Annotated in this window: 185 protein-coding genes and 3 pseudogenes (1 of these 188 cut by a window edge); 89 read left to right on the top strand and 99 right to left on the bottom strand. The window is 73.7% G+C overall.

Going from position 1 to position 230,686, the window contains the following annotated elements; translation table 11 throughout:
* From LUZ64_RS05765 to LUZ64_RS05755, 3 genes are all read right to left on the bottom strand, one after another.
* On the bottom strand, positions 1-443 hold the start of the coding sequence (locus LUZ64_RS05765) for an MBL fold metallo-hydrolase (protein WP_095581849.1). 583 nt of this gene lie to the left of the window's left edge; the window shows 443 of its 1,026 coding nt (coding positions 1-443); it begins with the start codon at positions 441-443; its stop codon lies beyond the left edge, outside the window.
* A 224-nt stretch (positions 444-667) separates the two neighbouring features.
* A complete protein-coding gene (locus LUZ64_RS05760; protein ID WP_095583838.1) occupies positions 668-1,876 on the bottom strand; it encodes an aminotransferase class I/II-fold pyridoxal phosphate-dependent enzyme in 1,209 nt (402 codons plus the stop codon).
* A 103-nt stretch (positions 1,877-1,979) separates the two neighbouring features.
* Positions 1,980-2,885, bottom strand: a complete 906-nt coding sequence (locus LUZ64_RS05755; RefSeq protein WP_248288111.1) for an ANTAR domain-containing response regulator — start codon at positions 2,883-2,885, stop codon at positions 1,980-1,982.
* A 133-nt stretch (positions 2,886-3,018) separates the two neighbouring features.
* On the opposite strand from LUZ64_RS05755, the gene LUZ64_RS05750 reads away from it, so the two are divergent.
* Positions 3,019-4,278: a PAS domain-containing protein gene (locus LUZ64_RS05750; protein ID WP_232389786.1), complete on the top strand. Its 1,260-nt coding sequence runs from the start codon at positions 3,019-3,021 to the stop codon at positions 4,276-4,278.
* A gap of 283 nt (positions 4,279-4,561) precedes the next feature.
* Here LUZ64_RS05750 and LUZ64_RS05745 read toward each other — a convergent pair whose 3' ends face one another.
* The 3 genes from LUZ64_RS05745 to LUZ64_RS05735 form a co-directional block, all read right to left on the bottom strand.
* Entirely contained in the window at positions 4,562-5,107 is a 546-nt protein-coding gene (locus LUZ64_RS05745; protein WP_095584650.1) for a type 1 glutamine amidotransferase domain-containing protein, read from the bottom strand.
* 62 nt (positions 5,108-5,169) lie between these two features.
* Positions 5,170-7,041 (bottom strand): thiamine pyrophosphate-requiring protein, encoded by a 1,872-nt coding sequence (locus LUZ64_RS05740; RefSeq protein WP_095584651.1) that lies wholly within the window; start codon positions 7,039-7,041, stop codon positions 5,170-5,172.
* Between the two features lie 80 nt (positions 7,042-7,121).
* The gene (locus LUZ64_RS05735) at positions 7,122-8,078 is read right to left on the bottom strand and encodes an LLM class F420-dependent oxidoreductase (protein ID WP_095584652.1); all 957 of its coding nucleotides are present in this window, start codon (positions 8,076-8,078) and stop codon (positions 7,122-7,124) included.
* Between the two features lie 386 nt (positions 8,079-8,464).
* Here LUZ64_RS05735 and LUZ64_RS05730 point away from each other — a divergent pair, with 386 nt between their 5' ends.
* Positions 8,465-9,346 (top strand): SigB/SigF/SigG family RNA polymerase sigma factor, encoded by an 882-nt coding sequence (locus LUZ64_RS05730; RefSeq protein WP_232389787.1) that lies wholly within the window; start codon positions 8,465-8,467, stop codon positions 9,344-9,346.
* Between the two features lie 108 nt (positions 9,347-9,454).
* Here LUZ64_RS05730 and LUZ64_RS05725 read toward each other — a convergent pair whose 3' ends face one another.
* Positions 9,455-10,042, bottom strand: coding sequence for a TIGR03086 family metal-binding protein (locus tag LUZ64_RS05725; RefSeq protein WP_095580583.1), 588 nt, complete (start codon positions 10,040-10,042; stop codon positions 9,455-9,457).
* 184 nt (positions 10,043-10,226) lie between these two features.
* Here LUZ64_RS05725 and LUZ64_RS05720 point away from each other — a divergent pair, with 184 nt between their 5' ends.
* From LUZ64_RS05720 to LUZ64_RS05710, 3 genes are all read left to right on the top strand, one after another.
* Positions 10,227-10,589: a CBS domain-containing protein gene (locus LUZ64_RS05720; RefSeq protein WP_095580581.1), complete on the top strand. Its 363-nt coding sequence runs from the start codon at positions 10,227-10,229 to the stop codon at positions 10,587-10,589.
* 57 nt (positions 10,590-10,646) lie between these two features.
* The gene (locus LUZ64_RS05715; protein ID WP_095580579.1) at positions 10,647-12,131 is read left to right on the top strand and encodes a bifunctional phosphatase PAP2/diacylglycerol kinase family protein; all 1,485 of its coding nucleotides are present in this window, start codon (positions 10,647-10,649) and stop codon (positions 12,129-12,131) included.
* Positions 12,132-12,239: 108 nt separating this feature from the next.
* Positions 12,240-12,590: a VOC family protein gene (locus LUZ64_RS05710; RefSeq protein WP_095580577.1), complete on the top strand. Its 351-nt coding sequence runs from the start codon at positions 12,240-12,242 to the stop codon at positions 12,588-12,590.
* 90 nt (positions 12,591-12,680) lie between these two features.
* Here the strand turns inward: LUZ64_RS05710 and LUZ64_RS05705 are convergent, their stop codons facing one another.
* Together LUZ64_RS05705 and LUZ64_RS05700 are read right to left on the bottom strand one after the other, a co-directional pair.
* Positions 12,681-14,726, bottom strand: coding sequence for a DUF5107 domain-containing protein (locus tag LUZ64_RS05705; RefSeq protein WP_095580575.1), 2,046 nt, complete (start codon positions 14,724-14,726; stop codon positions 12,681-12,683).
* A gap of 155 nt (positions 14,727-14,881) precedes the next feature.
* Positions 14,882-15,457 carry a GNAT family N-acetyltransferase gene (locus LUZ64_RS05700; protein ID WP_095580573.1) on the bottom strand — a complete coding sequence of 192 codons (576 nt, stop codon included), beginning with the start codon at positions 15,455-15,457 and terminating at the stop codon, positions 14,882-14,884.
* A 304-nt stretch (positions 15,458-15,761) separates the two neighbouring features.
* Here LUZ64_RS05700 and LUZ64_RS05695 point away from each other — a divergent pair, with 304 nt between their 5' ends.
* Positions 15,762-16,145, top strand: coding sequence for a hypothetical protein (locus LUZ64_RS05695; protein WP_143593072.1), 384 nt, complete (start codon positions 15,762-15,764; stop codon positions 16,143-16,145).
* Positions 16,146-16,278: 133 nt separating this feature from the next.
* Here the strand turns inward: LUZ64_RS05695 and LUZ64_RS05690 are convergent, their stop codons facing one another.
* Both LUZ64_RS05690 and LUZ64_RS05685 read right to left on the bottom strand, forming a co-directional pair.
* Entirely contained in the window at positions 16,279-16,827 is a 549-nt protein-coding gene (locus tag LUZ64_RS05690) for a hypothetical protein (RefSeq protein ID WP_095580569.1), read from the bottom strand.
* Positions 16,828-16,895: 68 nt separating this feature from the next.
* Positions 16,896-17,546 carry a TetR/AcrR family transcriptional regulator gene (locus tag LUZ64_RS05685; RefSeq protein WP_095580567.1) on the bottom strand — a complete coding sequence of 217 codons (651 nt, stop codon included), beginning with the start codon at positions 17,544-17,546 and terminating at the stop codon, positions 16,896-16,898.
* Between the two features lie 78 nt (positions 17,547-17,624).
* On the opposite strand from LUZ64_RS05685, the gene LUZ64_RS05680 reads away from it, so the two are divergent.
* Complete coding sequence (locus LUZ64_RS05680) at positions 17,625-18,392, top strand: SDR family oxidoreductase (RefSeq protein ID WP_095580565.1); 768 nt, start codon at positions 17,625-17,627, stop codon at positions 18,390-18,392.
* 340 nt (positions 18,393-18,732) lie between these two features.
* Positions 18,733-20,415, top strand: a complete 1,683-nt coding sequence (locus LUZ64_RS05675; RefSeq protein WP_095580563.1) for an FAD-binding oxidoreductase — start codon at positions 18,733-18,735, stop codon at positions 20,413-20,415.
* Here LUZ64_RS05675 and LUZ64_RS05670 read toward each other — a convergent pair.
* The 12 genes from LUZ64_RS05670 to LUZ64_RS05615 form a co-directional block, all read right to left on the bottom strand.
* Entirely contained in the window at positions 20,386-21,573 is a 1,188-nt protein-coding gene (locus LUZ64_RS05670) for a serine hydrolase domain-containing protein (protein ID WP_095580561.1), read from the bottom strand. The genes LUZ64_RS05675 and LUZ64_RS05670 overlap by 30 nt on opposite strands.
* Before the next feature lie 191 nt (positions 21,574-21,764).
* Entirely contained in the window at positions 21,765-22,490 is a 726-nt protein-coding gene (locus LUZ64_RS05665; RefSeq protein ID WP_095580559.1) for a 4'-phosphopantetheinyl transferase family protein, read from the bottom strand.
* The gene (locus LUZ64_RS05660) at positions 22,490-26,563 is read right to left on the bottom strand and encodes a non-ribosomal peptide synthetase (RefSeq protein WP_232398526.1); all 4,074 of its coding nucleotides are present in this window, start codon (positions 26,561-26,563) and stop codon (positions 22,490-22,492) included. Before LUZ64_RS05660 ends, LUZ64_RS05665 begins: the two co-directional genes overlap by 1 nt.
* Positions 26,475-26,705 carry a phosphopantetheine-binding protein gene (locus tag LUZ64_RS05655; RefSeq protein ID WP_087925501.1) on the bottom strand — a complete coding sequence of 77 codons (231 nt, stop codon included), beginning with the start codon at positions 26,703-26,705 and terminating at the stop codon, positions 26,475-26,477. The genes LUZ64_RS05660 and LUZ64_RS05655 overlap by 89 nt, the downstream gene beginning before the upstream one ends.
* A gap of 4 nt (positions 26,706-26,709) precedes the next feature.
* Positions 26,710-27,342: an isochorismatase family protein gene (locus LUZ64_RS05650; RefSeq protein ID WP_095580555.1), complete on the bottom strand. Its 633-nt coding sequence runs from the start codon at positions 27,340-27,342 to the stop codon at positions 26,710-26,712.
* Between the two features lie 19 nt (positions 27,343-27,361).
* Entirely contained in the window at positions 27,362-29,026 is a 1,665-nt protein-coding gene (locus LUZ64_RS05645) for a (2,3-dihydroxybenzoyl)adenylate synthase (protein WP_095580553.1), read from the bottom strand.
* Positions 29,023-30,168, bottom strand: coding sequence for an isochorismate synthase DhbC (gene dhbC / locus LUZ64_RS05640; protein ID WP_232389855.1), 1,146 nt, complete (start codon positions 30,166-30,168; stop codon positions 29,023-29,025). Before dhbC ends, LUZ64_RS05645 begins: the two co-directional genes overlap by 4 nt.
* A gap of 413 nt (positions 30,169-30,581) precedes the next feature.
* On the bottom strand, positions 30,582-31,385 hold the full coding sequence (locus LUZ64_RS05635; protein ID WP_095584726.1) for a 2,3-dihydro-2,3-dihydroxybenzoate dehydrogenase: 804 nt from the start codon (positions 31,383-31,385) through the stop codon (positions 30,582-30,584).
* A gap of 237 nt (positions 31,386-31,622) precedes the next feature.
* Entirely contained in the window at positions 31,623-33,608 is a 1,986-nt protein-coding gene (locus tag LUZ64_RS05630) for a dipeptidyl-peptidase 5 (RefSeq protein ID WP_095584725.1), read from the bottom strand.
* Between the two features lie 28 nt (positions 33,609-33,636).
* Positions 33,637-35,001 carry a M20/M25/M40 family metallo-hydrolase gene (locus tag LUZ64_RS05625; protein WP_095584724.1) on the bottom strand — a complete coding sequence of 455 codons (1,365 nt, stop codon included), beginning with the start codon at positions 34,999-35,001 and terminating at the stop codon, positions 33,637-33,639.
* Positions 34,994-35,827: a M55 family metallopeptidase gene (locus tag LUZ64_RS05620; protein ID WP_095584723.1), complete on the bottom strand. Its 834-nt coding sequence runs from the start codon at positions 35,825-35,827 to the stop codon at positions 34,994-34,996. Before LUZ64_RS05620 ends, LUZ64_RS05625 begins: the two co-directional genes overlap by 8 nt.
* 69 nt (positions 35,828-35,896) lie before the next feature.
* Positions 35,897-38,761: a helix-turn-helix transcriptional regulator gene (locus LUZ64_RS05615; RefSeq protein WP_170116946.1), complete on the bottom strand. Its 2,865-nt coding sequence runs from the start codon at positions 38,759-38,761 to the stop codon at positions 35,897-35,899.
* A gap of 579 nt (positions 38,762-39,340) precedes the next feature.
* Here LUZ64_RS05615 and LUZ64_RS05610 point away from each other — a divergent pair.
* The 11 genes from LUZ64_RS05610 (at position 39,341) to LUZ64_RS05560 (ending at position 49,914) form a co-directional block, all read left to right on the top strand.
* Positions 39,341-39,907 carry a hypothetical protein gene (locus LUZ64_RS05610; protein ID WP_211305177.1) on the top strand — a complete coding sequence of 189 codons (567 nt, stop codon included), beginning with the start codon at positions 39,341-39,343 and terminating at the stop codon, positions 39,905-39,907.
* Positions 39,882-40,874 carry a DUF2156 domain-containing protein gene (locus LUZ64_RS05605; protein ID WP_095584721.1) on the top strand — a complete coding sequence of 331 codons (993 nt, stop codon included), beginning with the start codon at positions 39,882-39,884 and terminating at the stop codon, positions 40,872-40,874. Before LUZ64_RS05610 ends, LUZ64_RS05605 begins: the two co-directional genes overlap by 26 nt.
* Positions 40,875-40,946: 72 nt before the next feature.
* Positions 40,947-42,080 carry an acyl-CoA dehydrogenase family protein gene (locus tag LUZ64_RS05600; RefSeq protein WP_095584720.1) on the top strand — a complete coding sequence of 378 codons (1,134 nt, stop codon included), beginning with the start codon at positions 40,947-40,949 and terminating at the stop codon, positions 42,078-42,080.
* A gap of 11 nt (positions 42,081-42,091) precedes the next feature.
* Entirely contained in the window at positions 42,092-43,114 is a 1,023-nt protein-coding gene (locus LUZ64_RS05595; protein WP_095584719.1) for an SDR family oxidoreductase, read from the top strand.
* Positions 43,111-44,418 carry an aspartate aminotransferase family protein gene (locus tag LUZ64_RS05590; RefSeq protein ID WP_095584718.1) on the top strand — a complete coding sequence of 436 codons (1,308 nt, stop codon included), beginning with the start codon at positions 43,111-43,113 and terminating at the stop codon, positions 44,416-44,418. Before LUZ64_RS05595 ends, LUZ64_RS05590 begins: the two co-directional genes overlap by 4 nt.
* A gap of 17 nt (positions 44,419-44,435) precedes the next feature.
* Positions 44,436-44,915 (top strand): SRPBCC family protein, encoded by a 480-nt coding sequence (locus tag LUZ64_RS05585; protein ID WP_095584717.1) that lies wholly within the window; start codon positions 44,436-44,438, stop codon positions 44,913-44,915.
* Positions 44,912-45,442 (top strand): flavin reductase family protein, encoded by a 531-nt coding sequence (locus LUZ64_RS05580; RefSeq protein ID WP_211305176.1) that lies wholly within the window; start codon positions 44,912-44,914, stop codon positions 45,440-45,442. Before LUZ64_RS05585 ends, LUZ64_RS05580 begins: the two co-directional genes overlap by 4 nt.
* Positions 45,423-46,712 (top strand): NAD(P)/FAD-dependent oxidoreductase, encoded by a 1,290-nt coding sequence (locus LUZ64_RS05575; protein ID WP_095584716.1) that lies wholly within the window; start codon positions 45,423-45,425, stop codon positions 46,710-46,712. Before LUZ64_RS05580 ends, LUZ64_RS05575 begins: the two co-directional genes overlap by 20 nt.
* Positions 46,713-46,827: 115 nt before the next feature.
* Positions 46,828-47,652, top strand: a complete 825-nt coding sequence (locus LUZ64_RS05570) for an MBL fold metallo-hydrolase (protein WP_095584715.1) — start codon at positions 46,828-46,830, stop codon at positions 47,650-47,652.
* On the top strand, positions 47,645-49,237 hold the full coding sequence (locus LUZ64_RS05565) for a DHA2 family efflux MFS transporter permease subunit (protein WP_095584714.1): 1,593 nt from the start codon (positions 47,645-47,647) through the stop codon (positions 49,235-49,237). The genes LUZ64_RS05570 and LUZ64_RS05565 overlap by 8 nt, the downstream gene beginning before the upstream one ends.
* A gap of 146 nt (positions 49,238-49,383) precedes the next feature.
* Positions 49,384-49,914, top strand: a complete 531-nt coding sequence (locus LUZ64_RS05560) for a gamma carbonic anhydrase family protein (RefSeq protein ID WP_095580177.1) — start codon at positions 49,384-49,386, stop codon at positions 49,912-49,914.
* A 12-nt stretch (positions 49,915-49,926) separates the two neighbouring features.
* On the opposite strand, the gene LUZ64_RS05555 is transcribed toward LUZ64_RS05560, so the two are convergent.
* The 4 genes from LUZ64_RS05555 to LUZ64_RS05540 all read right to left on the bottom strand — a co-directional run bounded on the left by LUZ64_RS05555 (position 49,927) and on the right by LUZ64_RS05540 (position 56,050).
* Positions 49,927-51,753 (bottom strand): SpoIIE family protein phosphatase, encoded by a 1,827-nt coding sequence (locus LUZ64_RS05555; protein ID WP_095580179.1) that lies wholly within the window; start codon positions 51,751-51,753, stop codon positions 49,927-49,929.
* A 221-nt stretch (positions 51,754-51,974) separates the two neighbouring features.
* Positions 51,975-54,419: an MFS transporter gene (locus tag LUZ64_RS05550; protein WP_372471939.1), complete on the bottom strand. Its 2,445-nt coding sequence runs from the start codon at positions 54,417-54,419 to the stop codon at positions 51,975-51,977.
* A gap of 223 nt (positions 54,420-54,642) precedes the next feature.
* A complete protein-coding gene (locus tag LUZ64_RS05545) occupies positions 54,643-55,098 on the bottom strand; it encodes an SRPBCC family protein (RefSeq protein WP_095580183.1) in 456 nt (151 codons plus the stop codon).
* A 334-nt stretch (positions 55,099-55,432) separates the two neighbouring features.
* Complete coding sequence (locus LUZ64_RS05540) at positions 55,433-56,050, bottom strand: HEAT repeat domain-containing protein (RefSeq protein WP_095580185.1); 618 nt, start codon at positions 56,048-56,050, stop codon at positions 55,433-55,435.
* 352 nt (positions 56,051-56,402) lie between these two features.
* On the opposite strand from LUZ64_RS05540, the gene LUZ64_RS05535 reads away from it, so the two are divergent.
* The 9 genes from LUZ64_RS05535 to pssA all read left to right on the top strand — a co-directional run bounded on the left by LUZ64_RS05535 (position 56,403) and on the right by pssA (position 67,331).
* Positions 56,403-58,250 (top strand): 3-hydroxyacyl-CoA dehydrogenase family protein, encoded by a 1,848-nt coding sequence (locus LUZ64_RS05535; RefSeq protein WP_095580187.1) that lies wholly within the window; start codon positions 56,403-56,405, stop codon positions 58,248-58,250.
* A gap of 112 nt (positions 58,251-58,362) precedes the next feature.
* Positions 58,363-59,193 (top strand): TetR family transcriptional regulator, encoded by an 831-nt coding sequence (locus LUZ64_RS05530; protein WP_211304967.1) that lies wholly within the window; start codon positions 58,363-58,365, stop codon positions 59,191-59,193.
* 431 nt (positions 59,194-59,624) lie between these two features.
* Positions 59,625-60,962 carry a crotonyl-CoA carboxylase/reductase gene (gene ccrA / locus LUZ64_RS05525; RefSeq protein ID WP_095580191.1) on the top strand — a complete coding sequence of 446 codons (1,338 nt, stop codon included), beginning with the start codon at positions 59,625-59,627 and terminating at the stop codon, positions 60,960-60,962.
* Between the two features lie 10 nt (positions 60,963-60,972).
* Positions 60,973-62,985, top strand: a complete 2,013-nt coding sequence (locus LUZ64_RS05520) for an ethylmalonyl-CoA mutase (RefSeq protein WP_095580193.1) — start codon at positions 60,973-60,975, stop codon at positions 62,983-62,985.
* On the top strand, positions 62,982-63,947 hold the full coding sequence (locus tag LUZ64_RS05515; RefSeq protein WP_095580195.1) for an HpcH/HpaI aldolase/citrate lyase family protein: 966 nt from the start codon (positions 62,982-62,984) through the stop codon (positions 63,945-63,947). The genes LUZ64_RS05520 and LUZ64_RS05515 overlap by 4 nt, the downstream gene beginning before the upstream one ends.
* Positions 63,948-63,952: 5 nt before the next feature.
* Complete coding sequence (locus LUZ64_RS05510) at positions 63,953-64,465, top strand: MaoC family dehydratase (RefSeq protein WP_095580197.1); 513 nt, start codon at positions 63,953-63,955, stop codon at positions 64,463-64,465.
* A gap of 1 nt (position 64,466) precedes the next feature.
* Positions 64,467-65,672, top strand: coding sequence for an acyl-CoA dehydrogenase family protein (locus tag LUZ64_RS05505; protein ID WP_095580199.1), 1,206 nt, complete (start codon positions 64,467-64,469; stop codon positions 65,670-65,672).
* Positions 65,673-65,842: 170 nt separating this feature from the next.
* Positions 65,843-66,499, top strand: coding sequence for a phosphatidylserine decarboxylase (locus LUZ64_RS05500; RefSeq protein WP_095580201.1), 657 nt, complete (start codon positions 65,843-65,845; stop codon positions 66,497-66,499).
* Positions 66,486-67,331 (top strand): CDP-diacylglycerol--serine O-phosphatidyltransferase, encoded by an 846-nt coding sequence (gene pssA, locus LUZ64_RS05495; RefSeq protein ID WP_211304968.1) that lies wholly within the window; start codon positions 66,486-66,488, stop codon positions 67,329-67,331. Before LUZ64_RS05500 ends, pssA begins: the two co-directional genes overlap by 14 nt.
* A 305-nt stretch (positions 67,332-67,636) precedes the next feature.
* Here the strand turns inward: pssA and LUZ64_RS05490 are convergent, their stop codons facing one another.
* On the bottom strand, positions 67,637-68,779 hold the full coding sequence (locus LUZ64_RS05490) for a glycerate kinase (protein ID WP_095580203.1): 1,143 nt from the start codon (positions 68,777-68,779) through the stop codon (positions 67,637-67,639).
* Positions 68,780-68,926: 147 nt separating this feature from the next.
* Here LUZ64_RS05490 and LUZ64_RS05485 point away from each other — a divergent pair, with 147 nt between their 5' ends.
* The 4 genes from LUZ64_RS05485 (at position 68,927) to LUZ64_RS05470 (ending at position 72,704) form a co-directional block, all read left to right on the top strand.
* The gene (locus LUZ64_RS05485) at positions 68,927-70,624 is read left to right on the top strand and encodes a BCCT family transporter (protein ID WP_095580205.1); all 1,698 of its coding nucleotides are present in this window, start codon (positions 68,927-68,929) and stop codon (positions 70,622-70,624) included.
* Positions 70,625-70,892: 268 nt separating this feature from the next.
* Positions 70,893-71,663, top strand: a complete 771-nt coding sequence (locus LUZ64_RS05480; protein WP_095580212.1) for an SIR2 family NAD-dependent protein deacylase — start codon at positions 70,893-70,895, stop codon at positions 71,661-71,663.
* Positions 71,664-71,823: 160 nt separating this feature from the next.
* Positions 71,824-72,135, top strand: a complete 312-nt coding sequence (locus LUZ64_RS05475; protein ID WP_095580214.1) for a hypothetical protein — start codon at positions 71,824-71,826, stop codon at positions 72,133-72,135.
* Positions 72,132-72,704 carry a hypothetical protein gene (locus LUZ64_RS05470; RefSeq protein ID WP_095580216.1) on the top strand — a complete coding sequence of 191 codons (573 nt, stop codon included), beginning with the start codon at positions 72,132-72,134 and terminating at the stop codon, positions 72,702-72,704. Before LUZ64_RS05475 ends, LUZ64_RS05470 begins: the two co-directional genes overlap by 4 nt.
* A gap of 45 nt (positions 72,705-72,749) precedes the next feature.
* Here LUZ64_RS05470 and LUZ64_RS05465 read toward each other — a convergent pair whose 3' ends face one another.
* Positions 72,750-73,268, bottom strand: a complete 519-nt coding sequence (locus LUZ64_RS05465) for a methylated-DNA--[protein]-cysteine S-methyltransferase (protein WP_095580218.1) — start codon at positions 73,266-73,268, stop codon at positions 72,750-72,752.
* Between the two features lie 70 nt (positions 73,269-73,338).
* Positions 73,339-74,814 (bottom strand): AlkA N-terminal domain-containing protein, encoded by a 1,476-nt coding sequence (locus LUZ64_RS05460; protein ID WP_095580220.1) that lies wholly within the window; start codon positions 74,812-74,814, stop codon positions 73,339-73,341.
* 552 nt (positions 74,815-75,366) lie between these two features.
* On the opposite strand from LUZ64_RS05460, the gene LUZ64_RS05455 reads away from it, so the two are divergent.
* Positions 75,367-75,591, top strand: a complete 225-nt coding sequence (locus LUZ64_RS05455) for a hypothetical protein (RefSeq protein ID WP_087925537.1) — start codon at positions 75,367-75,369, stop codon at positions 75,589-75,591.
* Positions 75,592-75,594: 3 nt separating this feature from the next.
* On the top strand, positions 75,595-76,239 hold the full coding sequence (locus tag LUZ64_RS05450; RefSeq protein ID WP_095583521.1) for a Clp protease N-terminal domain-containing protein: 645 nt from the start codon (positions 75,595-75,597) through the stop codon (positions 76,237-76,239).
* Between the two features lie 339 nt (positions 76,240-76,578).
* Here the strand turns inward: LUZ64_RS05450 and LUZ64_RS05445 are convergent, their stop codons facing one another.
* From LUZ64_RS05445 to LUZ64_RS05430, 4 genes are all read right to left on the bottom strand, one after another.
* Positions 76,579-77,985: a phytoene desaturase family protein gene (locus LUZ64_RS05445; protein WP_095584210.1), complete on the bottom strand. Its 1,407-nt coding sequence runs from the start codon at positions 77,983-77,985 to the stop codon at positions 76,579-76,581.
* 37 nt (positions 77,986-78,022) lie between these two features.
* A complete protein-coding gene (locus tag LUZ64_RS05440) occupies positions 78,023-78,850 on the bottom strand; it encodes an inositol monophosphatase family protein (protein WP_095584207.1) in 828 nt (275 codons plus the stop codon).
* Between the two features lie 118 nt (positions 78,851-78,968).
* Entirely contained in the window at positions 78,969-80,804 is a 1,836-nt protein-coding gene (locus LUZ64_RS05435) for a gamma-glutamyltransferase family protein (protein WP_095584208.1), read from the bottom strand.
* A gap of 5 nt (positions 80,805-80,809) precedes the next feature.
* Positions 80,810-81,319, bottom strand: coding sequence for a DUF3761 domain-containing protein (locus LUZ64_RS05430; protein WP_170116913.1), 510 nt, complete (start codon positions 81,317-81,319; stop codon positions 80,810-80,812).
* A gap of 245 nt (positions 81,320-81,564) precedes the next feature.
* Here LUZ64_RS05430 and lplAB point away from each other — a divergent pair, with 245 nt between their 5' ends.
* Entirely contained in the window at positions 81,565-82,620 is a 1,056-nt protein-coding gene (gene lplAB / locus LUZ64_RS05425) for a lipoate-protein ligase LplAB (RefSeq protein ID WP_170116914.1), read from the top strand.
* Between the two features lie 244 nt (positions 82,621-82,864).
* Here the strand turns inward: lplAB and LUZ64_RS05420 are convergent, their stop codons facing one another.
* The 4 genes from LUZ64_RS05420 to LUZ64_RS05405 all read right to left on the bottom strand — a co-directional run bounded on the left by LUZ64_RS05420 (position 82,865) and on the right by LUZ64_RS05405 (position 87,463).
* Positions 82,865-83,866: a TIGR03842 family LLM class F420-dependent oxidoreductase gene (locus LUZ64_RS05420; protein ID WP_095581085.1), complete on the bottom strand. Its 1,002-nt coding sequence runs from the start codon at positions 83,864-83,866 to the stop codon at positions 82,865-82,867.
* 11 nt (positions 83,867-83,877) lie between these two features.
* A complete protein-coding gene (gene hydA, locus LUZ64_RS05415) occupies positions 83,878-85,278 on the bottom strand; it encodes a dihydropyrimidinase (RefSeq protein ID WP_095581086.1) in 1,401 nt (466 codons plus the stop codon).
* The gene (locus LUZ64_RS05410; protein WP_095581094.1) at positions 85,275-86,549 is read right to left on the bottom strand and encodes an aspartate aminotransferase family protein; all 1,275 of its coding nucleotides are present in this window, start codon (positions 86,547-86,549) and stop codon (positions 85,275-85,277) included. Before LUZ64_RS05410 ends, hydA begins: the two co-directional genes overlap by 4 nt.
* Positions 86,550-86,620: 71 nt before the next feature.
* Positions 86,621-87,463 (bottom strand): nitrilase-related carbon-nitrogen hydrolase, encoded by an 843-nt coding sequence (locus LUZ64_RS05405; RefSeq protein WP_087925547.1) that lies wholly within the window; start codon positions 87,461-87,463, stop codon positions 86,621-86,623.
* A 164-nt stretch (positions 87,464-87,627) separates the two neighbouring features.
* Here LUZ64_RS05405 and LUZ64_RS05400 point away from each other — a divergent pair, with 164 nt between their 5' ends.
* Genes LUZ64_RS05400 through LUZ64_RS05390 form a run of 3 tightly spaced genes read left to right on the top strand, consistent with a single transcriptional unit; the run spans position 87,628 to position 90,145 of the window.
* Positions 87,628-88,089, top strand: coding sequence for a MarR family winged helix-turn-helix transcriptional regulator (locus LUZ64_RS05400; RefSeq protein WP_095581087.1), 462 nt, complete (start codon positions 87,628-87,630; stop codon positions 88,087-88,089).
* A 5-nt stretch (positions 88,090-88,094) separates the two neighbouring features.
* On the top strand, positions 88,095-89,540 hold the full coding sequence (locus LUZ64_RS05395; protein ID WP_232389788.1) for an MFS transporter: 1,446 nt from the start codon (positions 88,095-88,097) through the stop codon (positions 89,538-89,540).
* Positions 89,541-89,590: 50 nt separating this feature from the next.
* On the top strand, positions 89,591-90,145 hold the full coding sequence (locus LUZ64_RS05390; protein ID WP_095581088.1) for an isochorismatase family protein: 555 nt from the start codon (positions 89,591-89,593) through the stop codon (positions 90,143-90,145).
* A gap of 163 nt (positions 90,146-90,308) precedes the next feature.
* Here LUZ64_RS05390 and ggt read toward each other — a convergent pair whose 3' ends face one another.
* The gene (gene ggt / locus LUZ64_RS05385; RefSeq protein WP_095581089.1) at positions 90,309-92,165 is read right to left on the bottom strand and encodes a gamma-glutamyltransferase; all 1,857 of its coding nucleotides are present in this window, start codon (positions 92,163-92,165) and stop codon (positions 90,309-90,311) included.
* A 127-nt stretch (positions 92,166-92,292) separates the two neighbouring features.
* Complete coding sequence (locus tag LUZ64_RS05380) at positions 92,293-93,195, bottom strand: SGNH/GDSL hydrolase family protein (RefSeq protein WP_211305001.1); 903 nt, start codon at positions 93,193-93,195, stop codon at positions 92,293-92,295.
* Between the two features lie 252 nt (positions 93,196-93,447).
* On the opposite strand from LUZ64_RS05380, the gene LUZ64_RS05375 reads away from it, so the two are divergent.
* From LUZ64_RS05375 to LUZ64_RS05360, 4 genes are all read left to right on the top strand, one after another.
* Positions 93,448-94,491, top strand: coding sequence for an IPT/TIG domain-containing protein (locus LUZ64_RS05375; protein ID WP_170116732.1), 1,044 nt, complete (start codon positions 93,448-93,450; stop codon positions 94,489-94,491).
* Between the two features lie 37 nt (positions 94,492-94,528).
* Positions 94,529-94,972: an RrF2 family transcriptional regulator gene (locus tag LUZ64_RS05370; protein ID WP_095581091.1), complete on the top strand. Its 444-nt coding sequence runs from the start codon at positions 94,529-94,531 to the stop codon at positions 94,970-94,972.
* Between the two features lie 135 nt (positions 94,973-95,107).
* Positions 95,108-96,301 carry a globin domain-containing protein gene (locus LUZ64_RS05365; RefSeq protein WP_095581092.1) on the top strand — a complete coding sequence of 398 codons (1,194 nt, stop codon included), beginning with the start codon at positions 95,108-95,110 and terminating at the stop codon, positions 96,299-96,301.
* A 167-nt stretch (positions 96,302-96,468) separates the two neighbouring features.
* Entirely contained in the window at positions 96,469-98,061 is a 1,593-nt protein-coding gene (locus tag LUZ64_RS05360) for a CocE/NonD family hydrolase (protein WP_095581093.1), read from the top strand.
* Positions 98,062-98,224: 163 nt separating this feature from the next.
* Here the strand turns inward: LUZ64_RS05360 and LUZ64_RS05355 are convergent, their stop codons facing one another.
* On the bottom strand, positions 98,225-99,412 hold the full coding sequence (locus tag LUZ64_RS05355; RefSeq protein ID WP_095582268.1) for a tryptophan dimethylallyltransferase family protein: 1,188 nt from the start codon (positions 99,410-99,412) through the stop codon (positions 98,225-98,227).
* Between the two features lie 469 nt (positions 99,413-99,881).
* Here LUZ64_RS05355 and LUZ64_RS05350 point away from each other — a divergent pair, with 469 nt between their 5' ends.
* The 3 genes from LUZ64_RS05350 to LUZ64_RS05340 all read left to right on the top strand — a co-directional run bounded on the left by LUZ64_RS05350 (position 99,882) and on the right by LUZ64_RS05340 (position 108,962).
* Entirely contained in the window at positions 99,882-107,417 is a 7,536-nt protein-coding gene (locus LUZ64_RS05350; protein WP_095582267.1) for a non-ribosomal peptide synthetase, read from the top strand.
* 85 nt (positions 107,418-107,502) lie between these two features.
* Positions 107,503-107,733, top strand: coding sequence for an MbtH family protein (locus tag LUZ64_RS05345; protein ID WP_087925559.1), 231 nt, complete (start codon positions 107,503-107,505; stop codon positions 107,731-107,733).
* The gene (locus LUZ64_RS05340) at positions 107,730-108,962 is read left to right on the top strand and encodes a cytochrome P450 (protein ID WP_095582266.1); all 1,233 of its coding nucleotides are present in this window, start codon (positions 107,730-107,732) and stop codon (positions 108,960-108,962) included. Before LUZ64_RS05345 ends, LUZ64_RS05340 begins: the two co-directional genes overlap by 4 nt.
* A 110-nt stretch (positions 108,963-109,072) precedes the next feature.
* Here LUZ64_RS05340 and LUZ64_RS05335 read toward each other — a convergent pair whose 3' ends face one another.
* The 5 genes from LUZ64_RS05335 to LUZ64_RS05315 all read right to left on the bottom strand — a co-directional run bounded on the left by LUZ64_RS05335 (position 109,073) and on the right by LUZ64_RS05315 (position 113,445).
* Complete coding sequence (locus LUZ64_RS05335; RefSeq protein ID WP_095582265.1) at positions 109,073-110,089, bottom strand: aldo/keto reductase family protein; 1,017 nt, start codon at positions 110,087-110,089, stop codon at positions 109,073-109,075.
* A gap of 66 nt (positions 110,090-110,155) precedes the next feature.
* On the bottom strand, positions 110,156-111,016 hold the full coding sequence (locus LUZ64_RS05330) for an amino acid ABC transporter permease (RefSeq protein WP_095582264.1): 861 nt from the start codon (positions 111,014-111,016) through the stop codon (positions 110,156-110,158).
* 22 nt (positions 111,017-111,038) lie between these two features.
* A complete protein-coding gene (locus tag LUZ64_RS05325) occupies positions 111,039-111,683 on the bottom strand; it encodes an amino acid ABC transporter permease (protein ID WP_095582263.1) in 645 nt (214 codons plus the stop codon).
* Between the two features lie 8 nt (positions 111,684-111,691).
* Positions 111,692-112,684, bottom strand: coding sequence for a glutamate ABC transporter substrate-binding protein (locus LUZ64_RS05320; RefSeq protein ID WP_095582262.1), 993 nt, complete (start codon positions 112,682-112,684; stop codon positions 111,692-111,694).
* Between the two features lie 17 nt (positions 112,685-112,701).
* Positions 112,702-113,445, bottom strand: a complete 744-nt coding sequence (locus LUZ64_RS05315) for an amino acid ABC transporter ATP-binding protein (protein WP_095582261.1) — start codon at positions 113,443-113,445, stop codon at positions 112,702-112,704.
* A gap of 205 nt (positions 113,446-113,650) precedes the next feature.
* Between LUZ64_RS05315 and LUZ64_RS37465 the strand changes: the two genes are divergently transcribed.
* Complete coding sequence (locus tag LUZ64_RS37465; protein WP_095582260.1) at positions 113,651-114,397, top strand: GntR family transcriptional regulator; 747 nt, start codon at positions 113,651-113,653, stop codon at positions 114,395-114,397.
* 129 nt (positions 114,398-114,526) lie between these two features.
* Here the strand turns inward: LUZ64_RS37465 and LUZ64_RS05305 are convergent, their stop codons facing one another.
* Positions 114,527-114,967 carry a DUF6278 family protein gene (locus tag LUZ64_RS05305; RefSeq protein WP_095583168.1) on the bottom strand — a complete coding sequence of 147 codons (441 nt, stop codon included), beginning with the start codon at positions 114,965-114,967 and terminating at the stop codon, positions 114,527-114,529.
* A gap of 148 nt (positions 114,968-115,115) precedes the next feature.
* On the opposite strand from LUZ64_RS05305, the gene LUZ64_RS05300 reads away from it, so the two are divergent.
* The gene (locus LUZ64_RS05300; protein ID WP_095583167.1) at positions 115,116-116,957 is read left to right on the top strand and encodes an SGNH/GDSL hydrolase family protein; all 1,842 of its coding nucleotides are present in this window, start codon (positions 115,116-115,118) and stop codon (positions 116,955-116,957) included.
* A 79-nt stretch (positions 116,958-117,036) separates the two neighbouring features.
* Here LUZ64_RS05300 and LUZ64_RS05295 read toward each other — a convergent pair whose 3' ends face one another.
* The 10 genes from LUZ64_RS05295 to LUZ64_RS05250 form a co-directional block, all read right to left on the bottom strand.
* Complete coding sequence (locus tag LUZ64_RS05295; RefSeq protein ID WP_095583166.1) at positions 117,037-117,816, bottom strand: exodeoxyribonuclease III; 780 nt, start codon at positions 117,814-117,816, stop codon at positions 117,037-117,039.
* 29 nt (positions 117,817-117,845) lie between these two features.
* Positions 117,846-118,487: an MBL fold metallo-hydrolase gene (locus LUZ64_RS05290; protein WP_095583170.1), complete on the bottom strand. Its 642-nt coding sequence runs from the start codon at positions 118,485-118,487 to the stop codon at positions 117,846-117,848.
* Positions 118,488-118,500: 13 nt separating this feature from the next.
* Positions 118,501-120,042 carry a bifunctional 3-oxoadipate enol-lactonase/4-carboxymuconolactone decarboxylase PcaDC gene (gene pcaDC / locus LUZ64_RS05285; protein ID WP_232389790.1) on the bottom strand — a complete coding sequence of 514 codons (1,542 nt, stop codon included), beginning with the start codon at positions 120,040-120,042 and terminating at the stop codon, positions 118,501-118,503.
* Positions 120,043-120,220: 178 nt separating this feature from the next.
* The gene (locus tag LUZ64_RS05280) at positions 120,221-120,697 is read right to left on the bottom strand and encodes a flavin reductase family protein (RefSeq protein ID WP_095583044.1); all 477 of its coding nucleotides are present in this window, start codon (positions 120,695-120,697) and stop codon (positions 120,221-120,223) included.
* 312 nt (positions 120,698-121,009) lie between these two features.
* Positions 121,010-122,248, bottom strand: a complete 1,239-nt coding sequence (locus LUZ64_RS05275) for an acyl-CoA dehydrogenase family protein (RefSeq protein ID WP_095583016.1) — start codon at positions 122,246-122,248, stop codon at positions 121,010-121,012.
* Positions 122,249-122,252: 4 nt separating this feature from the next.
* Positions 122,253-123,311, bottom strand: coding sequence for a class I SAM-dependent methyltransferase (locus tag LUZ64_RS05270; RefSeq protein WP_232389791.1), 1,059 nt, complete (start codon positions 123,309-123,311; stop codon positions 122,253-122,255).
* Complete coding sequence (locus tag LUZ64_RS05265; RefSeq protein WP_095583017.1) at positions 123,229-124,521, bottom strand: tetratricopeptide repeat protein; 1,293 nt, start codon at positions 124,519-124,521, stop codon at positions 123,229-123,231. Before LUZ64_RS05265 ends, LUZ64_RS05270 begins: the two co-directional genes overlap by 83 nt.
* A complete protein-coding gene (locus LUZ64_RS05260) occupies positions 124,497-125,621 on the bottom strand; it encodes an MFS transporter (protein ID WP_095583018.1) in 1,125 nt (374 codons plus the stop codon). The genes LUZ64_RS05265 and LUZ64_RS05260 overlap by 25 nt, the downstream gene beginning before the upstream one ends.
* Before the next feature lie 41 nt (positions 125,622-125,662).
* On the bottom strand, positions 125,663-126,802 hold the full coding sequence (locus tag LUZ64_RS05255; RefSeq protein ID WP_232389792.1) for an ATP-grasp domain-containing protein: 1,140 nt from the start codon (positions 126,800-126,802) through the stop codon (positions 125,663-125,665).
* Positions 126,803-127,418: 616 nt separating this feature from the next.
* Positions 127,419-128,420, bottom strand: coding sequence for a peptidoglycan-binding protein (locus tag LUZ64_RS05250; protein ID WP_095583020.1), 1,002 nt, complete (start codon positions 128,418-128,420; stop codon positions 127,419-127,421).
* Positions 128,421-128,782: 362 nt separating this feature from the next.
* Here LUZ64_RS05250 and LUZ64_RS05245 point away from each other — a divergent pair, with 362 nt between their 5' ends.
* From LUZ64_RS05245 to LUZ64_RS05235, 3 genes are read left to right on the top strand one after another with little or no spacing between them, the layout of a single operon-like run.
* Positions 128,783-129,667, top strand: coding sequence for a CAP domain-containing protein (locus LUZ64_RS05245; protein ID WP_095583021.1), 885 nt, complete (start codon positions 128,783-128,785; stop codon positions 129,665-129,667).
* 32 nt (positions 129,668-129,699) lie between these two features.
* The gene (locus LUZ64_RS05240) at positions 129,700-130,608 is read left to right on the top strand and encodes a peptidoglycan-binding domain-containing protein (protein ID WP_095583022.1); all 909 of its coding nucleotides are present in this window, start codon (positions 129,700-129,702) and stop codon (positions 130,606-130,608) included.
* Between the two features lie 44 nt (positions 130,609-130,652).
* Positions 130,653-131,699: a basic secretory protein-like protein gene (locus tag LUZ64_RS05235; protein ID WP_095583023.1), complete on the top strand. Its 1,047-nt coding sequence runs from the start codon at positions 130,653-130,655 to the stop codon at positions 131,697-131,699.
* 95 nt (positions 131,700-131,794) lie between these two features.
* On the opposite strand, the gene LUZ64_RS05230 is transcribed toward LUZ64_RS05235, so the two are convergent.
* The 8 genes from LUZ64_RS05230 to LUZ64_RS05195 all read right to left on the bottom strand — a co-directional run bounded on the left by LUZ64_RS05230 (position 131,795) and on the right by LUZ64_RS05195 (position 143,950).
* Positions 131,795-134,740, bottom strand: a complete 2,946-nt coding sequence (locus LUZ64_RS05230) for an AfsR/SARP family transcriptional regulator (protein WP_095583024.1) — start codon at positions 134,738-134,740, stop codon at positions 131,795-131,797.
* Between the two features lie 180 nt (positions 134,741-134,920).
* The gene (locus LUZ64_RS05225) at positions 134,921-137,866 is read right to left on the bottom strand and encodes an AfsR/SARP family transcriptional regulator (RefSeq protein ID WP_095583025.1); all 2,946 of its coding nucleotides are present in this window, start codon (positions 137,864-137,866) and stop codon (positions 134,921-134,923) included.
* 255 nt (positions 137,867-138,121) lie between these two features.
* A complete protein-coding gene (locus LUZ64_RS05220; RefSeq protein ID WP_143593342.1) occupies positions 138,122-138,703 on the bottom strand; it encodes a hypothetical protein in 582 nt (193 codons plus the stop codon).
* Between the two features lie 8 nt (positions 138,704-138,711).
* Positions 138,712-139,830 carry an ROK family glucokinase gene (locus LUZ64_RS05215; RefSeq protein WP_095583027.1) on the bottom strand — a complete coding sequence of 373 codons (1,119 nt, stop codon included), beginning with the start codon at positions 139,828-139,830 and terminating at the stop codon, positions 138,712-138,714.
* Between the two features lie 238 nt (positions 139,831-140,068).
* Entirely contained in the window at positions 140,069-140,932 is an 864-nt protein-coding gene (locus LUZ64_RS05210) for an ATP-binding cassette domain-containing protein (protein ID WP_372471940.1), read from the bottom strand.
* Entirely contained in the window at positions 140,899-141,951 is a 1,053-nt protein-coding gene (locus LUZ64_RS05205; protein ID WP_095583029.1) for an ABC transporter permease, read from the bottom strand. Before LUZ64_RS05205 ends, LUZ64_RS05210 begins: the two co-directional genes overlap by 34 nt.
* The gene (locus LUZ64_RS05200; protein WP_095583030.1) at positions 141,948-142,958 is read right to left on the bottom strand and encodes a sugar ABC transporter substrate-binding protein; all 1,011 of its coding nucleotides are present in this window, start codon (positions 142,956-142,958) and stop codon (positions 141,948-141,950) included. Before LUZ64_RS05200 ends, LUZ64_RS05205 begins: the two co-directional genes overlap by 4 nt.
* Before the next feature lie 242 nt (positions 142,959-143,200).
* On the bottom strand, positions 143,201-143,950 hold the full coding sequence (locus tag LUZ64_RS05195) for a GntR family transcriptional regulator (RefSeq protein ID WP_095583031.1): 750 nt from the start codon (positions 143,948-143,950) through the stop codon (positions 143,201-143,203).
* Between the two features lie 305 nt (positions 143,951-144,255).
* On the opposite strand from LUZ64_RS05195, the gene LUZ64_RS05190 reads away from it, so the two are divergent.
* Both LUZ64_RS05190 and LUZ64_RS05185 read left to right on the top strand, forming a co-directional pair.
* Positions 144,256-144,885, top strand: a complete 630-nt coding sequence (locus tag LUZ64_RS05190) for a LysE family translocator (RefSeq protein ID WP_170116850.1) — start codon at positions 144,256-144,258, stop codon at positions 144,883-144,885.
* 124 nt (positions 144,886-145,009) lie between these two features.
* Positions 145,010-145,723 carry a DUF6875 domain-containing protein gene (locus LUZ64_RS05185; RefSeq protein WP_095583033.1) on the top strand — a complete coding sequence of 238 codons (714 nt, stop codon included), beginning with the start codon at positions 145,010-145,012 and terminating at the stop codon, positions 145,721-145,723.
* 54 nt (positions 145,724-145,777) lie between these two features.
* Here the strand turns inward: LUZ64_RS05185 and LUZ64_RS05180 are convergent, their stop codons facing one another.
* From LUZ64_RS05180 to LUZ64_RS05170, 3 genes are all read right to left on the bottom strand, one after another.
* Positions 145,778-146,980 carry a cytochrome P450 family protein gene (locus LUZ64_RS05180; protein ID WP_095583034.1) on the bottom strand — a complete coding sequence of 401 codons (1,203 nt, stop codon included), beginning with the start codon at positions 146,978-146,980 and terminating at the stop codon, positions 145,778-145,780.
* 112 nt (positions 146,981-147,092) lie between these two features.
* Positions 147,093-148,823: a pectate lyase-like domain-containing protein gene (locus LUZ64_RS05175; protein WP_095583035.1), complete on the bottom strand. Its 1,731-nt coding sequence runs from the start codon at positions 148,821-148,823 to the stop codon at positions 147,093-147,095.
* A 119-nt stretch (positions 148,824-148,942) separates the two neighbouring features.
* A complete protein-coding gene (locus tag LUZ64_RS05170; protein ID WP_372471941.1) occupies positions 148,943-149,386 on the bottom strand; it encodes a guanyl-specific ribonuclease in 444 nt (147 codons plus the stop codon).
* A gap of 195 nt (positions 149,387-149,581) precedes the next feature.
* On the opposite strand from LUZ64_RS05170, the gene LUZ64_RS05165 reads away from it, so the two are divergent.
* From LUZ64_RS05165 to LUZ64_RS05150, 4 genes are all read left to right on the top strand, one after another.
* Positions 149,582-150,223: a helix-turn-helix domain-containing protein gene (locus LUZ64_RS05165; protein WP_095583036.1), complete on the top strand. Its 642-nt coding sequence runs from the start codon at positions 149,582-149,584 to the stop codon at positions 150,221-150,223.
* Positions 150,220-150,393, top strand: coding sequence for a DUF6126 family protein (locus LUZ64_RS05160; RefSeq protein WP_170116849.1), 174 nt, complete (start codon positions 150,220-150,222; stop codon positions 150,391-150,393). Before LUZ64_RS05165 ends, LUZ64_RS05160 begins: the two co-directional genes overlap by 4 nt.
* A 95-nt stretch (positions 150,394-150,488) precedes the next feature.
* Entirely contained in the window at positions 150,489-151,142 is a 654-nt protein-coding gene (locus tag LUZ64_RS05155) for a thiaminase II/PqqC family protein (protein WP_095583037.1), read from the top strand.
* A 4-nt stretch (positions 151,143-151,146) separates the two neighbouring features.
* A complete protein-coding gene (locus tag LUZ64_RS05150) occupies positions 151,147-151,689 on the top strand; it encodes a GNAT family N-acetyltransferase (protein ID WP_095583038.1) in 543 nt (180 codons plus the stop codon).
* Here the strand turns inward: LUZ64_RS05150 and alc are convergent.
* Positions 151,670-152,821 carry an allantoicase gene (alc, locus tag LUZ64_RS05145; protein WP_095583039.1) on the bottom strand — a complete coding sequence of 384 codons (1,152 nt, stop codon included), beginning with the start codon at positions 152,819-152,821 and terminating at the stop codon, positions 151,670-151,672. The genes LUZ64_RS05150 and alc overlap by 20 nt on opposite strands.
* Positions 152,818-154,167 (bottom strand): allantoinase AllB, encoded by a 1,350-nt coding sequence (allB, locus tag LUZ64_RS05140; protein WP_095583040.1) that lies wholly within the window; start codon positions 154,165-154,167, stop codon positions 152,818-152,820. The genes alc and allB overlap by 4 nt, the downstream gene beginning before the upstream one ends.
* Positions 154,168-154,437: 270 nt before the next feature.
* Between allB and LUZ64_RS05135 the strand changes: the two genes are divergently transcribed.
* Positions 154,438-155,220 carry an IclR family transcriptional regulator gene (locus LUZ64_RS05135; RefSeq protein ID WP_095583041.1) on the top strand — a complete coding sequence of 261 codons (783 nt, stop codon included), beginning with the start codon at positions 154,438-154,440 and terminating at the stop codon, positions 155,218-155,220.
* 105 nt (positions 155,221-155,325) lie between these two features.
* On the opposite strand, the gene LUZ64_RS05130 is transcribed toward LUZ64_RS05135, so the two are convergent.
* Positions 155,326-155,667, bottom strand: a complete 342-nt coding sequence (locus LUZ64_RS05130; protein ID WP_372471950.1) for a DUF5955 family protein — start codon at positions 155,665-155,667, stop codon at positions 155,326-155,328.
* 170 nt (positions 155,668-155,837) lie between these two features.
* Here LUZ64_RS05130 and LUZ64_RS05125 point away from each other — a divergent pair, with 170 nt between their 5' ends.
* Together LUZ64_RS05125 and aceB are read left to right on the top strand one after the other, a co-directional pair.
* The gene (locus LUZ64_RS05125; RefSeq protein WP_095583043.1) at positions 155,838-156,467 is read left to right on the top strand and encodes a nucleotidyltransferase family protein; all 630 of its coding nucleotides are present in this window, start codon (positions 155,838-155,840) and stop codon (positions 156,465-156,467) included.
* 415 nt (positions 156,468-156,882) lie between these two features.
* Complete coding sequence (gene aceB / locus LUZ64_RS05120) at positions 156,883-158,502, top strand: malate synthase A (RefSeq protein WP_095584226.1); 1,620 nt, start codon at positions 156,883-156,885, stop codon at positions 158,500-158,502.
* A gap of 223 nt (positions 158,503-158,725) precedes the next feature.
* On the opposite strand, the gene LUZ64_RS05115 is transcribed toward aceB, so the two are convergent.
* The 9 genes from LUZ64_RS05115 to LUZ64_RS05075 all read right to left on the bottom strand — a co-directional run bounded on the left by LUZ64_RS05115 (position 158,726) and on the right by LUZ64_RS05075 (position 166,663).
* Positions 158,726-160,174 carry a YfcC family protein gene (locus LUZ64_RS05115; protein WP_095584227.1) on the bottom strand — a complete coding sequence of 483 codons (1,449 nt, stop codon included), beginning with the start codon at positions 160,172-160,174 and terminating at the stop codon, positions 158,726-158,728.
* Between the two features lie 200 nt (positions 160,175-160,374).
* Positions 160,375-161,754: a nucleobase:cation symporter-2 family protein gene (locus LUZ64_RS05110; protein ID WP_232389794.1), complete on the bottom strand. Its 1,380-nt coding sequence runs from the start codon at positions 161,752-161,754 to the stop codon at positions 160,375-160,377.
* A 422-nt stretch (positions 161,755-162,176) separates the two neighbouring features.
* Positions 162,177-163,544: an 8-oxoguanine deaminase gene (locus LUZ64_RS05105; RefSeq protein ID WP_095584802.1), complete on the bottom strand. Its 1,368-nt coding sequence runs from the start codon at positions 163,542-163,544 to the stop codon at positions 162,177-162,179.
* 132 nt (positions 163,545-163,676) lie between these two features.
* Entirely contained in the window at positions 163,677-164,573 is an 897-nt protein-coding gene (gene pucL / locus LUZ64_RS05100) for a factor-independent urate hydroxylase (RefSeq protein WP_095584803.1), read from the bottom strand.
* 1 nt (position 164,574) lies between these two features.
* A complete protein-coding gene (gene uraH / locus LUZ64_RS05095; protein ID WP_095584804.1) occupies positions 164,575-164,934 on the bottom strand; it encodes a hydroxyisourate hydrolase in 360 nt (119 codons plus the stop codon).
* Positions 164,931-165,479: a 2-oxo-4-hydroxy-4-carboxy-5-ureidoimidazoline decarboxylase gene (gene uraD / locus LUZ64_RS05090; protein WP_095584805.1), complete on the bottom strand. Its 549-nt coding sequence runs from the start codon at positions 165,477-165,479 to the stop codon at positions 164,931-164,933. Before uraD ends, uraH begins: the two co-directional genes overlap by 4 nt.
* Positions 165,480-165,601: 122 nt before the next feature.
* A complete protein-coding gene (locus tag LUZ64_RS05085) occupies positions 165,602-165,994 on the bottom strand; it encodes a helix-turn-helix domain-containing protein (RefSeq protein WP_095584806.1) in 393 nt (130 codons plus the stop codon).
* A complete protein-coding gene (locus LUZ64_RS05080; RefSeq protein WP_095584809.1) occupies positions 165,991-166,242 on the bottom strand; it encodes a thiamine-binding protein in 252 nt (83 codons plus the stop codon). The genes LUZ64_RS05085 and LUZ64_RS05080 overlap by 4 nt, the downstream gene beginning before the upstream one ends.
* A gap of 37 nt (positions 166,243-166,279) precedes the next feature.
* Complete coding sequence (locus LUZ64_RS05075; RefSeq protein WP_095584807.1) at positions 166,280-166,663, bottom strand: ArsR/SmtB family transcription factor; 384 nt, start codon at positions 166,661-166,663, stop codon at positions 166,280-166,282.
* A 476-nt stretch (positions 166,664-167,139) separates the two neighbouring features.
* Here LUZ64_RS05075 and LUZ64_RS05070 point away from each other — a divergent pair, with 476 nt between their 5' ends.
* From LUZ64_RS05070 to LUZ64_RS05055, 4 genes are all read left to right on the top strand, one after another.
* Positions 167,140-167,976 (top strand): TIM barrel protein, encoded by an 837-nt coding sequence (locus tag LUZ64_RS05070; protein ID WP_095584808.1) that lies wholly within the window; start codon positions 167,140-167,142, stop codon positions 167,974-167,976.
* Between the two features lie 61 nt (positions 167,977-168,037).
* Complete coding sequence (locus LUZ64_RS05065; protein ID WP_095583203.1) at positions 168,038-168,937, top strand: 2-hydroxy-3-oxopropionate reductase; 900 nt, start codon at positions 168,038-168,040, stop codon at positions 168,935-168,937.
* Entirely contained in the window at positions 168,934-170,715 is a 1,782-nt protein-coding gene (gene gcl / locus LUZ64_RS05060) for a glyoxylate carboligase (RefSeq protein ID WP_232389795.1), read from the top strand. Before LUZ64_RS05065 ends, gcl begins: the two co-directional genes overlap by 4 nt.
* Before the next feature lie 216 nt (positions 170,716-170,931).
* Complete coding sequence (locus tag LUZ64_RS05055) at positions 170,932-171,621, top strand: hypothetical protein (protein WP_095583204.1); 690 nt, start codon at positions 170,932-170,934, stop codon at positions 171,619-171,621.
* 169 nt (positions 171,622-171,790) lie between these two features.
* Here LUZ64_RS05055 and LUZ64_RS05050 read toward each other — a convergent pair whose 3' ends face one another.
* Both LUZ64_RS05050 and LUZ64_RS05045 read right to left on the bottom strand, forming a co-directional pair.
* Positions 171,791-173,434, bottom strand: coding sequence for an AMP-binding protein (locus LUZ64_RS05050; protein WP_095583205.1), 1,644 nt, complete (start codon positions 173,432-173,434; stop codon positions 171,791-171,793).
* Positions 173,431-175,287 carry an AMP-binding protein gene (locus tag LUZ64_RS05045; RefSeq protein WP_095583215.1) on the bottom strand — a complete coding sequence of 619 codons (1,857 nt, stop codon included), beginning with the start codon at positions 175,285-175,287 and terminating at the stop codon, positions 173,431-173,433. The genes LUZ64_RS05050 and LUZ64_RS05045 overlap by 4 nt, the downstream gene beginning before the upstream one ends.
* A gap of 156 nt (positions 175,288-175,443) precedes the next feature.
* On the opposite strand from LUZ64_RS05045, the gene LUZ64_RS05040 reads away from it, so the two are divergent.
* The 3 genes from LUZ64_RS05040 (at position 175,444) to lysA (ending at position 178,512) form a co-directional block, all read left to right on the top strand.
* The gene (locus tag LUZ64_RS05040; protein ID WP_095583206.1) at positions 175,444-176,304 is read left to right on the top strand and encodes a helix-turn-helix transcriptional regulator; all 861 of its coding nucleotides are present in this window, start codon (positions 175,444-175,446) and stop codon (positions 176,302-176,304) included.
* Between the two features lie 400 nt (positions 176,305-176,704).
* Positions 176,705-177,103: an SAV_915 family protein gene (locus tag LUZ64_RS05035; RefSeq protein WP_232390902.1), complete on the top strand. Its 399-nt coding sequence runs from the start codon at positions 176,705-176,707 to the stop codon at positions 177,101-177,103.
* 59 nt (positions 177,104-177,162) lie between these two features.
* Positions 177,163-178,512 (top strand): diaminopimelate decarboxylase, encoded by a 1,350-nt coding sequence (gene lysA, locus LUZ64_RS05030; RefSeq protein WP_095583207.1) that lies wholly within the window; start codon positions 177,163-177,165, stop codon positions 178,510-178,512.
* A gap of 26 nt (positions 178,513-178,538) precedes the next feature.
* Here the strand turns inward: lysA and LUZ64_RS37715 are convergent.
* Positions 178,539-178,826, bottom strand: a pseudogene (locus LUZ64_RS37715) (DNA glycosylase AlkZ-like family protein); the annotation flags it as partial.
* 266 nt (positions 178,827-179,092) lie between these two features.
* The gene (locus LUZ64_RS05025) at positions 179,093-179,332 is read right to left on the bottom strand and encodes a DNA glycosylase AlkZ-like family protein (RefSeq protein ID WP_095583209.1); all 240 of its coding nucleotides are present in this window, start codon (positions 179,330-179,332) and stop codon (positions 179,093-179,095) included.
* Positions 179,333-179,461: 129 nt separating this feature from the next.
* Here LUZ64_RS05025 and LUZ64_RS05020 point away from each other — a divergent pair, with 129 nt between their 5' ends.
* The gene (locus LUZ64_RS05020; protein ID WP_095583210.1) at positions 179,462-180,613 is read left to right on the top strand and encodes a magnesium and cobalt transport protein CorA; all 1,152 of its coding nucleotides are present in this window, start codon (positions 179,462-179,464) and stop codon (positions 180,611-180,613) included.
* A gap of 501 nt (positions 180,614-181,114) precedes the next feature.
* A complete protein-coding gene (locus tag LUZ64_RS05015) occupies positions 181,115-181,330 on the top strand; it encodes a DUF6243 family protein (RefSeq protein ID WP_095583211.1) in 216 nt (71 codons plus the stop codon).
* A gap of 176 nt (positions 181,331-181,506) precedes the next feature.
* Here the strand turns inward: LUZ64_RS05015 and LUZ64_RS05010 are convergent, their stop codons facing one another.
* From LUZ64_RS05010 to mgtA, 6 genes and pseudogenes are all read right to left on the bottom strand, one after another.
* Positions 181,507-184,362 (bottom strand): NHLP bacteriocin export ABC transporter permease/ATPase subunit, encoded by a 2,856-nt coding sequence (locus LUZ64_RS05010; RefSeq protein WP_095583212.1) that lies wholly within the window; start codon positions 184,360-184,362, stop codon positions 181,507-181,509.
* Position 184,363: 1 nt separating this feature from the next.
* Positions 184,364-186,700 carry an NHLP family bacteriocin export ABC transporter peptidase/permease/ATPase subunit gene (locus LUZ64_RS05005; RefSeq protein WP_372471942.1) on the bottom strand — a complete coding sequence of 779 codons (2,337 nt, stop codon included), beginning with the start codon at positions 186,698-186,700 and terminating at the stop codon, positions 184,364-184,366.
* A 341-nt stretch (positions 186,701-187,041) separates the two neighbouring features.
* Positions 187,042-187,815, bottom strand: a pseudogene (locus LUZ64_RS05000) (hypothetical protein); the annotation flags it as partial.
* Positions 187,816-188,009: 194 nt separating this feature from the next.
* A complete protein-coding gene (locus LUZ64_RS04995) occupies positions 188,010-188,222 on the bottom strand; it encodes a hypothetical protein (RefSeq protein WP_095578602.1) in 213 nt (70 codons plus the stop codon).
* A 457-nt stretch (positions 188,223-188,679) separates the two neighbouring features.
* Positions 188,680-189,474: an MgtC/SapB family protein gene (locus LUZ64_RS04990; RefSeq protein WP_232389796.1), complete on the bottom strand. Its 795-nt coding sequence runs from the start codon at positions 189,472-189,474 to the stop codon at positions 188,680-188,682.
* Positions 189,475-189,532: 58 nt separating this feature from the next.
* Positions 189,533-192,292, bottom strand: a complete 2,760-nt coding sequence (gene mgtA / locus LUZ64_RS04985; RefSeq protein ID WP_095579487.1) for a magnesium-translocating P-type ATPase — start codon at positions 192,290-192,292, stop codon at positions 189,533-189,535.
* Here mgtA and LUZ64_RS37060 point away from each other — a divergent pair.
* From LUZ64_RS37060 to LUZ64_RS04970, 4 genes are all read left to right on the top strand, one after another.
* Positions 192,291-192,425: a hypothetical protein gene (locus LUZ64_RS37060; protein WP_269755612.1), complete on the top strand. Its 135-nt coding sequence runs from the start codon at positions 192,291-192,293 to the stop codon at positions 192,423-192,425. The two genes, mgtA and LUZ64_RS37060, sit on opposite strands and share 2 nt — an antisense overlap.
* Before the next feature lie 509 nt (positions 192,426-192,934).
* On the top strand, positions 192,935-193,939 hold the full coding sequence (locus LUZ64_RS04980; protein WP_095579488.1) for an endonuclease/exonuclease/phosphatase family protein: 1,005 nt from the start codon (positions 192,935-192,937) through the stop codon (positions 193,937-193,939).
* 894 nt (positions 193,940-194,833) lie between these two features.
* On the top strand, positions 194,834-195,076 hold the full coding sequence (locus LUZ64_RS04975) for a hypothetical protein (RefSeq protein ID WP_095579489.1): 243 nt from the start codon (positions 194,834-194,836) through the stop codon (positions 195,074-195,076).
* The gene (locus tag LUZ64_RS04970) at positions 195,073-195,831 is read left to right on the top strand and encodes a Crp/Fnr family transcriptional regulator (protein ID WP_095579490.1); all 759 of its coding nucleotides are present in this window, start codon (positions 195,073-195,075) and stop codon (positions 195,829-195,831) included. The genes LUZ64_RS04975 and LUZ64_RS04970 overlap by 4 nt, the downstream gene beginning before the upstream one ends.
* A gap of 71 nt (positions 195,832-195,902) precedes the next feature.
* Here the strand turns inward: LUZ64_RS04970 and LUZ64_RS04965 are convergent, their stop codons facing one another.
* Positions 195,903-197,612 (bottom strand): PucR family transcriptional regulator, encoded by a 1,710-nt coding sequence (locus LUZ64_RS04965; RefSeq protein WP_095579491.1) that lies wholly within the window; start codon positions 197,610-197,612, stop codon positions 195,903-195,905.
* 256 nt (positions 197,613-197,868) lie between these two features.
* Between LUZ64_RS04965 and LUZ64_RS04960 the strand changes: the two genes are divergently transcribed.
* The 6 genes from LUZ64_RS04960 (at position 197,869) to LUZ64_RS04935 (ending at position 206,769) form a co-directional block, all read left to right on the top strand.
* Positions 197,869-198,756, top strand: coding sequence for an FAD binding domain-containing protein (locus tag LUZ64_RS04960; RefSeq protein ID WP_095579492.1), 888 nt, complete (start codon positions 197,869-197,871; stop codon positions 198,754-198,756).
* Positions 198,747-199,286 (top strand): (2Fe-2S)-binding protein, encoded by a 540-nt coding sequence (locus LUZ64_RS04955; protein WP_095579493.1) that lies wholly within the window; start codon positions 198,747-198,749, stop codon positions 199,284-199,286. The genes LUZ64_RS04960 and LUZ64_RS04955 overlap by 10 nt, the downstream gene beginning before the upstream one ends.
* 2 nt (positions 199,287-199,288) lie before the next feature.
* Complete coding sequence (pucD, locus tag LUZ64_RS04950) at positions 199,289-201,700, top strand: xanthine dehydrogenase subunit D (protein WP_095579494.1); 2,412 nt, start codon at positions 199,289-199,291, stop codon at positions 201,698-201,700.
* 206 nt (positions 201,701-201,906) lie between these two features.
* Entirely contained in the window at positions 201,907-203,388 is a 1,482-nt protein-coding gene (locus LUZ64_RS04945) for an NCS2 family permease (protein WP_095579495.1), read from the top strand.
* A gap of 43 nt (positions 203,389-203,431) precedes the next feature.
* Positions 203,432-204,889, top strand: coding sequence for an XdhC family protein (locus LUZ64_RS04940; protein WP_211304949.1), 1,458 nt, complete (start codon positions 203,432-203,434; stop codon positions 204,887-204,889).
* Between the two features lie 50 nt (positions 204,890-204,939).
* Positions 204,940-206,769: an FG-GAP-like repeat-containing protein gene (locus tag LUZ64_RS04935; RefSeq protein WP_170116679.1), complete on the top strand. Its 1,830-nt coding sequence runs from the start codon at positions 204,940-204,942 to the stop codon at positions 206,767-206,769.
* A 117-nt stretch (positions 206,770-206,886) separates the two neighbouring features.
* Here the strand turns inward: LUZ64_RS04935 and LUZ64_RS04930 are convergent, their stop codons facing one another.
* Entirely contained in the window at positions 206,887-208,842 is a 1,956-nt protein-coding gene (locus tag LUZ64_RS04930; protein WP_232389797.1) for an elongation factor G, read from the bottom strand.
* A gap of 507 nt (positions 208,843-209,349) precedes the next feature.
* Here LUZ64_RS04930 and LUZ64_RS04925 point away from each other — a divergent pair.
* On the top strand, positions 209,350-210,180 hold the full coding sequence (locus LUZ64_RS04925) for a hypothetical protein (protein ID WP_248288109.1): 831 nt from the start codon (positions 209,350-209,352) through the stop codon (positions 210,178-210,180).
* A 300-nt stretch (positions 210,181-210,480) separates the two neighbouring features.
* On the opposite strand, the gene LUZ64_RS04920 is transcribed toward LUZ64_RS04925, so the two are convergent.
* On the bottom strand, positions 210,481-211,266 hold the full coding sequence (locus LUZ64_RS04920) for a GntR family transcriptional regulator (protein WP_232389799.1): 786 nt from the start codon (positions 211,264-211,266) through the stop codon (positions 210,481-210,483).
* A gap of 115 nt (positions 211,267-211,381) precedes the next feature.
* Here LUZ64_RS04920 and LUZ64_RS04915 point away from each other — a divergent pair, with 115 nt between their 5' ends.
* Both LUZ64_RS04915 and LUZ64_RS04910 read left to right on the top strand, forming a co-directional pair.
* On the top strand, positions 211,382-212,296 hold the full coding sequence (locus tag LUZ64_RS04915; RefSeq protein ID WP_095581272.1) for a (2Fe-2S)-binding protein: 915 nt from the start codon (positions 211,382-211,384) through the stop codon (positions 212,294-212,296).
* 198 nt (positions 212,297-212,494) lie between these two features.
* On the top strand, positions 212,495-213,559 hold the full coding sequence (locus LUZ64_RS04910) for a DUF2637 domain-containing protein (RefSeq protein WP_095581271.1): 1,065 nt from the start codon (positions 212,495-212,497) through the stop codon (positions 213,557-213,559).
* A 36-nt stretch (positions 213,560-213,595) separates the two neighbouring features.
* On the opposite strand, the gene LUZ64_RS04905 is transcribed toward LUZ64_RS04910, so the two are convergent.
* Both LUZ64_RS04905 and LUZ64_RS37460 read right to left on the bottom strand, forming a co-directional pair.
* Entirely contained in the window at positions 213,596-214,159 is a 564-nt protein-coding gene (locus tag LUZ64_RS04905) for an ATP-binding protein (protein ID WP_372478726.1), read from the bottom strand.
* A gap of 481 nt (positions 214,160-214,640) precedes the next feature.
* On the bottom strand, positions 214,641-218,321 hold the full coding sequence (locus LUZ64_RS37460; RefSeq protein WP_308251405.1) for a protein phosphatase 2C domain-containing protein: 3,681 nt from the start codon (positions 218,319-218,321) through the stop codon (positions 214,641-214,643).
* 169 nt (positions 218,322-218,490) lie between these two features.
* Here LUZ64_RS37460 and LUZ64_RS04895 point away from each other — a divergent pair.
* Both LUZ64_RS04895 and LUZ64_RS04890 read left to right on the top strand, forming a co-directional pair.
* A pseudogene (locus tag LUZ64_RS04895) lies at positions 218,491-219,186 on the top strand (hypothetical protein); the annotation flags it as partial.
* Between the two features lie 86 nt (positions 219,187-219,272).
* Positions 219,273-219,764 carry a DUF456 domain-containing protein gene (locus LUZ64_RS04890; protein WP_232389801.1) on the top strand — a complete coding sequence of 164 codons (492 nt, stop codon included), beginning with the start codon at positions 219,273-219,275 and terminating at the stop codon, positions 219,762-219,764.
* 202 nt (positions 219,765-219,966) lie between these two features.
* Here LUZ64_RS04890 and LUZ64_RS04885 read toward each other — a convergent pair whose 3' ends face one another.
* The 4 genes from LUZ64_RS04885 to LUZ64_RS04870 all read right to left on the bottom strand — a co-directional run bounded on the left by LUZ64_RS04885 (position 219,967) and on the right by LUZ64_RS04870 (position 224,889).
* On the bottom strand, positions 219,967-220,473 hold the full coding sequence (locus LUZ64_RS04885) for a methylated-DNA--[protein]-cysteine S-methyltransferase (protein ID WP_095584273.1): 507 nt from the start codon (positions 220,471-220,473) through the stop codon (positions 219,967-219,969).
* 2 nt (positions 220,474-220,475) lie between these two features.
* Positions 220,476-221,969 carry a DNA-3-methyladenine glycosylase 2 family protein gene (locus tag LUZ64_RS04880; protein ID WP_095584274.1) on the bottom strand — a complete coding sequence of 498 codons (1,494 nt, stop codon included), beginning with the start codon at positions 221,967-221,969 and terminating at the stop codon, positions 220,476-220,478.
* Positions 221,970-222,084: 115 nt separating this feature from the next.
* Positions 222,085-223,215 (bottom strand): ribosome small subunit-dependent GTPase A, encoded by a 1,131-nt coding sequence (gene rsgA, locus LUZ64_RS04875; protein WP_095584275.1) that lies wholly within the window; start codon positions 223,213-223,215, stop codon positions 222,085-222,087.
* Between the two features lie 498 nt (positions 223,216-223,713).
* Positions 223,714-224,889, bottom strand: a complete 1,176-nt coding sequence (locus LUZ64_RS04870) for a YihY/virulence factor BrkB family protein (protein WP_095581847.1) — start codon at positions 224,887-224,889, stop codon at positions 223,714-223,716.
* Between the two features lie 252 nt (positions 224,890-225,141).
* On the opposite strand from LUZ64_RS04870, the gene LUZ64_RS04865 reads away from it, so the two are divergent.
* The 6 genes from LUZ64_RS04865 to cysC all read left to right on the top strand — a co-directional run.
* Positions 225,142-226,419, top strand: coding sequence for a helix-turn-helix domain-containing protein (locus tag LUZ64_RS04865; protein ID WP_095581846.1), 1,278 nt, complete (start codon positions 225,142-225,144; stop codon positions 226,417-226,419).
* A 27-nt stretch (positions 226,420-226,446) separates the two neighbouring features.
* Positions 226,447-227,049, top strand: a complete 603-nt coding sequence (locus tag LUZ64_RS04860; RefSeq protein WP_248288107.1) for a GNAT family N-acetyltransferase — start codon at positions 226,447-226,449, stop codon at positions 227,047-227,049.
* Between the two features lie 573 nt (positions 227,050-227,622).
* Positions 227,623-229,347: a nitrite/sulfite reductase gene (locus LUZ64_RS04855; RefSeq protein ID WP_095581845.1), complete on the top strand. Its 1,725-nt coding sequence runs from the start codon at positions 227,623-227,625 to the stop codon at positions 229,345-229,347.
* Positions 229,344-229,520, top strand: a complete 177-nt coding sequence (locus tag LUZ64_RS04850; RefSeq protein WP_095581844.1) for an eL43 family ribosomal protein — start codon at positions 229,344-229,346, stop codon at positions 229,518-229,520. Before LUZ64_RS04855 ends, LUZ64_RS04850 begins: the two co-directional genes overlap by 4 nt.
* Positions 229,507-230,190: a phosphoadenylyl-sulfate reductase gene (locus LUZ64_RS04845; protein WP_095581843.1), complete on the top strand. Its 684-nt coding sequence runs from the start codon at positions 229,507-229,509 to the stop codon at positions 230,188-230,190. The genes LUZ64_RS04850 and LUZ64_RS04845 overlap by 14 nt, the downstream gene beginning before the upstream one ends.
* A gap of 26 nt (positions 230,191-230,216) precedes the next feature.
* The coding region (cysC, locus tag LUZ64_RS04840; protein ID WP_095581842.1) for an adenylyl-sulfate kinase at positions 230,217-230,686 on the top strand (470 nt) is incomplete at its 3' end.

Raw genomic sequence — 230,686 nt, 5'->3', positions numbered from 1 at the left:
GTGGGCGCGTCGAGGTGGTCGTAGTGGTTGTGGCTGATGACGACCGCGTCGACGGGCGGCAGGTCCTCCCAGCGGACCCCGACCGGGGTGAGCCGGGGCGGCGTGCCGAGGATCCTGCGGGACCAGACGGGGTCGGTGAGGACGGTGAGGCCGCCGACGCGCAGCACCCAGCTGGCGTGCCCGGCCCAGGTGACGGCGGTCGTAGCCGCGTCGACGACGGGCAGCGGGCCGGGCTCGACCGGCAGCGCCGGGACCTCCCGGAGCGCCTCCGGGCTCGGCCGCAGCCTGCCCTCGCGGGCCAGTCTGGCCAGGGCGCGGACGCCGGGCAGCGGCGCGGTGAGGCGGTCGACGAAGGACCGTGGCCAGACGCGTCGTTCGCCGAGGGGGCGGGGATCGCCGAGCGGGCGGCGCTCGGCGAGGGAGCGCTCGGTCTGTTCGGTCATCGAGGGGGCTCCATTCGGTGGGGAACCGGGGCGGTGCGCCGCGCGGCCCCGGGCGACGGCCGGGGCCCGCGGCCGCGGGCCGGCACCGTGGCCGGGGCGGGCGGGCGCGGGGCGCGACGGGCGCGGTCGGTACGTACGGGGTGGCCGGGCCGGCCCGAGGGGCCGGCCGGGCTCGGGGTGCCGGGGGTGCCGGTGCGGACGGAAGCGGTCGGCACGACGGTAGGTCAGCCCGCCGCGAGCCGGCTGAACGCCGATGCGAATTCGGTCAGTGCCGCGCCGACCTCCGGCAGGGCCAGCGGATCCGGGCTGTCCAGGGCGCGTTGCCGCTGGTCGTCGGTGGTGCCGAGGAGCGGCGGGGTGGACAGCCGGACCCGGAGGTCGTCGGGGGCGTCGCCGAAGCGGTGACCGCCGGGCACGGGGCGGCCCAGAGCCGCGCTGAGGTGGGCCTCCAGCTCCACGGAGTCGGTGATGGCGCGGGCGGCGAGGGCGCCGCGCAGCTCGCCGAGGTCGGCGTAGAGATAGGGGCCGGCCTCCGGGGGACGGCTGAGCACACCGAGCTTGTCGAGCCGCTCGCGGGCCGCCGTGGCCAGAGTGGCGTAGAGCCGGACGGCGGCGGCGGTACGGGCGCGCACGGGCGCGGGCTCGGCGAGGGCGTACGCGGCCGCCTCGGCCACGGGGGGCGGCAGTTCGGCCCGTACGGCGGTGAGGGCGGTGGTGACTCGGGCGCGGAGCACCGGACCGCGGCCGGTGGCGGGGAAGCGGGCCACGGCGACGGGCCAGGCCGTGGGGGCGAGGGCGCCCGCGAGGTCGGTGAGGACGACGACGTCCTCGGGCCACATCTCGGCCGGGCCGAGGAAGACGGTGCCGCCCGGGTCGTGCCGCGTGTCGCGCCAGGTCTCGTCGCTGATGACGGTCAGCCGCTCGGCGATCGCCGCCTCGCAGACCTCGTGCAGGAGTTCGGGCGGGGCGACGCTGCCGGTGGGGTCGTCGGCGACGGACAGCAGCAGCACCCGGGGCCGGCCGCCCTCGGCGCGGATCCGGCGCACGGTCTCCAGCAGGGCGAACGGGTCGGGGACGCCGCCGCACTCGGCCGGTACGGGCACGTGGAAGGCGGGCCGCCCGGCGAGCCTGGCGAGCGGCGCGTACCAGGCGGCGCAGGGCCGGGTGAGCAGGACGTCGCCGCCCGCCGCGGCGAGCAGGGCGAGCAGCAGCGGCTGGGCGCCGGGCGCGGCGACGACGTGGCCGGGGTCGGTCGGCAGGCCGCGGCGCGCCCAGTAGCCGCAGGCGGCGGCGAGCAGGCCGAAACCCCCTCCCGGGGGTTCGGGCTCGCTCCGCGCGGCGGCTCCGGCCAGCCGCGCGGCGAGCTCCGGCAGCACGGGCAGGCCCCGCTCCGGCGCGGCACCGGCCGGCAGCGCCGGAAGGCTCGCCTGCATCTGTCCGTACCTCCGCCCGCGTCCGTCCTGCGTCCACCTTCGCAGATCATGGGTGGCGCGGCGGTGCGACACGGGCCGGGAGGGTGAGCGTCGGCCGGGCGGCTCAGGCGCGGCCGAGGGTCCGTCCGAGGCCCTGGCCACGGGTGGCGATCACGGTGTCGGCCACCTCGGCGAGCCTGAGGTTGGTGTGCTGGGAGTGCCGGCGCAGTACCGCGAGTGCCTCGTCGGCGTCACAGCCCAGGGCGCACATGACGATGCCGCGGGCCTGGTCGACGGCGGGCCGGCGGCGCAGCGCCGTGTCGAGCTGGTCGACCTCGGCGAGGGCGGCGCGGTAGCGGCGGTCGCGGTCGAAGCCGGAGGCGGCGAGGTCGCCCAGCTCCTCGGCGGCGCCCCGGCAGGGGGCGTCCAGGCAGCCGGGGCGGAAGCCGTAGACCGTCAGCGCCAGGTCCAGGGAGTCACGGCGGAAGACGAGCGTGGCGCTGGAGCGCAGGCCCGCGTCGAGGGCCCTGGCCCGGTAGCGCGGCCAGCGGTGGTCGTGCAGCAGGTCCTCGGCGGTGGCGGGGGTGCCGGAGCCGAGGGCTTCGGGCACCGGGCCCTCGCCGGTCTCCAGTTGGACGGCGACGAGCGCGGACAGGTCCGGGTGGGTGGCGGCCGTGCACGGCTCGGGTTCCTCGTCGGTGACGGCGGTGGTGCTGGCACCGCAGCTGTCGGGGGCGCAGCGCACGGCGCGTTCGACGAGGCGGGCGAGGCCACGGCCGAGGGTGGGGACGGCGCCGAGGGTGGGGACGACGCCGGTGAGGATGCCGGGTTCGGTGCCGATGCCGACATCGGTGACGGCGTCGGCATCGGCCGCGCCGGGGCCGCCGGGACGGCCTGCGCGGCCGGGCGCCGGACCGGCCGCCGGGTCCGGCGGCGGGCCGGACGGCGGCACGAGCGTCGGACCGGCCGTCGGTTCAGGCATCGGTTCGGACATCGCATCGGGCATCGGATCGGGCATCAGCTCCGGCATGGGCCACAACTCCTTCGGTTCCGGGGTCCGGGCGGCCCGCGCCCTCCGAGGTTCCGGCTGCCCTCCCCCGCCGCCGGGAAACAACCGCCGGTAAGCGGAGTGCCCTGTGGGGTGCGGGGGTTACCGTGTGCGCATGGCCGAGTCCGAGGAACTGGGCGCGCGGCTCGCGGACTTCCGCAGACGCGTCGAGGAGCTGTGCGGAGCACGGGCACTGCCGTCGCACGAACGACTGTCCGCGCTGGACGCCGCCCTTTTCGAACTCCAGTACGCGGCCGAGTTCTTATGGCCCCGGTACGAGGCGCTGGCCGCACGCGGGGTACGGGGCGCGGACACCCGGGAACAACAGCTGCTGCGCGCCCTGTTCCAGCGGATCCCCCTGGCCGTGGTCCTGCTGGACGGCGAGTCGGTCGTACGGCGGCTGAACTTCGCGGCCACGCGGATGTTCGCGGCGCGTGCGGGGTTCGCCACGGGCCGCTCCCTGACGGGCTCGCTGCGGCACGACGGGCGGGCCGCGTTCCGCAGCCATGTCGCGGCGGTGGCCCGGGGCGAGGGCGGGCGCAGCCTGGTCGTACGGCTGCCGGGGGCGGAGGCGGACCCGGCGCTCCGGGCGACCCTCACGGCGCTGCGTCCGCCGGGTGAGCCGCGCACGGCGGTGCTGGCCGTGTTCCAGCCGGTGGACGGGGCCGCGCCGGAGCCGACGGGTGCCCGCACGGGGCCGGGGGCGCAGGAGGCGCAGGGGGCTCCGGTGGTACGTGCCCGGCGGGGCCGCGCGGGCCTCCCGGCCGCGGCCGCTCCGGACCCGGTCGAGGTCACCCGCCATGCCGAGTTGCTGGACCTGGTCGACACGATGTCGACAACCCTCCTGCGCACGGCGGGGTCACCACCGGAGCGGGTGCTGGAGCGGGCGGCGGCGGTGCTGTACGGGCGGTTCGCGGACTGGGTGGTGACGGATCTTCACGACGGCGGGCGGCTGCGGCGGGTGACGGTGTACGGGCCCGGGTGCGAGCCGGGGGGTGAACCTGAGCCCCAGCCCCAGCCCCAGGCCCAGCCCCAGGCCACGGCCGCGCCCGGCGGTGGACTCGCCGACGCCTTCGCCCGTCAGGACCCCGCGTCCTGCCCGCTCGTCGTGGAGGCCGCCGCCGGCAGCCCGGCCTTCCAGGTACGCCCGGACGACGCCGAGCTGTTCGGCCGGGACGCGGAGGGGGCGCCGCTGCTGGTCCGGGCGGCGGTCACGTCGCTGCTGTGCGTACCGCTGCGGGCGTCGCCGGGGGCGCCGGTGCGGGGGGTGCTGACGCTGTTCCGGGCGGGGGCGCGGCGGGCGTTCGCGATGGCGGAGGCGGGGGTGGTGGACCGGGTGTCGCGGCATGTGGCGCTGGGGATGGGGGTGGGGTGAGGGTGCGGGGGCCGTGGCGGGGCGGGTGGGGCGCCGCTGCGCGGGGCTTTGTCCCCTACCCGCCCCTTCCCGGAACCGGGGGCTTCGCCCCCGGGCCCCCTTTCCGCGCTTCGCGCGGTGTCCTCAGGCGCCGGACGGGCTGATTTCAGCTCGTCCGGCGTTTGAGGACCGGGGTCCGGGGCGGAGCCCCTCACGCGGCGGAGCCGCACATCGGATACAGCGGGAAGGGGCGGGTAGGGGACAAAGCCCCGCGCAGCGGCACCCCCACCACCCGCACCCGCCGTCACGGATGCGGCACCCGCCTGAACACCGCCAGAAACGCCTCCCGGAACGCCTTCAGATCATCCGGCTTACGGCTCGTCACCAGCGTCGTAGGCCCCGCCGTACACACCTTCACCGGCTCGTCCACCCACTTGCCCCCCGCGTTGCGGATGTCCGTGCGCAGGCTCGGCCACGACGTCAGCGTGCGGCCGCGCACCACATCGGCCTCCACCAGCGTCCACGGCGCGTGGCAGATCGCCGCGACGGGCTTGCCCGCGTCGAAGAAGCCCCGGACGAAGGCGACGGCCCGCTCGTCCAGGCGGAGCGCGTCGGGGTTCGCGACCCCGCCGGGGAGCACCAGGGCGTCGTACTCCGAGACACCGGTGCCGCCGACGACCTTGTCCACGGGGAAGGTGTCGGCCCTGTCGAGGTGATGGAAGGCCCGGACGGTCCCGGAGTCGGTCGATACGAGCACGGGGGTGCCGCCCGCCTCCTTCACGGCCTGCCACGGATCGGTCAGTTCGACCTGTTCGACGCCCTCGGGCGCCACGAGGAATGCCACGTTCATGGGAATGAGGTCCTTTCCGGACGGTCGGGAAGAGGGGCGTCCCCCGAGGCGGGTCTCCGTGATCATTCCCCGCCCTCCCGGGGCTCGGGGGAGCCGAGGGGCTCCCGGGCGGCGGCCTCCCGCCGCGCGCCCCCGCCGTGGCCCCGTTTCGGCCCGCCCGGCAGGAACTCCTGGACCTTCGCCTTGAAGCCCTGGCGGATCATGCCGGCGCGGTCGGAGTCACCCTTGAGGATGGAGGCGGCGGTGGCCTCGATCTGGTCCCAGTCCGCGTGCGGCGGGATCGGCGGCACCGCCGGGTCGGTCAGGAACTCCACGACCGCCGGCCCCTCGGCGGCCAGCGCCTGCCGCCAGGCGCCCTCGACGTGCTCCGGCCTCTCCACCCGGATGCCGGTCAGCCCGATCGAGCGGGCGAAGGAGGCGTAGGAGACGTCGGGCAGCTCCTGCGACGGGAGGAACTGCGGTGAGCCGCTCATCGCCCGCATCTCCCATGTCACCTGGTTCAGGTCGTGGTTGTTCCACACCCCCACCACCAGCCGGGGGTCGTCCCACTGCGTGTGGTACTTGGCCGCCGTGATCAGCTCGGCCATCCCGTTCATCTGCATCGCGCCGTCCCCGACCAGCGCCACCACCGGCCGGTTGGGGTGCGCGAACTTCGCGCCGATCGCGTACGGCACACCGCAGCCCATCGTGGCGAGCGTCCCCGACAGGGAACCGCGCATGGTGCCGCGCATCCGGATGTGCCGCGCGTACCAGTTGGCGACCGAGCCCGAGTCGGAGGTCAGGATCGCGTTGTCGGGCAGCATCGGGGACAGCGCCCGGGCCACGTACTCGGGGTTGATGGGGTCGGCGCTCACCTCGGCGCGCCGCGCCAGCACCTCGTCCCAGCGCTCGACCCCGGCTCGTACGCCGTCCTGCCAGCCCCGCTTCTCCTTGCGACGGAGCAGCGGGAGCAGCCGCTGGAGGGTGGCCCGCGCGTCGCCGATCAGGTTGACCTCGTACGGGTAACGCAGGCCGACCAGGTGCGGGTCGATGTCGATCTGCACCGCCCGCGCCTGGCCGAACTCCGGCAGGAACTGGGTGTAGGGGAAGTTGGAGCCGACCGTCAGCAGGGTGTCGCAGTCACGCATCAGCTCGTACGAGGGGCGGGTGCCCAGCAGCCCGATCGAGCCGGTGACGTAGGGCAGTTCGTCGCTCAGCGCGTCCTTGCCCAACAGCGCCTTCGCCACCCCGGCGCCCAGCACGTCCGCGGTCTCCTCGGTCTCCGGGCGGGCACCGGCCGCGCCCTGCCCGATGAGGATCGCGACCCTCTCGCCGGCGTTGAGCACCTCCGCCGCCCGGGCCAGCGACTCGTCCGAGGGCACCGCCTGCCAGCCGCTGCGGTCCAGACTGGAGGGCACCATCTTGAACGCGTGCGTGGGCGCCGTGTAGTCGAGGTCCTGCACGTCGCCGGGGATGATGACGGCCGTCGGCGCCCGGCGCGCGTACGCGGTGCGGATGGCGCGGTCCAGGACGTTCGGCAGCTGCTCGGGTACGTAGACCGTCTCCAGGAAGTCGGAGGCGACGTCCTTGAAGAGGGTGTGCAGGTCGACCTCCTGCTGGTACGAGCCGCCCATCGCCGACCGGTGCGTCTGGCCGACGATCGCGACCACCGGCACGTGGTCGAGTTTCGCGTCGTAGAGGCCGTTGAGCAGATGGATCGCCCCCGGTCCGGAGGTGGCGACGCAGACCCCCAGCCGGCCGCTGAACTTGGCGTAGCCGACGGCCTCGAAGGCGGACATCTCCTCGTGCCGCGACTGGATGAACCGCGGCTGGTTGTCCGCCCGCTCCCACGCCGCCAGCAGCCCGTTGATGCCGTCCCCCGGATAGCCGAAGACCTGCTCCACGTCCCAGGCGCGCAGCCGCGCCAGGATGAAGTCGGCCACCTTCTGACTCATCGTGTTCTCCACCTTCTCGGGCGTCTCGGGCTTCTCGGGCTTCTCGGGGCTCGCGGTTCGTGGGCCGTGCCGGTCCGTGCTCAGGTCGTCAGCCGGGGCAGCACCTCGGTGCGGTAGAAGTCGAAGAAGCCGCGCTGGTCGGGGCCGATCTGGCCCACGTGCACCCGGTCGAAGCCCGCGTCGGCGTAGGCGCCGAGCGCCCGGACGTGCTCGTCCACGTCGGTGCCGCAGGTGACCGCCGCCGCGGTCCGCTCGCGCGGCACCAGGGTGACCGCCTGTTCGAAGTGGGCGGGCGTGGGCAGGATCTGCGCCAGCTCGCCGGGCAGCCGCTCGGCGGCCCACAGGCGGTGCGCGAGGTCCCGCGCCGCCTCCCGGTCCGGCCCCCAGCAGACCTTCAGCCCGGCCACGGCCGGCTTGGAGCCGCCGCCCCCGCGCCGGAAGCGGGCCACGGCGTCCCCGTCGGGCTCGATCGTCAGCAGCCCGTCGCCGATCCGCCCGGCCACCTCGACGGCCGCGGGACCGAACGCCGACACGTCGATCGGCACGGGCTCGTCGGGCACGGTGTAGAGCCGGGCGTTCTCCACCGTGTAGTGCTTGCCGCGGTGGCTGACCTCGCCGCCCTCGAAGAGCAGCCGCATCACCTGGACGGCCTCCTCCAGCATCTCCAGCCGCACCGCCGCCTGCGGCCACGCGTCACCGAGGACGTGCTCGTTCAGGGCCTCGCCGCTGCCCACGCCGAGCCGGAAGCGGCCGCCCAGGAGGACCGCGCTGGTGGCCGCGGCCTGCGCCACCACCACGGGGTGCAGCCGGATCGTCGGACAGGTCACCGCGGTCTGCACCGGCAGCGACGTGGCCTGCGACAACGCCCCGATCACCGACCAGACGAACGGGCTCTGCCCCTGCTCCCCGGTCCACGGATGGAAGTGGTCCGAGATCCACAGCGAGGTGAACCCCGCCTGTTCCGCCATCCGGGCCTGTTCGACCAGCGCGGCCGGGGAGTGCTCCTCGCAGGACAGGAAGTAGCCGTACTCGGTCATCCGGGCCATTGCCTCCTCGCCGCGTCATGGTGTGCGGCGGGACGGGTAACCGATCACCGGTCATCGAAACGTCGGGGTGACCGGGGCGCGGTGTCCGGGAGGTCCCGGGTGGGGTCCCGGGGGCCGGGAGCGTCCCGGGCAGCGCCCGGATCCCCGGTCCGGGGGCCTCGACGGAATCCGGCGTGTCCGGTGTCCGGGGGCACCGGCCCGGGCCGGTGCCCCCCGTTCGCCTTCCGCTGTTTGCCCGTCGCGACCCCGGGCAGGCGTCAGGACGTGCTTCGGACCGGAGGCACGTCCGCGGGAGCCGCGTTTCGGCTCCGGACGTGCCCTGTCCGGACGCCGCCGGGCCCCGCGGTCCCCCTTCCACCGACAGGGAGACCGGCCTCATGACCTTCGCACCGGTACGAGACGTGACCGCCCGGGAGACGACCACCGCCCGTGACCTGCCCGCCCCCGGCGCGGCCGCCCGGCGTGCCCCCGCCCGGCCCGCGCGCCGCAGGCACCCGCACCACGACGCCCCCGACACCGCGCCCGACTTCGCCCGTATCGCCGCCCTCCCGGACGGCCCCGCCCGGGACGCGCTGCGGCAGCGGGTCGTACGGGCCTGGATGCCGATGGCCGAGCGGCTCGCCCTCCAGTTCCGCAACCGCGGCGAGACCGTGGAGGACCTCCGCCAGGTGGCCATGCTCGGCCTCGTCAAGGCCGTCCACCGCTACGACCCCGGCCGCGGCACCGCGTTCGAGAGCTTCGCGGTGCCCACGGTCGTCGGCGAGATCAAGCGCCACTTCCGGGACCACATGTGGGACGTGCACGTGCCCCGCCGCGTCCAGGAGCTCCGCAACCGCGTACGGGCCGCCCACCAGGAACTCACCCGCACGGCGGACGGCCGCGGCCCCGGCGTCGAGGAGCTCGCCGCGCACACCGGCATGAGCGAGGACGAGGTACGGGCCGGCCTGGAGGCCCTGGGCAGCTTCAGCACGCTCTCGCTCGACTCGGCGCTGCCGGGCGCCGACGACGGCTACGCCCTCGGCGACACCCTCGGGGCCGCCGAGCCGGGCTTCCAGCTCGTCGTGGACCGCGAGTCCCTCAAGCCGGAGCTGCGGGCGCTGCCGCCGCGGGAGCGGGAGATCCTCTACCTGCGGTTCTTCTGCGACATGACGCAGAGCCGGATCGCCGAGCGGCTGGGGATCTCGCAGATGCATGTGTCGCGGCTGATCAGCCGTACGTGTGACCGGTTGTACGAGCGGGTCATGGGCCGGGTGGCGTAAGGGGCGGGGGTTTTCCCCTACCCGCCCCTTCCCGGAACCGGGGGCTCCGCCCCCGGGCCCCCTTTCCGCGCTCCGCGCGGTGTCCTCAAGCGCCGGACAGGCTGATCTCTAAACCCGACGCCCCAGCTGAGCCAGAAGCGCCGTCTGCGCGTCCGCCCCCACCGGCACCTCCACCGCCGCCGCGAACAACCCCGTACCCGCCAGCGAATCCGCGTACGGCTCCACCTCCCGCCGCGCGAACTCGACCAGGGCCCCCGGCAGCCGCTCGTCCGCGCCGATCGCCCGGGACAGGTCCCACGCGTGCACGATCGCGTCGGCCGTCATCTGCGCGCAGTAGGCGTCGGCGCGGGTGGGACCCTGGCTGAGGTGTGTCGTGCGGGTCAGGGCACCGGGCGCGGCGAAGGCGGTGCGGGCCGCGGCGGCCGCGTCGTCCCAGGTGGCGACGGGGTCGTCGCCGAGGAGGTCGCCGTCCAGCGAGTCGCCGAGGTCCGCGACGGACGCGCCGTCCAGCATCGGCGGCACCCACAGCTGTTCGACCGCCAGGTGGTTGACGAGCGCGCGTACCGACCAGTCGGTGCAGGGCGTGGGCGCATCCCACTGATCGGGGCGGACGGCGTGCACGCGGGCGGTGAAGAGGGCGAGCGCCTCGCCGTGCCGGGACAGCAGGGCCTTCGCCTCCGGGCTCTCACGGGTCATGGCGCCATTGTCCGCGCGCGTCCGCCGGGCGGCGACCGGCGCGCGGCGGACGCGGTGGCATGGGCGGGACGGCCCCGGGTACTGCGGCAGGACTCCGGAACCCGTCCGGGCCGACGGACCGAAGGGGCACCGGATGAAGGGCGCAGGACAAGGGCCGAAGGAAGAGAAAGGAAGGAGACCGGAGATGGCACAGCTCGTGAAGGACGTCATGACCCCGGCGATCGTGGCCGTGCACCCGGACGCGTCGCTGGTCGAGGCCGCGCAGCTGATGCGCTCCCAGGGCGTCGGCGATGTGATCGTCACGGAGGGCGGCCGGCTGCTCGGCGTGCTCACGGACCGGGACATCGCCCTGCGCGCGGTGGCGGACGGCGTGGACCCGCTGGCCGTCAGCTGCGAGTCGGTGTGCACGGCCGAACCGGTGACGGTGGGCCCGGAGGACGAGGTGGCCACGGCGATGGGCCTGATGCGCCGGTACGCCGTGCGCCGGCTGCCCGTGGTCGAGCACGGCCGGCCGCTGGGCATGGTGAGCGCGAGCGACCTCGGCTGACCGGGCGTACGGGACGCGACCGGGCGTCGGGACGGGCCCAGGGGGTACACGGGATCCATGCAGAAGGCACGAGCACTGGGTTCCCTGGACCGGGCGGTCTTCCTGACGGTCGCGGCACGGCACTGGCCGGGCGGTGACCGCGTCCTGCCACGGCTGTCCCGCAGCGCGGACCACGGGCTGCTGTGGTTCGGGCTGGCCGCGGGCGCCGCGGTGGTGGGCGGGCGGCCCGCGCGGCGGGCGGCGCTGCGCGGGGCGGCCTCGCTGGCCGTCGCGTCCGCGACGGTGAACACGATCGGCAAGCGGTCGGTGCGGCGCCTGCGCCCGGTGCTGGACACCGTGCCGCTCGTCCGGCGGCTGTCGCGTCAGCCGTTCACGACGTCGTTCCCGTCCGGGCACTCGGCGTCGGCCGTCGCCTTCGCGACGGGTGTCGCCCTGGAGAACCGCGCCTGGGGGCTGGCGCTGGCGCCGCTGGCCGCGTCCGTGTGCTTCTCGCGCGTCTACACCGGGGTCCACTATCCGGGTGACGTCCTCGCGGGCGCGGCGCTGGGCGCGGGCGCGGCCTTCGCCGTCCGGGGCGTCGCCCCCACCCGTGCCCAGCTCGCGCCGCCGGCCCGGCCGAGGGCGGACGCCCCGGCGCTGCCCGGCGGCGAAGGACTCGTCGTGGTGGCGAACGCCGGCTCCGGGCAGCGGACGGTGACGTGGACGGACCCGGCCCAGGTCGTGCGCTCGGCGCTGCCGGGCGCCGAGGTCCTCATGTGCGGCCGGGACGGGGCCGAGCCGCTGGAGAAGGTGCTGGAGACGGCGGCGTCCCGGGCGCGTGAACGCGGCGGAGCGCTGGGCGTGTTCGGCGGGGACGGCACGGTCAACGCGGCGGCGGCCGTCGCCCGGCGGTACGGGCTGCCGCTCGCGGTGCTGCCCGGCGGTACGTACAACCACTTCGCCTACGACCTGGGCATCGAGAGCGTGGCCGACGCCTGCCGGGCGGTGGAGGCGGGTGAGGCCGTGGCCGTCGACATGGTGCGCGTCGAGGGGCCGGGCGAGGAGAACCGGTTCCTCAATACGTTCAGCATCGGCGCCTACCCCGAGCTGGTGCGGGTGCGCGAGCGGTGGGCGCGGCGGATCGGCGCCTGGCCGGCCGGGGTGCTGGCGGCCGTGCACGTGCTGCGGACGGCGCGGCCGCTCCGGCTGGACGTCAACGGACGGCCGCGGCGGGTGTGGCTGCTCTTCGCCGGCAACTGCGCCTACCGGGGGCTGGGGCTCGCCCCGGTGCGCCGGCACGACCTCGCGGACGGCGTGCTGGACGTCCGGCTCGTCTCCGGCGACCGGCTGGCCGGTGCCCGGCTGCTCCTGGCGGCACTGACGGGCGGCCTCAAGCACTCCCCCGTGCTGCGGACCTCCCGGGTACGGAAGTTGCGCGTCGGCGGCGTCGCGCCCGGCACGCACCTCGCCTACGACGGGGAGATCGCCGAGGCCCCGGCGGAGCTGACGTTGCGGAAGGAGAACGAGGCGCTGGTCGTCTACCGCCTGCCGACGGACTGGTGAACTGTTCGACGTCTCACCGCATCGGGTGACAGGGGCGCGTACGTCCTTCCGGAAGCGCCTGAGAGAGGTCCCCTTCCCTCACCGTCGCGTCCAACTAGCCTTGTTCCCATGAACATTCTGGGGACTTCGCTACGGGTGTGCGTCGACGATCTGGAATCGGCGATCGGTGTCTACGAGCGTCTGACCGGGGCCGAGGCGATGCGCTTCCGGCGCGCCGGGGTGAGCGTCGCGGCGGTCGGCTGCTTCTTCCTGATGAGCGGTCCGGAGCGGGAGCTGTCGGTGCTGCGGAACATCACGGCGACCATCGCGGTGACCGACGTCGACGAGGCGCTGGAGGACCTCAGGGCGGTCGGCGCGCAGATCATCGCCGGGCCCGTGCCGACACCCATCGGGCGCAATCTGGTGGCGCGGCACCCGGACGGGTCGGTCTTCGAGTACGTCGACCGCAAGCAGGGGTAGCGGTCGACCCACCGTCCGGGCAGCACCCTGCCCGGCCTCGCGGACGGCGGTGGGGTGGGACGGGACCGGGCGCGCGCCCCACCCCGCCCCTCAGCCCTCCGGCAGGCGTGCGGGCCGCATCCGGAAGTCGTACCTCCGGGGCAGCGGGTGCTCGGCGCGCGCCCGGGTCCGGAGCTCCTCCGTGACGGGGCCGCCGTCCGCCAGCAGCAGCTCCGCCGCCGCGTACCACGTGTCGGCGAGCGTCTCGTCGCCCTCCCGCAGGTCGTCGACCTCGAAGCCCTCGTCGAAGAGCGCCCGCGCCCCCGCCGCGTCGCCGCGCGCGAGGAGCACCCGGGCCCGCAGCAGGGTGAAGCGCCCCCGGGCCCGGACGGCCTGCGGCAGCGCGTCCAGCACGGCTCCGGCCTCGTCGGCGCGCCCCACCGCGAGCAGGGCCTCGGCCGTCTCGCGGCCGAGGGCCGCCGTCGCGGCGGCCCACGGGGCGCCGTCCCCCCGCTCCTCGCGAGCGCCCTCGAACGCCCGGAGGAAGCGGTCGGCGGCCCGCTCGGGGTGGCCGTCCGCCTGGTCGGCGACGGCGAGGCAGCGCGTCGACGGCCAGTGGCCGCCCCCGGTCTGCTCCCAGCTGCGGACGGCCTGCGAGCGGTCGCCGGCGTGCCAGCGGGCGACGCCGAGGTGGTAGTGGAGGTAGTGGTCCTGGCGGGCGTCGCCGGTCTCCGCCAGCTCCAGCAGGTCCCGCCAGTGCGGCGACACCAGCGTCGGCCCGGGCGGCAGCGACCGCGTGGGCGTGGGCAGGGAGCCCGAGCGCAGCAGGTCCTGCCACGGCTCCTGCTCCGGGCCCGGCGTCGCCGCGTCGAAGGGCGTCCCCGGCAGCTCGTACCCGCCCCGCTCGATCTCCAGGGCGCCCCAGCCCGAGCCGGTGGCCAGGCTCTCCTTGGGGTCGAGGTCGGCGTACGGGCGCCAGGCGGCGTACGCCTCCTCGACCCCGGCGCGCGGCAGGGCCGCCTCCAGGCGGGACTCGACCTCCTCCCGGGCCGCCGCCCAGTCGGTGCCGTGCGCGCGCCCGGGGTCGGCGGTCAGCGGACCGTACGCCTCCAGCCAGGCGAACTCCCCGCCCGCTTCCAGCCGTACGTGTTCGAGCTGGGTACGGGCGAGCCCCGCCTGGATCTCGGCGTAGCCGCCGGTGCCGGGTTCGGTCAGCCACTCCTGCCAGCGCCGCCCACCGGGCCCGGAGCCCCAGACGAAGAGTTTGCGGCCGCGCAGGAGGTCGGTCGAGGTCTGCACGAGGCCCGCGCCGTCGGCGTCGAGAGAGGCGATCCAGCGGCGCCCGGCGTCCGGCACGTCGTAGAAGAAGTCGGCGGCGTGCGTGCTGCGGAGCGGGTACGTGCGGTCGGCGCCCTCCGACTCCGGGACCGGGACCCGGCGCAGGGTGCGTTCGTAGCCGAACCGCCACGCCTCGTCCGCGGGGGCGAGGACGCGGGTGCCGGCGGCCTCGGGCACGGCGATGTTGGACCACCAGTAGACGGGGGCGGGGCGTTCGTGGGGATTGCGGATCCGCACGCCCACATAGAGGAAGTCGGAGTCGCCGGGCAGCCAGAGGTCGACCTGGAACGGCAGGTCGCGCATCCTCTCCCACTCCCACAGGCGCAGCATCTCACCGCCCCCGGGCGCGGGCACCCGGGCGGCGTGGAGCGGGGCCGTGGCCAGCGGTGAGTGGCCGGTGGCACCGGTGTTCCACTCGATGCCGCCGGAGAACCAGGCGCCGTTCAGCCCGAACTCGGCGGGCTGGAGCACCGGGTTGCGGTAGAGGAGCTGCCGCCCGGTCGGCTTGTGTTCGAGCGAGTGCACCCGGCCGCCGAGACCGGGCAGGACCGTGGCGCGCAGCCGGTCGTTCTCGATGACGACCGCCTCGACGTCGGTGGGGACGCGCGCGCGGGTGTAGCCGTCGCGCCGTGGCACGGGCAGCACCGTGCGGAGCGGGGCGTAGCCGACCTGGCGGGCCATCGCGGCGGGCAGGGCGGCGCGTTGCGCGGCGTCCGGGTGATGGGGTCTGAACGGCGGCAGGAGCGCGGGCAGCGGGTTCTCGGGGCCCAACGGGGCGGCGGGCAGGGACAGCACGGCACGTCGGATGGTCGTGGGCACGGCACCTCGTTCTCTCGGACCCTGGTGGAGCTCTCGGTGTCTTTCGCTACGGCTTGCGGTAAGGCTGCCCGCACGGTGTGCGGTACGGCCGTCCGTACGGTCTTCGGTACGGCTTTCGCTACGACTTGTGTACGGCCCGGGAACCCGGGTTCCCCCTAGGACTCGGGAAGCATGTCGGCGGTGATCGCCCAGCGTTCGTGGTCGCGCCAGGCCCCGTCGATGAAGAGGAAGCCGGGCGAGAACCCCTCCAGCCGGAAGCCGTGCCGTTTCACCAGCCGGAGTGACGCGGTGTTCCCCGGCTGGACGTTCGCCTCCAGGCGGTGCAGTCCCAACGGGCCGAAGGCGTGGCGCAGTACGAGCCCGAGGCCCTCGCCGAGGTAGCCGCGGCCCGCGCTGGGCGAGAAGGCGCCGTAGCCGAGCGCTCCGCACAGGAAGGCGCCGCGCACGATGTTGTTGATGTTGATGAAACCCGCCGGGGTGTCGGCCGCGCCCTCCTCTCCGGGCAGGCAGACGAGCAGGCCCACGCGCTGTTCGCCGTCCAGTCGGTCGGCGTAGGCGGCGAACGTGGCCTCCGTGTCGGGCATCGAGAGCCACGGCCGGTGCAGGTCGGTGCTGGCGCGCACCAGGCGGGTGAACTCCGGGCCGTCCGCGCGGGTGAGGGGGCGGACGGCGACGCGGGGCCCGCGGGCGAGATAGCGGCCGTCACCGGCCTCGGGATGATCAAGCACCATTTCCTCATCGTACGGGCCGGGTGCGGGGTTCGGGGGTGCCTGACCTCCCCGTTCCGGGCTGCGGAACCGCGCTCGGCCGCCGTGCGAGGGCGTCGCCCGGGGGCGGTCCGGGAAACATCCGCCCCGGGACGGCGCATTCGGCCACACCCGCCACAGAGGTCCGCACAACCGCGCGCCCCTCACGTACCACCCACCACCCCCTGTGACCGCACGACCCCCCTCCGTAGCGTTAGGAGGCGGAACTTCCGCATCCCTTGGGAGACCTGTCGTGGAGACCAAGGCGTGGCGGCAACAGGAGGTCGAGATGAGACGACGCACCCCCATCCTTGCCATGACGGCACTCGCGGCCCTCGCCGTCGGCACGGTCGCGGCGGCCGCGGACGGCCCCGAGGACAAGCCGGGGATCGTGGCACCCAGCAAGCAGAAGGCGACGAAGAACGCGGAGCCGCTGGCCGCGCACGGCCAGTTCTTCGGGGACTTCGTGACGGTGGAGCCGAACACCAACCGGGCGGCCACGGTGACGTGTCCCACCGGTCAGGTGCCGACGGGCGGCGGGGGAACGACCAGCGCCATCCGCGTCTTCTTCACCGATTCCTTCGCGAGCGGAAGATCCTGGGTCGTCAGAGGGACGAACACCAACAGTGTGAACGAGTCCATCAGGGCGTTCGTCGTCTGCACCACGCCGTGACCCGATGACCCCCGGGTGCCGGGTCCCCCACCATCCGGCGCCCGGGACCGCCGGCCGCCCGCGCCCAGCCCCCCTTCGGGCGCGGGTGGCCGGCTCGACCGACTCCGGCCCGGACCCGCGCGGTCACCGGGCCTCAGTAGTTGAAGGTCTCGAACGTGACCCGGGCGGTCCGCTCGCCCTCGTAGACGACCGTCAGCTGGACCACGTCGGCGTTGGGGTGCGCGTCCGGCGGATCGTCGACGTCCAGGACGACGCCGTCGAGGGTCGCCCGGATGCCGTCGGGGGTCTCCTTGTCGATCGAGCGGCTGCGGTCGCCGGGGTAGGCGGCGAGCCAGGCGTGGACGTCCGCGCGCGGCATGCGGAACGTGCCCCGCATGTCGGGACCCATGAGGGTGTTCTTCTTCTCGCAGTCCTCGTCCGTGGCGCCCTCGGGCAGTTCCCCGCCCGCGAACGACAGGGCCTCCGCGCACCCGACGGAGGAGACGCCCTCCATCGGCCCCATGGAGTTCACCAGCCACGCGCCGAAGCCGAGCACCGCGGCGACGCCGAACACGATCGAGCCCGCGGCGATGCCGACGACCCGCCAGGTCTCCGACGCTCCCGCGTGCCGGCGCCGCCCCGGGAGGGCCTTCGTCGGCGGGTGCGCCGGGAGGGCCGACGTCGTGCCGGGGGTCTCTGTCACCGCGCTACCTGTCTTCCGATGATCATTTGATCAGAAGACAAAGTATGACGTCCCGGTGACGCCGCAGGTCAGGCAGGGCCCGCCGGGACCGTCCCGCTCCCCGGCCGGTCCACGCCGCCCGGCGTCGGCCACATCCGCGCGGCGGCCTCCGCGACGGCCTCCAGTTCCTCCCGCGCGGCACCGTCGCGGGCCTGCTGGGACAGGCCCTGCATCATCGCGACGACGCAGCGCGCCAGGGTGGCCGCGTCGGTGTCCGGCGGGAGTTCGCCCGCGGCGACGCCGGCCCGGAGGCGGCGCTCGAACGCGGCGACGGTGGCGGTGCGCCGGGCGCGCAGCAGTTCCTCCGCCTCGGTGGAGGAGGTCGTGCAGCCGGTGGCCGCCATGAGCGTCAGGCAGCCGGTGGGGCGGCCGGGCTCGGTGTACTCGCGCGCGGCCTCGCGCAGCACCCGGCCGAGGGCGCCGAGCGCGGTCGGCTCCTCCTTCAGGGCGCGGCGGACGAAGTCGCCGTACGTGCGTCCGTACGCCTCGACGACCTCGGCGAAGAGCGCTTCCTTGTTCCCGAAGGCGGCGTAGAGGCTGGGCGGGGCGATGCCCATGGCGCGGGTCAGGTCGGCGACCGAGGTCGCCTCGTAACCGTGCTCCCAGAAGGCGAGGGTCGCGGTCCTCAGGGCGGCCTCGCGGTCGAAGGAACGGGGGCGGCCACGCTGTCTCACTGCCATGAACGAATTCTATATCGACCGCTAACCATTGTGTTATGGTCCGCCGTATAGCGATCGCTACAGAAGGGGAGCAGTGCCATGGGTGCACTTACGGGTAAGACCGCCCTCGTCACCGGCGCGAGCCGGGGCATCGGCCGGGCCGTCGCCGAGCGGCTGGCCGCCGACGGGGCGCGGGTCGGCGTGCACTACGGCAGCAACGACGACGCGGCCAAGGCCGTCGTGGCGGCGATCCAGGAAGCCGGCGGAGACGCCTTCGCGATCCGCGCCGAGCTCGGCGTCGCCGGGGACGCGGCGGCCCTGTGGGCGGAGTTCGACCGGCACGCCGACGGTCTGGACATCCTCGTCAACAACGCCGGCGTCGGGCTGCTCGCCCCCGTCGAGAGCGTGCAGGAGGCGGACTTCGACCGGGTGTTCGCGATCAACGTCAAGGCCCTGTTCTTCGTCACCCAGCAGGCCCTCGGCCGGTTGCGCGACGGCGGGCGGATCATCAACCTCTCCAGCGCCACCACCCGGATCGCCATGCCGAACATCGTGGCGTACTCGGCCACCAAGGGCGCGATCGACACCCTGACCCTGACGCTCGCCGAGGCCCTGGCACCCCGGGGCATCACCGTGAACGCGGTGGCGCCCGGCATCATCGAGACGGACCTCAACCCGTGGCTCGCGATACCGGAGATGCGCGCCACGGCCGAGAGCTGGTCGGCCCTGGGCCGGACCGGCACGGCCGCCGACGTGGCCGGCGTGGCGGCGTTCCTGGCCTCGGACGACTCGCGCTGGACGACCGGACAGGTCATCGACGTGAGCGGCGGCTCGGCCCTGGGCAACGGACCGTCGGCCAAGCGCTGACGTCCGGCCCGCGGGGAAGGAACGAAGGGGCCCGCCTCCCGGTGGGCCCCTTCCCCTTATCCCCGCACCGCTCCCCCGACATGACGGACTCGCCCGGCGGCGCCCGTCGCCGCGCCCCGGCGGTATCCGGCGTTCCGCCGGCAGCGCCGCAGGGAGCCGCCCGTGCACGGCTCTTGAGCGCTGCGGCGATGCCGTTTATGACCAAGGTCACTCTGATGAGGCGTCAATTCCGCAGTTCAATTCCCGGACGCCGAGCGGTAGGACGCGCAATCGACCCGCAACTGTCCTGCGCTCGGCGCGGTTTCGCTTCCGCACGAAGACCGACACGGGGGAACTCACCATGCCCATGGATCGCCGCACCCTCATAAGACGGACCGCCGCCGCCACCGGGGGCACCGCCCTCGCGGGACTCACCGCACCGGCCCTCGCGGCCGACGAACCCGCGCCCGGCGAGTCCGGATCCTCGCTGGAGACCGCGGGCGGCGCCACCGTCCTGCCGGCCGACGGGCGCTACGCCCCGCTGACCACGGGCAACAACGCGCGGTTCGCCGCACGGCCCGACTACATCAAGATGATCAAGTCCACGGCCGACGCCGCGAAGGCGCTCGGCGACGCCGTCAAGGCGGGCAAACGGGTCGCGGTGCGCAGCGGCGGGCACTGCTTCGCCGACTTCGTGAGCCACCCCGACGTCAAGGTCATCCTGGACTTCTCCGAGCTCAACCGGGTGGGCTACGACCCGGGGATGCGGGCCTTCTCCGTCGAGCCCGGCGCCCGGCTGCTCAATGTCTACGAGTCCCTGTACAAGGGCTGGGGCGTCACGATCCCGGGCGGCACCTGCTACGGCGTCGGCATCGGCGGCCATGTCGCCGGCGGCGGCTACGGGCTGCTCTCGCGCCGGCACGGGCTGGTCGTCGACCACCTCTACGCCGTGGAGGCCGTCGTCGTCGGCGCGACCGGTGAGACCCGGGTCGTCCGCGCCACGCGGGAGGCGAACGACCCCAACCGCGACCTGTGGTGGGCGCACACCGGTGGGGGCGGCGGCAACTTCGGTCTGGTGACCCGCTACTGGTTCCGCTCGCCGGGCGCCACCGGCTCCGCGCCCGGCGCCCAGCTGATCTCACCGCCGTCGACCGTGCTGGTCAACGCCGTCGGCATCCCCTGGAGCCAACTGGACGAGCAGGGTTTCGCCCGGCTGCTGAAGAACTACGGCGCCTGGTTCGAGGCCAACAGCGCCCCGGACTCCCCGAACCGCCACCTCAACAGCATCCTCAACATCTCCTCCCAGGCCAACGGTGTGATCGGGATGTTCACCCAGATCGACGCCTCGGTGCCGGGCGCGGCCCGGATGATGGACGACTACCTGGCCGCGGTGACCGCGGGGACCGGCGCCCGGGCCAAGGCCCTGGACCGGCCCAACGGCGAGCTGCCCGCGATGCCGCAGCTCGCCGCGGCGCGGCAGCTCCCCTGGCTCCAGGCCACCCGGCTGATCGGCACGAGCAACTCCACCCTCAACGACCCCACGATGCGCGGTGCCCACAAGTCCGGGTACCTGCGGGCGAACTTCACGGACGCGCAGGTCGCGGCCGTGTACGCGGCCATGACCGACCCGGGGTACCGCAACGCCCGCACCATGCTGGTGCTGTTCCCCGTCGGCGGGCAGGTCAACGCCGTCGCCCCGGACGCCACCGCCTACCCCCAGCGCAGCGCCACCCTCAAGATGCTGTTCCAGACGTTCTGGAACGACCCGGCCCAGGACGCCGACCACCTCGGCTGGCTCCGGGGCCTCTACGGGAAGTTCTTCGCGGCGACGGGCGGGGTGCCGGGCCTGGGCGGCCAGAGCGACGGCTGTTACATCAACTACCCGGACACGGACATGGCCGACCCCGCGCAGAACACCTCGGGGATGCCGTGGCACGCCCTGTACTACAAGGACAACTACGCGCGGCTCCAGCAGGTGAAGAAGCGGTACGACCCCGGGAACGTCTTCCGGCACTCACTGTCGGTCGCGCTGCCGAAGGGCTGACGCCGGGGTGCCCGGGGGCGTGCCGCAGAACTCGGCGAGCACCACGTCCCCGGCCGCGTCCGTCCCGGCCGCCCAGTCGGTGTCGAAGGTGGACACCAGCCGGTGGCGGGCGTCCCGGGTGGCGAAGGCGACGCTCTGCTGCCCGGGCAGCAGCCCGGTGTGTCCCCAGACCTCCGCGCCGCACGGCAGCACGGCCCGGAAGATCCCCAGCCCGGCGTCCTGGCCGAAGGCCGGGGCCGGGACCGTGGTGGTCATCTCCGCGAGCTGGGCGGCGGGCAGCAACCGGCCGCCCAGGAGGGCGGCGTAGAAGCGGTCGACGTCCGTGGTGGTGGAGACCACCTCGCCCGCGGCCCAGACCAGCGAGGGGTTGAACTCGGTGATGTCGACGGGCTCGCCGGGCCCTTCCGGGAGCCGGGTCCAGGACCGCCCGGCGGGGCGGGGAAGCGTGCTCCTCGTGCCCGGCAGGCTGGTGTCGCGCAGGCCGAGGGGGCGCAGGACGCGCCGCGCCAGCTCCTCGCCGTACGGGTGGCCGGTCGCCTTCTCGACGGCCATCGCGGCGAGGACGAAGCCGGTCGTGCCGTAGCTCCAGCCTGTGCCGGGTTCGAAGAGCGGTTCGTGCCGCATGGCGAGGGCGACCAGCTGCTCCGGGCGCCAGGTGTCCCAGCGGTGCTCCAGGAACGGGCCGACGCCGCCGACCTCGGGGTCCTCGGTGTAGTCGAAGAGGCCGCCGGTGTGGTTCAGCAGCTGACGGAGAGTGATCTTCCGGCCGTCGTGGCCATGGCCGCGGACCACACCGGGCAGCCACTTCTCCACGGTGTCGGAGAGCGCGAGCCGGCCCTCCGCCTCCAGCTGGAGCACGACCGTCGCGACGAAGGTCTTGCTGATGCTGCCGATCCTGAAGTGGTCGGCCGGCAGGGGCGGCCGGTGGGTGGTGGGGTCGGCCGTGCCGGCGGCGCCGTGCCAGGGGCCGTGGGCGTCCTGGACGCGGGCGAGGGCACCGGGCACGTGGTGGACGGAGACGGCGGAGAGCAGGGCCTGTCTCGTGAGGGAGTGCCCCGGGCCGGGGGCCGGCGCGGGACGGGCGGCCGGGGCCGCGGCGGTGAGCGTCAGCGTCGTGAGGAGGGCGGTGATCGCGGTCCGTACCCTGCGCGTGGCCATGCGGCGATGTATTCCCGGCCGTACCTCCGGCCACGCCCGGGAGGCGGTCCCCCACCCGGGTGACGCCCGTGTCCCGCCTCCGGCGCCGCGCCGACGCGCACCGTCCCGGCGGCCGCCCCACGGCGGGTGGCGATCCGGGCGGGGCGATCCGGGCCCGGGACCGCTCCACCCCGGCGGCGCCGGAACGCGGCTCAGGCCGTCGCCACCGCGATCGCCGCCGCGTGGCCCGCGCCGACGGCGACGTCCGTGAGGGTCCAGCCCGGCGGTGAGACCGGGGCCGCGCCGGAGCCCACGTAGGTCACGGCCGGGCTCTCCGACAGGCCCGTGCCCGTGCCCTTGAGGTAGGCCTCCTTGCGGGTCCAGCAGCGGGCGAAAGCCGCCGCCCGGTCCGGGCCGGGCAGCGCGCCGATCTCGGCGGTCTCGTCGGGATGGAGCATCCGCACCACCCCGTCGACGACCTCGGCGGGCTGCTCCTCCTCGACGTCCGCGCCCACCGGGGTGTCCGCGAAGGCGAAGAACGCGAGGTCGCCCGCGTGCGAGAGGTTGAAGTGCAGCGGCGCCCCGGCGACCGCGGGCCGGCCGTGCGGCTTCCCGCAGCCGGGGCACGGCTCGCGGATCAGCGCGACGTCCGCCGGGCCGGTGCCCAGGTAAGCGCCGAGCAGCCGCCGCAGCCCGAGGTGGGCCGCGGTGTACCGCTCCCGGTGGAGGTCGCGGAAGAACGCCGTGGCCCGGCCCCGCTCGTCGGCGTCCAGGATCCGCTCGTACACCTCGGGCGGCTCGGGCGCGTGGTCGGCGATCCGCAGCAGCCACACCTGGGGCGGGCCGCCGCGGACCCAGCCGCCGGGCAGCGGGTCCCGGCCCAGGATCCTGGGCACCGAAGCCTCGGCCCGCCCCGGAACTCCGCCGCCCTCGTCCATCAGCTCTTCTCCCCCAGGTGTGCGGTCACCGCCCGGGCGACCTCCGCGGCCGGGCCCGGCCGCGTCATGTCCGCGTGGGCGCAGTCGATATCACGGTTGATCAGATTACCGGTGACGTACGGCCGCCAGGCGTCGCGGGTGAGCCACGTCTCGGCGCGGGGCGCCGCGGCGGTGAAGAAGAGGACGTCGCCGTCGAAGACCCGGTGCCGGTGGCCGCGGGTGAGCGCGGTGGTGCGGACCGCGGTGTCGACGACCGTGTCCAGGGTCGCGGCGGGCAGCGTGCCGAACGCGCTGTCCGCGGCGCCCAGCCGGGTGGTGACGGCCTCGCGCGTGAGCGGGGTGTCCCCGGTCGCGCAGCCCGCCGTCTCCAGCAGTGCCGCGAGGGCGTCCGCCTCGACCGTGCCGAGGCGCTCGCGCCACTGGTCGGCCGGGTAGGCGTCCATCATCGCCAGCAGCTCCACCTTCTCGCCCGCCTCCTGGAGGAGGACGGCGACGCCGTGGGCGAGGACGCCGCCCGCCGACCAGCCCAGCAGGCGGTACGGACCGTGCGGCTGGACGCCCCGGACGCGCTCCGCGTACGCGGCGGCCATCTCGTCCAGGGAGGCGTACGGCCTAGGCCGGTCGTCGCCGGGGCGCAGCCCGCGGGCCTGGAGCCCGTAGAGCGGCTGGTCCGGGTCGAGGTGGGTGAGCAGCGCGGTGTAGCACCAGCCGAGGCCCGCCGCCGGGTGCAGGGCGAACAGGGGGGTGCCGGTGCCGGCCGGGCGCAGCGGCAGGACGGTGCCGAGCGCCGCCTCGTCCGCCGTGCCGTGGGCGCGCATCCGCTCGGCGACGGCCGCCGGGGTGGCGGCCTGGAAGAGGGTGCCCATGGCGAGGTCCGTGCCGAGGTCCTCGCGGACGCGGGCGACGAGCCGGGCCGCGAGGAGGGAGTTGCCGCCGAGCTCGAAGAAGCTGTCGTCGACGCCGACGTGCGGCAGGCCGAGCGCTTCGGCGAACAGGCGGGTGAGGGCCGCCTCGCGGGCGTCGCGCGGCTCCCGTCCGGCGGTGGTCGCGGCGGTGCCGGGCACGGGCAGGGCGGCGCGGTGCAGCTTGCCGTTGGGGCCGGTGGGGAAGGCGTCCAGGACCACGACGGCGGTGGGCACCATGGCCTCGGGCAGCCGGGCGGCCACATGGGCCCGCAGCGCGGCGGGGTCCGGCTCACCGGCCTCGGCGGCGGCATCCGCCGAGGCCGGAGTCACATAGACGACCAGGCGGGGGTCGCCGGGCCGGTCCTCGCGGACCAGGGCGCAGGCGGCGGCGACGTGCTCGTGGGAGGCCAGGACGGCCTCGATCCCGTCGAGTTCGACGCGCTGGCCGCGCACCTTCACCTGGCGGTCGGTGCGGCCGAGGTACTCGACCGAGCCGTCCTCGCGCCAGCGGGCCAGGTCGCCGGTGCGGTACATGCGGGTGCCGGGCGGCCCGTAGGGGTCGTCGGTGAAGCGCTCCGCGGTCAGGTCGGGCCTGCCGAGGTAGCCGGTGGCGAGCTGGGCGCCGGCGAGGTGGAGTTCGCCGGGGACGCCGGGCGGGCAGAGCCGGCCGGCGGTGTCGAGGACGTAGAGACGGGTGTTCCAGACCGGCCGTCCGATGGGCACGGGGCCGGTCTCGCCCGGCTCGCAGGTGTGGTGGGTGACGTCGACGGCCGCCTCGGTGGGCCCGTAGAGGTTGTGCAGGGCGGTGCCGGGCAGCAGCCGGTGGAAGGCGTCGGCCGTGTCCCGGGGGAGGACCTCCCCGCTGCTGAACACGTGGCGCAGCCCGGTGCACTCCGCCGCGCCGGGCTCGGCGAGGAAGAGCTGGAGCATGGAGGGGACGAAGTGGACGGCGGTGACGCCCTGCTCGCGGACGGTACGGGCGAGGCGGGCGGGGTCGCGGTGGTCGTCGGGGCCGGCGACGACGAGGGTGGCGCCCTCGCGCAGCGGCCAGAAGAACTCCCAGACGGAGACGTCGAATCCGGTGGGCGTCTTCTGCAGGACCCGGTCCCCGGGTGCGAGCCGGTAGCGGTCCTGCATCCAGCGCAGCCGGTTGTCGATCGCGGAGTGCGGGACGACGACGCCCTTGGGCGTGCCGGTGGAGCCGGAGGTGTGCAGGACGTAGGCGGGGTGCTGAGGGGTGAGCGCCCGGCCGGGGTCGGTGGGCAGCAGCCCCGCCAGTTCCTCGCGCAGCGCCGGGTCGTCGAGGGCGACGACGGCCGGCGCGGTGACGCCTCGCGCGGAAGGGGCGGGGAGCGCGGCGCGGCCGGCCAGATCGGTCAGCACGCACACCGGCCGGGCGCCGTCGAGGACGGCGGTGAGCCGGGCGGCGGGGTGCGCGGTGTCCAGCGGGAGGTAGGCGCCGCCCGCCTTGAGGACGGCCAGCAGGGCCACGACGAGGTCGGTGGAGCGGGGCAGGGCGACGGCGGCGAGCGCGCCGGGCCGTACGCCGAGGGTGATCAGGTGCCGGGCGAGGCGGTTGGCGCGGGCGTTGAGCTCGGCGTAGCTGAGCTCTTCGGTGCCGGAGACGAGCGCGGTGGCGCCCGGCGTGCGGGCGGCGCGGGCCTCGATCGGGCCGATCAGGGTGGTGGGGGGCAGCGCGACGGCGGTGTCGTTGAACTCGGTGAGGACCCGCTCGCACTCGGCGTCGGTGGCCAGGGCGAGGCCGCCCAGCGGCAGGTGCGGGTCGCGGTCGGCGATCCGGGCCAGCAGGTCGAGGAAGCGGTCCTGGTGGGCGGTGAGTTCGTGCTGCCCGTAGAGGGCGGGGTTGCCGTCGTAGTCGACGCGCAGGCCGGAGCCGTGGGCGCGGTCGTAGATGTTGACGGTGAGGTCGTCGACCGGTCCGGAGACGATGTTGTGGGCGTCGGAGCGGGCGCCGGCGAAGGTCAGTCCGTAGTCGAACGGCATGACGTTGACGAGCGGGCCGACCAGGGCGCGGCCCTCGCCGAGGAGGCCGAGGTCGCGGCGGATGTCCTCGTAGCGGTAGCGCTGGTGGCGGCGGGCGGCACGGATGCCGAGGACGACCTGGCGGGTCAGTTCGGCGAAGGTGGTGTCGGCGGTGACGGTCAGGCGCAGCGGCAGGACGTTCATGACCATGCCGGGGACGCGCAGGGCGACCGAGCCCATCCGGCCCATCATGGGCAGTCCCAGCACGACCTCTTCGCTCCGGGTGGCGCGCGCGAGGTAGAGGGCCTGGGCGGCGAAGAGCACGTCGGTCCAGGTCGCCCGGACGGAGCCGGCCAGCCGGCGGAGCCGGTCGGTGCGCTCGGGGGCGAGGTGGGCGGTGCTGCGCACGGCGGCCCGGGAGGGCAGGGCGGTGCGGCCGGCCAGGGTGGGTGCCTCGGGGCGGTCGGCGAAGCCGGCGAGCCAGTGGGCGCGGTCGCGGTCGCGCGCCGGGGAGGTGCGGTAGGCGGCGTCCTCCTCGACGAGCGCGGCGAGGCGGCCGAAGGGGCTGGGGCCCGGGTCGGTGCCGGCGGCGAGCGCGGAGTAGACCTCGGCGACGCGGCGGGCGACGAGGGAGTAGCCGTAGCCGTCGAGGACGGCGTGGTGGACGCGCTGGTACCAGAGCCAGCGGTGGTCGCCGACGCGGAACAGGCCGTGGGCGAAGAGCGGTCCGGTCGCGAGGTCGAAGGGCTCGGCGGCGTCGGCGCGCATCCAGGCCCGCGCGGTGGCGTCGGGGTCGCCTTGGTCGCGGAGGTCGGCGGCGTACAGCGGGAAGCCGTGGCCGGGCGGTTCGACGGCGAGGGGCAGCTGGCGCGGGCCGTCGGCGGTGTCGGTGATCCGTACGCGCAGGGCGTCGGCCTCGCCGACGGTGCGGTGCAGGGCGTCGGCGAAGAGGACGGGGTCCACGTCGCCGTGGATCTCGATGCACTCGGCGGTGTTCAGGGCGGGGCTGCCGGCGTCGAGCGCCTGGGCGAACCACATGCCCGACTGGGCCGCGGTGAGGGGCCGGGGAGAGGTGCCCGGTCGAGCGTGCGGACGGTCATGTCCGGGCCCCCAGCAGGGGGACCCACTGCTCGATGGCCGGCTGCTCGGCGAGGTCCACGAAGGTGACCTCGGTGCCGTGGTCACGGCGCCAGCGCTCGACGAGGGTCATGATGCGCACCGAGTCGAGGCCGTAGTCGACGAGGTTCTCGTCGTCGGGGATGTCCGCGGGGTCCTCGCCGAGGACGTCGGCGACATCGGCGCGGATCTGGTCGAGGGTGAGAGCCATGGTGTTACGCCCCTTCGAAGAGCCGGTCGGTGGTGGTCACCACGGCGCACTTGGCGGCGGCCCAGCGCAGTGCCATGGCGTGGTCCTCGGCGGAGAAGTCCGCGACGGCGTCGGCCACGAGGAAGGGCTTGATGTCGCGCATCCAGGCGTCGGCGGCGCTCATCAGCACGCCGATGTGCGCGTACACACCGACGATGATCAGCTGGTCGCGGCCCTGCGCGGCCATCCGCTCGGCGAGGTCGGTGCGGACGAAGGCGCTGTACTTCCACTTCGTCAGGACCGTGTCGGAGCCGGTGGGCGCGACGGCCGGGGCGATCGCCTTGGCGTCCTCGTCGTCGGGCAGGCCGGGGCCCCAGAAGTCCTGCTGGAGGCCGCGCTCGGCGGCGCTCTGGCCGCCGGGCTGCGCGGAGTAGACGACGGGCACGCCCAGCCGGTCGCACCGCTCCTTGAGGGTGGCGACGTTGGCGAGCAGCTCGGTGACGGGCGAGGCGCCCGCCTCGAAAGCGCCGAGGAAGTAGTTCTGGAGGTCGTGCACGAGCAGCACGGCCCGGGCCGGGTCGACGGTCCAGTCGACCTTGTTCGCGGGCAGGCTGTCCGCGGCCGGCATCGGGTACGGGGCGATGGCAGGGAGCGCCATGGTGTTCGGTGTGCCTTTCTCAGTGCTGTGCGGGGGCGAGGCGGGCGGCGATGGCCGCGCGGAGGTCCTTCTTGGACACCTTGCCGATGCCCGTCTGCGGGAACTCCTCGACGAACTCGACCCGGTCGGGGACCTTGTAGGAGGCCAGCCCGCGCTCGCGGACGAACTTCTTGATGGCGAGGGACTTCACGGGGTCGGCGCCCTCGCGCAGGACGACGTAGGCGCAGGTGCGCTCGCCGAGGTAGTCGTCGGGCATGGAGACGACGGCGGCGTCGTGGACGGACGGGTGGGCGAGGATGTGGTTCTCGATCTCCTCGGCGGCGACCTTCTCGCCGCCCCGGTTGATCTGGTCCTTGGCGCGTCCCTCGACGACGAGGTGGCCGGTCTCCGTCCGCCGGACGATGTCACCGGTGCGGTAGAAGCCGTCCGCCGTGAAGGCGGTGGCGTTGTGCTCGGGCGCCCGCCAGTAGCCGCGGATGGTGTACGGGCCGCGGGTGAGGAGGTGTCCGGTCCCGCCGGCGGGCAGGTCGTTGTCCTCGTCGTCGACGACACGGATCTCGTCGTCGGGGGAGATCGGGCGGCCCTGGGTGGTGACGACGGTCTCGTACGGGTCGTCGAGGCGGGTGTAGTTCACCAGGCCCTCGGCCATCCCGAAGACCTGCTGGAGCCGGCAGCCGAGCGCGGGCGTGACCCGGCGGGCGGCCTCCTCGCTGAACTTGGCGCCGCCGACGAGCAGGACGTCCAGGGTGGAGAGGTCGTGCGGGGTGGCCGCGGCGGCCTCGGTCCACACCAGGGCGAGGGGCGGTACGAGCCCGGTGATGGTGACGCCCTCGCGCTCGATGAGGGGGAAGGCGACGTCGGGGCTCGGCCGGGGGGCGAGGACAACGCGGGCGCCGGCGTAGAGGGCGCCGAGGGTGCCGGGCGAGCTCAGCGGGAAGTTGTGGGCGGCGGGCAGGGCGCAGAGGTAGACGCTGTGCTCGTCCACGGCGCAGAGCTCGTTGGAGCCCCACAGGGAGTAGATGTAGTCGTCGTGGGTGCGCGGGATCAGCTTGGGCACCCCGGTGGAGCCGCCGGAGAGCTGGAGAAATGCCAGGTCGTCGGGGCGGGGGCCGTCGGTGATCTCCACCGGCTCGCGGGCGACGTCGCGCAGCGCGGTGTGCTCGCCCGGGTCGCCGACGACGAAGACGTGGCGGAGGGTGTCCACCTCGGCGCGGATCTTGCTCGCCAGCGCGCGGTGGTCGAAGCCCGCCTCGACGTCGGGGATGACGTAGGCGACGGCCTCGGTGAAGGCGCAGAAGTGGCGGATCTCGCTCTCGCGGTGGGCGGGCAGCGCGAAGACGGGCAGGGCGCCGATGCGGAAGAGGGCGAAGACGACCTCGAAGAACTCGGCGGTGTTGGGCAGCTGGAGGACGACCCGGTCGCCCTTGGTGATGCCGTGCTCCAGGAAGCCGGCGGCGAGCCGGTCGGCGCGGGCGTCGAGCTCGCCGTACGTCCAGGCCCGGCGGCCCTCGCCGCCCGGCTCGGGGCCGGGGTCGACGATCGCGGTGCGGTCCGGGTGGGCGGCCGCGCGGTCGCGGAGCATCTGCCCGAAGGTCTCGCCGCGCCAGTAGCCGGCGGCGCGGTAGCGCTCGGCGTACTCGGCGGGGTAGCCGGGGGCGTCCTGGGTGGTGGTGTGCTGGCTCATCGGCCGGCCTCCTGCTGGTCCGCGCCGACGGCGTCGAGGAACGTACGGAACTTGGCGCCGGTCTCGGCGGTCTCGGCCTCCGGCGAGGACTGCTCGACGACGCCGGCGCCGGCGAACAGCCGCAGGGTGCGCCCCTCGGCCTCCGCGCAGCGGATGGTGACGACCCATTCGCCGTCGCCCCGGGCGTCGCCCCAGCCGACCATGCCGGTGTAGGCGCCGCGGTCGAAGGGCTCCAGCTCGGTGATGACGTCGCGGGCGACGTCGGTGGGGGTGCCGCAGACCGCCGGGGTGGGCTGGAGGGCGGAGGCCAGCTCCAGGGCGGAGACGGCCGGGTCGGCCAGCTCGCCGGTGACGGTCGTGGACAGGTGCCACATGGCGGCGGTGCGCACCAGGGTGGGGCGGGCCGGCACGTCGAGGGTGCGGGCGAAGGGTGCGAGGGCCTCGCGGACGGCGTCGACGACGACGGCGTGCTCGTGGAGGTCCTTCTCCGACTGGAGCAGGGCGGCGGCGCGGCGGACGTCCTCGGCGAGGTCGGGGCTGCGGGGCGTGGAGCCGGCGAGCGGGTTGGCCACGAGGGTGCGGCCGCGGCGGGCCACGAGGAGTTCGGGGCTGGCGCCGAGCAGGGTGCGGCCGGGGGCCGACGGCACGGCGAAGGTGTAGCCGGAGGGGTCGCGGCGGGCGAGCCGCTGGAGCAGCGCGGGCAGGTCGAGCTCGCGGTCGGAGCGGAGCTCCAGGGTGCGGGCGAGGACGACCTTGCTGAAGTCGCCGCGCTTCATGCGGCGGACGGCCTCGGCGACGGCGGCGCCGTAGACGGCGGGTTCGGGGACCGGGCGGATGTCCCAGCGGGCGGCCGCGGGGGCGGCGGCGGGCAGGGCGATCAGCGGGTCCTCGGCGAGCGGCGGGGCCCAGCGGACGGCCTCGGGCACGGCGAGCGCGGCGGGGGCGGTGGGGTCGAAGGGCACCGCGCCGATGACGACGGGCGCCTCGTGCCCGGCCAGCAGCTGGGCGTCGAGGGTCTCGGTGACGCGCCGGACCAGGGGGGTCGTGCCGTGCGGGACCTCGGCGCGGACGCCGTGGGCGAGCAGGGTGCGGGTCGGGGAGGCGAAGAAGCGGGCGCGTCCGGGCTCGTAGGCGTCGAGCAGGGAGGTCGCGGCGCCTACGGTGTCGGCGGCCCCGGCGGGGCGGTGGCCGGGGGCCCCGGGTGCCGCGGGTCCGCTGCCGGCCGGGGCGGGTACCCCGGGCTCGCTCGGCCGGTCGGCGACGTGGTGAGCCGTGGTCACCTGCTGCTCCGTTCTCCCGACGGGTCTCGTCGGGTCTGCGTTTTTGCGTTCCGCGGGGCGGGTCCCGCCCCTGCGCGGCGTCCCCGCCGCGGCGGGTGGATGTCCGCCGCGCGGGGCGTTCCGGGTGCGGGGCCGGGCCTCCGGGGGCCTGGTGAGGGGCTGCTTCGCTTTACGCCCCTCTCACCAGACCCCCTCCGGCCCGGCCCCTCCCGTGGGTGGGTGGGGGAAGTGCGTGGTGGGTCCGGCCGGCTGTCGGGTGCCGGTCCGATGTGCCGTCAGGCGCGCAGGGTCGCGCCGCCGTCGACGTAGAGGTCGTGCATGGTGATGTGCCGGGCGCGGTCCGAGACCAGGAAGGTGACGGCGTCGGCGACGTCCGAGGGCTCGGCGATCCGGCCGAGGGGGATGCCGACGCGGTAGCTCGCGGGGTCGCCCTCGATGACGCGGAGGGGGGCCTGCTCGTCGGTCCACAGGTCGCGCTGCATGGCGGTGTCGGTGGAGCCGGGCGAGACGACGTTGCAGCGGACGCCGCTGCGGCCCAGCTCCAGGCCGAGGCACTTGGTGAACATGGTGGCGGCGGCCTTGGAGGCGGCGTACGCGGCCATGCTGGTGCGGGGGACGCCCGCGGCGTTGGAGCCCACGGTGACGATGCAGCCGGAGCGGCGTTCGGCCATCCGGCGGGCGGCGGCGCGGGAGGCGTTGAAGACGCCGGTGGAGTTGACGGCGAAGGTGCGCTCCCAGATCTCGTCGGTGATCTCGACGACCGGGGACGTGCGCAGCACTCCGGCGACGTTGACGAGGATGGCGAGCGGGCCGGCGGTGCGCTCGACCTCGTCGACCACGGCCTCCACGGCGGCGCTGTCGGCGACGTCGGCGGTGTGGGCGGTGACGGTGTCCCGGCCGAATTCGGCCTCGAGGCGCTTGACGCCGTCCGGGGTCCAGTCGAGGGCCGCGACGCGTGCTCCCTGTGCGACGAGGGCGCGTGTCACGGCCTCGCCTATGCCCTGGCCGGCTCCGGTCACCAGCGCGACGCGGCCGGAGAGTTCGGACTGCTGCACGGCTGTTCCCCCGATTCCATTCATACTAAGGTAAGCCTCACCTTACATGCCCGAATCGCACTCGGCGCATCGGCCGGGCGGGCCGGGGTGCCCGGCCGCGCTCACGCACGCCCGGACGGAAGGGGCCCGGAGCGACGCGTGGGCACAGCGAGCACGAATATAGGCTTAGGTTAGGCTAACCTCAGGCTCTTGCCTATAGGGAGGCGCCCCCGGCGTACGCCCCCCTGACCGCCCCTCACCCGTCCCTCGCGGGCCCCGGGTTCACTTCACGAGCTCCAGCGCGGGCACCCCCGGCACCGTGACCCCGAAGGTCCGGGCGTAGAGCCCGAGCTCCGCCTGGAGCGCGCGGACCATGGTGTCGGCCCTCCGGAAGCCGTGCCCCTCCCCCTCGAAGGTGAGATAGGCGTGCGGCACCCCGCGCCCGGCGATCGCCTCCAGGAACCGCTCGCTCTGCTCGGGCGGACAAATGGGATCCGCGAGCCCCTGCAACAGCAGGAACGGGGTGGAGACGCGGTCGGCCCGGCCGAGCGGCGAGCGCTCCTGATAGCGGCCGATGTCCTCGACGGGACCGATCAGGCTGTCCAGATAGCGCGATTCGAAGTCGTGGGTACCGCCGCGTGCCCAGGTCAGCAGGTCCAGCACCGGGTAGAGGATGGTGGCGCAGGCGTAGCGGCCGGTGGTGGTGAGCGAGCAGGCGGCCGTCCAGCCGCCCGCGCTGCCGCCGCGGATCGCCAGCCGGGCCCCGTCGGCGGTGCCCTCCGCGGCGAGCGCCTCGGCGACGGCCGCGCAGTCCTCCACGTCGACCACGCCCCAGCGGCCCCGCAGCCGCTCGCGGTATTCCCGCCCGTACCCGGTCGAACCGCCGTAGTTCACCTCGACGACGCCGATGCCGCGCGAGGTGAAGTAGGCGATCTCCAGGTCGAGGACGAGCGGCGCCCGCGCGGTGGGGCCGCCGTGCGCCCACACCACGTACGGCGGCAGCTCGTCCGCGGGGCCGGTGAAGTCGGGGCTGTGCGGCGGGTGGACGTGGGCGTGGACCTCCCGCCCGTCCGGGCCGGCGAAGACCCGGACCCGCGGCTCCGGGTAGTACGCGGCGTCCACCCGGTCGACGTGCCGGGCGCCGATCGCGCGGGCGCGGCCGGTGCACGCGTCCAGCTCCACCACCTCGTAGGCGCTGCGGGGGCTCGCCGCGACGCCGACCGCCCGGGTGCCGCTGACCGCGAGCGTCGCCGCCCACTCCGTCCACGGCCCGGCCGCGTCGACCACCTCGCCGGTGGCCGGGTCGAGTATCCCGAGGACCGCGGCCCCGCGGCCGTGCACCACGGCGATCAGGCCGTGCGGCAGCGGTGCGAACCAGCGCAGCCCCGGCACCCACAGCGGCCCCGCGAACTCCTCCTCGCGGCGGCACAGGACGGTGTGCTCCCCCGTGTCCGGGTCCACCCGGTGGAGGTTCCACCAGCCGGAGCGGTCGCTCGCCGCGAGGAGCGAGCCGTCCGGGGCCCACTCCACCTGGGCGACGGCCTCCCCGGGACCGCCCAGCACCGTGCGCGCCCCCGAGAGGCGGCCGTCCCCGGTCACCTCGGCCGTCCGCAGCTCGGTGCCCTCCCAGGGCATCCGCGGGTGGTCCCAGGCGATCCAGGCCGCTCGCCGCCCGTCCGGGGAGAGCCGGGGCCCGGTGACGAAGCGGTGCGTGTCCTCCGTGAGCTCCCGGACCGCGCCCCGGTCCTCGGCCGCGGAGCCGTCCAGGGGCACGGCCACCGGCACCCGGCGCACATCCGACGGGCCCTCGCCGGTGAACTCCTCCAGCACGCACCACACTTCGCCGCGCTCCGGCAGCAGCACCGGGTCCGCCCAGCGGCGGCCGCCGCCGACCGGTGACAGGGGCGTCAGGGGCCGGGGCCCGCCGCCGTCCGGGGCGTCGGGCTCGTAGGCGTAGATCCGCTGGTCGGTGAAGTGGGTGAAGACCACCAGCGGGCCGCCGGTCTCCCGGGGCACTGCCGCCCAGGGGTGGCCGCCGTACTCGAAGACGCGGTTGCGGACGTTCCACGGCGCGGGCAGCACCGCCCGCTCTTCGCCGTCGGCCCGCCGGCGCACCAGGGCGAAGCGGCCCTCCTCGCGCGGGCGCGGCGCCACCCACCACACCTCGTCACCGACCGTGCCCACGAAGTTCGGCCGGCCGCCGTGCGACGCGGCGAGCTCGGCGTCGATCGGGGACTGCCACGCTCCGTAGGGCGCCGTGGACACCATGTTGCTTACGCCTCCTCAGGACGGACCATCAGACTGTGTCGAGCAAGAAGTGGTCGAGCACCCGGACGCCGAAGTGCAGCGCGTCCACCGGCACCCGCTCGTCGACTCCGTGGAACAGCGCCTGATAGTCGAAGCCGACGGGCAGCCGCAGCGGCGAGAAGCCGTAGCCGGCGATGCCCAGACGGGCGAACTGATAGGCGTCCGTGCCGCCGGACATGCAGAACGGCACCACGTGCCCCTCCGGGTCGAAGCGCTCGACGGCCGCCCGCATCCTCGCGAACAGGGGGGCGTCCACCGGCGCCTGGGTGCCCGGGCCGTGCTGGACGAACTCCCAGTCCACGGAGGGACCGGTGAGCCGGTCCATGGTGGCGCGGAAGTCGTCGTCGCCGCCCGGCACCACCCGGCCGTCGACCCGGCCGGTGGCGGCCCCCGGGATCACGTTGACCTTGTACCCGGCGTTCAGCATCGTGGGGTTGGCGCTGTTGCGCACCGTCGCGGCCACCAGCTTGGCCGCCGTGCCCAGCTTGGCCAGCAGCTGGTCCACGTCGAAGCCCCGGGCGTCCGGGTCGGCGTCGATGCCGTAGAGGGCCGAGATCTCGCGCAGCGCCGCACGGACGGCCGGGGAGAGCCGCACCGGCCATTCGTGCGCGCCGATCCGGGTCACGGCCGCGGCGAGGGCCACGACCGCGTTGTCGTTATTGATCTTGGAGCCGTGGCCGGCCGTGCCCCGGGCCGTGAGCTCGATCCAGCACGTGCCGCGCTCCGCCGCGGCCACCGGGTAGAGCCGCAGCCCGCCGTCCGCGTGGAAGGTGTACGCGCCCGACTCGCCGATGCCCTCCGTGCAGCCCTCGAAGAGGCCGGGGTGCTCCTCGGCGAGGAAGCGGGCGCCCGCGCTCGCGCGGTCCTCCTCGTCGGCGGTGAAGGCGAGCACGACGTCCCGGCGCGGCCGGGCGCCCGAGCGGGCCCAGGACCGCACGGTGGCCAGCACCATCGCGTCCATGTTCTTCATGTCGACGGCGCCGCGGCCCCACACCGTGCCGTCCCGGACCTCGCCCGAGAAGGGGTGGACGGTCCAGTCGGCCGGGTCGGCGGGCACCACGTCGAGGTGACCGTGGACGAGCAGGGCCGGGGCGGCCGGGTCCGTGCCGGGGATCCGGGCGACGACGTTGCTGCGCCCCGGCTCCCGCTCCAGCAGGACCGGCTCGATCCCGGCGTCGGCCAGCAGGCCGGCGACGTACTCGGCGGCGGGGCGCTCCCGGCAGTCCCCGTCACCGCGGTTGGTGGTGTCGATCCGGATCAGGTCCGAGGTGAAGCGGACCACTTCCTCCAGGGCCCGCTCGTCCGGACCCGTGTGCCCCGTCCCGGTCGCCGTGCCCGTCCCGCTCTCAGCCATATTGCTCCTCCACCGACGCGCTCACGACGGTCGTGACCGCCTTGAAGCAGCGGATGCCTTCGTACATGGTCGGCGTGGTGTAGGAGACCCGGCGCTCACCGCACTGCTCGACGCCGGGGACGCAGGTGGCCTGCCCGGCCAGATGCTCGGCGTCGAATTCCAGCTCCAGCGTGAAGGGACCGCCCCGGACCGGTTCGTGCCGCACCGCGAGGGCGGTCGCCTCCCGCGCGGCGGCCCGGATGTCCGCAGCCGTACGCGCCGGTGGGCGGCAGACCGCCGCGTACCGTGAGACATAGTCCTTGACGGCGACCGAACGGGCATCGGGGGCATACCTCTTGGCGTCCTCGCAGGTCCGGTCGTCGCCGGTCACCAGCACCACGGGCACACCGTATTCCGCGACGACCAGAGAGTTGAGCAACCCCTCGCTCGCCCGCGTGCCGTCCACCCATACGCCGGTCAGCGAGTTCGCCAGATAGGTGTGGGCGAGCACCCCCTCGGCCCCCGCGGCCGCGTGGTACCCGACGAACGCGATGCCGTCCACGTCCCCGTGCTGGACGCCCTCGACCATGCTCAGGGACTTGTGCTTGCCCGTCAGCAGCGTGGCCCGCTCGTCCAGCTCCTCCAGCAGGAGGTTGCGCATGGACCAGTGCGCCTCGTTGACCAGGACCTCGTCGGCGCCCCCGGCGAAGAACCCGGCGACGGCCGCGTTCACGTCCGAGGTGAACAGGTGCCGGCACCTCTCCCACTGCGACGCGCCGGGCAGCACGTCGGCGGGCCAGGTGACACCCGTGACGCCTTCCATGTCCGCGGAGATCAGGATCTTCATGTCCCGTCACGCTACGCGAGGGCGCACGCCCGGACCAGAGCCCGGCGGGCACGGAAGCGTGTGTCGCCCTCACACGGCCTGCCGCCGCTCCGCCGCCTCCGGGAGGACCGGCAGGAGCGCGGCCGGCAGATGGCGGCGGCCGCCGACGCACAACTTGCGGTAGACGCGGGTCAGATGCTGCTCGACGGTGCTCGGGGTGATGTGGAGCCGGGTGCCGATCTCCCGGTTGGTGTAGCCGAGCGCCGCCTGCGCGGCCACCCTCAGCTCGGCGTCGCTGAGGGCGGCGAGCCGGTCGCCGTCGGGAGGCCCCGGCCGGGCGGGCGGCCCCGGCCGGGCGGGCGGCCCCGGCCGGGCCCCGGGCTCCCGCACCAGGTCGAGGAAGTCCGGTGTGCTGACCGTGACGCCGCCGGCCCGCGCCTCCTCCGCCGCGGCCAGGGCCGTCCGGCGGGCCCGCCCGGGGTCCCCCGCCTCGTGGTGGGCGCGGCTGAGGTCCGCCAGGGCCCGGGCCAGTTCGAGCCGGTCGCCCGACGCGCGCAGATCGGCGACGGCGTCGCGGAGCAGCGGCAGGCGCTCCCCGCGGCCGCCGCTCTCGGCGAGGATCCGCCGTGAGACACCGCGCAGCCGGGCGCCGATCGCGCCGGGGCGGGCCAGCTGCGCGGTCACCAGGTCGCGGGCCGCCTCCCGGTTGCCCAGCCGCAGCTGCACCCGGGCGAGGTCGCCGCGCCACGGCACGAGGGCCGGGATGTCGACGCCCCACTCGCGCATCAGGTCACCGCAGCGCGTGAAGTCGGTGTACGCGGCCAGCACCCGGTCCGTCGCGAGGTGCAGATGGCCGCGGGCGTGCAGATATCGCAGCCCGAACACCGTTTCGAAGGTGTGGTCCGGCGGCGTCTGCTCCAGTTCCGCGTACGCCTCGTCGTACGCGCCGGTGGCCGTCGCCGCGAGGACCAGCGTGGAGAGCGGGTAGCCGATCAGCACGCCCCAGCTCTGCGCCCTCGCCAGGTCGAGCGCCGTCCGGGCGTACGCCCCGGCGGCGACGGGGTCCCCCTGGCGCAGCGCGAGGTCCGCGCGCACGCCGCCGAGCAGCGCCCGCCAGGCGGGGGCGCGGCGCCGGACCGCCTCGGCCACCAGGCTGTCGCACCAGGCCACGGCGCAGTCCAGCTCGTCGGCGTAGGTGAGCGCGACCAGGCCGGTGGCGAGGACGCCCAGCGAGGTCTCGCTCAGCCGTGAGCCGCGCAGCAGGTGCCAGGCGCTCTCGACGAGTTCGTCCCGGCGCCACGCGTGCAGCCGCGCGCCGAGGACCGCGGCCGCCCGGGTCCAGGGGTCGGCCGCGTCCGGCCGGGCGGTGGCGGCACGGCGCGGACCGTAGATCCACTGGTAGGTGAGGTCGATCTCGGCGGCCGTCTGGGCGTCGGGCCGGCCGTGCCCGCCGTACAGCAGGGCGAGCGCCTTCTCCGCCTCGCCGTGGTCGCCCCGCCAGAGCAGGTTGCGGACGACGACGGGCATGTCCCGGTCGCTGGGCCCGGGGTGGGAGAGGGCGTCGCGCAGCGGGGTCAGCCGGATCGCGGCGGAGGGGTTGGTCCGCCAGCGGGCCATGGCCAACTCCGCGGTGACGGAGGCGTGTTCGCGGGCGTCCCGGCAGCTCCGGCGGGCGAGGTCGAGGCGCTCCGCGGCCAGGCGCGCGTCGTCGGCGGCGAGGGCCCGCCGGGCCGCCTCGCGCAGCGGGCCGACCGCCCACGGGCCGGGCACCCCGCCCCCGGCCAGGAGGTGGTCGGCCACCTCCTCGGCCACCACGCCGTGGTGGTAGAGGAGTTCGGCGGTACGGGTGCGCAGGCGGGACGCCTCGGCGGGGTCCAGGTCCTTCAGCACCGCCTCGGCGACGGCGGGGTGGCGGAACCGGCCGGCCTCCAGCAGCCCGGCCTCGCCGAGCGCCTCCAGGCCGCGGGTGACGAGGTCGGGGGGCGAGTCCAGCAGTTCGCCGACGAGCCGGGCACAGGCGCGGGGGCCGAGCAGGGCGACACCGCGCGCGAGGCCGGCCGGAGCGGGGTCCCAGCGGTGCAGGCAGGCGAGCACGGCGCGGTCGAACGCCTCCCCCACCGCGGGCGGGCCGCCCGGGTCGCCCGCGGCCGTGTCGTCCTCGATCAGGGCGCGCACCAGCGTGGGGTTGCCCCCGGTGAGCCGGTGGTAGGTGGCGGCGCAGCGGGCCGCCCTGGCCGGGCCGAGGCTCCGGGCGACGAGCCGGGCCACCCCGTCCCGGGTCAGGGGCGCGAGCCGGATCCGGCGGTACGGCGGGCCGGTGAGCTCGGCGCGCAGCGCGGAGGAGGCGGACCGGGCGCACCAGGCGTCGGCCCACTCGGTGAACAACAGCAGGGTGCGGGCGGGCCGGACGCACCGGCGCAGGTACAGCAGGGCGCGCAGGGACTCCTCGTCCACGAAGTGGAGGTCGTCGACGGCGATCACGACCGTGCGGCGCTCCGCCAGCTTGCGCAGGGCCTCGCACGCCTCCCTGATCAGGGCGGTTTCGGAACGGCGGGAGAACGCGGGGGCGGACGCCTCGGGCTCCTCCGGCCGCCTCGCCCCTCCTGCCCCCTCCACCCTTCCCGCCCGCTCCGGCTCACGCGCCCCCTCCGGCGCGAAGGCCGGATCGACCACCGCTTCGGCCACCCGGCGGACGAGGTCCGGCGGCAGCGGGGCGTTGTGCGCCAGCTGGCTGAAGACGCCGAGCCGCACGGCGCGTTCCGGCCGGGAGCCGGCGGCCATGAGCAGCAGGGCCCCGGAGCCGAGGACGTCGTCGCAGAAGGCGTGCAGGAGTTCCGACCTGCCGCCGGCCGGCGGGCCGCTGACCACTACCGTGCGACCGCGGCCTCCCTCGCATTCCTCATAGGCGTTCCTGAGAGTCGCAAGCGCGTCCTCCCTTTCCACCAGCGTCGCCATTTCCCTGCATCCCCCATGCGGCGGCGACCGACGGCCCCCCGGCCTGACCGGCCGACACACATCAAGTGCTGGACGCGCGAACGACCCGAGCTCGAACGGTCGTTCACACATCACCCCCGTGTCGAGATGTTGTTCGATCCCGGCAGACCCAAACGTAACCCCCGGAGGTCCGTACCTTCGATCGCCTTTACCCAATCTTTGCGCGAGGCGCGGAGTGAACGGGGGCGGTGGATCATTCCTCCGTCCCTCCGGCTCACGCCCGGGGGCTCGGCGATCCGCATTCCGCGCCGGACGGATCATTCACCGGAAAGGATCTTCCCGGCGCGCCCTCTCACCGCGCCCGCCTGCGCCGATACGGAAAAGCCCGCGATACGGGCCCCGGCGGAGTCCGATCGTCCGAAGATTAGGGGGGCCTAGGGGGATCTCTCCGCCCCTTCGGCTCCCGCACTCTGGGCAACCTCGGAAGCGCCGGACGCGTCATGGTCCTCAGTGACCCGGCGACATACGACGGACAGGGCACCCGGCCGACGGCCGGCGCCCCGCCCGGCGGGTGCTGCCGGGTGCGATACGGGGGATCACATGGACGCGCTCAACCATTTCGAAACAAGGAACACCTTTCTGCTGTCCCGGCTCGAATGGCTGGCCGGTTTCGCGGTCGCCGTCACGCTGACCGTCATACATTGGGGCGAGATCCGCTGGCCCGTGTTCATCGGGCTTTTCGTGGTCATCGACGCGATCGGCTATATCCCGGGCGCCGTCGCGTTCCGCAGGTCACGCACCGGGGACATCTCCAGGAATTACTACATCGCCTACAACATCATGCACAGCCTGCTCACGGGAGGCGCCGTCGTCGGACTCTGGGCATGGCTGGTGCGACCGGAATGGGCGTTGCTCGCGGTTCCCGTCCATCTGCTGGGCGACCGCGGCATCTTCGGTAATTCCCTGAAGCCGTTCCGGATCTCCTTCGAGCCGAAGAAGGACAGGCTGTTCGAGGAATTCGAGACGGCCTGCTCCCTCCCGGCCTCGCACGCGGCCGCCTCCGCGACCGCCCCCGCGGACTCCCGCGTGACGTCCCGTGCGGCCGGAGCTCCGGACGCGTCCACAGTGAGGAGTTCCGCCGATGCGGCCCGCCACCCCGGCGCCTGACGAGATCCACAAGCTCCTCCAGCGGTACGCCGACAACCCCAGCGCCTTCCTCGCCCTCAACGAACGCACCGAGCACTTCCGGAGCGACGGGCTCGACGGCTTCGTCGCCTACCGCGCCTCGGGGCGCCATCTCCTCCAGTTCGGCGGCCCCTTCGCCCACCCCGTGGACCGGGCGGCCCTGCTGGCGGCCTTCCGGGCGCACGCGGCCCGGTCCCGCAAGCGGGTCATCGCCGTGCAGCTCCAGAGCGAGGACGCCCGGCTCTACGCGGCGAACGGCTTCACCGTCAACCGGCTGGGCTCGTCCTACGCGATCCGGCTGGCGGACTTCACCCTGCGCGGCAAGCCCTTCGTCCGGCTCCGCAACAAGATCTCCCGGGCGCGGCGGAGCGGGCTCGTCGTCGAGGAGGCCGACCCCTTCGCGGTCGACGCGGAGCTGACCGCCGTCGACCGGGACTGGCTGCGCGGCAAGGGGCGGTTCACCAAAGAGCTGGCCTTCCTCGTCGGGGAACGGCTGGGCGGGGCCGCAGCGTCGCGCCGGCTCTTCGTGGGCCGTATCGAGGGCGCCGCCGTCGGCTACATCTCCTACTCCCCCGTCTACGGCACCCGCCCCGGCTGGCTGCACGACCTCACCCGGCGCCGCCGGGAGGCGCCGCCCGGGGTGATGGAGGCGATCAACGCCACCGCCGTCGAGGCGTTCTCGGCCGAGGACGCGGCATGGCTCCATCTGGGCTTCACCCCGTTCGTGGGTCTTGACAGCGAGCCTGAGATGCCGGGGGCCGGGGCGGGCGTCGCCAGGATCGTGCGGTTCCTCGCCGCGCACGGCGAGAAGGTGTACCCGTCGCGGACCCAGCTCGCCTACAAGGAGAAGTGGGCCCCGCACGTCGTCCTGCCGGAGTACCTCGCGTTCGAGGGCCGGCCGAGCCTCGGCGCGATCGTACGGCTCATGCGGGTCGTCAATGCCATCTGAAGTCAGCGGGCCGCCCGCGCGGCCCCACCGAGCGCAGTGCCCCGTACCGAGGCGCGTCGAAAGGCGGATGACATGAGGTTCTTGGCGAGGGAGCGGGCGGCCCTCGACTCGCTCCTGCCGGGTCTGGACAAGGAGTTGGCCGGACGTCCGCTGGGCGAGCTGGAGCGCCCGGGCAACCCCGGCGTCAAGGCGTTCAGGGAAGCGGGCGGCGCGGGGCTGCTCGTGCCCGCCGCGCACGGCGGCAAGGGCGCCGACGCCCTGGCCGCGGTCCGGGTGCAGCGGGCCATCGGCTCCCGCTCGCCTTCGCTGGCGGTCGCCACCACGATGCACCACTTCTCGCTGGCGAGCCTGGTCGCGCTGAGCGAGACCGGCAACGGCTTCGAATGGATGTTGCTGACCGGCGTCGTGAACGGCAATCTGCTGCTGGCCTCCGGCTTCGCCGAGGGACAGCCGAACGGCAGCATCCTGCGCCCCACCATGTCGGCCCGGATCACCGAGGCCGGAGTGGTGATGAACGGCGCGAAGCGCCCGTGCAGCCTGGCCCGTTCGATGGACCTGCTCACCGCGAGCGTGATGGTGCCCCGTGAGGACGGCCGCGGCGAGCAGCTGGCCGTCGTCCTCATCCCTGCGGAGAGCCCGGGGCTCACGGTGTCCCCGTTCTGGGGCAGCTTCGCCCTCGCCGGCGCGGAGAGCGACCAGGTAACCGTCACCGACGTGCTCGTACCGCACGACCTCGTCGTCCGCACGGAGGTGCCCGAGGGCGAGGTGCTGGACGACATCCAGACCACCGGGTTCGTCTGGTTCGAGCTGCTGATGACGGCCAGTTACCTGGGAGCCGCGAGCGCGCTGGTGGAGCGGCTGGTCGGCAACGAACGCGTGCCCGACCTGGAGCGGGTGCGGCTGGTGGGCGAACTGGAGGCCGCCGTGGCGGCGGTGGAGAACGTGGCCCGGCAAACCGGGGCCGCGCTGTGCGGGCAGGAGCTGCTGGTGGACTCCCTGCACGTGCGATACGCAGCCCAGGACACCCTGGCGCGGGTCGTCCCGCGCGCCGTGGAGCTGCTCGGCGGCCTGAACTTCATGAGCTCCGACGACATCGGCTACCTGGCGGCCGCCGTGCACGGGCTGGGGCTGCATCCGCCCGCCCGCGCCAAGATGGCCGCGCCCCTGGCCCGCTACCTCGCGGGCCACTCGCTGGAAATAGTTTAGGGAGCAAGGAAATGAGCAAGCCGACGCTGCTGCTCACGGGGGCCACCGGAGTGCTCGGGCGGGCCTTCGTGGAGGAGCTCGCCGAGGACCACCGGGTGATCGCCCTGCGCCACCGCGCGCCGGTCGACGACCCCCGGGTGACGGAGCTCCAGGGCACCCTCGACGACCCCCTTCTCGGGCTCGGCGCCGAGGGGTTCCACGACCTGGCGCGCCGGGTGGACCTGGTGCTGCACTCGGGGGCCCGTACGGCCTGGAACGCCTCGCGGGAGACCCTGTTCGCCGCCAACACCACCGGCACCGCCCATATGCTCGGCTTCGCCGAGGCCGCCCGGGCGCCCCTCACCTACGTCAGCACCGCGTTCGTCGCCCGCCCCCAGGAGGAGGAGCGGACGGCCTCCGGGCCGGGCGCCTACGTCGCCTCCAAGATCGCCGCCGAGCGGCTGGTGCGCGAGAGCGGCCTGGAGGCGGCGATCGTCCGCCCCTCCGTGGTCGGCGGCGACTCCCGCACCGGGCGGATCGCGGCCTTCCAGGGCATGCACCAGGTGATCGCCGGCTGTGTGCACGGCGCGATCCCGGTGGTGCCCGCCGCCGCCGGGTCGCCGTTCGACCACATCCCGCAGGACCTGGTGGCCCGGGGCGTGGGGAAGCTGCTGCGCGACGGCGTCACCTCCGGCGAGTACTGGCTCACCGGCGGCCCCGCCTCGCCCACCGTGGGCGAGCACATCGACCGCATCCTCCGGGTCGCCGAGCGCTTCGGGCACCGGCCGCCCCCGCCCCGGCTGATGCCGGCGGAGGCCGTCAACCGGCTGCTGCTGCCGATGATGCAGGACGTGATCCCGCGGTCGCTGCGCCGGCGGTTCGCGGGCTTCGAGGACCTGATGCTGCTCTTCCAGTCCTCCGCCCACCTGGAGTCCTCCTTCGGGGCGCTGGGCATGGCCGACGAGATCACCCACGACAGGCTGCTGGCCGCCTTCGGGAAGTCCGTCGCGTACTGGATCGCCACCAAGGCGCCGGCCGTGGGGAAGGCGGCATGAGGGCCCGGACCACCGGTGCGGGCCCCGGGAACGCGCTCCTCGCCGAGGGCCCCGGGGACGCCCCGGGCCCCACCGTCACCGAACTCACCGGGCTCCGCTACGAGCGGCACTTCGGCCCCGGCAAGGCCGCCCTGGCCCGGCTGCTCGGCACCGTCGTCGAGACCTACTCCGAAGGGCCGTGGATCACCGCCGCCGACGGCAAGCGGTACCTGGACCTCGGCGGGTACGGCGTCTTCATCCTGGGCCACCGCCACCCGCGGGTGGTCCGCGCCGTCAAGGAGCAGATCGACACTCACCCGCTGGCCACCCGGGTCTTCCTGGAGCCGGTGAGCGCCGCCGCGGCGGCGGCGCTGGCCTCCGTCACCCCCGGCGACCTGGACATGGTCCACTTCGTCAACTCCGGCGCGGAGGCCACCGAGGCCGCTCTGAAGCTGGCCAGGGCACACGGCCGGAACGCCGTCGTCACCACCCGGCGCGGCTTCCACGGGAAGACCCTCGGCGCGCTGAGCGTCACCGCGAACCGGACGTACCAGGACCCCTTCGAGCCCCTGCTGCCCGGCGTCCGCGAGGTGCCCTACGGGGACGCCGCGGCGGTCCGGGAGGCGCTCGCGGCCACCCCCGGACGCGGCTGCGTCGTCGTCGAACCCGTGCAGGGCGAGGGCGGGGTGCGGATACCGCCGCCCGGGTATCTGCGCGCGGTCGCCGACGTCTGCGAGGAGTCCGGCGCCTTCCTGATCGTGGACGAGATCCAGACCGGGCTCGGGCGGCTCGGCACCTGGTGGGGCTGCGCGAGCGAGGACGTCGTGCCCGATGTGCTGCTGGTCGGCAAGGGCCTGTCCGGCGGGGTCGTACCGGCCGCGGCGATGGTGGCCCGGCCCGCGGCGTACCTCCCGTTCGGCCGGGACCCGGTCCTGCACTCCTCCACCTTCGGTGCCTCGCCGATCGCCTGCGCGGCGGCCCTGGCCGCGGTGGAGACCATCCGCGACGAGGGGGTCGTGGCCCGGGCCGCGCGGCTGGGCGAACGCCTGCTCACCGAGGTCCGGGAGATCGTCGCCAAGCGGGCCCCCGACCTGATCGCCGACGTCCGGGGGCGCGGCCTGCTGATCGGCGTCGAGCCGGTGGCGCAGCGCTTCGTCGGCGAGCTGCTGCTGGAGTTCATGGACCGCGGCGTGCTCGTCAACCACTCCCTGAACGCCTCCGAGGTGCTCCGCCTCACCCCTCCGGCCTGCCTGTCCGAGGACGAGATCCAGCTGTTCCTGCGGGTGGTCGACGAATCGCTGACCGCCGTCGCGGGACGCGCCTGAACGAAAGGTTTCCCACCATGCCCACCGTGACCCTCCGGGTGCTCGCCCCCGCGATCGCCCCCACCGATGCCTACGCCCGGATCAGCGACTTCGCCCGCTACCCCGAGCTGACCGCGACCGTGGAGAGCGTCGTCGTGCGCCCGCCGTCGCCGGACGGCTCCGTACTGTCGGAGTGGGCCGTCCACTTCCGCAACGGGCTGATGAAGTGGACGGAGCGCGACACCTTTTCGCCCGAGGCCTCCGCCATCGCCTTCGAGCAGGTCAGCGGTGACTTCGCGACGTTCCGCGGCACCTGGGGGGTGGGCGCGGACGGCGCGGGCACCCTGGTGCGCTTCGACGCGGAGTTCGACCTGGGCATCCCGACCCTGGCCGCGATCCTGGACCCGGTCGCCGAGGCGGCCCTGCGCGACAACATCCTGAGGATCCTCGAAGGGCTGCTCGGGGAGGCGCAGGAGATCGTGGCGGACCCGGAACTCGCGGAGTCGGGGCAGCCGTGAACAGCGTGTACGCCGCGGCACCCGAGCTCGGCACGGAAGCCTGCCGGAGCCTCTACCGGAAGCTGGCCGCCGGGGTGACGGTGGTGACCACGTGCGGCCTCGACGGTGAACCCCTGGGGCTCACCGCGTCGTCGGTCACCACGCTGTCGCTCCGGCCGCCCATGATGCTGGTCTGCCTGGCCACGGGGTCCGGCACCCTGACGGCGATCCGCACCCGCCGGGCGTTCGCGATCCACCTCCTGCGGGCGGAGCAGACCGCCCTGGCGGCCGCCTTCGCCGGCAGCTCGGGCACCGGCAAGTTCGCCGGGGTGGAGTTCCAGTGGGCGCTCGGCATCCCCGTCCTGCCCGGCACCCTGGGCTGGGCGACGTGCGCCCTCGCGGACGAACGGCGGTACGGGGACCACAGCGTCGTCGTCGGGAGCGTCATCTCCGTGAGCGACGGCAGGGGAGAGCCGCTGATCTGGCACGACCGGGGGTTCCGTGAGCTGTCGGCGAGGGAGCGGCGGGATGCGTTCGCCGAGAACTGAGCCGCGGCCCCGCGAGGAGCCGCCGTGGCGCCCCGACGACACGCCCCGGGCCGGCCGGCTCACCGGCCGGGTCACGGCGGACGTGGCCGTCGTGGGCGCCGGCCTCACGGGGCTGACCACCGCCTACCGCCTGCTCACCCGGGCGCCGGGACTCGACCTCGTCCTGGTCGACGCCGGCCGGCCGGGCGCCGGGGCCAGCGGCCGCGGCACCGGGCTGCTCGGGCCCCGCGTCGGCCCGCCCGTCGACGTCGCGCGGCGGCGCTTCGGCGACGAGACCGCCCGCCGCGCCTACGAGGCCAGCGTCGGCTGGGTGCGGCAGACCGTCCAGCTGGCCGGCGAGCTGGGCGCCGACTGCGGCCTGGTCCCGGCCGGCCAGCTCGTGGTGGCCGGTTCGCCCCGCGCCGCCGCCGTACTGACCCGCCGGGCCGCCGCGTACCGCGCGCTGGGCCTCGACCCCGAACTGCTCCCCGATCCCGGCGGCTTCCACGCCGCGCTGCGCTTCCCGGTCGCGGCCACCCTCGACCCGGCGGCGCTCACCGCGGCGCTGGCCGCCGAGGTGACCCGGCGCGGCGCGCGCCGGTACGACCGCAGCCCGGTGCGGTCCCTGCGCCCGGGTGAACTCACCTTCCCCTCGGGGACCTTGCGGGCCCGGCGCGTGGTCCTCGCCGTCAACGGCTTCGCGCGGTCGCTGCGGCTGCCCGTCGGCACGGTCGCCCCGCTGGAGGTGCGGGCCGTCGCGACCGCGCCGCTGCCGCCCGCGCTCCGTGCCCGGCTGGGCGCGGAGCCGGTCATCGACGTCACCCCGCTGGGCCCCTACTACCGGCTGACCCCGGACGGCCGGCTGATCATGGGCGGCGGCCCGGCCGACTGCCCGCCGCCGTCCCGCCCGGCCCGGCGCGAGCGCGCCTGGGACTGGCTCGCCGGACGGCTTCCCCCCGACGTGGAGATCACCCACCGCTGGTCCGGGCGGATCGGCATGACCGGCGACGACCTGCCCGTGGTCGGGCGGATCGCCCCGGACACCTGGTTCGCGGGCGGCTGCTGCGGCCACGGCCTGGCCCTGTCGGTGGCCACCGGGGCGTACCTCGCCGACGCGCTCACGGGCCACGCGCCGCCGCCGGCCGACGGCGGCCCCCCTCCGCCGCTGCCCTGGCACCGCGCCCGCGGCCCCTGGCTGCCGACGGGCGGCGCGGCCCGCCCGGCGCTCGGGGCCTACCTCCGGCTGCTGGCGCACCGGGCCGGGCGGGACGGGATCCGATGCGCCGGCTGACCGTCACGGCCGGGGCGCGGGCGCGGCGGTGGCACCGGCCCTGTTCCTCCGGCGCCGCGCCCGCAGCATCCTGTGTCATCGGACCCGAGTGTCCCGAGTGAAGGGAACCAGCCACATGCGTGTGCGGCACCTCAACTTCGGTACGTACCGACCGCCTTCGCAGAAGCTCATCAACGGCCGCGGGAGCCTGTTCCGCGCCGGGCACATGGTGTGCCACTGCCTGCTCCTGGAGACCGACGGGGGCCTGGTCCTCGTCGACACCGGCTTCGGCACGAAGGACGCCGCCGACCCGCTGGGCAGGCTGGGGCGCGCCTTCATGCTGCGCTCCCGCCCCGCGCTGCGCCCGGAGGAGACCGCGGTCAGCCAGCTGACCGCGCTCGGCCACGACCCCCGGGACGTACGGCACATCGTGCTGACCCACCTGGACCGCGACCACACCGGCGGCCTGGCCGACTTCCCCGAGGCCCAGGTGCACGTCTACGGGCCGGAGTTCCGCGCGGCCATGGAGCCCCGCACCAAGCTGGAGCGGGCCCGCTACCGGCCGACGCAGTGGGAGCACGGACCGCGCTGGGTCGTCCACGAACTCGCCGACGGCGAGAAGTGGTTCGGCTTCGAGTGCGTGCGGCAGATCGCCGGGCTGCCGCCGGAGATCCTGCTCGTGCCGCTGCTCGGGCACACCCGGGGGCACATCGGTGTGGCCGTCGACACCGGGACGGGCCCGCTGCTGCACGCGGGCGACGCGTACATGTTCCACGGCGAGGTGGAGAGCCCGCCGTACTGCTCCCCCGGGCTGCGCGCCTTCCAGAAGAAGTTCGAGGTGCTGCCCCAGCGGCTGCCCAACGTGGCGCGGCTGCGTGAGCTGCGCCGGACGACGGACGTCGAGGTCTTCAGCGCCCACGATCTGGTCGAGTTCGAAGGGTGGCAGAAGCGGAATGGCTGAGGTCGTCGGCGCGGCGGGCGGCGCCGGGGCCGCGTCGGAGAGCGGGCGGCCGGACGCGCTGGGCGGGCCGGCGGAGGGCAAGGTCAGCCCGCTGCTGCTGCTCGCGCTGTTCAGCGGCCTCTTCCTGGTGTTCCTGGACACCACGGTCGTCAATGTGGCGCTGCCCGATCTCCAGGACGACCTCGGCGCGGACGTCCGCGGCCTCCAGTGGGTCGTCGACTCCTATCTGCTCACCTTCTCCTGCCTGCTGCTGAGCGCGGGCGCGCTCGCCGACCGGATCGGCGCCAAGCGGCTGTTCACCGGGGCGCTCGTGGGCTTCACCCTCACCTCGGTATGGTGCGCGCTCTCGGGAAGCGTGGCGACGCTGCTCGTGGCCCGTGCCGCGCAGGGCGTCACGGGCGCCGTCCTGATGCCCGTCTCGATGGTGATCATCACTCAGCTGTTCCCCGACCAGAAGGCCCGTGGGCGCATGGTCGGCGTCCAGTCCGCCGTGGCCGGTCTGGCCCTGGCCGCCGGGCCGCTGATCGGCGGTCTCCTCGTCGAACAGTACGGCTGGCAGAGCGTGTTCTGGGTGAACCTCCCCGTCGGCGTCCTCGCCGTCGCCGTCCTCGTCGTGCTGCTGCCCCACGCCCGCCCGGAGCAGCGCACCGGCATGGACCTGGGCGGGCAGCTGCTCTTCGTGGCCGGGGTCGGGCTGCTCACCTACGCCCTGATCGAGGGCAACTCCGCGGGCTGGGCCTCGGGGCGCATCCTCGGCTGCTTCGCCGGGGCGGCCGTCGCGCTGATCGCCTTCGTCCTCTGGGAGGCACGCCAGAAGCACCCGATGCTGCCGCTGGGGTTCTTCCGGCACCCGCACGTCAGCGCGGGCGCGATCATCAACTTCACCGTGTTCGGGGCGATGTTCGGCGCGGTGTTCCTGCTGATGCTCACCCTCCAGGAGGTCGACGGGCTGAGCCCGGTGCAGGCCGGGGTGCGGACGGTCGTGATGACCGTGACCGTCGCCGTCACCTCCGTGCTCGGCGTCATGCTCGGCGAGCGCGTCGGGGTCCGGCTCACCGCCTTCGTCGGCGCGGTGTCCATGGCCGGCGGCCTGGCCGGGCTGCTCCTGCTGGAGTACCAGGACGGCTTCTCCCACTACTGGTGGCAGTTCCTGCTGCTCGGCCTGGGCGCGGGCTTCGCCGGCCCGCCCGTCACGGCCGCGCTGCTGCGGGCCGTCCCCGAGGAGCGGGCCGGCACCGGCTCCGGCGTGGGATACACCTCGCGGCAGGTCGGCTCGGTCTTCGGCGTCGCCGTCTCCGGCACCCTGGTCTCGCATCACCTCGGCTCGGGGGCGTCCACCGCGCTCGCCGGGCTGCCGCTGCCGCCGGAGGCGGTCGACAAGATCGCGTCCGGGGACTTCTCCGGCGCCGCCGCGCTGCCGGAGCGGATCCGCCCCGAGGTGCTGAGCAGGGTCGGCACCCTGTTCCTGGAGGGCACCCATCTCGCCTACGCCTCCGGGGCGGGCGCCTGCGGTGTGGCGGCGCTGGCGGCGCTGCTGTTGCTGCGCCGACGGCGTGCGGAGGAGGGGGGCGGGGCGGCGGGCTGACGGAGGGGCAGGGCTCCCGGGCCCGCTCCCCCGGGCCTGCATATGCTGTGCGGCACGGGGCGGGATCCACATCGTCCCGCCCGTGCACGTGTCATCGATCGAGGCCGGCGCCGGCCACGGGTACACGCAGGAGCGAGGGGACAGCAATGGCCGAACGGGCGTTGATCGCGGCGGTGGGCGGCAAGGAGCCGAAGGTGGACCCGGATGCCTTCACGGCGCCGACCTCGGTGGTCGTCGGCGAGGTGACCCTGCACCCGGGGGCCAGCGTCTGGTACAGCGCGGTGCTGCGGGCCGACTGCGGGCCGATCGTCATCGGGGCGGACAGCAACATCCAGGACAACTGCTCGGTCCACGTCGACCTGGGCTTCCCCGTCACCGTCGGCGAGCGGGTCTCGGTCGGCCACAACGCCGTGCTGCACGGCTGCACGGTCGAGGACGACGCCCTGATCGGCATGGGCGCGACGGTGCTCAACGGGGCGGTCATCGGCGCCGGCGCCATGGTCGCCGCGCAGGCTCTGGTGCCGCAGGGGATGCGGGTGCCGCCCGGGGCGCTCGTCGCCGGGGTGCCCGCCAAGGTCCGGCGGCAGCTGACCGACGAGGAGCGCGAGGGCATCACGCTCAACGGCACGATGTACGCCGAGCTGGCCAAGGCCCACCGCGCCGCCATGGAGGGGTGAGACCGGCGGGGCTCAGCCGCCCGCGTCGGCGGCCCGGGGCAGCGACTGCTCGCACCACACGGTCTTGCCCCGGGGGTCGTGGCTCGCGCCCCACTCCCGCGCCAGGCCGCCCACCACCCGCAGGCCCCGCCCGAATTCGTCCCCGAGGTCGCTGCCGAGCAGCGCGGGGAGCGTGTGATCCTCGTCGGTGACCTCGCACAACAGCGTGTCCGTACGCACCAGTCGCAGGCCCAGGTGACGGGACGCGGTGTGCCGCACGGCGTTGGTGACGATCTCGCTGACGAGGACGGTCGCGGTCTCCACCGCCTCGGCCAGTCCCCACGCGCGCAGCCGCTCCGCGACCAGCCGGCGCGCCCGGCCCACCTCGCGCGGTGCCGGGTCCAGCCGCCATTCGGCGACGTGCTCCGGCGGGATGCCGCTCAGCCGGGCCATCAGGAGCCCCGGGCCGTCCTCGCGGCCCGCGCCGAGGGCACGGGCGAGGGCGTCGCAGGCGTCGTCCAGGGAGGCCGCGGGAGGGACGGCCGCGCACAGGGCGGCCAGGCCGGTGCTCCCCTCCGCGCCGCTCCGGCCGCGCACCTCCAGCAGGCCGTCGGTGCACAGCACCAGCCGGTCACCGGGCGCCACCCGCACCGTGACCGGCTCGAACGCCACCCCGCCGATGCCGATGGGCACGCCCGTGGGCAGCTCCAGGGGCGCGCCGCCGCCGTCCGCGCGGAGCAGGACGGGCGGGAGGTGCCCGGCGTTGGCAAGGGTCAGTTCGGAGCGGATCGGGTCGTAGACGGCGTAGAGGCAGGTGGCCGGGGAGCGGGCGCCGAGCCGCCGCGCGAGGTCGTCGAGCCGGCTCAGGAGCCGGCCGGGCGGCAGGTCGAGGGCGGCCATGGTCTGGACGGCGGTGCGCAGCCGACCCGCCGTCGCCTCCGTGTCCGGGGCCCGGCCCAGGACGCCGCCGACGACGAGCGCGGTGCGCGAGCCGGGCAGCCGGACGGTGTCGGACCAGCCGCCACGGCCGGGGCGGGTGCCGGGCGGCCGGCGGGTGACGGTGTCGCAGCCGGCCGTGCGCGTGCCGTCCTGGCAGGGCTCGTCGGCGGCTTCCTGACGGGTGTGCGGGCGGGCGTCGTCGAGGAGGAGGACGCCGCGGGCACCTGACACCGGGGCCGGGGTGCGCGCCGCGGCCGGTGCGGCGGCGGGCTGCGGGGCGGCGGGACGCGGGCCGGCGTTCTCGCGCGGCCCGCCCTGCCGCGGCAGGGTCTCGGGCGGGGGAGGCGGCGTGGCCCAGTCGGGTGTGACGGGGATCCGCTCGCGGCGGCTGATCTCCAGGACGGGGTGGCCCAGTTCGAGGACCTGGGCGACGATACGGGCGCTCACGGCCGGTGCCATGCCGGGCAGCTCGGCGAGGCCCCGGACCTCGCCCTTCCGTCCGCCTTCCCCGCCGGCCCCGGTGAGGACGGTGTGCGGGGCGAAGCCGGGCGCGACCCGGTCGTGGGTGCCGCCGGAGAGCCCGGCGGCGTCGGAGGCCAGCACGAGCAGCCGCTCGGGGCCGGGGCCGACGAGGGGGTAGGCCCACCACAGCACGTCGACCTGGCCCCGGACCGAACCCGCGGAGCGGGCCCGGCCGCAGCTGGGGTAGCCGGGTGCGGCGAGGAGGGCGCCGCTGATCGGCATGAGATCGGCCGCGGGTCTGCCGACGGCTCTCTCCCGTGGGTGCCCGAACAGCCCGTGGGCGCCCGCGCTCCAGTGCGTCACCAGGCCGGCGGAGTCCACCACGGCCACCGCGAGCGCGATCCGCGCGGGGACGGCCCGGCGCTGGGCGGAGAAGGGCTCCGGCGTACCACGGTCCATGGGCGGGTTGCTCCTTCGTACGCGTACGCAAGGGGCCGCGTACGCAAGATCTGCGCCACCGCTACCACCGTAGGGCCCCGGCGGTCCGCGGCGGGGCCGTTCGCGAAGATGCCGCACGCCGGGGAGCGTCCTCGCTCCCCGGCGCGCGCGTGCCCCCGCCCGGGCGCCGGGGCGGACGGCCCCCCGTGGTCGCCCCGGAAGCCCCCGGCGGCCGGCCGGGGCTAGTCGGAGTGGCCGAGCTGGAGGTCCCGCTCGGTGCGGCCACCGCCCGCGACCTGCAACACCGTGGCGACGGGCGGATATCCGGCGGCGATGACGGTGTACTCGCCGGCCGAGAGGTCCACGAACCGGAAGGCGCCCTCGGAGCCGGTGGTGGTGGAGTCCACGACATTGCCCGCGGCGTCCAGGAGGGTGACGCGGGCGTCCTCGACGGCGCGCCCGCCGCCGGCCCGTACGACGCCGCGCAGCACCGCGCCGCCCGCGAGCTCGATGTCCTGGCGGGTCTCGCGGCAGGCCTGGACGGTCACCGGGAGGGCCGCGGGCCGGAAGGCGGGGGCGCTGGCCGCGAGGGTGTACTCGCCCGCGACCAACTCGGAGATCACATAAGCGCCTTCGCGGCCGGTGCGGGTGGAGGAGACGACCTCGCCGTGCACATTGGTCAGGGTGACCAGGGCGTCCCGCACGGGGGTGCCCTCGGGCGTGAGGACGGTGCCGGCGAGGCGTCCGGCGCCGCCGAGGACGACGTCGAGCTCCACGGGCCGCTCGGCGACGGTGACCGTGACCGCCTGCGGCTGGTGGCCCCCCGCGGCGGCGATGAGGACGTACGAGCCGGTTCCCGGCGTGCTCAGCGCGTACCGTCCGTCCTCGCCGCTCGCCCCGCGCCCGACCTGCCGGCCGCCGACGTCGATGAGGGTGAGGGCGGCGCGCGGCACGATGGTGCCGTCGGGGTGCTGGACGGTTCCTGTGACGGGGATGCCGGCCGCGAAGGGCAGCACCGGTTCGTTGTCCGGCGGCGCCGGGCGGGCGGCGGGGATGACGGGGACTTCGGAAGCGTTCTGGGACACCACGGTCTTCTCTTTCAGCAGGAGGGCGAACAGAAAGCCGAGGACGAGCACCGGGACGAGGTAGAGGAAGATCCGCGGCATGGCGTCGGCGTACGCCCGGACGTAGCCGTCGCGCAGGGCGGCGGGCAGGGCGTTGACCAGCTGCGGGGTGAGGGATTCGAAGGAGGGCAGGCCGGGCCGGTGCGGCAGTTCCTCGCCGAGCCGCTCGGTGAGGCGGCGGGCGAAGAGGGTGCCGAAGACGGCCGCGCCGACCGAACCCCCGATCTGCCGGAAGTAGTTGTTGGCGCTGGTGGCGGTGCCGAGGTCGGCGGGGTGGACGGAGTTCTGCACGGCGAGGACGAGGACCGGCAGGGCGAGCCCGATGCCGATGCCGAGGACGCCCATCCAGGCGCTGTAGACGGCCCGTTCGGTGTGGGAATCGAGGTGCGAGAGCAGGTACATGCCCACGGCCGCGACGGCGGTGCCGATGACGGGGAAGGGGCGGTAGCGGTCGGTGCGGCTGATGAGCTGGCCGGTGACCATGGACGCGAGGACGATGCCGCCCATCAGGGGCAGCATCAGCAGCCCCGACTCGGTGGCGTCGGCGCCGTCGACCATCTGGAGGAAGGTCGGCAGGTAGCTGGCGGCGGCGAAGAGGGCGACCCCGACCGCCGCGCCCGCGAGCGCGCAGACGGTGAAGGTCCGGTCGCGGAAGAGGTGCGGGGGGATGATCGGTTCCCGGACCAGGTTCTCGACGACGAGGAAGAGCAGCGCCGTGCCGAGCGCGCCCGCGGCGAGCCCGAGGACGACGCGCGACCGCCACGCGTATTCGGTGCCGCCCCAGGTGGTGAGCAGCACCAGGAAGGTCGAGAAGGCCATCAGGAGCAGCGCGCCGAAGAAGTCGAAGCGCCCCCGGCGGGCGGGCTTCGGCAGCCGGAGCCCGAGGGCGACGACCACGAAGGTGAGGAAGCCGACCGGGATGTTGAGGTAGAAGCACCAGCGCCAGGAGGCGTGGTCGGTGAAGAAGCCGCCGAGCAGGGGACCCGCGACCGAGGCGAGGCCGAAGGCGGCGGCGATGACGCCCATGAAGCGGCCGCGCTCCCGGGGCGGTACGAGGTCGGCGACGATCGCCTGGACGCCGATGATCAGTCCGCCGCCGCCGACGCCCTGGACCGCGCGGTAGACGATGAGCTGGTCCATGGTCGGGGCGCGGCCGGCCAGCGCGGAGCCGGCGACGAAGATGAGGATGGCGGAGAGGAAGAGGCCCTTGCGTCCGAGGAGGTCGCCCAGCTTGCCGTAGACCGGCAGGACGGCCGTGGAGCTCAGCAGATAGGCCGTCACGGCCCAGGACATCCGGTCGAGTCCGTGCAGTTCCCCGACGATCTTCGGCAGGGCGGTGGCGACGATGGTCTGGTCCAGCGCCGCGAGGAGCAGCGCGAGCAGGAGGCCGCCGAAGACGAGCCGCACCCGCGCCGGGCCGAGCCGGGGTTCCCGGGGGGCCGGGGCGGGCCCGGCCACGGGCGGCGGGAAGGCGTCGTGGGTGCCCGGCGGCGGCCCTTCGCCGTACGGCACGGGTGGCCCGCCGCTCTGTACCAAGGTGGTCCCGAATGTGGTCCCTCCCACGGACCGCTCCCCTCGTCGCGCCTGCGTCGCCGCCCTTTTCTCGCATTTCGCGACAACGGCTAGCAAGCGCGACGATTGCCCGGAGAGTGTCCCCTGTGCGGCTTTTCGCCGGTCGGAGGCATACGGCACGCCGTCCCGGCGCGGGGGAAACCACTCGAAACGGTGAAGCTCCTAGGTCACCGCTCCGGTGTCGCCGCTCGACCGCCCGACCGCCACGCGTCCGCTACTTGCCCGCGCCCTTCTCCGTCTCCGCGGCGAGGTTCGCCAGCAGGGCGTCGTAGATGCGGCCGAGCCCCTTGGGCGCGAAGGTCCGCTCGAAGAAGCCGCCGATGCCGGTCGCGCCGTTCCAGACGGTGGAGACCAGGACCTTGGCCCTGCCCTCGCCGGCGGGGGTGACGGTCCAGGTGGTGACCATGGAGGAGTTGAGGTCCTTCTCGACCAGCTGTCCGGTGGTCGGCTCGGTGACCTCCAGCAGGCAGTCGCGGACCCGCTTGCTGGTGGCCTGGAGCTTCCAGTGCACCTGGGTGCCCTCGCCGTCGCCGCCCTTGCGCACCTCGTACTCGCTGAAGTGCTCGGGCAGCAGCTTGGCCCGGGTGCCGGTGTAGTCCGCCAGCGCGTCGAACACCTCCTCCGGGTCCGCCGCGATGATCCGCTCCGTGGTGGCCTCGACCTGGCCCATGGCTTGTCCTCCCGGACGTCGTGCTTGGCGTTTCTGCCTGTGCGCCCCAGCCAACCACCATCGCCACAGGCGCCCAAATCCGGGGCGGGGCGGCGTTCTGGAACACACGTTCCCGGCTCGAACGGAGCGGCATGGGCGGATGCCGGGGGGCCGGACGGCGAGCCTTTCCCCGCCCCGCCCCTTCCCGCCGCATCCGATGTGCGGCTCCGCCGCGCGGCGGGGGCGAGCCCCCGGGCCCCCGGTCCCCCGGTCCCGCGCTGACGCGCGGTGTCCTCGAACGCCGGACGGGCTGATTCCACCCGGTTCCGGGCGACGGATCAGCACGGCCGGGGCGTCACCCCAGCCGCGCCAGCGCCTCGTGCGCCGCCACCCGTAACCGGTCGTGCCGCCGCGCGGCGACGAGCACGTCCTCCGCCCGCCGGTCCCCCAGCGTCCCCAGCCCCTCCACACACGCCCGCGCCACCGGCCAGCAGTGGTCGCGCGCCGCGAGGAGCCGCTCCAGGGTGGCGACCAGGGCCGGTACGGACTCGGGGGCGCGCAGTTCGGTCAGCAGCCGGACGGGGTGCAGGGCGTAGGCCGTGCGCAGCGGATTCGTGGCGAGGGCGGCGGCCGCGCGGGCCGTACGGGGGTCCCCGAGCCGGGCGAGGACCGCGGCGGCGGTCGCGCAGCGCACCGGTTCGCGGTAGTTGAGGAGGAGGACGAGGGTCTCGAAGGCGCGCCGGTCGCCTTCCGCGCCGAGCGCGAAGGCGGCGATCTCCCTCGCCCACAGCGGCTGTTCGGAGGCCACCAGCAGGGCGGCGAGCTCGTCGCGCCGCCGGGCGCGGCCCTCGGCGCGGGCGCCGCGGTCGCCCCCGCGGACGAGGGCGAGCAGCCCCTCGAAGGCCGCGAACTCGGTGGGGCTGACCAGTTCGGCCCGTACGCGCTTCAACAGCGCGCGAAATTCCTCTTCCATTGCCCGCTCTCCTCCCCGAGTGGCCTGGACCACATCGTAAGTCGCGCACTCGCCCCCTGGCGCTCTTGGTTACCCGTGAGTTAATCTCCCGGCAAGAGCGGCACCCCCGCTCGGGCGGCCTGGTGACGCAGCCGCCCACCGCTCCGACCTCGACGTCGGTTCGTCGGTTCGGCACCTCTTCACGGCAGGGCCCCGGGACAGGGCCCGCCGCCGCACAACTTCCTTTCCGTGGGCGCTCCTTACCCGTACCCGGAAATCCCACGGTCGGCGCGGTCCGCCGGTGACCGCTCACCCGACCGGCACCCAACCGACGCATCCCCCGCGCACGGGGAACACCTCCTGGAGTCTTGCGATGGACCGTCCGTCCACCCCTCCGCCCTCCCCGCTCCCGACCGCCCCGGTCGCCCCCGAAGCCCCTGACGCCCGGAACATCCGCACCGTCGCCGTGATCGGCCTCGGCACCATGGGCACCGGCATCGCCGGTGTGCTCGCCCGCTCCGGCCGCGAGGTCATCGGCGTCGACGTCTCCGGTACGGCCGCCGCGCGCGCCGTCCGGTCCTTGGAGGTCACCACCGCCCGCGCGGTCCGGCGCGAGCGGATCACCGAGCAGGAGCGGCAGGCCGCGCTGGCCCGCTTCCGCACCTCACGCGAGCTGCGCGAGGCCGCCGGCGCCGACCTCGTGATCGAGGTGGTGCCGGAGGACTACGCGCTCAAACACGAGGTGTTCACCGCCCTCGACGCGGTGGTGCGCCCCGACACGATCCTGGCGACCGGCACCAACGCGCTGTCCGTCACCCGGCTCGCCGCCGACTCGGCCCGCCCCGAGCGGGTGCTCGGCCTGCACTTCTTCAACCCCGCTCCGGCGATGAGGCTGGTGGAGGTCGTTTCCTCGGTGCTCACCGCGCCGGCGGCCGTCGCGGCCGTCACCGCGCTCGCCCGCGAGCTGGGCAAGGTGCCGGTGGCGGTCGGGGACCGGCCCGGGTTCGTCGCCGACGGGCTGCTGTTCGGCTATCTCAACCAGGCCGCCGCGATGTACGAGTCGCGCTACGCCACCCGCGAGGACATCGACGCGGCGATGCGGCTGGGCTGCGGCCTGCCGATGGGTCCGCTGGCGCTGCTCGACCTGATCGGGATCGACACCGCCCGTACGGTCCTGGAGGCGATGTACGCGGCCTCGCACGACCGGCTGCACGCACCCGCCCCGGTCCTCGCCCAGCTCGCCGAGGCCGGACTGACGGGCCGCAAGGCGGGCCGGGGCTTCTACACCTACGACGCTCCGCACTCGGCGGTCGTCGTGGCCGACGCGCAGACCCCGGGCGCGGCGGCGGACGGCCCCGCCGGGCGCGAGGTGCGGTCGGTCGGCGTCGTCGGGTCGGGGACCATGGCGGCGGGCATCGCCGAGGTCTTCGCGAAGGCCGGGTACGGGGTCGTGCTCGCGGCCCGTACGCCCGAGAAGGCCGAGGCGGCGAAGGCGCGGGTGGCGAAGTCCCTGGCCAGGTCGGTGGAGAAGGGCCGGCTCACGGCCGTGGAGCGGGAGGGAGCGCTCGCGGCGATCACCCCGGCGGACTCGCTGGACGTGCTGGCGGAGGTGGACCTGGCCGTCGAGGCGGTGGCGGAGGACCTGGCGGTCAAGCAGCAGCTGTTCGCCGCGCTCGACAAGGTCTGCAGGCCGGGCGCGGTGCTGGCGACCACCACGTCCTCGCTGCCCGTCATCGCCTGCGCCCGCGCCACCTCGCGGCCGGAGGACGTGATCGGGATGCACTTCTTCAACCCCGCGCCCGCGATGAAGCTCGTGGAGCTGGTCCGCACGGTCCTCACCGCCGACGACGCGCACGCCACGGCCCGCGCGGTGTGCGCCCGGGTCCGCAAGCACCCCGTGGACTGCGGGGACCGGGCCGGCTTCATCGTCAACGCGCTGCTTTTCCCGTACCTGAACAACGCGGTCAAGATGGTGCAGGAGCACTACGCGTCGCCGGACGACATCGACGCGGCGATGAAGCTCGGCGGCGGCTATCCGATGGGCCCCTTCGAGCTCCTCGACGTGGTGGGCCTCGATGTCTCGCTCGCCATCGAGAAGGTCCTGCACCGGGAGTTCCGCGACCCCGGGCTCGCGCCCGCGCCGCTGCTGGAGCACCTGGTGGCGGCGGGCTGCCTGGGCCGTAAGACGGGCCGCGGCTTCCGCGAGTATGCGAAGGCCTGACGGGGAGCCGGGCTGGGGCGGACTGCTGGAACCGGCGCGGGGACGCCTCCCCGCGCCGGCCGGGGGAGGTCCGCCCCGGCGCGCCCGCGCGGACGCGTGTTACGTTCCCCACATGCCCCAGCCCGCCAAGGCCGCCCGGCCCACCCGCACGGCCGTCGAAGAACCCCGGGAGCCGCACGTCGGCACCGAGAGCGCAGGCAGCCGCCGCGCCGCCGCCCAGCGGCTCACCATGCGCCGCAAACTCGCCGCGGCCGCGATGGAGTTGTTCGCGACGAAGGGCTACGAGGCGACGACCGTCGACGAGATCGCGGCCGCGGCCGGGGTCGCCCGGCGGACCTTCTTCCGGCACTTCCGCTCCAAGGAAGAGGCCATCTTCCCCGACCACGACGACACCCTGGTGCGCGCGGCGGGCGTCCTCGACGCCGCCCCCGCCCACGAGAACCCGCTCGACACGGTCTGCCGCGGGATCAAGGAGGTCATGCGGATGTACGCGGCCTCCCCCGCGGTCTCCGTCGAGCGCTACCGCCTGACCCGGGAGGTGCCCGCCCTCCGGGAGCGGGAGATCGCCTCGGTGGCGCGCTACGAGCGCCTGTTCACCCGCTACCTCCTCGGCCACTTCGACGAGACCGCCCACCACGTCGGCGACGACGATCCGCTGCTGGCCGAGGTCGCCGCGTCCGCGGTCGTCACGGCGCACAACCACGTGCTGCGGCGCTGGCTGCGCGGCGGCGGCGTGGGCGACGTGGAGACCCAGCTCGACCACGCCTTCGCGATCGTGCGGGACACCTTCGGCGCGGGCATCGGCGTCGGCCGGACCGCGCAGGAGGACTCGCCGGCCGTTTCGGCGCGGGCGGAGGGCGAGGTGCTGGTGACGGTGGCCCGCACGGACGCGCCGCTGGGCGAGGTCATGCGCGCCATCGAGAAGGTGCTCAAGAAGAGCTGACATATACCGATATCGACGGACAAAGGCCGCCCTTGAGGGCGGCCTTTGTCGTGCATGCGGCATTCCCATGGTGTCCGTACGTTGCTCATGCGTGCCACCCGGATGACATCTGAGAGAAATTGTTGGCACCCAGTGTCTTGTCGCATGGCACGCGGTGCCATACGTTGTGGGTGTCCGGGCGGCCGGCGCGCAGACGCAAATGTCGTGCGCCGGCTGTCCCCACAAGTACCTCACCCGTATGCCGTGCGCCCGGACGCCTGCGTCACAGGCCCCTCCCCAGCCACCGCTGGGCGCTCACCCCGGCGCCACCCGCGCCAGGCACAGCCCTTCGCACCACCGCCGAACCGACGGCACCGCCTCGTTCCACCTTCCGCAGCACCCCCGACGTTCCCTCAAGCCGTTTCCCGACGTGCTTCGCCGGAGGCAATACCGTGAACCAGATACTCGACGCGATCCTCTCGCCGGACACCGCTCCCGAGGACTTCGCAGCCCTGACCGTCCCCGAGTCCTACCGCGCGGTGACCGTGCACAAGGACGAGGCCGGCATGTTCGAGGGCCTGACCACCCGTGAGAAGGACCCACGCAAGTCGCTGCACGTCGAGGAGGTGCCGGTGCCCGAACTCGGGCCCGGCGAGGCGCTCGTGGCCGTCATGGCCAGCTCGGTGAACTACAACTCCGTCTGGACCTCGATCTTCGAACCGCTGTCGACCTTCGCCTTCCTGGAGCGCTACGGCAAGCTCTCCCCGCTCGCCGAACGGCACGACCTGCCCTACCACGTCATCGGCTCCGACCTCGCGGGCGTCGTGCTGCGCACCGGCCCGGGTGTCAACGCCTGGAAGCCCGGTGACGAGGTCGTCGCGCACTGCCTGTCCGTGGAGCTGGAGTCGGCCGACGGCCACGACGACACGATGCTCGACCCCGAGCAGCGCATCTGGGGCTTCGAGACCAACTTCGGCGGCCTGGCGGAGATAGCGCTGGTGAAGTCCAACCAGCTGATGCCCAAGCCCCGCCACCTGAGCTGGGAGGAGGCGGCGGCGCCCGGCCTGGTCAACTCCACCGCCTACCGCCAGCTCGTCTCCCGCAACGGCGCCGGCATGAAGCAGGGCGACAACGTCCTGATCTGGGGCGCGAGCGGCGGACTCGGCTCGTACGCCACCCAGTTCGCGCTCGCCGGCGGCGCCAACCCCATCTGCGTGGTCTCCAGCGACAAGAAGGCGGAGATCTGCCGGCGGATGGGCGCGGAGGCGATCATCGACCGCACCGCCGAGGACTACAGGTTCTGGAGCGACGAGCACACCCAGAACCCCCGCGAGTGGAAGCGCTTCGGCAAGCGCATCCGCGAACTCACCGGCGGCGAGGACCCCGACATCGTCTTCGAGCACCCCGGCCGCGAGACCTTCGGCGCCTCCGTCTACGTCACCCGCAAGGGCGGCACCATCGTCACCTGCGCCTCCACCTCCGGCTACAACCACGAGTACGACAACCGCTACCTGTGGATGTCACTGAAGCGGATCGTCGGCACGCACTTCGCCAACTACCGCGAGGCGTGGGAGGCCAACCGCCTGATCGCCAAGGGGAAGATCCACCCCACCCTGTCGAAGACCTACCACCTGGAGGACACCGGCCAGGCCGCCTACGACGTCCACCGCAACCTCCACCAAGGCAAGGTCGGCGTGCTCGCGCTGGCCCCCGAGGAGGGCATGGGGGTCCGCGACGAGGAGATGCGGGCACGGCACATCGACGCCATCAACCGCTTCCGGAACGTGTGAGAAACGGGTTATGACCGAACGCCACAAGGACCGGCCCTGGCTCATGCGGACGTACGCCGGCCACTCCACCGCCGAGGCGTCCAACGAGCTCTACCGCCGCAACCTCGCCAAGGGCCAGACCGGCCTCTCGGTCGCCTTCGACCTCCCGACCCAGACCGGCTACGACCCGGACCACGTCCTCGCCCGCGGCGAGGTGGGCCGGGTCGGGGTCCCGGTCGCCCATCTCGGCGATATGCGGCGGCTGTTCCAGGACATCCCGCTGGACCGGATGAACACCTCGATGACCATCAACGCCACCGCCATGTGGCTGCTGGCCATGTACCAGGTGGTCGCGGAGGAGCAGGGCGCCGACATCGGCCGCCTGTCCGGGACGACGCAGAACGACATCGTCAAGGAGTACCTCTCGCGCGGGACGCACGTCTTCCCGCCGGGGCCGTCCTTGCGGCTGACCACCGACATGATCACGTACACGGTGGCGCACATCCCCAAGTGGAACCCGATCAACATCTGCAGCTACCACCTCCAGGAGGCGGGCGCCACACCCGTCCAGGAGATCTCCTACGCGATGTCCACGGCCATCGCCGTGCTGGACGCGGTGCGGGCGTCCGGCCAGGTGCCGGAGGAGAGGTTCGGTGACGTCGTCGCCCGGATCTCCTTCTTCGTCAACGCGGGCGTCCGGTTCATCGAGGAGATGTGCAAGATGCGCGCCTTCGGCCGCATCTGGGAGCACGTCACCCGCGAGCGCTACGGCATCGAGGACCCCAAGCAGCGCCGCTTCCGCTACGGCGTCCAGGTCAACTCCCTGGGGCTGACCGAGGCCCAGCCGGAGAACAACGTCCAGCGGATCGTCCTGGAGATGCTGGCCGTCACCCTCTCCAAGGACGCCCGCGCCCGCGCCGTGCAGCTCCCCGCCTGGAACGAGGCGCTGGGGCTGCCCCGGCCGTGGGACCAGCAGTGGTCACTGCGCATCCAGCAGGTCCTCGCCCACGAGAGCGACCTGCTGGAGTACGAGGACATCTTCGCCGGGTCGCACGTGATCGAGGGCAAGGTGACCGCGCTGGTCGACGAGTGCCTCGAGGAGATCGAGCGGATCCAGGCGATGGGCGGCGCGATGGCGGCCGTCGAGTCCGGCTACCTCAAGTCGCAGCTGGTCTCCTCGCACGCCGAGCGGCGGGCCCGGATCGAGAGCGGCGAGGAGAAGATCGTCGGAGTCAACTGCTACGAGTCGACGGAGGTCAGTCCGCTCACCGCCGACCTCGACACCGCGATCATGACGGTGGACCCGGCCGACGAGGCCCGCGTCGTCGCCTCGCTGCACCGCTGGCGCGACGACCGCGACGAGGGCCGGGCCCAGGAGGCCCTGTCGGTGCTCAAGAAGACGGCCGCCGGCTCGGACAACCTGATGGCGGCCACCCTGGAGTGCGTACGCGCCGGTGTGACGACCGGCGAGTGGTCCTGGGCCCTGCGGGACGTCTTCGGCGAGTTCCGCGCTCCCACGGGCGTCAGCGGCGCCCCCGTGGCCGTCACGGCGGAGGCGGGCACCCCGCTCGCGGCCGTCCGTGCGAAGGTCGCCCGGACCGCGGCCGACCTGGGCGGCGGCAAGCTCCGCCTGCTGGTCGGCAAGCCGGGCCTGGACGGGCACTCCAACGGCGCCGAGCAGATCGCCGTACGCGCCCGCGACGCCGGCTTCGAGGTCGTCTACCAGGGCATCAGGCTGACCCCCGAGCAGATCGTCTCCGCGGCCGTCGCCGAGGACGTGCACTGCGTCGGTCTGTCCATCCTCTCCGGCTCGCACGCCGAGCTGGTGCCGGACGTCCTGACCCGGCTGCGGAGCACCGGGGCGGAGGAGGTGCCCGTGATCGTCGGTGGCATCATCCCGTCCGCGGACGCCGCCGCCCTGCGGTCCGCGGGCGTCGCGGCCGTTTTCACCCCCAAGGACTTCGGTATCACGGAGATCATCGGCCGTATCGTCGACGAGATCCGGAAAGCGAACCACCTCGACCCACTGGAGGTCCCCGCATGACCACCCCCGTCAATCGTCTGCGGCCGCGCCGCTCCTGCCTCGCCGTCCCCGGCAGCAACCCCCGCTTCCTGGAGAAGGCCCAGGGCCTCCCCGCCGACCAGGTCTTCCTCGACCTGGAGGACGCGTGCGCGCCGCTCGCCAAGGAGGGCGCCCGGCACACGATCGTCGAGGCGCTCAACACCGGCGACTGGACGGGCAAGACCCGGGTCGTGCGGGTCAACGACTGGACGACGCACTGGACGTACCAGGACGTCATCACGGTCGTGGAAGGCGCGGGCCAGAACCTGGACTGCGTCATGCTGCCGAAGGTCCAGGACGCCCAGCAGGTCGTCGCCCTGGACCTGCTGCTGACGCAGATCGAGAAGGCCATGGGCTTCGAGGTCGGGCGGATCGGCATCGAGGCGCAGATCGAGAACGCCAAGGGCCTGATCAACGTGGACGACATCGCCACCGCGTCGCCCCGGCTGGAGACGATCATCTTCGGACCGGCCGACTTCATGGCGTCGATCAACATGAAGTCCCTGGTCGTCGGCGAGCAGCCGCCCGGCTATCCGGCGGACGCCTACCACTACATCCTGATGCGCATCCTGATGGCGGCCCGGGCCAACGATCTCCAGGCGATCGACGGCCCGTACCTCCAGATCAAAAACGTGGACGGGTACCGCGAGGTCGCGGGCCGGGCCGCCGCGCTGGGCTTCGACGGCAAGTGGGTGCTGCACCCCGGCCAGGTCGAGGCGGCCAACGAGGTCTTCTCGCCCTCGCAGGACGACTACGACCACGCCGAGCTGATCCTGGACGCGTACGACTGGTGCACCTCCGAGGCCGGCGGCAAGAAGGGTTCGGCCATGCTCGGCGACGAGATGATCGACGAGGCGAGCCGGAAGATGGCCCTGGTCATCGCCGGCAAGGGCCGCGCGGCGGGCATGGTCCGCAAGTCCGTCTTCGAGATCCCGGAGGCCTGAGCACCATGCAGTTCGGCCGCACCTACGAAGAGTTCACCGTGGGCGACGTGTACAAGCACTGGCCCGGCAAGACGGTCACCGAGTACGACGACCACCTTTTCTGCCTGCTCACCATGAATCATCACCCGTTGCACATGGACGGCAACTACGCGGAGAAGACCACCGATTTCGGCAGGAACGTCGTGGTCGGGAATTACGTCTACTCCCTGCTGCTGGGGATGTCCGTACCGGACGTCTCGGGAAAGGCGATAGCGAATCTGGAGGTCGAGTCGCTCAAGCACATCGCGCCGACCTTCCACGGCGACACGATCTACGGCGAGACGACGGTGCTGGACAAGACCCCGTCCCGGTCGAAGAGCGACCGCGGGATCGTGCACGTCGAGACCATCGGCTACAAGCAGGACGGCACCGTCGTCTGCGTCTTCCGGCGCAAGGTGATGGTGCCCACCGCCACGTACATCGAGGAGCGCGGCGGAGAGCAGCCCGGCCGCCCCGAGCCGATCATCCGGGAGAAGTGAGATGGGACGCCTGGCGCAGACCGAGGGCCTGACGGACATCCAGCGGGAAATCCTCGCGACGGTCCGCGAATTCGTCGACAAAGAGATCATCCCGGTCGCCACCGAGCTGGAGCACCGCGACGAGTACCCGACCCGGATCGTGGAGGGCCTCAAGGAACTGGGGCTTTTCGGGCTGATGATCCCGGAGGAGTACGGCGGGCTGGGTGAGTCCCTTCTCACATACGCGCTCTGTGTGGAGGAGATCGCCCGCGGCTGGATGAGCGTGTCGGGAATCGTCAATACCCACTTCATCGTCGCGTACATGCTCAAACAGCACGGGACCCGGGAGCAGCGGGAGTACTTCCTGCCGAGGATGGCGACGGGCGAGGTCCGGGGCGCGTTCTCGATGTCCGAGCCTGGGCTGGGCTCGGATGTGTCCGCAATCACATCGAAGGGTGTGCGGGAGGGCGACGAGTACGTCCTGAACGGCCAGAAGATGTGGCTGACCAACGGCGGCTCGTCCACCCTCGTGGCGGTGCTCTGCCGGACCGACGAGGGGCACCCCGAGGGGACCGCCCCGCACAAGTCGATGACCACCTTCCTTATCGAGAAGGAGCCGGGGTTCGGCCAGGTCAAACCGGGTCTGACCATCCCGGGGAAGATCGACAAAATGGGTTACAAGGGTGTCGACACCACCGAATTGATCATGGACGGGCTGCGGGTGCCGGCGAACCGGGTGCTCGGCGGCGCCACCGGCCGGGGCTTCTACCAGATGATGGACGGCGTCGAGGTCGGCCGCGTCAATGTCGCCGCGCGTGGTTGCGGCGTCGCTCAGCGTGCGTTCGAACTCGGCGTTTCCTACGCCCAGCAGCGGCAGACCTTCGGAAAACCCATCGCTCAACATCAGGCCATTCAATTCAAACTGGCCGAAATGGGGACAAAGGTCGAAGCGGCGCATGCGATGATGGTGAACGCGGCACGCAAGAAGGACTCGGGGCAGCGCAATGACCTCGAGGCCGGAATGGCCAAGTACCTGGCGTCCGAGTACTGCAAGGAAGTGGTCGAGGACGCCTTCCGTATCCACGGTGGCTACGGCTTCTCCAAGGAGTACGAGATCGAGCGCCTCTACCGGGAGGCGCCGATGCTGCTCATCGGGGAGGGAACGGCCGAGATCCAGAAAATGATCATTGGGCGTCGGCTACTCGAGGAGTACCGACTCCAGGGTTAATTGATCGGATTAGGGGTGATTTGACCGAGAAGAAGATCACACCCAGTCATCGGACTTCGGCCATGGACTGGCCCTGGCGCTTGGCCAGTTGCCGCCCGCAACCGATACCATCCCCGGAAAGCCGCCGTCCCCCAATCGTTACGCGGCACCCTCCGCTACGAAGGTCACCCATGCCCCACAGCTCTTCCTCTGCACCTCGCGTCAGCCCTCTCGGCGTACGCCTCGCGCGCGGAGCATCGCCGTGGCTCCTGCCGACCGTCGCCACGGCGGCGGTCAGCCTGACCCGCGCCCGGCGCTCCGGCCGCTGGGCGGCGCTGGCCGTGCCCACCACCGCGCTCGCGGCGGGCATGCTGTGGTTTTTCCGCGACCCCGATCGTGAGATCACCCAGGGCAGGGTCATCTCCCCCGCCGACGGCGTGGTGCAGAGCATCATGCCGTGGAAGGACGGGCGCACCCGCGTCGCGATCTTCATGAGCCCGCTGAACGTCCACGTCAACCGCGCGCCCCTGGCCGGCACGGTGACCTCGGTCGAGCACATCCCCGGTGGGTTCGTCCCGGCGTTCAACAAGGAGAGCGAGAACAACGAGCGCGTCGTCTGGCACTTCGACACCGAGCTCGGCGACATCGAGATGGTGCAGATCGCCGGCGCCGTCGCCCGCCGGATCGTTCCTTACGTGCCGCAGGGCACGAAGGTGGAGCAGGGCGAGCGGATCGGTCTGATCCGCTTCGGTTCGCGCGTCGACGTCTACCTCCCGGCCGGGGTCGAGGTCGCCGTCGAGGTCGGCCAGCCCACCATGGCGGGGGTGACACGCCTTGACCGTGATTGATCAGGACACACAGGCCGCCTGGGTGCCCGAGGCCGAGGACGGGGAGGACATTCCGCTGTCCACCCGGCTGTCGATAGCGGACACCCTCACTCTGGGTAACGCGATCTGCGGGTTCATGGCGGTGTACTTCACCACCACCGGCGTCCTCATCCCGCACCTGACGGGCAACGAGGACGGCGGCATGGCCCGCCACAGCGCGGCCACCGCGGTGATACTGATGCTGCTCGCGTCGATCTTCGACCTCTTCGACGGGCTCGTGGCGCGGAAGCTGCGCAGCTCGGCGATGGGGGCGGAGCTCGACAACCTCTCGGACCTGATCAGCTTCGGTCTGGCGCCGGCGTACTTCGTGGTCGTCTGGGGCATGGTGGCCGACGACGCGCACCAGCGGGTCTCGGCCGTCGCCGCGGTCGTGGTGCTGCTGGCGGTGGTGCTGCGACTGGCGCGCTTCTCGTGCGTCCAGCTGCGCGACGGCATCTTCCAGGGGATGCCGAGCCCCTTCGGCGCGCTGACGGTCGTCTCGATCGTGCTGCTGGAGCTGCCCTTCATCCCGACGCTGCTGGCGATCGTGGGTGTGGCGTGGCTGATGGTCAGCCGGGTCGAGTACCCGAAGCCGCGGGGTCGTCTCGCGGTGGCGATGCTGAGCTGGATCGTGCTGAGCATGGGCCTGCTGGCGGCCTGGGCCTTCGACGCCCCCGGCGGCGAGCTCCTGCTCCAGACGGGCTGCGCCCTCCAGGTCGTCCTGGGCGCGGTGATCCCGCTGTTCGCGACGGCGCGCCGCGTGAACACGTTCCGTGACAACCGGCGGGAGGCGCGGGCGGCGCAGCTGCCGTAGCGGATCCCTTGTAGCGACACCGAGGCCCCCGAACGCGATGTTCGGGGGCCTCGGTGTTTCCCCGGCCCCCTTTCCGCGCTCCGCGCGGTGTCCTCAAGCGCCGGACGGGCTGAAAATCAGCCCGTCCGGCGCTTGAGGACCGGGGTCCGGGGCGGAGCCCCTCACGCGGCGGAGCCGCACATCGGATGCGGCGGGAAGGGGCGGGTCGGGGAAACGGCCCCTGTCCTGGGCCCGGCGCAGGCACGGAGGGGCGCGGACGCGGGTTCGGGCGCGGGCCCGGTGGCAGGCCGGGCAGGCCGGCCCGGCTACGGGAAGGCGGGGTCCGAGGCGTCCGTCGCGATGCGTTCCCCCAGGCGTTCCAGGAGCGGCCCCGCGTGGGCCATGCAGCGGGCCGGGTCCGGTTCCAGGTCCGTCAGGGCGTAGGCCCGGCGGAAGCCCGCCTCCCGTAGCGTCTCCTCCGGCAGGGAGACCCGGCCGCAGACCGCGATCACCGGGACGCCCCGGGCGCGGGCCGCGGCGGCCACCCCGGCGGGGGCCTTGCCGTGAAGGGTCTGGGCGTCCAGGGAGCCCTCCCCCGTGATCACGAGATCGGCCGATTCCAGGGCGGCCGGGAAGCCCAGGACGTCGAGCATCACCTCGATGCCGGGGCGGAAGGCCGCGCCGAGCCCCGCCAGGGCGCCGTAGCCGAGCCCGCCGGCGGCTCCCGCCCCCGGGGCGCCCGCGAGCGCCCCGCCGTCCAGGACGGCCGCGTAGCGGGCCAGGGCGGCGTCCAGCACCGCCACGTCGTCCGCGCTCGCGCCCTTCTGGGGCCCGTAGACCGCGGCGGCGCCGTACGGGCCCGTGAGCGGGTTGTCGACGTCGGAGGCGAGCACGAGCCGGGTGGACCGCAGCCGGGGGTCCAGCCCGGCGAGATCGGCCGTGACGAGGCCGGCCAGCGCCGCGCCGCCCGGGCCGACGGGGTCCCCGGCCGCGTCGAGGAGCCGCGCGCCCAGCGCGCTCAGCGCACCCGCGCCGCCGTCCGTCGTGGCGCTGCCGCCGACGCCGAGCACCACCGTGCGGGCGCCCGCGTCGAGCGCGGCCCGCAGCAGTTCCCCGGTGCCGTACGTCGTCGCGGTCAGCGGCGCGAGGCCGCCCCGCGCGTGGCGCAGGCCCGACGCCTCGGCCATCTCCACGACCGCGGTGCCCGCCCGGAGCGCGTACGCGGCGGTGACCGGCTCGCCCAGCGGGCCCGTCACCCGTGCCTCGCGCCGCTCGAAGCCCGCCGCGAGCGCCGCGTCCACCGTGCCGTCGCCGCCGTCGGCGACGGGGAGGGCCGTGACGTGGAGTCCGGGTCCGGCGGCGGCCCGCAGACCGGCCGTGAGGTGCGCGGCGACCCGCGCGGCCGTCAGCGAGCCCTTGAACTTGTCCGCGGCGATCAGGACCCGCCTCGCCCGCGCTGCGTCCGACAACTCGCCATCCCCTCGCTTCCGGGCCGTGCGGCTCGCACCGGCGGTCGCGCCGCAGCGACCCTACCCGGACGTGTGCGCGGTTGCCCATGCCCGTGCGCGGCGTGCCAGCCCGGCCATTCCGGCCCTTCCCGGCCATAGTGGGGCGACATGAGCACCGACGCATTCGAGTCGCCCGACCCCGCGGTCCCGGCGGGCCCGCCGCCGGACGAGCCGCCGGACATGACCCTCGTCGCGATCGGCGCGGCCGCCGTGCTGGCGGTGGTCGCCTGGGCGGCGCTGGGCAAGCACTCCTTCGACCGGGTGTCGTCGGCCGCCCTGAACTGGGTACTGTCCAACTTCGCCTGGCTGTTCGTCATCGCGGCCGACGTCTTCCTCGCCCTGTGCGTCGTCATCGCCTTCAGCCGCTTCGGCCGGATCCGGCTCGGCCGGGACGACGACCAGCCGGAGTTCAGCAACCTCGTCTGGATCGCGATGATGTTCAGCGCGGGCATGGGCATCGGCCTGATGTTCTACGGGGTGGGCGAGCCGCTCCAGCACTTCGTCGCGCCGCCCCCGGGCAGCGGCATCAGCGCGGAGACGCCGGCCGCGGCCCGTACCGCCCTGGAGTACTCGTTCTTCCACTGGACGCTGCACCCCTGGGCGATCTACGGGATGTCCGGTCTCGCGCTCGCCTACGCCGGATTCCGCAAGGGCCGCGGCAACCGGCTCAGCTCGGCGTTCGTCCCGCTGCTCGGCGAGGAGCGGGCGGACGGCTGGCCGGGCCGGGTCATCGACCTGCTGGCGGTCTTCGCGACGGTCTTCGGCACGGCCACCAGCCTGGGCCTGGGCGCGCTCCAGGTGTCGAAGGGGCTCAACATCACGACCGGTGTCAAGGACTCCACGTCCCTGGAGCTGATCATCATCGCCGCGCTGTCGGCGGCGTTCGTCCTGTCGGCCTTCTCCGGCCTGCACAAGGGCGTGAAGTGGCTCAGCACGCTCAACATCGCGCTCGCCGCCTGTCTGATGCTCTTCGTCTTCGTCCTCGGCCCGACGGTGTTCGTCCTCAACACGATCCCGGCGGCCACCGGCGGCTATCTCCACGACCTGCTGACCCTGGCGACCCGGACGGGCGCCTTCACGGACTCCGACTGGCTCGGCGCGTGGACCATCTTCTACTGGGCGTGGTGGCTGTCCTGGGCCCCCTTCGTGGGAACGTTCATCGCCCGTATCTCGCACGGCCGGACGATCCGGGAGTTCCTGGTCGGGGTGCTGCTGGTGCCGAGCGGCGCCACGGTGGTGTGGTTCTGCGTGATGGGCGGCAGCGCGCTGCGCCTCGACATGACCGGCGGTGCGGACATGGCGGGCACGGTGAAGGACGGCGCGGAGGCGTCGCTGTTCGCGCTGCTGGACACGCTGCCGCTGGGGACGCTGACCTCGTGGATCGCGATGGCGCTGGTCATGACGTACTTCATCACCAGCGCCGACTCCGCGTCCCTGGTGATGGGCTCGCTGTCCAGCCGGGGCGCGCTGCACCCGCGCACCTGGCTGGTCGTCACCTGGGGCGTGCTGATGGCGGCGGTCGCGGCGGTGCTGCTGGTGGCCGGCGGCCTGAAGTCGCTCCAGTCCGCGACGATCCTGGTGGCCCTGCCGTTCGTCCTGGTGATGCTGGCCCTGTGCTGGTCCCTGCTGAAGGAGCTCCGCGAGGACCCGGGCGCGGGGCCGGCCCGGCACCACGCGCTGCACGGTCTGCGGAGTGCGATGCGGACGATGATCGGGGAGGCGATCACGGAGCGGGGGCCGGTGCGGCATCCGCGGCTGCGGCGGGTGGCGGAGAGCGCGCGGGACCGGGAGGACGACGGCACGTAGCCGCTGCGGCGGGCTTTGTCCCCTACCCGCCCCTTCCCGTAACTGGGGGCTTCGCCCCCAGACCCTCTTCCGCGCTGAAGCGCGGTGTCCTCAAGCGCCGGACGGGCTGATTTCAGCCCGTCCGGCGTTTGAGGACCGGGGTCCGGGGCGGAGCCCCGGTTCGGGAAGGGGCGGGTAGGGGACAAAGCCCGCCGCAGGCGCCCCCGCGGTCCTCGCGCACCCGCAAATCCCCTCGCCCGTTCCGCCCCGCCCGCCTACCCTCGCCGCCATGAGCAGCAGCGAGACGACCGGGACGGCACCACAGGACGCGCGACGCCCACTGGTGGCGATCCTCAGCGGCGCCGGGATCTCCACGGATTCCGGCATCCCCGACTACCGCGGACCGAACGGCCTGTGGAGGCGCGACCCTGAGGCCGAGAAGCTCGTCACCTACGCGTACTACATGGCCGATCCGGAGATCCGGCGGCGGGCCTGGCGGATGCGGTGCGACGGGCCCGCGCTGCGCGCGCGGCCGAACGCCGCGCACGAGGCCGTGGTGCGGCTGGAGCGGTCCGGCACGCCCGTACGCGTGATCACGCAGAACGTCGACGGGCTGCACCAGCTCGCGGGCATGCCCGGGCGGAAGGTCCTCGAACTGCACGGGTCGGCGCGGTCCGTGCAGTGCACGCGCTGCAAGGCGCGGTCGGGCATGGCGGAGGCCCTGGAGCGGGTGGCCGCCGGCGATCCGGACCCGGCGTGCGAGGCGTGCGGCGGGATCCTGAAGTCCGCGACGGTGATGTTCGGCGAGGGCCTGGACCCGAGCGTGCTGGGCGAGGCCGTGGCCGTGACGAAGGCGTGCGAGGTCTTCATCGCGGTCGGCACGAGCCTGCAGGTCCACCCCGCCGCGTCGCTCGCGGGGCTGGCCGCCGACCACGGCGCCCGGCTGATCATCGTGAACGCCGAACCGACCCCCTACGACGACCGGGCGGACGAGCTGGTGCGCGAGCCGATCGGCACGGCGCTCCCGGCGCTGCTGGAGCGGATCGCGGGCGGCGCGTAGGGGCCTGGAGGCAGGCCCGAAAACGGGCCCGGAAGCAGGTCCGGAATCAGGCCCGGAAGCAGGTCCGCACTCAGGTCCGGAAGCCGGGGCACCCGGAGCGGCCGGGATGCCCGTCAAGAAAAAGTTGACAAACGATCGGCGTCAAGGAAATCTTGACGTCATGATCGCTTCGCCGCGGCCGACGGCCGCCCGTAAGACCTCCCTCGTCACGTCCGTCATCGGCATGCTGCCCCTGGCGGTCGCCCTGAACGCCATGGTGGCCACGCTCGCCGACGACCTCGACGACGCGGCCTTCTTCGCCCTGCTGGCCTCCGACCTCATCCTGATCGTCGCCATCAGCCTCCTCGGCCTGGCACTGAAGGTGGAGGCCGTCTCCGACGCGACGGAGGCCGAGCGCGCGGAGCGGGACCGGCTGACGCTGGACGAGCTGGAGCCGCTGCGTGCCGAGGGCCCGGCCGGTGAGGGCCGATGAGCGAGGGGGAGCTGCTCGGCCCCGAGGAGGCCGCGCGCATCCGGGAGGCCATCGCGGCCGCCGTCCTCGGCGCGCCGGACGGGCTGGCCGAATCGCTGGAGCACGACCCGGAGGGCTATCTCCGCCTGGTCGCCGCCACCCGGGCGGGTGCCGAGGAGACCAGCCGGCTGCTGCGCGAGGCGGTGCAGGGGGCACGCGCCGCGGGGCACAGCTGGGACACCGTGGGCCGCGTCCTGGGTGTGAGCCGGCAGGCCGCCCAGCAGCGGTTCGCCGGCAAGGGGCCCGGCCCGGACACCTCCGGAGCGGCGGAGCGCCGGGTGCTGACGCCGCTGACGGCGTTCGACGAGATGCAGGCGCTGGCCGAGGCCGGCCGGGACGGCTGGCAGCTGGTCGACTACGGCCCGCTGTTCCATGTGGTGGAGCGTTCCGACCACCCCTGGGAGCACCGCCGGGTGCCGTTCGCCGTGGGTGGCCGGCACCGCAGGATGGAGAGCGAGGGGTGGACGCAGGTCGGCTCCGGGTCGTTCCCGTGGCGGTATTACAAGCGCCCGTCGAAGCGGGTGGCCTGAGGGCCGGGGTCACGGGTCCTCGGGGCAGGGGCCCATGGACCCGGCTCAGAACAGCTCGGCCTGCTCCGGGGCCGCCACACCGCGCTCGAAGGCGAGCAGCCTGCGCTTGCGGTCCAGCCCGCCGCCGTAGCCGGTGAGGCCGCCGCCGGCGCCGATGACGCGATGGCAGGGCACGATGATGCTGACGGGGTTCTTGCCGTTCGCCAGGCCCACGGCGCGGGAGGCGCCCGGCGCCCCGATCCGGTCGGCGAGTTCGCCGTAGGAGACGGTCGCGCCGTACGGGATCTCCTGGAGGCCGGCCCAGACGCGGCGCTGGAAAGGCGTGCCGTCCAGGCGCAGCGGAAGGTCGAAACGGGTCGATCCGCCGCCGAAGTAGGCCGCGAGCTGGCGCAGCACCTCGGGGAACGGGGTGTCGTCGCGCGGCCCGAAGGTCTCCTCGGCCGGGCGGTGGCGCTGATCTGTCATATAGAGGCCGCTGAGGACGCCGTCGGTCGCGACGAGCGTGAGGGGGCCGTAGGGACTGTCGATGACGGTGTGGACACGGGATGCCGTCGTGTCGGACATCGGGGTCGATCCTCTCTGTGGGGCGGGTCGAGGTGGGACGGGTCGAGGTGGGGCGGGTCGAGGCGGCCGGTCAGTGGGCCGGCATGTGGTTGACGGCGTGGTCGTCCGCGGCCCAGAGGTACTGGACGGCGTAGGAACGCCAGGGCCGCCAGGCGGTGGCGTGCCGGGTCAGCGCGCCGGGCGTCGAGGGCAGGCCGCGGGCGGCGGCGGCCCGCCGGACGCCGAGGTCCGTGGGGACGAAGGCGTCGGGGTCGCCGAGGGCCCGCATGGCGATGATCCCGGTGGTCCAGGGGCCCATGCCGGGGAGCTCGGCGAGCCGGGCGCGGGCCTCGGCCCGGTCGCTGCCGACGCCGAGGTCGAGCTCGCCGGTGGCGAGGGCGCGCACCAGGCGGACGACGGTGGCGCGGCGCCCGGCGGGCATGGCGAGGGCGGCGGGGTCGAGGCCGGACAGTTCCTCCGCCGTGGGGAAGAGATGGGTGAGCGTGCCGCCCAGGGGGTCGCGTACGGGCTGTCCGTGCGCGGTGACGAGCCGGGCGGCCAGGGTCCGGGCCGCGGCGGTGGAGACCTGCTGGCCGAGCACGGCCCGTACGGCGAACTCCGCCGGGTCGACGGTGCGCGGCACCCGCCGGCCGGGGGCCTCGGCGACGAGCGGCGCCAGCCGTTCGTCCGTGCCGAGGAGTTCGTCGACGGCCTCGGGGTCGGCGTCGAGGTCGAGGAGGCTCCGGCAGCGGCTGATGGCGCCCGCGAGGTCGCGCTGGTCGGTGAGGGCGAGGCGGCAGGCGATGTGGTCGGGGCGGGGCGCCAGGGCGACGGCCCCGTGCCCGTACGGCAGGCGCAGGGTGCGGCGGTACGCGCCGTCGCGCCACTCCTCCACGCCGGGGACGGCCGTGGCGGCGAGGTGGCCGAAGAGGTTGTCCGGGCACAGCGGCGCCCGGAAGGGCAGGCGGAGGGTGAGCACGCCGGGCGCGGCGGGGGCGCGGCCGTGGGCGGCGCGGGCGCGGAGCTCGGTCGGGGTGAGGGCGAAGACCTCGCGGACCGTCTCGTTGAAGGCCCGGATGGAGGAGAAGCCGGCCGCGAAGGCGGCGTCGGCCATGGGCAGGTCGCTGGTCTCGATGAGGAGGCGGGCGGTCCGGGCGCGCTGGGCGCGGGCGAGGGCGAGCGGACCCGCGCCGAGTTCGGCGCGCAGCTGCCGCTCGATCTGGCGGGTGCTGTAACCGAGACGGGCGGCGAGTCCGGGGACGCCTTCGCGGTCGACGGTGCCGTCACCGATGAGCCGCATGGCGCGGGCGACGAGGTCGGCCCGCTCGTTCCACTGCGGCGAGCCGGGGCTGGCGTCGGGCCGGCAGCGCTTGCAGGCCCGGAATCCGGCCTGCTGGGCGGCGGCCGCGCTGGGATAGAAGGACATGTTCCGGTCCTTCGGCGGCACGGCCGGGCAGCTCGGACGGCAATAGATGCGGGTGGTGAGGACGGCCGTGAAGAACCACCCGTCGAAGCGGGCGTCCCGGGAACGCACGGCCCTGACGCAGCGGTCGAAGTCGGTGTACATGGGGCGGGGCGTGGCGGGCGCGGCCGGTGCGACGGACCGGCCGCCGGGAGGGGAGGTACGGGGATGAGCGGAGGTGGCGGGCGCGGCGGCATCGAGCGCGCGGGCGGGGTCCACCGCGCGGGGAGCCGTGCCGGGGCCGGGGCGGGGCGTACGGGCACGGCCGGAGGTAGCGGACACGGCCGCGGCACCGGGCGTACGGACGGGGTCCACCGCGCGGGGAGCCGCCCCGGGGCCGGAGCGGGGCGTATGGGCACGGCCGGAAGTAGCGGACACGGCCGCGGCACCGGGCGTACGGACGGACCCCGGCATCGCCGGTACGGCCGACCCCGCGCCGGGACCGGACGTACAGGCACCACCGGAGGCGGCGGGCGCGGCCGCGGCGCCGGGCGTGGCGGGCAGCGCTGAGGTGGCTGACATGACTCCAGGATCGGCCGTACGGGCGCTCCTGGCTCGCGGAATTCCGACACACACCTCCGACGGCCACGGATTCCCCCGTCCACCTCGTCAATCCTGATTGACATCACCCCTGCCGTCATCCTAGGTTGACGCACCATGGCCGGAACGGATGCGAACGACGCGGTCGCCACCACCGAGGCCGCCATGAACAGCGATCCCCGCGTCGGGCTCCGCGCCGTCGCCGCACTGCGGCGGCTCGTGGAGCGCCTGGAGGTGCTCCAGGTCGACAGTGCCCGGCGGCAGGGCTGGTCCTGGGAAGAGATCGGGGCCGCGCTCGGCGTCAGCAGGCAGGCCGCCCACAAGAAGCACTCCAGGAGGTAAGGAATGTTCGAACGGTTCACGCTGAACGCGCGGATAGCGGTAGTCCGGTCGCAGCAGGAGGCCCGCGAGCTGGGGCACCCGTGGATCGGCAGCGAGCACCTGATGCTCGGGCTCCTCGCGGAGAAGGAGGTGCCGATCCTCGCGCTGGCCCGCCTCGGCGTCACATACGAGGCCTACCGGCCGGCGGTGCTCGCCGCGGCGGACGGCGGCCTCGGGCTGGCCGAGGAGGACCGGGAGGCCCTGACCGGCGCGGGCATCGACCTGGCCGCCGTGCGCGAGCACTTCCTGCGGACCCAGGCGCCCGCGTCCCCCGCACCGGCCCCGGAGCCGGAGCCCGCGCGCCGGTGGCTGCCGTTCGGGCGCCGCAAGGCCGCCGCGCCGGCCCCGAGCCCGGCGCCCGCGTCGATCGTGGTCCCCGGCCTCGCGCCGGACGCCCACCTCCCCTTCACCCCGCACGGCCAGCGGGCGCTGGACAGCGCGTCCAAGGTGATGCTGGCCCAGGCCGACGACCGCATCACGCTCGCGCACGTCGTACTGGGCCTCCTCACCCCCGCCGACGAGCTGCTCTCGCGGAGCCTCCAGCGGGTGGGGACGGACATCGAGCCGGTCCGGGCGGCGGTCCTCGCCGACCTGGGTCAGGTGGCCTAAGGCCCGTTGCGGGAGGGGATCCCGGCCGTGGAGGATCGCCCTCGTGGGGGCGGGTGTGAATGTGTGCCGGTACCGGGTGAGGGGGTAAGGGGGTGCGGTTCGCCTGCGGCGGGCCTTTTCCCCTACCCGCCCCTTCCCAGAACCGGGGGCAAGCCCCCGGGCCCCCTTTCCGCGCTACCGCGCGGTGTCCTCAAGCGCCGGACGGGCTGGATTTTCCAGCCCGTCCGGCGTTTGAGGACCGGGGTTCGGGGCGGAGCCCCGGTTCGGGAAGGGGCGGGGTGGGGAAAAGGCCCGCCGCAGGCGAACCGCACCGGCACCGCACCCGCACACCACCCCGCCCTACCCCCGGCACAGCCACCGCCAAACCGCCCGCGCCGCATGCCGCCCGCACATCCCGTGCACCCCCGGCCCCGGCGGCGTCGCCGACGAGCACAGGAACACCGTCGGACGCGCCGTCGCGTACGGCACCCGCGCCAACCGCGGCCGGATCACCAGCCGCAGCCCCGCCGTCGAGCCCGTGTTGATGTCCCCGCCCACATAGTTCGCGTTGCGGGCCGCCAGCTCCGGCGGCCCCGCCGTGGCGCGGGCCAGGACCAGATCGCGGAAACCGGGGGCGAACCGCTCGATCTGACGCTCGATCACCTCGGTGGCATCGCCCTCCCAGCCGTGCGGCACATGGCCGTAGACCCAGAAGGTGTGTTTGCCCTCCGGCGCGCGGGTGGGGTCGATGAGACTGGGCTGCGCGGTGATAAGGAAGGGGACCTCGGGGTCACGGCCGCCCAGAGCCGCGCCGAGGGCGGCGTCGATCTCCCCGTACGTCGGGCCGACATGGACGGTGCCGGCCCGGCGAGCCTGCTCCGAGGTCCAGGGCACGGGCCCGGCCAGCGCGTAATCGATCTTGAAGACGCTGGGGCCGTAGCGGAAGCGGCGGTACGCGCCGCCGAGCCCCGCGATCCGGGCGAGGGCCGTGGGCGAGGTGTCGAAGACGTAGGCGCGGGCGGGCGGCAGGTCGTCCAGACGCTTGACCTCGAAGCAGGTGTGGACGGTGCCGCCTTCCTCGCGCAGGTACGAGGCGAGGGCGTCGGCCACCGCCTGGGCGCCGCCGCGCGGCACCGGCCAGCCGCCCGCGTGCGCGGCGAGCGCGAAGAGCAGGGCCATGCCACCGGTGCCGACGCCGGTGAGCGGCCCGATGCCGTGCGCGGCGAGGCCCGCGAACATCGCGCGCGCCTTGGGATCGCGGAAGCGGCGGGTCAGCAGCGCCGCGGGCTGCGCCGCGGAGAGCCCGAAGCGGGCGTACAGCACCGGATCGGCCGGCAGGCCGGCCCAGGCCGGGCGCAGGAAGTCGGTCGCCACCGTCTCCCAGCGGCCGTGGAAGGGCGCGACCAGGCGGCGGTACGCCCCGGCGTCGCGCGGGCCGAGGGAGAGCGCCGTCTCCCCCACTCCCCGGGCGAGGACCGCGGCCGTACCGTCGGGGAAGGGGTGGGCCATGGGCAGCCCGGGATGCAGCCAGCGCAGGCCGTGGCGGGCCAGGGGCATCCCCGTGAAGGCGGGCGAGCCGGCGCCGAGCGGGTGCACGGCGGAGCACGGGTCATGACGGAAACCGGGGAGCGTGAGCTCCTCGGTCCGCGCCCCGCCGCCGACGGCCTCCGCGGCCTCGAACACCTCGACGGACAGACCACGGCGGGCCAGCTCCACCGCGGCGGTCAGACCGTTCGGGCCGGCGCCTACGACGACCACGTCGAGCATGGTGGACACCGGCACACTCCCCTCGTCCCCGGCGGGGTCAGCCGGCGGACGCCAGCAGGCCCAGGATATGCCGGAGCGTCAGCTCGTCCCGGGCAGCGGCGAAGGGCAGGGCGTTGCCCCCGGCGATCCGGAACGGCTCGCCCGCGACCGTGGCGCTCGCCCCGCCCGCCTCGGCGACCAGCAGCAGTCCGGCGGCGTGGTCCCACGCGTTCTCCCAGGAGAACGCGAGACCGGCGAGGGTGCCGCGGGCCACGTTCAGATACTCCAGGCCGGCGGAGCCGCAGGGGCGCGGGGCGATGCCTTCCGTGCTCAGGGCGTCCAGGACGCGCTTCTGCTCGTCGCTGGTGAAGTCGTAGTGCGATATGGCGATTTCCAGGGGCGCGCCGGGCTCGGGCGCGCCGGCGCGCAGCCGCTCGCCGCCCAGCCACGCTCCACCGCCGCGGCGGGCCGTCGCCATCAGGTCCAGGGCGGGGGCGTACGTCCAGGAGGCGAGGAGCTCGCCGCGGTGGGCCAGGCAGACCAGGGTCGCGAAGCCGGGGTCGCCGTGGACGAACTGCCGGGTGCCGTCGACGGGGTCGACGATCCACACCGGGTCGTCGCCGCGCAGGGCGCCGAGCACGCCCGGGTCGGCGTGCACGGCCTCCTCGCCCACCACGACCGAGCCGGGCAGCAGCGTCGTGAGGGAGGCCGTCAGGTGCTCCTCGGCGAGCCGGTCGGCGACGGTCACCAGGTCGTGCGGGCCGTTCTTCTCGACGATCTCGTGCGCGGCGAGCTGCCGGAAACGCGGCATGATCTCGGCGGCGGCCGCCTTGCGGACCGCTTCCTCGACGTCGTTGAGTCCACCTGCGAGAAATTCATCGATCATACGTCCATCGAACCACGCCCCACCGACAATCGGGGGCGCGGCGATGGCCTCACCGTGTCCCGGAGGTGAACGGCTCGCCCCGCACGCCGCGAGGCTCCCTCGTCCTCCCCGGTGCTCGTCAGCGCCCCACCGCGTAGCCCTGCATCCCCCGGGGGTTGGCGGCGGCCGACAGGACGCCGGTCTCCGGGTCGCGCGCCACCACGCACAGCCGCCCCTCCGACCACGGCGGCCCCACGGTCACGTCATGCCCCCTGCGCCGCAGCTCCGCGACGGCCGCCTCGCCGACCCGGGCCTCGACCGTCACGGCGCCCGGGCGCATGGCACGCGGGTGGAAGGAGCTGGGGAAGGACTCCTGGTGCCAGTTGGGCGCGTCGACGGCGCCCTGGAGGTCGAGGCCGCCGCGCACGGGTGGGCGCAGGGCGGCGGCCAGGAAGAAGTGCAGCTGCCACTGGTCCTGCTGGTCGCCGCCCGGGGTGCCGAAGGCGAGGACGGGCTCGCCGTCGCGCAGGGCCAGGGACGGGGTGAGGGTCGTGCGCGGCCTGCGGCCGGGGGTGAGCGAATTGGGCAGGCCGTCCTCCAGCCAGGCCATCTGGAGGCGGGTGCCGAGGGGGAATCCGAGCTCCGGGGCGACGGGGTTGGACTGGAGCCAGCCGCCGCTGGGCGTCGCGGAGATCATGTTGCCCCAGCGGTCGACGACGTCGAGGTGGCAGGTGTCGCCGCGGGTGGCGCCCTCGGCGGTGACGGTCGGCTCGCCCGCGCCCGGGGAGGCGGGCGCCGCCGGGTCCGTCGCGGCCTCGGTGACGTACCGGGGCAGCCGGGGCGTACGGCCGTCGGGGCTGCCGGGGCGCAGGGCGTGGGAGGCGGTGTCGCCTATCAGGGCGCGGCGCGCGGCGTTGTACTCGGGTGAGAGCAGGGCGCGCAGGGGGACGCCGGGCTCTCCGTACGCGGCCTCCTCGCCCGCCGTCTCCTTGTGCGCGGCGTCGCCGTACCAGGCCTCGCGGTCGGCCATGGCGAGCTTGCCACCCTCGATGAGGGTGTGGAGGTAGCCGGGGCTGCCGTACTCCAGGGCGTCGGGGTGCTCCGGGAGCAGGGCGAGCTGCTGGAGCAGGACCGGGCCCTGGGACCAGGGGCCGGGTTTGCAGACGGTCCAGCCGTGCCAGTCGTGGGTGACGGGCTCCTCGTAACCGGCGCGGAAGCCGGCGAGGTCGTCGCCGGTGAGGGTGCCGGTGTGGCGGGCGCCGGAGGTGTCCAGGGTGGGACGGGCGGCGGCGCGCAGGAGGGCGTCGGCGATGAAACCCTCGCGCCAGACGCGGCGGGCGGCGTCGATGCGCCGCTCGCGGCTGCCGCCGGCGGCGTCGGCCTCGGTCAGCAGACGCCGCCAGGTGGCCGCGAGCGCGGGGTTGCGGAAGAGCCTGCCGGGCGTGGGCGGGCGGCCGCCGGGTAGGTACAGGGCGGCGGAGTCCGGCCACTCGGTGGTGAACAGTTCGCGCACGGTGCGCACGGTCGTGCCGATGTCGGGGACGGGCGCGTGGCCGTGCTCGGCGTAGCCGATGGCGTAGGAGAGGACGTCCGCGAGCGTCCGGGTGCCGTGGTCGCGCAGCAGGAGCAGCCAGGCGTCGAAGGCGCCGGGCACCGGGGCGGCGAGGGGCCCGGTGCCGGGGACGAGGGTGAGGCCGAGCGAGGTGTAGTGCGCGATGCTCGCCCCGGCGGGTGCGGGCCCCTGGCCGCACAGGACGCGCACCGGGCCGCCGGCGGGCGCCAGGATCGCGGGCGCCTCGCCGGCCGGTCCGTTCATGTGTGGTTCGACCACGTGCAGGACGAAGCCCGCGGCGACGGCGGCGTCGAAGGCGTTGCCGCCGCTCTCCAGGACGGCCATGGCCGACTGCGAGGCGAGCCAGTGGGTGGAGGCCACCATGCCGAAGGTGCCCTGGAGAGTGGGCCGCGTCGTGAACATGGCCTCTAGGAAGGCAGATCCTTCAACCACTGCGCAACACCGCCGTGGTGGGAGCAGGTGCCCCTGCGGTGCGCGGAGTAGGAGTACGAGCCGTCGTTGCAGACCGCGGAGGCGCCGGCGTGGGATCCGCCGGTGGAGGACGAGCCGGCCGACGTCGAACCCGAGGACGACGAGCCCCCGCCCGACGTGGAGCCGGAACCGGAGCCCGCGCCGGAGCCCGTGGCGCCGCCGTCGGAGGCGGGCACCTCCGCCTTGGGGGCGGGGGCGGGTACGTCCGGCGTCGTGGCCGGCGTGGGTGACGCGCTGCTCGACGAAGGGGACGGGGACTCCGTCGGGGTGGACTCCGGCTCGGGCGAAGCGGAGGGTTCGGCCGGGGCCGAGGAGACGGACGCCGAGGGCTTGTCACCGGCCGGTGTGTCGGCGTCGTCGCAGGCCGCGGCGCCGAAGCCGAGGGTCAGCGCGGCGAGCAGGGCCACGCCGGCCCGTCTCGCCTTGTGCGAGGTATATGCGTTCATGTTCGGGGTCCCCCCTGGAACAACGACTGCGCGAAACGTTTCCGCGCATGGCTCCGCACCCGGTCGCGAACCGGCGCCCGGCGGGCCGGGGGCGCGGGAGTGGGGGGAAAGTGACGCCTGTGATACCTGTGGGGTACACAGAGTGTATGCGGACCACCCGCGACGGGAACCCGGAACCACGGAGTTACCGTTGGTTCCGCTGTCGGCCGGGTGGCCGGCCGGAGAACCAGCGGGAGGTCGCAGCCGTGCACGGCGAGTACAAAGTTCCGGGCGGCAAGCTCGTCGTCGTGGACCTGGAGGTCGAGGACGGGCTGCTGCGCGACGTCCGGGTGGCCGGGGACTTCTTCCTCGAACCCGACGAGGCGCTCCTGGACATCAACCGCGCCCTGGAGGGCGCGCCCGCCGACACCCTCGCGCCGCAGCTCGCCGCGCGGATCGACGCCGCCCTGCCCGAGGGCACGGTGATGTTCGGCTTCAGCTCCGAGGCCGTGGGCGTCGCGGTCCGCCGGGCGCTGGCGCACGCCACCGACTGGACCGACTTCGAGTGGCAACTCGTCCACGACGGCCCGCAGCCGCCCGCGCTGCACATGGCCCTGGACGAGGTGCTGACGGCCGAGGTCGCGGCCGGGCGGCGGCCCCCGACCCTGCGGGTGTGGGAGTGGGGCGCTCCGGCGGTCATCATCGGCAGCTTCCAGTCGCTGCGCAACGAGGTCGACCCCGAGGGCGCGGCCCGCCACGGAATGACCGTCGTCCGCCGGATCAGCGGTGGCGGCGCCATGTTCGTCGAGCCGGGCAACACCATCACCTACTCCCTGTGCGTGCCCGACTCGCTCGTCCAGGGGCTGTCCTTCGCCGACAGTTACGCCTATCTGGACGACTGGGTGCTGGGCGCGCTGGAGAGCATGGGCGTCAAGGCGTGGTACCAGCCGCTCAACGACATCGCCACCGACTCCGGAAAGATCGCGGGCGCGGCCCAGAAGCGGCTGGTGGGCCCGGCCGGCGCGGTGCTGCACCACGTGACGATGGCGTACGACATCGACGCGGACAAGATGCTCGACGTGCTGCGCATCGGCAAGGAGAAGCTGTCCGACAAGGGCACGAAGAGCGCCAAGAAGCGGGTGGACCCGCTGCGCCGTCAGACGGGCCTGCCACGGGCGGCGGTGATCGAGAAGATGATCGAGTCCTTCCGGGGGCGGTACGGGCTGGCGGAGGGCTCGGTCACCCCCGAGGAGATGGCACGGGCACAGGAGCTGGCCGCGACGAAGTTCTCCTCGGAGGAGTGGACCGCGCGGGTGCCGTGACGGGGGCGGGCGGCCTTTTCCCCACCCCGCCCCTTCCCGAACCGGGGCCGGCGCCCCGGACCCCCTTTCCGCGCTGACGCGCGGTGTCCTCAAACGCCGGACGGGCTGAAAGACAGCCCGTCCGGGGGCACCTCCCAGCGGTAGCTGGGGGAGCTTGAGGACCGGGGTTCGGGGCGGAGCCCCGTTCGGGAAGGGGCGGGATGGGGAAAAGGCCCGCCGCAGGCGCACCGCCCGCCCCTGCCCGTCACCCACCCAGCACCGGCACCAGCTCCCGCCCGTACGCGTCGATCGTGGCCTCCTTGGCGTCATGCATCGCATACACCGCGAACTGATCCACCCCCATCCCCCGCAGCTCCTCCAACCGCTCCCGATGCGCCTCCACCGGCCCCAGCAGGCAGAAGCGGTCGACGATCTCGTCGGGGACGAAGTCCGTGGAGGGGTTCCCGGCGCGGCCGTGGTGGCTGTAGTCGTAGCCCTGGCGCTGCTCGATATAGGCCGTGAGGGCCTCCGGCACCAGGCCGGAGTGGGCGCCGTAGCGCTGGACCAGGTCGGCGACGTGGTTGCCGACCATGCCGCCGAACCAGCGGCACTGCTCGCGGGCGTGGTCGAGGTCGTCGCCCACATAGGCGGGGGCGGCGACGCAGACGGTGAGGGCGTCGGGGTCGCGGCCCGCCTCGGCGGCGGCGGTGCGGACGGCCTTGACCATCCACTCGGTCAGGAAGGGGTCGGCGAGCTGGAGGATGAAGCCGTCGGCCTCCTGGCCGGCGAGGGCGAGGGCCTTGGGGCCGTAGGCGGCCATCCAGACGGGCAGCTTGCCGTCCTTCACCCAGGGCAGCTTGAGGGTGGTGCCGCCGACGTCGGCCTCACGGCCTTCCGCGAGGTCGCGGATGACGCGCATGGCGTCGCGCAGGGTGGCGAGGGTGTTGGGCTTGCGGCCGGCCACCCGCATCGCCGAGTCGCCGCGGCCGATGCCGCACACCGTGCGGTTGCCGTACATGTCGTTGAGCGTGGCGAAGGTGGAGGCCGTGACCTCGGGGGTACGGGTGGTGGGGTTGGTGACCATCGGGCCGACGATGATCCGCTCGGTGTGATCGAGGATCCGGCTGTGGATGACGAAGGGCTCCTGCCAGAGGACGGCGGAGTCGAACGTCCAGCCGTAGCGGAAGCCGGCGCCCTCGGCACGGCGCATCAGGTCCACCACGGCGGTGGCGGGCGGGTCGGTCTGGAGGACGAGGCCGAAGTCCACGGTGGTGCTCCTTACGCGAGGTACTGACAGGTGGCGCGGGGTACGTAACGGCCGTGACCGGCCCGGCCGGTGTACCGGCGCCGGTCGATGACGATCTCGCCCCGGGAGAGGACGGTCTCGACCCGGCCGGTGATCTCCTTGCCCTCGTACGCCGAGTAGTCGACGTTCATGTGGTGGGTCGTGGCGGAGAGGGTCTGCCGGGCGTGCGGGTCGTAGAGGACGATGTCGGCGTCGGCTCCGGGGGCGAGGGTGCCCTTGCGCGGGGCGAGGCCGAACATCCGGGCTGGGGCGGCGCAGGCGATCTCGATCCAGCGGCGGCGGGAGATGTGGCCGTCGACGACGGCCTGGTGGAGGAGGTCCATGCGGTTCTCCACGCCGGGCAGGCCGTTGGGGATCTTCGAGAAGTCGCCGCGGCCCAGCTCCTTCTGCCCGGAGAAGCAGAAGGGGCAGTGGTCGGTGGAGACGACCTGAAGGTCGTCGGTGCGCAGGGCCCGCCAGAGGGCGGCCTGGTGCTCACGGGGCCGCAGCGGCGTGGAGCAGACGTACTTCGCGCCCTCGAAGCCGGGCTCGGCGAGATTGTCGGTGGACAGGAAGAGGTACTGCGGGCAGGTCTCGCCGAAGACCGGGAGGCCCTTGTCGCGGGCCTGGGCCAGCTCGGCGACGGCCTCCTCGGCCGAGACGTGCACGACGTAGAGCGGGCTGCCTGCGACGCGGGCCAGGGCGATGGCGCGATGGGTGGCCTCCGCCTCCAGCAGGGCCTTGCGGACCTCTCCGTGGTAGCGGGGATCGGTGCGCCCGGCGGCCAGGGCCTGTTCGACCAGGACGTCGATGGCGATGCCGTTCTCGGCGTGCATCATGATCAGGCCGCCGTTGCCGGCGGCGCGCTGCATGGCCCGCAGGATCTGCCCGTCGTCGCTGTAGAAGACGCCGGGGTAGGCCATGAACAGCTTGAAGGAGGTGACGCCCTCCCCCACCAGCAGGTCCATCTCCTTGAGCGAGCTCTCCCGCACATCGGAGAGGATCATGTGGAAGGCGTAGTCGACGGCGCAGGTGCCCTCGGCCTTGGCGTGCCAGGTGTCGAGCCCCTCGCGCAGGGAGGCGCCGCGGGACTGGACCGCGAAGTCGACGACGGTGGTGGTGCCGCCCCAGGCCGCGGCGCGGGTGCCCGTCTCGAAGGTGTCGGAGGAGGCGGTGCCGCCGAAGGGGAAGTCGAAGTGGGTGTGGGCGTCGACGCCGCCGGGGACGACGTATTTCCCGGTGGCGTCCAGGGTGCGGTCGACGGTCCAGCTCCGCGCGAAGGCGCTGTCGGGGGTGGCGAGCGCGGCGATCCGCTCGCCCTCGACCAGGACGTCCGCCGGGATCTCCTCGGTGGCGGTGATGACGAGGCCGCCGCGAATGGCCGTGGTGGTCATGCCCGTTCCTCTCCGGCGAGGGCGGTGTGCGTGCGGTGCAGGGCGGTTTCGAGGACGGCCGCGCCCTCCTCGGCCTCGGCGACGGTGAGGGACAGGGGCGGGGCGATCCGCAGGGTGCCGGCCTCGCGGCCGCCCTTGCCGATCAGCAGCCCGCCCTCCCGGGCGTGTTCGAGGGTGAGGGCGGCCGCCTCGGGCCAGGGGGAGCCGTCGGGTCCGGCCAGCTCGAGGCCGATCATCAGGCCCCGGCCGCGCACCTCGCGGACGAGGGGCAGGCCGGCGGCGACGGCGCGGAGCCGCTCGACAAGGAGGCCGCCGACACGGCGGGCGTTGCCCTGGAGGTCGTGTTCCAGGAGGTGGGTGAGGTTGGCGAGCCCGGCGGCCATGGTGACGGGGCTGCCGCCGAAGGTGGAGATGGAGTTGGCGCCCAGGGAGTTCATCACCTCGGCGCGGGCGACGACGCCGCCGATCGACATGCCGTTCCCGATGCCCTTGGCGAAGGTGAGCAGGTCGGGCGGGCCGCTCGCGGCGTGGGCCTGCCAGCCCCAGAAGTGGTCGCCGGTGCGGCCCCAGCCGGTCTGCACCTCGTCGGAGATCCAGAGGATGCCGCGCCGCGCGAGGACCTCGCGGAAGGCGGCGTAGAGCCCGTCGGGCGGTGAGGTGAACCCGCCGACGCCCTGGACGGGTTCGGCGATGAGCGCGGCGACGTTGCCGTGCGCCTGGCCGAGGACGTCCTCCAGGTCGGCGACGCACGCGGCGGTGAACTCCGCGTCGGACAGGGCGGCGTAGGGGCCACGGGTGCGGACGGCGCCGTGGACGTAGAGGGTCTGGAGCGGGGAGAGGCTGGTGGGTGACCAGGCGGAGTTGCCCGTGACGCCGATCGCGGAGAAGGAGCGGCCGTGGTAGCTGTTGCGCATCGCCAGGATCTGGTTGGAGCGGCGGTGGGCGGTGGCGAGCAGCAGGGCCGCGTCGGTGGCCTCGGTGCCGGAGGTGGTGAAGAAGACGCGGGCGTCCGGGATGCCGGAGAGTGCGGCGATCCGCTCGGCGAGCTCCACCATGTGCCGGTCGAGGTAGAGGGTGGAGGTGTGCAGGATGCGCGCGGCCTGCTCGGCGACGGCCTTGGTGACCTCGGGGAGGGCGTGGGCGGTCATAGTGGTGAGGATGCCGCCGAAGAAGTCCAGGTAGCGGCGGCCGGAGGAGTCCCAGACGTGCCGGCCCTCGCCGTGGGTGAGCTCCAGGGGCTCGCGGTAGTAGAGCGAGAGCCAGTCGGGCATGACGGCGCGGTGCCGGGCGTGGAGGTGCGTCGCGGGGGTGCCGCCGGACGGTGGCGGCTCGCTCCCGGGGCTCACGGCCGGACCAGCCCCTCGTACGCGTCCGGCCTGCGGTCGCGGTAGAACGCCCACTGCTGCCGGACCTCGTCGATGAGGCCGAGGTCGAGGTCGCGGACGAGCAGTTCCTCCTTGGTGTCGCTCGCGGTGCCGTCGACGAACTGCCCGCGCGGGTCCACGAAGTAGGACGTGCCGTAGAAGTCGTTGTCGCCGTACTCCTCCTGGCCCACGCGGTTGATCGCGGCGACGAAGTATTCGTTGGCGACGGCGGCCGCGGGCTGCTCCAGCTTCCAGAGGTAGGCGGAGAGGCCGCGCGAGGTGGCGGAGGGGTTGTAGACGATCTGGGCGCCGTTCAGGCCGAGTTGGCGCCAGCCTTCGGGGAAGTGGCGGTCGTAGCAGATGTAGACGCCGACCTTGCCCACGGCCGTGTCGAAGACGGGCCAGCCGAGATTGCCGGGCTTGAAGTAGTACTTCTCCCAGAAGCCCTTGACCTGGGGGATGTGGTGCTTGCGGTATTTGCCGAGATAGCTGCCGTCGGCGTCGATGACGGCGGCTGTGTTGTAGTAGAAACCGGAGCCCTCGACCTCGAAGACGGGCACGACGATCACCATGCCCGTCTCGCGGGCCAGGTCCCGCATCCGCCGGACCGTGGGGCCGTCGGGGACGGGCTCGGCCCAGCGGTAGTGCTCGCTCTCCTGCACCTGGCAGAAGTAGGGGGCGTTGAAGACTTCCTGGAAGCCGATCACCTTCGCGCCCTGCGCGGCGGCCGCGCGGGCGTGCTCCTCATGCTTGGCGATCATCGACTCGGTGTCACCCGTCCAGGTCGCCTGAACCAGTGCGGCGCGAACGACATTGGCCATGAGCTGCTCCTTCGCCGGGGCGTCAGCCAGGCTGACACGCGTAGATCCACGTGTGGTTGCGACCGTATGACCCGGCACGCCGTGCGGCAAGACCATCACCCGGCCTGTGGATAACCAGACAGGAAAACTTGCAAGTTTCTCTGTCTTTCTTCTACGGTGGAGGCATGCCCGAGAAGGAACAGGAACCCGAGAAGGACCAGGAGAAGGACCGGGAGCGCCTCGCCGCCGATCTGGCCGCCACGGCCTCCCAGCTCATGCGGCGCCTGCGCGCCGCCTCGCCGCAGGGCTCGCTCACCCCGTCCCAGCGCGCCGTCCTCAGCCGGCTGGGCACCGAGGGGCCGGCCACCACCGCCGACCTCGCCCGCGCCGAGCTCGTCCGCCCGCAGTCCATGCGGGTGATCCTCGGTGTGCTGGACGACCTGGGCCTGGTCGCCCGCGCCCCGCACCCCACCGACGGCCGCCAGGTGCTGTTCTCGCTCACCCCGGCCGGTGAGGACGCCCTCGCCTCCGTGCGCCGCTCCAAGCACGGCTGGCTCACCGACGCCCTCGACCGGCGGCTCGACGCCGGCGAACGGCACCGGCTCGCCGAGGCCCTGGAGCTGCTCCGGAAACTCACCGAGGAGTGACGGACATGACCGGAGCGACGGAACCTCCCCCGGCCGCGACGCCCCCGCTCACCCGCACGGGTGAGCGCCCCGGCACCGCCGGTCCGGGCTTCGGCGGCCGCCTGATGGCACCGCTCCTGCTCGGCTCGGCCCTCAACCCCCTCAACTCCACGGCCATCGCCACCGGCCTGGTCACCATCGGCCACGCCTTCGGCACCGGAGCCGCCGGCACCGCCTGGCTCGTCTCCGCCCTCTACGTGGCCAGCGCCGTCGGCCAGCCCGCCATGGGACGGCTGGCCGACACGCTCGGCCCCCGCCGCGTCTTCCTCGCCGGGCTCGCGCTCGTCTGCGCCGCGGGTCTCCTGGGCACCCTGGCCCCCGCCTTCGGCTGGCTGATCGCCGCCCGCGCCCTGCTGGGCCTCGGCACCTCCGCCGCCTACCCGTCCGCCATGGCGATGCTGCGCGCGGAGGCCGCGCGCACCGGCCGCGAGGCGCCGCGTCCGGTGCTCGGCAGGCTGTCCCTCGCCTCGCTGGGCAGCGCGGCCGTCGGCCCCGCGCTCGGCGGGCTCCTCACCGCCACCACGGGCTGGCGCGGCATCTTCGCCTTCAACGTCCCGCTGGCGCTCGCCGGGATCGTCCTCGCCCTGCGGTGGCTGCCCGCCGACCCCGTACGCCAAGTCGGCGATCGAGCGCAGAGGGAACGTTTCGCCGACCCGCTCGGCCTCGTCCTCTTCTCCGTCGCGCTCGTCGCGACCGCCCTCTTCCTGACGGACCTCTCGCATCCCCGCTGGGCACTGCTGCCGCCGGTCGCGGTGGTGGCGGCCGCACTCGTCCGGTGGGAGTCGCGCCGTCCACGCCCCTTCCTCGACCTGCGGTCGCTGCGCGGCAACCGGGCCCTCGCCCGCACCTACCTCCGCCACGGCCTCGCCTACCTCACGATCTACTGCGTGCTCTACGGCTTCACCCAGTGGCTGGAGGACGCGCACGGCTACTCCGCCCTCCACGTCGGACTGATCATGCTGCCGATGTCCGCTGCCGCCGCCCTCTTCTCCCTGCTCGGCGCCCGGACGAAGGGCCTCCGGGCCCCGCTCGTCACCGCGGCCGCCCTGCTCACCGCGGGCGGCGCCGCCCTGCTGTTCACCACCGGCACCACCCCGCTCACCGTACTGCTGATCGTCGCGGTGCTCTTCGGCATCCCGCAGGGCCTCACCTCGACCGGCAACCAGGCCGCCGTCTACGCCCAGGCCCCGGCCGACGGCGTCGGCGCGGCGGCCGGTCTCCAGCGCACCTCCCAGTACCTCGGCGCGATGATCGCCGCCGGACTCATCGGCCTCTGCTACGGGCCCGCCGCCACCGACCGGGGCCTGCGGGAGCTCGCCACGGCCGGCGTGGCGCTGGGCCTGCTGCTGCTCGTCCTCACCGCCACGGACCGCGCGCTGCGGGCCCGTACGCGCGGCCCGTCCCGGCCCTGAACCGGACCGGCTCCCCCGACCCGTCCCTGGAACGACCCGAGGAGAACCCCATGCCCGCCACCACCCTCGACGAGCGGACCGCGCTCGTCCTCATCGACCTCCAGAAGGGCATCGTCGCCCTGCCCACCGCCCACCCCGCCGAGGAGGTCGTCGCGCGCGGCGCCCGCCTGGCGGCCGCCTTCCGCGAGCACGGGCTGCCCGTCGTCCTGGTACGGGTCGTCGGCGCCGCCCCCGGCCGCGCCGAGGCACCCCTGCGGGGCGGGAAGCCCCCGGCCGGCTTCGCCGACCTGGTGCCCGAACTCGACCGCCAGGACGGCGACATCGTCGTCACCAAGCACACCTGGGGCGCCTTCCACGCCACCGACCTGGACCTCCAGCTGCGCCGCCGGGGCGTGACCCAGATCGTCCTGGCGGGCATCGCCACGGGCGCCGGGGTGGAGTCCACGGCGCGGGCGGCGCACGAGCACGGGTATCACGTGACGGTCGTGACGGACGCGATGACGGACACGGACGCGGAGGCGCACCGGATCGCCGTGGAACGGGTGTTCCCCCGGCTCGCGGAGACCGGCACGACGGACGAGGTGATCGCACTGCTGAGCCGGTGACCGGGGGACGCCCCGGTGCCGGGCGGGCCGGATCCCCGGCCCGCCCGGCGCCGCCTCCCGCACCACCCGCCGCGAAACCCGAACCGGGCCCCGTCTCGATACTCCCGGGTGGGTGACGGGCGTTCTCGGCGCGCCCTGTCACACCCGGGCGCGCCTCGGTACCTCAACGCGTCGGCGGCCGCCCGCTCGGACGTACCACCATCGCCGAGCCGCCACCGCGCCGCGACTTCTCCGCCGCGGCGACCCACCGTCCGTCGGGCAGCCGCTGCACCCCGGTCGCCGCGCCGATCTCGCGGTTCTCCTTGAAGACATGCCCGAGCGCCTCCAGCTTCCCGCGCAACGGGCTGTTCCACAGGGCCGGTTCCAGCTCGGTCGCCGCGGCGTTGCGCTGGCTGGCACGCGGGGCGGCGATCGCCTCGACGAGCGGCATGCCACGGTCGACGTGGTTGAGCAGGGTCTGGAGCACGGTGGTGATGATCGTGGCGCCGCCGGGCGAGCCGAGCGCGAAGGCGGGCCGGCCGTGGTCGAGGACGATCGTCGGCGACATCGACGAGCGCGGCCGCTTGCCCGGACCGGGCAGGTTGGGGTCGTGAACGCCGGGGGTCACCGGCACGAAGTTGAAGTCGGTCAGCTCGTTGTTGAGCAGGAAACCGCGCCCGGGAACGGTGATTCCGCTGCCACCGGTCTGCTCGATGGTGAGGGTGTAGGCGACGACGTCGCCCCACTTGTCGGCGACCGTCAGGTGGGTGGTGTTCTCTCCCTCGTACGCGGTGGGGGCGGGCTTGCCGCGCTTGTCGCAGGGCACCGGGTGGCGCGGGTCGCCGGGGGCCAGCGGGCTGGTGAGGGCGGTGGTGTCCTTGATCAGGCAGGCGCGCGCGTCGGCGAACCGCTGGGAGGTGAGCGCCGCGGTCGGCACGTTCTCGTGGGCGGCGTCGCCGACCCAGCGGTTGCGGTCGGCGAAGGCGATGCGGGACGCCTCGATGTAGCGGTGCAGGTAGGTCTTCTCGCTCAGCTTGCCGAGGTCGCCGCGCTCCAGGATGTTGACGGCCTCGGCGACCGAGGTGCCGCCCGATGAGGAGGGGGCCATGCCGTAGAGGTCCAGGCCGCGGTAGGACGTACGGGTCGGGGCCTGGGCCTTCGCCCGGTACGCGCGCAGGTCGCGCTCCGTCAGGTCGCCGGGGCGGGCCACCCTGCCGGAGCCGGGGGCGACGGGCGGCTTGCGTACGGTCCGTACGATGTCGCGTCCGATGTCGCCCTGGTAGAACGCGCCGACGCCGCTCCTGCCGAGCCGCTCGTAGGTGCGGGCCAGGTCGGGGTTCTTCAGGGTGCTGCCGACGGCCGGGGGTCTGCCGCCCGGCAGGTAGAGCGCGGCGGTCGCGGGGAAGTCCTTGAAGCGGGACTGGTTGTCGGCCGTCTGCTGCCGGAAGGTCTCGTCGACGGTGAAGCCCGAGCGGGCCAGGCGCTCGGCGGGCTTCAGGACCTGGGCGAGGGACCGGGTGCCCCAGGCGCGCAGGGCGCTGTCCCAGGTGGCCGGGGTGCCGGGGGTGCCGACGGCGAGTCCGCTGGTGACGGCCTCGGCGGGCGGCAGGGGCTTGCCGTTCTCCAGGAAGAGGTCCTTGCCGGCGCTGAGCGGGGCGCGTTCCCGGCCGTCGATGGTCGAGACGCGGTGCCGCTTCGCGTCGTAGTGGACGAAGTAGCCGCCGCCGCCGACGCCCGCCGAGTACGGCTCGGTGACGCCGAGCGCGGCGGCGGTGGCGACGGCGGCGTCCACGGCGTTGCCGCCCTTGCGCAGCACCTCGATGCCGGCGGCCGAGGCGTCGGGGTCGACGCTGGCGACCGCGCCCCCGTGGCCCACGGCGACGGGGGACTTGGCGGGTGCTGCGGCGGCCGGACCGCCCGTGGCGTCCGGGCCGCCGCCGGTGGCGGCGGCGGCCGGGACGACGCCCAGCCCGACGACCAGGGTGGCCGTCGCGGCGAGCACGGGCAGACGTCGGTCGGATTTCGTTCTCGCGGGAGCCATCCCTACCTCCATGCGGGCGAGCGGGGCCCGGAGCCTACTCGGCGCCCGAGGGGGAGGACAGGGTGCCGCGCGAACGGCTCCGTGACTTGAGCTCACCGGCCGTGCGCGGGGCGGCCGGGCGGGTGACTCAGCGCTTGTGGCCGAGGGCGCCGAGCACCGCGGTCGCCATGGCGGACTCGCCCTTGGCATTGGGGTGGAAGGGGGCGGCCGGGTTCTCGGGCTGCGCCCCCTCGATCCAGCGGTCGGCGGTGGGCTTGCACACGTCGTGGCCGACGGTCGGGGCGTAGGTGTCGGCGTAGCGGACGCCGGCCTTGCGGGCCTGCTCCTTGAGCATGGTGTTGAGGTGCTTCTCGGTGTCGCGCAGGTACGGGACGTCACCGGCGGCGATCGGCACGGCGGGGAAGCAGCCGACACCGTTGTCCGGCATGATCGCCGGGTAGCCGACCAGGACGACGCGGGCGTACGGGGCGCGCGCGTGCACGTCCTTCAGCACCTTGGCGATCTTGGGCGCGGTGTCGGCGATGCGCTTGGTGAGCTCGTCGCTCCCGCCGGCGGTGAACTTCTTGCGGCAGGGGTCGCCGGCCGGGTCGGTGGCGGACAGCTGGGCGCAGGTGCCGATGATGTCGCCGAAGCCGATGTCGTTGCCGCCGATGCCGACGGTGACCAGGCGGGTGCTCCGGCCGAGGGTGTTGAGCTGGGGCGGGTTGTCGCCCTGGGCGCGCCACATGTCGTCGGTCTTGGCGCCGCTGCAGCTGACGTCCTTGAACGAGCCGATGCCCAGGGCCTTGGCGGTGAGCGCGGGGTAGTTGACGCTGGAGCGGGCGCAGTCGCCGCCGCTCTGCTCGGGGACACCGGGAGCGGAGGTGTAGGAGTCGCCGAGGGCGACGTAGCGCTGCCCCGTGGTGGGCGTCCCTTCCTGCGCCTGGGCGGCCGTCGCGGGGGCGGCGACCGCGGCCGCCAGGGCCGTGGCCGCGCCGAGCACCGCCAGGGCCTTTCCGTACTGCCCGCCGCGTCCGTTCACCTGTGCCACTGATTCCTCCGTTGGTCGTGCGTGTCGTGCGTGTCGTGCGTGTGCCGTGGGCGGGCGGGCCCGCGCGTCGGCGCGCCCCGTGGCCCACGTGCTTCCGCGCGGTCGTCCGCGCGGTGCCGTCCACCCGTGCTGACCGGCGGACGACGCGTCGCAAGACTCGCCGCGTCGTGACCGTCTGTCAATGTGACTGGTGACAGCCGTTGTGACGCCGGCGGCGTAACGGACTCCGGCGGCCGGACGATGACACGTCACATGAGGATTCGATTAGCGGCATCCTGTGCGACGGCGGCCCTGGCCCTGTTCGCGCTCGTCACGGCGCCGTCCGCCACCGCGGCGCCCACCGACCCGACGGATCTCTCGGTGTCCCAGGCCGGCAACTATCCGACGGAGTCGAACCGTGACGGCTCGTTCTCGGTCACCTGGAGATCGGAGGGCGCCCAGGACATCACGGGGCTGACCCGGCTCACGGTCGAACTGCCGCCCGGGATCACCACGCAGGGCGCCCTGATGTACTCGACGCCCTACGACTACACGTTCACCGAGACGGTCTCGCCGGACGGCCGCCGCCTCACGGCCTGGTACTACGGCACGATGGTGCCGGGCCGCAGCCACTTCATGAAGGTGAAGGTCACCGCCGCCGGCACCGGCAAGCCGTCCGGGGAGATCAGGGCGACCGTCGCCAACGTCAGCGACCTCGACACGCGGAACAACGTCTCGACCGTCACGCTCGGCGGCTCCGGGGGGTCGCCGGCGATCCCACCGGAGCCGGTGGTGACCGGGATGGACACCCGGACCGGCCCGGGCACCGGCGGCACGGTCGTGACGATCACGGGCCGGAACCTCGACGACGGGTTCGTGGACTTCGGCCACGACAAGGCGACGGGCTCCTGCACCAGCACCGGCTGCGTGGTGACCACACCGCCCGGCTGGGGCGTCACCCCGGTGGACGTCGCCACGCCGGGCGGCGGCGCCTCCGCCGGGGACTTCACCTACGGCGAGCCGGAACCGACGCCCCCGCCGGAGCCCGAGCTCAGCCGGCTGTCCACGCGCGGCGGGCCGGCGGCGGGCGGGACGGGCCTCCAGGTCGCCGGGAAACACCTCGACCGCGGCGTCCTGATGGTCGGCGGCAAGCCCGCCGCGCACAGTTCGTGCGGCCCGGAGTTCTGCACCGGGCAGTCCCCCGCGGGCACCGGCACCGTCGACGTGACCGTGGACGCGCCGGGAGGTGAGAGCGCGCCCGGCCCCTCCCTCACCTTCACCTACGATCCGGCACCCGGCCCGACACCCGCCCACTAATTTGGAGTCCCAAAATCCAATTAGATAGAGTACGTGTGTGCGACTGACCAAGAGCACCGACATCGCGCTGCGCATGGCCATGCGCCTCGCGGTCACGGGCGAGAACGACGCGCCGACCACCCGCGAGGTGGCCGGCGCCGTCGGCGTGCCGTACACCCACGCGGCCAAGGTGGTCAGCAGACTCCAGCACCTGGGGATCGTCGAGGCCCGCCGGGGCCGGGGCGGCGGGCTCACACTCACCGCCGCGGGCCGCACGGGCTCGGTCGGCCGCCTGGTGCGCGCCCTGGAGGGCACGGGGGACGTCGTCGGCTGCGAGGACGACCCCCCGTGCCCGCTGGCGGGCGCCTGCCGTCTGCGGGGCGCGCTGCGCGCGGCCCAGGAGGCGTTCTACGCCGCGCTCGACCCGTACACCGTGGAGGACCTGGTCGCCCGGCCGACCGGCCCCGTGCTGCTGAGCCTGGGCTCGGGGCCCCCGTCATGACGACCCCATGAGGAGGCCGGCGCGCCGACAGCGCGCCGGCGACATGACGGATCACCCACCGTCCGGTTGCCGCGTCGCACACCCTTAAACAAGAGTCTGAAATGAATATTTCAGCCTGAACGTCAGGAGCCGCCGATGCTGTCCCCCCAGTCGACCGAGATCGTCCGCGCCACCCTCCCGGCGGTCGGCGGCGCCATCGGTGAGATCGCGCCGCTCTTCTACGGCAAGCTCTTCGCCGACCGGCCGGAGCTGCTCCGCGACCTGTTCAACCGCGGCAACCAGGCCAACGGCAGCCAGCAGCGGGCCCTCGCGGGCTCCATAGCCGCCTTCGCCACCGCGCTGGTCGAGCACCCGGACACCCGGCCCGACGCGATGCTCGCGCGCATCGCCCACAAGCACGCGTCGCTCGGCATCGCCCCCGAGCAGTACCCGCTGGTCCAGCGACACCTCTTCGCCGCCATCGCCGAGGTCCTGGGCGAGGCGGTCACCCCGGAGGTGGCCGCCGCCTGGGACGAGGTCTACTGGCTGATGGCCAACGCCCTCATCGCCCTGGAGGCGCGGCTCTACGAGCAGGCCGGCACCCCGGACGGCGACACCCTCCGCCCCTGCCGGATCGTCGGCCGGATGCGGGAGACCGCGGACGTGGCCACCTTCCTCGTCCAGCCCCTGGACGGCCGCCCGCTGCCCGCCGGCCGGCCCGGCCAGTACGTCTCGGTGCAGGTGGAACTGCCCGACGGCGCCCGGCAGATCCGCCAGTACAGCCTCTCGGGCCGCCCGGACGACGCCCTCCAGTTCTCCGTCAAGCGCCTCGCCGGCGACCCGGCGGGAGAGGTCTCCAACCACCTCCACGACCACCTGGACACCGGGGACACCCTGCTGGTCAGCGCGCCGTTCGGCGATGTCGTCCTGGACGGGGGCGACGCGCCCCTGCTGCTCGCCTCGGCCGGCATCGGCTGCACGCCGATGATCGGGATGCTCACGCACCTCGCGGCCACCGGCTCGGCACGCAAGGTCGTCGCCGTGCACGCGGACCGCGACGAGTCCGCGCACGCCTTCCGCACGGACCTCGGCCAGCTGATCGGCAAGCTGCCGGACGCCACCGCGCACATCTGGTACGAGCGCCCCGAGGCCGCCGACTGGCCCGCCGACCGCACCGGCCTCGCCGACCTCTCCGGCATCGGGATCCCGGCCGGCACCGTCGCCTACCTCTGCGGCCCGCTGCCCTTCATGCGCGCGGTGCGCGCCCAGCTCCTCGCGGCGGGCGTCCCGGCGGCCGACATCCACTACGAGGTCTTCGGCCCGGACCTGTGGCTGGGCACGGACTCCTGACGCCGCTTCAGCCGCCCGGGGCTCCCGGAGCACCGGACGATCAATCGTTACCCATGCGTAACTTGCCGGACCATTACCTCCGGTAAGCCGACGAGGTTACCGTCGGGTCACTTTCACCGGCGTGCCGCACCCCCGTCACTTCCGCGGCACCGACGTCAGGAGTGACCGTGCGACACCCTCGTAAGGCGCTGCGCGCCTCCGCCGTCGGAGCCGCCTGTGCCGCACTGCTGGCGGGCGCCGCCCTGGGATCGGCGCCCGCCGCGCAGGCGGCCCCCGGTCAGCCGGCCGCGGCGGCGCGGGCGGCGGGCGTGGAGTTCGCCGACATCCCCGGCTCCGGCGGCATCACCCTCAAGGGCAACGTCTTCACCCCGAGAGGCGCCGACGGCTCCCGCCGCTACCCCCTGATCGTGCTCCCCACCAGCTGGGCGATGCCCCGCCTGGAGTACGTCGCCCAGGCCCGGAAGCTCGCCGACGCCGGCTACGTCGTGGTCAGTTACACCTCGCGCGGCTTCTGGCTCTCCGGCGGGAAGATCGAGACGGCCGGCCCGGCGGACGTCGCCGACTCGGCCGCGGTCATCGACTGGGCACTGGCCCGCACACCGGCCGACCCTCAGCGGATCGGCATGGCCGGTGTCTCGTACGGAGCCGGCATCAGCCTGCTGTCCGCCGGGCACGACAAGCGGATCAAGGCGGTGGTGGCGATGAGCGGCTGGGCCGACCTGATCGAGTCGATCTACGGCGAGCGCACCCAGCACCGTCAGGCGGCCGAACTCCTCGGCGGGCTGGGCGAGCTGACCGGGCGGCCGAGCGAGGAACTCCGGCGGATCCTGAAGGACTTCCTCTCCTCGGACCTGTCCAAGGAGAAGGAGATGCTGGAGTGGGGGGCGAAGCGCTCCCCCGCCACCTATCTGGACGACATCAACGCCAACGGCGCGGCGATCATGCTGGGCAACGCGTGGGGCGACACGCTCTTCCCGCCCGACCAGTACGCGAAGTTCTACGAACGGCTCACCGGCCCCAAGCGGCTGGAGCTGCGGCCCGGCGACCACGCGACCGCCGAGGGCACCGGACTGCTCGGCCTGCCCAACGACGTCTGGACGAACGGGCAGCGCTGGTTCGACCGCCACCTCAAGGGCACCGACAACGGCATCGACCGCGAGAAGCCCGTCCGGCTGAAGTCCCGTACGGACGGCGGCTACGAGTCCTACCCCGACTGGGCGTCCGTGGACCGGACGCGGCGCACCCTGCCGCTGGAGGGCACCAAGTCCATCCGGACCGGCGTCGACTCCGGCGCGAACGGCGGCACCGCCCTGCTCTCCAACACCCTCGACCAGTTCCTGAAGATCCCGCCGATGGTGTCCGTGCCCCTGCTGCCGCGGAACCACGCGGCGGTGTGGCAGTCCGGGCCGTACGCGAGCGCGCAGCGCGTCCGCGGGAGCGTGCGGCTGCACACGACGCTGACGAGCGAGAAGGAGACCGGTACGGCGGTCGCGTACCTCTACGACGTGGGTCCGCTCGGGCTCGGCAAGCTGGTCAGCCACGCCCCGTACACGTTCCGCGGGAAGGAGCCGGGGCGGGCGTTCGGGGTGGACCTGTCGTTGTTCGCGACGGCGTACGACGTGCCGGCGGGGCATCGGCTGGCGGTGGTGGTGGATTCCGTCGATCCGCTTTATGTCGGACACAATCCGGAGGGCGGGCGGCTGACGTTCTCGTCGCCGGCGGGGGATCCTTCGACGCTGTCGGTGCCGGTGCGTGAGTAGCGGGTGCCCGCGGCGCTCGCCCCCGCCCCGCCCCTTCCCGCCGCATCCGATGTGCGGCTCCGCCAGGTGGCGGGGGCTCCGCCCCCCCGGGCCCCCTTCCGCGCTGACGCGCGGTGTCCTCAAACGCCGGACGGGCTGAATTCCCGCCCGTCCGGCGCGAAGGTCATACCTCGTCCACCGCCCGGTACGTACCCGGGGCCAGGTACACCGAGAACCTCGGTGAGGCCCCGCCCCGGTACGAGATGAAGTTCTGCGTCAGGGACTCCGTCAGCGGGCGGTCCGCGAGGGCGTCCAGGACCGCCGCGTAGGCGTCCGCCTCGGGCACGCCCTCGGCGCGGAGGAAGGCCAGCACCCGGTCGCGGGCCGCCGCGTCGTGGTCGTGGACGGGGATCATCGGGACGTACAGGGCCGCGCTCGGGAGGTCGTGGCGGCGGTCGAACGTGAGCGTCGTGACCGGGGGCTTGCGCCGCCACGCCGGGGCGTCGTCGGGCCCGTTGATCTGCCGGAGGGCGCGGGCGAACAGGCCGGGGACGTGATCACGGGCGACGGCGGACTTCGCGTCGATCTCCTCCGCGGTCACCCCGGAGTGCGCCACGTACACCTGCGCGCGGAAGGCGTCGCCGCCGACGAGGTCCAGGGCGACCGCGGCCGGCTCGTGCTCCGGTCCGAAGCCGCCGAGGTGGTCGGCGAGCGCGCGCCAGGGGCGTTCCAGGCCCAGCCGGGCCATGGCCTCCGTGGTCCGGGCGGCGGAGTGTTCGCGGCCGGCGACCGCGGGGTTGAGAAAGATCTTGTACACCGGGTGGCCGCCGGGGCGCCAGGCCACGGCATGGGCCATGGAGAAGTAGCCCTGGGGGTCGTCGTCGGTGAAGAGGTCCTCGACCTCCAGCAGGCCGTCGAGGGAGACGCCGGGGCGGCCGGCCAGCCGGCGGCTGAAGTCCATGCCGTCCCGCATCCGGGAGAGGGCGGTCCCGTCGCCCGGTGACTCCAGGGAGATCCGGACCCCGGCCTTGCCGTCGCCCCAGGCGACGGAGGGCTCGAAGGGCATACCGTCGATGGCGACCCAGCCGGCGCGCTTCGGGGGCGTGCCGACCGGGAGCCGCCCCCAGGATCCGGTGAGGTCCTGGAGGAGGGCGAGGATCGACCCGCGGGTCTCGCCGGTGAGGCCGAGGGTCTCGTAGACGCGCCACACCCGGTCGCAGGCGACCTCCGCGTAGGTGTCGGTCGGCCGGTACCGCGAGGACTCGAAGCGCATCGGGCGGCCGATCATCTCGGCGATGACGCCCGAGTCCGGGGTGAACTCCCCTGTGGGGACGGGCTGCTGGGGAACGGCTCCGAGGCCTGCGGTTTCCATGGTGTCTCCCTGTGCGTAACGCGGTGCGGGCGAGGGCGTACGGAAGGCAAAAACGAGCGTGATCCTCCCATCGCGTGGCGGGCCGCGTCCACGCTTTGCCCGACAATTGCCCGTGAGCCCTTTATCGGGCATATGTTCCGGCCAATATGCCGGGCGGCACGCTCACCGGCGACCGCTCAACCGCGCGCCGGGGCCCGGTCGGCCGGTGGCCCGGTGGCGCCCGGCGGCCGGTGCCGCACAGAGTTCGTACCTGGGCCTTACCCACGGTCCCGGGAAAACGATCAGGCAGTGCACAAGAACGGCCGAAATCCTCCACGGCGGTGGTCCGCATCGCGACGTTCTGCGACATGATCGCTACACAACGTTCGCCAGAAGTCACCGGCGAGCGCTGTGCCCTGTCCACATGCGGCCAACCGGAGCGTCGGCGCCGCCGTGCTCCGGGAAGCCTGCGCAGAGGAGTTGTTGACGCGTGTCCGCACAGCACCACTCACCGCGCCGCCTTCCCCCCACCGGTCCCACCGGCCCCGTCGAAGGAGCCGCGCTGCCCGCGACGCTCCCCGAGGCCTTCGCCGGGCAGGCCCGCCGCACCCCCGGCGCGACCGCTCTGGTGTGCGGGGACACCACCCTGACCTACCGTGAGCTCGACCTCCGCGCGGACCGCCTGGCGCGGCGGCTCGCGACGGAGGGCATCCGCCCGGGCAGCACCGTGGCGGTCCTGATGGAGCGCTCCGCCGAGCTCGTCGTCGCCCTCCTCGCCATCGTCAAGTCCGGTGGCTGCTATGTACCGCTGGATCCGCGACAGCCGGCCGCCCGGTTGCGCTGGACCCTGGAACAGACCGGTGCCCGGGTGCTCCTGACCGGTGGCGCGGCCACGGCCGCTGGTCCTTCCCGGCCCGACGCGACCATCGGCGCGGGCCTCAGGACGCTCTCCGTGACCCTCGACGACGACCCCGGCGGGGAACCGCCCGCCGTGTCCCCCTTCCCCGCCGAACCCCGCCAGTTGGCGTACGTGATGTTCACGTCCGGCTCCACCGGCACCCCCAAGGGCGTGGCCGTCACCCATGAGAACGTCGTCGGCCTGGCCCGGGACCAGGCCTGGCGCGGCGGCGCCCACGGGCGCGTCCTGCTGCACTCCCCGCACGCCTTCGACGCCTCCACCTACGAGTTGTGGGTGCCCCTGTTGTCGGGCGGCGCCGTCGTGGTCGCGCCGCCCGGCGAGCTCGACGCGCGCGCCGTCGCCGCCGCGGTCACGGACGCGGGCATCACCGGACTGTGGGTGACGGCCGGGCTGTTCTCGGTGCTGGCCGAGGAGGACCCGCGCTGCTTCCTCGGCGTGCGCGAGGTGTGGACCGGCGGGGACGCCGTCTCGCCCGCCGCCGTGCGCCGGGTGCTGCGCGCCTGCCCCGAAACGGCCGTCGTCAACGGCTACGGGCCGACCGAGACGACCACCTTCGCCACCTGCCACCGGGTCGACGACGCCGGGGGGCTCGGCACCGTGGTGCCCATCGGCGCGGCCATGGCCGGGATGCGCACCGAGGTGCTCGACCCCCGGCTGCGGCCGGTGCCCCCGGGCGAGGTGGGCGAGCTCTACATCGGCGGCTCGGGCCTGGCCCGCGGTTACTGGAAGCGCCCCGGGCTGACGGCCGAGCGCTTCGTCGCCGACCCGCTGGGCGAGCCGGGCGCCCGCCTCTTCCGCACCGGCGACCTCGTGCGCCACGGGCCGGACGGGCTCCTGGAGTTCGTGGGCCGCAGCGACGACCAGGTGAAGATCCGCGGCTTCCGGGTGGAGCCCGGCGAGGTCGAGGCGGTGCTCGCGAGCCACCCGGGCGTCGGCCAGGCCACGGTCGTGGTCCGCGAGGACCGGCCGGGGCAGAAGCGGCTCGTCGGCTATGTCGTGCCCGCCGAGGAGGGCGGACCGGGCCGGGCCGCGGCGGCGCCCGACTCCGTGGGCGAATGGCGGGAGATCTACGACTCGCTCTACAGCGGCACCGCCCGCGCCCGCTTCGGCGAGGACTTCTCCGGCTGGAACAGCAGCTACGACGGCCGCCCCCTGCCCCTGGAGCAGATGCGCGGGTGGCGCGAGGCGACGGTCGAGCGGATACGCGAGCTGCGGCCCCGCCGGATCCTGGAGATCGGCGTCGGCACCGGCCTGCTGATGTCCCGGCTGGCCCCCGGCTGCGACTCCTACTGGGGAACGGACCTCTCCGGCCAGGTCATCGAGGCGCTCGGCGGGCTGGTCCGCCGGGACCCCGAGCTGTCCGGCCGGGTCGAGCTGCGCACCCGTGCCGCCGACGACTTCGACGGCCTGCCCACCGGCTTCTTCGACACCGTCGTCATCAATTCCGTCACTCAGTACTTCCCCGACGCCGCCTACCTGACGGACGTCCTGACCCGGGCCCTCGGCCTCGTGGTGCCCGGTGGCGCGGTCTTCGTCGGCGACGTCCGCAGCCTCCGGCTGCTGCGTGCCTTCCACACCGACGTCCAGCTGCGCCGCGCCGACCTGCCGGACGACCCCGCCGCCGTCCGCGCGGCCGTGGAGCACGGCGTGGTCCGGGAGAAGGAACTCCTGGTCGACCCGGCGTACTTCGCCGAGCTGGCGCACGTCGTGCCCGGCGCCGAGGGCAGCGAGGTGCGGGTCAAGCGCGGCCGGTACGTCAACGAGCTGACGCGCTACCGCTACGACGCCGTGCTGCGCAAGGCGTCCGGTCTCCCGGACCGCACCGCGCCGCCCGTGCGGGAGCTGCGGTGGGGCCGCGACGTGGCGGACCCTGCGGCACTGGCCGCCCGCCTCGACGCGCGGGAGCCCGTCGACATCCGGGTCACCGGTGTGCCCGACGACCGGGTGGCACCGGTGGCCGGGGCGCTGCGCGCCCTGGAGGACCGGCCGGACGCGGTACGGGCCCTGGACGCCGGCGCCGACGCCGACGCCCCGCTCCTGGAGGACCTCCACGAGCTGGCCGCCGCCGCGGGCCTGCGGGCCTCGGCGTCCTGGTCGGCCACCGAGGAGGGCACCCTCGACGTCGTCCTGACGTCCGCCCGGCCCGGCACCCGCAGCGCCGGCACTCCCCGGCCGGCCGGCCTGCCGCTCTCCTCGCTGGTCAACGCGCCCGCGACGGCCCGGGACACCGGTGCCCTGGTCTCCTCGGTCCGCGCCTACCTGCGCGAGCGGCTGCCCGAGTACCTGCTGCCGGCCGCGACGGTGGTGCTGGAGACGCTGCCGCTGACGCGCAACGGCAAGGTGGACCGGCGCCGCCTGCCGGCCCCGGACACCGCCTCCGCCGAGGACGGGCGGGCCCCGCGCGACCCCATGGAAGAGCTGCTGTGCGGGCTGTTCGCGGACATCCTGGGCGTCTCCCGGGTCACCATCGACGACAGCTTCTTCGCCCTCGGCGGGCACTCCCTCTCCGCCACCCGGCTCAGCACCCGGCTGCGGTCCACGCTCGGCCTGGAGCTGCCGGTGCGCAGCGTCTTCGAGACCCCGACCGTCGCCGGGCTGGCCGAGGCCGTGCGCCGGGCGTCGGCGGGCGACCGGCCCGCGCTGGTGCCGGCCGAGCGCCCCGAGCGGGTGCCGCTGTCCTTCGCCCAGCGCCGCCTGTGGTTCCTCGACCGCCTCCAGGGGCCGGGCGCCGCGTACAACGTCCCGCTGGTCCTGGACCTGCGCGGCGAGCTGGACGAGGAGGCCCTGCGGGCCGCGCTGGCCGATGTGCTGGAGCGTCACGAGAGCCTGCGTACGGTCTTCCCGGAGACTCGGGGGGTGCCCCGGCAGCGCGTGCTGGACGGCGCCGTCGCCCGGCCGGAGCTGACGGCCGTCGTCGTGGCGCCGGAGGAGCTGGACGCGGCGGTGGCCGCCGCGGTCCGGCAGCCGTTCTACCTCGCCGCCGAGGCGCCGGTGCGGGCCCGGCTGTTCACGACCGGGCCCGGCGTCCACGTACTGGCCCTGGTCGTCCACCACATCGCGTGCGACGGCTGGTCGCTGGCCCCCCTGTGGCGGGACCTGGCCGACGCCTACGCCGCCCGCCGGGAGGGCCGCGCGCCCGGCGCGGAGCCGCTGCCGGTCCAGTACGCCGACTACACCCTGTGGCAGCGCGCGCTGCTGGGCGACGCGGACGACCCGGACAGCCTGGCCGCCCGCCAGATCGCCTACTGGACCGAGGCCCTGGCCGGGCTGCCGGAGTGCGCCGAGCTGCCCGGCGACCGCCCCCGGCCGCAGGTCGCCTCGTACCGCGGCGACACCCTCCACTTCGGCGTCGACGCCGATCTGCACCGGCGGATCACGGAGCTGGCCGAGCGCTGCGGCGCGAGCCCGTTCATGGTGCTGCACGCCGCGCTCGCCACCCTGCTGACGAAGCTGGGCGCGGGCACCGACCTGGCGATCGGCACCCCCGTCGCGGGCCGTACCGACCACGCGCTCGACGGCCTCGTCGGCTTCTTCGTCAACACTCTGGTGCTGCGCACCGACACCTCCGGGAACCCGGCGTTCCGCGATCTGCTGGCGCGGGTGCGGGAGACCGACCTGGCGGCGTACGCCCATCAGGACGTGCCCTTCGAGCGGCTGGTCGACGCGCTCGCCCCGGCCCGCGGCCTCGCCCACCACCCGCTGTTCCAGGTGATGCTGGCGCTCCAGAACGCCCCGGAGGGCGCGGCGGAGCTGCCGGGTCTGACGGTCGCGGAGCGCGCGGTGAGCACGGGGGCGTGCCGGTTCGACCTCTCGCTGAGCCTGCGGGAGCGGCGGGGCGCCGACCGGCGGCCGGCGGGCATGGACGGCGTCGTGGAATACGGCACCGACCTGTTCGACCGCGAGGGTGCCGAGCGGCTCGTCCACCGGTTCCTGCGGCTGCTCGACGCGGTCACCGCCGACCCCGGGGTCCGGCTCGGCGGGCTCGACGTGCTGCTGCCGGGGGAGCGCGAGACGCTGCTGGAGCGGAGCGGTGACGGGGCGCACGAGGTGCCCCGGCTGCCGCTGCCCGCCCTGTTCGAGGCCCAGGTGAAGCGGACGCCGGACGCGGTCGCGCTGATCCACGACGACGGCACCGGACCCACCCGGACGCTGACCTTCCGGGAGCTGAACGCCGAGGCCAACCGGCTGGCCCGGTATCTGATCGCCTGCGGTGCGGGACCGGAGCGGTTCGTCGCGATCGCGCTGCCCCGCACCGTCGAATCGGTCGTCGCGACCCTCGCGGTGCTGAAGGCGGGCGGCGCCTACCTGCCGCTGGACGCCCACTACCCGGCGGCGCGCCTGCGGCTGATGCTGGACGACGCCCGGCCTGCCCTGCTGCTGACGGACTCCACCACGGCGCTGCCGCAGACGGAGGACCCGGCGGGCCTCGGCCCGCGCCGGATCCACCTGGACCGCGACGAGACCCGGCGTGCCGTCGCCCTGTGCTGGGACGTGGACGTCACCGACAACGAGCGGGAACGGCCGCTGCTGACCGGGCACCCCGCGTACGCCATCTACACCTCCGGGTCCACCGGCCGCCCCAAGGGCGTGGTCGTGAGCCACTCCGGGATCGCCGGTGTGGCCGAGGCCAATGTGCGGCGGTTCGGGGTGAGCGAATCGAGCCGCATCCTCCAGTTCGCCTCGCACAGCTTCGACGGTGCGGTGTGGGAGCTGTGCGGCGGGCTGCTGACCGGGGCCACGCTGGTGCTGGCCCCGCCGGATGTCACGGCCCCCGGCCCGGACCTGGCGGCGCTGATCCGCCGGCAGCGGATCAGCCACGCGACGCTGCCGCCGGCCGCGCTGACGGTGCTGGAGCCGGAACAGCTGCCCTCCCTGACCTCGATGATCGTCTCGGGTGAGGCCTCGTCCGGGGAGACGGTGCGCCGCTGGTCGGCCGGGCGCCGGTTCGTCAACGGCTACGGGCCGACGGAGACCACGGTGTGCGCGACCCTCAGCTCTCCGCTGACCGGCTCCGGCACCCCGCCGATCGGCCGGCCCACCGTGGGCGCCCGCGCCTACGTCCTCGACCGCGACCTGTGCCTGGTGCCGCCGGGCGTCGCCGGGGAGCTGCACGTCTCCGGTGCCGGGCTGGCGCGCGGCTATCTGCACCGGCCGGGGCTGACCGCCGAGCGGTTCGTCGCCGACCCGTTCGGGGAGCCGGGCACCCGGATGTACCGGACCGGGGACACCGCGCGCTGGACCGAGGACGGCCAGCTGGAGTTCATCGGCCGGGCCGACGGCCAGGTCAAGATCCGGGGCTTCCGGATCGAGCCGGGCGAGGTCGAGGCCGCCCTCGGCACCCACCCGGGCGTGGCCCAGGCGGTGGTGGTGCCCCGGAAGGACCCGCGCGGCGGCACCTATCTCGCCGCGTACGCCGTACCGGCCACGGGCGCCACCGTGCCGGACGGCCCGGAGCTGCGCGCCCACCTGGCCGGGCTGCTGCCGGAGTACATGGTGCCGTCCGCGGTGCTGGTGCTGGAGGCGCTGCCCGTCGCCGCGACGGGCAAGGTCGACCGGGCCGCGCTGCCGGAGCCGGACTTCGGGGCGATGTCGACGGGCCGGGCGCCGCGCAATCCGCGCGAGCGCATCCTGTGCGAGCTGTTCGCCGAGGTGCTGGGCGTGCCCCAGGTGACCATCGACGACAGCTTCTTCGACCTGGGCGGGCACTCCCTGCTGGTGACCCGGGTGATCAGCGGGGTGCGCCGGCGGCTCGGCGTGGAGGTGCCCGTACGGACGCTCTTCGAGCGGCAGTCGGTGGCCGCGCTGCTGGACGCCGTCGACGGCCGGAGCGCCCCGGAGGACGAGCGGGCCACGGGCGCGGACGCGTCCGCCGGGTACGGCCCGACGCCGGCCGCGCTCGCGGCGGAGGCGGTCCTGGACCCGCGGATCGCCCTCGCGCCCCGGCGCCCGCGCCGCCCCGGCCGGGAGCACGTCCTGCTCACGGGCGCGACGGGCTTCCTCGGCTCGTTCCTGCTGCGGGAGCTGCTGGACCGGACGAGCGCGGACGTCCACTGCCTGGTGCGGGCCTCCGACGTCGCACAGGCGGAGCTGCGCATCCGCCGGAGCCTCACGCAGTACGGGCTGTGGAACGAGTTCTCGCGCGGGCGCATCGTCCCCGTACCCGGCGACCTGGAGAAGCCGCTGCTGGGCCTGGCACCGGAGCGGTTCGAGGAGCTGGCGGGCCTGGTCGACGCGATCTACCACAACGGGGCCCGGGTGTCCGCCGTCGACGGCTACGCCCGGCTGCGGGGGGCGAACGTGGCGGGCACCCAGGAGGTGCTGCGGCTGGCGGCCCGGTCCGGCGGCGCTCCGGTGCACCACATCTCCACGGCCGCGGTGTCGGTCGGCACCGACGAGGCGCTCACCACCGTGCCCGAGTCGCACCGGGTGCGCCCGGAGGCGGTCATGCCGGGCGGCTACACGACCAGCAAGTGGGTCGCCGAGCAGCTCGTCTGGGCGGCGGCGGACCGCGGCGTCCCGGTCACCGTGCACCGGTGCGGGCGGGTGAGCGGTCACACCGTCAGCGGGGCGGGCTCCAGCCGGGATGTGTTCTGGCAGCTCGTCCGCGCCATGCTCGTCATCGGCGCGGCACCGCGCCCGCCGGCCGGCGAGGAGCTGACGCCCGTGGTCGACCTGGTCCCCGTGGACTACGTGGCCGCCGCGGTCGTCCACCTCTCCCGCCGCCCCGGCAGCCGGGGCCTGGCGCACCACCTCACCTGCCCGGCCCCGATGGACTTCGACGCGGTCCTCGGCCACCTGCGGGAGTACGGCTACCGCCTGGACACCATGGAGCTCGGCGACTGGACCCGCGCCCTGCGGCAGCGCGCGGACGCCGAGGCGGCGGCGGACCCGTCGGCCGGGGCGGGGCTGCTGGACGCGGCCGTGCTGCTCACCGACACCCTGCCGGCGCTGGCCCGGCTCGGCCGACTCCGGCTCGACCGGACCAACACACTGGCCGGACTGGCCGGTTCGGGTGTGGAGTTCCCGCCGCTGGACGGCGATCTGATCCGCGCCTACGCCGACCACTTCGTCGCCTCCGGCTTCTTCCCGCCCGCCGGACCGCGCTGAGCGCGCACCGCGCGGGCCTTTCCCACCGTGCCGGGGCGAGGGGCCCCGGCACGCCCGTCAACCCTCCACGAAAGGGCACACAAGCATGAGCAATCCGTGGGACGACACCGAGGGCACCTTCCTGGTGCTCGTCAACGACGAGGGGCAGCACTCCTTATGGCCGTCCTTCACCGCGGTCCCCGCCGGGTGGACGGCCGTCCGGGGTCCCGCCACCCGTGAGGAGTGCCTCGGCTACGTCGAGGAGAACTGGACCGACATGCGGCCCAAGAGTCTCGTCGAACACCACAACCGGTTCTCGGAGGCACGGTCGGCATGAGCGAGAACACCCGCAGGACCCCTGACGCGGCCGTGGACGAGCGGCCGTCTCCCCCCGCCTACCCCTTCAACGAGGCGGTCGCGCTCGACGTCGACCCGCTCTACGCGAAGCTGCGCGTGGAGGAGCCCGTCGTACGGGTCAGCTGCCCTTTCGGCGAAGACGCCTGGCTGGTCACCAAGCACGCGGACATGAAGACCATCCTCGGGGACCCCCGGTTCAGCCGGGCGCTGGCGGCCGAGCACGACGAGTCCCGGCTGACGCCGCTGCCCATCCACACCAGCATCCTGGGAATGGACTCCCCCGACCACACCCGGCTGCGCCGGCTGCTGTCCCGGGTCTTCACCATGCGCCGCGTCGAGCTGCTGCGCCCGCGCATCGAGCGGGAGGCCCACCGGCTGATCGACGGTCTGGTGGCCGCGGGCGCGCCCGGCGACCTGATGGAGGGCTTCGCCGTGCCGTTCGCCGGCACCGTGGTCTGCGACCTGCTCGGGGTGCCCTTCGAGGACCGTGAGCAGTTCCGCGGCTGGCTGGACGCCTTCTCCGCCACGACGGTGATGTCGGAGGAGGAGATCGAGGCGGACACCGAGCGGCTGCACGGATACATCGCGAAGCTGATGGTCAGCCGCCGGGCCGAGCCGCAGGACGATCTGATCAGCGCCATGGTCAAGGCCAGCGACGAGGAGGACAAGCTCTCCGAGAAGGAGCTCGTCGAGCTGGCGAGCGTGCTGCTGATCGCCGGGCACGAGACGGTGTCCTCGCAGCTCATCGACTCGCTGCACGTCCTGTTCACCCACCCCGAGCAGCTGGCCGAGCTGAAGCGCCGACCGGAGCTGATGCAGCGCACGGTCGAGGAGCTGATGCGCTACGTGCCGCTCATCTCGCATGTGACCTTCGCGCGCTACGCCACGGAGGACGTCGAGCTCAGCGGCACCCTGGTCCGGGCGGGCGAATCCGTGCTGCCCGCGATCCCGTCGGCCAACCGCGACGAATCGGTCTTCGAGAACGCGGACCGTTTCGACCTGACGCGGGAGCACAATCCGCACCTGGGATTCGGATACGGCATCCACCGCTGCCTGGGCGCCCCGCTCGCCCGGCTGGAAATGCAGGTGGCGCTGGAAACCCTGCTGGCCCGGCTGCCGGAGGTCCGGTGCGCGGTCCCGGTGGAATCGCTGGAATGGAAGGACGGAATGCAGGTGCGCAGTCTGCTGCAGCTGCCCGTCGAGTGGTGAGCGGCCGGTGAGCCGTAGCCACCGGTAAGCGAGAAAAGGGGGCCTCCCCGCGAGTGCGGGGAGGCCCCTCTTTTCTCCTGCCTTTCTCGCCCTTTCGGGTCCCGGCGGGATCAGGCGAGGCGCCAGCCGGGGTCCGCCGGGCCGCTGTCGGCCGTGACGGCGGGGTCGCGGCTCGCCACCGGCGCGAGGGCGTCGTCGATCGCGGCCATGGTCGCCTCGTCCAGCCGGACGCCGGCCGCCTCGGCGTTGGCGGTGATCTGCTCGGGGCGGGAGGCGCCGATCACGGCCGCCGCCACGTTGGGGTGCTGGAGGACCCAGGCCAGGGAGAGCTGGGCGAGGGTCAGGCCCAGGCCGTCGGCGACCGGCCGCAGGCGCCGCACCCGGCCCAGGACGTCGTCGTTCAGCCATTCGGCCAGTACCGGCGAGCCGTCGTTGGAGTCCGTGGCCCGGGAGTCCGCGGGCAACTCGCCGCCCGGCTGGTATTTGCCGGTCAGGACGCCCTGGGCCAGCGGCGACCAGACCATCTGGGACATCCCGAGCTCCTCGCAGACCGGCATCACCTCGGCCTCGGGCACCCGCCACAGGGCGGAGTACTGCGGCTGGTTGGAGACCAGCGGGATCCGCAGCTCACGGGCGAGGGCGTGGCCGCGCCGGATCTGGTCCGCGGTCCACTCGGAGACGCCGATGTAGTGCGTCTTGCCCGCGTGGACGAGGTCGGCGAACGCCTCCATGGTCTCCTCCAGCGGGGTGGAGGGGTCGAAGCGGTGGGCCTGGTAGAGATCCACGTGGTCGGTGCCCAGCCGCCGCAGGGACCCCTCGATCGACTCGCGTATGTGCTTCCGCGAGAGCCCCATGTCGTTGCGGCCGGGCCCGGTCGGCGCGAAGACCTTGGTGCAGATCTCCAGGCCCTCCCGGCGCTCGCCCTTCAGCGCCCGGCCGAGGGATTCTTCCGCCTGAGTGTCCGCGTAGACGTCCGCGGTGTCGAAGGTGGTGATTCCCGCGTCGAGCGCGGCACGCACCAGGGCGGTCTCCGTCTCCTCACTTCTCGATGAGCTCCGGGTCAGCCAGTTCCCGTAGGCGATCCGGCTGACGATCAATCCGCTGCGGCCAAGGTGACGGAAATCCATGTCCCCACGCTAGCAATGGACTTCACCCATGATCGGACGAATGCGGAATTCCCAGAGGGCCCTTTCTCAGTGCGTTCCCGCGCCCGGCAGCAGGGTTCCCGGCTCGGCGGCGGCGACCTCCACGGCCTCCGTCTTGGGGCTGCGGCGCTGGCGCCGGGCGGCGAAGGTGGCCAGCCACGACAGGATCATGCACATCCCGATGTAGATCGGCGAGATGATCATGACGACGGGGATGAACGGCAGCCCGTAGTCGAGGTTGCTGGCGATCAGCTTGCCCGCGTGCAGGAACTCCTCGTAGGTGATCAGGAAGCCGAGGGAGGTGTCCTTCAGGGCCACCACCAGCTGGCTGATGATCGTCGGCAGCATCGCGCGCAGCGCCTGCGGCACCAGGACGTAGGTCATTACCTGTGTCTTGCGCATGCCCAGGGAGTACGCCGCCTCCCGCTGCCCGCGCTCGACGGAGTTCACGCCCGTACGGAAGACCTCCGCGAGCACCGAGCCGTTGTACAGCGTCAGGCCGGTGACCAGGGCGGGCATCGGCTGCACCTTGAGCGCCACGAACACGAAGAAGATCATGACCAGCACCGGCATGGCCCGGAAGAACTCCACCAGCAGCGTGGCCAGCCAGCGCACCGGCCGGTGCGCGGAGAGCCTGCCCGTGGCGAGCACGCCGCCGAGGACGAGCGAGAGCACCGCGGCGTACGCGAAGGCCTTGAGGGTGTTGCCGAGGCCGCGCAGCAGCAGCTCCTGGATGCCCACGTAGGTGAAGGGGCGCCACTTCTCGGCCGTGAACTGGTGGGTGTCGAAGAGCAGGTAGACCACCCAGGCGACGAGGCCGAGGATCACCACCGTCGAGACGAGCCCGTAGAGGCGGTGCCGGCGCCGCGCCAGCGGGCCGGGGATGTCGTACAGCGCGGTGTCACTCATGCCGCCTCCTCGCCGCGTTCGCTCACCGGGGCACTCCCCAGCGCTTCTCCAGCACGTTGAAGACCGCGCTGATGGTCAGGGTCACGATCAGATAGCCGACGGCGATCCAGATGAAGGTCCAGATGATGCTGTAGCCCAGCTCGTTGAGGGTCTTGTAGGTGCCGAGGAGCTCGGTGACGCTGAACGACCCGGCGATCGCCGAGTTCTTGGCGAGCGCGATCAGCGTGGAGCCGACCGGCGGGATCACGGAGCGGAACGCCTGCGGCAGGACGATGGCGCCCAGCGTCTGGCCGAAGGTCATGCCGAGGCTGCGGGCCGCCTCGCCCTGGCCGGTGGGCACGGTGTTGATGCCGGAGCGGACCGCCTCGCAGATGAACGCCGAGGTGTAGCAGCCGAGGGCGAGGACGGCGAAGAGCTGGAAGGGCAGCACCACGCCGAAGCGCGGCAGACCCAGCAGGACGGCGAAGAACAGCAGGGTGAGCGGGGTGTTCCGCAGCACCGTCACCCACACCGTGCCGAAGACGCGCAGCGAGCCGACCGGGGCGACCCGGAAGGAGGCCATGAGGAAGCCGACGACGAGCGCCAGCAGCGAGGCGTAGACGGTGAGTTCGACGGTGCCGAGCAGCCCCTTGCCGTACAGGGAGAAATTGTCGGTGAGTACGTTCACGAGGGACCTCAGCTGGCCGGGTAGCGGTCGACGGGCGGCGGCTGGGGCGCGGGCACCCCGGACAGGCCGAGGGTGGCGTCGTAGGCCTTCTTCCAGTCGCCGTTCTTCTCGTGCGCCTCGACGGCGTCGTCGAGGGCGAAGCGCAGGGCGGTGTCGCCGCGGGGGACGCCGATGCCGTAGGGCTCCTTGGAGAAGGGCTTTCCGGCGATCCTCAGCTCGTCCGGCGCCTTGGCGGCGAAGCCCATGAGGATGGTGTCGTCGGTGGTGACGGCGTCCACCTGGAAGCTGAGGAGGTTGTCCACACAGATGGAGTACGTGTCGTAGGCGACGGCGATCGCCTTGGGGTAGTCGCGCTGGATGCGCTGGAGCGGGGTGGAGCCGGCCGCGGAGCAGACCTTCTTGCCGGCCAGGTCCTGGGGGCCGTTGATGTCCGTCTCGTCGGTACGGACGAGCAGGGACTGACCGGCGATGTAGTAGGGGCCGGCGAAGCCGACCTGCCGCTTGCGGAGGTCGTTGATGGTGTAGGTGCCGACGTAGTAGTCGATCTGGCCGTTCTGGAGGGCGGTCTCGCGGTTGGCCGAGGCGATGGTGCGGAAGGCGATGGTCTTGGGGGCGAAGCCGAGGGAGGCGGACATCATCCGGGCGATCTCGATGTCGAAGCCGGAGTAGACGCCGCTGGCGGGGTCCTTCTCGCCGAGGTAGGGCTGGTCCTCCTTGGCGCCTACGACGAGGTGGCCCCGGCTCTTGGCCGCCCGCCAGGTGGGGGAATCGGTCAGCTCGAAGCCGGTGGCGACCCGGTAGACGGGCAGCTGATCGGGCTGGGGGCCCTTGACGGGCGGGCTGCCCGCCCGGCCGCAGGCGGCGGCGAGCAGGGCGAGGCCGGCCAGGGCCAGGACGGCGGCACGGCGGTGGGCGCGGCGGGGGCCGGCACCGCGCGTGCCCCCCGGGGCTCCGGGGGCGCGGCGCGGCCGGAGGGTGCGGAAGGGATCGGTCCGCCTCATCTGCGCAGTCACCCCGCTCAGTGCTTGAGGATCTTGGAGAGGAAGTCCTTGGCGCGGTCGCTCTCGGGAGCGGTGAAGAACTCCTCGGGAGGGCGGTCCTCGACGATGCGGCCGTCCGCCATGAAGACCACCCGGTTCGCGGCGGAGCGCGCGAAGCCCATCTCATGGGTGACCACGACCATCGTCATGCCGTCCCGGGCGAGCTGCTGCATGACCTCCAGCACCTCATTGATCATCTCCGGGTCCAGCGCCGACGTCGGCTCGTCGAACAGCATCACCTTCGGATCCATGGCCAGCGCCCGCGCGATCGCCACCCGCTGCTGCTGACCACCCGACAACTGCGCCGGATACTTCTCCGCGTGGGCGAGGAGACCCACCCGTTCGAGGAGTTCCCGCGAGCGCTTGTCGGCCTCCTCCCGGCCGCGCTTGCGGACCTTGATCTGCCCCAGCGAGACATTGGCCAGCACGGTCTTGTGGGCGAAGAGGTTGAAGGACTGGAAGACCATGCCCACCTCGGCCCGCAGCCGGGCCAGCGCCTTGCCCTCCTCCGGCAGCGGCTGCCCGTCGAGGGTGATGGTCCCCGACTCCACGGGTTCGAGCCGGTTGATGGCCCGGCACAGGGTGGACTTCCCGGAGCCCGAGGGGCCGATGACCACCACGACTTCCCCGCGGCCGACGGTCAGGTCGATGTCCTGGAGGACATGCAGCTTTCCGTAGTGCTTATTGACATCACGCAGTTCGATCAGGGGATCGACGGCCATACCCAGCCCAACCCACTCTCAGCGCTCTCGCGGTCGACGCCTGCTGTCGGCGCAAACTATCGGCCCAATGGGGGACTTCGCCGGTGACACGCTTATATAGGGGCATTCGCTGTACATTCCCCTCCATTTGCCCTAGGTACACAGACCCGGCCTGGGTACCTAGCCTGTGGGGGTCGAACCGGGGAGCTCGGGGGAAGGAGCCGGGGTGGGCGACAGCAGGCCCGTCTACCAGCGCATCGCGGACGATCTGCGCCGCCGCATCGACGAGGGCGGGCTCGCCGTGGGGGACCGCATCCCCTCCCGGTCGGAGCTGAAGCGCGCCTACGCGGCCAGCGACCAGACCGTGGACCGCGCGGTGCGCGTCCTGAAGGCCGCGGGATACGCGGAAGGCCAGTTCGGGCGAGGGGTGTTCGTCACCGACCGGGTGCCGCTGGGCAGCCTGCTGCGCTCCACGGGTGCGGTCGACTCCCCCTTCGCCGCCCGGATGACGGCCCGGGACACGGCGCTGACGTGGGAGGCGTCCTCCAGCGAGATCTGCGTCCCGGAGCGGATCGCCGACCGGCTGCGGATCGGCCCGGGCGAGCGGGTGCTCTGCACCCAGTACGAGTACCTGGCCAACCGCCATCCCGTCCAGCTCGCCACCAGCTGGGAACCGCTGGCCATCACCGAGGGCACGGACGTCGTCCTTCCGGAGCGCGGGCCCTACGCCAGGCGCGGGGTGCGCGGGCGGCTGGCGGCCATCGGCATCCGGGTCGTCCGGGCGCAGGAGCTGGTCGGCTCGCGGCCGGCGACCACACCGGAGGCCGAGGCGCTCGGCTGCGCGGCGGGGCAGTGCGTCACGGTCGTGGAGCGCACCCACTTCGACGGCGACGGCCGGGCGGTGGAGACCTCCGACATCGTCGTACGGGCCGACCGCTGGCGGCTGGAGTACGACATCCCCTTCACCAGCTGACCCGCCGGGCTCCCCTGCCCCGCGCGTCCCGCGCCTCTCCCCCGTCTCCCCCTGCCCCTTCCCCTTGCCACCCTCGTGCCTGCCCGTGCCTCTCCCCGCCCCTCCCGTCCCCCGCTCCCCGTCCCGGGTTCAGCTCTCCGCGAGCTCCGCGTACAGCTGGGAGAGCTCCGGCGCCCCGTCGGCCGCCCATGCCTGCCCGGCCTCGACCACGTCGATCTCCCGCCCGTTGGCGAGCCGCACCACCGGCTGGCCGTTGGGCCAGATCCACCAGCCCGCGCCCGCGACCGTACGGATCACGACCGTGCCCAGGTACAGGCCCGCGTCGTTGCCGAGCCAGGGCAGCAGCTCGGGGTCCTCCCGCCAGCGGGGCTGGAGCTGGTCGAGGGCCTCCAGGGACGCCGGTGTGTCGTCGAGCGCGACCCCAGCCGACTGTGCCTGGTCACGCAGCAGTTCGCACTCCGAGAGCAGCTCGGCCAGCCCCTCCGGGTCCCTGTCGGCCCCGTCCGCCAGCGCCACCCCGTGCGCAGGGCCGTGCCGCTTGCGCCAACTGTCCAAGAAGGGAATGTTCATACCGGCCAGGATCGCACCGACACGGATGGCCCCACCACAGGCGCGCGGCGCCCGGCGTGACCGGATGGCCTCCTTGACGTTGCCCTGACGTCTCCCTAGCTTCATCCCGCCACATTCGCAGCGGGGAAGGCTGGGAGGCATGAGACACATGCTCCTGAGAACGCAGCTCGGCGGCAGACCTCACGGACGGCACAGACGGTGGACGGTGGCCGGTGCCGTCGCGGCGGGCGCGGCATGCGCCGTGATCGCCTCGACCACCCCGGCGCTCGCCGCGCCGCCGGACCCCGGCAGAGAGCCGCTCCCCCTGGAGCGGCTCTTCGACAACGCGGCGGCCGGCGACGACGCCCGCCCCGGCGAGGGCGACTTCGACGGGGCGGGCAACTCCCTGTCCGCCCAGGACCTCGCGGCCGCGGGCTGGACCCCGGGCCGGACGCTGACCATCGACCGGACCCGGCTGACCTGGCCGCGCCCGGCGCCGGGCCGCCCCGACAACGTCCGGGCGGCCGGGCAGACGGTGCGGCTCACCGGCCGCGGCGAGGCCCTCTCCTTCCTCGTCGCCGGGAGCACCAGGGGCGCGCCGGGCCCGGACGTCACCGGCACCGGCGTCGTCCACTACCGCGACGGCTCCCGGGCCACGTACCGGCTGACCGCCCCGGACTGGCGGCGCGGGCCGCTGACGACGAAGGCCGTCGGCCTGCCCCGGCTGCGCACCCCCGGCGGGCCGCGCGCGGAGACCACCCGGCTCTACGCGGTGACCGTGCCGGTCGCGCCCGGCCGGGAGGTGGCGGCGGTGACGCTGCCGGCCGACCCGGGGCCGGACACCGATCTGCACGTGTTCTCGATGGGGCTGCGGGGTCCCACGTACGGGTGGACCGGAAGCTGGGCGGCGTCCCCTTCGGGTTACGCGGCGGTGGCCTGGACCGACCGGACGCTGCGGCTCGTGGTGCACAGCAGCGTGGGCGGCCCGGTGGCCAGGCTCCGGTTCGAGAACACCTTCGCGCAGCGCCCGGTCAGGATCGGACACGCCACGGTGGCCGTCCAGGGCAAGGGCGCGGCGGCGGCCGGCCGGCCCAGGGCGCTGACCTTCGGCGGCGGGGCGGGTACGGACATCCCGGCGGGTGCCCAGATGTTCAGCGATCCGCTGGGGTTCCGGGTGCCGGAGGACGCCAATCTGCTGGTGAGCATCCATCTGCCGGGGACCGTGAAGGCGGTGCCCGTGCACAGCTACACCGCCCAGGTGTCCTATCTGACGGCCGACGGCGGCGGTGACCGCACGGCCGAGCGGGGCGCCGCCGCGTACACCGGGACGCTCGACCGCTGGCCGCTGCTGACGGGCGTGGACGTCACCGGCGGCCCGGGCTCCGTGGTGACGCTCGGCGACTCGATCACGGACGGCGAGCGCTCCACGCCGGGGGCCAACGGGCGCTGGCCGGACCTGCTGGCACGGCGGCTGCGCGGGCAGCGCGAGGTGCCCCGGTTCGGGGTGCTCAACCACGGGATCTCCGGGAACCGGGTGGTGACCGACCGCTACCCGGGCAACGGGACGAGCACCATCATGAGCGGTGTCAGCGCGGGTCACCGGCTGGAACGGGATGTGCTGGCGCAGACGTCGGCCCGCACGGTCATCGTCTTCGAGGGGGTCAACGACATCCGGTCCGGGACCACGGCCGCGCAGGTGATCGCCGAGCTGCGATCGATCGCGGCGCGGGCGCACGAACGCGGGATGCGGGTGGTCGCGGCGACCATCGCGCCATGTGGCGGGTTCCACGACTGCACGGAGGCGGCCGAGGCGCACCGCACCGCCATCAACGCGCACATCCGGCGGAACGCGGGGACGTACGACGCCGTGTTCGACTTCGACGCCGCCATCCGCGACCCGGCGCACCCCGAGCGGATGCTCCCGGCCTACGACGGTGGCGACCACCTGCACCCGAACGACGCGGGCATGCGCGCCTTCAGCGACTCGATCGTCCTGCGCGACCTCGTCTGAGCACGGCTCTCGGGGCAGGCCCGAGCGGTACGGGCCGGTGCGGGCCGGCCCGTATGCGCGCGGCGGGGGCGCCCCGGGCTCAGACGTCCAGGTCGACGACGACCGGGGCGTGGTCCGAGGCGCCCTTGCCCTTGCGCTCCTCGCGGTCCACGAAGGCGTCCCGCTTCGCCTTGGCGAAGGGGGCGTTGCCGTAGACCAGGTCGATGCGCATGCCCTTGTTCTTCGGGAAGCACAGCTGGCGGTAGTCCCAGTAGGTGTACGGGCGGTCGTACTTCAGGGGGCGGGGCACGACGTCGGACAGGCCGATGTCGCGCAGGGCCGCGAGGGCGGCGCGCTCGGCCGGGGTGACGTGCGTGGCGCCCTCGAAGACGGCCGGGTCGAAGACGTCCTCGTCGGTCGGGGCGATGTTGTAGTCACCGAGGACGGCGAAGGGCCGCTCCCCCTCGGCGTCGGCGGTGACGGCGTCGCGCAGCGCCTCCAGCCAGCGGAGCTTGTAGGTGTAGTGGTCGTGCCCGACCTCACGGCCGTTGGGCACGTAGACCGACCAGACGCGGACGCCGCCGCAGGTGGCCGAGATCGCGCGGGGCTCCTGGCCGTCCTCGTAGTCGGGGCCCCCGGGCAGGCCCTTGACCACGTCGTCCAGGCCGACGCGGGAGAGCAGCGCGACGCCGTTCCACCGGCCGGTGGCGTTGACCGCCGACTCGTAACCGAGCTCGCGCAGGGCCTCGAAGGGGAAGGCGTCCTCGGCGCACTTCGTCTCCTGTACGCACAGCACGTCGGTGCCGCTGCTCTCCAGCCAGGCCAGCAGCCTCGGGAGGCGTGCGGTGATCGAGTTCACGTTCCAGGTGGCGATGCGCATGGGCCCACCCTAACGGCCGGGTCCGACATTCAGAGCTCGACCGTCTCCCCCGGCGCCAGCCGGGCGTGGTCGGTGCCGACGCCCGGTCCGGCCGGGCCCAGCATCCGGTCGTAGACCGGCCGGGCGAGGTCGGTGAGCAGCGCGTCGTGGATGTCGATCGCCCGCCGGGGCCGGACCTCCCGCAGGTAGTCGATGATCTCGCCGACCTTGTTCCACGGGGCCATGACCGGCACCATCAGCGTGTCGACGGGCTGCCCGGGGAGGGTCAGCGCGTCGCCGGGGTGGAAGACGGTGCCGTCCACGAGATAGCCGACGTTGGTGATCCGCGGGATGTCCGGGTGGATCACGGCGTGCAGCTGGCCGTGCACCTGGACGTCGAAGCCGGCGGCGGTGAAGGTGTCGCCCTCGCCGACGGTGTGCACGCGGCCGGGAAAGGCAGCGGACACCTGTTCCGCGACGCTGCGCAGGGTCCACAGCTCGACGGCCGGGTCGGCGTCCAGGGCGGCGCGGAGCCGGCCGAGGTCGAAGTGATCGGGGTGTTCATGGGTGACCAGCACGGCGTCCGCGCCGAGGGCGGCGTCCTCCTCGCTGAAGGCGCCGGGGTCGATGACGAGCGTGCGGCCGTCCTTCTCCAGGCGGACGCACGCGTGGCTCTGCTTGGTCAGCTTCATGATCCCCATACTGCTACGCGCCGGCCGCGCCCGGTCCGCTCTCCTCGGAGATGACGCGCCGCGCGACCGAGAAGGCGGCGCTCGCGGCCGGGACACCGCAGTAGACGGCGGTGTGCAGCAACGTTTCCTCGATCTCCTCGGGGGTGAGGCCGTTGCGCAGCGCGGCACGGGTGTGCGCCGCCAGGTCGTCGAGGTGGCCGCCCGCGGTGAGGGCGGTCAGGGTGACGAGCGAGCGGCTGCGGCGGTCGAGGCCGGGGCGGGCCCAGACGCCGCCCCAGGCGTAGCGGGTGACGAAGTCGTGGAAGTCGCCGGTGACCGCGTCGGCGCTCTCCGCGGGGCCGTCGCCGAGCACCTCGCGGCGGACGCGCGCGCCCTGGTCGTAGGCGTCCGCGGCGGACGCGGGGCCGGGGTCCACGGTGGGGGGCGGGCCGAAGCCGGGGAAGGCGAGGGGGGCGGCCGGGTCGGGGGCGGGTGCGGGCGTCGGCGTGCGGGGACCGGCCGGGCTCGTCGCGTAGGGGCTGGGACCGGCGGGCGGCGTGGGCTGGGTGAACATTCCGCCGGAGATGCCGGGGACGCCGGGGACGCCGGGGACGTCGGGAGTGCCGGTGAGACCAGGAGCGCCCGGGACACCAGGGACGACGGAGGCGACCGGGCCCGGCGCGGGCGTGGGCGTGGCGGAGGCGGATACGGCGGGTGCGGGCACGGGCGTCGGCTCGGTCGCCCGGGCGGGCGCCGGCGGCGTCTGCGGGGTGGTGAGCTGCCAGGCCGAGGTGAAGTGGCGTACGAGCAGGTCGGTGACGGCGCCGGGCTGCTCGACCGGCGCGAGGTGCGAGGCGCCGGGGACGACGGCGAGCCGCGCGTCATGGATCGAGGCGACCAGGACGCGGGCGTCGGCGGGCGGGGTCTCCTGGTCCTCGGCGCCGACGAGCACGAGCGTGGGCACGCCGACCCGGGCCAGCCCTTCCCGGGCGTCGAAGGCGGCGAGGGCGTCACACGCGGCGACGTAGCAGCCCGGGTCGGTGGTGCTGACCATCTGCACGGCCCAGTCCACGATGGCCGGCTGGGCGCCCGCGAAGTTCTGGGTGAACCACTGCTCGGGCGTGGCCCGGGCGACGGGGTCGAGTCCGTCGGCACGGACCCCGGCCCCGCGCTGCCGCCAGACCTCCGGGGTGCCGAACCGTGCGGAGGTGGCCACGAGGGCCAGCGAGGCGAGCCGGTTCGGGTGCCGCAGGGCGAGGTCGGCGCCGACCGCGCCGCCGATGGAGCAGCCCGCGTAGCCGAAGCGCTCGACGCCGAGGCCGTCGAGCGTGGCGAGGAGCCGGTCGGTCAGCTCCCCGACGGCCGGGGCGGGCTCGGCGGGCGCGCCACCGTGACCGGGCAGGTCGAAGCGGAGTACGCGCCAGTGGCGGGTGAGCTCCGGTATCTGCCGGTCCCACATGTGCCATGTGGTACCGAGGGCGGGGCCCAGGACAAGGACCGGGGCGTCTTCCGGCCCGTCAGTGCGGTATTGAAGGGTGTTCGGCGTAGGCTCACTCACCCGCTCACGCTCCCACATCCCGCGAGGTCCCACCGACGGGGGTGGCGGCCTCCACCGGGCCGCCCCGGGCTTCCGCCGCGGGGCGGAGGTCGGCCACGGTCAGCGCGGGCATCGTACAGGCGTACGCGGCGGAGACCGCTTCGTGTCGGCGTTCGCCGCGGAACGCGCCTTGGGGAATCCGGCCGGCCGGGCGGTGTCACTCGGCCAGACGCTGGAAACCGCGGTCGCAGTAGATGAGCGGTGCGCCGTCGCCGGTGTACGTCGCCTCGACGCGTCCGATGAGGATGGAGTGGTCGCCGCCGTCGACGACCTGTTCCAGTGAACAGGCCACCCGGACCAGGGCTTCGGGTATGCCGGGCAGTCCGAGTTCCAGCGGCACGGCGTCGCCGTCGGCGAACCGGTCCACTCCTGACTTGGCGAAGCGCAGGGCGATGTCCGACTGTTCCCCGCGCAGAATGTTGATCATGAAGCGGTCGGTGGTGGCGAAGGCCTCATGGGTGCTGGCCCCCTTGTCCAGGCAGATCAGCACCAGAGGCGGGCTCAGGGACAGTGAGCTGAACGAACTCGCCGTGAAGCCCCAGCGCTGTCCGGCGGCGTCGACCGTGGTGGCCACCGTGACCGGACCGGGGACACGCGCCATGGCCCGGGTGAACTCTGCGGGTGCGAAGGGCATCGGTTCTCTCGCTTTCCGGGGGTGTCCGGGGAAGGGAAGGTCGGCGGGCGGGCGCTGAGGCCCGCGTCCCTCCGTGCGCCGCACGATCGGGGTCCGGCCATCGGCGCCCCGGGCCCGGCCGGCGGTCCGGGCGGAGCGGACGGCGGCCGGGGCGGCGAAGAGGATCTCGCCGCCTGGGCCTTCGCCTCGGCCCGGATCGCCGGCCATGTCTCCTCGTGCCGGGCGCCGTGTCCACAGCCGGCCGGCCGGACCGGCGTCGCACGGCCGGTGGTCGGGTACCGCATCGCTCACACCCGGCTCAACAACCCGGTATCACACGGGCTTCGGATCGGCGGTCGCCGTCTGCGTCGTGGAGGGGGTTCCCACATTCCAGTCGACGGGCGGCGGAGTACCGTTGAGAAGCCAGTCTCCGATGGCCCGCTGCTTGAAGATCACGGGGTTGTGGCTGGCGACCGTCCTTGAGTTGCGCCAGTGCCGGTCGAGATCGCGACCGGAACTCGTCGCCGAGGCACCGAGCGCGTTGAACAGCAAGGTCGCCGAGCGCGGTACCAACTCCGAAAGCATCACCTGTGCCTGCTCGGAGCGGATTTCCGCGACAAGATTCGCCTCGCGGTCCTCCTCCGAATCACGCCCGGCGACGCCCGTCTCCGAGGCCCGCTGCAAGGCCTCCGCCACGCCTCGGGTCAGCGCCCGCGCCGTATAGGCTATGGAGGAGATCTCCCCCACGATCGACTGGATGTTCGGGTCGTCCTTGGCGGAATCAGCGGAGCTGTGCGAATAGTTACGACTGCGGCTCCGCACCGCTTCCGTGATGTCCCGCTCAACGGCAACCGCGATGCCCGCTTGCACGACGAGCAGTATCCACTGGTAGAGCGCCGCTTGATAGCGAATGCGATCCCCGAGGGGGGCGACATCGCGGGGGTCGACACCCGCCTCGTCGAGGAACAACGTGCCCGTGCCTGTAGTGCGCTGGCCGAATCCGTCCCAGTTGTCATGAACCGTGACGCCCGGTTGATGCATCGAGACGAATCCAGCCACGCTCTGCCCCTGGTGGATTCCTGACACATCCGCCCAGTCCGCGAAGGTGGAGCCGGTCGTGTAGTGCTTCTGACCGGAGACCGTCAGCTCATCGTCTTTCCAGGTGAAGAGCGTGTTCTTCTGCCCCATCGCGATCGGGCCCGCCTCCGCCCAGGCGTTGCCCACCATCTCCCCGTCAAGGAGCCGGCTCAGCCACAGCTTGCGGTACTCGTCGTCGGGCCGGTGCACTATGTCCTCGACGAACGCGATGTGGCCCCGAAAGATCTGCGGAATGTTGGAATCGGCCGCGGCCAGCTCGATGAGGACGTCTCCCCACTCGGGAATCGTGAGTCCGTCACCGCCCAGTTCCTTCGGTATGCGCAGCCGGCTGAAACCCGCGTCGGCTACGGCACGCACCTGCTCCCGCGGCAGCTCCCGGTTGAGGTCACGCGCGATCGCGCCCTCGGCCAGGTCCTTCGCCACCGCCAGCACACTCGCCTTGGCCGATGCGGTGCCAGGGTTCTCGGGTGTCATCTGCCTAGCATCCCTTCCGGGGTTTCCGCACTACCTGCAGTGTCGAGTTGCCGAAGGCTTCCGTGTCGGTTTCGAGGCGTGCGAACTCTTCAAAGCCCGCGGCGGTCAACTCGGAAAGCAGCGATTCCGGGGAACGCTCGGAGTAGTGCAACACCTCGAGGTCGATGGACTTACGCTCGCCATCGATCTCGACGTAGCGCGTGATGGTGCGCCCCGGCACCAGGTCGGCAGCGATCTCATCGTAGTTCTTGATGGTGTGGAAGCCACGGCCCCAGTCCGAGGCGCAGTGGTCGACGACGAAGTGGCCGCCGGGGCGCAGCACGTCGAAGACACGGGCGATGTGACGCGCCCGGTCCTCCGCCCGGTCGAGCATGTGCAGGGCACCCATGTTGAGGGCCACATCGAAGGAATCCGCCGGCACATCACGCAGGAAGATGATGTCCTTCTCGATGAATCCATCGGTGGGAAGCCCCTCCTCCCGTGCCCGTCCGCGCGCATTTTCCAGGGCGCTGTGCGAAACGTCGAAAGAGGTCACGCTGCGACCGATCCGGCTGCGCAGCAGAAAGAGGCTGTCGCGGCCTTCACCTGTGCCCAGGTCAAGGATGTCACCCTCGAATATCTCCGGGTGCCGCGCAAGGATCTCGCGCAGGCTCGCGTTCTCGGAGAGCGCCTCCCAAGATACCGCGCCGTGCTCGTAGACCTTTGCATAGCGGTCTTCGTAGCCGAAGTAGTAGCCCTTCTCGGCAACGTACTTCTGCATCGCCGAGACAATCGGGTAGTCCGCCGGGATCGTGCGCTGCCGCGGCTCCGCCGCGCCGTCGCTGACGTACTCCGTATCCGGCTGCACGGCCGTCAGCAGGAGCTTCTCCCCCGCCGTAACGCTGATCTTCTCACCTACGCCGATGACCGCCACGCCTTCGCGCAGCTCCTCTTCGGAGTAACCGTCATCGGGCAGACGGTAGAAACCGAGCCGACCCTGCTTAACTGTCAGCGATGCCGACTCCGGATAGTCGAGCTGCACCACTTCCTGCGCGTCCATGAGGACGGTGATCTTCTGAGTCATTGTCCATTACTCCGTTCGTTCGTGCATGGGTGTGAGAACTGAGGAGGTCACGGGGGTTGCTGCCGCGGAGATGGGCATCGGCCGCATCCCTGGTCCAATGGAAGATTTTCTGCTGTACCTTGCTGCCGCCGATGCCCAACTGCTGCCGCTCCAGGGCGAAGCTCATTTCCCGGGCGGAGGTCGCGTAGTCGCGCTGCGCGAAGGCCGCGATGCCGTCGAAGAGCGGCCGGCACACCGAGTGGAAGAACTCCGATGACTCTCGGGCGCGGCAGGAGGTCACGATCCTGTCGAAGCGGCGGTGGTCTTCGGCCTTCGCGAACGCCATCGCGGCGTGTAGATCGTTGAAGATGTAATTGGGGTCTGCCGCATAGGCGGCCCATGCCTCCGCGAGCGTCAGCCAGTGGGGCACCAGCATCTCGGAGAGCTCCGGCCCGCCCAGCATCTCCAGCCGCCACAGCAGTGCGACCGCGTCGAGGTCCTCCCGGGCTCCCGCCCTCGTCTTGCGGCGCACCTCCAGCTGGTAGCAGCGCAGAGCCTCGTCCAACTCACCCTCACCGAGCAGCCCTATGGCGAAGTGCCACCACATGTGGATGCGCATCGGCTCCGTCTCTCCCCACCCGTTGGAGTAGCGGGAGATGGATTCTTTCGCCGCCTCGAATTCGCGCAGCCTCTGCAACACGTGCACCTTGGCATGCAGTGCGTAGACGTCATCATGATTGATGCTCATCGCACGCTCCGCGGAGGAGATCGCGGCAGCATAGTGCCCGCATTCCTCCAGGGCGAAGGCGAAGAGGCCGTCGCTGAGGCCGGCCGCGCGGCGGGCCATGGTGGAGCGCAGCTCGACGAGGGCGAGGCCGGTCTCGAGGAGTCCCTCATTGTCGCCCAGGGAGAAGTCGGCCATATGGGCGAGGAACCCGGTGAGCAGCGCATGCTCTCCACCGGAGTCTCGCAGGCCGCTCGCCAGCATCTCGCGAGCGCTCACCAGATCCCCACGTGCCCAGCTCAGCACCGCCTCGCGAGTGGTGCGGTACTCGGGGGCGAGGGCGCTGGGCGCAATGGCTTCAAGAATTTCGGTGGCTTCACGTAATCGTGCTGCCTCCATATTGGTGACGCCTTCGGCGGCGACGACGAGGCCGTGGAACGGGTCGGTGTCCCGAACGGTGCCGGGATCGAGGCGGAGTGCTACTAGGTCTTCAACGATGTTTTCCATGTCCGGATTCCTCGGAACGAGTAGGACATAACGATGACGAGCAGGAACGGGGCAACCCACACCAGCGGTTGCGCCGCGCCCGAGACGAGAAAGACGACGGCCAGGGTGGGAATCGCCGCGGCATTGCCGAGGGCGACCGCCTGGCTGGTGACGGCGGAGTCGTAGTGGGTGGCGGTGTACTCCCGCAGCGCGATGCGCAGCGCGCCGAAGCCGGCCCCCAGCGCGAAGGTGGAGAGCGCCATCGTGACCACTGCGGCTCCACCCGCCGGCAGCGCCCACAACACCCCGCCCACCAGGGTGCAGGCGATCACCAGCGTCGAGAGCACCGCGGAGGGCAGCTTCGCGCGGGCCAGCACCACACCTGCGACGATGACGCCGATTCCCAGGCAGGCGTCGACGATGCCGACCGTGACAAGGCCCGCGCCGCGGTCACTGACCTGGAGCGGCAACATCAGGTTGAACGTGCCGAGCACCGGCCAGACGAGCGCGAACGTGGCTATCAGACGCAGCGGAGCCGCGGGCTTCGCCTGAGGACCGGCCTCGGTCTCGCCACCCGTGTCGGCGACCACGGCAGCACCTGCGCCCGCCCAGCTGAGCGCGGCGACCAGCACAAATCCCGCCGTCAGGGCCAGCACGATGCCGCGGGTGCCCACCAGGTGAATGATCGCGGGGGCGAACAGCGGCCCGATCATCAGGGCCGCCTGATTGCCCGACATGGTGACGGAGCTGGCCCACGACACATCCTGCCGCCGCTTCTCCTCGTTGAACCAGCTTTCCCAACTCGCCTCCAGGGAGAAGAAGCCGACCCACATGAAGAAGTTGGCGACGACCAGCGCGGTGGCGTTCTCCACCAGAAAACTGACCGCGAGCGAGACCACGGCCACATAGAGCAGCGACAGCACTGTGAGGCGCTGCCCCGACATCGTTATGCGGCGGATCACGAGCGGCACCGCCAGCGCCGGCACGTACGACAGCAGCGTCGAGACGACCAGCCGCCAGTAGCCGCCGGTTTCCGCCGTGGCGATCTGCCAGTTGACCACCACGAGGAAAGTGCCTGCGAAGAAGCGGTACAGAGTCGAAACAATGGTATAGCGGATCATAGGTGCCCCGGCGAGACCTTCCTCATGCCCTCAATCTCTGATCATCCGAAGATTTCGCCGGAGAGTGCGTCCGCAATCTCAACAGGCATCGTGATGCGCTCGGTGAAGATTTCGTTCCACACCATTTCGATCACGCCGTCCCGGGTACTCCAGTCGGCGACGGGCTTCACGATGTCACCAGGCTTCTTGGACACGGAGACGGAGACCACGCTCTCGGGAAGATTCTCCGGGATCCTTACCGAGGTGAGCTCCCCCGGCTGCGCCTTGAGGAATGCCACGGCGCTGCTGCGGAGGGGTTCGGTCCGCACCAGCGGGAAAGGGTCGATCCCCAGGTAGGAGGCCACATGCAGGGTGTAGGGGTTGTACCCGTAGGCACGCTCCACCTGGTCCATGATGCCGTCACCGCCGGGGCGAGCCGCCGCCTCGATGAGCCACGGAGCACCCTTGCTGTCGAATTTGATCTCGACGTGCGCGATTCCGTGATCGATTCCGAGGGCCTGGCACGCCTTCTCCGCCAACGTCGTCAGCGCCGTATCGCCCGTACGGTGGCTGGGCACGAGGTGCCCCACCTCGGCGAAGAAAGGGGGCGCCGAAAGATATTTTTCGGTGATCGCGAGCGTCATGCGCCGATCGCCGTGGCACAGCACCTCTACGGAGATCTCCTCCTGGGAGTCCACGTATTGCTCGACCATGTAGCGGGAGCCGTCGATGGGGAAGACGTCGCGGTAGCGGTCGATGTGCTCCACCGAGGACGCGAACGCGGCGATCGCCTCAGCACGTGTATGGGCGAGGCTGACCCCGCCGCTGCCGCTGAAGTCGGCGGGCTTCAGGACGACCGGGAACCCGATCTCCTCGGCCGCCGCGAGCATCTCCGCCTCGGAGGTGACGGAAATGGAGCGCGGAGTCGGCAGACCCGCCGCCTCGAAACGCGCCTTCATCGCGTACTTGTCGCGTGTGACATGTGCCGAATCGGCCGAGAGTCCGGGCAACCCGTACTTCTTGGCGACGGCACTCGCCGACGGCACACCCCAGTCGTTGACCGGCACGACCGCCGCGAGGTCCCAGCCGCGCTCCTTCCACTCGGCCACCGCCGCGAGCACGGAATCTGCGTAGCCGTCGTCCGCCGCTATCACTCGGTCGAAGAAGCGCTGCGGGGAACGCAGCGGATCGAGCGCTGTCATCCACACAGGCATGGAACTCGCGTCCTTGGCGCCCGAGAAGGATCGCTCGCGTAAGAAGTAGCTCGTCCCGAGCCCTAAGAGAAGAACATACGATCGATTCGTATCCATGCGGTCGGGTCTCCGTCGGTTTCGGCTACGGGGTGTCTGGGGGCGGCGGTTGCCGTCGATTCTGGGGCGTCGGAGAAGCGCGAGCGGGTGGCGCCGGCCCGGACGGAGGGCCCGCGTGGCCAACTGGAGGAGCTTCAGCCGGCGATGGCTGGTGGACGCGGGGAGCTGTCCCGAGTCGGCTTCACGCTTGACGGCCCCCCAACACAGTCAACTCGGCATATGTCACTGGCATTAATCCAAACGTAGACACACTCTAGACACATTAGTGACACACGATCAAGAGGCGTCAGCCGCCGTAACCCTTCACGAATCCGGAGGATGAGGGTGCGATTTGGGTGGATATAAGACCCGGCGCCGAGGAGAGGAAAGATCACGGCACGGCAACGGGACCTGGTTCCAGCGTGCGGACTGACCGCTTCCGTCAACACGCTTGATCCAAGGTCCCGTTGGCCCGCATCAGGGCATTCCAGTCCCCGACGTCAGGCAGATCCGCTGAGGCGACCGGTGGCTACGGAAGCGCGACCACGTCCCCCGGGGCGATCGCGTCGGGGTCCGCGATCCGCGGGTTCGCCGCCGTCAGCCGGGACAGCGGGACGCCGTTGGCCGCCGCGATGGACGAGAGCGTGTCGCCCTCCCGCACCGTGACGGTTCGGGTCCGCCCGTACTCCGCCGTCAGCCGCTCCAGTTGCCTGGGGCCCGGTATGCCGTCCGCGTCGGCGCCGGTGTCACCGATCTTCTGCTGGTACCGGCGCACCGACTCGGTGTCGGCCTTCGTCCACTCGGGGCCGGGGCCCTCCTGGTAGGCGCCGCAGCCGGCCCGCACCAGCATCTCTCCCAGGCGGGTGATGTGCTCGCCGCTGCTTCCGGGGCCGTAGGCCAGACCGTCGATCACGACCTGGCGGGAGGAGTCACCGTCCTCTTCCTTCCGGTCCTCGTCCCGGGCGACGGGCCGGGAGGAGGTGTCGCCGCCGGCCGGGATGTCGGACTCGTCGGCCTGCTCGCCGAAGTGGACGACGCCGGGGCGCCCCTTCCAGTCGGGGTCGGCCACGACGGCGCCCTCCGGAAAGTCCGGGATGCCGTACCCGTAGACGTAGGAGGACTTGCGCGGCCGGGTCTTGAGGTAGACGCCGTCGCCCTCGGCCGAGCCCGAGTCGTTGGTGTTGCCCTCGATGGTGGTGATCTCGTCGTCCGTGTACCCGATGCAGATGCCGGTGTGCGAGCCGCCGCCGGGGCCGAAGAAGACCACGCTGCCGACGGCCGGGTACGCGCTCCAGCGGTCACGCTCCTGGAACCACTCCACGCCCGCCGGGCACCACGCGTAGCGCGGCACGATGTCGCCGTTCCCGCTGCGGTCCGCGGCCCAGCTCACGAACATGCCGCACCACGCCTCTTCGTTCATGCCGTACCAGCGGCCGAACTTGTTGTCGTTGTCCCAGTGCCCGTCGGAGAAACCCTCCTGATACCCGATCTCCTCCCGGGCGACACTGATGAATTCCCTGGCTCCGGACATGGTTTACCTCTCCTGATTTTTGAGAATGAACAATTCCGCGGCGACCGCGATCGCGGCGGAACACACGCTCGCGCGAGGGCGCACAGAGGGCACGACAGGGGCGTGCGCCGCCTCCGACGCGGGCTGCGAGCTGTCGATCACCATGCCACACCGAGGCCGGAATTGCCCCTTCGGACTCCCGTTGAACGTTTTCCCGGGGGCGCTCAACGGCGCGTTGATCGGCATTGATGTCGCGTTGATCCGCCACGGATCGGAGCCCGGCAGAATTCTGGACGTCGAAAAGGTTCGGCTGCTCCCAGAGCAATTCACACGACGCTGCGCCATAGAAATGCGCGGCGCTCCAGAATGGTTGGCAGAGAAAAATGTCCCCGCAGAACGGCCAGACGTACGTCCTTCGCTCGGCGACCGGTGTGGTCGCCGACGTCGACCACAGCAGCACGGCACCGGGCACGAAGATCCAGGGCTGGTCGCCCAACGGTTCGCAGGCACAGAAGTGGGTCTTCTGGGCCAAGGACAACGGCTCGTGGCTGCTGGAGACGGGACTGACCCACGGCACCCACGGCCCCGGCCAGGCCATGGTCCTCGACTACGACTTCACCAACTGGCGGGCCCACCTGGTCGAGGAGCACGGGCAGGCCAACCAGCTGTGGCGGCTGGAGGACGCCGGTGACGGCCACGTGCGCCTCAAGAGCCTGCGCACGGAGGGCGGCGACGCCTATCTGACCGCCGACGGCGCTGGCCGCGTCCTGGGCATGTGGAAGTCCGACCCGGGCAGCGACGCCCAGCGGTGGCGGCTGGAGAGCGTCTCCTCCCCCGGCCAGGGCGGACAGCCCGGTCAGCAGCCCCAGCCGCAGCCGCAGCCCGGCGCCGGCGGCTCCGCGGTCGAGCTGATGCTCAGCCTGGTCAACCAGGAGCGGGCGAAGGCGGGGGTGCCGCCGCTGCGGCTCGACGACCGGCTGTCCTTGGCGGCCCAGCGGCACTCGGAGGACCAGGCGCGCAACAACTTCCTCGGGCACAAGGGCTCGAACGGCAGTGAGTTCTTCGACCGCTTCCGGGAGGCGGGCGTCCAGAACCTCTTCGCCGGTGCCGAGAACGCGGCGCCCGTGACGGATGTGCGCCAGGCCATGGACATGCTGATGAAGAGCCCCGGCCACCGCGTCAACATCCTGGACCCGAAGTACGGCCGCTTCGGCGCCGGCTTCGCCCCCGGCAACGGCGGGCGCTGGACCCAGGCCTTCACCAACTGACACCCCCCGCAAGCACGAGGAGCACACACCCCATGGGCATCACATGGATCCCCGGTGCCGAGCGTCTGGGCGGCGGGGACATCGGCGGCGCGATGGACACCCCCGACGAGCCGCCCCGCATCGTCTGGCACACCACCGAGAGCGGCGCCGGTGACGCGGAGTTCGACTCCACCGCCGACTACCTGATCGAGATCGGCGCCGAGCCGCACGTGCTCTACGACCCCACGACCGACCGCATCGGCCAGTTCGGTCCGCTGGACGAGAGCGCCCGCGCCCTGCGCAACGACGGCGACGACCGCACCAATCGCACCGGCAGGGTCTGCGTCCAGGTCGAGGTGCTGGCCCGGGCGAGCGAGCCCTTCACCGACTACTGGCGGCCGGGACCGAACTTCGCCGCGCTGCTCGACGCCGCCCGCTCCTGGGGCGTCCCGGACGTCTGGCCGGCGGGCGACCTCGCCACCGACGGCTCCGACTCCACCGACCGGGACAGCGACACCTGGCACTCCGAGGGCGGCCACTACGGGCACGCCAACGTCCCCGGCAACGACCACTGGGACCCGGGCCCGGTCGACCGCTCGGCGATCCTCGCCGCGGGCTCGGGCGACGCCCCGGACGCCGCGGACGACGAGTCCGCCCCGTCCGGATCCGGGGACGCCGAGGTCAGCCTGGCGAAGATCCTGGCCGCGGCCGGGAGCGACCCGGACGCCCCGCAGGGCGCCACCTCGCACCGCGACGACGTGCTCGTCGTGGAACGGGCGCTCCAGGCCGAGGGCCTGCTGTCCGCCGAGTGGGTCGACGGCTCCTTCGGGACCAGGACCCAGGACGCCTATGCCGAGTGGCAGGGCCGCTGCGGCTACGAGGGCGACGACGCCGACGGCGTCCCGGGCCGTACGAGCCTCGAGAAGCTCGGCGCGGAGCACGGCTTCCGCGTCGCCGGCTGACCCCCTCCCTCTTCCACACCTCTACGACGAAAGGTGGCCGTGGCATGTCCGTCACCCCACAGAACGGCCAGTCGTTCATCCTCCGCTCCGGCAACGGCCTGACCGCCGACGTCAGTTCCAGCCGGACGACGGCGGGCAACCGGATCCAGGGCTGGAAGCCCAACGGGTCGCAGGCACAGCAGTGGGTCTTCTGGGCCAAGGACAACGGCTCGTGGCTGCTGGAGACGGGACTGACCCACGGCACCCACGGCCCCGGCCAGGCCATGGTCCTCGACTACGACTTCAGCGCCGGGGTCACCCATCTGTTCTCCGAGCACGGTGACGCCAACCAGCGCTGGCTGTTCGAGGACACGGGCGGCGGCTGGTACCGGATCAAGTCGGTGCGCGAGAACGAGGGCGACCGCTTTCTGACGGCCGTCGGCGAGGGCGTCGCGCTGGCCCTGCGGAGCCCGGACCAGGGCGACCCCGGCCAGCGGTGGGAGCTGCAGCCCGTCGGTTCCCGGCCGCGGCAGCCGGGCGGCCAGGGCGTGCGGATCACGCTGGACGCCGGGCAGGCCCCCGACCTGGCCGGCTGGCTCGAGGCGCAGAAGCCGGTGCTGGAGACCTGGTTCCCCAAGACGGTCGCGCTGATCATAGGCGACGCCTACGCGGCGCCCGCCGAGTACCGGATCGTGCTCGACCGGTCCAACACCGGTGTCGCCTACGCCTCCGGCGGCATGGTGAGCGTCAACCCCGACTACGTGCGCCGCAACCCCGGTGACGCGGGCTTCCTCATTCACGAGCAGGTCCACATCATCCAGCAGAACCGCAGCGCGCCCGGGTACTTCGTGGAGGGCGTGGCCGACTGGGTGCGCAACTACCACTTCGAGAAGGGCGGGCTCCCCTTCGTCCGGTCCTCCGACAAGTACACCGACGCCTACAAGACGACGGCGTACTTCCTCGACCACGTGGCCACGCACTACGACGGCGACATCGTGCGCAAGCTGAACGTGGCCGGGCACGACGGCTCGTACGACGGCGACGACCAGTGGTGGCGCGCCCGTACCGGCAAGACCGCTCAGCAGCTGTGGGACGAGATCCCCAAGCGCTGAGCCCCTCGGCGGGACGACTTCCCCGTCCCGCCGAGGTGCCGCGCCCCCCGGTTCCCCCGCCGGGGGGCGCGGCCTTCTTCCCCCACCGCCGTGCGTCAGAGCTCCCGGAGGTGCCGCGCGATGTCGTCGGCGTCGGGCAGGCCGAGTTCGCGGAAGACGCCCTCCGCGCGGTGGTAGTGCTCCCGGGCCCGGTCGGTGTCGCCCTGGGCCCGGTGGGCGTGGCCGAGCTGCGCGAGGGCGCGGGCGAGGATGCCCGCGTCGCCGCGCGCCTCGGCGATGTCCCGGGCCCGCGCGGCGTGTTCGGCGGCTTCCACGGGCCGGCCCGACAGATTGTGGGCCTGGGCGATCGCGCCGAGCAGGAGGCCCTCGCGGAAGCGGGAGCCCGTCCCGCGCCACAGGCGCAGGCTCTCGTGCAGATGGTCGAATGCCTCGGGCATCCGCCCGGTCCGCAGGCAGACCTGGGCGAGGTTGTGCAGCGCGTTGGCCTGACCCGCCACGTCCCCGGTCGCCCGGGTGACGGCGACGGCCTCGCGACAGCGCGCCAGTCCCTCCTCGGCCCGGCCGGTGGCCAGCAGGGCCAGGCCGAGGAAACCGAGCGTGTACGCCTCGACGCCGCGGCTGGCCAGGGCCCTGCCGTGGGTCAGCGCCTCGGTCAGCAAGGCGTGCGCGGTGGTGAAGTCGCGCAGGGCCAGCGCGCCCCCGCCCCGGGTGATCAGGACGTGGGCGAGCAGCGTCCGGTCCCCCGTCGCCCGGCACAGCTCGGCGGCCCGGTCCAGGACGGGGCCGCCGAGCCGCATGGCGAAGCGGTGCTGCACGGAGCTGCCCAGCATGTACAGGGCGCGTGCTTCCGCGGTGCGGTGTCCGGCGGCGCGCGCGGCCTCGGCCAGGATCCGGGCGGCGCGCTCGATGCCGTAGGGCTGCGCGCCGAGACGGCCGAGCGGGTCCGCGGCCAGCAACAGGTCCGCGCAGACGGTCAGCGACAGGGAGACGTCGCCCGCCGCCTGCTCGACGAGCCCCAGGAGCGACGTCTGCTCGTCGAGCAGCCAGGCGGTGGCCTCCCGCGGGCAGGGGAAGACCAGGCCCGCGGAGCGCAGCGGGGCCGCGTTCCCGGGGAACACGTCGTCGGGCAGCGACGTCCGGTGGGCGTCGAGGGCGGTGGCCAGGCAGAACTCCAGCAGGCGGGCGAGCGCGGCGGTCCGCTCGTGGTCCGGCACCTCGGCGACCGCCGTCTGACGGGCGAAGAGCCTGAGCAGGTCGTGGTAGCGGTAGCGGCCGGGGGCGACCGACTCCAGCAGGCTCAGGTCGACCAGCGACTCGCACAGCTCCTCCGCCTCCCGCTCCGGCCGGGCGAGCAGCGCCGCGGCGGCGGGCACGCCGAGTTCGGGCGTTTCCGGCAGGGCCAGCAGCCGGAAGGCGCGGACCCGCTCGGCGTCCAGCAGTTCCATGCCGAGCCGGAAGGTCGTCTCCACGGCGGTGTCCTCCGCTCTTAAGGTGCCGAGGCGGCGCCGCTCGTCCGCCAGCAGCGCGGCGGTCTCCCCGAGCGTGCGGTCCGGCCGGGCGGCCACGATGCGGATGGCGAGCGGCAGACGGCCGCAGGCGTCGAGCACCTCGGCGGCGGCCTCCGGCTCGGCGGACACGCTCCGTCCGCCGGCGATCCGGGTCAGCAGCTCCAGGGCCTCCGCCCGTCCCATGGGCCGCAGGTCCACCAGGGTGGCCCCGGTCAGACCGGCGAGCCGGGAGCGGCTGGTGAGCAGCACCGCGCTGCCGGGCGCGCCGGGCAGCAGGTCGCGCACCTGGGCCAGGTCGCGGACGTTGTCCAGCAGGACGAGCACCCGCCGGGTGGCGAGCAGGGAGCGGTAGAGGGCGGCCCGCTCCCCGGGGAGCGCCGGGAGGTGACCGGCGGGGACGCCGAGGACGCGCAGGAAGCGGCCCAGCACCTCCATGGGCTCCACGGGCCGGGGGTCGGTTCCCCTCAGGTCCGCGTAGAGCTGCCCGTCCGGGAAGCGGTGGCGCGTCCGGTGGGCCACGCGGACGGCCAGGGCGGTCTTGCCGATGCCGCCCATGCCGCTGATGGAGCCGAGGGCGACGGTCCGGTCGCTCTCCAGCGCGGCGCACAGCCGGTCGGCCTCGTCGTTCCGGCCCGTGAAGTCGGCGATGTCCTGGGGCAGCCGGGCCGGTCCGTAGGACCGGGGCGGAGCGCCGGTCCCGGCCGCGTCGTCCGCCCGCCCGCCGGGTCCGGCGGTGAGGATCTTCCGCTGGAGCCGGTCCAGGCCGGGACCCGGGCGGGTGCCCAGCTCCTCGGCGAGCACGCGGCGGACGTGCGTGTGGACGTCGAGTGCGTCAGCCTGCCGTCCGGCGTGGTGCAGCGCGGTCATCAGCAGCTCGTGCACCCGCTCGCGCCACGGGTGCTCGGCGGCCAGCGCGCGCAGCGGACCGAGCGCGTTGTCGTGCCCGCCCAGCGCGATCTCGGCCTCCCAGCGGGCCTCGACGGCCGACAGGCGCAGCTCCTCCAGCCGGGTGCGCTGGGCCTCGGCGTACGGGCCGGGCACACCGGCGAGCGGCCTGCCGCGCCACAGGTCCAGCGCGGAGACGAGCAGTGACCGTGCCCGTTCGGGCCGACCGGCGGCCCGGGCCCGCAGCGCCTCGGCCGTACGGAGCTCGAAGACCGTCACGTCGACGTCCTCCGGGGCGACGCGCAGGGCGTAGCCGTCGTCCGTCGTCACCAGCGTGCGCGCGGCGGCGCGGGGGGCCCGGCCGGGCTCCAGCAGCCGGCGCAGGGTGAAGACGTGCGTGCGCAGCGACCCCAGCACGCCGGGGGGCGCCTCGTCGCCCCAGACCGCGGCGACCAAGTCCCGCACGGACACGGAGGTGCGCGCCCGCAGCAGCAGGACCGCGAGCACCGCTTGCAGCCGGGGCGCGCCGACGGGCACCTCGGCCGGCCCGTCGTGCACGCGGAGGGGGCCGAGAACGGTGAACCGGTGGGCGGCGGTTCGCCCGGACCCGCCGCCGGAGGCGTGACCGGGAGAGGCGCTGGGGGACATGGGAGGTCTCCGGATGACGTGAGGGCCTGGGGCGTGGGGGCCGGGAGCGTGCGGGCCGTTCGGATGCGACGGCCGTTCTGCCACGGGGCCTTTTGACGGAAGGCCACAGGAAGACGGATCGCCCGCAACACCGGTTCCTTCATGGCGAGTTCGCTACACGAGGAAAGCGGACCGCTCGCGTCAGGGAACCCGGGCCGGCCGGTCACCGTCCCGGGGCCCGGGCCCGTCGCCGAGCAGGGCGAGGAGGTCGTCGGCCTCCGGCATGCCCAGGCGGGCGCAGATCTCGTGCGCGGTGCGCCGGTGCGCGCGGGCGCCGTCGTGGTCCCCGAGGCGGCCGAGGGCGGAGCCGAGCGCGGCCAGGGCGTGGGCGCGGCCGCGGTCGTTCCTGACCTCCTCCAGCGTCGCGACCGCGGTCCGGGCCAGCCGGGCGGCCTCCTCGGCGCGGCCGGTGGCGAGCCGGTTCTCCGCGAGCCGGGAGAAGGTGAGCCCTTCCCACAGCCGGTTGCGGCGGGCGCCGAAGAAGGACAGCGCCTCGGTGAGGCGTGCGGCGGACTCGGCGGTCCGTCCGGCGGCACCGAGGGCGACGCCCAGTTCGTACAGCGCGAACCCCACCCGGCGGCCGTTGCCCAGACCTTGATGGAGCACCAGGGCCTCCTCCGCGTCCGCGACCGCCGGGGCCGTCTCGCCCGCCGCCTGGCGCACCCGGCAGCGCGCGCCGAGGGCGTTCGCCTCGCCGAGCCGGTCGGAGTGTTCCCGGAAGACCGCCAAGGCCTCGGTGAGAAGGGCGCGGGTCTCGTCGTGGTGGCGCAGGTGGTGCAGGCAGCGGACCAGCAGCACCAGGGCGTCGGCCATGACGAGCGCGTCGCCGGCCGCGCGGCTCGCCGCCACCGCCTGGCGGTAGACCACGACCAGTTCGCGGAGGCGGGCCACGTAGTAGTGGCCGTGGCCGAGGGCCAGGTAGGCACGGCCCGCGCTGCGCCGGTCGCCCAGGCGGAGCGCCGCGGCGACCACTTCCTCGGCCGCCTGCTCGAACTCCGGCCCGGGGCGCCCGCGCTCCAGCAGCTCCTCCGTCATGAGCAGCAGGTCGGCCGCCGGGGCCAGGGCGCCGTCGGGGGCCTGGGCCGCCTGGCGCACCGCCGCGAACAGGCACGGCGCCTCCTCGGCCAGCCAGGCGCCGGCGTCCTCGGCCGTGGCGAACGACAGTCCGGGGACCGTCGCGGTCATCCCCAGGCGTTCGGCCCTTTCGAGGGCGCCGGGGTACGAGGCCCGGACCGTGGACACCAGGAACTCCAGCAGGCGGCGCAGGGAGGCGGCCCGCCCCTCCGGGGGCTCCTCCGCGCCCGCGCGGCCACGCGCGTAGAGACGCAGCAGGTCGTGGTAGCGGTAGCGGCCGGGCGTGGGGGACTCCAGCAGGCTGACGTCGACCAGGGACTCGCACAGCGCCTCGGCCTCCGGCTCCGGCAGGCCGAGGACGGCGGCCGCGGCGGCGGACGAGACGTGCGGGCCGTCGGGCAGGGCGAGCAGCCGGAAGGCGCGCTGCTGGGCCGGCCGGAGCTGGGCGTGGCCGAGCGCGAAGGCGGCCTCGACGGTCAGGTCGGCGACGCGCAGTTCCGCCAGGCGGTGCCGCTCGTCGGCGAGCCGGGCGTACAGCGCGCCGAGCGGCCACGCGGGGCGCGTGGCCAGCCGGGCCGCCACGATCCGTACGGCCAGCGGCAGGTGGCCGCAGGCCGACACCAGCCGGGCGGCGTCCTCCGGCTCGGTGGCGACGCGGGCCGGGCCCATGACCTTGCCCAGGAGTTCGAGCGCCTCGTCCGGGGTCATGACGTCGAGGTCGACCAGGCGCGCGGACGCCGGCCCCGCGGGCTTGGCGCGGCTGGTGACCAGGACGGCGCACGAGGGCGGCCCGGGCAGGAAGGGCCGCACCTGCTCAGGACCGTGGGCGTTGTCGAGGAGGATGAGCACGCGGCGGCCGTCCAGCCCGGCGCGGAAGAGCGCGGAGCGTTCGGCCAGGCTCTCGGGTATCGCGGCGTCGTCCACGCCCAGGGCCCGCAGGAACGAGCCCAGCACGGTGGCCGGGTCGGCCGGGTGGCCGCCGACGCCCTGGAGGTCCATGTAGAGCTGGCCGTGCGGGAAGGACTCCCGCACCCGGTGCGCGACGTGCACGGCGAGGGCGCTCTTGCCCACCCCGCCGGCCCCGGAGACCGCCACCGTGGCGGCGGCCCCGGGGCGGTCGGACGTCAGCAGCGCGCACAGGTCCGCCACGAGCGCGGCGCGGCCGGTGAAGTCGGCGAGGTCGCCCGGGAGCTGGGCGGGCAGCGGGGGCGCGGCCGGCTCGGGGAGCCCGGTGCCGCGGGTGGCGTCCGGCGCCGTGAGCAGGTCTCCCGCCTCGGCGAGGTCGCGGCCGGGTTCGAGCCCGAGCTCCTCGCTCAGCAGCAGGCGGGCCTCCTCGTAGACGGCGAGCGCTTCGACGGACCGGCCGTCACGGTGCAGCGCCCGCACCTGGAGGGCGCGCAGCCGCTCGCGCAGGGGGTGGTGGGCGGCCAGGCCGGTGAGCTCGGCGAGGACCGGCCGCGGGCCGTCCAGTTCAAGGTCGAGCTCCAGGCGGGCTTCGAGGGCCGTCAGGCGCTGGTCGGCGAGCCGGGCGCGGTGCGCGTCCATGGCGGCGCCGGGGACTCCCGGCAGGGGGTCGTCCTGCCAGGGCTCCAGCGCGAGGCGCAGCCGGGCGCGGGCCTCCGCGAGCTGTCCGGCCGCCCGGGCCCGGCCCGCCGCGGCGACGTGGTCCTCGAACCGGGTGAGGTCCACGGCCTCGCGCGGCACGTGCAGCGCGTAGCCGTCGGGCACGGACACCAGGATCCGGGGGGACTCGCCCGCGGCCCGCTCCGGCTCCAGCAGCTTGCGCAGCCGGGAGGCGTACGTCCGCAGGGCCCCCACGGCTCGGGGCGGCGGGTTCTGGCCCCACAGGGCCTCCACGGTGTCGGCCACCGAGGCGGCCCGCTCCTGGCGCAGCAGCAGCACCGCGAGGAACGCCTGCTGCTGCGGGGAGCCGAGCTCCAGTTCCGTGTCGCCGCGCCACGCGCGCAGCCGGCCGAGCAGCGCGAACCGCAGCCCGGTATCCCCCGTGACCATCTTCCGCCCCACCCCATTGACGCGTTCAGGCGCGCGTGCCGTACGGCGGGCCGGCCCCGGCTTCCCTCCGGGCGCTCGGCGCGACGTCCCCCCGGCGTGCGCAGATCTGGATCCTACCTGTGGACAAATCCATCTTTTAACATCCGTCCGGACGTCCTGGGGCGGTCTCCGCGGCCTGCGCCGGGTAGTGCCTGGTGAGGGGGCCGGGGGCGGGTACGGGCACGTCCTGGCGGCGGCCCGGGGCCCCACGGGGTCTCAGGGGGTGGTCGTGGAGACCAGGTAGACCTTCGGGTACTGCGGGTTGTCCAGGTTGACAGTGATCTCCAGGGACGGCTTGGGCTTGTCCTGCTCCAGCACCGTGCCCGACCAGTGGTGACCGTCACCGAAGTCCCAGCCGACCTCCGCCGCCTCCTCGGAGTCGATGGTGACCTCGCCCTCCTCCAGGTCGCCGAGGTTCCGCCCGGACTTGGCGAGGAAGTTCTCCAGGCCGTCGCGGGTGGTGGTGAACTGCACGTACAGCGAGCTGGCCTTCCACGAGTTGGTCTCGTAGGTGGCGACGTCCGCGGAGTACGGCGGGATCCACACCTCGTAGATGCGGCGCTGGAGCCGGGAGGGCCAGCCCTCCTCCAGGCCGACGGCCTTGGCCTGCTCCTTCTTGGACTCGCTGCCGCCCCGGCTCTGCATCGCGGAGATGTAGAGATAGCCGGCGGGGACGGCGACGAGCAGGAAGACGACGAGCGGCTTGACCCAGCGGAGCCGGCGCGGGGCGGCCGGCCGCTTCCGGTCCTCGCCCCCGTCGTCCGGTCCGGGCGCGTCGGTGCGGTCGGGGTGGTCCATGGTGACCGTCACCCGCGGCCCGCGCGGGCGTAGCGCTCGTAGCGCTCCACCCGCCGGCGGTTGGCGCGGCGGAAGCGGCGGGCGACGAGCCGGGCCAGGTCGGCGGCGCCGACCATGCCGGCCTCGGGGCCGAGCTGTGCCTTGACGATACGGGCCTCCGGGCGGTAGCCGCGGCCGGTGAGGTGGCGGCGGAAGGCGTCCCGGGCGGGGCCGATCAGCAGGTCGTCGGCGGCGCTGACGCCACCGCCGATGACGAAGCAGGAGGGGTCGAGGGCGGCGGCGAGGTTGGCGATGCCGACGCCGAGCCACTGGCCGATGTCCTGGAGCAGTTCCACGCACATGGCGTCGCCGGAGCGGGCCAGCTCGGTGATGAGCGGGCCGGTGATCTCGGGGATGTTGCCGCCGACGCGGTCGATGATGCCGTACGCGACCGGGGACTCGGCGGCGGCCAGCTCGCGGGCCTCGCGGACCAGGGCGTTGCCGGAGCTGTACTGCTCCCAGCAGCCGCGGTTGCCGCACGGGCAGCGGTGCCCGCCGGGGACGACCTGCATATGGCCGAACTCGCCGGCGACACCGTACTTGCCCCGCTTGACCTGGCCGTCCTCCAGGATGGCACCGCCGATGCCGGTACCAAGGGTGATCATCACCAGGTGGTCCTCGCCCCGGCCGGCACCGAAGCGCCACTCGGCCCAGGCGGCGGTGTTGGCGTCGTTGTCGACCATGACGGGGACGGCGAGCCGGCCGGCCAGGCGGTCGCGCAGGGGTTCGTTGCGCCAGGACAGGTGCGGGGCGAACAGGACGCGGTTGCGGTCGGCGTCGACCCAGCCGGCGGCGCCGATGCCGACGGCGTGCACGTCGTGCCGGTCGGAGAGGTCCAGGACCAGCTCCGTGATCGTGTCCTCGACGACCTTGGGGCTCTTGGACTTGTCCGGCGTCTCGGTGCGGACCTTCTCCAGGATGGTGCCGTCGGCGTCGACGACGCCCGCCATGACCTTGGTGCCGCCGATGTCGATGCCGACGGTGGGGACGCGCGGGGCGGTCAGGTGCGAGCGGCGCTCGCGGGTTCCGACGGTGCGGAGCACGGTGGCTCTGGCCGCGCCCCGGTGGAGCTCGCGGTACATGCTCATGACGCCTCCACTACGTGGGGCCTGGCGGTACGGGTGCGTGCTCGCACGGTGTCGTCGTCCCTGCGGTGGTCTCTGGAGGGAGTCCCTCGATGGTTACGGTCGGTGCGATTGTGCCTCACGGACGCGGTTGGTACCGCATCGCGAGGGCCCTCTCCCCTGCGCTCCCGGTCGCGCAAACGCCGGACGGGCTGGAAAATCCAGCCCGTCCGGCGATCAAGAAAAAAGGGGACAAGGGTGGTCAGCCCTCTTCGGTCGCGACCGGTTTGCCGCCGATCACGTCCGGGCCCGTCGCCCGCGCCAGCTCGTGGCTGAGCTGGTCGAGTTCGCTGCCGCCGGCCATCTGGCGGGTCAGCTCGTCGAGGGCGATCTCCGACTTGGCGTGGCTGCCGGCCATCCCGCCGCGCTTGAGGAGCACGAAGCGGTCGCCGACCAGGTAGGCGTGGTGCGGATTGTGCGTGATCAGCACCACGCCGAGGCCGGCGTCCCGGGCTGCGGCCACGTATTTCAGGACGACGCCCGACTGCTTGACGCCGAGCGCCGCGGTCGGCTCGTCGAGGACGAGGACCTTGGCGCCGAAGTAGACGGCGCGGGCGATCGCCACGCACTGCCGCTCGCCGCCGGACAGCGTTCCGATGGGCTGGTCGACGTCGCGCAGGTCGATGCCCATGCGGAGCAGCTCCGCGCGGGTGATCTCGCGCATCCGCGCGGCGTCGAGGCGCTTGACCGGGCCGAAGCCCTTCGTCGGCTCGGAGCCGAGGAAGAAGTTCCGCCAGACGGGCATCAGCGGGACGACCGCGAGGTCCTGGTAGACCGTGGCGATGCCGCGGTCGAGGGCCTCGCGGGGCGAGCCGAGGCGGGTCTCCTCGCCCTCGATCTCGAAGGTGCCGGCGTCGTGCTGGTGCAGCCCCGCGATGATCTTGATGAGGGTGGACTTGCCGGCGCCGTTGTCACCGAGCACACAGGTGATCTCGCCCGCGTGGACCTCCAGGGAGACCCCTTCGAGGGCGCGGATGTTCCCGTAGAACTTGCTGACGTCGGTCAGCTCGACCAGTGCGGTCCGTGCGTCGCTCACTTGCTCGCCTCCGCCCGCTTGCGGACCCACGCGTTCAGCAGCGTGGCCAGCAGCAGCATCGCACCCAGGAAGAACTTGAACCAGTCCGGGTCCCACTGGGCGTAGACGATGCCCTTGCTGGTCATGCCGAAGATGAACGCGCCGACGGCGGAGCCGATGGCCGAGCCGTAGCCGCCGGTCATCAGGCAGCCGCCGATGACGGCCGCGATGATGTAGAGGAGCTCGTTGCCGACGCCCTCGCCGGACTGGACCACGTCGTAGGACATCAGCAGGTGCTGTCCGGAGACCCAGGCGCAGAAGGCGACCGCCATATACAGGCCGATCTTGGTGCCCTTGACGGGGACGCCCACGGCGCGGGCCGCGTCGGAGTTGCCGCCGACCGCGAAGATCCAGTTACCGGCACGGGTGCGCAGCAGGACCCAGGTGGCCAGGGCCACCAGGCCGAGCCACCACAGGATGGTGACCTGGAGGTCGACGCCGCCGATCGTCAGGTGGGAGGCGAAGACCGCGCGGGCGGACTCGAAGCCCTCCATGTCACCGATGGTCTTGGTGGAGACCGTGCCGCTGATGAGCTTGGTGAAGCCCAGGTTAAGGCCGGTCAGCATCAGGAACGTGGCCAGCGTGATGATGAAGCTGGGGAGCTTGGTGCGGGTGAGCACGAAGCCGTTGAAGAAGCCGATGGCCAGCATGGTGAGCAGCGAGACACCGGCGCCTACCCAGACGTTGGCCGTCATCTGGTAGCTGAACATCGAGGAGACCAGCGCGGCGCTGGTCACCATCACACCGGCCGACAGGTCGAACTCGCCGCCGATCATCAGCAGCGCCACCGGGACGGCCATGATGCCGATGGTCGAGGAGGCGTAGAGCACCGTCGACAGACTGGACGCCTGGAGGAAGCTGTCGGCGACGGTCGAGAAGAAGACGAAGACGGCCACGGCGCCGACGACCGCGCCGAGCTCCGGGCGGCCGAGCAGCCGGCGCAGGTGCGAGCGGTGTGCCAGCCGCTCGTCGGCCGCGTCCCGGGCGGGTGCGGTGGCGGGCGCGCTCATCGCGTACCCCGCTTGGTGAAGTCGGCCAGGACCTTGGCGTCGTCCTTGGTGACGATCTGCGGGCCGGTCAGCACCGGGCGGCCGCCGCCGAGCATGTCGCGGTTGTAGCGGTAGAGCCACAGCAGGTCGACGGCCTCGTAGCCCTGGAGGTACGGGTCCTGGTCGACGGCGAAGCCGAGCTTGCCGGACTGGAGAGCCTCGGCGACCTTGGCGTTGAGGTCGAAGGTGTCGACCTCGGCCTTACTGCCGGCCTGCTCGGCGGCCTTCACGGCGGTCGGCGCGAAGGGGGCGCCGAGGGTGACGACGGCGTCGATGTCCTTGTCGGACTGGAGCTTCGCCTCGATGGAGGACTGCACGTTGGGCATGTTGGTGCCCTCGACGTACAGGTTCTGGAGCTCGCCCTTGAAGGACTTCTTCACGCCCTCGCAGCGCTGCTCGTGACCGACGTTGCCCTGCTCGTGCAGGACGCAGACGGCCTTCTTCCGGCCGCGCTCGTTGAGCTGCTCGCCGACGGCCTCGCCCGCGATCACCTCGTCCTGGCCGATGTGGGTGAGCGCGCCGAACTCCTTGGACTTCTCGGAGCCCGAGTTCACGGTGATCACCGGGATGCCGGCCTTCTTCGCCTTCGCGATGACGTCCTTCATGGCGTCGGGCTTGGCGAGGGTGACGATCAGGCCGTCGACCTTCTGGTCGATCATGGCCTGGACGTTCTGGGCCTGCTTGTTGCCCTCCACGTCATGGGCGTAGAGGAACTTGATGTTGTCCTTGGCGGCCGCCTGCTTGGCACCGCTCTGGACGATGTCCCAGAAGGTGTCGCCATCGCCCGAGTGGGTGACCATCGCGAAGGTCCAGCGGGGCGTGTCCACCGCGGCCCGGCCCTGGGCCGCCTTGGCGGCCCGCTCCTCCGCCCGCTTGCCGCCCGTAGCGCTGCACCCCGCCAAGGAGGCGCCGAGCACCGCTGCCAGCACGGCGCTCACCGCGCGTACGCCTGTCCGAAGCCTTGCCACGAGGAGTTGCCCTTCTCACTGTCTGTCACGGTGCGGCCGGGCCCCGGTCCTGCGGGCCCAACCGCCCAAGTATCCGTCACCATCCGTCACCGCTGACCGCGGGGGCTTCCGGGGGTACCTCTCAGGGCTGCTGTATGTGGGTGGATTTTTAGCGGCGTCCGCCGCACCGAGTCAAGACTTTGTCCGAACATTCTGACGACGTGGATCCACTGCCAGGACCCTGCGGGACCCGTCGGCGACGGCTACGGGCGGACCAGCAGCTGGAAGTCGAAGGAGTAGCGTGACGCCCGGTAGACATGGGAACCGAATTCCACGGCGCGCCCGGTGTCGTCGTACGTCGTCCGTTCCATGGTGAGCAGCGGCGCGCCTTCCGGCTCGGCCAGCAGTCCGCTCTCCGCGGCGGTCGCGGCCCGCGCCCCGACCGTCTGCCGGGCGCTGTGCAGGGTGATGCCGGCCGCGCGGATCAGCCGGTAGAGACCCGTCGCGGCCAGTCCGTCGCCGTCGAGGTCGAGCAGGCCGACGGGCAGGTGGTTGCGCAGGTGGGCCATGGGTTCGCCATGGGCGAGGCGCAGCCGCTCGACGAGCACCACCTCGGCGCCCTCCGGCACCCCGAGAGCCGCGGCGACGCGCGCGGAGGCGGGCTCGGTGGTGTGCAGCAGGACACGGGTGGCGGGCTGCTGACCGGCCGCCTCCAGGTCGTCGTAGAGGCTGCTCAGCTCCAGCGGACGCCTGACCTGACTGTGCAGTACCTGGGTACCGACGCCACGGCGGCGTACGAGCAGCCCTTTGTCCACCAGTGACTGGATGGCCTGCCGGACGGTGGGCCGGGACAGACCGAGCCGCGCGGCGAGGTCGATCTCGTTGCCGAGCAGACTGCCGGGGGCCAGCCCGCCCTGCTCGATCGCCGCCTCGAGCTGCTGAGACAGCTGGTAGTAGAGCGGTACGGGGCTGCTGCGGTCCAGGCTGAACTGGAGGGATCGGTGCGTCGACACGGTGGGAGCGTAACCGTGGGACCGGATGACGGGAAGTTCGGAGGTCAGGTTGTCCGGACATGCGTACTTCCTGGTGGCGGGCTGACCGATACGGGTGACGAAGCCGTCAACCCCGCGCCTTGCGGTCGCGTCTTGTGCAATACAGATGACAGTGGCGAAGTCCTACAGAATCCCTGACATTTCCGGGGATTCCGCTCGATCACTTTTGCATCCGCCCATGTCAGATGCGCTTCGGGCCACCGGGCCGGATACCGGGCCGGGCACCCGGGGTGCCGCGCGGAAAGGGCCGGAGGAAGGGCGAGGCCGTGGAAGAGCTGGCTCTGGGGGTGGCGCTGGGGTTCAGCGCGGGGATCAGCCCGGGCCCCCTGCTCGCGCTGGTGCTGTCCGGGACGCTGCGCGGCGGGCTCGGCGTCGGGCTGCGGGTGGCCGCGGTGCCGCTGCTCACCGACCTACCGGTGATCGTCCTCGCCGTGACCGTGCTGGCCGTGCTGCCGGAGCGGGCGATCGCCGTCGGCGGGGTGCTGGGCGGCCTCTTCCTGGCCTGGCTGGCCGTGACGACGCTGCGCGAGGCGCGGACGGCCGAGGTGCCCGCCGCGCGGGACGCCCGGGAGGAGCGGGCGGCGGGGCGGCGGACGCTGTGGCAGGGCGCGCTGGTGAACCTGCTCAGCCCGCATCCGTGGATGTTCTGGCTCACGACCGGGGCGCCGCTGCTCGTGGCGGCCTGGCGGCACGGCCCGCCCGACGCCGGCGGCTTCCTCTTCGGCTTCTACGCCTTGCTGGTCGGCAGCAAGGCCGCGCTCGCGGTGATGGTCGCCCGCGCCCGCCACCGGATCGGCACCCGTGGCTACCGCCTGCTGCTCGGCGGCTCGGGGGTACTGCTGCTGGCGGCCTCCGGCTTACTGCTGACGGAATTCGGCTCCGCGCTGGTGGCGTAGATCCCCTGGTCCCGTTGCCTGTCCGGTACCGACACGATGGAGCGACTTTGCCCGCAAAACTCAACCTCGCTCCCGGTCTGACTCGTTTTTATGTTTACCGGACACAGTGACTGGGGGACCCGCCATGAGCCACGGACACGGACACCACGACCCTTCGAGCGGCGGCCCCGCGGCCGACCTCTCCCGCATCCGGCTGTACGACGAGCCGGCCGCCGGCTCCCACGACCGTCTCCGCCCCGTGCGCGACTGGGTCCGCGAGCACGTCGCCCGGCCCCATCCGGACCTCGGCCGCAAGGGCGCGGTCTGCCCCTTCGTGCCGCTCTCGCAGCGCCTGGGCCTGATCCGCTACGCCCTGGCCGAGCCCCCCGTGACCGACGAGGCCGGGCTGACGGCCGCGGTCGCCGCGCTCAAGGCGCACTGGCTGGCCATGGAACCGCGCGACGGCCAGCACGCCGTCGACAAGACGATCGTCCTCGTCCTGCCGGGGGCGGCGGCGGAGACCGTCGTCCGGGTGCACGACCGGGCCAAGCCCGGGTTCGTGGCCGACGGGATGATGCTCGGCGAGTTCTTCCCCGGACACCCCGGACCGGGTCTGCACAACCCCGGTTTCCGGCCGCTGCACAGCGACATCCCGCTGCTCGTCGCGCGCAGCATGGTCACCAACGACCTGCCTTTCCTGACCGAGCGGCGCTATCCGCCGGCCCGGCGCGCCGGCTTCGTGGAGTCCTTCCTGGAGCACCAGCGGTCGGCGAGCCCGGACACCAGGGCCCGCGCCCGGGAGGAGCTCACCCGGGCCCGTACGGAACTGGGGCGGCCGGACCCGCCGCCTCCGGACTGAGCCGGCGGCCGGTACGGGACGGGAACCGGGACCGGGCCGGGGCCGGAAACGGGATCAGAAGCGCACCGGCAGCCGGTGCGGGCCGCGGATGAACAGGCCCTCGCGCCAGGGCAGGGCGTCCGGGTGGGCGTCCAGGGCGAGGTCCGGGCAGCGCTCCAGGAGGGTCCGGAGCGCGGTCCTCGCCTCCAGGCGGGCCAGCGGCGCGCCCAGGCAGTAGTGGATGCCGTGCCCGAAGGTGACATGGCCGCGCGCGTCGCGGCGGATGTCGAAGCGACCGGGGTCGTCGAAGCGGGCCGGGTCGCGGTTGGCGTCGGAGATGACGGGCAGGACGAGCTCGCCGCCGCCCGGTATCACCGTGCCGCCGATCTCGACGGGCTCCGTGGTGAAGCGGTACGTCGGGGTCTCCAGCGGGCCCTCGTAGCGCAGCGTCTCCTCCACGGCCCCGTCCAGCAGCCCGGGGTCGGCGCGCAGGGCCGCCAGCTGCTCGGGGTGCGTGAGCAGGGTGAGGACCGCGTTGGTGATGAGTCCCCCTGTGGTCTCGTGGCCCGCGACGAGCAGGATCCACGCCGTGCCGAGGAGTTCCTCGGGCGAGAGCCGGTCGCCGTCCTCGTCCGTGGCGCGGACCAGGTCGCTCAGCAGGTCGTCGCCGGGGCGCGCCCGCTTGGCCGCGACCAGCTCCTCCAGATAGGCGTGCATCGCGCCGGCGGCGACGGCCTTCTCGGCCGGCGGCGCGGATCCGACGGCGGTGTTCGACCAGTCGCGGAAGGACTCCCGGTCCAGGGACGGCACGCCGAGCAGTTCGCAGATGACGCCCATGGGCAGCGGGAAGGACAGCGCGTCGGCGAGGTCGGCGCGGCGGTCCGGCGCGGCCAGCATGGCGTCCAGCAGGCCGTCGGTCAGCTCCTGGACCCGGGGCACCAGGGCGTCGACCCGTTTCGGGGTGAACTCCCTGGCGACGAGCTTGCGCAGCCGGGTGTGGTCCGGCGGGTCGAGCGTGAGCATGTGCGGGCCCGAGGCCACCGTCTTCAGCCCGAGCGACGGCGACACGCTCCGCCAGTCCTTCGACAGACGGGGGTCGCTCAGCGCGGCCCGCGCCTCCTCGTAGCCGACGACGAGCCAGGCGACGGAGCCCTCCGGCATCCGTACGTGGTGCACGGGTCCGCGCTCCCGCAGCCCGGCGTAGACCGGGTGCGGGTCCCTGGCGAACGCGTCCCCCAACGCGGCCAGATCGACGGTTCCGCTCGTGTGCGCCCCCATGGCTCCCCCTCGCTCCGGAAGATCGTCCCCGGCGCACCGGACGGCCTCAAGAGCGATTTCAGGACACCTGTCCGATTGCTGTCCGGTTACGCTCCGGACGGTGCCGGTCCGCCTACGGGTACTCCGCGACGTGGGCCACGTTGCGGCGCGCGTCGGACGGGCCGCCGGTGCCGTTGACGACGTGCCGGATCACCCCCTTGCCGCCGAGGGAGACGGTGACGAGGTGGTGGAGGCGCACACCGGGCCGGCGGGGCGCCGCGAAGGCGCGGTCGGCGACGACGCGCGGGTCGGCCGTGAAGTTGCAGTAGCTGCCGAGCCCCCACGCCTCGTGGCGGGTGACGCCGGCCGCGACCTCGTAGGCGGGGTAGCCCCGGTGGGCGCCCTCGCGCCAGGCGGCCTGCCGCGGCGGGTCGTAGGGCAGCTCGTTCTGGAAGAAGTACGTCCGGCCGCGCTCGCCGCGCCAGAGCGTCTGGTGCCGCTGGTAGTGCTCGACGAACAGTCCGTACACCGTGACGTCGTCGCCGTTGACGATCAGCCCGTGGTCGGCGGTGTTGACGGTCCAGCCGATGCCGTCGCCGTGGTCGGCGCGCCACAGCCAGAGGTTGTCGCCGATCACGTCGGAGCTGTTGACGACCAGGCTGCGGACGGCCCGGCCGGGGCCGGTGCCGCCGATCCGGAAGAAGACGTCGTGCAGCGAGACGGGGTCGGCCGTGTGCCGCCGGCGCGCGCCCGGCGGCCCGATCTCCATCAGCGCGGGCGAGGCCGCGGGCCCCGCGTCGACCAGCAGGCCCGCGAGCCGCACCCCGTCGACGTCGGCCACGGACAGGGCGGTGCCGCCGTGGTCGGGCACGAGCGTGGCGAGGCCGAGGCCCAGGACGACGGTGCCGGGGCGGGTGACCCGCAGGGTGCGGTCGAGGTGGTGGATGCCGGGGGTGAGGAGCAGGTCACGGCCGCGGTCGAGCGCCGCCTGGATCCCGGCGGCGCCGGACCCCGGCCGCACGATGTGGAACCGGCCGAGGGGGCGGGACTCCCCCGCCGGGCGGGCGCCGTGGGCCCAGGTGGTGCCCCGTCCCCCGGTGCGCAGGGCGGGCACCTGGACGCGGTACGCGCCGGCCCCGTCGACGTACAGGAACGGCTTCTCGCGCACGAGCGGGGTGCGGTCGACGCGGGTGTGGGGCGGTGCGGGGTAGCCGCGGTCCGAGGGGGCGTTCCGGACGCCGGCGAAGACCATGTTCCAGGTGGCGCCGGTCCAGCCGGCGAATTCGCTGTTCCTGGACAGCCATTGCTGCTGGGTGCCCGACCGGACCCGGCCGTCGATCAGCGAGTCGGCGAGGAAGCCGCCGCTGGACCAGCCGCCGTCGTCCAGGAGGAGGTCGCCGCAGACGTGCATGCGGCGGTACGGGGCGGCCTGCGAGACGGCCCAGCGGTCGGCTCCGGAGGGCGGGAGGACGGAGAGGTTCTCGGCCGAACGCCAGAAGTTCTGGGTGGCGTTGCCCTGGAACCAGTCGGCCTCGGCGCGCACCGCGCCCCGGACGGTCACGGCGTCGGGCGACCGCCCCAGCCCCGCGACCTGGGTGTAGAAGCCGACGTTGACGTCGACGTCGTAGGCGCCCGGCTTGAACAGCAGCGCGTGCCGGCCGTCGCCGAACTGGGCGCGCTCCTGCCGCCGGAAGACCGCGTCGACCTCGCGCTGCACCGCCGCTTTCGGCATCGACGGGTCGAAGACGTGGACGTTCGGACCGAGGTCGGGGGCGCCGCCGGGGGCGCTCGCGCGGGGCGCGGCGGGCGTCTGTGCGAGGGCGAGGCAGGCTGCTGCGGCCAGGAGGGCGGCGGTGAGTCTCACCCGGTCATGGAAGCGGAAGGTCCCGCCGCCGTGGTGGACGGCGGCGGGACCTTCACCCGTCGGTGTGCGGATGGCCCGGCGGATGGTTCAGCCGGGCGGCGGGAAGCGGTGCCGGGCGGTCAGCAGGTGAAGTCGACCAGGTCGAAGGTCTCGTAGTGGTCGCCCGTGTAGTAGTCCTCGTGGCTCTTCTGACCGGTGACGATGCGCCGTGCACCTCGGTCCGGGGAGCCGGGGGTCTTGACCGTGTACTCGTGGTAGTAGCCGGAGGTCTGCTTCGGCAGGACGCCCTCGCGGTTGGAGAAGACGGTGCCGTCCTTCGGGTAGGGGAAGGGGCCGCCGGCGTCGATGAGCCGGATGGTGTCGTGGGCCTGCGAGGGCAGGTCCGAGTAACAGATGTCGCCGACGATCTTCGCGGAGACCGGTGCGACCGCGACGGCGGCCGGTGCGGCCTGCGGCGTGGCGGCCAGGGCGGGTCCGCCGAGGAGCAGGGCGGAGACGAGGCCGGCGGCCAGCGCGGCGCTCCGGGCGAAACGGCGAACGCGAGGGGGGTTAGTCATGCTCATGACCAACAGCATGACGTGCATGGTCAGGGACGCGTCAATATTGAACGGGCAATGTTTCCGGGAGATTCACCGGGACCGACGGGCCGTTCACCCGGAATCGACCGTTCGCCCCGGGACACGCCGGGGCGGACCCGGCGGTTTTGCCTCAGAGGCAAAACTTTTGCCTCTGAGGTACGCCGGGTCTATACCGGAACCATGAGCCAGAGCACCCCGGCCCCACCGGACGACAGCCCGGGAGAGGAGCTGCCGACCGTCGCCCCTCGCCTGCGCGACCTGCGACGACGCAGCGGCCTGACCCTGGAGGCCGCGGCCGGGCGGGTGGGCCTGTCGCCCGCCCATCTGTCGCGGCTGGAGACCGGTCGCCGCACTCCGTCGCTGCCGATGCTGCTGGCGCTGGCGCGTACGTACGGAACGACGGTATCCGACCTCCTGGGCGAGGCGATCCCGGAGCGGGACCCGATCGTGCGGAGCGACCGGATGGAGCCGCAGCAGGCGGGCGGCTGGACGTACTGGCGGGCGGGCGGCTCGGGGCGGGCCATGCAGGCCCTGCGGCTGCATGTGCCGCCGGGCGGGGGCGGCCAGGCGGAGCTGGTGCGGGTGCACCCCGGCGAGGAGTGGCTCTACGTCACCTCCGGCCGGCTGCGGCTGACGCTCGGCGAGTCCACGCACCTGCTGGACGCGGGCGACGCCGCGCACTTCGACTCGCTGACCCCGCACCGCATCGCGGCCGCCTCGCCCGGCGGGGTGGACCTGCTGTTCATGCACACGCTGATGCAGAGCGCCGCGACCGAGCTGTGTCTCGGGGGCGCGACGCCGACCCGGAGGGGAATGCCATGACACCGGCCGAGGAACGACTGGACGGACACACCGGGGAGCCGGCCGTCCGCCGCATGAACGAGGAGGACCGGGCCCCGATGGGGATGACGGTCCGCGTGATCATCTACCTCGTGGCCGTGCACTTCTTCGCGGCCTTCCTCTTCCTCCTGTTCTTTCTCGCCGGAGGCTGAGCGTTCTTTCTCGCCGGAGGCCGAGCGCGCGGCACGCGGGTCTGAAAGGCTGAGCCGGGGGGCGGCCCCCGGCCAGGACACCGGAAGGCGGATCGATGACGCGCACGGCCCAGGACGTACTGACGGACGCGGCGCGGGAGCTCGCGCCCGCGCCGAACGCGACCGTCGAGCGGATCGCGGCGGGAGAGGCGCCCGTGGAGGTCCTCGCGGCCCTCGCGCTGGAACAGCACCACGTCATCGTCGGCGACCGCCGCAGCTTCGCCCACCTCGCCGGGCGGGCCGCGCCCGTGCCGGCCGTCGCCGCGTTCTTCGAGAACCTCGCGCGGGGCGAGGACTCGGCCCTGGGCCACCTCGGCGCGCTGGCCGCCGCCTGCGGGCTGGACGAGGCGGCCGTGCGGGCGTACGAGCCGCGGGCCGGCTGCCAGGCGTATCCGTCGTACGTGGCCTGGCTCGCGCTCGGCGCCGAGCCCGTGGACGTGGTGGTCGCCCTGTCGGCCAACTTCGCGGCGTGGTCGTCGTACTGCGCCACGGTCGGCCGGGCGCTGCGCGAGCGGTACGGCTTCGACGACGCGGCGTGCGCGTTCTTCGACCTCTTCGCCGAGCCGAAGCCGGGCGCGCCGGACGCGGTCCTGGCCGCGGTGTCGGCGGGGCTGGCGGCGGGCCGGCTCTCGGAGCCCTCGGCGCGCCGCTACGGACGGCTGCTCCAGGACTACGAGTCGATGTTCTGGGACTCGCTCGCTGTACGGTGAACGCATGTCGTACAGCGATCGGCCCGACGTGGCCTACCGGCCCGCGCTCCCCGGGGACTTCGAGGCGATCGAGGCCCTCGACAACTCCTTCACGACCGGCGCCGTCCTCGAAGTGACGGCCACGGAGGAGGGGTTCCGCGTCCGCGCCGTGCCGGTGGACCCCCCGCTGCGGAAGGTCTACCCGGACGAGGAGGAGCTCGGCGAGGACGCGGAAGCGCGGGCGTTCGTCGCGTACGACGCCGGGGGCCTGTGCGGCGCCGTCACCTTCGCCCACTCCGCCTGGAACAGCCGGCTGCTGATCTCCGACGTGCGGGTGGCGCCGCACCGGCGCGGCCAGGGCGTCGGGTCCGCCCTGATGGACCTCGCGCTGGACGAGGGCCGGGAACTGGGCGCGCGCACCGCCTGGTTGGAGGTGACCAGCGTCAACGCCCCGGCCGTGCGCGCGTACCGCGGGATGGGCTTCGCCCTGTGCGGCCTGGACACCACGCTCTACACGGGGACGGCCTCCGAGGGCGAGATCGCGCTGTTCATGAGCCGCCCTCTGTGACGGTCCGCCCGGCGTCGTCGGCCGGCGGGTCCGTCAGCGAGCCGTGCACGCGCAGCCGGGCGACGCCGCCGTCGGGCAGGACGTCGATCCGTACGTGCGTGGCGACGGGCCGGCCGTCCAGCGGGAAGCGGTGGACGGTGTCGGGCTGGAGACGGGTGCGCGGGAGGATCTCGGTCCAGCCGGCGCCGGGGTCGGCGGGGTCGGCGCCGGTGCCCGCGTCGAGGACGGAAAGGGCCGCCCAGCCGGGGGCGTTGCCCTTGTAGCAGCCGGTGTCGATCTCGGCGGCCCGCAGGACGGCCCGGCCGGTGAGGCGGTAGCGGACCCAGTCGTGGCCGGTGTCGCGGCGGCGGCGGGTCTCCCAGCCGTCGCCCATCTCGCGGGAGCGGCCCGGCCGGATGCTGTTGAAGGGCGAGCTGTAGAAGCGGTCGGAGGCGTCCTCGACATGGCCGCCGTTCTCCAGCGCGGCGAGGTCGAAGACGCCGACGGCGGCGAGCCAGGCGGGGTCGGGCACCGCCTCGCCGTGCACCCGCAGCCGGGCGACGCCGCCGTCGGGGTACTGGCGCAGCCGCAGGTGGGTGAAGCGCTCCCGGGAGTGGACGGCGAAGGCGTTGGCGGCGTGCCCGCCGACGGGCGTGCGCGGCACGAGGACGGTCCACTTCACGTCCTCGGCGAGCAGTTCCCCGGGGGCGGGGGTGCCGGGCAGGGCGGCGGCCTCGACGGAGACGGCCTCGGGGTGGTTGCCGCGGAAGTGGGCGGTGTCGACGACGAGTCCGTGGACGCGGCCGGGGGCGCCGAGCCGGATCAGCGCCCAGTCGTGGTCGTCGGGCCCGGGGTGCGGTGCGGTGGCCTCGGCGCCGCGTCTGCGGCGGGTCTCCCAGCCGTCCATGACCTTGCCCTTGTGGCCGAAGGCGTGCGGGTCGAAGCGGGGGGCGGCGGGCACGATCAGGTTCTCGCGCTCGGCGAAGAACTCGTCGCTGGCGGCGACGACGGCGCCGCCCAGGTCCCGGTCGGCGAGGTCGGGCAGGTGCCCGAAGGGGGCGGGGGCCGAGCGGTAGTCGGCGTACGGGTCGCCGCCCGCGTACGGTTCCGCGTTGCCGGTGAACGACCCGGCGGAGGAGGGTATTTCGCTCATGTGCCGCGCTGCCTTTCGAGGAGGAGGCCGGTGGGTGCGGCGAGGGCGCCGGGCCCCGCGATCCGGCGGCCGCGCAGCCAGGTGGACCTGACGACGCCGAGCAGTTCCTTCCCGGCGTAGGCGGTGACGGGGTTGCGGTGGTGGAGCGCGGCCGGGTCGACGGTGAAGGACTCGTCGGGGGCGAGGACGGCGAAGTCGGCGTCGCGGCCGGGGGCGATGGCGCCCTTGCGGTGGAGTCCGGCGAGGGCGGCGGGGGCGGTGGCCATCCAGCGGGCCACGTCCCGGAGGGTGTGGCCGCGGCGCCGGGCCGCGGTCCAGACGGCGGGGAGGCCGAGCTGGAGGGAGGAGATGCCGCCCCAGGCGGTGCCGAAGTCGGGGACCTTGAGGTCGGTGGTGCAGGGCGAGTGGTCGGAGACGACGCAGTCGAGGGTGCCGTCGGCGAGGCCCGCCCAGAGGGCGTCCTGGTTGGCGGCCTCGCGGACGGGCGGGCAGCACTTGAACTCGGTGGCCCCGTCGGGTACCTCCTCGGCGGTGAGGGTCAGGAAGTGCGGGCAGGTCTCGGCGGTGACGCGCACGCCCTCGGCCCGGGCCGAGGCGATCAGCGGCAGGGCGTCGGACGACGACAGGTGCAGGACGTGGACGCGGGTGCCGCGCCGCCGGGAGACGGAGATCAGGCCGGCGACGGCGTCGTTCTCGGCGGCGCGCGGGCGGGAGGCGAGGAAGTCGGCGTAGCGCCGGCCGTGGACCCGGGGCGCGCGGTCGAGGTGGGCCGGGTCCTCGGCGTGCACGATCAGCAGGCCGCCGAAGGCGGCGGTCTCCGCCGCGACGGCCTCCAGGTCCTCGGGGCCGAGCGCCGGGAACTCCTCGACGCCGGAGGGCGACAGGAAGGACTTGAAGCCGAGGACGCCCGCGTCGTGGAGGGGGCGCAGGTCCGCGAGGTTGGCGGGGAGGGCACCGCCCCAGAAGCCGACGTCCACGTGGACCGCGCCGCGCGCCACGTCCTGTTTGGCCCTGAGGTGCTCGACGGTGGTGGTCGGCGGGAGGCTGTTGAGCGGCATGTCGACGAGGGTGGTGACGCCCCCGGCGGCGGCGGCGCGGGTCGCGGCGTCGAAGCCCTCCCACTCGGTGCGGCCCGGTTCGTTGATGTGGACGTGGGTGTCGACGAGGCCGGGGAGCAGGGCGTCGTCCCCGAGGTCCTCGGTCACGGCGCCGGGCGGCGGGGCGGTGTCGTGGGGCAGGACGGCCGCGATCCGGCCGGCGGCCACGGCGACGGAGGCGGCGCGCGTCCCCTCCGGGGTGACGACGCGCGTGGAGCGCAGCAGCAGCTCCACCGGTTCCGGGGTCACGCCTTCTCCTCTCCCAGCGGTTCCCGGTGGTTCCCGTGAGGTCCGGGGCGCACCGGCGATGACGAGCGAGATGTTTTTCAACGTTCTGTTGAACGGCGGTGGGGGCAGTCTTCAGCGGGGCCCCGCACCCGTCAAGACCTCCGCGCCGCACCGCCCCCTCCTGCGGCTTTCCGGGAGACAGAAAAGGGATTTCTTCTGACGGAAGGTGGCGAACAGGAGGGGTGACGGGCCGGTAGGCTTCTGCCACCCCGTCCCGGAAGGACCCCGAACGTGCCCTCGCCCACCGAGCCCCGAACCGCCGCGCCCACCGGCGGTGTCCAGTCCCTGGAGCGCGCTTTCGACCTCCTGGAGCGGATGGCGGACGCGGGCGGCGAAGTGGGGCTGAGCGAGCTCTCCGCGACCAGCGGGCTGCCGCTGCCGACCATCCACCGCCTGATGCGCACGCTGGTGGCCTGCGGTTACGTCCGCCAGCACCCCAATCGCCGGTACGCCCTGGGCCCCCGTCTGATCAGGCTCGGCGAGAGCGCCTCCCGGCTGCTCGGCACCTGGGCCCGCCCGCACCTCGCGCGGCTGGTCGAGGAGACCGGCGAGACCGCGAACATGGCGCTGCTCGACGGCGACGAGGTCGTCTACGTGGCACAGGTGCCCTCGCGCCATTCGGTGCGGATGTTCACCGAGGTCGGTCTGCGGGTGCTGCCGCACACCACCGGGGTGGGCAAGGCGCTGCTGGCGCAGAGCCCCGACGACGAGGTCCGCGCGCTGCTCGCCCGTACGGGCATGCCCGCCGCGACCGAGAAGACGATCACCACCCCGGAGGGCTTCCTGGACGCCCTGACCCGGGTGCGCGAGAGCGGCTACGCCGTGGACGACAACGAGCAGGAGATCGGGGTCCGCTGCCTCGCGGTCCCGGTGCCGAACGCCCCGACGGCCGCGGCCATCTCCATCTCGGGCCCGGCGGGCCGGGTCACGGACGCGGCGACCGAGCGGATGGTGCCGCTGCTCCAGCAGGTGGCGGCCGAGCTTTCGGTGACGCTGGCGGACACGTCCGCCTGACGCGGGTCGCCCGCCGCACTGCCGCGCCGACCGTCCCACGCCCCGCAGCAGGTGCGCGGGGCCGCTCTCCCTCGTCTGTACGGTCTCGTCAGTACGGTCCGGGCGTCAGCCCCCTTCACGGGGGCCCGGCACCCGGAAGCGCTCCTCCCCCGGTGTCCCGCCGAAGCGGTCGACCGCGGCCCTGACCTCGCCGAGGGCGGGGGCCAGGGCGCTCACCGAGCCCAGCGCGCCCGCGACCAGGAGCAGCGCCCGACGCAGCCGGGGCACCTCGGGCTCCCCGGCGCGCGCCATCGCGTCGAGCGCGGCCAGTTCGTCCTCGGCGGCGTCGCGGTCGGGTAACAGGGCGGGGTGCGCCGCGAGCGCCCGGCGCAGCCGGGACACCGCGTCGCACAGTTCGTTCACTCTCGGGTCATCGCCGACGCGTTCCACACGCTCCTCTTCCGCCACTCCGGCGCCCTCCGCCACGACACTCCCCCTCCCACGCGCTAGCGCGGATCAGTTAACGCACTTTCCGTACCTCGCGCTACACGCACAGCGAAATCAAGTCCGTACTCCGCACGCACGGGTGATGCGGCCGCCACGGCCCGCCCCGCCGACGGATGCGGTATGCAGGGGCCATGACGCGCACCACGGCCACGACACACGAAGGCCCCGCGGGGGCGGCGGCCGTCGCCGGACTGCTGCTCGCGGCGGGCGGGGGCAGGCGGCTCGGCGGGCGGCCGAAGGCGCTGCTGGAGCACCGGGGGCGGCCGCTGGTGGAGCACGCGGCGCGGATCCTGGCCGAGGGGGGCTGCGCACCGAGGTACGTCGTGCTCGGCGCGGCCTCCGAGGAGGTACGGGCACGTGCCCGGCTCCCCGGCTGTGTGCTGCTGGACAACCCCGCCTGGGCCGACGGCATGGGCTCCTCGCTGCGCGCCGGGCTCGCCGCGCTCGTCCCGGGGGACGCGTCGGCGGCGCTGGTGACGCTCGTCGACCAGCCGCGCGTCGGCGCGGCGGCGGTGGCCCGGCTGCTGGCCGCGTACCGGGCCGGGGCAGGCCTGGTGGCGGCCTCGTACGACGGGGAGCGCGGCCATCCGGTGCTGTTCGCGCGGGAGCACTGGGCGGGCGTCGCCCGCGCGGCCACCGGCGACCGCGGCGCCCGCGACTATCTGCGGGCGCACGCCCCCGAACTGACGCTCGTGGAGTGCGGGGACGTCGCGGACCCCGGTGACGTCGACACGCCGGACGATCTGCCGCTGCTGGGCTGACGCGACGGACGGGGCGACGGACGGGGCCCGGAGGCGGAGCCGGCCGGGCGTCCGGGGGTGGGACGGAGGCGGCACGGGGGGGGCGGCTCGCGGGCGGCACGGGGACGGCACGGGGTGAGATCAGCCTGGCCGGGGGCGCCTCCTGGGGCACCCCCGCGGTAGCCGGGGGAGTTCGAGGCCGCCGCGCGGCGGCGCGGAAGCGGGGCCCGGGGGCTTGCCCCCGGTTTCGGGAAAGGGCGGGGCCGGGGAAAGGCCGCCCGCAGGGGCCCGCGCTGCCGGTGCGGCCCGCCGGAAACCGTTGCCCGACGTCACCACCCCATTGATGTTCCACCATGAGAAAACTATTCTCCACGGACGATCATCCGGCGGCACTCCGTGCCGTCGTCCCCGGTCACCGCTGAAGGAGTGAGCGCCCATGTCCGCACCAGCGCCGTCCCCGCTGGCCCTCGTCGACGCCCCGCCCGTCGCACGGCAGTCGGAGATCCTGACGGACGAGGCGCTCGCCTTCGTCGGCGAGCTGCACCGCCGGTTCACCCCCCACCGTGACGAGCTGCTCGTCCGCCGGGCCGGGCGCCGGGACGAGATCGCCCGCACCGGCACGCTGGACTTCCTCCCGGAGACCGCCCACGTCCGCGAGGACCCCGACTGGCGCGTCGCCCCGGCCCCGGCCGCGCTGGCGGACCGGCGGGTGGAGATCACCGGCCCGACGGACCGGAAGATGACCGTCAACGCCCTTAACTCGGGCGCCCGCGTCTGGCTCGCCGACTTCGAGGACGCCTCCTCGCCCACCTGGGAGAACGTGGTGCGGGGGCAGCTCAGTCTGGTGGACGCCTTCGAGCGGCGCATCGACTTCACCGACGAGCGCGGCCGGTCCTACGCCCTGCGGCCCGCCGAGGAGCTGGCCACCGTCGTCGTCCGGCCGCGCGGCTGGCACCTCGACGAGCGCCACCTCACCGACGGCGACCGGGCCGTGCCCGGCGCGCTCGTCGACTTCGGCCTGTACTTCTTCCACAACGCCGCACGGCTGCTCGCCCTCGGCAAGGGCCCGTACTTCTACCTCCCCAAGACCGAGTCCCATCTGGAGGCCCGGCTGTGGAACGACGTCTTCGTCTTCGCCCAGGAGTACCTCGGCGTCCCCCGCGGCAGCGTCCGGGCGACCGTCCTGATCGAGACGATCACCGCCGCGTACGAGATGGAGGAGATCCTCTACGAGCTGCGCGAGCACGCCTCCGGGCTGAACGCGGGCCGCTGGGACTACCTCTTCTCGATCATCAAGAACTTCCGTGACGCCGGGGAGCGGTTCGTGCTCCCCGACCGCAACTCCGTCACGATGACCGCGCCGTTCATGCGCGCGTACACCGAACTCCTCGTCCGCACGTGCCACAAGCGCGGCGCGCACGCGATCGGCGGGATGGCGGCCTTCATCCCCTCCCGGAAGGACCCCGAGGTCAACCGGGTGGCCTTCGAGAAGGTCAAGGCGGACAAGGACCGCGAGGCGCGCGACGGCTTCGACGGCTCGTGGGTCGCCCACCCGGACCTGGTGCCCGTGGCCCGCGCCTCCTTCGACACGGTCCTCGGCGACCGTCCGCACCAGAAGGACCGGCTGCGCGAGGACGTCCGGGTGACGGCGGAGCAGCTCCTCGCCGTCGACTCCCTGGAGGCGCGGCCCACCCACGAAGGGCTGCGCAACGCCGTCGCGGTCGGCATCCGCTACATCGAGGCGTGGCTGCGCGGCCTGGGCGCCGTCGCCATCTTCAACCTGATGGAGGACGCCGCCACCGCCGAAATCTCCCGCTCCCAGATCTGGCAGTGGATCGACGCGGGCGTCGTCCTCGACACGGGCGAGAAGGTCACCGCGGAGCTCGCCCGGCGGGTCGCCGCGGAGGAACTGGCCGTGGTGCAGGCGGAGGCGGGGGAGGAGGCGTTCGCGGCGGGGCGCTGGCGGGAGGCGCACGATCTGCTGCTGCGGGTGGCTCTGGACGAGGACTACGCGGAGTTCCTGACGCTGCCGGCGTACGGGCTGCTGCGGGGCTGAGGCTTTTTCCCCACCCCGCCCCTTCCCGCTGCATCCGATGTGCGGCTCCGCCGCGTGAGGGGCTCCGCCCCGGGCCCCGGTCCTCAAGCTCCCCCAGCTACCGCTGGGAGGTGCCCCCGGACGGGCTGAAAATCAGCCTGTCCGGCGATTGAGGACACCGCGCGAAGCGCGGAAAGGGGGCCCGGGGGCGAAGCCCCCGGTTCGGGAAGGGGCAGGCAGGGGATCACGCCACCGCGCCCAGCGCCACGAACCCGCAGATCAGCACCGCCAGAATCACCAGCAGCGGCCACACGAACCGCAAGTACTTGTCGTAGCCCACCTTCGCCAGCGCCACCCCGCCCATGATCACCGCAGTGGTCGGCACCCACAGGTTCATCAGCCCGCTCGCCGACTGCCAGGCCGTCACCACCACCGTCCGCCCCACGTCCGCGAAGTCCGCCAGCGGCGCCAGGATCGGCATCGCGAGCGTCGCGTGACCCGAGGTCGAGGGGATCAGGAAGGCCAGGGGGAGGTTGACCAGGAAGACCATGACGCCGAAGAACGCGCCCGGCGTACCGGAGACGGCGCCCTCGATGGAGTGCAGCACCGTGTCGGTGATGCGGGCGTTGTTCATGAGGACGGTGACGCCCCGCGCCAGGACGATCGTCAGCGCGGGCGACATGAAGTCGCCCGCGCCCTTGACGATGACGGCGCTCAGCCGCTGCTCACCCAGGCGCGCGACGATGCCGACGAGCACCGAAGCGGCCAGGAAGAGGGCGGCCAGCTGGGCGAAGGACCAGCCCAGTTCCCAGCCGTAGGGCGCGGCGTCCGCCTTGCCGGTGAGCGCGCTCGCCCAGGGGATCACCGAGAAGATCATGAAGGCGAAGACCACGGTGACGATGACGAGCACGGCCTTCTGGAGCCCGGTCAGCTCCGGCGGCGCCGCCGCCTCGGCGGCCAGCTCCCGGTCGCCGGGCAGGAAGCCCACCAGCGAACGGCCGGGGTCGGTGCGCACCCTTCGCGCGTACCGCTGGACGTATCCGATGGTGACGCCCGTGAGGACGACCCACATCGCGAAGCGCAGCGCGATGCCGTCGCCCAGCGAGACCCCGGCCGCCGAGGAGGCCACCCCCGTGGCGAAGGGGTTGACGGTCGAGGCGAGCACGCCGACGCCCGCACCCAGGATGATCGTGCCGGTGGCGACCATCCGGTCGTAGCCGAGGGCCAGCATCAGCGGCACGATCAGCCCGTAGAAGCCGAGCGTCTCCTCCGCGAAGCCCTCGACCGTGCCCAGCAGCGAGAACACGGCCATAACGGCGGCGATCAGCAGGGCGCCACGGGTGCGCAGCCGGTGGGCCAGCCGTTCGATGCCGCGGTCGAGGGCGCCGGTGGCGAAGACGACGGTGATGAACGCGCCGATGGCCAGGACGAAGAGGAAGACGCCGGCGCTGCCGTAGAGCGCGCCCACCGCGTCCGGGGCGACCTCGCCGGTACGGGCGTCACGGATGCCGTAGAGGCCGTTGACCGGCGAGAGGAAGAGGTCGCCCAGGCGGTGGACGAACCCGCCGGGCGCGGCCTCGCGGTGGTACGTGCCCTGGACGGGGTTGCCGTCGTCGTTCCGCCGGTAGGTGCCGGAGGGGATGACGAAGGTGAGGATCCAGACGGCGAGGGTGACGAGCGCGAGGACGGTCAGCGCGCTGGGGAAGGTGAAGCGGCCCTTGCCGGCGGCCCCGGCGTCCGTCTCCTCCCCCGTCCCCTCCCCCTTCGCCTGCCCGCCCGCGCCGTCCTCCCGGTCGGGCGCGCCGTCCCCGGCTTGCTGGTCCACGACGGAACACCCCTCCGCGCCTCTGGCGGTCGTTTTGCGCCGATTGTGGCGCAATAAGGGGTATCTCCCTAGTCGCCACGCACGGACCGGCGTGCTCCGAGGTGGTTGAACGCGAGGTTGAGGACGACGGCCGTCAGACAGCCCGCGCTGACACCCGAGTCCAGGATGATCTTCAGGGTCTCGGGGATGGCGGAGTTGTCGTAGAAGGTGCGGGAGACCACGGGGATCAGGCCGATGCCGAGCGAGGTGGCGGCGATCAGGATGTTGTCGCCCTTGTCGAGGCCCGCCTTGAGCAGGACGTTGACGCCGCTGGCGGCGACCGTGCCGAAGAGCACGATGCCCGCGCCGCCCAGCACCGGGCGGGGCACGACGGCGATGAGCGAGGCGAAGGCGGGGCTCAGGCCCAGCAGGAGGAACATCAGACCGCAGGTGGCGACCACGAAACGGCTGCGCACCCGGGTGAGGGCGACCAGGCCGATGTTCTGGGCGAAGGCGCTGTTCGCGAAGCCGTTGAAGAGCGGCCCGACGGCGCTGCCCAGGGTGTCCGCGCGCAGCCCGCGCGCGATGACCTCCTCGTCCGCCTCCCGGCCCACGATCTCGCCGAGCGCGAGCATGTCGGCGGTGCTCTCCGTCATGCAGACGAGCATCAGGACGCACATGGACACGATCGCCGGGACGGCGAACTGGGGCGCGCCGAAGTGGAAGGGCGCGGGAAACCCGATCAGGGGGGCGTGGGCGGTGGGGCCGAGGTCGACGGCGCCCACCGGCACGGCGATCAGGGTGCCGACGACCAGGCCGAGCAGGATGGCGATCTGCTGGAGGAAGCCGCGGAGCAGCCGGCGCAGCAGCAGCACGATCACCAGGGTCGCCCCGGCCAGACCGAGGTCGGTCAGGGACGCGGGCCTGTCCGTGCGGCCGCCCTGGATCCAGCCGAAGGACACGGGCAGCAGCGTGATGCCGATCAGGGTGATGACGGTGCCGCTGACGACGGGCGGGAAGAAGCGGACGAGCCGGCAGAAGTAGGGGGCCAGGAGGAAACCGAGCGCGCCCGCCACGATGACCGCGCCGTAGACGACCGGGAGGGCGTCCCGCCGGTCGGCCTGGGCGTCGGCGACGGCGAGCATCGGTGCCACGCCCGCGAAGGACACGCCGTTGACGAACGGCAGCCGCGCGCCGACCTTCCAGAAGCCGATCGTCTGGAGCAGGGTGGCGATCCCCGCGGTGAAGAGCGCCGCGCCCACCAGAAAGGTGATCTCCTTCGGCGGCAGGCCGATGGCGGCGCCGACGACGAGGGGCGGTGCGACGACGCCGGCGTAACTCGCGGCGACGTGCTGGAAGCCGCCGGCGAGCAGCTTGGTGACGGATGGGACGTGGTCGACGGGGTGGGGGGCGGGGTGTTCCGGGGCCGGGTCGGGGGTTCGCTCGGTGGAACCGGGCACGATGGCCATGGCGGGTCCTCTTGTCGGTGACCGATGGGGTGCCCGCCCCCGGGCGGGGGGCTTTCCCCTACCCGCCCCTTCCCGCTGCGCCCGATGTGCGGCTCCGCCGCGTGGCGGGGCTCCGCCCCGGACCCCGGTCCTCAATCGCCGGACGGGCTGAAAATCAGCCCGTCCGGCGATTGAGGACACCGCGCGTCAGCGCGGCCGGGGGTCTGGGGGCGAAGCCCCCAGTTACGGGAAGGGGCGGGTAGGGGAAAGAACCGCCGGAGGCGCGCGAGGTGCGGGCCGGGGCGCCACCGGTCACGACCGGCCACGCCCCGGCCCGCCGCCCGTGGACCGGAGCCCACGGGCCCGGCCGAGGGCCGTCCCCCTCGACCGAGTCCGGACGGACGGATGAGCAGGTGAAAAGGCGGGCGGGCAGACGAAAACCCTCAGCCCCCCGCCACGATCCGCGCGAGCCGCCGCGCCTCCTCCCCCGCCTCCCGCGCCACCACCTCCTCGTCCACCGTCACCAGCCGCCCGTCCTCCACGACGGCCCGGCCGTCGACGAGGGACAGGGTGACGGGCGCGGCGGCGCCGAGGACGAGGGCGGCGACCGGGTCCGCGATGGAGGAGTGGCCGAGGCCGTCGACCTTCCACAGCACGAGGTCGGCGAGTTTGCCCGCCTCCAGGGAGCCGGTCTCGGCGGCCCGCCCGAGGACCCGCGCGCCGCCGTACGTGCCCAGCCGCAGGGCCTGCCGGACGCTCAGGGCGTCGGCGCCGCCCGCGAGCCGGTGGACGAGCAGGGCGTTGCGGAGCTCGGTGTGGAGTTCGCCGGTCTCGTTGGAGGCCGTGCCGTCCACGCCGAGCCCGACGGGCACACCGGCCGCGAGCAGGGCGGGGACGGGCGCGGTGCCGGCCGCGATACGGGCGTTGGAGGAGGGGCAGTGGGCCACTCCGGTGCCGGTACGGGCGAATGCCTCGATGTCGGCGTCGCCCATGTGGATGCAGTGGGCCATCCACACGTCCTCGCCGAGCCAGCCCGTGGACGCGAGGTAGTCGGTGGGGCCCATCCCGAAGAGCTCCTTGCAGAACCGCTCCTCCTCGACGGTCTCCGAGCCGTGGGTGTGCAGGCGCACGCCCTTGCGGCGGGCGAGCTCCGCGGCCTCGCGGAGCAGCTCGGTGGAGACGGAGAACGGCGAGCAGGGGGCGACCCCGATCCGGAGCATCGAGTCGAAGCCCGGGTCGTGGTAGGTGTCGATCGCCTCCTCGGTGGCGATCAGCGCCGCCTCGGTGGTCTCGACGGCGAAGTCGGGCGGCAGCCCGCCGGCCGACTCGCCGCGGTCCATCGAGCCCCGGGTGGGGCTGAAGCGGACGCCCATCTCCCGGGCGGCCCTGATCTCGGCGCCGAGGAGGTCTCCGGCGCCTTTGGGGAAGACGTAGTGGTGGTCCATGGCGGTGGTGACGCCGCCGCGGACCATCATCGCGAGGGAGGCCCGGGCGGCGGCGTGGACCATCCGCTCGTCGATGCGCGACCAGGTGGGGTAGAGGGCCACGAGCCAGTCGAAGAGGGCGGACTGCTGGGCGAGGCCGCGGGTGAGCCACTGGTAGAAGTGGTGGTGGGTGTTGACCAGGCCGGGGGTGACGAGGTGTCCGGTGCCGTCGACGCGGCGGACGACCCGTTCGAGGCCCTCGGGGGCGGCTCCCGGGCCCACCGATTCGATGCGGTTGCCGGCGACGACGACATGGCCGGAGGCGTACTCGGTGTCCTGGGCGTCGACGGTGGCGACGGCGCAGTTCTCGATGACGATCCGCTCCACGGGTGCGGACCGGGGACCTGCGGGGGCTGACGCGGGTGCTGCCACGGCGATTCCTCGATCTCGGTTCACGGAAGGTTCGCGGTTCACGAAAGGTTCGCGGTCATGGAAGGTTCGCGGTCGCGGAAGTCGCGGTCACGGAAGGTTCGTCAGGTCCACCGGGATGGCGGCCTCGGCGCCCTCGCGCAGGACGGTGGCCTCGATGAGCCCGTACGGCCGGTCGGCGGCGTAGTAGACCTCGTTGTCGTTCTTGAGGCCGAACGGCGAGAGGTCGACCAGGAAGTGGTGCCGGTTGGGGAGCGAGAGCCGGATCTCGTCGATCTCCGGGCGGTGGTCGACGACCCGCGCGCCCATCGCGTAGAGGGTCTGCTGGAGGGAGCGGGAGTAGGTGTCGGCGAAGGCGCGCAGCAGGTGCCCGCGTGTGGCGGCGTAGCAGGCGTCCCAGTCGGGCGCGGTCTCCTCGCCGCCGGTCCAGGAGTACCGCCAGCGGGCGTGGACCTGGGTGGCGAGGATGCGGTCGTCGGTCTCCGGGAGCGTGGTGTAGCGGTCCTTGACGTAGCCGCGGAATTCGGAGTCGGTGGTGTTGAGGACCACGAGGTCCTTGAGTCCGGAGACGACCGTCAGGTCCGTGCCGTCGAAGGTGATCTGCGCGGTGCGGGTCTCCTGGCCGGTGCGGACGAAGGAGTGCCCGCCCGGCCCGTCGCCGGCGATCCGCTCCCAGCCGTACTCCTCGACGCGGATCCGGGCGGACGTGACCGCGCTCTGGCTGTCGACGAAGTGGCGGGCGAGGTGGACGCCGAACCGCTCGGCGGAGTCGATGCCGTGTTCCTTGGCGAAGGCGAACACGGTGTTCTTCGTGGCGTCGGTCGTCAGGACGTGGGCGTTGGAGCCGGTGAGGTGGACGGCGTCCATGTCACCGGAGAGCGAGACGGAGACGCTGAGGTCCTTGAGGTGGTGGACGGCTCCGTCACGGGTGACTTTCAGGACGCGGTTCTCGGCTTTGCCGTACTGGTTCTGGCCAAGGACGGGCATGCTAGCTCCCTCGGTATACGGAGTAGCCGTACGGACTGAGCAGCAGCGGTACGTGGTGGTGCTCGCCGGGTGCGACGGTGAAGTCGACCGTCACCTCCGGGAAGAAGGCCGTGCCTGCCCCGGCCCGGCCGGAGAGGTAGGGCCCGACCTCGAAGCGGAGCCGGATCCGGGTGGTGTCCGCCGGCGGTGCCGGGAGGTCCTCGCAGCGCCCGTCCGCGTCGGTGACGGAGCCCCCGAGGGCCGTCCAGCCGCCCTGGGCGCCGGCCGCGGACAGCTCCACGGCGACTCCCCCGGCGGGCCGGCCGAGGGCGGTGTCCAGGACGTGGGTGGACACCGAGGTGGCCGGTCTCCCGGTGCTCATGGCGGGCTCCCGTCGGTCGTGGTGCGGTCGGGGGTGTCGCCGGGCGCTTCGACGAGCCCGGCGAGCCTGATGCGGTTGATCTTCCCGAGTTCTTCCCTGACGATCTCGCGCTCGCGTTCCGGCGTGTTGCCGATCCGGGCGCGGACGGCGTCCCGCAGCCGCACGGCGGAGAGGCCGGTGGCGCAGACGAGGAAGACGTGCCCGAACTTCTCCTGGTAGGCGAGGTTCAGGGCGAGCGTCTCGGCCTTGAGGCCGGCGGGGGCGTCCGCCATTCCGCGCTGTTCGCGGGCCGACACCGGGTCGCCGGGGGTGGGGCGGCCGATCGGCGGGTGCGCGGCCGTCGCCTCGGCGAGGTCGGCCGGGGTCAGGGCGGCCATGACCGCGTCGCTGGTCGTGCGCAGGGCGGTCAGGTCGGGGTAGGGGCGCCGGGCGAGGACCGCCTCGACCCAGGCGCCCGAGGCGCAGACCGCGCGCAGCGCGGTGCGGGCCTCGTCGTCGTCCGCCGTGTTGAACCGGGTGAGCCCCGGCGTCGAACTCGAAGTCACGGGAGCCTCCGTGGCCGCTGCCGATGAGCTTGGGCGAGTACGGACCGCGCACAGCCGCCGGGCGTGAACGGGCTGCGCATAGCTAACGCCCTCGGAAACACCGCGTCAACACTTTGTTGAAATTACTCACCGCTCCGGGTGGTGTTCTCCCGGTCGGCGTCCCGGTTGAGGTAGTTGTAGACGGTGAAGCGGCTGACGCCCAGCGCCGCGGCGACCGTCTCCACGCCGTGCCGCACGGAGAACGCGCCGCGCGCCTCCAGGGTCCGTACGACCGACTGCTTGGCGCGGCGGTCCAGTTCGGCCAGCGGCACGCCGTGCCGGCGCTCCAGCTCGGCCAGGATGCGGTCGAGCGAGTCGGAGAGGTGCGGCAGCCGCACGGCCACGACCTCCCGCCCCTCCCAGGACAGCACCACGTCGTCGGCACGGGCCTCGCCGGGCTCGACCAGCTCGCCGCCCATGGCGTCGACGAGGGGTCTGACGGCCGCCCGGAAGGGGTGTTCGGCCGCCCCGGTCACGCCCCCTCCCCCGGCACGACGTTGAGCTGGAGGGAGACCCGGGTGGCGCCCGCCCGGAGGGACTCGCGCAGCAGTTCGCCGACGGCGGCCAGCACCTCGTCGCGCCCGCCCTCGGCGCTGGTGCCGAACGGGCCTACGTCCACGGCGTCCAGCTCGGCGGCCCGGACCGCGTCGCGAGCCGCCACCGCGTGCGGTGGCGGCTCGTCGAGGTCGAACGGTTCGGTCGTGAACTCCACTCTCAGTCGCACCATGACCCCACCGTAGCGGGGTGGTTGACCTGCGCGTTCAGCCTCTGGCCGACACCATCTCACGCCGGGGTCCCGGCACGTCGGCGGCCTGCGCGGCCCCGGGGACGCCCTCGGGCGCGGGCGCCGTGACCTGGACGGCGTCGAGCAGGCCCGGGAAGCGGAGGTCGATGTCCGTGCGGCGGAGCGAGATCACCCGAGAGGTGCCGCGGACCTCGGTCGCCATCAGCCCCGACTCCCTCAGCACCTTCAGGTGGTGCGAGAGCGTGGACTTGGCGATCGGGTAGCTGAGCCGCCCGCACACCATCGGGCCGCCCTCGTACAGGGTGCGGGCGATGTCGCGGCGGATGGGGTCGCTCAGGGCATGCAGGACCTTGTTCAGGGAGATCTCCCCCCGGTCAGGGTGGAACAGTTCAGCACGCACGGCCGGCCTCCTCGTCGATGTTTCTCGTTTCGGTGTCCGCAACCGGCCGCCGCCACCACATCCGGACCGCGGCGCCCTGCCCCCGCCACTCAAGCGCTACTCAAGCCCTACTCAAGTTCGACATCTTGCGAACTTGAGGCATCGTAGCGGAAGCGGTCACTCACGAGACATCACCCACACGGCAGCCGAAGCGCCGGGGCGGAGAAGTGGATACGGACGGACGGCGCGGACGGCATCCGCGGGGGTTCGGATGCCGTCCGCCGTCCCGTACAGCGCGCCGCGGCCTGCCGGCCGCCCCTGCGCGCTCCCACTCCTCGACAATATTCGATGTTCACCGAATATCGCAAGAGTCCGCCTGACCCCACATCAGGAGAAGGCTCCGGCGGCCGCCTTCACCCTTGACACCCCTTCGGCCCGCCCGGCACCCTTCCATTGAACAGAATTTCACTTCCACAATGCGGAAGGATCCTTGTTCCATGGGCCCTCGCGAGCCGCGTTTCAATGTGAACCTCTCCATCCTCTTCACCGAACTTCCTCTTCTGGAACGTCCGGCTGCCGCCGCGGCGGCGGGCTTCACGGCCGTCGAGCTGTGGTGGCCCTGGCCCGGGGTGGCCGTACCCGCGCCGGCCGAGCTCGACGCCCTGCGGCGGGCGCTGGACGAGGCGGGCACCCGGCTGGTCGGGCTGAACTTCTACGCGGGGGTGCTCCCGGGCCCGGACCGCGGTGTGCTCTCGCTGCCCGGCGCCGGTTCCGACGACTTCCGCGCCAACCTCGACGTGGCCGCCGACTTCGCGGCGCGCACGGGCTGCACCGCGATCAACGCCCTCCACGGCAACCGCCTCCCCGGCCTCGACCACGCGGCACAGGACGCCCTGGCCCTGGAGAACCTGGTGCGCGCCGCCCGCGCCGCGGACCGGGTGGGGGCCGTCCTGCTCATCGAGGCGCTCAACGCCGCCGAGTCGCCGGACTACCCCGTCGTCACCTCGGCGCGGGCGGTCGAGCTGGTCGAGGAGGTGAACACGGCGAGCGGACTGGGCAACGCCCGCTTCCTGATGGACCTTTACCACCTCTCCATGGGCGGCGAGGACCTGCCCGCCGTCATCGAGCGGCACGCCGGCGTGACCGGGCACGTCCAGATCGCCGACAACCCCGGGCGCGGCGCGCCGGGCACCGGGGCGCTGGACTTCGGCGCGCTCCTCGGCCATCTGGACAAGGCCGGCTACGACGGCTGGGTGGGCCTGGAGTACCGGCCCGCCGGGGCGAGCGCCGACAGCTTCGGCCGGCTGGAGGCGCTGGGCCGCCGCGCAGGCTGACCCGCTCCCCCGCAGCCCTCCGCTCTCCCCCCCCCGACCCCGCACGAGAAAGGCCCTCCGCATGCCCACCGCACTCCCCCGCGTCGCCTGGATAGGACTCGGCGTCATGGGCTCGCCCATGTCGGAGCACCTGCTCAAGGCCGGGTACCCCGTCACCGGGCACACCCTTGAGGCGCACAAGCTCGACCGGCTCGCCGCCGCCGGCGGCACGCCCGCGGCCACGGTCGCCGAGGCGGTCCGCGGCGCCGATGTGATCGTCACCATGCTCCCGGCCGACCCGCACGTCGAGGCGGTCGCCTACGGGGAGGACGGCGTCCTCGCGCACGCCCGGCCGGGCGCCCTGCTGATCGACATGTCGACGGTGGCCCCTCGTACGTCCGTCGCCCTCGCCGCGGCCGCGACGGCCGGCGGCAAGGGCGTACGCGTCCTGGACGCCCCCGTCTCCGGCGGCGAGGCCGGGGCCGTGGAGGGGGTGCTGTCCGTCATGGTGGGCGGCGCGGCGGCGGACTTCGCGGCCGCGGAGCCGCTCCTCGCCACCTTCGGCACGACCGTCGCCCGGTGCGGCGGCCATGGCGCCGGGCAGACCGTGAAGGCCGCCAACCAGCTGATCGTCGCCGTCACCCTCCAGGCGTGCGCGGAGGCCGTCGTCCTCCTGGAGAAGTCCGGCGCGGACCTGGCCACCGCGCTGGACGTGCTCGGCGGCGGCCTGGCCGGCTCGGCCGTCCTCAGCCGCAAGCGGCACAACTTCCTCGCCCGCGAGTTCGCCCCCGGCTTCCGTCTCGACCTGCACCACAAGGACATGGGCATCGTCATGGACGCCGCCCGCGCCGTCGGGGCCGCCCTCCCCCTCGGGAGCGCCGCCGCGACCCTGGTGGCCTCGGCCCGCGCGCGCGGCGACGGCGGGCTGGACCACTCCGCGCTGCTGCGCGGTGTCGAGCTCCTGTCGGGGACGGCGTCATGACCACCGCCCGGACGCCGGCCGCCCGTACGCCCGCCGGACGACCGCCCGCCGCCCGGATGCCCGCCATGGAGGCGGCCGTACGGATCATGAAGGACGAGGGCGTCGACATCGCCTTCGGCTGCCCCGGGGCCGCGATCCTGCCGCTGTACAAGGCGATGGAGACCGTGGGCGGCATCGAGCACCTCATCGTCCGGCACGAGGAGGGCGCGACGCACATGGCCGACGGGTGGGCCCGTACCAACGGCCGCGTCGGCGTCGCCCTGGCCACCTCCGGGCCCGGCGGCACCAACCTCGTCACCGGGCTCTACACCGCGTTCGCCGACTCCGTGCCGATGCTGTGCGTCACCGGGCAGGCCGTCTCCACCAAGCTGCACCAGGAGGCGTTCCAGGCGGTCGACATCGTGGAGATCGTCCGCCCGGTCACCAAGTGGGCCACGCAGATCAAGGAGGCCGCGCAGATCCCCTGGGCCTTCCGGGAGGCGTTCCGCGTCGCCCGCGAGGGGCGGCCCGGCCCGGTGCTGATCGACATCCCGGTCGACCTCGCCGCGCGCGAGATCCGCTACGACCCCGCCCTCGACACCCGGCTGCCCGTCGCCACCGTCGCGCCGCACCCGCCGCGCGTCGAGGCTGCCCTGGATCTGCTGCTGGCGGCCGAGCGGCCGCTGGTGCTGGCGGGCGGCGGGGTGATCCTCGCGGAGGCGGCGGCCGAACTGCGCGCGCTGGTGGAGTATCTGAGGGTGCCGTTCCAGGTCACCCTCATGGGCAAGGGCGTCATCGAGGACGACCACGAGCTCAACATGGGCACCACCGGCATCCAGACCTCCCAGCGGTACGCCAACGCCTCGTTCCTGGAGTCCGACTTCGTGCTCGCGGTCGGCGCCCGCTTCGGCGACCGGCACACGGGCGGCGACCTCTCCGTCTACCGGGGCGGGCGGACGTTCGTCCACGTCGACATCGAACCCTCGCAGCTGGGCAAGGTCATCGAGCCGGACCTCGGCGTCGTCTCCGACGCCCGGCTGTTCCTCACCGCGCTGCTGGCCGCCGCCCGGGCCCGCGCCCGCCGGGCGCCCCTCACCTCCTGGGAGCCGTGGGCCCGGCGCTGCCGGACGCTCAAGCGCACGCTCGTCCGCCGCGAGGACTTCGACACCGTCCCCGTCAAGGCGCCCCGCGTCTACAAGGAGATCAACGAGATCTTCGGCGAGGACACCTACTTCGTCACCGCCATCGGCCTCTACCAGATCTGGGGCGGCCAGCATCAGAAGGCCCACCGGCCCCGTCATTACCAGGTCTGCGGCCAGGCCGGGCCGCTCGGCTGGGAGGTGCCGGCCGCGATCGGGGTGAAGAAGGCGCTCCAGGGGATGGGCCGGGGCGACACCGAGGTCGTGGGCATCGTGGGCGACTACGGCTTCCAGTACACGGTCGAGGAGCTGGCGGTCGCCGCGCAGTACGACATCCCGTGCGTCCTGATCATGCTGAACAACGCCTACCTCGGCCTCATCCGCCAGGCCTCGGCCGGCTACGGCATGAACTACCAGGTCGACGTGCACTACGACGAGACCGGCACCGACCACGTCAAACTGATGGAGGCGTACGGCTGTTCAGGGCGGCGCGTGGTGGATCCGGCGGACATCCGGCCCGCCGTCGAGTGGGCCCGCGAGCGGGCGGTCGCCACCTCGCGGCCGGCGCTCGTCGAGATCCTCATCGAGCGGGAGGCGAACACCCCGCACGGCCCGGACATCGACGCCGTGCGGGAGTTCGAGCCGCTGCCCTCCGACTGAGACCGGCGGCGGCGCGTACCGGCGTTCCGCACCCGTGCGAGGGCGCGGCGGTGGCGTAGGCGCCCCTTCGCGCCCGTGCGCCACCGCCGTCCGGCACTCCCCCGGCGGGCGCCGGGGGCGCGCCCGTCCGCTTCGTGATTCGCTCCCCCGGCGCGCCCGCATCGTGGACGATGGGCCCGTACTCATCACCTGCGGACAACGTTGCTGGAGCCGAAGATGGCCAAGAGCGTGCCGGTTCACTGCCCGACGTGTCGTCGGGAGCACTCCTTCACCCCACCCACCTTCCCTTGCGCGTGCGGCGCCCCGCTCACCCTTCCCGTCCTTCCCGACGCCACACCGGAGTTACTGGCCCACCGCACGTGGCGCGACTCCTGGGTGGCCGTGCGCTGCCCCTCCTGCGACCGCCAGGACCAGTGGCCGCGACCGGAGTTCGGCTGCTCGTGCGGCACCGTCGTGCGACTGCCGGTGCAGCCCGTGCGCGAGTCGCCGGCGGACGCGGGCCCGCCCACGGCCGCGGCGCTGCGCCCCGATTTCCGGCCGGTCGCCATCCGTACCGCGGAGGACGCGGTGGTGGCGGCCGAGCGCTATCTCACCTGGCTCGGCTTCACGGGCGTCACCCGTCCGGGTGCGGCTCCCGACTCCGGTGTTGACCTGCGTGGCGTGGGCCTGGTCGCCCGGGTCGACCCGACGACCCTGCCCACGTCCCTGCGCGCCGTGGAGTGCCTCTGGCTGCACGGTCTGATCGACTCCGCGTCGGGGGTCTTCTTCTCCCTGGCGGGCTACGAGCGCGAGGGGCGCGCCCGCGCGGACGAGCTGGGCATGCCCCTCTTCGTGATGGACCTGACCGGCACTCCGCAGCCGCTCAACGGCCCCGCAGACGCGCTCCTCGAACAGGGCCCGAACTGATCGCCGGAACCGCGAACCTCAATTCTTCCTCTGAACCGGCGCCGTTCGATGGCGAGTTGGGGACCGCCGGGCGGAAACTCTTTGTGGGCCCGCGAAACGTACGGGGGATCGCGGGCCCTCCACGCCAGGTCTGTCCGGCGGGTCAAGGGGAAGTCCCGCCGGACAGGTCCTAGGGCGTCACGGCCGCCGTCGCCGCGGCCCGCAGGACCTCGGTGGCCCGCTCCCGCAGCTCCACCTTGCGGACCTTGCCGCTGACCGTCATCGGGAACTCCGGCAGCACCCGCAGATGGCGCGGGACCTTGTAGTGGGCGAGCCGGCCGCGGCAGTACCGGGCGAGCTCGTCACGGGTGAGGGTGTCGGCGGGGTCTCGGAGTATCACACAGGCCATGATCTCCTCGCCGTACTTCTCGTCGGGGACGCCGATGACCTGGACGTCGGCGATCTTGGGGTGGGTGTGCAGGAACTCCTCGATCTCCCGCGGGTAGACGTTCTCCCCGCCCCTGATGATCATGTCCTTGATCCGGCCGACGATCCGGACGTAGCCGTCCTCGTCCATCGTCGCGAGGTCGCCGGTGTGCATCCAGCGCTCCTCGTCGACGGCCTCGGCGGTGCGCTCGGGCTCCTCCCAGTAGCCGAGCATCACCGAGTAGCCCCGGGTGCACAGCTCCCCCGGCTCGCCGCGGCCCACGGTGGCGCCGGTGGCCGGGTCGACGACCTTGACCTCGATGTGCGGCAGGACCCGGCCGACGGTGCCGGTGCGGCGCGCCAGGTCGTCGTCGCGGCGGGTCTGCGTGGAGACCGGCGAGGTCTCCGTCATCCCGTAGCAGATGGCCACCTCGGCCATGTGCATCTCGGTGACCACCCGCTTCATCACCTCCTCCGGGCAGGGCGAGCCGGCCATGATCCCGGTGCGCAGCGAGGAGAGGTCGTGGGCGGCGAAGTCGGGGAGACCCAGCATCGCGATGAACATGGTGGGGACGCCGTAGAGCGAGGTGCAGCGCTCGCTCTGCACGGCGCGCAGGGTGGCGGCGGGGTCGAAGGACGGGGCCGGGATGACGGCGCAGGCGCCGTGCGAGGTGATCGCGAGGTTGCCCATCACCATGCCGAAGCAGTGGTAGAAGGGCACCGGCAGGGCGACCCGGTCGGCCTCGGTGTAGCCGAGGAGCTCCCCGACGAAGTAGCCGTTGTTGAGGATGTTGTGGTGGGAGAGGGTGGCGCCCTTGGCGAAGCCCGTGGTGCCCGAGGTGTACTGGATGTTGACGGGGTCGTGGCAGCCGATCCGCGCCTCGCGTTCGGCGAGCCGCGCGGGGTCCACCCCCTCGCCGAGGCGGACGAGACCGGTCCAGGTGGGGTCGTCGATATAGACGACATCGCGCAGGGCCGGGCAGTCGGCGCGGACCTGCTCGACCATCCGGCGGTAGTCACTGGTCTTGTGTTCGACGGAGGCGACGAGCACGCTCACCCCGGCCTGGCGCAGGACGTGGGCCAGCTCGTGGACGCGGTAGGCGGGGTTGATGTTCACCATGACGGCGCCGACGCGGGCGGTGGCGTACTGGACCATCACCCACTCGGGGCAGTTGACGGCCCAGATCCCGACCCGGTCGCCCTTCGCCACCCCCTTGGCGAGCAGCCCGAGCGCGACCTCCTCCACGGCCCGGCCGAATTCCGCGTAGGTCCAGCGGCGGCCGCTCGCGGTGTCGACCAGCGCGTCGCGGTCGCCGAATCGTTCGACGGTGAAGGCGAGATCGGCGCCGATGGTGTCGTCGATCAGCGGGACGGCGGTGGTCCCCGCCGTGTACGAGGGTGTGGTCACCGGTGGTCTTCCTCTCGGTACTCGTGCCCGCCGCCCCGCGCGGTGCGGTCGCGCAGCTCGACACGGCGGATCTTGCCGGACACGGTCTTGGGCAGCTCGGCGAACTCCAGGCGGCGCACCCGCTTGTAGGGGGCGAGCGTGGCGCGGGAGTGCGCGAAGAGCGCCTTCGCGGTGGCGGGGCCGGGCTCCCAGCCGTCGGCGAGGACGACGTACGCCTTGGGGACGGCGAGCCGCAGCGGGTCGGGGGCGGGGACGACGGCCGCCTCGGCGACGGCCTCGTGCTCCAGGAGGGCGCTCTCCAGCTCGAAGGGGGAGATCTTGTAGTCGCTGGCCTTGAAGACGTCGTCGGCGCGGCCGATGTAGGTGATGCGGCCGTCGGCGTCACGGGAGCCGATGTCGCCGGTGCGGTAGTAACCGCCCGCCATGGCCTCGGCGGTGCGCTCGGGGTCGCCCTCGTAACCGGTCATCACGCCGACCGGGCTCGCGGAGAGGTCGAGGGCGATCTCGCCCTCGGTGGCCGGTTCGCCCGTGCCGGGGTCGAGGAGGACAACGGAGAAGCCGGGGCTGGGGCGCCCCATGGAGCCCACCTTCAGCGGCTGGCCGGGCGGGTTGGCGATCTGCACGGAGGTCTCGGTCTGGCCGAAGCCGTCGCGGACGGTCATGCCCCAGGCGCGCCGCACGGTCTCGATGACCTCGGGGTTGAGCGGCTCGCCGGCGGCGACGGCCTCGCGCGGCGGGGTGCGCAGCGCGCCGAGGTCGGCCTGGATGAGCATCCGCCACACGGTGGGCGGCGCGCAGAAGGTCGTCACCCCCGCGCGGTCCATCTCGCTCATCAGCCGGGCGGCGTCGAAGCGGGTGTAGTTGTGCACGAAGACGGTGGCTTCGGCGTTCCACGGGGCGAAGAGATTGGACCAGGCGTGCTTGGCCCAGCCGGGCGAGGAGATGTTGAGGTGGACGTCGCCAGGGCGCAGTCCGATCCAGTACATGGTCGTCAGGTGTCCGACGGGATACGAGACATGGGTGTGCTGGACGAGCTTGGGGCGGGCGGTGGTTCCTGAGGTGAAGTAGAGCAGGAGGGGGTCGTCGGCGAGGGTGGGGCCGTCGGGGATGAAGATGTCGCCGGGGTGGGCGGTGCGGGCGTGGCTCCCATGGGCGTCGCGGCAACCATCCTGGGAGGGCGCGTAAGTCTGGTGGTTCTCGTAGACCTCGCGACGCGCGTGGTCCTCGAAATCCTCGCGGCCTTCGTGGTCCTTGTGGTCCTTGTGGTCCTTGTGGTCCTTGTGGTCCTTGTGGTCCTCGTAGGCGAGCCAGGGCGCCGGGGCGCCGCCGCCCACCGCGATCCGGGTGTAGCCGCCGGGGACGTCCGCGAACTTCTCCGTGTCCCCGGCCCTGACGATCACATGGGCGGCCCGGCCGCGCTCGACCCGGTCGGCCAGGTCCGCGGTGCCGAGCAGCGGGGTGGCGGGGATGACGACGGCGCGCAGCTTCATCGCGGCGAGGGCGGTCTCCCACAGCTCGGTCTGGTTGCCGAGCATGACGAGGATCCTGTCACCTGCCCGTACGCCCTTCGCCCGCAGCCAGTTGGCGAGCCGGGACGAGCTCCGGCGCAGCTCGTCGAAGGAGTGCCGGGACTCGCGTCCGTCCTCCTCCACGATCCACAGCGCGGTGCGGTCGTTGCCCTCGGCCAGGGTGTCGAACCAGTCGAGCGCCCAGTTGAACTCCCGGGGGCGGGGCCAGACGAAGCCCTCGTACGCCGTCCGGTAGTCGTCCCGGTGGGCCAGCAGGAAGTCCCGGGCCGACCGGAACTCCTCGGTCGCCGAACGGCTCGTCCCGTCCGCGTCTGTCAGGCTCATGGACGTCATATGTCCTCCAGATTGCAGGGCACGCCGCCGGGCCCGCTGGTTAGCATCGTGCGACGGTGATCTGAGTCTCACCACCCCCGGACGGGGGTGGCCGCATTTCATTGGATACGGAGATTCCGACTCCGGGTCCGGACCGGGGAGGCAGCGATGGGGGACGCGGACGGGACCGCGGAGGTACGCGCGGCGCTGCTGCGGATGCGCAGGGGCGCGGGCCTGCCGGTCGCCTTCGGCGGCCTGCTGGCCGCCTCCCGGCAGTTGCGGATATCGGACTTGTCCGGGACCGCGACGCCCGCCCTGCGCGGGCTGGCCATCCGCCCCGGAAGCGGACTGGGCGGCAAGGTCGCGGCCGTGGGCCGGCCGCTGTCCGTCACGGACTACCACTCCTCGCACGTGATCACGCACGAGTACGACGCGGCGGTGGCCACGGAGGGGCTGCGCTCGGTGATGGCGGTGCCCGTCGTCGTACGGGGCCGGGTCCGCGGGGTGCTCTACGGCGCGCTGCGGCGGCCCCTCCCCCTCGGTGACCGCGCGCTGACCACGGCGGTCGACGCGGCGCGCGAGCTGGAACAGGCGCTGGCCGTGCAGGACGAGGCCCTGCGGCTGCTGTCGGTGGCCCGTCAGCCGACGACGGCGGATCCGGCGATGTGGGAGGAGGTCCGCGAGGCCCACGGCGAACTCCGGGCCCTCGCGCACCGCGTCACCGACCCGGCCCTCCGCCAGGACCTCCTCGCGGCGTGCCGGCGCCTCGCCCTGGCCTCCTCCGGGGGCCTGCGCGCGGGTGGCGCGGACGGAGGGCCGGCGGGGGCCCCGCGCGCCGGTCTGTCGCCGCGTGAGGTCGATGTGCTGGCGTGCGTGGCGTCGGGGGCGACGAACGCGGGGGCGGCCGAGCGGCTGGGACTCCGGCCGGAGACGGTCAAGAGCTATCTGCGGTCCGGCATGCGGAAGCTGGGGGTGCACACCCGGCTGGAGGCGGTGGTGGCTGCGCGGAAGGCGGGGGTGCTGCCGTAGAGGGCGCTGCCGTAGGGGGCGCGGGCGGGGTGCTGCCGTCCGTACTCCGGACGGCTCCCGGGGCCCGTGTCAAAGAAGTGTCAAAGGAGTGGCACTCAGGGTCAACAGGCTGTCAATGAGGCGCTTCGCCGGGCGTGGGACGGGCATAGCGTGAGCGGGCCGCACGACGTGGCGGGCGGCTCGTCCCACCACGTCCGCGACATGCCGCGGCACGTCTTCCCGACTTCGTCCCACGGGCCGTACCCACCGACGCACGGAGCAACACGTTCCGGCCCGTACCGACACCTCGTTCGTTCCGGCCCGTACCGACACCTCGCGACACCTCGCAACGCGACACCGCGCAACACGCCCGACACCTCGCAACCCATTCGACACACTCGACACTCCTTCGAGGACCGTCATGCACCTGAGCCGTACCCCCGCCGAGGCCGCCGCCATAGCCGCCGTCGACAGCCCGCAGGCCGACGAGGGGGAACCCTCCGAACCATCCCATCCGGCCGGGCGGGCTCCCGAGCGCGCGCTCTACGTCCCCGTCCGGCCCTGCCCCAGTGGTTTCGCCCTGCGGGTCTTCCGGTCGCCACTCGGCGACCGCACCGCCGTCGCCTTCACCACCGAGCGACGGCTTTCCGACGTCCTGGGCCCCGGCCAGCCGTCCGTACGCCTCGCGCTGCCGGCCGTACGCGCTCTCGCCGCGCCACTCGGCGTCGCCCTCGTCTCCGTCGATCCCCAGCTCACGGCACCCGCGGTGCGGCCCGGTGTGCCGGAGGGGACCGCACAGCTGCCGCCCCTTCCCGGCTGAGCCGGTCGGACCCGACCGCACCGCCCTCTCACTTGCCGGCTCACCCGCTGGAGACACCCATGTCCGTACCCCTCGCCCCCCGATCCCGCACCCCGCTTCCCGAACAGCCCGCACCGGCCGCCGAGGTCTGGCCCGCGTCCACCCGGGTGCTGCCCGGCGGTGACCTGGCCGTCGGGGGCGTGCCGCTCGCCGAGCTCGCCGACCGCTTCGGCACCCCCTCCTACGTCATCGACGAGGACGAGGTGCGGGCCAGGGCGCGCGCCTGGCGCGCCGCGCTCCCGACCTCCGACGTCGCCTACGCCGGGAAGGCGTTCCTCTCCCGGGCGATGATCCGCTGGATCGAGGAGGAGGGTCTGCACCTGGACGTATGCTCGGCCGGGGAGCTGGAGCTCGCCGCGCTCACCGGGTTCCCGGCGGAGCGGATCGTCCTGCACGGCAACGCCAAGAGCCCGGACGACCTGCGGACCGCGCTGCGCCTGGGCGTGGGCCGTGTCGTCGTCGACAGCGCCGGCGAGGTCGCGCGGCTCGCCGCGCTGGTGCCGCCGGGGGCCCGCCAGCGGGTGCTGGTGCGGGTCGTGCCGGACGTGGCGGCCGGGGCGCACGCGGCCGTCCGTACGGGGGTGGCGGGCCAGAAGTTCGGGCTGCCGCTCGCGGGCGGCGAGGCCGAGGACGCGGTGGCCCGGATCCTCGGCCAGCACCGGCTCGAGCTCACGGGGCTGCACTGCCACCTCGGTTCGCAGATCACCGGCCTGGAGCCGTACGTCACGGCGGTGCGGCGGCTCGTCCCGTTCCTCGCCGTGCTGCGCGAGCGCCACGGCGTGACCTTCCCCGAGCTCGACCTCGGCGGCGGTTTCGCGATCGCCTACCGGGAGGGCGAGCCGACCGTCGACCCGCGGGCGTACGCGGAGCGGGTGTGCGGTGAACTCGTCCTGCAGTGCGCCCGGTTCGACCTGCCCGTGCCGCGGCTGACCGTGGAGCCGGGGCGCTGGATAGCGGGCCCGGCGGGCGTGGCACTGTACCGGGTCCTCGCGGTCAAGCACACGGGCGAGCGTACGTTCGTCGCGGTGGACGGAGGGATGAGCGACAACCCGCGCCCGGCGCTGTACGGCGTCCGCTACACGGTCCGGCTCGTGGGCCGCGCGTCCGGAGAGGCACCGCGTGCCATGACGGTGGTGGGCCGGCACTGCGAGGCGGGCGACGTGCTCGCCGAGGACGTGCCGCTGCCCGGCGACATCCGGCCGGGCGACGTGCTGGCCGTGCCGGCCTCCGGCGCGTACCACCTGTCGATGGCGTCCGCGTACAACCTCGTCGGCAGGCCGCCGGTCGCGGCCGTGTCGGGAGGCCGGGCCAGGCTGCTCGTGCGCCGGGAGACGCTGGAGGACCTGCGGAGCAGGGACCTGGGGGACTGAGGCGGGGCCGGTTCGGGGAGCAGGCGGACGGGGGCAGGGGTCCCGAGGTCGGGCAGCGGCCCGTCGGGGAGGTCGAAGAGCCCGGTCCCGTGCGGGTCGCGGAAGGTCCGCGGGCCGGGGCTCAGCTGTTCGAAGGCGGGGCGCGGGCGGGTGAGGCCGCACCAGGTCCGGGCGCCCTTGACGGAGGCGGGGCCGAAGGCGGCGAGATAGCGCGCGAGGAGCCGCCCGAGGTGAAGGGTTCGCCTTTCGCCGTCTCCCCCGGGCCGGCCCAGGCCCCGAGGGTCGTCCAGGCGGCGGCCCCGGCACGCCCTCACAGGGCCCGCGGGGTGACCTGGACGAGCGGGAGCAGGGCCCGCGCGGCGGCGGCCAGGTCGGCGGGGGCGTATCCGGGCCACCGGGCTCCTGGAGGGTGCGCGGGCGCTCGGCGAGGAGGCCCTCGGCGAAGGAAGCCACGAGGTGCGGGTCGAGGGCGGCGAGCCGCTTGCCGTGGGAGCCCTGGAAGGCCGGCTCGTGGACGGGCCGGAGGAGCGGGTACAGGGCGTGGGCGTCGGGGCGCCGACCAGGTGGATGGTGCCGCGCGTCAGGGGGCGCGGACGGCGGCGCGCGAGGCCGGCAGACCGGAGAGCGCCTCGGGGTCGAAGCCGTCGAGGCGGGCGGCGAGCGCGCGGTAAGGCTCCATGGGCGACTGTGCCTGGAGGCCGGTCAGGTGCCCGACGGCGTCGAGCGCGGGGAGGGCGGCGCGGCGGAGCAGGAGGCGGCGGTCCAGCAGGGCGCGGTTGAGAGCGCGTACGGTCAGGGTGGGAGACGCGTCAGTCGTCATGCGCTCACACTGGAAGCGAAGACGATCATGTCCGGTCACCTTCCGTCCGCGCCTGGGTCCGCTGTCCGTAATTTGGTCCGTATATCCTGTTCTGCGGTCCAGTGATGAGCGAGAGGGAAGAGTGCCCCCATGTCGGAGAACCCGCCTCGCCGTCAGCGGCCGACGCCGAAGAAGCACTCCTGGCTCCGGCCGTCGCCCGCCCGGGCGGGCGAGGCCGACACCCCGCCCGCGCCGGCGCCGCCCGGCCCGACGAACGGCGCGGGCAGCATCGTCCACGCGGCCGTCTACCGCGACGGGCACCGGATCAGCACCCCGACCTCGCTGGCCGACACCTACCGGCAGCTGCGCGAGCAGCCGGACGGCATGGCGTGGATCGGCCTGCACCGCCCGACGGAAAGCGAACTGGTCTCGCTGGCCGAGGAGTTCGACCTCCACCAGCTGGCCGTGGAGGACGCCCTGGAGGCCCACCAGCGCCCGAAGCTGGAGCGCTACGGCGACACCCTCTTCGTCGTGCTGCGCGCGGCCCGCTATCTCGACGCCTCGGAGGAGGTCGACTTCGGCGAGCTCCACATCTTCGTCGGCCACGACTTCGTGATCACGGTCCGGCACGGCGCGGCCCCGGACCTCTCCGCCGTCCGCCGCCGCATGGAGAGCACTCCGGAGCTGCTGGCACTGGGCCCCGAGGCGGTGCTCTACGCGATCCTCGACGCGGTCGTCGACGGCTACGCCCCGGTCGTGTGGGGCGTCCAGAACGACATCGACGAGATCGAGACCGAGGTCTTCGGCGGCGACCCCGAAGTCTCCCGCCGCATCTACGAACTGGCCCGCGAAATGGTCGAGTTCCAACGCGCCACCCGCCCCTTGGTAGGCATGCTGCACGGCCTCATGGCCGGCTTCACCAAATACGGCACCGACGACGAACTCCAGCGCTACCTCCGCGACGTCGCCGACCACGTCACCCACACCAGCGAACGCGTCGACGGCTTCCGCTCGGCCCTGGCCGACATCCTGGCCGTCAACGCGACGCTGGTCACGCAGCAGCAGAACGCGGAAATGCGCGCACTGGCGGAAGCGGGCTTCGAACAGAACGAGGAGATCAAGAAGATCTCGTCGTGGGCGGCGATCCTGTTCGCGCCGACGCTGGTGGGCACGATCTACGGCATGAACTTCGACAACATGCCGGAGCTGCACTGGGCGGGCGGGTATCCGTTCGCGATTGTGCTGATGGCGGTGGTGTGTACGAGCCTGTACGTCATCTTCAAACGGCGGGACTGGCTGTAGGCACTCAGCCCACACGGGGGGCACCGCCCGGCACAGTCGCCGCTCACCACGCTCCGCCCACATCAAGCCGGTCACGCTGGGCGGCGAGCACACGGCAGACAACCCGCAAAGCGCACATTGGATCTGCAACGTCCGCCAGGGAGACGTCTGGGGCCCCTGCGGGGGAGGGAACAGCACCCCGAGTGATCACCAAGCGCCACTCGCGCTCTGCCTCCGTCGGATAATTCGGTGGCCCCGTCGTTCGCCGGCACCAGGCCTGTGCCGTGACGTCAGTGTGTGCTCGCGACCACTGACAACGCCCGCGACGGCCCAGTAGCCCCCTCTGGACCTGCCCCGGGCGGGCGGGGCCGACGGAACCAGGTAACGTCTTTGTCATGTTCTTCCAGACGCCGATTTGCGAGTGAGCGCGTGACGGGCCCCCGCTGACGTCCCTCGACGTCGCCGCACCCGTCCCCCACCGATGAATCCGTAGATCACTTCACATCACCACCGGGAGAACCCGTGACCGACAGCAAGAACATCAACAACCCCGTGGGCCAGGGCGGCGGCCAGCGCAAGAAGCTGTCCCGCGCCGAACGGCAGAACAACGGTCCGCACCGCAACCTCGACCGCCAGGGCGCCGCCGCCCAGAAGGCGGAGCTGGTCCGCAAGATGCGCGAAAAGGCACGCGCGGCTGAGGCCGCCGGGCAGGCGAGCGACGACACCGCACAGAGCTGACGCACCCGCCGCAGGGCGGCACCCCACGGGTCAGGGCCCGGACCGCGACGCACGGTCCGGGCCCTGCCGCCGTATCGGGGATCCGCCGATGCCACATAAAGCTCGGCGGCAGCCTGGATCCATTCCCCGAAGGCCCCGTCCCTGACGAACCCAAGGGATACGAAGCCCCCGCCCCGTCAGCCGATCTGGCGCCGCACCAGCTCATGAAACAGCCCCGCCCTCTCCGCCAGAAGGGCCGCAGGCGCCCCCTGTTGGACGATGCGGCCGTCCTTCATGACGATCACCCGGTCCGCGTCCATGACCGTCGACAGCCTGTGGGCGATCACGATGCGCGTGGCGCGCAACGCCCGTGTGGCGTCGATGACCACGCGTTGCGCCTCGTTGTCGAGGGCGCTCGTGGCCTCGTCGAAGAAGAGGACGCGGGGTTTGCGGACGAGGGCTTGGGCGATCATGAGGCGTTGGCGCTGGCCGCCGGAGACGGTGGTGCCGCCGTCGGAGAGCATCGTGTGCATGCCCATGGGCATGGCCTTGATGTCGTCGGCGAGGCCCGCCATGGTCGCCGCCTCCCATACCTCCTCCAGGGAGTACGTGCCGTCGCCGCGGATGCAGTCGAGGATCGGGCCGGAGAAGGGGCGGGCGTGCTGGAGGACGACGCCGCACTGGCGGCGCACGGCAGCCTGGTCGAGGGAGGTCAGGTCCTGGCCGTCGTACAGGACGCTGCCGGAGGACGGGGTGGCGAAGCCGATGAGCAGGCGCAGGAGGGTCGACTTGCCGCAGCCGCTGGGGCCGACGACGGCGACGAACTCGCCCGGGTGGACCTGGAACGAGAGGCCGTCGAGGACCGGTGGGCCGTCGGCGGTGTAGCGGTAGGAGAGGTTCACGGCCTCGATCGCGCCGGTCAGGTCCCCGGGGAGCGCGGCGGCCGGCCGTACCTCCGGGGGTTCCTGGAGGAGGGGCCTGAGCTGTTCGAACATCGGCCGCACCGCCGCCGCCGAGACGAGCGCGCCCGTCAGCTGGGTGACGGAGGACAGCAGCATCGTCACCGCGGTGCCGAAGGTGAGGAACTCACCGGCGGACATCGTGCCCCGGGCCGGGCCGGCCAGCAGCACGAACATCATGAGGGTGCACAGCGGCAGGCTGACCGCGTTGAGCACCGTGACGGCGTTCTTGATCCGGCCGATGCGCCGGTGCAGCTCGCGGGTACGTGCGAACTCCCGGGCCCACGCGGCGTACGCGAAGCTCTCGGCCGCGGCGACGCGGAGCTTGGGCAGGCCGCGCAGGGTCTGGAACGCCTGGTTGTCCAGCTTGTCGCCCAGCTTGATCAATTGCCGTTGGTAGCGCAGCTGCCACAGCCCCAGGGCCAGGAAGACCGTGGCGACGACGAGCAGCAGGGCGAGCACCGCCAGCGCCAGGGGGACGCTGTGGACGAGCAGCAGCACGAGGTTCATCGCGCCGACGGCGCCCGCCTGTACGCACACCGACCCGACTCCGGAAAGCACTCGGCGGATGGAGCTGACGGCCATGGCGGCACCGGCCAGTTCGCCGGTGGACCGGCCGGCGAAGAACGTCGTCGGCAGTCGCAACAGCCGGTCCCACACGGCCGGCTGGAGCGTGGCCTCGACGCGGCCCTCCAGGCGCAGGACGGAGACGTTCTGGAGGAGCGTGAAGACGGCCGAGACGACGCTCGTCGCGACGAGCGCCAAGGCCGTCCGTACGATGAGGCCGCTCTCGGCCGCCGGTACGTACACGCCGAGCACCCTGCCCGTGGCGAGTGGTACGAGCGCGCCCAGGGCGACCGCGACCAGCCCGCCCAGGGCGAGACCGCGCAGTTCCGCGCGCGTACCGCGCAGGGCGAAGCGCAGCAGCCGCACCAGGGTCGGCCTCCCCTCGGGCAGGGGGCGGTAGAGCATGACGGCCCGCGGTTCGTACGCGGCGGCACCGTCCGCCCCGCCCACGCGTTCCCGGGTGCCGGTGGCCGGGTCGGCGGCCTCGTAGCCCCCGCGTCGCCACAGCAGCGCGACCGGCTTCCCGTCCTTCTCCCGCCGGCCGATCAGGGGCCCGCTGTTCTCGCGCCACCAGCGGCCGTCCAGCCTGACGGAGCGGGTGCGGATCCGCGAGGCGACGGCGATGCGCTCGACCGGGTCCGTACGCTCCGGTCCGGCGTCGGTGCCAGTGCCCGTGCCGGTGCCAGTGCCCGTGCCGGTGCCGGTGCCGGACGGTTCGGACAGGGTGATGCCCGCGTCCTCGGCGACCAGGCGGCACACGGCGAAGGTCGCGTCGGCACCCGCGCCACGGCCTCGCCGCCCCCTGCCCGCACGGTCGATCGAGGCCAGCAGCACCCGGTCCGCCTGCGTCCGGGCGGCCTCGCCGGCCTCGATGCCGGCCGCCGTACGGTCCTCGTGGGCGCGCTCCAGCCGCTCGATCCGGTCGTCCAGGGCGTACAGCAACCGGTACTGCTGATCGACCATGCCCTGCCACAGCGCCGCGTCGACGAGGAGGCAGCCCACCGTCTCCTCCCCGTAGCGCACGCCGCCCGGCGGGACCCGCATCCACAGGATGTCCTCGTCGGCCCCGCCCGCGTCCGGAGCGGTGGCGCGGCCGGCCCTGCCGTCCAGGGGTGCCTGGTAGAGCGCGCGCAGGCCGCGGCCGACGCCCCGCGCGAACGCGTCCTCCAACACCCCCTGTCCCCCGTACCACTCCTGACCCTCGTACTCCCGCCCGTACAGCTCCCGTAGTTCCACCCGCCGCAGCCGGCACCCCCTCAGCGGCCTGCCGATCAAGGTGTGCCGAGGGCCCTCGGCGGGGCCCAGCAGCAGCGTTCCCGCCTCCAGCCGGCCCAGGAAGTGCCAGTGCCCCTCCCGCGCCGCGTCGACGGCGAAGAGGTCGAGCTCGCCCGCCACCACGAGCCACAGTACGAGCGGGCCTTCCAGGGACAGGCTGCGCAGGCCCGCGCAGTCGGTCTCCGTGCCGAGCGCGCCCAGGGCCGCCACGACGGGGTCGGCGGCCGGCGGGGTGTCGTACGGGGTCGTCACGTCAGCGCTCCTCGACCAGCCGGGCGTACGGGCCCTGCCCGGCGGCCAGGTGTTCGTGCCTTCCGCGCTCCACGACCGTGCCCCGGTCCAGCACCACGATCTCGTCGCTGTCGCGCACCGTGCTCAGCCGGTGCGCGATGACCACGCAGGCGCAGCCGCGGCGCCGCAGGTTGTCGATGACGGTCTGTTCGGTCGCCGCGTCCAGCGCGCTGGTGACCTCGTCGAGGACCATCACGCTGGGGCGGCGCACCAGCGCGCGGGCGATCTCCAGGCGCTGGCGCTGGCCGCCGGAGAAGTTGCGGCCGTCCTGCTCGACGCGGCTGTGGATGCCGCCGGGGCGCCGGGCGACCACGTCGTACACGGCGGCGTCCTCCAGGGCGGCGACGACGTCCTCGTCCGGGACGGAGGGGTCCCACAGCGCGACGTTGTCGCGGACCGTGCCCTCGAAGAGGAAGACGTCCTGGTCGACGAAGGAGACGGAGGCGGCCAGCGCGGCGCGCGGGATGTCCTCCAGCCGCGTCCCGTCGATGCGGACCGTGCCCTCCCAGGGTGTGTGGAGACCGGACATCAGCCGGGAGACGGTGGACTTGCCGCTGCCGGAGCCGCCGACGAGCGCGACCTGCCGGCCGGGGCCGACCGAGAGGGAGAAGCCCTTCAGCAGCGGGGCGTCCAGGGGGCTGTAGCCGAAGGTGATGTTCTCGAGTTCCACATGGCCCTTGAGGCGGCGGGTGCCCGTGCCGGGGTCGCGGCGCGCGAACACCGGGTCGGCGGGGAAGTTCTCGACGTCCTTGAGCCGGGCGACGTCGGCCGCGAGCTCCTGGACGCGTCCGGCCACGCCGTTGAGGCGGGTGATCGGCGCGGTGAAGCCGGTCACGAGGGCCTGGAAGGCGACGAGGAGGCCGACCGAGAGGTGTCCCTCGACCGCCCGGAGGCCGCCGATCATCAGGATCAGGGCGCTGTTGAGGGCGGCGAGCGTGGGCGCGACGACGGCCAGCCAGGCGCTGGGCACGCCGAGCCGCTGCTGCGTGTCGAGGGTGACCGCGTGCTGTCCGGCCCAGCGGCGGAAGAAGCCGTCCTCGCCGCCGGTGGCCTTCATGGTCTCGATGAGCGTCAGGCCGTTGTAGGCGGTGTTGGTGAGCCGGGCGCTCTCCGCGCGCAGCTTCTGGGTCCCGGTGGCCCGGAGGCGGACGACGACACGCATGGCGACGACGTTGAGCAGGGCGATGCCGATCCCGACGACCGTCAGCTGGGGGTCGTACGTCCACAGCAGCACCGCGTAGAGGACGACGACGACCGCGTCCACGCCGGCGGCGGTCAGGTCCCTGGCCAGGGTCTCGGCGACCGCGTCGGTGGACCGCAGGCGCTGGACGAGGTCGGCGGGGTCGCGCTGGGCGAAGAAGGTGACCGGGAGTCTGAGCAGGTGGCGCAGGAAGCGGGCACCGCCCAGGGTGGCGGAGACGAGGCGCCCGCGCAGCAGGTTCGCCTGTTGGACGGCGGTGAGCGTGGCGGTGAGCACCAGGGTGGCCGCCATCGCCGCGAAGAGCACGCCGAGCGGGAACGTGCGGTCCCCGACGAGGAACGTGTCGATGTACGTACGGCTCAGCGCGGGCACCACCGCGCCGACGACCACGAGCAGGAGGCTCGCGAGGACGGCGGCGAGCATGGTGCCCGAGGTGCCGCGCAGCCGGGCCGGCAGGGAGCGTGCGGCGCCCGGCCCGCGGCCCGTGCGGCGGAAGTCCTCGCCGGGTTCGAAGGTGAGCACGACGCCGGTGAAGCTGGTGTCGAACTCGTCCATGGGGACGAACCGGCGGCCCTTCGCCGGGTCGTTGAGGTGGACGCCCCGGCGGCCGAGGCGGCGGCCCGTGCCGTCGTAGACGACGTAGTGGTTGAACTCCCAGAAGAGGACGGCCGGGGCACGCACCCCGGCGAGCGCGGCCAGGTCCATCTGCATGCCCTTGGCCTTGAGGCCGTGGCCGCGGGCGGCCTTGAGGAGGTTGCTCGCGCGGGAGCCGTCGCGGGAGACGCCGCACGCGATGCGCAGTTCCTCCAGGGGGACGAAGCGGCCGTGGTGGCCGAGGACCATGGCCAGCGCGGCGGCGCCGCACTCCACGGCCTCCATCTGGAGCACGGTGGGGGTGCGTACGGGCCGGGGCGTCCTGCCCCTGGGCGACGGCGCGGCCCCGCGGCGGCCGCCCGGTTTCCCGCCGGCCCGGCGCGCGCCGCCCCGGGGCTCGGGGCGGGCGCGACGGCGCCCGGCGGCCCGCGAGCGGGGGGCGGACGGCCGGAGGGCGGACGGCCGGGGCGGGTCCTGGGCGGGAGTCTGCTGCGGCACGGTCACGGGAGCAGCCAATCGACGGGGCGCTGAGCGGTGAGGTGGACGGAGCCGGTGACGGGCGTCGTGGAGTCGACGGCGTACGAGGGGCCGCCGTCCGTGGCGGACCCCGGGCCGGGGCGGGTGGAGGAGGAGGCGGTGGAGGCCGAGGCCGAACCAGCGACGGTGGAGGAGGAGGAGGAGGAGGCGGCCTGGCCCGCGGCCGGACCCGCGGCACCCGGGCTCCCGGTGGCACCGACGCCCCCGGCGGGACGGGTGGCTGCGGCAGGGGCGCTGGCCCTGACGGAACCAGCGGCCCCAGCGGACCCGGCGGGACCAGCGGAAGCACGGGAAGAAGCGGAAGCAGCGGGACCAGTGGAAGCGGCAGAAGCAGCGGAACCCACCGGACCAGCGCCACCGACCGCCCCCGCACCCCCGAGCCCCGCCGCCCCCTCCGACCCCGCCGACCCCTCCAGCTCCACGAGCACCGCCACCGGATCCCCCTTCCGGGAGAACTCCTCGGCGAGCCGCCGGTCACCGAGGAAGCCGGTGATCTGCGCCCGCGTCTGCGGCGCCCGGCCGACCGTCTTGACGCGGCCGCGCAGCGCTCCGCCCCGGCCCCGGGGTGCGGACGGGACGCTCAGGTCGACGGTCGCGCCCACGGGAACGGTCCGGGCGCTCCCGGCGGGTACGTACAGCACGGCCACCATCGGGTCCCCGGGGTTCCCGGACCGCTCCACGGTGGCCACGTCCGCGCCGGTCGTGAGGACCGAACCCGTCCTGGCGGCCAGGTTCGTCACCCGTCCCCCGGCCACCACGCGCACGATCCGGTCGCCCCGGTCCGTGCTGATCCTGAGCAGCGGCGCGCCCGCGGCCAGCGGTCGGCCCTCCTCGGCGAGGACCTCGGTGACCTGTCCGGCGAACGGGCTCTGGAGCAGATAGCCGCCCCCGGCGTGGGTGAGGACGCCGGTGACGCTCAGCTTGGAGGTGACGGTTCCGGTGCATGCCCATATGCCCGCCACGGCCATGACGGTGACCGTGACGGCCAGCGCGAGGCGGCCTTGCGGGCGCGCGAAGCGTACCGGAATATCAAGTTCTTCGGGTGATTGCAGCTTGGAAAGCGCCTGCTGGCGGAACTGCACGGACCATTCCTTCGACTGCATTCACGAAACGGGTACCGAATGACGCCGCCCGCAATCATGGAGCCATATCGACGGGCAGCCTTGAACCCCGGGACAAAGAACGCCCCGGGGTTCATGGAAAACCTTACGGCAGCGCATTTACCGCCGTCAGGTCATGAATTCCCCCGGGTCCCCGCACCCGGTGGGATGCGGGCTCAGAGACCGGCGGCACCGACGTGGACGCCGGCGATGCCGGTGACCTGGCCGGGCACGGCCTGGACGGCGTGGATCGTCTGGAGGGAGTCGACCAGGTGGTGAACGTCGCCGGTCACAGCGCCGACGAGGCCACCGGAAACGCTTGCGACACCACCGGAGACGGCGTCCAGCTCGGTGTCGGCGATCTCGCGGGTCTCGATGTTGTTACGCATTTTTCTGCGCACCCTTCATTTGTCCGAGTGAATGTGACGAGTGTTTATCCACATAGGGGCCGGACCGCGACGGAACGGGCCGGCCACCACCGCCGCGACCCGATCCGAATGGACCACCATTCGAAGAGCCGCTGCGGTGCGCAGATATAAGCACGCGAACGGGTGACGCTGCCAACCCGGGAGAGCCGTCCCGACCCCAAAAGGGGCATCACCGACGCCCGCCTTTAACATTCCTCCGCCGAATCATTACACTTCCTTCACAAGATCGAGTAACAGATACGCCCCCTCCCCCGCCCTCGTGGAACATAAATGGACACACACCCATCAAGCACGTGGGTCATAACCGGCATATCGAGGGGCGCCGAAGGGGGTTACCCGTCGTCACATGGAGATGTGGAGATTCCTTGAAGCGGCTCCACCCCCACCCCGCCCACCCCGCCCACCCCGTCGGCCCGGCTCAGCGGCCCGTGAAGAAGTCCCGGACGCGCCGCCGGGCCCGGCGCTCCGTGGGGTAGTCGTCGTCCGAGCCGTCGTCCGGGCCCTGGAGGACCGTCCAGCTCACGGCGGAGACGGCCGGTTCCAGGGAGAGGCGGCTGACGGCCTCCTCCAGGAGAGAGTCGTCACGGCGTTCGGTGGTGAGGTCGGCCGCCACGGTCACCTTGCCCGCCACGGGCGCGTCCGCGCTGTGCACGGACCGCAGCCGGAAGCCCGGCCGGACGAGGGACTGCACGACGAGGGTGCGTACGTGCGCCTCCTCCGGCTCGGTGCACACGACCTCGAAGTGGTAGTCCGTGGCCACCTCGGCGCCGCCGTGCGGACCCCGGTCGAGCCCCCGGGCGACCGGGCGCAGCAGGGTGTTCGCGCCTACCACGCCGACGGTGCCGAGCGCCGCGACCACGTACAGGCCGGTTCCGGCGAGCGCGCCCACCGCCGCGGAACACCACAGGGTGGCGGCGGTGTTGAGGCCCCGGATGCTCAGGCCGTCGCGCATGATGACGCCGGCGCCGAGGAAGCCGATGCCGGAGACGATCTGCGCGGCGACGCGCGAGCCGTCGTAGCCGGTGGTGCTGGTCGCGGCGGAGAAGCCGTACTGCGAGAGCAGGACGAAGAGGGCGGAACCGGCCGCGACGAGCGCGTTGGTGCGCAGACCCGCCATACGGGCGCGCCACTGGCGTTCCAGTCCGATGATCGCACCGAACCCCAGGCCGGCCGCGATGTTGGCCGCCATGTGCCACTCGTTGACGATGACCATGTTCCACCCTTCTCGCCCGCCGCCCGGATCTCCCGGGCGGCTCTCTCTTATCGGCCGGTCACAGCCAGGTGTTGAACCGGCGGATGTACCAGGACTTCACCCCCTGCGTGAGCGCGCAGTACGCCAGCAGGATCCCGATCAGCCACGGGAAGTAGCCCATCGGCAGCGGTTCCATCGAGAACACCGACGCCAGCGGCGAGAACGGCAGGAGGAGGCCGAACACCATCACCAGGCCGGTCATGACCAGCACCGGCACCGAGGCCCTCGACTGGATGAACGGGATCTTCCGGGTGCGGATCATGTGCACGATCAGCGTCTGGGACAGCAGGCCCTCGACGAACCAGCCGGACTGGAAGAGCGTCTGGTGCGCCTCGCTGTTCGCCCCGAAGACGTTCCACAGCACCAGGAAGGTGGTGATGTCGAAGACGGAGCTGATCGGGCCGATGCAGAGCATGAACCGGGCGATGCCCTTGGCGTCCCAGGTGCGCGGCCTGCGCAGGTACTCCGGGTCCATCCGGTCCCAGGGCGTGGCGAGCTGCGAGATGTCGTACGCGAGGTTCTGCACCAGCAGGTGGATCGCCAGCATCGGCTGGAAGGAGATGAAGGCGCTGGCCACCAGGACCGAGAACACGTTCCCGAAGTTCGAGCTGGCCGTCATCTTGATGTACTTGATGGTGTTGCCGAAGGTCGTCCGGCCCTGCTCTACGCCCTGCTCCAGGACCATCAGGTCCTTCTCCAGCAGGATGATGTCGGCGGACTCCTTGGCGATGTCGACGGCCGTGTCGACGGAGATGCCGACGTCGGCGTCGCGCAGCGCCGCCGCGTCGTTGATGCCGTCGCCGAGGAAGCCGACGGTGCGGCCCTCGGCCTGGAGCGCCCGGACGATACGGGCCTTCTGCACGGGGTTGGTCTTGGCGAAGACCGTGGTCGTACGGACCAGGGAGCGCAGCTCCGCGTCGTCCAGGCCGTCGACGGCGGCGCCCGTGACGACCTCGCCGACGTGGATGCCGACGTCGGCGCAGACGCGCGCCGCGACCAGCTCGTTGTCGCCGGTGACGACCTTGACGGCCACGCCCTTGTCGGCGAGCGCCGTCAGGGCCGCCGCCGCGTCCGCCTTCGGCGGGTCGAGGAAGGCGAGGAAGCCGATGAGGGTCAGCTCCGCCTCGTCGGCGACGCTGTACGCCTCGCGGTCGGCGTCGAACGTACGGGTCGCCACGGCCAGCACGCGCAGGCCCCGGCGGTTGTTGTCCTCGGCCGTGCGGGTCACCTCGCGGCGCAGCTCCGGGGTGAGTTCCACCCTCCGGCCGCCGTCGGTCATGTGGGTGCACAGGTCGAGGACCTCCTCGACGGCGCCCTTGGTGATCAGGCAGTGCTCCCCGGCCAGGGCTCCGTCGGCACCGTCGGGGACCGGCACGGCGAGGCTGTTGCGGCTGAGGACCACGGACATGCGCCGGCGGGCGAAGTCGAAGGGGATCTCGTCGACCTTGGTGAACCGCGCGTCGACGACAACCTCCTCGGCCTCGAGCACCCGGTCGATGACCGCCTGGTCCATGAGGTTGCGCAGTCCGGTCTGGAAGTGGCTGTTGAGGTAGGCGTATTCGAGGACCTCGGTGTCCTCCTGGCCGTGGACGTCGAGGTAGCGGTCGAGGACGATGCGGTCCTCGGTGAGCGTCCCGGTCTTGTCCGTGCACAGCACGTCCATGGCGCCGAGGTTCTGGATGGCGTTGAGGCGCTTGACGACGACCTTGCGCCGGGACATCGCGACGGCGCCGCGCGCGAGGTTGGTGGTGACCACCATCGGGAGCATCTCGGGGGTGAGACCGACGGCGACCGCGACGGCGAAGGTGAAGGCCTCGGCCCAGTCGTTCTTGGTGAAGCCGTTGATCGCGAACACCAGCGGGACCATCACCAGCATGAAGCGGATCAGCAGGAAGCTGACCTTCTTCACACCGGTGTCGAAGCTGGTCTCGGGGCGCTCCCCGACGAGCGAGCCGGCCATCGAGCCGAAGTAGGTGCCTCCGCCGGTGGCCACGACAACGCCGGTGGCGGTGCCGGAGGTGACACTGGTGCCCATGAGGGCGAGGTTGTCGGCCTCGACGGGGTCGGTGGTGGTGCTCTGGCCGTAGTCGTGGGTGCGGGTGTCGGCCTTGGCGACCGGCAGCGACTCGCCGGACAGCGCGGCCTGACTGATCATGAGGTCCTTGGCGGTGAGCAGCCGCAGGTCGGCGGGGACGAGGTCGCCCGCCGCGAGCAGCACGATGTCACCGGGGACGACCCGGTCCATCGGGATCTCCACCACCGTCGGCCGGTCGCCGCGCCCGGCGCGGCGCCGGACGGCCGTGGTCGTGGTGACCAGGGCGCGCAGCGCGGCGGCGGCGCTGCCGGACCGGTACTCCTGCCAGAACCGCAGGAGGCCGCCGATCAGGACCATGCCGCCGATGATCGGGATCTTGGGGTCGAAGGGCTCCTCGTCGGCGACCTGGAGCCACTGCACATACATGATCACGAGCAGTGCGACCAGGATGAGCATGAAGGGGTTCCAGAAGGCCTTCGCCAGCTGGACGTACCAGCGCGGGCCCCGGTCGTGGGCGACGACGTTGGCGCCGAGCCGCTCCAGGCGGTCCGTGGCGTCGTCGTGCCGCAGGCCCTGGGCGGTGGCCCGCACGTCCTGGAGGACCTGGTTGCCGGGCAGGGCGCTGTACCTGGCCAGCAGCTGCCCGGCCTCGCGGGTACGGGTCTCCAGCTCGGCGGCCTTCTTCTCACGGCGGTTACGGCCCGGCGGTGCGATCTTCCGCGGGGCGAGGGTGGTGTCGGTCATGGCGGAACCTCTCTCTCCGGGCCGGCGGCGCGAGGGCACGGCGGTACGGCGGCGCTGTGGCACGACGGCGTACGGCGCCATGGCGACGTACGGGCCCCAGGACCCGTACGGGCATGACGGCACGGCGACATGACGAAGCGTCAGCAATCCCGTACGGCGGCACGGCGGCGCGCCCGTACGGCGGCCCCGCGCTACGGGCGCGCGGCGGCACGGAGAAGTCGGGAACGGATATGCGGGCTACGGCCGTCGTCGCCACCGGGACGGTGGTACGCCCATGGGCGGCCCCGTCAGGGCGTGAGAGCGGCCGGAAAAGGCCGGATCAAGGGGAAATGCGCGCGACAGCGCCCGAGGCCGAAGGGATCGAAGGGCCGTGAGGCCCAGGACCGGGGGCCTGGAGGGGTCGGCTTCGGCCCGACGGCCCGGCGCGGAACGGCCGAGGGGTCAGAGCGAAGCGGAAACGCTGAAGCGAGGACTTCCCTCGGGACTCCGACTGGTCATCCCGATCACCTCCTCGCTCGTACGGACAGCGCAGGCACCGCGCGAAAAACACGCCAAATGCGGCCGGAGCGGCACCTTCAGCCCCTAGCTTGCCATATGACGTCAAGCGGTCCCCCATCATCGGGTAATACGAAGGTCAAAAGCGTGAGCGAATTCCGGAACCCCGGGGAAAGGCATACGCGGCCGGCCGGGTTCCCCCGCCGCCGGCCGGCCCGTTGGTGCGCGGGCCTGCTGCTGGCCGCGGTGGGCGTGCCCCTGATCTGCCGGGCCCTCGACACGGACGGGGTCACTCCGGTGCCCCAACTCCTGGCGTTCCTGCCGTGGTTGACCGTCCCGGCGGCGGTGGCGCTGCTGCTGGCGGCGGGGACCCGCTGGGTGGCGGGCTGCGCGTGGGGGCTCGTCGCCCTGGCCGCCATCGGCTGGTTCCTGCGCCCGTACGGGACGGGCGGGGCACCGGCGACCGGGCCGGTCGCGGCCCGGCTGCGCGTCCTCACCGCCAACCTGGAGTTCGGCGGCGCGACTCCGGGGCTGCTGGCCGCGCTGCGCCGGGAACGGCCGGACCTGGTGTCCGTGCAGGAGTGCGCGCCCGCGGTGTGCGGGACCGCCCTCGGCCGGGCGGAGGTACGGGCGGCCTATCCGTACCGGCTGGTCGTGGGCGGCGGCGCGGCGGAGGGTTCGGCGATCCTCAGCCGCTACCCGCTGGAGCCGGACGGAGCGGTGCCCGGGGCGCTGGCGATGCCGAGGGCGCTGGTCCGGGTGGCGGACGTGCCGCTGCGGTTCCAGGTGGCGCATCCGATGCCGCCGGTGCCGGGCGGGCTGGCGGTGTGGCGCGGTGAGCTGGGGCGTCTGAGGGAGCTGGCCGCCGGGCGCGGCGACACGGCCTTGGTGATCGCGGGCGACTTCAACGCCTCGCAGGACCACGCGGCCTTCCGCGCCCTCCTGGACACGGGCGTCCGGGACAGCGCGGCGATGCTGGGCCTGGCCCGCGCCCCGAGCTGGCCCCGGCCGGTGGCGCCCCGGCTGGGCGTACAGATCGACCACGTACTGGTGAGCGCCGCGGTGGAACCGCGCGCGGCGCGCTTTCTGGATCTGCCGGACACGGATCACCGGGCACTGGTGGTGGATGTGGCGCTGCACGGGCGGCGATAGGCATTCCGGAACGGCGCGGCCCGCGAAGGCGGTTTCCGGATGCACGGATTCGAAATCGAGTGCGCTCGCACTCTGCACCGGGTGAAGGATAAACAGGAGCACCGTCCGGTGCTGCCGGGAGACGAATTCCGGCTTTCGCGGAACCCTCTCGGAAGCGTGCGCCGAGCACGCCTCACTTGCCGCACGGATAGTCTCCGTACGCCACCAGAGGAGGATAGGCACTCGTTCAGCAATCTTCCATTCAGGCTGTACTTTGATCGCAATTTTCACTCACATGAACCCATGTAGCCGATCATTGATCGACCATGACCGATTTCACTCGCAGTGAGACCATCCCCTGCGGCTAGGACATCTCACCGTCGAAAACCGGCCAGTAGGGCATTTTCAGGCGCTGGGGGGTGTTTACTGGCACGGCGGTCTGAGGCCTTGGCGGGTCCAGGCCCCTCGGCCGGGGGTCCGGGTTGGTCCCTTGACCCCCGGCTCTCGCACCCCGGCCCCGCCCACCCCGATCGAGGGCCTCGCGGAATTCGCGCATGTTTTCACCGGGCGCCGTTCATTTCGCCCGCCCATTCATGCACCCACTCATTAACGGGTCCCGCGCATTCATCCGGAAATCAATTCTCCGCAGCGCCGGCCCAGAAGTCCCACAGGGGCGCGCATCCGAGCTTTCACGCCCCCGGCGCGCGCCCTACGCGGACCACATCATCCTATTGGTGAGAAATCCCCCTCGCCTCAGGGAAACTTCGCCGTCGCAGCCGCATCGGGGTAGCGTTTGGAACGCCACTTGCTACCGCAGACCCTCGCCTAACCACCGAGAGCCGCAATCCGGCCGCGAGAGGTACTGGACCCGCCAAAAGCCCTAAAAATTTCACACCGAAAGGCACCAGCCGCACCGTGGATCAAACCGTCTACTACGTCACCGTCGCCGTGTTCCTCACGCTCATGGCGGCCCTCGGGGCGTACGCGATCAAGCGCCTCTCGAACCGTCCCCGTGCCCTCGCCGCCGTGCTGCTGGCACTGACCGCGGTGATCGGCGCCTTCCCCCCGGTCATCCGGGCCCTGGCGCCGCCGCCCGCGGCCGTGACCACGGACGTGCCCGCGCCGTCCGGCCGGGCGGCGCCCGGAGGCCGGTCATGACGCCTCCCCCGAACCTGGAGTCCTTCCACGTCTCCGACGTGCTCGCCGGCCGCCGCCGCATGCCCGAGGGCAGCTTCCTGGACGGGCTTCCGCCGAGGCTGTGGTCGTCGATGATCCCGCTGGGACAGACCCGCGCGTACGCCAAGGGCGAGCCGCTGCCGACCGGTGGCCCGGACAGCCCGATCCACATCGTGCTGGGCGGCTGCGTGGCGCAGCGGCGCGCGCACTTCGGCACCACGATCCTGCGGTTCCGCGGCACCGGGCAGGTGCTGGAGGAGCACAAGCTGGTGGAGCCGGACGCCCCCGGGCCCCTGACGACCTGCCTGAGCAAGACCGTGACCCTGAGCTTCACCGCCGAGGCCCTGCAGAAGCTGCTCGAACGGCACGTCGTGATCGAGCGCAAGCTGCTCAGGAGCCTGGAGACCCGCAACCGCACGGACGAGCGGATCTACAGCACGTTCAAGCGGCCGGCGCTGGCGCGCGTCAGCACGCTGCTGCACCACCTCGGTGCCACGGTGGGGGTGCGGGAACAGGGCCCGAACGGGGGCATCCGCGTCGAGGGGCCGAGCCAGTGCGACCTCGCCGAGGCATTGCTGATCGGCAAGTCGACGGTGGAGCTGGCGCTCGGCAGGCTCCGTGACGAGCGCGTCATCCACAACCGCTACCGGGCGATCGTGGTGCGGGACGCGGCCGCGCTCGCGGAGATCGCGGAGATCACGGAGCGGCCGGAGCCGAGGACGACGCGGAAGGGATAGCCGGGACGGGCGGGGCGGGTGCGGCGGACCTCCTCCCCGCACCCGCTCTTCCCCTGCCTACGGGCCGGAGCTCAGCTCATCCTCAGCGCCAGGAAGAAGTCCAGCTTGTCCTCCAGACGCGACAGGTCACGGCCCGTCAGTTGCTCGATCCGGCCGACCCGGTAGCGCAGGGTGTTCACATGCAGATGCAGTCGCGTCGCGCACCGCGTCCAGGAGCCGTCGCAGTCGAGGAACGCCTCCAGCGTCGGGATGAGCTCGGCGCGGTGGCGGCGGTCGTAGTCGCGCAGCGGGTCCAGGAGACGGGCCGTGAAGGCGCGGCGGACGTCGTCGGGCACGAAGGGCAGCAGCAGGACGTGCGAGGCGAGCTCCTGGTGGCCCGCGGCGCAGACGCGGCCCGGGCGGGCTGCCGCCACCCGGCGGGCGTGCCGGGCCTCCTCCAGCGCCCCGCGCAGGCCCTCCGCCGAGTGCACGGCGGCGCTGACGCCGAGTGTGAGCCGGCCGTCGCCGTCGAGGCCCCGGGTGAGGGGTTCGCGGACGGTGGCGAGGAGCGCGTCGGCGTGCAGGCCGGGGGCCGCGGGCACACCCTCCGCGCCGTCGGCCGGCTCCTCCAGGCCCTCCGGGCGGGACGGGACGGCGGGCAGCGGTACGAGCGCGACGGCCTCATCGCCCGTGTGGGCGACGGCGATCCGGTCGGACGGCTCGGGGCCGGTGGCCTCCGGGTCGACCAGGATCTCCTCCAGGAGCGCCTGGGCCACCTGGCCGCCGGGGATGTCGCCGCCGTCCCACTCGACGCGGGCCACCACGACCTGCCAGTGCGGGGCCGAGCCCAGCCCCGGCAGCAGCACCGGCGCGGCCACCCGCAGACGGGCCGCGATCTCGGCGGGCGCGGCACCGGTCTGTACGAGCTCCAGGACCTCCTGGGCGAGCCGGCGGCGCACCGTGCGGGCGGCGTCGCGCCGGTCCCGCTCCACGGCGATCAGCTGGGTGACGCCGTCGAGCAGGTCGAGCCGCTCGGCGGGCCAGTCCCCGGCGTCCGCCTCGACGGCGAGCAGCCAGTCGGACAGGACGGTCTCGCGGACGTCCCGGGAGGCGATCCGGCCGCCGCCCCCGATGGGGAAGAGGGAGTACGTTCCGCCGCCCGCGGTCACCCGGTGCGGGCCGCGGCGGCCCGTACGGGAGGCGGCCAGGTGCTCGCCGGCGAGGGTGGCGCAGACGGCGGCGGGCAGCTCGGGCCCGGCACCCGCCAGCGAGGAGCCGGCGATCGGGCGGCCGGTGGGCGAGAGCACCCAGGCGCGCAGGTCCAGGTCGGAGCCGAGCAGGTCCAGGACCACCTCGGGGCCGCCGCCGGCCGGGCCCGAGGTCATCAGCCGGCGGTGCCGGTCGACGACGGCCGCCAGGTCGCCCGCCCGCTCGCCGGAGACCTGCCGCACCACGTGCTCGGTGATGGACGCGAACGAGACGTCCTCCACGACGGAGAACAGCGGCAGCCGGTGCCGGGCGCACGCCTGCACCAGGTCGTCGGGGATCGAGCGCATCTCCGCCTCGCCCGCCGCCAGCCCGGCCACCCCGGCCGCGGTCAGGATCCGGACGAACCGCTCGGAGTCCTCCGGGTCCCGGCGCCACGCGAGCCCGGTGAGGACCAGCTCCCCGCCGGAGAGATACCGGCTGGGGTCCCGCAGGTCGGTGGTCATCACGCCGCGCACGGAGCGGTCCAGCTCGTCCTCGCCGCCGAGCAGCCGAAGGCCCAGCGCTTCGGTCTCCAGGAGTGCGCGCAGCCGCATCGTGGTCGCCGCCGATCTGTCTTGTTGTAACCAGTGGAATGCAGTGGGGTTTCTGAACCCCGCCTTTCGTTCGAATCTACAAGACGGTGGGCGTGGCCAGCCAACCGCTTCATGGTTTCGGTGACTGCACCCGGGTGCTCGTACCTCGGTGTACTGGCTGCAGAGCGCGCGAACAGGACATGCGGCGCCGGGCACGGACTGGCCGGAACACCCCCCACGGACCGCCACGCGAGACCCGACCGAGAAGAGAAGATCCATGGACTTCCTGCGCCCCGGCACCTGGGAGGAGGCTCTGGCCGCCAAGGCGGAGCACCCCTCGGCCGTGCCCCTCGCGGGTGGCACGGATGTGATGGTCGAGATCAATTTCGACCACCGCCGTCCGGAGTACCTGCTGGACCTGAACCGCATCGGCGATTTGTACGAATGGGAGACCGGCGAGCGGGACGTCCGCCTCGGCGCGTCCGTCCCGTACACCAGGATCATGGAGCACCTCCGGGGGCCGCTGCCCGGGCTGGCGCTCGCGGCCCACACGGTCGGCTCGCCGCAGATCCGCAACCGGGGCAGCGTCGGCGGCAACCTCGGCGCGGCGTCCCCGGCCGGCGACTCCCATCCGGCGCTGCTGGCGGCGGGCGCCGAGGTGGAGGCCGAGTCCGTGCGCGGCACCCGGCTCATCCCGGTCGAGCGGTTCTACACCGGCGTCAAGCGCAACGCCCTGGAGCCGGACGAGCTGATCCGGGCCGTCCGCATCCGCAAGGCCGACGGGCCGCAGCAGTTCGCGAAGGTCGGCACGCGCAACGCCATGGTGATCGCGGTCTGCGCGTTCGGGCTCGCGCTGCATCCGGAGGCGCGGGCGGTGCGCACGGGCATCGGCTCGGCCGCGCCCACCCCGCTGCGGGCGCGCGCGGCGGAGGAGTTCCTCGACGCCGCGCTGGCGGAGGGCGGCTTCTGGGACTCCGGCCGGGATCTGCCGCCGTCCCTGGCCCGGCAGTTCGCCGAGCTGGCGGCGGGCGCCTGCAACCCCATCGACGACGTGCGCGGCAGCGCCCGGTACCGCCGGCACGCGGTGGGCGTGATGGCCCGCCGCACCCTCGGCTGGGCCTGGGACACCTACCGCGGCAGTGAGAGGACCACCCGATGCGCGTGAACGTCACGGTCAACGGCCGCCTCCGGGAGGCCGACGACGTCTGGGAGGGCGAGAGCCTGCTGTACGTCCTGCGGGAGCGGCTGGGGCTGCCGGGCTCGAAGAACGCCTGCGAGCAGGGCGAGTGCGGCTCCTGCACGGTCCGTCTCGACGGCGAGCTCGTGTGCGCCTGCCTGGTCGCCGCGGGCCAGGCCGAGGGCCGCGAGGTGGTGACCGTCGAGGGCCTGGCCGAGCTGGCCGCGCGGCGCGCCGGCGGCTCGGCGCCGGCCGGGGAGGAGCGGGGCGAGGAAGGGCCGCCGGGCGCCGGACTCTCGCCCGTGCAGCGGGCGTTCGTCGACGCGGGCGCCGTGCAGTGCGGCTTCTGCACCCCCGGTCTGCTGGTCGCCGCCGACGATCTGCTGGCGCGCGTCCCCGACCCGTCCGACGCGGACATCCGCGAGGCCCTCTCCGGCAATCTGTGCCGATGTACGGGCTACGAGAAGATCCTCGACGCGGTACGCCTGGCGGCCGCCCGTGCGGGAGAGACGGTCTGACCATGGGCACCCCACGCGTCCCCACCGGACTCCCCACCGACCTTCCCGCCGGCACCGGGCCCGCGCGGGCCGGCCGGGCCCCGGGCGGCATCGGCGAGTCGACACTCCGCCCCGACGGCACCCTGAAGGTCACCGGCGAGTTCGCGTACGCCTCCGACCTGTGGCACGAGGACATGCTCTGGGGCCACACCCTGCGCAGTCCGCACGCCCACGCCCGGATCCGCTCCGTCGACGTCTCCGGGGCACTCGCGACGCCCGGCGTCCGCGCCGTGCTGACCCACGCCGACCTCCCCGCGGCCACCCGCTACGGCCTGGAGTTCGCGGACACGCCCGTACTCGCCGACGGCGTGGTCCGCTACCACGGCGAGCCGGTGGCCCTCGTCGCCGCCGACCACCCGGAGACGGCCCGCCGCGCCGCCGAGAAGATCGCGGTGGACTACGAGCCGCTGCCCGTCGTCACCGACGAGGCGTCCGCGCTCGCCCCGGACGCCCCCGTGCTGCACCCGGGCCGTACGGACGGCCACGCGGCCCACGTCCCGCACCCCAACGTCGTGCACCGGCAGCCGGTCCGGCACGGCGACATCGCGGCGGCCAGGGCCCGCGCCGATGTGATCGTCACGGGTGACTACGAGGTGGGCATGCAGGACCAGGCGTTCCTGGGCCCCGAGTCCGGGCTGGCGGTGCCTGCCGAGGACGGCGGTGTCGACCTGTACATCGCCACCCAGTGGCTGCACGCCGACCTGCGCCAGATCGCGCCGGTCCTCGGCCTGCCCGAGGAGAAGGTCCGGATGACGCTCTCCGGGGTGGGCGGCGCCTTCGGCGGCCGCGAGGACCTCTCCATGCAGGCCCACGCCTGTCTGCTCGCCTTGCGCACCGGCAGGCCGGTGAAGATGGTCTACAACCGCTTCGAGTCGTTCTTCGGCCATGTCCACCGCCACCCCGCCCGGCTCCACTACGAGCACGGGGCCACCAGGGACGGGAAGCTCACCCACATGGCGTGCCGCATCGTGCTGGACGGCGGCGCCTACGCCTCGTCCTCCCCGGCCGTCGTCGGCAACGCCGCCTCGCTCTCCGCCGGCCCGTACGTGATCGACGCCGTGGAGGCCGAGGCCCTCGCGCTCTACACCAACAACCCGCCCTGCGGCGCGATGCGCGGCTTCGGCGCCGTCCAGGCGTGCTTCGCCTACGAGGCGCAGATGGACCGGCTCGCCGCCGCCCTGGAGCTGGACCCGGTGGAGTTCCGGCAGCGGAACGCGATGTCCCAGGGCGCGGTCCTGCCGACCGGTCAGGTCGTGGACTCGCCCGCGCCGGTCGCCGAACTCCTGCGCCGCGTCAAGGCGATGCCGCTGCCGCCCGAGCGGCAGTGGGAGAGCGCGGGCGGCACCGCGGACGTGCGCGCCCTGCCCGGCGGGCTGTCGAACACCACCCACGGCGAGGGCGTGGTGCGCGGCGTCGGCTACGCCGTGGGGATAAAGAACGTCGGTTTCTCCGAGGGCTTCGACGACTACTCGACGGCCCGGGTGCGGCTGGAGGTCGTGGGCGGGCAGCCGGTGGCCACGGTGCACACGGCGATGGCCGAGGTGGGGCAGGGCGGGGTCACCGTGCACGCCCAGATCGCCCGCACCGAGCTGGGCGTCACCCAGGTGACCCTGCGCCCGGCCGACACCCGTGTCGGCTCGGCGGGCTCGACCTCCGCCTCCCGGCAGACGTATGTGACCGGCGGTGCCGTCCGGCACGCCTGCGAGGCCGTCCGGGAGCGGGTCCTGGAGCTGGGCCGGGCCCGGTTCGGCACGTACCATCCGGCGTGGGCCACCGCCGAACTGGTCCTGGAGGGCGGGAAGGTGACCACCGACGGCGGCGAGGTCCTCGCCGGTCTGGCCGAGGTCCTGGAGGGCGAGGCCGTGGACGTCGAGCTGGAGTGGCGCCACCGCCCCACCGAGCCCTTCGACCTGGTCACCGGGCAGGGACAGGGCCATGTGCAGTACTCCTTCGCCGCCCACCGCGCCGTGGTCGAGGTGGACACCGAGCTGGGCCTGGTCAAGGTTGTGGAGCTGGCCTGCGCGCAGGACGTCGGGAAGGCGCTGAACCCGCTGTCGGTGGTCGGCCAGATCCACGGCGGCACCACGCAGGGGCTCGGGCTGGCGGTGATGGAGGAGATCGTCGTGGACCCGGTCACCGCCAAGGTCCGCAACCCCTCCTTCACCGACTACCTCATCCCCACCATTCTCGACACCCCCACCCTGCCCGTGGACGTCCTCGAACTGGCCGACGCGCACGCCCCGTACGGGCTGCGCGGGGTCGGCGAGGCGTCCACGCTCTCGTCCACGCCGGCCGTCGTGGCCGCGATCCGCGCCGCCACGGGGCTGCCGCTCGCCCGGGTGCCGGTGCGGCCGGAACACCTCACCGGTACCTGACCGGTACCCGCGGACGTACGCCGGGCCCCGGCGTACGTCCTTGACACTCCGTCGGCTCCGGCCGGCGGTGGGCCCCGCCGTTCGTGGACCCGTTACGGGGACCCGGGCGCGGAAGGCCCCCGCCGGCGGAGCGTCATCCGTTTCCGCCTCGGGCCGTCCCCCGGGTCGTGCGGCGATCCACATTCCCCGGAACATGGGAGCAGGCCATGACCCAGCCATCCGTGGAGCCGGGCACCACGGCGCGGGACGCGGGCGCGGACCCGCGGCCACCGGCCGGACGGTCCCGGCTCGACCGGTACTTCCACATCCTCGACCGCTACTTCCACATCGGCGAAAGGGGCTCCACCCTCGGCCGTGAGGTGCGCGGCGGCGTCACCACGTTCATGGCGATGTGCTACATCCTCCTGCTCAACCCCCTGATCCTGTCCGGCCCCGATGCCGCCGGGCACACCCTCGGCCACGCCGGCCTGATCACCGCCACCGCGCTCGCCGCGGCGGTCTGCACGCTGCTCATGGGCCTCGTCGGCAAGGTGCCGCTGGCGCTCGCCGCCGGCCTCGGGGTCTCGGGCGTCCTCTCCACGCAGGTGGCACCCCATATGACCTGGCCTCAGGCGATGGGCATGTGCGTGGTGTACGGCCTGGTGATCGTCGTCCTGGCCGTCACCGGGCTGCGCGAACTGATCATGAATGCGATACCCCTGGCGCTCAAGCACGCCATCACCATGGGCATCGGCATGTTCATCGCCCTGATCGGCCTGGTCAAGGCCGGGTTCGTGCACGCCTCCACGGGCGGCGGGCCGCTCACCCTCGGCGCGGCCGGCGAGCTCGCCGGCTGGCCCGTACTGATCTTCTGCGTCACCCTGCTGCTCATCTTCATGCTCCAGGCCCGGGACATGCCCGGCGCCATCCTCATCGGCATCGTGGCCGGCACCGTGCTCGCCGTCGTCGTCGACGCGGTCGCCCGGCTGGGCCCCAAGGCGTGGCAGAACGGCGCGCCCGCGCTCAAGGGGAGCGCCGTGTCGATGCCGGACTTCTCGCTCTTCGGCCATGTCGCCTTCGGCGGCTGGGGCACGCTCGGCGCCATGGGCGTCGGGATGATCGTCTTCACCCTGGTGCTGGCCGGGTTCTTCGACGCCATGGCCACCATCATCGGGGTGGGCACGGAGGCCGGGCTCACGGACGCCCGGGGGCGGATGCCGGGGCTGAGCAAGGCGCTGTTCGTCGACGGCGCGGGCGGTGCGGTCGGCGGCGTCGCGGGGGCGTCGGGCCAGACCGTCTTCATCGAGTCCGCGACCGGGGTCGGCGAGGGCGCCCGTACGGGCCTGTCCTCGGTGGTGACCGGCGCGTTCTTCGCCGCGTGCCTGTTCTTCACCCCGCTCACCCGGATCGTCCCCGGCGAGGTCGCGGCCGCGGCGCTGGTGGTCATCGGTGCGATGATGATGAGCAACGCCCGGCATATCGACTGGGGGGACCGGGCGGTGGCGGTGCCGGTCTTCCTGACCGTGGTGCTGATGCCGTTCACGTACGCCATCACACCGGGTGTCGGCGCGGGTGTCATCGCCTTCACGGCCATCAAGGCCGCTCAGGGGAAGTGGCGCGAACCCGGGGTGTTCATGTGGCTGCTGACCGGCGTCTTCGCCGTCTACTTCGCCCTCCACCCCATCGAGAACTGGCTGGGCGTCACCTGATGGGACATAACCTGACGTCCCCGCACCCACAGAGGAGACCGCCATGCTGGACCTCGCCGACGAGCTGCGCCGCTGGTGCGCGGAAGGGCGCGAGTTCGCCGTGGCCACGGTCGTGGCCGTCACCGGCAGCGCGCCCCGGCAGCCCGGCGCGGCGCTCGCGGTCGACACGGACGGCACGGTGATCGGATCCGTCTCCGGCGGGTGCGTGGAAGGCGCTGTCTACGAGCTGTGCCTGGCCGCCCTGGCGAGCGGCGAGAGCGCGCTCGAACGCTTCGGCTACTCCGACGAGGACGCCTTCGCCGTGGGGCTGACCTGCGGCGGGGTGCTCGACGTCCTGATCACTCCGGTCCGCGCGGACGCCCCGGACCGGCCGGTGCTCGCCGCGGCCCTGGCCACGGCGGCACGCGGCGGCACGGCGGCCCTGGCCCGGGTGGCCGCGGGCCCCGCGCACCTGCTGGGCCGCGCGCTGCTCGTGGCCCCGGACGGCGGCGTGACGGGCACGCTCGGCGGCACGGAGGCGCTGGACCGCGTCGCCGGACTGGAGGCGGCGGCCCTGCTGGACGTGGGCCGCACGGGGACGGTGGAGGTGGGCGAGGGACCGGGCGAGGGGGTCGCCGGGACGGCGGGAGACCTCGCGCGGGAAGCGGGCGCTTCGGCACGGGATCGCGCGTCCGAGGCCACCGGCCCCGCCGCGAACGCCGCCACCGGGCCTCGTACGGCTGCCGGGGCCGGGCCTCGTACGGCTGCCGGGGCCGCCGCCACGGGAGGCGGCGACCGTGACGCGGCGGACTCCGCGCCGCCGGGCCACCGCCCGGCCGCGGAGGGCGGCGGCCGGGGAACCGGCCCCGCGGCTGTGGAACGGTCCGCCGGGGCCGGTGGCCCCGGCGGGGCCGGCTCGCCGTGCGGGGAGCCCGTGACGCTGCTCGTGGAGTCCGTCGTGCCGGCCCCCCGCATGATCGTCTTCGGGGCCGTCGACTTCGCCGCGGCGCTGGTGAGCGCGGGGAAGTTCCTCGGCTACCACGTCACCGTCTGCGACGCCCGCCCCGTCTTCGCCACATCCCGCCGCTTCCCCGGCGCGGACGAGGTCGTCGTGGAATGGCCGCACCGCTATCTCGACTCCCAGGAGCTGGACCGCCGTGCGGTGCTGTGCGTCCTGACCCACGACGCGAAGTTCGACGTCCCGCTGCTGGAGCGGGCGTTGCGGCTCCCGGTCGCCTACGTCGGCGCGATGGGCTCGCGCCGCACGCACGAGGCCCGTCTCGACCGGCTGCGCGAGGCCGGGGTGAGCGAGCGCGAACTGGGCCGTCTGCGCTCGCCGATCGGCCTCGACCTGGGCGCCCGTACGCCCGAGGAGACGGCCCTGTCGATCGCCGCCGAGATCGTCGCCGTACGGCGCGGCGGCACGGGAGCCCCGCTCACGGGCGCCCGTACGCCCATCCACCACGACCACCGGACCGCGTGGGCCGCGGGCCCGCGGAGCGGGCCGCGCGCCCGCCTGTGATAGGCATGCGCAGCATCTCGCACATCCGTTCACACACTCAGAGAGTCGCTTTGTCCTCTTCTGCCAGACGAACTCCCGGACGTACCCGCGCACGTGGCACCGGCCGGTCCCGCCTGCTCGCCGCCGCCCTGGCCGTGGCCGCCTGCGGCATGGCCGCCCCGGCCACCGGCGCCGCCGCGGCCCCGCGCGCGCCAGGCTCCGGCGACGCGCGCGCGGCGGCGGCGTACTGGACGGCCGAGCGCATGGCCGCCGCCCGCCCCCTCGACGCGGGCCACGGCGCCGCCCCCACCGGCGCGCGCACGCGCGGCCTCGCGGCGGCGGCCGCGCCCGGCGGTACGCCCCAGGGCGCGTACGGCGACGGCATACCGTCGGTCGGCACGTTCTTCAGCAGCTCCGGGCCCGGCGGCCCCACGTACTGCACGGCGAGCGTCGTACAGAGCGCCGGCCGGAACCTCGTGCTCACCGCCGGGCACTGCGCCAAGTCCCTCTCCGGCGGTCAGCAGATCTTCGTACCGCAGTACCGCAAGGGCCAGGACGCGGCCCACCAGCCGTACGGCGTCTTCCCGGTGGAGCGCGTCTTCACCGACCCCCGCTACACCAAGAACAGCAAGGGCACCGACTCCGACCTGGACTTCGGCTTCGCCCGGCTCGGCGCCAACGCCCAGGGCGCGAAGGCGCAGGACCTGACCGGCGGCCTGCGGCTGACGCCCACACCGCGCTGGACCAGCACCGTCACCGTCACGGGCTACCCCGGCACGTTCAACCCCGACCAGCGGGCCTTCAGCTGCACCGTGCCCACCACCCGGCTCACCGGCTACCAGCAGCTGCAGATGAAGTGCGGCGGCTTCTTCGGCGGGACGTCCGGCAGTCCCTGGATCGCGCACTACGACGCGAAGACCCGCACCGGTGACGTCATCGGCAACCTCGGCGGCTGGAACGGCGGCGGCAACGCCGCGGGCGACGACTGGGTCAGCTACTCCCCCGTCTTCGGCCAGGAGGTCCGAGATCTCTACCAGGACGCCGTCGCGGACCGCACGCCCGTGCGCGGCACCGCCTACCGGCCCCCGTCCGACAGCGCCCGGCTGCCCGGCGCCGCCTCCACCTGGACCCACGCCCGGCACCTCGCCGCGGGCGACTTCACCGGCGACGGGCGGGAGGACCTGCTGACGATCTGGAGCGACGGCGAGGTCAGCCTCTACCCCGGCGACGGCAAGGGCGGCTTCGGGACGGAGAAGCAGCTCGCGAAGGCGGACAGCTTCTGGAAGCGCGCCGAAACGGTCACCACCGGCGACTTCGGCGGCACCGGCCGCCCCGACCTCATGGTCCGCTGGGACAACGGCAAGCTCAGCTACTACGAGGACTTCGACGCCTCGGGCTCCGGCAAGGAGTACACGCTGGGCGCCGTCGGCTCGTCCTGGAAGTACGCCACCCAGATCACCGCGGGCCGCTACGACTCCACGGAGAGGGCGCGCGACCTGGCCGTCCGCTGGGTGGACGGCAGTCTCAGCGTGTACTCCGGCGTGACCTCCACCGGTCCGGGCACGGAGCGCCGGCTGATGGAGGCGGGCTCGTACTGGCGGAACGCCACCGCCCTGACCAGCCTCCGGCCCGCCGGGTCCGACCGTACGAACCTCGTCGTCCGCTGGTCGGACGGCTCCCTGGGCTCGTACACCACGACCGGCACCGACCTCGGCAAGGGCACCCGCCTCCAGCCGCCCAACGCCTCCTGGTCGGGCGCGGCGATGACCGCCGGCGACTTCACGGGCACGGGCCGCCGGGACGGCCTCGTCACCCGCTGGTCCAACGGCGAGACGTCCCTGTACGGCGGTACGGGCACGGACACGCTCGGCGCGTGGGCCCCGCTGGTGCAGACGGGCTGATTTCAGCCCGTCCGGCGGTCGGGGACACCGCGCGTCAGCGCGGCCGGGGGTCCGGGGCGGAGCCCCCGGTTACGGGAAGGGGCGGGGCCGGGGAACAGGCCCGCGCGGCGCACGGCCCTACGCCCGCCCCGGCCGCTCCCCCGCCCGCACCTCCCGGTCCGGCCCCGGCATCGTCCACCACACCCCTTCCCCCCGCGCCAACCCCGGCAGCTTCCCCTCGAAGCCCGCGAGCCCGCGCGCCGGGATCACCCCCCTCAGCACGCACTCCTCCTCGCCCACCACCGTTTCGCCGACGACCGCGCCGGCCGCCGCGAGCGCCCCCGTGACCGCGCTCAGGCAGTCCACCGGCACATCCAGCTCGTAACGGTGGCAGGGTTCGTACAGCCGGGTCCCGGCGGCGGCCAGGGCGCGCGCCAGGACCAGCGGGGTGAGCTGACGGAAGTCGGCGGCCGTGCTGACGGGGCCGACGAAGCCGGAGCGGGTCAGGGTGACGACGCAGTCGGTGACCGGCCGGCCGTGCGGGCCCTCGTCGAGCGTGCGGTGGACGGTCTCCTCCACGGCGCGGTCGAAGGCGAGCGGGAGGGCGCCCAGTTCGGTGTCCCGCCGGAAGACGTTGCCGGAGCCCCGCGCGCCCGGTTCGACGCGCAGACCGACCGTGGCCCAGAAGAGGTGGCCGCCGTGCCGGTCGATCTCCTCCAGCGCCTCGCCGGTGCCGGCCGGGCGCTCCCGGAGGATCGTGGTGCTCGGCTCGAAGACGGCGCCGACGCCGAACTCCTCGTCGAGCGTGGCCGCGACGACCTCCTTCTGCACCTCCCCGTAGAGCAGCACGGAGGTGCCGCCGTCCGGCAGGGCCCGGGTGCCGATCAGCGGGTCCTGATCGGCGAGTACGGCCAGCGCGGCGTGCAACCGGGCGGCGTCGGCGGGGCGTACGGGCCGGACGACGGACTCCAAGGACGGCGGGGCGAAGTGCGGCGGCCCCGCGTCGGCCAGGGACCCGAGGCGGTCGCCGACACGGATCCCCGGCAGGCCCCGGATCCGGGCGATGCCGCCGGCGGTCAGCCGCCGGGCGGTGTCCGGCGGCGCGCCGACGGTCTCCAGGAAGGTGATCCGGCCGGTGTGCTCGGTCCGCGTGCCGTCCGCCGCACGGCGGTGCAGCGTGATCCGGGCACGCTCGGCCAACTCGCCCGAGAACAGCCGGAGATACGCGGTCCGCTCACCGGACGCGCCGCGCTCGACGGCGAAGACCGTGCCGGTGGCGGCGGTCCGGAGCTGACCGGGCCCGCCTTCGGGCGGGGCGTCGACGACCCCCGGCCCCTCTCCTGCCGGCAGGTAGGCCGCGATCCCGTCGAGCAGCGCGGCGACGCCCTCGCCGGACAGCGCCGAGCCGAAGTACACGGGGTGGATCAGACCGCGCGCCGTACGGTCGGCCAGCGCCGCGCGCAGCTCACCGGCGCCCGGCGGTGTCCCGTCGACGAGCCGGGCGAGCAGGACGTCGTCGTCCTCCGCCAGGGCCTCGGCCACGAGGTCGCGGAACGCCGGGTCCCGGTACGAGCCGGGGACGGTGCGCGCGGCGGGCGTACCGATGCCGTGGACCGTGGCCATGGGCACGACGCGCGGGGCCAGCCGGCGGCGGATGTCGGCCAGCGTCCCGGCCTCGCGGGCCCCCGGGCGGTCGGTCTTGTTGACGAACACGAGGGTCGGCAGCCGGAGTCGGCGCAGCGTCCGCATCAGGACCCGGGTCTGTGCCTGGACCCCCTCGACCGCGGACAGGACGAGCACGGCGCCGTCGAGGACGCCCAGGGCGCGGCCGACCTCGGCGACGAAGTCGCTGTGCCCGGGGGTGTCGATCAGATTGACGCCCAGGTCGCCGAGGCGGAAGGGGGCGACGGCCGTGCGGATGGTGATGCCGCGGCGGCGTTCCAGCTCACCGCTGTCGGTACGGGTGCTGCCGGCGTCGACGCTGCCGAGCCGGTCGATGGCACCGGTGTCGAACAGCAGCCGCTCGGTGAGGCTGGTCTTACCGGCGTCGACATGGGCGAGGATGCCCAGATTGAGCGTGCGAGAGGTGTGCATACGCGAACGAGTCCTCGAAAACAGTGGTCCGGTCGGGGAACTGGGGGTTTTCGAGGCTTCGGCGCACGCGGGTTCTCCCTGCTGCTCGTACGGGACTGTTCGGGGAGCCGGCCGGACCGGCCGGAACCGGCCACCGCTCCATGGGGCCGACGGCGGTTCCGGTCGTGCCGGGACCCGCCGTCGCGCGCTCCTCCAGGGTGCGGCGGGCGCGCGCGCCGTCATCCTGCCAGCGCCCCCGGGCCGTGCGCGAGGCATTTTCCACCGCCGCTCCCACCGGCCGGCCCGGGCCGCCTCGCACGTCCTGGACCTGCCCGTTCTTCGGTAATGTGCCGCTGCCGCGGAGAGCTGCGGACACGGGGGCGGCTCCACTCCTCGCATCCGGCGGGCCCGAGTTTGTGAATTGGTTCACACCTGGCCCTTGGCCGCGCCCGTGTCTTCGTGCTGAGATGCGGGCACGGCTTCCAGCTCGACGGCGCGCTTGGGGAGGGCACTGTGGCGGATACCGCCATGCGGAATTCTGGGTTGTCCGAGGAGCCACAGGAACCGGAGGGGCCGCGCGGAGGGGACCCGCACGGCGACGATCCACTGGAACGGGCCGTATGGCGGCTGCGCTCGCGCGCCTGCTGGGACGACGCGGCGGCACTCCTCGCGCCACGCGCCGCGCGGGAGCCCGGTCCGGCGCTGCGGCGTACGGCCGTGCTGATCGAACAGTGCATGTTCACCGGGGAGGGCTGGCGGGCCGCCGAGGACGCGCTGCGGACGGCGGAGGCCCTCGCCACGGACGACGAGGAGCGCGGCGCGGCGGCCTGCGAGCGGGGTCATCTCGCGTACGCGGCCACCCTTTTGGGCGTACGCGACCGGGCCGACGAGGCACGTTCCGCGCTGGGCCGGGCGGCGGCGCTGCTCGCCCCGGGCTCACCGAACCGGCCCGTGCTCAACTTCCGGCGGGGGCTGATCGCCCATCACCTGTCCGACAATCCGTCCGACGCGACGGCCGCCTTCGAGCGGGCCCACGCGGGGGCGACCGCGCACGGCCAGCGGTTACTGCTCTCCTTCACCTGGCGGCACGTGGCGGCGATCGCCGAGCACGACGGAAGGCTCAACGAGGCGCGGTACGGCTTCGCGGAGTCCCTTCGCATACGGGAAGAGCTGGGCTATCTGATCGGGATCGCACCGGCCCTGGCATCGCTGGCCTCGGTCCTGCCGGACGCGGGCGAGGCGGAGCGGTTGCGGACGGAGGCGGGGCGGCTGGTCCGGCTGCTGGGCGGGGTACCGGCGTGGCTGGCGAACCGGCTGCCGGCGCCGGCGCCGACGGGGCGGCCGGAAGGGGGCGGCTGACGTCCGGGCGGGCTTTCCCCTACCCGCCCCTTCCCGCTGCATCCGATGTGCGGCTCCGCCGCGTGGCGGGGCTCCGCCCCGGACCCCGGTCCTCAAGCGCCGGACGGGCTGAATGGCCGCCAGGAACCGAGCGAGAGGGCCCCTGGCAGGGGAGGTCACCCCGGCACAGGGGAAAGCCGACGTCGGGCAGGGGCAGAATCCAGCCCGGCCGGCGTTTGAGGCCACCGCGCGTCGGCGCGGCCGGGGCCCGGGGGCGAAGCCCCGGTTTCGGGAAGGGGCGGGTAGGGGAAAAGCCCCCGTTCAGACCGCCCCCGTGAAGTGCCCCGTCACCAACGCCTCCACCGCCCCCAGATCCCCCGCCACCAACGCGTCCAGCAGCTCCAGATGCTCCGCCGCGTCCGCCACCAGATCCGCGCAACCGAAGGCGGGCCCGTGGGCCGCGGGCCACTGCGCGCGGCGGTGCAGTTCCTCGGCGACCACGGTCAGCTGGTGGTTGCCGGCGAGGCCGAGGAGCGCGCGGTGGAAGGCGCGGTCGGCCTCGGCGTAGAGCGCGCGGTCCCCCGTCGCCGCGGCGGCGGACGCGGCCTCCGCGACGGGCACGAGCTCCGCCCAGCGCGCCTCCGGCACCGTGCGCGCGAGGCGCAGCACGACGGGGACCTCCAGCAGGGCGCGCACCTCGGCCAGCTCGGCCAGGTCGCGGGCGCTGCGGCGGGTGACGCGGAAACCCCGGTTGGGCACGACCTCGACGGCGCCCTCCAGCACGAGCTGCTGCATGGCCTCGCGCACGGGCGTCGCGGAGACGCCGAACCGCTCGCCGAGGGCGGGGCCGGAGTAGACCTCGCCGGGCACGAGCTCGCCGCTCAGCAGGGCCTTGCGGAGCGCGTCGAGCACCTGCCCGCGCACGGAATAGCGCGTGGGCATCCGGCGCGCGGGAGCGGGGACCGGGTACGGGCGCTCGCCGTGCACGTGCTCGCCGCGGGCCGGCTCGTCACGCCCGTGGTGGCCACCGTGCACGCCGGGCGTGGCCCGCGCGGGCACGCCGGTGGCGGTGCGCGATGCCTCGGTACGGGCTCTGCCCTGCTCCATTGGGGTCCTCCTGTGTCCATCTGAACCATAGGCGGCCGTTCTGACAGTTCAAACCCCGATCAATTCCGGTAAGGTAAGGCTTACCTGCAAATGATCCCGATTCGGTGGTCCTCGCATGCTTCCCGCCTCTGCCACTCCGCCCGCCGGTATTTCCTCATCCGCAGCACCGCCGATCCCATCCGCCTCAGCAGCGGTCCCTGACCCCGGAGCCACGCACGGCTCCGCGCTCGTCTCCTCCTTCTCCGGCGCCTATGCCCGGCTCGCCGAGGCGCTCCCCCACGTCACCGCCACGATGGAACCGCCGCGCCGGGGCGACGGCTGGTTGACGGCCGCCGGGCTGGCCGCGGGCGGCGACGACCTGGACGCCTTCCTCGCGCGGGACGACGAGCAGCTCCTGCGGGACTACGGGGCGCGGGGCCGCCCGGAGGCCGTCGCGAGTCTCGGGCTGCACCGCTACGCCTGGCCGGTCTGCCTGCTCGTGACCGTCCCCTGGTTCCTGCTCGGCCGGGTGCCGCGGCTGCCCGTGGCGTCCGTGTCGCTCCACCGCGCGCGGGGCCGGATGACGGCGTGGCCCGCGCAGTTCGCGTGCCTGCCGGACGATCCCGCGGCGGAACTGCCCGGCGCGGTGGTGGTGGCGGACCAGGAGGCGCTGCGCGCGTGGGCGCGGGAGGTGCTGGCCGAGCATCTGACACCGCTGCTGGAGGCCTTCCGGCCCCGGATGCGGCGCGGCCCGCGGGCGCTGTGGGGCATGGCGACGGACGAGATCGCCGAGGGGCTGTGGCATGTGGCGGGGCTGCTGGGCGAGGCGTCACGGGCGAGGCGCGAGCTGGAGCTGCTGCTGCCGGGGTCGACACCGCCGTACGTCGGCGGGGCCTCCTTCCGGACACTGGCCGGAACCCGGGGCGAGTCCCTTCCGACGCGCGATCGGGCGGGGTGCTGTCTGTTCTACACCTTGCGCCCCGAGGACGCCTGCCTCACCTGCCCACGCACCAGCGACGCGGAGCGCATAAGGCGGATGTCCGCAAGCTGAACGACTCCACACCACCCGATCGGGTGGAGCGAAGGGAACGTAATTCCCTTCCGGTTGAGGGACGTTCGAATTCCCCCACACCTATCTGTATTCCCTTGCCCTCCATTGGCAGGCAGTTACGGCGAAACCCCTTGTTGAACGGTCCGATTCCGTCAGGATGGCGCGCGAAAGGCCGTACAGCTATGCAAGGGACGCAAGATGAGAGTGACCGATATACCGCTGAATTGGATGCTCCCCTCTGTCGTGGCGCTCGCCGGGGCCGTGGTGGCGGTGACGGTGCTCGCGCGCGGCCGGCACGGTAACGCGGACGACGCGGGGGCGTCCTCGGACTCGTGGGAGCGCACGGAGGAACGCAGGCGCCGTAAGGAGGCGTTCTACGGCATCGCCTCGTACGTCCTGCTCTTCTGCTGCGCCGCGGTGGCCGCCGCCCTCTCCTTCCACGGACTGGTCGGCTTCGGGCGGCAGAACCTGGGCCTGACGGGCGGCTGGGAGTACCTGGTGCCCTTCGGCCTCGACGGGGCGGCGATGTTCTGCTCGGTGCTCGCCGTGCGCGAGGCGAGCCACGGTGACGCGGCGCTCGGCTCCCGGCTGCTGGTGTGGACCTTCGCGGGCGCCGCGGCCTGGTTCAACTGGGTACACGCGCCACGGGGCATGGACCACGCGGGCGCGCCGCAGTTCTTCGCGGGCATGTCCTTGTCGGCCGCGGTGCTCTTCGACCGCGCGCTCAAGCAGACCCGCCGGGCGGCGCTCCGCGAGCAGGGACTGGTGCCCCGCCCACTGCCCCAGATCCGCATAGTCCGCTGGCTGCGGGCGCCCCGCGAGACCTTCGGCGCCTGGTCGCTGATGCTCCTGGAGGGTGTGCGGACACTGGACGAGGCCGTCGAGGAGGTCCGCGAGGACAAGCGGCAGATGGAGCGCGACCGGGTACGGCGGCGCGAGGCGGGCAAGCTCGAACGCGCCCGGCTCAAGGCCTACAACCGGCAGCACCGTGTATGGGGCCGGGTCTCGCGAGGGGGCCGGCAGGTCGAGGTGAGCGGACCGGCGGTGCCCGCCGCCGCACAGCCCGCGCAACTCGGCGCGGACCCTTCCATAGCCTCTGACCAGGGGCAGTTGCCCGTCCGCGCGCGTCCGCTCCAGGCGGTGTCCGGGACCCAGACCGGCCCCGAGCCGATCGACCTGACCGCCGAGGACGACACCCAGGCCATCCCGCGACTCGACTCGCTGGAGGCCAAACTCGCCCAGATCGAGCGACAGTTCGGCTAGTGGCCCCCGGGCCCTGAGTCGTCGCCGCGCGGCGGTTCAGGGCTCCTGGGCGCCCAGCTCGAACCAGACCGCCTTCCCCACCCCGTGGGGTCGCACCCCCCAGCCGTCCGCCAGCGAGTGGACGAGCAGCAGCCCGCGCCCCGACGTCGCGGCCTTCTCTATCGCGCCCTCCGCGCCCTCACCGCCGCCCGCGCCTCCCCCCGGCCCCGCCCCGGCGCAGCAGGAGTCCCCTCCGCCGCAGCCCGCGTGACCGACGCCGTCGAGGCCCCGCGCCCCGGTGTCCATGAGGGGCCCGCGCGGCTCCGGGCGCCTCGGGAAGAAATCCCGCACCTCCACCCGCAGCAGACCCTTGGCGGGGGCGCCCGGCCCGCCCATGAGCGTGGCCTTGACCACCGCGCCCCCGTCCGTGTGCACCAGGGCGTTGGTGACCAGCTCGCTCGTGAGGAGCTCGGCGGTGTACGCGCGCCCCGGCTCGCCCCAGTGCGCCAGCAGCTCGCGCAGCTGGGCGCGTACCTCACCGACCGCCGTGAGGTCCCTGCGTCCCAGCCGTCTTTCGAAGCGCGGGCCGGAACGCCCCGCGCCGTCCTCTCCCGGTGTCATGCCGTCCGCGGTCACTTCCCGGCCCGCGTGGCCGTCCGTGCCCGCCCAGTTCGCAGTCCGCCGTTTCATCCTTCCCTGCCCCCGACCCCTCCCCGGCGCCCCGGCGTCGAACACGCTCACGCACACTCACCAATGCATGCCCCGGCCCACGGTCGGCGACGCCTGTTGACCCATCAACATGGTGATATGACTGGAATGCTGGCGCGTCTTGTGCAGGGGGCGAATATGCCAATGGCGTCGGGCGGGTGAGGTTTCGCGCGGCCCATTCCGCGGGGATTCACGACGGATCGCCGGTGGCCCGCCGGGGAGTCCGGCGGGCCACGCCGACGGCGTTCCCGAGGGCCTGCCCCGGGAGACCCTCAGGGGCGGGTCCTCGCGGAAGTCGCTCCCGGACGTGCTCCGGGAGACCGCCGGTCCTCCCCGGGGCGCCCTGGGAGGATGCTTCGAGGCACGAGCCGAGGCATCGCTTCGGAGGAGCCCGCTATGCCTCCCAGAGAGCGCACGCCGTACGGTCGTCGGCGTACCCCTTGACCCGTAGCTGGACGTCCCCGAGGAAGGCCGCCAGGCCCGGCGGCCCGCCGTCCGTCCACCGCTTCGCCAGCCGGGCCCCCAGCTCGGGTTCGCCCCGCAGCGGCTCCGCCAGGCCCGCGCTGCACAGCAGCAGGGTGTCACCGGGCCGGGCGGCGGACGCCCGGAAGCGGAACGGCTCGCCCGGGACGGCCGGGGGCTCGACGACCGGCGCCAGGCCGGGTGTCGGGATGCCGAGGTCCACCGTCATCCGGTCCTCGGGCGCCGGCCCGTAGCCGATGAGGGGATCGTCGGCGAGGCCCGCGCTCGGCTCCGGATCCGGGTCGAGGTCCTGCCATGCGCCTTCGCGCAGCCGGAACAGGCCGCCCGCGCCGACGCCGAAGAAGACGCGCGTACGGCACGCCGGATCGGCGGTCAGGAGCAGGCAGCGCACGCCGGCGGTGTACTCCTCGGGCCGCAGGTCCAGCTCGGCGGCGCGGGCGCGCAGCCGGCCGTAGGAACGGTCGGTGAGCCGGTGCAGGCCGGACTTCAGCTCGCCGCGCCTGCCGCCGCGGATGTCGTCCGCCAGCCGGGCGTGGCTGCGGCCCACGGCCCCGCCGAGCCAGGCGCAGATGTCCCGCGCCGCCCGGTGGGTCGCGCCGGCGCGGGTGCCGCCCGCCATCGCGACGAACAGCAGGGCGCCGTCACCCTCCCCGAAGCGGGCCGTCAGCAGGGCGTCGCGCCGCGGCTCGCCGCGGTAGCGGGCGGAGTCGCCGCGCAGCGACAGCGCCCGTAGCGTCACCGAGCCGTACCGCGCCCCGTCCAGGACCGTGTCCGGCACGAGGTCGCCCAGCCGGTCCGGGTCGGCGACGGCCCAGGCGGTCGGCTCCGCGTCGTAGGTCGGCGGTCCCTCGCCGACGAACTCGGCGGCCCGGGAGGGCTGCCGGGCGGGATCCACGGGGCCGTCGGCGGGCACGGCGGGGGTGAGCCAGCCGGCGGACGGTGACGGTGCGGAGGGCAGGACCTCGGGCGCCTCCTCCGGGCGCCGGGGCGCCCTGCCACCGGGCCACGCGCCCGGCTGCTCCGGCCTCCCCGGCCAGGTGGCCGCCGGGGGCTCCGGCAGCCGCACGGGCCGCGGGGACGGCCGGGGCGGCTCCACGAGGGCGGTCGACGAGGCGGGAGGCACGTCGTCCGGCGGCCGGGGCCCGCCGTCCCGGGACACCTCCCCGTCGGGCCGTCCGGGCCGCCGCTCCGGCCAGAGGGGCGGCCGGGAGGACCCCGGCACGGGCTCGGGCCGCACCGGCTCGGGCTGTACGGGCTGTACGGGGCCGCCCGGCTGCTCCGGCCAGAAGACCGACGTCGGTTCCGTACCCGTACCCCTCGGACGACGGTCGGGCGCGGCGGAGGCAGGGGCGGCGGGCCGTTCGGGCCGTTCGGGCCAGAAGACGGACGTGGGCTCCGGCCCGGGGCCGCCGTTCGCCCGCCCGGACCCCTGACGCCGGCCCTGTCCCGGCGGGACGGGCTCGTCCGGCCGGGAGGACCGGCGGGGCGACCGCGGCGCGGGCACCGGGCCCGGGGCGCTCTCCTCCGCCGACGCACCGCCCGGTGGCAGCGCCGTGCCCGCGGGCTGGTCGGGCCACGGGGCAGGCTCGGACGCCACACCCTGCCCGGACCGCGCGGGACTCGACGGCTCCGTCGACTCGACGGGCTGATCCGACCAGAGGGGCGCCCCCGAAGCCGACAGCCCGTCCTCCGGCACCGGGGTGCCGACCGGCTGATCCGGCCACAAGGCGGCTCCGGACGCCCCGCCTTGCCCAGGGCCCGCGGGATTCGACGCCCCTGCCCGCTCGGCCGACCGATCCGACCAGCCGGACGCATCGGAGCCGGGAGCCGGCAGCCCGTCCTCCGGCGCCATGGCATCGACCGCCTGACCGGGCCATGGGGAGGCTCCGGACGCTCCGCCCTGCCGGGGCGGTCGCGCGGGATACGACGCCTCCGGCGTCCCGTCCGGCTGATCCGGCCATCCGGACGCGCCGGACCCGGAGACCGGCAGACCCTCCTCCGGCACCGGGGTGCCGGTCGGCTGGTCCGGCCACAGGGAGGCCCCGGTCGCCGCCCCCTGCCCCGGGCGCACGGCGTCCGGCAGCCCGGTCGTGTCAGCAGGCCGGTCCGGCCGGCCGGGCGCACGGGCCCCAGGAACCGAAAGGTCCTCCTCCGGCACCGGACCCGGCGCGACCTCCTCCGGCCTCGCGCCGCCCGGTTGCCGCATCGTGTCGACGGGCTGATCCGACCAGAGGGACGAACGGGGTTCCGGCATCAGGTCCGCGTCGGGTGGCCTGGGCGCCTTCCGGCTGCCGTGCGGCGGCGGGGTGCCGGCGGCCGGCGCGTCCGGCCGGAAGGGCGACGACGGGTCCGCGCCCGTACCCGGCACGGGCGGCCCGGGTGGCTCCGGTGGCGCGCCGTCGAGCGGCTCGTCCGGCCAGAGGGAGGAGCGCGGGGCGGGCTCGGGGGCGGCGAGCGGCGGGTTCTCCCACCACGACGACGGGGCCGGCCCGGAGCGCTGCGGCGGCGGGCCGGGCTCCGGCCGCCGGTCCGGCCAGGTGCGCGGTGGGGAGAGCTCGGGCCCGGTGGAGTCTCCGGCGGGGCCGGGCGGCCGGTCCGCCGCCGGGTCCGGCCGGAGGGAGGACGGCGGCTCGGGTCCCGTGCCGCCGGGCGGCGCGGCGCCCGCCCGCCCGTTCGGCCAGAGGGACGAGGAGGTCTCCGGTGCGGGGCGCCCGGGGCCGGGGGACGGCGGCCGGGGCGGTTCCGTGAGTCCGGCGGGCTGGTCCGGCCATGTGGGTGAGGCGGGCTCCGCCGGACGGTTCGTCCGGCGCGGCGGCCTCGGCGCCGGCGGCCGGATGGGTGGTACGGGGCCGGTCCGCAGGGGCCAGGAACCGGTCACGGGGCGGGAGCGCGGGGGCCGCTCCCGGGACGGGGGCGACGGCTGCTGCGAGGGGGGCGGGGGCTGGGACGAGGGGGGCGGGGACGGCGCGCGTTCGGTGGGCTGTTCCGGCACGGTCGTCCGGCGGGAGCCCGGGGGCTTCGACGCCTTCGGCGGCTTCGGATGGCGGACCGGCTTCAGCGGCTTCTCCGCCTGCGCGCCGCTCGACCGGCCGGCGTCCCGCCCGTTCTGCTTCCGGACCTGCTGCCGGATGGGCACCGTCAGGTCGGGCCGGGCGGGCCGGCCGGGGGCGCCCGGTGGACCGGGCACCCGCGGCGGCGGGACCTGCGGTGCCCTCGGATCAGGGGGCGCGTCGCCCACGATCCGCTCCGAGGCCGTGGGCGAGGGCAGCCGGGGCCGCCCCGGATCGGGCGGTGGCGGCAGACCGGGGTCGGCGGGGCCCGGCCGTCCCCGGCCGGGCGGCCTGCCGTAGTTCTTCGGCAGGGACGGCAGGCCGCCCGCCTGCGGCGGTGCCGGGCGGTCCGGCCTGGGCGCCGCCTTCGCCTTGGACTTCACGAACCTCGGTTCCGCCGCGACCACCGCGGACGCGGAGGTGAAGCGTTCGTCGAGGCTGTCTTCCTTGCCGGCGGATCCGGTGTCGGGTGCATTTTTGTCGTACAACTCGCCCCACCAGGCGTCCTCTTGACCGGTGCGCGGGTCCCCCTGATGACTCATGCCCTTATTGTCCACACTGTGGCCGATACGGGAAGAGTGCGCGGCGGACGTCCCCCGGGGATGATGACCCGAGTCGGAACGCGCTTGTGGGGAGGGATGTCGCGTGCTCAGTGCCATAGGTCTGGACGCCGTCCGGGAGACAGTACCGCGTGAGCGGAGGCCCGAAAGGCCTTCCGCGCAGAGTGCGGTGGAACTGGTGAACGGCGCGTCCGCTGTTGCCGAACACCTGATCAGAATGCGGCGCGGAGCCACCGAAGAGGTGTGTGTGCTGCTGGCCGACAGACCCGGGTCCGCGGCGGCGGACACGCTCGAAGACGTACCCCATAGGGCTGTTGTCGAACGCGCGGCCGTTACCGGACTTCTGGGGCTGCCCGGGCTCCCCGGGCTGCCGCGACAGCCGAGGCGCACGGGGGCTGCGGAGGCGCCCGTAAGGTCGCCCGGAGCCGGTACGTCCGCCCGGGTGCGGGTCGTGGACCGGGTGCCCGCCGAGCTCGTCGTCGCCGACCGCGCGATCGCGCTCGTACCGCTGACCCCGCGCGGCGGCGAACCGGCCGAGCCGACCGCCCTGCTCGTGCACCCCGGGGTGCTGCTGGCGTCCCTGGTGGACCTGTTCGAGGACGTCTGGCACGACGCCCTCCCCCTGCGGGCCCGCGCCACGGCGCCCGAGGGCCCGGACGCCCTCGACCTGGAGGTCCTCTCGCTGCTGCTGGCCGGCCTGACGGACACGAGCGTCGCCAAGCAGCTCGGACTGGGGCTGCGGACGGTGCAGCGGCGCGTCAAACGCCTGATGGAGCTGGCAGGCGTGACCACCCGCCTCCAGCTGGGCTGGCACGCGGCCGAGCGGGGCTGGACCGCCGGCCCCTGAGCCGCCCACCGCGGGTGGGAGACTTCCGGCCGGACGGCCGGGACCGTCCGGAAGCGGAGCCGCCGCGCTTCCGGCAACCTGGGTCCATGGGGACGTGGCAGCTGGTCCTTGTCGGCCTGGTGATGCTGCTCGGCCTGTACGGCGTCGTGATCCCGGGCGTGCCGGGGCCGCCCATCGTCTGGGCCGGGACGCTGTGGTGGTCGATGACCGAGCGTTCGGCCACGGCCTGGGCCGTGCTGGCCGGGGCCACGGGAGTGCTGCTGCTGGCGCAGGCCGTGGTCTGGCTGCTGCCACCCCGCCGGATCAAGGTCGCGGGCGTCACCCGCCGCGCCTTCCTGGTGGCCGGATCGGCCGGGATCGCCGGGTTCTTCGTGGTGCCGCTGCTGGGCGCCGCCCTGGGCTTCATGGCGGGGCTCTACGGGGTGGAACGGCGGCGGCTGGGCGGGCACGGGGAGGCGTGGGCGTCCATGCGGAACGTGATGCGGGCGTTGGGGACGAGCGTGCTGGTGTCGTTGTTCGCGTGTCTGTTGGTGGTGGGGGCGTGGGTGGGGACGGTGGTGGGGGTGAGCGGGGGGTGAGGGCCGGAGCTTTGTCCCCTACCCGCCCCTACCCGCCCCTTCCCGCTGCGTCCGATGTGCGGCTCCGCCGCGGGCGGGGGCTTCGCCGCCGGGCCCCCCGACGGGCCGGTTTTCAGCCCGTCCGGCGCTTGAGGACATTCGGGAAGGGGCGGGTAGCGGAAAAGGCCCCGCGCAGCGGCACCCGGAGCGCCACCCCGCACACTCAGGCCGCCCCCGGCCCCGCACCCTCCAGCCCCAGCAGAAGCCGCTTCCGCTCCAGCCCACCCGCATACCCCGTCAGCGACCCGTCCGCCCCGATCACCCGGTGGCAGGGGCGCAGCACGAGCAGCGGGTTCGCGCCCACCGCGCCGCCCACGGCCCGCACCGCGGCGCGCGAGGCGCCGACGCGGGCGGCCAGCTCGCCGTAGCTCGTGGTGGCGCCGTAGGGCACGCCGTCGAGCGCCTCCCACACCTTGCGGCGGAACTCCGTCCCCTGGACGGCGAATTCCAGGGCGAAGCCCTCGGACTCCCCCGCGAAGTACGCCCGGAGCTGCCGTTCGACCTCGGCGAAGGCACCGGGGTCGCGCCGCCAGTCGGCGCCGATGGCGGGGGCGTTCTTCTGGCCGGGCACCGTCAGCGAGCAGACGGCGGTGCCGCCGGGCGCGGTGCCGGAGGGCCGGCCGGTGAGGAGGAGCGGGCCGAGCGGGCTTTCGATCTCGGTGTAGAGCATGGTCAGTTGTCCTTCGCGGCGTGGTTCCAGAGGTGGTGCAGGGCGTACGAGCGCCAGGGGCGCCAGTCCTCGGCGGCACCCGGGGGCACGCCGAGGGCGGCGAGTCCGTGCCGTGCGCCGGCGTCGCCCGGCAGGAAGACGTCGGGGTCGCCGAGGGCCCGCATGCGGATGTAGCCGGCCGTCCAGGGGCCGGTGCCGGGCAGGGCGAGGAGCCCGCGCTCGGTGTCCTCGCGGTCGACGCCGGGGTCGAGCCGGACGGTCCCGTCGGCGAGGGCCGTGGCGAGCGCGCGCAGGGCCCGGCGGCGGGACTCGGGCATGCCGAGCTCGTCGAGCGCGGCGCCGGCCAGGGTGCCGGGGTCGGGGAAGAGATGGGTGAGGGTGCCGTCGGGCGTGGTGAGGGGCTTGCCGTACGCGGCGACGAGCGCGCCCGTGAGCCGGACGGCGGCCGCGACGGTCACCTGCTGGCCCAGCACGGCCCGGACGGCGAGCTCGTCGCCGTCCGCCGCGCCCGGGGAGCGCAGGCCCGGCCGGGCGGCGACGAGGGGGCCGAGGCGGGGGTCGGTGCCGAGCCGGTCGGCGACGGCGTAGGGGTCGGCGTCGAGGTCGAAGAGGCGGCGGGTCCGCTGGACGGCCGTCGCGAGGTCGCGCAGGTCGGTCAGGTGCAGCCGGCAGTCGAGCCAGCGGTCGCGGCCGCCCGGGGCGGGTTCGCGCACCTCGGTGATCCCGGTGCCGTAGGGGAGGCGGAGGGTGCGCCGGTAGCGGCGGGCGCCGGGCGCGCCCGTCATCTCCTCGACGCCGGGGACGGCCCGGCGCTCCAGGAAGTCGAAGATCTCCCGGGCGGCGTAGGGTCCGCGGTGGGCGAGCCGCAGGGGGACGCCGGTGGGCGCGCCGGCGGTGGGCCGGGGCCCGCTCCGACTCGCCGCCGCCTCGGCGCGGAGGGCGCTGGGGGTGCGGGCGTAGACGGTCCGGATGGTGTCGTTGAACTGCCGGACGCTGGCGAAGCCGGACGCGAAGGCGAGCTCGGTGACGGGCAGCGCGGTGGTCTGGAGGAGGACCCGGGCGGTGTGGGCGCGCTGGGCCCGGGCGAGGGCGACGGGCCCGGCGCCGAGCTCCTGGGTGAGCTGGCGGTGGACCTGGCGGGCGCTGTAGCCGAGCCGGGCGGCGAGCCCGGCGACGCCCTCGCGGTCGACGACGCCGTCGCCGATGAGCCGCATGGCGCGGCCTACGAGGTCGGCGCGGACATTCCAGTCGGCGGATCCGGGGGCGGTGTCGGGGCGGCACCGGCGGCAGGCGCGGAAGCCCGCGCCCTGGGCGGCGGCGGCCGAGGGGTAGAAGCGGACGTTGGCTCGCTTCGGGGTGACCGCCGGGCAGCTGGGCCGGCAGTAGATGCCGGTGGTCGCCACCGCGAAGAAGAATTCTCCGTCGAATCGCGCGTCCCGGCTGCTGACCGCCTCGTAGCGGGAATCCTCCCGGGGCTGTGCCGTGGTGTCCGTCATGTGTCCCAGTCTGCGGTACGCACGGACCGGCGACTAGCGGAAATCGGACATGGCCCTCACCTGAGGTGAAGGCCGTACCGAGCGGCGCGGTGCGCCCTGCCGGGGCGCGCGTCGGCTAGCGGGCGCCTCCCCTCTTGCGCTCCGCCATGTGGCGGCCGACGGCCTGCTTCCGCTTCCAGTCGCGGCGGATCTCGGCGCGCAGGCGGGCGTCGGTGCGCGCGGCGATCCACTCGTTCTCGCGGATCAGCTTGCGGTAGCTGTCGAGGCGGCGCTCCGGCAGGTCGCCGGAGTCGAGCGCGGCGAGGACCGCGCAGCCGGGCTCGCCGGTGTGGGCGCAGTCGTGGAAGCGGCACCCCCGCGCCAGCTCGTCGATCTCCGCGAAGGTGCGGGCGACGCCGCCGTCGGCGTCCCAGAGGCCCACTCCGCGCAGGCCCGGCGTGTCGATCAGCACGCCCCCGCCGGGCATCGTCAGCAGATTGCGCGTGGTGGTGGTGTGGCGGCCCTTGCCGTCGCTGTCCCGGGTGGCGTGGACGTCCTGGACGTCCACGCCGACGACGGCGTTGGCGAGGGTGGACTTCCCGGCGCCGGACTGGCCCAGGATCACGGCGGTGCCGCCGGCGAGCGCGGCGGCGAGGACGTCGACCCCTTCGCCGGTCGCCGAGCTGACGGCGAGGACCTGGGCGCCCGGCGCCACCACGGCGGTGTCGTCGAGGAGGTGCCCGAGCACCACGGGGTCGTCCACCAGGTCGGCCTTGGTGAGGACCACCAGGGGCGTGGCGCCGCTCTCCCAGGCGAGGGTGAGGAAGCGCTCGACCCGGCCGAGGTCCAGCTCGACGGCGAGCGAGACGGCGATGACGGCGTGTGTCACGTTGGCCGCGAGGATCTGGGCCTCGGACCGCTTGGAGGAGGTGGACCGCACGAAGGCCGTGCGGCGCGGGAGCAGCGTCCGGACGAAGCCCTGGGCGAGGTCGGTGGCCGCCCAGTCGCCGGTGCACATGATGCGCTGCGGGTCGCCCGTGGTGACGAGCCCGGTGTCGGCGTGGACGGTCCGTACGGTGTCGCCGTCCGGGACGACGAGGTCACAGCGGCCCCGGTCGACGCGGACGACCCGGCCGGGCGTGAGGCCCCGCGCGGCGTGCGGGGCGAACGCGGCGGCCCAGTCGGCGTCCCAGCCGTAGGCGGCGAGGGGGTGCGGCGGGGTGGAGGCGGTGGGGTGAGACAGGAAAGAGGTGGACGGGAAAGACAAGGGAGACCCTTCACAAGGGTGGCTCCGGCACCGCGCGCACGCGCGGCGGATGTCGACGGGGAGCGGCGGGGGTCGAGGAGATCGACAGCGCTCGGGAGAGTCAGCCGGAGACCACGGAAGTGGAACGAATGGGCTTCTGGACGCGGACAGCGCGCATCGTGGGAACAGCCATCGGTCACACCTCCTGGTTCGTCGGAACGGCTGGACGCGGGGGCCGGGACCGGCCGCCGCGTGGATCTCCCTCAATCTAGCCCGGGGCCGTGCGGCCCGGTCAAACGGTTTTCGGCGGACGGCTCTCGCGGCGCCGGACACCCGCCGGGCCCGGTACGGGCCGGGGCAAGGGAGCGCGCGGCGGCACCGGGAGCGGCACGCGCTGCGGCGCCGCCCCCGCACCGCCCCCACCCGCGGCCCCGGCTCCCAGCCCCTGGTACGCAAAAGGCGCCGGACGGGCTGGTGCTCCAGCCCGTCCGGCGCCCGGGAAGTGCCCGGCCGCGCGCGTCAGTCGCGCGGCTTCGCGTGCTTGGGACGGTGGTCCGGCTTGTGGAGGCGGGCGCGGACGTCCGCGGGGGGCAGGAACTGCGCCCAGCGCTCGGGGAACTCCGAGGGCGGCTCGCAGTCCCGGCCCATCACACCGTCGTCCCCCAGGCCGTAGTCGAGGTCGTCGTCGAGCCCCGCCTCCATGGCGCGGGCGGCCCGCTCGGCCGCCTCCTGGGCCGCGGCGGCGGCGCGCACCCTGTCCACCTCGGCGCGGGCGGCGGCGGTGGCGACGGAGGGCCAGACGCGGTCGAGGGCCGCGTTCACGGCGGCGCCCACGAGCACGGCGAAGGCCGAGACGCCGATCCACAGCAGCACCGCGACGGGCGCGGCCAGCGAGCCGTAGATGGTGAGGCCCTCCACGGTGTGCGTGAGGTAGATGCGCAGCAGGAGGCTGCCGACCACCCACATCGTCAGGGCGACGAGCGCCCCGGGGATGTCCTCCTGCCAGGGCGACCGGACGGGTACGGACACGTGGTAGAGCGTGGTCAGGAACGCGATGGACAGCAGGATGACGACGGGCCAGTAGAGGAAGCGGACGACGTCCGCGCTCCAGGGCACGATGTCGACCACCGCCTCCGGACCGGCCACCATCAGCGGGAGCGCCACCGCCCCGACGAGGAGGGCGACGATGTAGAGGAGGAAGGCGAGGAGCCGGGTCCGGACGATGCCCCGCTTGCCCTCCAGCCCGTACATGATCGTGATGGTGTCCACGAAGACGTTCACGGCCCGCGAGCCGGACCACAGGGCGATGGCGAAGCCGACCGAGATGACGTCCGGGCGGCCCTTGGTGACGTCCCGCAGGAGCGGCTTGGCGATCTCGTTGACGCCCTTGTCGCTGAGCACCGTGGCCGAGGCCTTGAGGATGTTCGCCTGAATCGAGCCGATGGTGTTCGTGCCGGTCCAGGCGTCCCAGTAGCCGAGGAGGCCGAGGAGGCCGAGGAGCAGGGGCGGCAGCGACAGCAGGGTGAAGAAGGCCGCTTCGGCGGCGAGTCCCGTGACGCGGTACTCGATGCAGGAGTTGACGGTGTCCTTGAGGAGCAGCCAGGTCATCCTGCGCTTCGAGACATTTCGGTACAGGACCCTTGCCCTGTGGAGACGGCCCGTGCGCCGCCCCGGTGGTTCGTTTGCTGCCTGCACGCTCTAACCGTATCGGCCCTGGCCAGGTTCGTTCGCACGGTGGCGGGGTGTACGGGAGGGGCGGCCGCCGCCGCGGCCGGAAGGAGCCGGGGGAAGTCCGGTGGGGCCCGGTGGAGGGTGATGCTGCGCCGACTCGGCACCACCCTCCGGCCGCTCCCCGTCAGGATGCTTCCGTGCCGCGTCCCGGCGCAACGGTTGCATGGCGTTGCAATCCCGTGGATGCCCTCACGGTCGGGCCCGCGCGACGGCACCATGGGCAGGGTGAACCTCGGAACGATCGACGAGAGCCTGCTGCCGGCCGTGCGGGAGGCGTGCCTCGGGGACGGCGTGCCTCCGGCCGCCCCGCGTGAGGTGATCGGGCAGTCGTGGCACCGGGCGCGGCTGCACGGAGTGGACCCCGACGCGGGCCGCGCGTCCCCGCCGCCGCTGCCCGCCGAGGAGGTCGAGCACCGGCGCCACGCCTCCCAGCTGGGGAGCCTGCTGCCGCAGCTCCGCGAGGGGCTCGGCGCGATCGTGGACGTGGAGCGGCATCTGATGGCCGTGACGGACGCCGAGGGCCGGGTGCTGTGGCGGGACGGGGCGCGCGGGGTGCTGCGCAGCGCGGACCGGTTGCACTTCTCGGTGGGCGCCTCCTGGACGGAGGAGCAGGTGGGGACGAACGGCATCGGGACGGCGCTGGCCCTGCGCCGCCCGGTGCAGGTGCACGCCGCGGAGCACTTCGTCCGGACCCACCACAGCTGGACGTGCGCGGCGGCGCCGCTGCACGACCCGCGCGACGGGCGGCTGCTGGGCGTGCTGAACGTCAGCGGTCCGGTGCCCGCCTTCAATCCGGCGACGCTGCCGCTGGTGACGGCCGTCGCGAAGGTCGCCGAGGCGGAGCTGCGGCTGCGGCACTGGGAGTCCGTGGACCGGCTGCGGGCGGTCGCGGCGCCGATGCTGTCCCGGGTGGGCGGCCGGGCGCTGGCGGTCGACCGTGAGGGCTGGGCGGCGGCGGTCACGGGCATGGGCCCGGTGGGCCGGGTGACCCTGCCCAAGGGGGTACAGGCGGGGCGGGTGTGGCTGCCGTCCCTCGGGCACTGCGTGCTCGAACCCCTGCCGGACGGCTGGCTGGTGCGGGTGGAGGAGGCCGGTCCGGGCGGCGGGGCGGAGACCGCCGCCAACCGCGTGGTGCTCGACCTGCGGCTGCCGCGCAGCTGGACGGTGACGGTCTCGGGGCCGGCGGGCGACTGGTCGCAGGAGCTGAGCCCGCGCCACGCCGAGCTGTTGTACGTCCTGGCCCGGCACCCGGCGGGGCGGACGGCGGCGGAGCTGGCGGCGGACCTCTTCGGCGATCCGTCGCGCGCGGTGACGGTGCGGGCCGAGATCTCCCGGATGCGGCGCACGCTCGCGGGGGTGCTCGGCCACCGCCCGTACCGCTTCGCGGACAGCGTCGAGGTCCTGCTCCTGACGCCGCCCGGGGGTACGGACCCGCTGCCGGCGTCGACGGCTCCGGGGGTGCTGGCCGGCCGCCGGGGACCGCACGCGGGGTAGCGCGGGGCACGTGGTTGGCTGGGCGGCATGAGCATCAGCACGACCAGTGTGACCACGTGGTCCCTGGAGCAGACGTCGCCGGCGGATCTCGCGCCGTTCGGGGAGACGGCTCCGGACGGGACGCCCCGTCTGCCCGAAGGTGTCCGTATCATCCGTTCCGAGCTCCCGTCGCCGGAGTTCAGCCGGTTTCTGTACACCGCCGTCGGCGGGGACCTGACCTGGACCGACCGTCTGGACTGGCCGTACGCCCGCTGGCGGGAGTTCCTGGAACGGCCGGGCAGCGAGACGTGGGTGGCGTACGAGCACGGGACGCCGGCCGGGTACATCGAGCTGGACGCCCAGGACGAGGGCGCGGTGGAGATCAGCTACTTCGGCCTCCTCCCGGCCTTCCGCGGCCGGGGCATCGGCGGCCCCCTGCTGTCGGTCGGTACGGCGCGGGCCTGGGACCTGGCGGAGCGGTGGCCCGAGCGGCGGCCGACGAAGCGGGTGTGGGTGCATACGTGCAGCAAGGACGGGCCGCACGCGCTGGGGAACTATGAGCGGCGGGGGTTCCGGGTCTTCGCTACGAAGGTCGAGCAGGAGCCGGACGTTCCGACTCCGGGACCATGGCCGGGGGCGGGACTGTTCTGACGGGTCCGCCGCGCGGGGCCTTTCCCCTACCCGCCCCTTCCCGAACGGGGCTCCGCCCCGGGCCCCGGGTCCTCAAGCGCCGGACGAGCTGATTTCAGCCCGTCCGGCGCTTGAGGACACCGCGCGAAGCGCGGAAAGGGGGTCTGGGGGCGAAGCCCCCGGTTTCGGGAAGGGGCGGGGTGGGGAACAAGCCCGCGCAGCGGACCGTCGCAACACTCCGTCCCACACTCCAAGACACAAAAGTCCGCATCGCGGACAACGGTGGACTGCCCCGAGACCGCCGTGCCACGCTTCCGTCATGTCCCGCGCAGGAGTTGTCTTGGTGAGCCGACGTCACGTCGATCTCGGCCGCATGTCCAGCGCCATCTGTCCGGCGCGCTGACAGCCTCAGCACCACCGCCGCACGCCGTCCCCATCGCCGCGGACGCGCCCCTTCCCCCGCCGTGCCCACCGCACCGCCGCAGCGTCGCCGCCGCGGGCCCCTGACGCATACCCGCAGGTCAATGCGGGTGTCACCAGGACTGCGCCCGCGTTTTCCCGCGCCCTGAGAGCCACCCCGAAGGACATACCGCCATGGCTGCCACCTCGGAACTCCCCCCGTCTCCGGCCGGGAGCGCCCCCGCCGGCACCGCCGCCTCCCGCCGCAAGTCGGGCCGCCACCGCGGCGAAGGCCAGTGGGCCGTCGGCCACTTCACCCCACTCAACGGGAACGAGCAGTTCAAGAAGGACGACGACGGTCTCAATGTGCGGACACGTATTGAGACGATCTACTCCAAGTCCGGCTTCGACTCCATCGACCCCAACGACCTGCGCGGCCGGATGCGCTGGTGGGGCCTCTACACCCAGCGCAAGCCCGGGATCGACGGCGGCAAGACCGCGATCCTGGCGCCGGAGGAGCTGGACGACAAGTACTTCATGCTGCGGGTGCGCGTCGACGGCGGCCAGCTGAGCGTCGCCCAGCTGCGGGCCATCGGCGAGGTGTCGCAGAGCTACGCGCGGGGCACCGCCGACATCACCGACCGGCAGAACATCCAGCTGCACTGGGTGCGGATCGAGGACGTGCCCGCGATCTGGGAGAAGCTCGAGGCGGTCGGGCTGTCGACCACCGAGGCGTGCGGCGACTGCCCGCGTGTGATCATCGGCTCGCCCGTCGCCGGGATAGCCGCGGACGAGATCATCGACGGCACACCTGCCGTGGACGAGATCCACGACCGCTACATCGGCAGCAAGGAATTCTCGAACCTGCCGCGGAAGTTCAAGACCGCGATCTCCGGCTCGCCCGTCCAGGACGTGGTCCACGAGATCAACGACATCGCGTTCGTGGGCGTGCGCCACCCGGAGCACGGCCCCGGCTTCGACGTCTGGGTCGGCGGCGGCCTGTCCACCAACCCGCGCCTCGCCGAACGCCTGGGCGCCTGGGTGCCCCTGGACGAGGTCGCGGACGTCTGGGCGGGCGTCGTCGGGATCTTCCGCGACTACGGCTACCGGCGGCTGCGCACCCGTGCCCGGCTGAAGTTCCTGATGGCGGACTGGGGGCCGGAGAAGTTCCGCCGGATCCTGGAGGACGAGTACCTGGGGCGCAAGCTCCTCGACGGCCCCGCGCCCGAGGAGCCCAGCTCGCGCTGGCGCGACCACGTCGGCGTGCACGAGCAGCGCGACGGCCGGTTCTACGTGGGCTTCGCCCCGCGCGTGGGCCGCGTCGACGGCGCCACCCTCACCAAGATCGCGGAACTGGCCGCCGCGCACGGCAGTGACCGGCTCCGCACCACCGTCGAGCAGAAGATGATCATCCTCGATGTGGCGGCCGACCAGGTCGAGTCGCTCGTCGCGGGGCTGGAGTCCCTCGGCTTCCAGGTCCGGCCGTCGCCGTTCCGGCGCGGCACGATGGCCTGCACCGGCATCGAGTTCTGCAAGCTGGCCATCGTCGAGACCAAGGCACGGGGCGCCTCGCTGATCGACGAACTGGAACGCCGGATGCCGGACTTCGAGGAGCCCGTCACCATCAACATCAACGGCTGCCCCAACGCCTGCGCCCGGATCCAGACCGCCGACATCGGCCTCAAGGGCCAGCTGGTGCTGGACTCCGAGGGCCGGCAGGTCGAGGGCTACCAGGTGCACCTCGGCGGCGCGCTGGGCCTCCAGGCCGGCTTCGGCCGCAAGGTCCGCGGCCTCAAGGTCACCGCCGACGGGCTCCCCGACTACGTCGAGCGCGTCCTGACCCGCTTCGACGCGCAGCGGGAGGACGGCGAGCGGTTCGCGACCTGGGCCGCCCGCGCCACGGAGGCCGATCTCTCATGAGCGAGCGAGCCGCCCCCTTCTTCTGCCCGTACTGCGGCGACGAGGACCTGCGCCCCTCCGAACAGGGCCACGGCGCCTGGGAATGCGGCGGGTGCAACCGCGCGTTCCGGCTCTCGTTCCTCGGACTGCTGTCCCGAGGGCTGACCAAGGGAGCCCCCCATGAACGACCTTGAGATACTCGCCGAGCGCGCGGGCCGTGAGCTGGAGGACGCCCCGGCGCTCGAGATCCTCGACTGGGCCGCGCGGACCTTCGGGCCGCGGTTCTGCGTCACCTCCTCCATGGAGGACGCCGTCGTCGCCCACCTCGCGTCCCGCGCCCTGCCCGGCGTGGACGTGCTGTTCCTGGACACCGGCTACCACTTCCCTGAGACCATCGGCACCAGGGACGCGGTCGCGGCGGTGATGGACGTCAACGTCCTCACCCTCACCCCGCGCCGCAGCGTCGCCGAGCAGGACGCCGAGCACGGGCCGCGCCTACACGACCGGGACCCGGACCTCTGCTGCGCGCTGCGGAAGGTCGAGCCGCTCACGGCCGGCCTGGCCGCGTACGACGCGTGGGCGACCGGCCTGCGCCGCGACGAGTCGCCGACCCGGGCCGGCACCCCGGTCGTCGGCTGGGACGCCCGGCGGGGCAAGGTCAAGGTCTCGCCGATCGCCCGCTGGACCCAGGACGACGTGGACGCGTACGTCGTCGAACACGGGGTCCTCACCAACCCGTTGCTGATGGACGGCTACGCCTCCGTCGGCTGCGCCCCCTGCACACACAGGGTCGCGGAGGGCGAGGACAGCCGTGCCGGCCGCTGGGCCGGAAGCGCCAAGACGGAGTGCGGGCTGCACGGATGACCGCACAGGGGAGCAGGGAGCGAGCGATGAGCGGGGCCACCATCTGGCTGACCGGGCTGCCGAGCGCGGGGAAGACGACGATCGCGCGGGCGCTGGCCGGGCGGCTGCGGGGCGAGGGGCGGGAGGTGGAGGTGCTGGACGGTGACGAGGTCCGGGAGTTCCTCTCCGCCGGCCTGGGTTTCTCCCGGGAGGACCGCGACACCAACGTGCGGCGGATCGGCTTCGTCGCCGAGCTGCTCGCCCGCCACGGGGTGAACGTCCTCGTCCCGGTCATCGCCCCCTACGCCGACGCCCGGGAAGCGGTGCGCAAGCATCACCAGGAGCACGGCACCGCGTATCTGGAGGTGCACGTGGCGACGCCCGTGGAGATCTGTTCGGTACGGGACGTGAAGGGCCTGTACGCGAAGCAGGCGGCGGGCGAGATCTCCGGGCTCACCGGGGTCGACGACCCCTACGAGGAGCCGGCGGACCCCGAAGTGCGGATCGCGGCACATGA

The sequence above is a fragment of the Streptomyces albireticuli genome (assembly GCF_021228125.1).
In the GTDB taxonomy this organism is placed as follows: Bacteria; Actinomycetota; Actinomycetes; order Streptomycetales; family Streptomycetaceae; genus Streptomyces; species Streptomyces albireticuli.
This window is presented reverse-complemented; position numbering and strand designations above follow the sequence as displayed.

Coding starts and splice junctions, on each gene's coding strand:
- LUZ64_RS05055 (WP_095583204.1), top strand. CDS start 170,932: ATGGCCAAGAGCGTGCCGGTTCACTGCCCGACGTGTCGTCGGGAGCAC.
- LUZ64_RS05170 (WP_372471941.1), bottom strand. CDS start 149,386: ATGAGCATGACTAACCCCCCTCGCGTTCGCCGTTTCGCCCGGAGCGCC.
- LUZ64_RS04970 (WP_095579490.1), top strand. CDS start 195,073: ATGACGCCTCCCCCGAACCTGGAGTCCTTCCACGTCTCCGACGTGCTC.
- LUZ64_RS05300 (WP_095583167.1), top strand. CDS start 115,116: ATGCTCCTGAGAACGCAGCTCGGCGGCAGACCTCACGGACGGCACAGA.
- LUZ64_RS04920 (WP_232389799.1), bottom strand. CDS start 211,266: ATGGAGCAGGGCAGAGCCCGTACCGAGGCATCGCGCACCGCCACCGGC.
- LUZ64_RS05710 (WP_095580577.1), top strand. CDS start 12,240: ATGAACATTCTGGGGACTTCGCTACGGGTGTGCGTCGACGATCTGGAA.
- LUZ64_RS04860 (WP_248288107.1), top strand. CDS start 226,447: ATGAGCATCAGCACGACCAGTGTGACCACGTGGTCCCTGGAGCAGACG.
- LUZ64_RS05270 (WP_232389791.1), bottom strand. CDS start 123,311: ATGACTCAGAAGATCACCGTCCTCATGGACGCGCAGGAAGTGGTGCAG.
- pucD (WP_095579494.1), top strand. CDS start 199,289: ATGGGCACCCCACGCGTCCCCACCGGACTCCCCACCGACCTTCCCGCC.
- LUZ64_RS05125 (WP_095583043.1), top strand. CDS start 155,838: ATGACGCGCACCACGGCCACGACACACGAAGGCCCCGCGGGGGCGGCG.
- LUZ64_RS04940 (WP_211304949.1), top strand. CDS start 203,432: ATGCTGGACCTCGCCGACGAGCTGCGCCGCTGGTGCGCGGAAGGGCGC.
- LUZ64_RS05330 (WP_095582264.1), bottom strand. CDS start 111,016: ATGAGTGACACCGCGCTGTACGACATCCCCGGCCCGCTGGCGCGGCGC.
- LUZ64_RS05410 (WP_095581094.1), bottom strand. CDS start 86,549: ATGCCCGACTGGCTCTCGCTCTACTACCGCGAGCCCCTGGAGCTCACC.
- lysA (WP_095583207.1), top strand. CDS start 177,163: ATGTCCGTACCCCTCGCCCCCCGATCCCGCACCCCGCTTCCCGAACAG.
- LUZ64_RS05685 (WP_095580567.1), bottom strand. CDS start 17,546: ATGGCAGTGAGACAGCGTGGCCGCCCCCGTTCCTTCGACCGCGAGGCC.
- LUZ64_RS05520 (WP_095580193.1), top strand. CDS start 60,973: ATGACCGAACGCCACAAGGACCGGCCCTGGCTCATGCGGACGTACGCC.
- LUZ64_RS05730 (WP_232389787.1), top strand. CDS start 8,465: ATGACCTTCGCACCGGTACGAGACGTGACCGCCCGGGAGACGACCACC.
- LUZ64_RS05435 (WP_095584208.1), bottom strand. CDS start 80,804: ATGTTCACGACGCGGCCCACTCTCCAGGGCACCTTCGGCATGGTGGCC.
- LUZ64_RS37460 (WP_308251405.1), bottom strand. CDS start 218,321: ATGAGTCATCAGGGGGACCCGCGCACCGGTCAAGAGGACGCCTGGTGG.
- LUZ64_RS05745 (WP_095584650.1), bottom strand. CDS start 5,107: ATGAACGTGGCATTCCTCGTGGCGCCCGAGGGCGTCGAACAGGTCGAA.
- LUZ64_RS05545 (WP_095580183.1), bottom strand. CDS start 55,098: ATGGGCCAGGTCGAGGCCACCACGGAGCGGATCATCGCGGCGGACCCG.
- LUZ64_RS05720 (WP_095580581.1), top strand. CDS start 10,227: ATGGCACAGCTCGTGAAGGACGTCATGACCCCGGCGATCGTGGCCGTG.
- LUZ64_RS04915 (WP_095581272.1), top strand. CDS start 211,382: ATGCTTCCCGCCTCTGCCACTCCGCCCGCCGGTATTTCCTCATCCGCA.
- LUZ64_RS05335 (WP_095582265.1), bottom strand. CDS start 110,089: ATGGATTTCCGTCACCTTGGCCGCAGCGGATTGATCGTCAGCCGGATC.
- LUZ64_RS05155 (WP_095583037.1), top strand. CDS start 150,489: ATGACGCGCACGGCCCAGGACGTACTGACGGACGCGGCGCGGGAGCTC.
- LUZ64_RS05180 (WP_095583034.1), bottom strand. CDS start 146,980: ATGGGGGCGCACACGAGCGGAACCGTCGATCTGGCCGCGTTGGGGGAC.
- LUZ64_RS05225 (WP_095583025.1), bottom strand. CDS start 137,866: ATGGTCACGGGGGATACCGGGCTGCGGTTCGCGCTGCTCGGCCGGCTG.
- LUZ64_RS05110 (WP_232389794.1), bottom strand. CDS start 161,754: ATGGCCATCGTGCCCGGTTCCACCGAGCGAACCCCCGACCCGGCCCCG.
- LUZ64_RS05695 (WP_143593072.1), top strand. CDS start 15,762: ATGAGACGACGCACCCCCATCCTTGCCATGACGGCACTCGCGGCCCTC.
- LUZ64_RS05230 (WP_095583024.1), bottom strand. CDS start 134,740: ATGTCCCCCAGCGCCTCTCCCGGTCACGCCTCCGGCGGCGGGTCCGGG.
- LUZ64_RS05680 (WP_095580565.1), top strand. CDS start 17,625: ATGGGTGCACTTACGGGTAAGACCGCCCTCGTCACCGGCGCGAGCCGG.
- LUZ64_RS05530 (WP_211304967.1), top strand. CDS start 58,363: ATGCCCCAGCCCGCCAAGGCCGCCCGGCCCACCCGCACGGCCGTCGAA.
- LUZ64_RS05700 (WP_095580573.1), bottom strand. CDS start 15,457: ATGGTGCTTGATCATCCCGAGGCCGGTGACGGCCGCTATCTCGCCCGC.
- LUZ64_RS05465 (WP_095580218.1), bottom strand. CDS start 73,268: ATGTCCGACACGACGGCATCCCGTGTCCACACCGTCATCGACAGTCCC.
- LUZ64_RS05715 (WP_095580579.1), top strand. CDS start 10,647: ATGCAGAAGGCACGAGCACTGGGTTCCCTGGACCGGGCGGTCTTCCTG.
- LUZ64_RS05630 (WP_095584725.1), bottom strand. CDS start 33,608: ATGGTGTCCACGGCGCCCTACGGAGCGTGGCAGTCCCCGATCGACGCC.
- ggt (WP_095581089.1), bottom strand. CDS start 92,165: ATGGCTCCCGCGAGAACGAAATCCGACCGACGTCTGCCCGTGCTCGCC.
- LUZ64_RS05265 (WP_095583017.1), bottom strand. CDS start 124,521: ATGGAAAACATCGTTGAAGACCTAGTAGCACTCCGCCTCGATCCCGGC.
- LUZ64_RS05540 (WP_095580185.1), bottom strand. CDS start 56,050: ATGGAAGAGGAATTTCGCGCGCTGTTGAAGCGCGTACGGGCCGAACTG.
- LUZ64_RS04955 (WP_095579493.1), top strand. CDS start 198,747: ATGCGCGTGAACGTCACGGTCAACGGCCGCCTCCGGGAGGCCGACGAC.
- LUZ64_RS05355 (WP_095582268.1), bottom strand. CDS start 99,412: ATGGAAACCGCAGGCCTCGGAGCCGTTCCCCAGCAGCCCGTCCCCACA.
- LUZ64_RS05725 (WP_095580583.1), bottom strand. CDS start 10,042: ATGACCCGTGAGAGCCCGGAGGCGAAGGCCCTGCTGTCCCGGCACGGC.
- LUZ64_RS05650 (WP_095580555.1), bottom strand. CDS start 27,342: ATGGCGCTCCCTGCCATCGCCCCGTACCCGATGCCGGCCGCGGACAGC.
- LUZ64_RS05025 (WP_095583209.1), bottom strand. CDS start 179,332: ATGACGACTGACGCGTCTCCCACCCTGACCGTACGCGCTCTCAACCGC.
- LUZ64_RS05440 (WP_095584207.1), bottom strand. CDS start 78,850: ATGATCGATGAATTTCTCGCAGGTGGACTCAACGACGTCGAGGAAGCG.
- LUZ64_RS04990 (WP_232389796.1), bottom strand. CDS start 189,474: ATGGTCATCGTCAACGAGTGGCACATGGCGGCCAACATCGCGGCCGGC.
- LUZ64_RS05045 (WP_095583215.1), bottom strand. CDS start 175,287: ATGAGCCTGACAGACGCGGACGGGACGAGCCGTTCGGCGACCGAGGAG.
- LUZ64_RS05150 (WP_095583038.1), top strand. CDS start 151,147: ATGTCGTACAGCGATCGGCCCGACGTGGCCTACCGGCCCGCGCTCCCC.
- LUZ64_RS05165 (WP_095583036.1), top strand. CDS start 149,582: ATGAGCCAGAGCACCCCGGCCCCACCGGACGACAGCCCGGGAGAGGAG.
- LUZ64_RS05620 (WP_095584723.1), bottom strand. CDS start 35,827: ATGAAGATCCTGATCTCCGCGGACATGGAAGGCGTCACGGGTGTCACC.
- LUZ64_RS05445 (WP_095584210.1), bottom strand. CDS start 77,985: ATGCTCGACGTGGTCGTCGTAGGCGCCGGCCCGAACGGTCTGACCGCC.
- LUZ64_RS05535 (WP_095580187.1), top strand. CDS start 56,403: ATGGACCGTCCGTCCACCCCTCCGCCCTCCCCGCTCCCGACCGCCCCG.
- LUZ64_RS04945 (WP_095579495.1), top strand. CDS start 201,907: ATGACCCAGCCATCCGTGGAGCCGGGCACCACGGCGCGGGACGCGGGC.
- LUZ64_RS05220 (WP_143593342.1), bottom strand. CDS start 138,703: ATGGACCACCCCGACCGCACCGACGCGCCCGGACCGGACGACGGGGGC.
- LUZ64_RS05470 (WP_095580216.1), top strand. CDS start 72,132: ATGAGCGAGGGGGAGCTGCTCGGCCCCGAGGAGGCCGCGCGCATCCGG.
- LUZ64_RS05610 (WP_211305177.1), top strand. CDS start 39,341: ATGGACGCGCTCAACCATTTCGAAACAAGGAACACCTTTCTGCTGTCC.
- LUZ64_RS05320 (WP_095582262.1), bottom strand. CDS start 112,684: ATGAGGCGGACCGATCCCTTCCGCACCCTCCGGCCGCGCCGCGCCCCC.
- LUZ64_RS05035 (WP_232390902.1), top strand. CDS start 176,705: ATGCACCTGAGCCGTACCCCCGCCGAGGCCGCCGCCATAGCCGCCGTC.
- LUZ64_RS05625 (WP_095584724.1), bottom strand. CDS start 35,001: ATGGCTGAGAGCGGGACGGGCACGGCGACCGGGACGGGGCACACGGGT.
- LUZ64_RS04925 (WP_248288109.1), top strand. CDS start 209,350: ATGCGGAATTCTGGGTTGTCCGAGGAGCCACAGGAACCGGAGGGGCCG.
- LUZ64_RS05430 (WP_170116913.1), bottom strand. CDS start 81,319: ATGAACGCATATACCTCGCACAAGGCGAGACGGGCCGGCGTGGCCCTG.
- LUZ64_RS05040 (WP_095583206.1), top strand. CDS start 175,444: ATGGGGGACGCGGACGGGACCGCGGAGGTACGCGCGGCGCTGCTGCGG.
- LUZ64_RS04865 (WP_095581846.1), top strand. CDS start 225,142: ATGGGCAGGGTGAACCTCGGAACGATCGACGAGAGCCTGCTGCCGGCC.
- LUZ64_RS05510 (WP_095580197.1), top strand. CDS start 63,953: ATGCAGTTCGGCCGCACCTACGAAGAGTTCACCGTGGGCGACGTGTAC.
- uraH (WP_095584804.1), bottom strand. CDS start 164,934: ATGAGCACCGGGAGACCGGCCACCTCGGTGTCCACCCACGTCCTGGAC.
- LUZ64_RS05345 (WP_087925559.1), top strand. CDS start 107,503: ATGAGCAATCCGTGGGACGACACCGAGGGCACCTTCCTGGTGCTCGTC.
- LUZ64_RS05560 (WP_095580177.1), top strand. CDS start 49,384: ATGGCCGAACGGGCGTTGATCGCGGCGGTGGGCGGCAAGGAGCCGAAG.
- LUZ64_RS05215 (WP_095583027.1), bottom strand. CDS start 139,830: ATGAGCATGTACCGCGAGCTCCACCGGGGCGCGGCCAGAGCCACCGTG.
- LUZ64_RS05565 (WP_095584714.1), top strand. CDS start 47,645: ATGGCTGAGGTCGTCGGCGCGGCGGGCGGCGCCGGGGCCGCGTCGGAG.
- LUZ64_RS04855 (WP_095581845.1), top strand. CDS start 227,623: ATGGCTGCCACCTCGGAACTCCCCCCGTCTCCGGCCGGGAGCGCCCCC.
- pucL (WP_095584803.1), bottom strand. CDS start 164,573: ATGCCCGTCCTTGGCCAGAACCAGTACGGCAAAGCCGAGAACCGCGTC.
- LUZ64_RS05280 (WP_095583044.1), bottom strand. CDS start 120,697: ATGCCCTTCGCACCCGCAGAGTTCACCCGGGCCATGGCGCGTGTCCCC.
- LUZ64_RS05365 (WP_095581092.1), top strand. CDS start 95,108: ATGCTGTCCCCCCAGTCGACCGAGATCGTCCGCGCCACCCTCCCGGCG.
- LUZ64_RS04960 (WP_095579492.1), top strand. CDS start 197,869: ATGGACTTCCTGCGCCCCGGCACCTGGGAGGAGGCTCTGGCCGCCAAG.
- LUZ64_RS05405 (WP_087925547.1), bottom strand. CDS start 87,463: ATGGCCAATGTCGTTCGCGCCGCACTGGTTCAGGCGACCTGGACGGGT.
- LUZ64_RS05665 (WP_095580559.1), bottom strand. CDS start 22,490: ATGGACGAGGGCGGCGGAGTTCCGGGGCGGGCCGAGGCTTCGGTGCCC.
- LUZ64_RS05240 (WP_095583022.1), top strand. CDS start 129,700: ATGGGCATCACATGGATCCCCGGTGCCGAGCGTCTGGGCGGCGGGGAC.
- LUZ64_RS05375 (WP_170116732.1), top strand. CDS start 93,448: ATGAGGATTCGATTAGCGGCATCCTGTGCGACGGCGGCCCTGGCCCTG.
- LUZ64_RS05645 (WP_095580553.1), bottom strand. CDS start 29,026: ATGAGCCAGCACACCACCACCCAGGACGCCCCCGGCTACCCCGCCGAG.
- LUZ64_RS04850 (WP_095581844.1), top strand. CDS start 229,344: ATGAGCGAGCGAGCCGCCCCCTTCTTCTGCCCGTACTGCGGCGACGAG.
- gcl (WP_232389795.1), top strand. CDS start 168,934: ATGACCACCGCCCGGACGCCGGCCGCCCGTACGCCCGCCGGACGACCG.
- LUZ64_RS05250 (WP_095583020.1), bottom strand. CDS start 128,420: ATGTCCGGAGCCAGGGAATTCATCAGTGTCGCCCGGGAGGAGATCGGG.
- LUZ64_RS37060 (WP_269755612.1), top strand. CDS start 192,291: ATGGCGGAACCTCTCTCTCCGGGCCGGCGGCGCGAGGGCACGGCGGTA.
- LUZ64_RS05675 (WP_095580563.1), top strand. CDS start 18,733: ATGCCCATGGATCGCCGCACCCTCATAAGACGGACCGCCGCCGCCACC.
- LUZ64_RS05395 (WP_232389788.1), top strand. CDS start 88,095: ATGACCGGAGCGACGGAACCTCCCCCGGCCGCGACGCCCCCGCTCACC.
- pcaDC (WP_232389790.1), bottom strand. CDS start 120,042: ATGTGGGAGCGTGAGCGGGTGAGTGAGCCTACGCCGAACACCCTTCAA.
- LUZ64_RS05735 (WP_095584652.1), bottom strand. CDS start 8,078: ATGACCGAGTACGGCTACTTCCTGTCCTGCGAGGAGCACTCCCCGGCC.
- LUZ64_RS05635 (WP_095584726.1), bottom strand. CDS start 31,385: ATGAATGGAATCGGGGGAACAGCCGTGCAGCAGTCCGAACTCTCCGGC.
- LUZ64_RS05160 (WP_170116849.1), top strand. CDS start 150,220: ATGACACCGGCCGAGGAACGACTGGACGGACACACCGGGGAGCCGGCC.
- LUZ64_RS04905 (WP_372478726.1), bottom strand. CDS start 214,159: ATGACACCGGGAGAGGACGGCGCGGGGCGTTCCGGCCCGCGCTTCGAA.
- LUZ64_RS05315 (WP_095582261.1), bottom strand. CDS start 113,445: ATGGCCGTCGATCCCCTGATCGAACTGCGTGATGTCAATAAGCACTAC.
- LUZ64_RS05585 (WP_095584717.1), top strand. CDS start 44,436: ATGCCCACCGTGACCCTCCGGGTGCTCGCCCCCGCGATCGCCCCCACC.
- LUZ64_RS05305 (WP_095583168.1), bottom strand. CDS start 114,967: ATGAACATTCCCTTCTTGGACAGTTGGCGCAAGCGGCACGGCCCTGCG.
- LUZ64_RS05295 (WP_095583166.1), bottom strand. CDS start 117,816: ATGCGCATCGCCACCTGGAACGTGAACTCGATCACCGCACGCCTCCCG.
- LUZ64_RS05460 (WP_095580220.1), bottom strand. CDS start 74,814: ATGTACACCGACTTCGACCGCTGCGTCAGGGCCGTGCGTTCCCGGGAC.
- LUZ64_RS05515 (WP_095580195.1), top strand. CDS start 62,982: ATGACCACCCCCGTCAATCGTCTGCGGCCGCGCCGCTCCTGCCTCGCC.
- LUZ64_RS05595 (WP_095584719.1), top strand. CDS start 42,092: ATGAGCAAGCCGACGCTGCTGCTCACGGGGGCCACCGGAGTGCTCGGG.
- LUZ64_RS05755 (WP_248288111.1), bottom strand. CDS start 2,885: ATGCCGGAGCTGATGCCCGATCCGATGCCCGATGCGATGTCCGAACCG.
- LUZ64_RS04965 (WP_095579491.1), bottom strand. CDS start 197,612: ATGCGGCTGCGCGCACTCCTGGAGACCGAAGCGCTGGGCCTTCGGCTG.
- LUZ64_RS05500 (WP_095580201.1), top strand. CDS start 65,843: ATGCCCCACAGCTCTTCCTCTGCACCTCGCGTCAGCCCTCTCGGCGTA.
- LUZ64_RS04995 (WP_095578602.1), bottom strand. CDS start 188,222: ATGCGTAACAACATCGAGACCCGCGAGATCGCCGACACCGAGCTGGAC.
- LUZ64_RS05655 (WP_087925501.1), bottom strand. CDS start 26,705: ATGGCTCTCACCCTCGACCAGATCCGCGCCGATGTCGCCGACGTCCTC.
- LUZ64_RS05260 (WP_095583018.1), bottom strand. CDS start 125,621: ATGATCCGCTATACCATTGTTTCGACTCTGTACCGCTTCTTCGCAGGC.
- LUZ64_RS05245 (WP_095583021.1), top strand. CDS start 128,783: ATGTCCCCGCAGAACGGCCAGACGTACGTCCTTCGCTCGGCGACCGGT.
- LUZ64_RS04890 (WP_232389801.1), top strand. CDS start 219,273: ATGGGGACGTGGCAGCTGGTCCTTGTCGGCCTGGTGATGCTGCTCGGC.
- LUZ64_RS05070 (WP_095584808.1), top strand. CDS start 167,140: ATGGGCCCTCGCGAGCCGCGTTTCAATGTGAACCTCTCCATCCTCTTC.
- LUZ64_RS04885 (WP_095584273.1), bottom strand. CDS start 220,473: ATGCTCTACACCGAGATCGAAAGCCCGCTCGGCCCGCTCCTCCTCACC.
- LUZ64_RS04880 (WP_095584274.1), bottom strand. CDS start 221,969: ATGACGGACACCACGGCACAGCCCCGGGAGGATTCCCGCTACGAGGCG.
- LUZ64_RS05475 (WP_095580214.1), top strand. CDS start 71,824: ATGATCGCTTCGCCGCGGCCGACGGCCGCCCGTAAGACCTCCCTCGTC.
- LUZ64_RS05235 (WP_095583023.1), top strand. CDS start 130,653: ATGTCCGTCACCCCACAGAACGGCCAGTCGTTCATCCTCCGCTCCGGC.
- LUZ64_RS04910 (WP_095581271.1), top strand. CDS start 212,495: ATGAGAGTGACCGATATACCGCTGAATTGGATGCTCCCCTCTGTCGTG.
- LUZ64_RS05185 (WP_095583033.1), top strand. CDS start 145,010: ATGAGCCACGGACACGGACACCACGACCCTTCGAGCGGCGGCCCCGCG.
- LUZ64_RS05600 (WP_095584720.1), top strand. CDS start 40,947: ATGAGGTTCTTGGCGAGGGAGCGGGCGGCCCTCGACTCGCTCCTGCCG.
- LUZ64_RS05065 (WP_095583203.1), top strand. CDS start 168,038: ATGCCCACCGCACTCCCCCGCGTCGCCTGGATAGGACTCGGCGTCATG.
- LUZ64_RS05275 (WP_095583016.1), bottom strand. CDS start 122,248: ATGACACCCGAGAACCCTGGCACCGCATCGGCCAAGGCGAGTGTGCTG.
- LUZ64_RS05020 (WP_095583210.1), top strand. CDS start 179,462: ATGTCGGAGAACCCGCCTCGCCGTCAGCGGCCGACGCCGAAGAAGCAC.
- LUZ64_RS05390 (WP_095581088.1), top strand. CDS start 89,591: ATGCCCGCCACCACCCTCGACGAGCGGACCGCGCTCGTCCTCATCGAC.
- LUZ64_RS04930 (WP_232389797.1), bottom strand. CDS start 208,842: ATGCACACCTCTCGCACGCTCAATCTGGGCATCCTCGCCCATGTCGAC.
- LUZ64_RS04845 (WP_095581843.1), top strand. CDS start 229,507: ATGAACGACCTTGAGATACTCGCCGAGCGCGCGGGCCGTGAGCTGGAG.
- LUZ64_RS05450 (WP_095583521.1), top strand. CDS start 75,595: ATGTTCGAACGGTTCACGCTGAACGCGCGGATAGCGGTAGTCCGGTCG.
- LUZ64_RS05205 (WP_095583029.1), bottom strand. CDS start 141,951: ATGAGCGCGCCCGCCACCGCACCCGCCCGGGACGCGGCCGACGAGCGG.
- mgtA (WP_095579487.1), bottom strand. CDS start 192,292: ATGACCGACACCACCCTCGCCCCGCGGAAGATCGCACCGCCGGGCCGT.
- LUZ64_RS05740 (WP_095584651.1), bottom strand. CDS start 7,041: ATGAGTCAGAAGGTGGCCGACTTCATCCTGGCGCGGCTGCGCGCCTGG.
- LUZ64_RS05400 (WP_095581087.1), top strand. CDS start 87,628: ATGCCCGAGAAGGAACAGGAACCCGAGAAGGACCAGGAGAAGGACCGG.
- LUZ64_RS05615 (WP_170116946.1), bottom strand. CDS start 38,761: ATGGCGACGCTGGTGGAAAGGGAGGACGCGCTTGCGACTCTCAGGAAC.
- LUZ64_RS05505 (WP_095580199.1), top strand. CDS start 64,467: ATGGGACGCCTGGCGCAGACCGAGGGCCTGACGGACATCCAGCGGGAA.
- LUZ64_RS05485 (WP_095580205.1), top strand. CDS start 68,927: ATGAGCACCGACGCATTCGAGTCGCCCGACCCCGCGGTCCCGGCGGGC.
- LUZ64_RS05670 (WP_095580561.1), bottom strand. CDS start 21,573: ATGGCCACGCGCAGGGTACGGACCGCGATCACCGCCCTCCTCACGACG.
- aceB (WP_095584226.1), top strand. CDS start 156,883: ATGTCCGCACCAGCGCCGTCCCCGCTGGCCCTCGTCGACGCCCCGCCC.
- LUZ64_RS05570 (WP_095584715.1), top strand. CDS start 46,828: ATGCGTGTGCGGCACCTCAACTTCGGTACGTACCGACCGCCTTCGCAG.
- LUZ64_RS05340 (WP_095582266.1), top strand. CDS start 107,730: ATGAGCGAGAACACCCGCAGGACCCCTGACGCGGCCGTGGACGAGCGG.
- hydA (WP_095581086.1), bottom strand. CDS start 85,278: ATGACCACCACGGCCATTCGCGGCGGCCTCGTCATCACCGCCACCGAG.
- LUZ64_RS05255 (WP_232389792.1), bottom strand. CDS start 126,802: ATGACAGCGCTCGATCCGCTGCGTTCCCCGCAGCGCTTCTTCGACCGA.
- LUZ64_RS05480 (WP_095580212.1), top strand. CDS start 70,893: ATGAGCAGCAGCGAGACGACCGGGACGGCACCACAGGACGCGCGACGC.
- LUZ64_RS05590 (WP_095584718.1), top strand. CDS start 43,111: ATGAGGGCCCGGACCACCGGTGCGGGCCCCGGGAACGCGCTCCTCGCC.
- LUZ64_RS05605 (WP_095584721.1), top strand. CDS start 39,882: ATGCGGCCCGCCACCCCGGCGCCTGACGAGATCCACAAGCTCCTCCAG.
- LUZ64_RS05750 (WP_232389786.1), top strand. CDS start 3,019: ATGGCCGAGTCCGAGGAACTGGGCGCGCGGCTCGCGGACTTCCGCAGA.
- LUZ64_RS05575 (WP_095584716.1), top strand. CDS start 45,423: ATGCGTTCGCCGAGAACTGAGCCGCGGCCCCGCGAGGAGCCGCCGTGG.
- alc (WP_095583039.1), bottom strand. CDS start 152,821: ATGAGCGAAATACCCTCCTCCGCCGGGTCGTTCACCGGCAACGCGGAA.
- LUZ64_RS05555 (WP_095580179.1), bottom strand. CDS start 51,753: ATGGACCGTGGTACGCCGGAGCCCTTCTCCGCCCAGCGCCGGGCCGTC.
- LUZ64_RS05760 (WP_095583838.1), bottom strand. CDS start 1,876: ATGCAGGCGAGCCTTCCGGCGCTGCCGGCCGGTGCCGCGCCGGAGCGG.
- LUZ64_RS05290 (WP_095583170.1), bottom strand. CDS start 118,487: ATGAAGCTGACCAAGCAGAGCCACGCGTGCGTCCGCCTGGAGAAGGAC.
- LUZ64_RS05455 (WP_087925537.1), top strand. CDS start 75,367: ATGGCCGGAACGGATGCGAACGACGCGGTCGCCACCACCGAGGCCGCC.